Source organism: Phycicoccus endophyticus, assembly GCF_011326735.1.
Classification (GTDB): Bacteria; Actinomycetota; Actinomycetes; order Actinomycetales; family Dermatophilaceae; genus Phycicoccus; species Phycicoccus endophyticus.
In genome coordinates, this window is record NZ_JAANCN010000005.1 from 1 (window position 1) to 222,961 (window position 222,961).

Below are 222,961 nucleotides of genomic sequence, written 5' to 3' on the forward strand. Positions count from 1 at the left end.
CGAGGGCCCGGCCGACAGCGGCGCCGGCGAGCCCGGCACTCCGGGCGAGCACGACGGCGGAGCCGACGGCGGCGCCGAGGGCCCGGCCGACAGCGGCGCCGGCGAGCCCGGCATCCCCGGCGAGCACGACGGCGGAGCCGACGGCGGGGCGGACGCCTCGGCGTGAGCGCGAGCGCCCCGGGCGGGCCCGTGCCCGGCACCCCCGAGGGTGCCGGGCAGGGGCTCGCCTCGTTCGCCGCGACCTGCGCCGCCACGTTCGCCGAGGAGCACTGGGGCCGCCGACCGCTGCTCAGCCGGGCGGCCGACCTCCCGTGCCCCGGGCACGGGTTCGGGTCGGCAGCCGTCGACGAGCTGCTGGCCCGCCGTGCGCTGCGGACGCCGTTCCTGCGGATGGCCAAGGACGGCGCCCCCCTCGACGCGCGGGAGTTCACCCTCGGCGGAGGGGTCGGCGCGGCGGTCGCTGACCAGGTGAGCGAGGACAAGGTGCTGCGGCTGTTCGCCGACGGCGCCACCATCGTCCTGCAGGCACTGCACCGCTCGTGGGCTCCGGTCTCGGCCAGCGCCCGCGCCCTCGCACGAGACCTCGGCCACCCCGTCCAGGTCAACGCCTACGTCACCCCACCGCAGAACCAGGGGTTCGACGACCACTACGACGTCCACGACGTCTTCGTCGTGCAGGTGGAAGGCGAGAAGCACTGGCGGGTCCGGCCCCCCGTGCTCGAGTGGCCCCTGCGCAACCAGCCGTGGACCGACCGGCGCGAGGCCGTCCGGGAGGCGGCCGCGGCCGAGGCCGTCGTCGACACCGTCCTCGGGCCCGGTGACTGCCTCTACCTGCCCCGGGGGTGGCTGCACTCCGCGACCGCCCTCGGGGGCACGAGCATCCACCTGACCTACGGCGTCCACGTGTGGACCCGCCGCACCCTGGCCGAGGACCTGCTGAACGCCGTCTCCCGGCGGCTCGACACCGACCCCGCGCTGCGTGAGGCGCTGCCGCTGGGGGTCGACCCCCTCGACGCCGCGACCACGGCCACGGCACGGGCGGCCCTGCACGAGAGCATCCTCGCGGCGCTGGACGACGTCGAGGACGACGAGCTCGCCGCCGTCCTCGCCCGGCGCGCGCGCTCCGCCGCACGAGCCGAACCGCTCGACGTGCTCGCCCAGCACGCCGCCGCCGCGGCACCGGCCGAGCTGCCCTGGCGGGTGCGGGCGGGCCTGTCGGCCCGCTGGGTCGGCGCCACCCTCGTCACCCGCCTCGGGCGGCTCGAGCTGGCCGAGGACGAGGCCGCACTCGTCGCCGACGTGCTCGGTGGCGAGCGCCCGCCGGGCTCTCTCCCGGAGGACCTGCGGCGGCGGCTCGTCCTCGGCGGGGTCCTCGTGCCCGCGGCACCGGCCCCCTGACGGCGGGTGACCGCCGCGGCGGTCAGTCGCCGCCGGTGTGCTTGGCGCGACCGACGATCTTCGGGTCGGGCGCGAAGACGACCGAGGGGTCCTTGCCCTCGTAGTCGAACTGGTGGAGGAAGGCCCGCATCGCGTTGAGCCGGCCGCGCTTCTTGTCGTTGCTCTTCACGGTCGTCCACGGCGCGTACTTCTTGTCCGTGTGCTCGAACATCGCCTCCTTCGCCGCGGTGTACTCCTCCCACCGGTCGAGGCTCTCCAGGTCCATCGGCGAGAGCTTCCACCGGCGGACGGGGTCGATCTGGCGGATCGCGAAGCGGGTGCGCTGCTCGTCCTGGGTCACCGAGAACCACAGCTTGGTCACCGTCATGCCCTGCTCGATGAGCATCCGCTCGAGCAGCGGCGCCTGGCGCATGAAGGTCGCGTACTCGGTGTCGGTGCAGAAGCCCATGACCCGCTCGACCCCGGCCCGGTTGTACCAGGACCGGTCGAACAGGACGATCTCCCCGGCCGTCGGCAGGTGCTCGACGTAGCGCTGGAAGTACCACTGCCCTCGCTCGGTCTCGGTCGGCGTGGTCAGGGCGACGACGCGGGCGGCCCGCGGGTTGAGGTGCTCGATGAAGCGCTTGATCGTCCCGCCCTTGCCGGCGGCGTCCCGCCCCTCGAAGACGATGACGTGCTTGGCGCCGACGTCCTGGCTCCAGTACTGGAACTTCAGCAGCTCGATCTGCAGGAGGTACTTCTCGTCCTCGTAGCGGTCCCGGTCGAGCAGCTCGTCGTAGGGGTAGTCCTGGCGCCAGGTCTCCACCGCCTGGCCGTCGGGCGCGATGAGCACCGGGTCCTCGCCCTTGCCGCCCTGCACCGTGTACCCCTCGGTCCGCAGGGTGTCGATGTACTCGCGCAGGTTCATCTTCTGGGCCATGTCCCCATCCAAGCCAGTCGGCCGGCCACGCGGAAGACGCAGTGCCGCTCGTCACCCGACGTTCACCTCGCGCGGCGCCGCCCGGTCCGCGGGCCGGTCCCGGCGCTCCGGGGCGCCCTCCTCCACGGCGGCGGGTTGCGTCGCCGACACATACCCCCTAGGGTATTTGCAGAGACCGCAGCCGGACCGTCCGGCCCCATCCTGGAGGACCCGATGATCTTCACCCAGTACTACCTCGACTGCCTCTCCCAGGCCGCCTACCTCGTCGGCGACGAGACGACCGGCCAGGCGGTGGTCGTCGACCCGCGCCGCGACGTCGCCGAGTACGTCGAGGACGCCCGCGCCCGCGGGCTGACCATCGTCGGCGTCGTCAACACCCACTTCCACGCCGACTTCGTCTCCGGCCACCTCGAGCTGGCCCGGGAGACCGGCGCCTGGATCGGCTACGGCGAGGCCGCCCAGGCCGACTTCGAGGTCCGCTCCCTGGCCGACGGCGAGCGGATCTCGCTCGGCGACGTGACCCTCGAGATCATGGCGACCCCGGGGCACACCCCGGAGTCGATCTCCGTGCTCGTCTACGAGCACGCCGACGACGAGGTCGCCTACGGCGTGCTCACCGGCGACGCCCTGTTCATCGGCGACGTCGGGCGGCCCGACCTGCTCGCCTCGATCGGCGTCACCGCCGAGGAGCTCGGCCGGATGCTCTACGACTCGGTGCAGCACCGGCTCATGGGCCTCGACGACGCGGTCCGCGTCTTCCCCGCCCACGGCGCGGGCTCGGCGTGCGGCAAGAACCTCTCGACGGAGAAGCAGTCGACGATCGGCGAGCAGCGCCGTCTCAACTACGCCTGCCAGCCGATGAGCGAGGAGGAGTTCCTCGCCGTCGTCACCGCCGGGCAGCCGAGCGCGCCGGAGTACTTCGTCTACAACGCCATCCTCAACCGGCGCGAGCGCGACGTGCGCGACCTCGACACCAGCGTCCCCGCGCTCGGCCCGGAGGACGTCGACGCCGCCATCGCCGCGGGAGCCGTGGTCCACGACGCCCGCGACCCGCAGGAGTTCGCGGCCGCCCATCTCGAGGGCGCGGTCAACGTCCCCGTCGACGGCCGGATGGCCGAGACGGTCGGGATGGTGTTCGCCCCCGAGCAGCGCATCGTCGTCATCGCACCGGAGGGCCAGGAGCAGGAGGTCGCGACCCGCTTCGCGCGGATCGGCTACGACCACGTCGTCGGCTACGTCGCCGACCTCGAGGGCTACCTCCTCACGCACGCCGACCACGTCCGCCGGGCCAGCCGGCTCACCGTCACCGAGGCGGCCGAGGCGGTGGCCCGGCCCGCCGTGCAGGTCGTCGACATCCGCAACGCGGGTGAGCTGGAGTCCGGCGGCATCCCGGGCGCCCGGCACATCGCGCTCGCCGAGCTGGCTCGCCGCAGCAGCGAGCTCGACCCGAGCCACCCGGTCCTGCTCTACTGCGCCGGTGGGTGGCGCAGCTCGGTCGGGGCCAGCGTGCTTCGCGCACAGGGCTTCTCGGACGTCTCCGACGTCATCGGCGGGTATGCGGCCTGGGACCAGGCACACGCCTCGGCCTGACCGCGCCGACGTGCGGCCCCGGCGGATCCCCCCTCCCGCCGGGGCCGTTCGCTGTCGAACCCGTCCTTGACGCGCGCGGCAGGCTGGAGTTGACTTCGCTCACTCGCAACCCGCGTGCGCACGTGGGCCGAGCGCCCCGGACAGACGGCGGCGGAGTGGAGACCCCGGTCCTGCTCCGTCGCCGTCGTGGTCTCCGGGCCCGCCCGCGCCCCGGGGCCGCGGTCCCTCACTCGTCGAGCGCGTCCCCGGTGCGCACCCCCCGGATGCCCGCCATCTCGTCGAGCCGCGAGGTGAGCCGCGCGAGGTCGACCGTCCCGGCGAGGACGAGCACGACCTCGACGAGCGCCGCCCCCGCGTCGTCCGTGCGGCGCCCGCTGCGCAGCTCCTCCACCGAGAGCCCGGCACCGGTCACGGCGTCGATGATGTCGCGCAAGAGCCCCCGCCCGTCCTCGTAGAGGATCCGGACGGTGAAGACGTGCGGGCGGAAGCGCGCCGCGAGCCGCCCCAGGGGCCGGATGCCGTACATGAGCAGGAAGTAGGCCAGGGTCGTCGCGGTCGCGAGGAGGACCAGCCCGGCGCCCGCGGCGGCGCCGACGGCGGAGGTCAGCCAGATGCTCGCGGCCGTCGTCAGGCCTCGGACGGTGTCGCGCCGCATGAAGATCACCCCGGCGCCGATGAACCCGAGGCCGCTGACGATGCCGGCGGCCACCCGTGAGGGGTCGTACGAGACGCTGCCGCCGACGATGTCGGAGAACCCGTACTTGCTCACGAGGACCCACAGCGCCGAGCCGAGCCCGACGAGCGTGTAGGTCCGCAGCCCCGCCGACTTCTGCTGCACCTGGCGCTCGAAGCCGATGGCGAGGGAGAGCAGGAGGGCGGCCGCCAGCTCGGTCAGCTGGACCCAGCCCTGCCCCGCGAGCTCGAGGAGGCGGTCGGCGGTGGACACCCGTCCGACCCTAGCCCCGGGTCGCGGGCCGTGGGGCCGCTCGCCCGGGGCCGCCGTGGCAGGCTGGCCCGGTGCGTGCCCTCGTCTACGACGCCTTCGGCTCCGCGCCGCGGGTGACCGAGCTGCCCGACCCCGTGACCCCGCCGGGAGGGGCGCTCGTGCGCGTCGTCGCCGCCGGCCTGTGCCGCAGCGACTGGCACGGGTGGATGGGCCACGACGACGACATCGCCGCCTTCCCGCACGTCCCCGGGCACGAGCTCGCGGGTGTCGTCGAGCAGGTGGGCGAGGGGGTCGCCAGCTCGTGGCTCGGCCGATCGGTGACCGCTCCCTTCGTCCTGGCCTGCGGCCGGTGCCCGACGTGCGTGGCCGGCGACGGGCAGGTCTGCCCGGAGCAGCGCCAGCCCGGCTTCTCCGACCCGGGCTGCTTCGCCGAGCTGGTGGTCGTGCACGCCGCCGACACCAACCTCGTCGCCCTGCCGGACGCCGTGGCGCCCGAGAGCGCCGCCGGCCTCGGGTGCCGGGTCGCCACGGCCCACCGGGCGGTGACCGCCCGCGGGCGGGTCGCCCGGGACGAGCGCGTGCTCGTCCTCGGCTGCGGCGGGGTCGGGCTGGCGGCCACCGCCCTGGCCGTCGCCCGGGGCGCGCGGGTGTGCGCGGTCGACCCCGACCCGGGAGCGCGCGAGCGGGCCGCCGGGCTCGGCGCCGAGCTGACCCTCGAGGGCTCGGGGACAGCCGAGGAGATCGAGGCCGCCGTCCGGTCGTGGTCGGGCGCAGGGGTGCACGTGGCCCTCGAGGCGGTGGGCTCACCACAGGCCTGCCGTGCCGGCATCCGGTCGCTGCGCCGTCGGGGCCGGCACGTGCAGGTCGGGCTCCTGCCCGGCGCCGCCGGATCCGTCGAGCTGCCGATGGACCGCGTCATCGCCTGGGAGCTCGACGTGCTCGGCAGCCACGGGATGGCGGCCGCCGACTACGCCGGGCTGCTCGCCGACGTGGCGGCCGGGCACGTCGACCTGCCCGGGCTGCTGGCACCCGGTGGGCCGGTGGGCCTGGCCGAGGCCGGCCGGCTGCTCACGGCGATGGGCACGTCACCCTCGCGCGGCATGGTGCTGATCGACCCCACCCGCTGACCCCTGCCGGTGGGACGGGCCCGGCGTGCGGTCACGCCGTGCCGGCGGCCGGCCCGGTCGACGCGACGAGCCGGCGGAGGTACTCCGCGTCGCCGAGCAGCTCCAGCCGACGCCACAGCACGCTGCCGGGCACGGCCTGGCTGGCGTGGCAGCGCACCGCCGCCAGCTGGCGGGTCCGGTCGACCTCCACCGCGTGCAGGTTCTCGAGCGGGTGGCCCGCGAACCCCGCGCCGGTCTCCGCGCGCAGGGCGGCGGCCACCGCCTCGGGCAGCGCCCAGCCGACGACCGGCAGGCCCCGCTCCTCACCGGCGAGCATCGCCGCCCGCGAGGCCGCCTCGTGGTCGGGATGCCCGGTGACCCCGGCGAGCGGGTCGAAGACGAGCAGGCCCTCGGCCCGGGTCCGCCCGGCCTCCTGCGCGACCTCCTCGGCCAGCCGGAGCCGATCGAGCGAGGCGAGCCCGCCGTCCGGGTGGTCGCGCAGCGCCGTGTGGCGGATGCCGAGGACCTCGGCGGCCGCGCGCAGCTCACCCTCACGGACCGCCGCGAGGCCACCGTCGGGCCCGCCGAGCGTCGAGGCCTCGCCGTGGGTCAGGCACAGCACCGAGACCTCCGCGCCGGAGCGGACGAACGCGTCGAGCAGCGCCCCGAGCCCGAAGGACTCGTCGTCGGGGTGCGCCACGACGGCCAGCACCCGGCGCCACGCGGGCAGGCCGTCGCCGCGCAGCGCCGGTACCGAGGCCCTGGTCATCGCCGGCTCCTCACTCCGGCAGGCAGATCTGCCGGTGTGCGACCGCGCGCAGCGTCAGGCCGCCGACGACGAGCACGAGGAGCGTCGTGCCGCCGAGCAGCACCCACGCCACGACGTCGTACGTCGCCTGCGGCCGCGCCCCGGCCATCGCCACCGCCGCTGCCGAGGCCGCCCCGAGGGGGAAGGTGTAGGCCCAGTACGGCAGGGCGAAGGGCACCCGCCGCAGGCGGCCGGCCTGGGCGAGCAGGATCGCGACGAAGGCCATCGCCGCCGCGTAGAGGATGTGTGCCACCGGCCCACCGCTGGTCCCGGTCAGCGCCTGCCACGAGAGCATCGCCACCGCGGGCGGCGCCACGAAGATCGCGATCGTCGGCAGGAGCCTGCCCGGCAGCCCGGCGTCGTGGAGCAGGACGCGCTGCAGGAGCAGCGGCAGCAGCCCGACCCAGAAGACGACCCCCACCCCGAACGCGAACCAGCCGAGCTCGAGCGAGCCCACCTCGCGGGCGGCCAGTGGCGTGACGACGTTGCCGACGACCGGGATGAACCACGCCGGCGTCACCGTCGTGTGCACGATGTCGACCCGCCCGAACCAGGCGCTGATGACCGCGGTCGTCGCGACGAGGTGGCCGACGGCGCCGACCCACCACAGGGCCGACGCTAGCGCGGGGACCACGTCCTGGCCGGCCGTGGCCAGGACGAGCAGCGAGATCGTCACCGTCGGGGCGAAGGTCATCCGGACCGGATGCCGCAGCTCGGCCACGGCGGCCCGAGGGAAGCGCGCCCACTTGACCGCGTAGGCGACGCCGATGACGACGAAGGCCGCGGCGGCCAGGGCGAGGAAGCCGAGCGCGGGCCACTCGGGGACCTCCCAGACCCGGGAGGCGCGGCGCCACGCGAGCGCGACGCCCCTCAGGCCCATCACCGAGGAGAACAGGGTCACCGGCAGGTGCGCCAGGGACCGCTCCCCCACCGGCGCGAGCGACCCCTCGGCGCCGGTGGACGTCTCGGGGCTCACGCCCCGGTGCGGATCGCCGACTCGACGTCCTCCGCCGGCAGCTCCTTGGTGCAGAAGAACCAGTCGACGCACTCGACGCCCTCCTCCGCGCCGTCCATCCGGTCCTTGGCCGTCCCGCAGGAGCCCGCCGTGGGGACGATGACCCGCTCACCCGGTCGCCAGTCGGCCGGGGTGGCGACGTTGAAGGCGTCGGCGGTCTGCAGGCCCTTGACGACCCGCAGCAGCTCGTCGAAGTTGCGCCCGAGGCTGAGCGGGTAGTAGACGATCGTGCGGATGACGCCCTTGGGGTCGATGACGAACACCGCCCGGACGGCCTGCGTGGCGGCCTCGCCCGGCATGATCATCCCGTACTTCGTCGCGACCTCCATCGACACGTCGTCGATGAGCGGGAAGGTGACCTCGACGCCCTTCATGTCGCGGAAGACCATCTTGTCCTGGATGGTGCGCAGCCAGGCGATGTGGCTGTAGAGGCCGTCGACCGACAGGCCGACGAGCGCGGTGTTGTACGCGGCGAACTCCTCCTGCATCGAGGCGAAGGTCATGAACTCCGTCGTGCACACCGGGGTGAAGTCCGCCGGGTGGGAGAAGAGGATGACCCACCGGCCGGCGTAGTCGCCGGGGAAGCTGATCGGCCCCTGCGTGGTCTCGGCGGTGAACTCCGGCGCCGGGTCGCCGATCCGCGGCATCGTCGTGACCGTCCTCTCCTCGAGGGTCTGGCTCATCACGACACTCCTTCCGAGCCCGTCGGGGCTCCTCTGTTATCTGGAACGACTCAAAACTATACCCCCGGGGGTACTCCGTCAAGGGTGGCACCGACAGTGCTCCGGGACCGGGCGTCGCACGTCGCCGTCGGCGTCGAGGACACCCACCCGGTGCCCCTCGGTCCACGCTGCCGCAGGGGTCCGGCCCCGCACCGAGGCGCAGACCCAGGCTGCCGTCATCACCCCGACATCGCTGACCCGCCCGATCCGGAACAGCGAGGTCGTCTCGGTCACGGCCACTCCCTCGCCGGCCCGCAGCACCGTGCGCACCCCCGGCGCGAGCGCGAGCGCGTTGATCGCGACGGCGATGTTGTCGAGGTCCTGGGAGCCCATCGCCGCGACCGCCCGGGCCCGTCGCACGCCGACCCGGGTGAGGACCGCACGAGCGCTGGCGTCGCCGACGACGACCGGCAGCCCGCTCTCGCGCGCCAGGGCGAGGGTGTCCGGTCGGGCGACCCGCTCGACGACGACGACGGGGACCCGCAGCTCGCGCAGCAGCTGGGCCACCCGCAGCCCGACCTGGCCCAGCCCGGCGACGACGACGTGGCTCCGGACGGGAACACGGCGCGGGCCGACGAGTGCCGCCGTCCGGGCACCGACGATCCACTCCACGAGCCCGGCGACGAGGGCGCCGGTCACCGCGATCCCGACGAGCATGAGCACCCCCGAGACGACGAGGTACCAGCCCGGCGCGCCGTGGTCGACCGCCGCGGCCGGGCCGGTCGTAGCGACGAGCCGGGCCGTCGAGTAGAACGCCTCGAGCACCCCCTCGTGGAGCACGGACGCCGCGAGCGCCCACTCCATCGCCACCGTCGCGGCCAGGCCGCCGAGCCCCAGCAGGAGGATGCCCTCGCCACCGCCGTAGCGGTGCGGCACCCAGCGCGCGGCCCACCGGCCGAGCCGGCGCGCCCAGGCCTCCGGCTCGGGCCGAGGCCGCCGCAGCCGGGCACCGTCGGGAGAGTCGACGAGCTCGGCGAGCCCCTCGGGGGTGGGCAGGAGCGCCAGGGCCTCGGGCCGCACGCACGCCGCGACGACGGCCGGTGCCGCGACGTCCGCGGGCGAGGTCACCGTGCAGTGCGGGACGACCTGCGCGAGGTGCGTCCCGAGGGTGCGGTCGAAGATCGTCACGACGATCGGCACGCCGGGCTGCAGGTGCTCGGCCAGGAGGGCGAAGCGCAGGGCGAGCAGGTCGCCCCGGACGACGACGGCGACACCCTCGACGGGCTCGGTGAGGGCTGCGCGCAGGGCGGGCTCGTCGGGGTCGAGCAGGTGGACGACGTCGGTGCCGTCCTCGGTGAGCAGGGTGCAGACCAGCCGGGTGGCCTCGAGGTCGCCGACGAGGAGGACGCGGGGGCGGCTCACGGGCACCTCCGGGGCCGGCGGCAGGGTCCGGGTGCGGCGCCGGGTAGACCACCCGACCCGGCGCCGCGGGTCCGGCCGGACTCACCCAGTCTATACCGGGTGGGGTATTTGTCCAGTGATCTGGATCATGGTGAGACATACCCGCCTGGGTATACAGTCGGTGGCACCACCCGATCGTCGAAGGAGACGTGCCATGGCCGATGTCGTCGTCCTCGGCGCCGGCGTCGCGGGCCACACGGCCGCGCTGCACCTGAGCCGGCTGCTCCCCAAGGGCCACACCGTCACGGTCGTGTCCCCCAACTCCCGCTGGAACTGGATCCCGAGCAACATCTGGGTCGGCGTGGGGCGGATGTCGCGCCAGGAGGTGGTCTTCCCCCTCGAGCCGGTCTACCGCCGCAAGGGCATCCGGTTCGTCCAGGCCAAGGCCGTCGCGGTGCGCCCCGAGGGCGACGCCGAGAGCGAGCGCGGCGCGGTCGACATCGTACACACCGGCCCGGGGCGCGAGGGCGAGGAGACGCGCATCCGCTACGACTACCTCGTCAACGCCACCGGCCCCCAGCTGCGCTTCGGGATGACCGAGGGGCTCGGCCCGGACGGCGGGCACACGGTCTCGGTGTGCACGGCCGACCACGCGGTCGACGCGGCAGCGCACCTGCAGACGGTCATCGAGCGGATGCGCGCCGGCGAGCGTCAGACCCTCGTCGTCGGCATGGGCCACGGCACGTGCACGTGCGAGGGTGCGGCCTTCGAGTACGTCTTCAACGTCGACCACGAGCTGCGCGCCGCCGGTGTCCGCGACCTCGCCCGCCTCGTCTACCTGAGCAACGAGGCGACGCTCGGCGACTTCGGCGTCGACGGGATGACGTTCACCGAGCGCGGCTTCCAGACCACCTCGCAGCTGTGGACGGCCAGCCTCTTCCGCGAGCGCGGCGTCGAGGCCGTCCTCGGCGCCCACGTCCACCGGGTCACCCCGGGCGTCGTGCACTACGAGACGCTCGACGGGCAGATGCACGAGCTCGCGTTCGACTTCGGGATGCTCCTGCCCCCCTTCGGCGGCGTCCCGCTCGCGGCCTACGACCGGGACGGCGCGGACATCACCGACCGGCTCTTCGCGCCGAGCGGGTTCATGCGGGTCGACGCGGACTACACCCCCAAGCCCTACGAGCAGTGGCGCGGCGACGACTGGCCGCGCACCTACCTCGCACCCGGCTACGACAACGTCTTCGCCGTCGGGATCGCCTTCGCCCCGCCGCACCAGATCTCTCGGCCGCGGACGAGCCCCAACGGCACCGTCATCACGCCGTCACCACCCCGGACGGGGATGCCCTCGGGGGTCATGGGCAAGACGGCCGCGCTGACCATCGTCGACCGGATCCGGCACGGGCGGGACGCGCCGGCGCACGAGGCCTCGATGGCGCGGATGGGCGCGGCGTGCGTGGCGTCGGCCGGGACCGGGCTGCGCACCGGGTCGGCGGCGGCGATGACGATGATGCCCGTCGTGCCGGACTACGCCCGCTACCCGACGGGGCGCGACCTCGCCGACACCCGCGGTGAGCTGGGGCTGGCCGGCCACTGGGTCAAGCTCATGCTGCACCACCTGTTCCTCCACAAGGCCAAGGGCCGGCTCGGCTGGCACCTCATCCCGGAGTGAGAGCTATGGACGAGACCACCGACCCCCGCGAGCCCGTTGCCGACCTGTCGTCGGCGCCGCTGCCCACCGCCTCGACGCTGCGGCGCCGGCGCAACCTGCCGCTGCAGGCGCTGCGGTTCGCGTCGTTCAACGCGCGCATCGTGCGGATGGTCCTCAAGGGACACCACTGAGCGGTGGGCGCCGGTGACCCGGTGGCGCACACTGGGCCCGTGGGAACACGCCGATGGTGGGAGGAGCGCGCCCTCCCGCGGCTGACCCACCGCACGTGCCAGGGCACCGACGTCGACCGCTGGCGGCGCCCCATGTGCGCCGAGGCCCGCGGCGTCGTCCTCGACGTCGGGTTCGGCTCCGGGCCCAACCTCGAGCACTACCCCGCGGCGGTCACCCGGGTCCTGGCCGCCGAGCCCTCGCAGCTCGCGTGGGAGCTCGCGGCCGGGCGCATCGCGGCCTTCGGCCGGCCGGTCGAGCGCACCGCACGGGACGCCGCCGACCTCACGGCCCTGCCGGACGGCTCGGTCGACACCGTGACGGCGGCGTGGGCGCTGTGCACCGTGCCCGACGTGGGTCGTGCCCTCGCGGAGGTGCGGCGGGTACTGCGGCCGGGGGGCTCGCTGCTCTTCGTGGAGCACTCCCGCGCCCCGGACCGGGGCACCGAACGCGCCCAGCGGTGGGTGCAGCCGCTCTGGGGTCGGGTGGCCGGCGGGTGCCACCTCGACCGCGACCTGCCGCTCGTCATCGAGCGGACCGGCTTCGAGGTCGAGCTGGACCGGGCGGCGTACATCGGTCCCGGGCCGGTGCGGGTGTGGGGCTGGTTCGTCCGGGGCGCCGCCCGCCCGACCTGACCCCACCCATGCCGACCCGACCCCACCGCCGCACCACTGTTACTGAATCGACCAATAGGTCACTCGAGGAACACCGGCGCAGGGGTGGACGTACCTGACGTGACCTATTGGTCGATTCGGGAACACCGGCGCAGGGGTGGACGTACCTGACGTGACCTATTGGTCGATTCGGGAACACCGGCGCAGGGGTGGACGTACCTGACGTGACCTATTGGTCGATTCGGGAACGCCCGGTCTGGACCCGGGGACCCCGGGGGGCCGGGGGTGGGCTCGGTGGGGTGGTTGGGTTGGGGTGAGGTTGCGTCAGCGACCGAAGATGCGGCCGAGGAAGCCACCCGAGCCCGAGCCACCCTCGTGGCCCTGGCAGCGGTCGGCGGTCGGCACACCGCGCATCACCTGGTCGACGTGCTGGCCACATCCGGCCCACGTCGTCTTGCCACACTGACGGCAGGTCACGGCTCGGCACATGGGGACTCTCCTACGGGGTGTCGGGTCTGACGGTCGGGTACAGCATACCCCATGGGGTATCTAGACGGCGACTCGGTGCAGGGCGACGACGGTGTCGAGCGCCGGCCGCTGCGAGCTCTCCACGGCTCGCTCGCGCAGCTCGGCCGAGACCACCTCGACCGGCAGGTCGCCAGCCGCCGCGACGACGTCGTCGGGGTCGTGGAGGACGGCGGGGTCCTGCGGCCCGCCCGTCCCGGCGTCGAGGTTGCGTGCCGCATGGCAGACGACGAGGACGGTACCTCCGGGGACGGCCGCCTCCACGCCGCGCGCCAGGGCCGTGCGCCACGGCGCGTCGGGCAGCTGGAGGTAGGAGAAGACGACGAGGTCGTAGCCCGGGCCCTCGCCCGGCGGGGGTGCGGGCTCGAGGGCGTCGGCGACGAGCGCCCGGAAGCCACCGGCGCCCTCCCCGAGCCGCGACGCGGCGATCGCCCGGGCCCGCCGCACCGCGACGTCGGAGAAGTCGGTGCACGTGGCGTCCCAGCCCTGCTCGGCGAGCCAGAGCGCGTTGCGCCCCTCACCGCCGGCGATGTCGAGCGCGCGCCCGGGCGGCAGCGCTCCGGCCACCTCCTCGACGAAGACGTTCGGCCCCGTCGACCACACGAGGTCGACGCCGGCATAGCGCTCGTCCCAGGCCGCCGCGTCCATCACGCGAGGGAGAGGAAGAGCTTCTCCATCGACTCCACGTCCATCGACCCGGCGTCGGGGTCGGTGATGCACTGCCGCAGGCCGAGGGCGATGACGGCGAAGCCGGCGCGGTCGAGCGCCTTGGAGACCGCCGCGAGCTGGGTGACGATGTCCTGGCACTCCCGCCCCTCGTCGATCATCTTCAGGATGCCGCCGATCTGGCCCTGGGCACGCTTGAGCCGCTTGACGACGGCTTGCATCTCGGTGGGGTCGAGCTCCATCGTGGCGCCTCCTCGGATGTTCGCGGACAGGTGCTCGATGGTACCGGGGGCGGTACCCACGGTGGGACGGCTCGCTGTGCTCACGGCACGGCTCCTCTCAGGCGGCCTGCGGCCCGGTGACGACCGGGCGGCCGGCGGCGCTCCAGGCGGAGGTCCCGCCCTCGACGTTCTGCGCGTCGTAGCCGAGCCCGGTGAGCAGGTCGACGACGGCGCGGCTGCGGTTGCCGCTCTGGCAGATGACGTGGACGGGACGGTCCTTCGGCAGGGAGCCGAGGACGGTGGTCACGCGCGACAGCGGCGCGAGCACGGCCCCGGGGACGTGCCCCTGGACGTACTCCGCCGGCTCCCGGACGTCGAGGACGAAGGCGCCGTCGGCGTGGCGGGCGGCGAGCGTGGCGATGTCGATGCTGCGGGTCATGATGCGGAATCATACCCCAGGGGGTATGATTCCGCCACCACCGACGCCGTCAGCTCGAGCTCGAGGACTGCGCGGCGACCTGGGCCCGGACCTCGTCCATGTCCAGGCCCTTGATGCCGTCGACGACCTGCTCGAGCGCGGCCGGAGGCAGGGCGCCCGCCTGGCGGAAGACGAGGATGCCGTCGCGGAAGCCCATGAGCGTCGGGATCGAGGTGATCTGCGCGGCGCCGGCCAGGGACTGCTCGGCCTCGGTGTCGACCTTGCCGAAGACGACGTCCTCGTGCTGCTCGCTGGACTTCTCGTAGGTCGGCGCGAACTGGCGGCACGGGCCGCACCACGAGGCCCACCAGTCGACGAGCACGATGCCGCCGTCGGTGACGGTCTTCTCGAAGGTGTCGGCCGTGAGGTTCACGGTGGCCATGTCAGCTCCTTGGGAATGTTCGGGGAGTGCTGCGTGCTTCCACGGGTGGCAACATGATACCCCTATGGGTATATTCCACTCACCACCCGACCAGGAGGAGAACACCCGCGATGGTCGAGATCATCCCCGTCGAGACCCCGTCCCTCGGTGACCGCAGCTACCTCGCGCACGACGGCGAGGTCGCCCTCGTCGTCGACCCCCAGCGCGACTACGACCGGGTCACCGCGCTCGCCGCGCGCGAGGGCGTGCGGATCACGCACGTCGTCGAGACGCACATCCACAACGACTACGTGACCGGCGGCCTCGCCCTCGCCCAGGAGGTCGGTGCCGCCTACCACGTCGGCGCCGAGGACCCGGTGGCCTACGAGCGGGTCCCCACCCGGGACGGGGACGTCATCGAGGTCTCCCCGGCGATGACCCTGACCGCCATCGCCACCCCCGGGCACACCTTCACCCATCTCTCGTACGCGCTGTCCTCGCACGGGCAGGACCTCGCGGTCTTCACCGGCGGGTCGCTGCTCTTCGGCTCGACCGGCCGCCCGGACCTGCTCGGGCCCGAGCACACCCACTCCCTCGTGCACGCCCAGTACGCGTCGGCCCACCGGCTCGCCGAGCGGCTCGGGGACCACACGCAGGTCTACCCGACGCACGGCTTCGGCAGCTTCTGCTCGGCGACCCAGTCCGAGGCGACCGCCTCCACGATCGGCCAGGAGCGGCGCAGCAACCCTGCCCTGACCCAGGACGAGGAGGAGTGGGTCGCCGACCTGCTCGCCGGCCTGGACGCCTACCCCGCCTACTACGCCCACATGGGGCCGGCCAACCTCGCCGGCCCGCACGCCCCGGACCTCGAGCCCCCGGCGCCGGCGGACGCGGCCGAGATCCGGCGTCGGGTCGAGGCCGGCGAGTGGGTCGTCGACCTGCGCAACCGCAAGACCTTCGCCGCCGGGTTCGTCCCGGGGACCTTCAACGTCGGCATCGACGGCCAGTTCTCCACCTACGTGGGCTGGCTCATGCCCTGGGGGAGCCGGATCACCCTCCTCGGGGAGACCCCGGAGCAGGTCGCCGAGGCCCAGCGCGAGCTGGCCCGGATCGGCGTCGACGAGATCGCGGGCGGCGCCTCGGGCCACCCCCGGGAGTGGACCGACGGAGAGCTCGCCACGCTCCCCCGAGCCACCTTCGCCGACCTCGCCGACGTGCTCCACCACCGCCGGGTCACGGTGCTCGACGTCCGGCGCGAGCCGGAGTACGCCGACGGACACGTCGCCGGAGCGCTGAACATCCCCATCCACGAGGTCCTCGACCGCCTCGACGAGGTGCCCGAGGGTGAGGTGTGGGTCCACTGCGTCAGCGGCTACCGGGCCTCGGTCGTCGCGAGCATCCTCGACGCCGCCGGGCGTCGGGCGGTGGCGGTCGACGACGACTTCACCACCGCCGAGGAGGTCGGCCTGGCCTGACGCCGGGCGGGCTACCGGGCCGGGGCCCCTCCGGCGCGGACGCGGGCGGCGGCCGAGACCGCGGCGGCCTCGCCGTCGCCGTCCACGCCGAGCAGCACGGCCACGCCCAGCCGCTCGAGGGTGTGCTCCATCGGCGGGCCCATGTGCGACGCCGCGACCGCCTCGACCGCGTGCTCACGCAGGAAGCGGACGATGCGCGCGTGGTGGCTGCCGTGGGTGCCGGCGTCGTGCGAGCGGTCCCAGCCGACGTCGCGCTCGTCCCAGGTGAGGACCGCGCCGTCGCGCACGCTCGCGAGGGCGACCCGCTCGGCCTTGCCCCAGCTGTGCCCCACGGTGCGTCCCGGTCCGACCGGCAGGCACACGAGGACCGCCTCCGACGCCCGCTCCGGCATGGTCATGGGAGCCTCCTCACGGCTCGAGAGCCCGTTCCCGACGAGCCTACCGGGCAGGGTATGGGCGGCGGAGGCCGGCACGACGCGCCGGGCCGGCGTGCGCCGAAAGGCCGCGTTCTTGCTAGGTTTCCCGGAGGAAGGTCCGCAACGAAGGAGAGCACCACCATGACGAAGAAGGAACTCGCCCAGGCCGTCGCCGGGAAGACCGACCTCTCGGCCAGCGCCGCGGAGGAGGTCCTGAACACCGCGTTCGACGCCATCTCGGCCTCGCTCGCGAAGGGTGAGGACGTGAAGATCGCCGGGTTCGGCAACTTCGAGACCCGCGAGCGCGCCGCCCGCACCGGCCGCAACCCGCAGACCGGCGAGGAGATCCAGATCGCCGCGTCGACCTCGGTCGGCTTCAAGGCCGCCGCGCAGCTCAAGCGCGCCGTCAACGGCTGACCACCCGCCACACGCCACGGGGCGCCGACCACCCGGTCGGCGCCCCGTGTGCGTCCGGCCCCGTCGTCGCGCACCCGCGGTTAGGTTGGACCCACGACGTCCACCCCCACCGACGCAGGAGGATGACGATGAGCCTGGACCGCCCGGTCGCCCCCGACCCCTACACCCTGCTCCCCGCGGTGCCCTCGTTCACCCTGACGAGCGACGACGTCACCGACGGCGCGCCCCTGAAGGACGACCAGGTCGCGGCCCTCGGCAACACCTCCCCGCAGCTGTCCTGGAGCGGTGCCCCCGAGGGCACCCGCAGCTACGTCGTGACGATGTTCGACCCGGACGCACCGACGCCCTCCGGGTTCTGGCACTGGGTGCTGGTCGACCTGCCGGCCGAGGTCACCTCGCTGCCGGCCGGCGCGGCCTCCACGGACCTGCCCGGCGGTGCCTTCCACGTCCGCAACGACGGCGGCGAGCGCGGCTTCACGGGCGCGGCGCCACCCGAGGGCGACATGCCCCACCGGTACTACCTCGCGGTGCACGCCGTCTCCGAGCCGACCCTCGGGGTCGACGCCGACGCCTCCCCCGCCGCGGTCTCCTTCTCCCTCGCCTTCTCGACGCTGGCCCGGGCCGTCATCCACGGCACCTACCAGCACTGAGCCCGGCGCCGGGAGCGGCGGCTGCCACGGATTCCGTCGCCGGCAGCCGGATCTGCCGCTCTTTCGGCAGCACGCAGCGCGCCGTATGCTCGCAGCCATGCACCAGTACATCGGCGGTGAGCGCCGCGCCGCCTCCACCGGGGAGAGCCTCGAGGTCCTCGACCCGAGCACCGACGAGACCCTCGAGACGGTGACGCTCGCCGGGCCCGACGACGTCGACGCGGCGGTGGCCGCAGCCCGCGACGCCTTCGAGGAGTGGTCGCGGGCCACCCCGCTCGAGCGCTCGACGGTGCTCGCGAGGGCCGCCGCCCTCCTCGATGAGCGGGCCGAGGACCTCGCCCGGCTGGAGTCGCGCCAGGCCGGCAAGCCCATCCGCCTCGCCCGGGAGTTCGACGTACCGGGCACGGTCGACAACACCGCGTTCTTCGCCGGCGCCGCCCGCCGGCTGGACGGCCTGGCCAGCGGCGAGTACTCCGGCGAGCACACCTCCTCGATCCGCCGCGAGCCCGTCGGGGTCGTCGGGTCGATCGCCCCGTGGAACTACCCGCTGCAGATGGCGGCCTGGAAGGTGCTGCCGGCGGTCGCCGCGGGCAACACCATCGTGCTCAAGCCGGCCGAGATCACGCCCCTGAGCGCGCTGCCGTTCGCCGAGGCGTTCACCGAGGCCGGCGCGCCCCCCGGCGTCGTCAACGTCGTCACCGGCTCCGGCCCGGTCGCCGGCGAGCACCTCGTCGCCCACCGCGACGTCGCGATGACCTCGTTCACCGGCTCGACCGCCGTGGGCCGTCGCGTCATGGCCACCGCCGCGGCGACCGGCAAGCGGGTCCATCTCGAGCTCGGCGGCAAGGCTCCCTTCGTCGTGTTCGACGACGCCGACCTCGAGGCCGCCGTCCATGGAGCCGTCGCCGCGACCCTGATCAACGCCGGCCAGGACTGCACCGCCGCGGCCCGCGCCATCGTCCACCGCTCGGTGCTCGAGGAGTTCGTCCGCGGCGTCGCCGACCTCTACGCCCAGGTGCGGATCGGCCCCACCGCGGACGAGGCGACCGACCTCGGCCCGCTGTCCTCGCGCGCGCACCAGGCCAAGGTCGCCGGGATGGTCGAGCGCGCCCGCGGCTACGCGACCGTGGTCTGCGGAGGCGCCGCCCCCACCGGCGAGCTGGCCCGGGGCAGCTACTACGCGCCGACCCTCGTCACCGACGTCCCGCTGGGCTCGGAGCTGTGGACCGACGAGGTGTTCGGCCCGGTGCTCGCCGTCGTCCCCTTCGACGAGGACGACGAGGCGATCCGGCTGGCCAACGACACCGAGTTCGGGCTGGCCGCCTCGGCCTGGACCCGCGACACCTACCGCGCCGGGCGGGCCGGCCGGGAGATCGCCGCCGGCTGCGTGTGGGTCAACGACCACATCCCGATCATCAGCGAGATGCCGCACGGCGGGTACAAGTCCTCCGGGTTCGGCAAGGACATGTCGGCCTACTCCTTCGAGGACTACACCGCCGTCAAGCACGTCATGCACGACATCACCGGCGAGGCCCACAAGGCCTGGCACCGCACGATCTTCACCCTGCCGGGCTGACCCCGGCCGACCTCGAAAGGGCCCCCGATGACCGAGCTCGCCCCGCCCATGGTGCACCCCGACCCCGAGGCCGGGGCGCGCGTCGCCGCCGACGACCGCGCGCACGTCTTCCACTCCTGGTCCGCGCAGGCCAAGATCGCGCCGATGCCCATCGCGGCCGCCTCCGGCTCCTACTTCTGGGACTTCGAGGGCAAGCGCTACCTCGACTTCGCCAGCCAGCTGGTCAACGTCAACATCGGCTACCAGCACCCCAAGCTCGTCGCGGCCATCCAGGAGGCCGCGGCCCGCCAGTGCACCATCGCCCCGAGCTTCGCCGACGAGTCCCGCTCCGAGGCCGCCCGGATGATCGCCGAGCGGGCGCCGGAGGGCCTGGAGAAGGTCTTCTTCACCAACGGCGGCGCCGAGGCCACCGAGAACGCGATGCGGATGGCCCGGCTGCACACCGGCCGGCACAAGATCCTCACGACCTACCGCAGCTACCACGGGGCGACCGCCGGCTCCATCCTCGCGACGGGCGAGCCGCGCCGGTGGGCCTCCGAGCCCGGCGCCCCGGGGTTCGTCCACTTCTGGGGCCCCTACCCGTTCCGCTCGGCGTTCCACTCGACCTCGGTCGAGGAGGAGTGCGAGCGCGCCCTGCAGCACCTGCGCGACACGGTCATGGTCGAGGGGCCGCAGACCATCGCGGCCGTCATGCTCGAGACGGTCGTCGGGACCAACGGCATCCTCGTGCCGCCGGACGGCTACCTCGCCGGCGTCCGAGAGATCTGCGACGAGCACGGCATCCTCTACATCGCCGACGAGGTGATGGCCGGCTTCGGTCGGTGCGGGGAGTGGTTCGCCGTCGACCGCTGGGGCGTCACGCCCGACCTGGTGTGCTTCGCCAAGGGGGTCAACTCCGGGTACGTACCCCTCGGCGGGGTCATCCTCTCCGAGGCCGTCGCCGCGACCTTCGCCGAGCGGCCCTACCCGGGAGGGCTCACCTACTCCGGGCATCCGCTGGCGTGCGCCTCGGCGGTCGCCTCGATGCGGATCTTCGAGGAGGAGGGCATCCTCGAGCACGTCCGCACGATGGCCGACACCGTCATCGGCCCCCGGCTGGCGCAGCTGGCCGCCGACCACCCCTCGGTCGGCGAGGCCCGCGGCCTCGGGATGTTCTGGGCGCTCGACCTCGTCAAGGACACGACGACCCACGAGGCGCTCGTGCCGTACAACGCGAGCGGCGACGCCGCCGCGCCGATGGCCGAGCTCATGGCCGCGTGCAAGGCCGAGGGGCTGTGGCCGATGACCCACTTCAACCGGCTGCACGTCGTGCCGCCGTGCACGACGAGCGCCGAGGAGCTCACCGAGGGCCTGGACATCCTCGACCGGGCGCTGGCCGTGGCCGACCGGTACGTGACCGGCTGACGCCGGCGACCCTCAGGTGGACGAGGGCGCGAACCGACCCATGCCCTCGGGCAGCTGGACACCGCACTCCTGCGCGGCCGCGCGTACCTGGTCGCGCAGGGCCTCGCGCTCGTCGGCGTCGAGCGGACCCATCGGGCGGGTGATCTCGGCGTCCTCGAGGCACTGACGCTGCTCGTCGGTCAGGGCGCTCCACGCGGCACGGGCCGTGGCGAAGGGCAGCTCGACCCCGCAGGCGTCGGCGGCGTCGGTGACCTGGTCGAGCAGGGCCTCGCGCTCGTCGGCGTCGAGCGGACCCATCGGACGGGTGATCTCGGCGTCCTCGAGGCACTGGCGCTGCTCGTCGCTCAGGTCGCCCCACCACCCGTGACCGCCGTGGTGCGCGGCGCCGAACCCCCGCATCCCGTGGCCGGTGGTGGTGTCCGCGGTGAGCGCGTCGACCGCCGCGACGGCGGCCGGTGCGGCGCTCGAGGTCGTGGCGACGGCGACGCCGGCGACTGCGGCGGCCGCGCCGGCGGTGGTGGTGACGAGGACGGTGCGTAGACGAGGCATCGGTGGCTCCTTCGGTGACGGCCTGGGTGGCTGACGAGACCCACGCTGCCGCCCGACCCTCGCGACCACCACGCCCGATCCTGGAGACCGGCTGGAGACCCGGGCCTGCAGGAAGTCTCCAGGTTCCCTCCAGCCAGGTGGCTGCCCCCCGTGGCACCGTGGAGGTCGTGGCGCAGACCCCCGGGACGAGCTCCCCGACCGTCCTCGTCGTCGACGACGAGGAGAACATCAGCTACCTCGTCTCCTCGGCGCTGCGGCTGGCCGGGTTGACGGTGGAGGCCGCGGCGACCGGCGGGGAGGCCCTCGAGCTGGCCGCCCGCGTCCGGCCGCAGGTCGTCGTCCTCGACGTCATGCTGCCCGACCTGGACGGCTTCGAGGTGCTGCGCCGGCTGCGCGCCGGCGGCTGCCTGGCACCGGTGCTCTTCCTCACCGCCCGTGGCGACACGGCCGACCGGGTCCGGGGGCTGACGAGCGGCGGCGACGACTACATCACCAAGCCGTTCGCGCTCGAGGAGCTCGTCGCCCGGGTCCACGTCGCCCTGCGCCGGGCGGGCACGCAGGCCGCGCCGACCGCCCGACACCAGGTGCACGACCTCGTCCTCGACGAGGACCAGCACCGGGTCTGGCGCGGCGAGACCGAGGTGCACCTCACGGCGACCGAGTTCAGCCTGCTGCGCATCCTGCTGACCAACGCCGGCCGGGTCGTCACCCGGGCACAGATCCTCGACCACGTCTGGCAGTACGACTTCGCCGGCGAGACGGCGATCATCGAGTCCTTCGTCTCGACGCTGCGCAAGAAGGTCGACGGCGTCGAGCCCAAGCTCATCCACACCGTCCGGGGCGTCGGCTACACCGTCCGGGAGCCCGGATGACGCTGCGCCGGCGGCTCGTCGTCGCCGTCGCCGTCCTCGCCGTGCTCTCGGTCCTCACCGGGGTCGTGGTGGTGCTCGTCCAGCGGGCCTTCCTCGTGAGCCGCCTGGACGCCGAGCTCGAGGCGCTCGCCGGCAGCCCCCGCGCGATGATGCTCGCCTCGCAGCGCCCGGGGGGCGGCCTGGCGTCGGCCTCACTCGGCGAGGTCTACGTCGGCCGGATGTCGGCGAGCGGCCAGCTGACGACCGTCGTCGCTCCGGACTCCGACCCCGAGCTCGTCCCCGCCGTCGCGGCCGGCGAACAGATCGCCGAACCGCAGGGCCGGCCGACCACCTCCGGTCGGGCACACCGCGTCCGGGTCGTGACGACGACGCTCGGGATGGGGGGCACCCAGGCGGTGATCGCCGTCCCGACGACCTCGGCGGATGCCGCGACCCGGCGCCTGGCGGCCACCTTGAGCGTCGCCGGGCTCGGCGTGGCGGGCTTCGTCGGGCTCCTGCTGTGGTGGGTCGACCGGCTCGGGCTGCGGCCCATCGCCCAGATGACCCGCGCGGCCGACGCGATCACCGCCGGCGACCCGGGGGCGCACGTCCCTCCCGGTCCGCCCGGGACCGAGGCGGCGCGCCTCGGGGAGGCCCTCACCACGATGGTCGCCACGACGCAGGCGACCAACGAGCGGATGCGCCGCTTCGTCGCCGACGCCTCCCACGAGCTGCGGACGCCGCTGACGACGGTCGGGGGCTACGCGGCGCTGCACGCCGGGAGGTCGCCCGGACCACTCGACGAGGAGGGGCGCGCCGAGGTCGACGACGCGATGCGCCGCATCGGCCAGGAGGCGGCCCGGATGCGCCGGCTCGTCGACGGCCTGCTCGACCTCACCGGGCTCGAGTCGCCGGACGCGCTGCGCCGCGAGGCCGTCGACCTCGCCGAGGTCCTCCACGACGTCGTCTCCGACCTGCGGGTCGTCGCGCCGGACCGGACGGTGACCCTCGAGGCACCCGAGAGCCTCCTCGTCACCGCCGACCGCGACCGGGTCACCCAGGCCCTCGTCGGCCTGACCTCGAACGCCGTCCGGCACACCCCTGGGGGGACCCCGGTGGCCCTGCGGGTGCTCGTGCGCCCGGGGTGGGTGCGGGTCGAGGTCAGCGACGCCGGTCCCGGCATCCCGCCCGAGCACCTGCCGCACGTGCTCGAGCGGTTCTACCGGGTCGACCGATCGCGCTCCTCGGGCAGCGGTGGCTCCGGCCTCGGGCTCGCCGTCGTCGACGCCGTGGCCCGGGCGCACGGCGGGCGGGTCACCGTGGACTCTCCCCCGGGGGCGGGGACGACCGTCGGCCTCGAGCTGCCGCGCTGACCGGCGCGCCGTGGCGCGCCCGCCGACGGTGGTCTCGACGGCGGTGCCGGCACCGGCAGCGGCGACCCTGTGGACGAGGCTCGGTGGATGTCACCCCGGCGACGTACGGTGGGGTGTTCACGGTCCGTCCGGGCAGGGGGCGGACCGTCCGCGCACGGGAGGAGGGCGCCTGTGGCCAGGCTCGTCACCGCCGGCCGGCTGGCCGAGCTGACCAACCGCGAGCTCGGCGACCTCTGCGGCACGGTCACCGTCGCCCGCGGGCTGGCCTACGCGCGCGAGGGGCGGGTCGTCGACGTCGACGTCTCCAGCGACGGTGCCCACGCCACCGGCTGGGTCGGCGGCAGCCAGGGCCAGACCTACCTGACCCAGGTCGCGCTGCGCCCGCACGAGGCGCCCGAGACCCGGCCGGTACGCCGCTGGCACAGCGAGTGCTCCTGCCCGGTCGCGAGCGACTGCAAGCACGCGGTCGCGGTCGCCGCGCGGGTGCGCGAGATCGACCCGGCACCGGTCGACCCGGGCGAACCTCCCCGACCGACCTGGGAGCGGGCCCTCGGCGGCGTCCTCCTCGAGGACACCCCGCGCGACGTGACCCCCGTCGGGCTGCTCCTCGAGCCCGCGACGACGGCCCGGGGGCGGGCCCGGGTCACCGAGGACACCGGCCGCGGCCAGCTGCGCCTGCGGCCCGTCGTCCCCGGGGTCCGCGGCCAGTGGATCCGTACCGGGGTGTCGTGGGAGAGCTTCGCCGGCGGGTACTACGGCTACGGGCGCGTGCTCTACGCCGACGAGCACGTCGACGCCCTGACGGCCATCGCCGACGCCCACCGCCGCTCGGTCCGCACCTACGGCTACGGCCGGATGCCCGACGCCATCGTCCTGGACCACCTCGGCCCCGGCTGGGTCGCGCTCCTGCGGGCCGCCGACCGGGCCGGCATCCGGCTGCTCACCGACCTCTCCGGCGACGGCGCCGTCGCGTTCGCCCCCGAGCCGGCCGAGCTCGTCGTCGACATCGAGCGCACCGAGGACGGCGCCGCCCTCCACCCGCGCCTCGACCTGCCGGTCGAGCCCGGCACCGACACCCACCTCGTCGGCTCACCCGCCACCGGCTTCTGGCTGCGTGACGGCGCCACCCTCGTCCTCGGCGCCCTCGCCGAGCCCCTCGACGCGACCCGGCAGCGGCTGCTCGACCTCGGGGTCGTCGAGGTGCCGGAGGCGGACTGGACACGGTTCACCGTCACCCACCTGCCCGGGCTGCGGCGCAAGGCGCGGGTCCGCAGCCTCTCCCCCGAGCTCGACCTGCCCGAGGTCGTGCCGCCGCGGCTCGCGCTGCGGGTCACCGTCGAGCCGGGGCACCGTATGCACCTCGCCTGGGGCTACCGGTACGGCGGCGCCGACGGGGTGCACGTCCCGCTGGCCGCCGACGAGCCCGACCCGATGCGCGACCACGGCGCCGAGCGCCGGCTCGTGGAGCAGCTGCGTGGGGTCCCCGAGGTCGCCGCCACGGAGTCGCTGTGGCAGACGGTCGCCCAGCACCCCCGGCTCGTCCCCGAGGTGCGCCTGCACGGCTTCGGCACGGTGGCCTTCGCCCAGCTGCTGCCGGTGCTCGAGGGGCTGGCCTTCCTCGACGTCGAGGTCGAGGGTGAGGTCGCCGAGTACAGCGAGGTGGAGGAGGCCCCGCTCATCACCGTCTCCACGAGCGAGGGCGGCGGGTCCGACGGTGGGGACACGGCGGGTGGCTCGGGGGCCTCGACGGACTGGTTCGACCTCGACATCTCGGTCACCGTCGCCGGCGAGGACGTGCCGCTCGCGCCGCTCATCGAGGCGATCGCCCGCCAGCACGAGCACCTCATCCTCGAGTCCGGCACGTGGTTCTCCCTCGAGCGGCCCGAGCTGGAGACGCTGCGCCGGCTCGTCGAGGAGGCCCGGGCGCTCCAGGACCGCCCCTCGGACCCGCTGCGGATCTCCGCCGTCCACGTCGGGCTGTGGGAGGAGCTCGCGGCCCTCGGGGTGGTCGAGGAGCAGAGCGAGCGGTGGCAGCGCACGGTCGGGCGGCTCGTCGACGGCGGCGACCTCGAGCCGGCGCACGTGCCGTCGGGGCTCGACGCCACCCTGCGGCCCTACCAGGTCGAGGGTTTCCGCTGGCTGTCGCTGCTGTGGGACTGCGGCCTCGGCGGCGTGCTCGCCGACGACATGGGGCTGGGCAAGACGGTGCAGATGCTCGCGATGGTCCTGCGAGCCCACGAGCGCGGCGAGCTGGAGCACCCGGTGCTCGTCGTCGCGCCGACGTCGGTGCTCTCGACGTGGGCCGGCGAGGCCGAGCGGTTCGCGCCGGGGCTGCGCACCGTCGTCGTCGACCGCACCCGCGGCAAGGACCGCCGCAGCCTCGAGGCCGCGGTCGGTGACGCGCAGGTCGTCGTCACCTCCTACACGGTGGCCCGCATCGACGAGGCGGCGTGGCGGTCGCGGCCGTGGTCGGCGGTGGTGCTCGACGAGGCGCAGTTCGTCAAGAACCACCAGGCCAAGACCTACCAGGCGGTGCGGCGGCTCTCCGCGAGAGCGAAGTTCGCCATCACCGGCACCCCACTGGAGAACTCGCTCATGGACCTGTGGTCGCTGCTGTCGATCGTGGCCCCGGGGCTGCACCCGCGGCCCGGCGCCTTCAAGGAGCAGTGGGCCACCCCCATCGAGCGCGACGGCGACGCCGACCGGCTGGCGACGCTGCGCCGGCGGGTGCAGCCGCTGATGCTGCGCCGCACGAAGGAGGCGGTCGCGACCGAGCTGCCGCCGAAGCAGGAGCAGGTGCTGACCGTCGACCTCCACCCGCGTCACCGGGCGGTGTACGACCGGCACCTGCAGCGGGAGCGGCAGCGGCTGCTCGGGCTCATCGACGACCTCGACGGCAACCGGATGGCGGTGCTGCGGGCGCTCACCGCGCTGCGCCAGCTCTCGCTCGACCCGGCGCTCGTCGACGAGGAGTACGCCGGCCTCGCGGAGTCGGCGAAGGTCGACACCCTCGTCGAGCACCTCGGCGAGCTGGCCGGCGAGGGGCACCGGGCACTTGTGTTCTCGCAGTTCACCGGCTTCCTCGCGATCGTCCGCCGGCGGCTCGAGGCCGAGGGCATCGCCTACGAGTACCTCGACGGGCGCACCCGCGACCGGGCCGAGCGGATCGCCGCGTTCCGCGGCGGCGAGGCGCCGGTGTTCCTCATCTCGCTCAAGGCGGGCGGGTTCGGGCTGACCCTGACCGAGGCCGACTACGTGTTCGTCCTCGACCCGTGGTGGAACCCGGCGGCCGAGGCGCAGGCCATCGACCGGGCACACCGCATCGGGCAGACCCAGCCGGTCAACGTCTACCGGCTCGTCTCGCGCAACACGGTCGAGGAGAAGGTCGTCGCGCTGCAGGAGCGCAAGCGCGACCTCTTCGCCAAGGTCGTCGACGAGGGCGCCGCCATGAGCCGTGCCCTCACCGCCGACGACCTGCGCGACCTCCTCTCCCCCTGACCCGTCCCCCGATCGACCAATGGGTCACGACAGGCACACCCCCGCGTGCCCCAAGTGACCAATAGGTCACCACAGGCACACCCCCGTGTGCCCCAAGTGACCAATAGGTCACCGCAGGTACGCCCCCGCGTGCCCCAAGTGACCAATAGGTCACCACAGGTACGGACGGCGGTCACCCGCGTGACCGAGTGGTCTCGGCAGGTGGGGGCGAGTCGCCTACTGGCGCTCCAGCACCTTGCCGACGAGATAGACGAGCGCGCCGAGCGCCGTCGAGATGACGACGACTGCCAGCCCGAGCAGGCTGCGTCCGGATGAGGAGGCACCGTCGGGCTGCGAGAACGCCAGCGCCGCGCCGAGCAGGACGCCCGCGACGGCAGACAACATCCCCACCCAGACCAGGCGTACCGGCCACAGGTCCTCATCCGTGATGCCCGGAACCCGCGATTCGACGGGGCCTTGTTCGGTCATGTCCACACGTTAGAGGAGACGGTGGGAGCCAGCCACCTGCTCAACCGGCCCCGGAGCTCCCCCGAGTCGACGGCATGGGGGCCACTCGACCACCGCGGGCCTGTACCTGACGTGACCTATTGGTCACTTCGGGCACGCCGCCCTGTCACTGACGTGACCTATTGGTCACTTCGGGCACGCCGCCCTGTCACTGACGTGACCTATTGGTCACTTCGGGGACGGACGACAGACGGGGGTCGGCACGGGCGGGCCCGTCGTGTCAGAAGGCTGACACGCGGCACATGTGTCAGACTCCTGACATGAGCCGAGAAGGTATCGACCTCGAGACGTCACTGGGCTACCTGCTCAAGGAGGCCTCGAGCGCCCTGCGCGTGGCCATGGAGGAGGTCCTGCGGCCGCTGGGGATGAGCGTCACGCACTACTCCTGCCTCGAGCTCCTGGCCCAGCGCCCCGGACTGTCCAACTCCCAGCTCGCGCGCGGGGCCTTTGTGACCCGGCAGTCGATGAACGTGCTCCTGCAGGCCCTCGAGCGGGACGGCTACGTGGCGCGGGCCGCCCAGCCCTCGGTCGGCAAGGCGCTGCCGACGAGGCTCACGCCGCGGGGCCGGCGCAGCCTGCTCCGGGCGACCGCCGCCGTGCGCTCCGTGGAGCTGAGGATGGTCGCCGGGCTGAGCGAGGCCGACCAGGCGGCCGCGCTCCGGATCCTGCGCAGCATGGTCCACGCCCTGCGCGAGCCCCCGGGCCCCGCGGACGAGGCCGCACGGGGCTGACCGCCACCCGCGGCGCCCGAGGGCTCGGAGCACGCCACCTGTGACGGGTCCGTGCGCCGAGACTCAGCGGTCAGTCCGGCCGAGTCATCGCCTCGGGGTGCGGACAGTCCGGCCGGGTCATCGCCTCGGGGTGCGGACAGTCCGGCCGGGTCATCGCCTCGGGGTCGACCCACCGGTCGTAGTCGGCCTCACCCACGGCCCCGGAGGCCAGCGCGGCCTCGCGCAGGGTGGACCCGTCGCGGTGGGCCTGCTTGGCGATGGCCGCGGCCGCGTCGTACCCGATGTGCGGGGCGAGCGCCGTGACGAGCATGAGGTCGGCCTCGAGATGTTCGGCGATCCGGGCGCGGTCGGCCTCGAGCCCGAGGACGCAGTGCGCCGTGAACGAGCGGCAGGCGTCCGCGACGAGCCGGACCGACTCGAGCACCGCGTGGGCCATGACCGGGGTGAAGACGTTGAGCTGGAAGTTGCCCTGGGTGCCGGCGAACCCGACGGTGGCGTCGTTGCCGAACACCCGCGTGACGACCATCGTCATCGCCTCGGACTGGGTCGGGTTGACCTTGCCCGGCATGATCGAGGACCCGGGCTCGTTCTCGGGGATGCGCAGCTCGCCGATGCCCGTCCGCGGCCCGGAGGCCAGCCACCGCACGTCGTTGGCCAGCTTCATCAGCCCCCCGGCCAGCGTGCGCAGGGCCGAGGAGACAGCGACCAGCCCGTCGTGCGCGGCGAGCTGGACGAAGAGGTTGTCGGCCTGCCGGAACGCCAGCCCGGTCTCGGCGGCGAGGTGCTCGGCGACCTTGGGCCCGAACTGCGCGGGCGAGTTCAGCCCCGTCCCCACCGCCGTGCCCCCGATGGCCAGGGCCAGCACCCGATCCCCGGCGTGCCGCACGTCCTCCTGGGCCTCGCGCAGCTGGCCCGCCCAGGCGCCGATCTCCTGCCCGAGGGTCACCGGCGTCGCGTCCTGGAGGTGGGTGCGCCCGACCTTGACGACGTCTCCGAGCTCCTCGGCCTTGGCGTCGAGGGCTGCGCACAGCGCGTCGACGGCCGGGTGCAGCCGCTCGGCGAGCTCGAGCGCGACCGAGACGTGCACCGCCGTCGGGAAGGTGTCGTTGCTCGACTGGCTGCGGTTGACGTGGTCGTTCGGGTGGACCGGCTCCTTGCTGCCCAGCTCGCCGCCGAGGATCTCGATGGCCCGGTTCGCGACGACCTCGTTGGCGTTCATGTTGCTCTGGGTGCCGGACCCGGTCTGGAAGACGACGAGCGGGAAGTGGTCGTCGAGCTCACCGCGGGCCACCTCGTCGGCGGCCTGGACCACCGCCGCGGCCACCTCCTGCGGGAGCAGCCCGAGCTCGGCGTTGGCGAGCGCCGCCGACTTCTTGAGCAGCCCGAGGCCACGCACCACGGCCCGCCCCCAGACGAAGGTGTCCCGGCCGATGTCGAAGTGCTCGAGGCTGCGCTGGGTCTGCGCGCCCCAGTACCGGTCGGCGGGCACCTCGACCGTGCCCATGGTGTCCCGTTCGGTGCGGGTACCCCCGCCGTGCTGCTCCTGCGTGCTCATGCCTGACACGGTATGCCTCGGGCGCGGGGTGCGCGCGGCCCACCCGCGCGGACCCGGTGGTTGCCGGCACCGACGGGCGTGGGACGACCCACATATCCCCACCACTCCGGCACCCCTCTGGGACAATGTCCTTGCACCGCACCGAAGGAGCGAGGATGCCCCTGGACCCGACGACCGCGGCGCCCTCGGCGCCGACGCTCTGGCAGGCCCGCCACGAGTGGCGGGCGGCGATCGAGCTGGCGAGCTCCGCGGTCCGCACCCGTGACCTCGCCGGCTGGCCCCGCGGTGACGGGCATCCCGTCATCGTCCTGCCGGGGTTCCTCGCCGGGCCCGAGTCCACCCTCTTCCTGCGCCAGCACCTGCGACGGCTCGGCTACCGGGTCCACGACTGGCGCCAGGGGCGCAACCTCGGGGCGAGCCCGGAGCTCGCCGAGCGGCTGGACGCCGTCCTCGGTGAGATCCACGAGCGTTACGGGCGCCGGGTGAGCCTGCTCGGCTGGAGCGCCGGCGGCGTCTACGCGCGCGAGATGGCACGCAGCCAGCCGCAGTACACCCGGTCGGTGGTCACCCTGGGCAGCCCGTTCCGCCACCACCCGGCGGCGACCCGCGCCTGGGCGATGTACCGGGTGATGAACCGGCACAACCTCGACCTGATGTTCACCGACGAGGCCCTGGCGCTGCGAGCCCGGCCGCTCGAGGTACCGACGACGAGCATCTACTCGCGCACCGACGGCATCGTGGCGTGGGAGTGCTGCGTCGCCGACCCGGCGCCCCGCACCGAGAACGTCGAGGTCAGCTCGACCCACCTCGGCTACGGCCACCAGCTGGAGACGCTACGCATCGTCGCCGACCGGCTCGCCCAGCCCGAGGACGCGTGGCAGCCGTGGTCGGCGCCGGCCGAGGAGCCCGAGCGGTCGGCGGCCGAGGAGCCCGACGCGCCCTCGGCCCGGGGCCGGGCCGGCTGACGCCGGGGCTCACAGCTGCACGGTGTCGCTCCCGCCGGGCTCGGGGCGCTCGCCCGACAGGCGCGCGGTCACCATCTGCACGAGGGTCGCCGCCCGGCCGGGGCTGTCCCAGTACTGGGCGCTCTCCCCGTCGACCCGGATGACGACGACCTGCGGGTCCTCGGGCTCCTTCTGGAACCAGGTCGCGGCGAACTCGCTCCACAGCTCGCGGGCCCGCTGCGGGTCGTGCCGCACCTCGGCGCGCCCGGAGACCGAGACCCAGGACCCCTGCTCGGTGAAGGCGACGTTGACCGCCGGGTGGGCCTGCACCTCCTGCGTGGGGGAGCTGTCGGCCAGGGCGAGGAACCACAGGGTGCCCCCCTCGTCGACCTCCTGGAGGGTCATCGGCCGCGAGACGAGGGACCCGGACTCCTCGACGCTCGTGAGCATCGCCGTCCGCTGCCCCTCGATGAGCTCCTTGACGTGGGCGGCGCCCTCGGGGTCGGTCATGCCGGTCTCCTTCCGGTCGGTGTCCCCGGTCTGCTACCCGGGCCGGGACGCGCCGACACCCTCGCGTCGAAGGTCGCCCACCGGCGGCCGTCTCACCCGGCCTCGACCTCGGTACGGTCGGCGGCCCACGCGGTGTGGAAGGAGCCGGGCCGGTCGACGCGCTCGTAGGTGTGCGCGCCGAAGTAGTCCCGCAGCCCCTGGACGAGCGCGGCCGGCAGCCGCTCGGCCCGCAGGGCGTCGAGGTAGGCGAGCACCGCGGAGAGGACCGGCACCGGGACCCCGCCCTGGACCGCGGCGCCGACGACCCGGCGCAGGGCGGGCAGCCGCTCGGTCACCGCGCGGGCGAACGTCGGCGTCGCGAGCAGGCTCGGCGCGTCCGGGTGCCGCTCGAGAGCCTCGGTGATGTCCGCGAGCAGCCGGGCCCGGATGATGCACCCGTCCCGCCAGATCCGCGGCAGCTCGGCGAGCTCGACGTCCCAGCACTGCTCCGCCGAGCCGGCCCGGACGAGGTCGAGGCCCTGGGCGTAGGAGACGACCTTCGCCGCGTAGAGCGCCTGCCGCAGGTCGTCGGTCGGGACCCGAGCCGGCGGGCCCGCCGGGTCCTGGTCACCGAGGGCGTCGCGGACGGCGGCCCGGCGGGCCGTGTCGCCCGAGAGTGCCCGGGCCATCGTCGCCTCGGCGATGCCGGTGACCGGTACCCCGAGGTCGAGGGCGGACTGGACCGTCCAGCGACCGGTGCCCTTCTGCTCCGCGGCGTCCCGGATGACGTCGACGAGTGGCCCCGCGGTGCCCGCGTCGCTCTGGGCGAGCACCTCGGCGGTGATCCCGACGAGGTAGGACTCCAGCTCGGTGCCGTCCCACTCGCGGAAGACCTCGGCGGCCGCAGCCGGCTCCATGCCGAGCAGGCGGCGCATGAGGTCGTAGCCCTCCGCGATCAGCTGCATGTCCGCGTACTCGATGCCGTTGTGCACCATCTTCACGAAGTGCCCGGCGCCGTCCGGCCCGACGAGGGTGCAGCACGGCTCGTCGTCGACGTGGGCGGAGACCACCTCGAGGAACGGGCCGATCTCGGCGTAGGTGTCGGCGTCCGCGCCCGGCATGACCGAGGGCCCCTCGAGCGCGCCCACCTCGCCACCGGAGACCCCGACACCGGCGAACCGGATGCCGTGCTCCGCGAGGGCGTCGTGCCGCCGGACGGTGTCGCGCCAGTGGGCGTTGCCGGCGTCGGCGACGACGTCCCCCGGGTCGAGCAGGGGAACGAGCTCGTCGATGACGGCGTCGGTGCCCGGGCCCGCCGCGACCATGACGATGACCCGCCGCGGCCGCTCGAGGGCGGCCACCAGCTCCTCCAGCGAGCGGGCGAGGGTGAGGTCGCCCTCGTGGCCGAACTCGCGCACCACCGCCTCGGCCTTGCTCGTCGTGCGGTTGTGCACCGCGACCCGGAACCCGTGCCGGGCGAAGTTGCGGGCGAGGTTGCGGCCCATGACGGCCATCCCGGTCACGCCGACCTGCGCGTGTCCGGGGCTCGTGCTGGGCGTGGGTGCGGCGTCGCTGTCGGTCACCGGGTCTCCGTTCCTGGGGTGCCTGGACCCCTTCCGGGGTCCCGCGGAGGGCCAACAGGCGCCGGCGGCCCGCTCTTCCCACGCCGGGCGCCCCGGGTAGCCGGGGCGCCCGGCGGGTAGGGGCCCGGTGTGCCCGTCTAGGGTTCGCCGCTCCGGGCGCGGTCCGCGCGTCACCGCTGGTTCAATCGAGCCATCCCCGGAGGGCACCGGGCGGACCCGAGGAACGAGCGAGAGGCGGCAGCGGCGATGAGCACCCAGAGCACGCTCGCGGGGCTGCGCCGGTCGCCGGGCTCGGACCGCGTCCTCGCCGAGGTCGACGCCCTGCTCGAGGACCTGCTCGGGCAGCTGCGGGGCATCCTCGTCGAGGTCGGCGGCACCGTTCCCCAGCACGGCCCGCCGGGGCTCGAGCTCGACCTCGTGGGCGAGCTCGCCGAGCGGGTGCGCCACCACGGCAAGCGGCTGCGCCCGCTGCTCGCCCGCTGGGGGTGGGCGGCCGCCGGGGGTGAGCGGGAGACCCGTCACCGGCTCGTCGAGGTCGCCGCCGCTCTCGAGCTGCTCCAGCTGTTCGCCCTCGTCCAGGACGACGTCATGGACCGCTCCGCCGAGCGGCGGGGCCGGCCCACCCTCCACGTCGTCGCGGCCCGGCGCCACCGGGAGGCCGGCGGCCTCGGGGACCCCGAGCTGTTCGGGGACAGCGTCGCGGTCCTCGTGGCCGACCTGGCGCTCAGCGAGGCCACCCTGCTCGCGAGCCGCGGCGAGGCGCGGGTGGCGCGTGCGTGGCGGGTCATGGCCACCGAGCTCGTCGGCGGCCAGCTGCTCGACGTCACGCACACGGCCGGCCGTGACCGCGACGCCACGGCGGCCCGGCGGATCGCCCGGCTCAAGAGCGGGCGGTACACCATCACCCGTCCCCTCCAGCTCGGCGCGCTCGTCGCGGGCGCCGAGCGCGCCGTCGTCGACCGCCTCGTCGGCTGGGGCGACCTCGTCGGCGACGCGTTCGCGCTGCGCGACGACGTCCTCGGCGTGTGGGGCGACCCCGCCCTGACGGGGAAGCCGGCCGGTGACGACCTGCGCTCGGGCAAGCCGACCGTCCTGCTCGTCTGGGCCGGGGAGATGCTCCCCGAGCGCCACCGCGGCCTGCTCGAGGCGTGCGACGCCGGTGAGCTGGACGAGGACGGCGCCCGTGCCCTCGGCCGGGCCATGCGGGTCGCCGGCGTGCGCGAGCAGGCCGAGGCCACCATCGCCGAGACCACGACCCGGGCGCACGACGCCCTCGCTCACCTCGACACCGACGACGCGACCCGCGCCGCCCTGCGTGGGCTCGCCGACGCCGTCGCCTGGCGGTCGGCATGAGGGTCCTCGTCGTCGGTGCCGGGCTCTCCGGGCTGGCGGCGGCCTGTCACCTGCGCGCGGCGGGGCACGACGTCACGGTGCTCGAGCGGGCCGAGCAGGTCGGCGGCCGGGCCGGCGTCCTGCGGCTCGGTGGCTTCCGGATGGACACCGGGCCGGTGGTCATGACGATGCCCGAGCTGCTGCACGCCCCCATCCGCGCCCTCGGGGGCGACCCCGCGAGCCTCGTGCCGATGCGCCGCCTCGACCCCGCCTACCGGGCGGTCTTCGCCGACGGCTCCGAGCTCGCGGTGCGGGCCGACATGGCCGACCTGCGCGAGGAGGTGCGCCGGCTGTCCGGGGAGCGCGACGCCGCCGGCTTCGACCGCTTCCTCGGCTGGCTGGAGGACCTCTACGACGTCGAGTTCGACGCCTTCATCGACCGCAACCTCGACTCCCCCCTCGACCTCCTGCGCTCCCCGGCCCGCGCCCTGCGGCTGCTGCGCCTCGGCGGTCTGCGCGCCCTCGGGCCGGCGGTCGCGGGGTTCTTCCAGGACGAGCGGCTGCACCGCATCTTCGGCTTCCAGTCCCTCTACGCCGGCGTGGCACCGGCCACGGCGCGCGCGGTGTTCGCCGTCATCACCTACATGGACACCGTCCGCGGCGTCTACTACCCCGAGGGCGGGATGCACGCCGTGCCGGCGGGGATGGCGAGCGCGCTCTCCGCGGCCGGCGTGCCCGTGCACCTCGGCGTCGAGGTGTGCGAGGTGCTCCGCCGGGGCGACGGTGCCGTGGCGGGCGTGGCCACCGCCGACGGGACGCGCCTGGCCGCGGACGCGGTCGTGTGCACCGTCGACCTTCCGGTGGCCTACGCCCGCCTCCTGCCTGGGGTCCGCCCGCCCCGGGTCGTGCGCCGGGGGAGGTACTCGCCGTCCGCGGTCGTCTGGCACGTCGGTGCCCGGGGCCTGCCCGACCCGTCCACCCGCCACCACACCATCCACTTCGGCCGGTCCTGGGACGAGGCGTTCGAGGCGCTCATCGACCGGCGCGAGCTCATGCCCGACCCCTCGCGCCTCGTCACCGTCCCCACGGTGAGCGACCCCGGTGCCGCGCCGGAGGGCTGCACGACGATGTACGTCCTCGAGCCGGTGCCGCACACCGCCGCCGACATCGACTGGGAGCGGGAGCGGGGCCCGATGCGCGAGCGGCTGCATCGCTTCCTCGACGCCCAGGGCTACCCGAGCGACATCGTGCACGAACGGCTCGTCACGCCGGTGGACTGGCAGGAGCAGGGGATGCACCTCGGCACGCCGTTCGCCCTGGCGCACACCTTCGGGCAGTCCGGGCCGTTCCGTGCGCCCAACGTCGAGCCCGCCGTGCCGGGGCTGGTGTTCGCGGGGTCCGGCACCACCCCCGGGGTCGGCATCCCGATGGTGCTCGTCAGTGGCCGGCTGGCGGCCGAGCGCGTCCAGCAGTACGCCGGCGCGGCCGCCCCCGCCCCCGCCGAGCTCGTGGGGAGGGCACCGTGACGAGCCTCGAGGCCCACCTGGAGACCGGCTACGCGCGCTGCGCCGCCGTCGCCCGCGAGCACGGGACCACGTACTACTGGGGCGCCCGGCTGCTGCCGCGCGCGGAGCGCCGGCACGTCTTCGCCGTGTACACCCTCGCCCGGCTCGCCGACGACATCGTCGACCTCGCCGGGCCCGACCCCGGCCCCGGGACGGGCGCCTCCCTCGACGCCTTCGAGGCGCGCTTTCGCGAGGCGGTGGCCACCGACGCCTCGCCCGACCCGGTCCTTGCCGCCGTCGCGCGGACCGCGCGCGAGCGCCGGATCCCCGACGAGTGCTTCACCCGGTTCTTCACGGCGATGCGCACCGACCTCACCCGGCGCACGTACGAGACCTGGGAGGACCTGCTCGGGTACATGGACGGCAGCGCCGCGGTCATCGGCGAGATGATGCTGCCCGTCCTCCACCCGCTGGCCGAGGCCCGGGCACCGGCGCGCGCCCTCGGGCTGGCCTTCCAGCTGACCAACTTCCTGCGCGACGTCGGCGAGGACCTGGACCGGGGCCGGGTCTACCTGCCGCAGGAGGACCTGCGCCACTTCGGCGCCGACCCCTGGCAGCGCACCGCCGACGAGCCCTGGCGAGCCGTCATGGCCTTCCAGGTCGAGCGCGCCCGACGTCTCTACCGGGAGGCGGACGAGGGCCTGGCCCTGCTTCCCCCGGCCTCCCGGCGCTGCGTGGCCACGGCCCGGGTGCTCTACGCCCGCATCCTCGAGCGGGTCGAGGCGGCCGGCTACGACGTCTTCTCCGCCCGTGCGCGCGTCCCGACGCCGGCCAAGGCCCGGTTGGCTGCCCGGATGGTCCTCTCCCGCGACCCGGTCCGGCTCGTCGCCCGGGACCGTGCCGCGCGACGGCCCGACCTCGGCTGGGTCGCCGACGACCCGGTCGTCCTCGTCGACGACGCCGGGGCCCCGACCGGCAGCGCCGCGAAGTCCGCGGTCCACCACGACGACAGCCCGCTGCATCTCGGCTTCTCGTGCTACGTCCTCGACGCCGAGGGCCGGCTGCTCGTGACGACCCGCGCCGCGAGCAAGCCGAGCTTCCCCGGGGTGGAGACGAACACCGTGTGCGGCCACCCCCGCCCGGGTGAGCCGCTCGAGGACGCCGTGCGCCGCCGGGCGCGCGACGAGCTGGGGCTGGAGCTGACGCACGTCCGGCTCGTCCTGCCCGGGTTCCGCTACCGGGCGCGGATGGCTGGGGTCGTCGAGCACGAGGTCTGCCCGGTGCTCGTGGCCCGCGCCGCCGGGCCCGCGCGCCCCGACCCCACCGAGGTCGACGAGGTGCGGTGGGTGCCGTGGGCCGCCTTCGCCGCCGACGTGCGGGCCGGTCGGCGCGCCGTCTCCCCGTGGTGCGCCGAGCAGGTGCCGCTGCTCGACGCCCTCGGCGAGGACCCCCGCTCCTGGCCCGTCGCCGACCCGGCCGAGCTGCCGGCGGCGGCCCGGGTCGGCGACCCCGTCGGGGCGGGGTGACCGCGGCGTGGACGACCGCTACCAGTACCTGCTCCTCATGGCCGGGTGCATCCTGCTCACCCTTCCCCTGGAGTGGGCCTTCGGTGCCCGGGTCTACCGCCGGCCGCGTCGGCTGCTGGTCGCTTTGCTGCCGATGCTCGCCGTCTTTCTCGCGTGGGACGTCCTCGGGATCCTCCGGGGGCACTGGGACTACAGCGACCGCTACACCACCGGCGTGGTCCTGCCGTTCGGGGTGCCCGTGGAGGAGGTCGTCTTCTTCGTCGTCGTCCCGGTGTGCGGCCTGCTCACCTACGAGTCGGTCGGCACCGTCCTGCGGCGGCGGCGGGAGCGGACCCCCGGCCGGGGTGGAGGCCACGAGGAGCCCGTCGGGGAGCGCCGTGCCTGAGTACACCGTGCTCGCCGTGCTCGCCGTGCTCGCGACGGTGGGTCTCGAGCTGCTCTGGCTGCGCACCGGGGTGCTGCGCCGGGTGCAGTTCTGGCTGGCCATGACGGTCGTGCTGGCCTTCCAGGTGCCCGTCGACGGCTGGCTGACCAAGCTGTCCGCCCCCGTGGTGCGCTACGACGAGGCCCGGACCCTCGGGGTGCGGTGGCCGTGGGACATCCCCGTCGAGGACTTCCTCTTCGGGTTCAGCATGGTGACCCTGACGATCCTGCTCTGGGCCCGCGCGGGCCGGAGCGGAGAGGAGACCGACGATGCCGCGTGAGTGGCTGCTCGCGGAGGCGTTCGACCGGGCCGCCCCGACGTACGACGCGATGGTCGCGTTGTCCCCGGGGTACCACGAGCAACTACGCTGTGCCGCAGCGGCGCTCGTCGAGGATCTACCCGAGCGCGATGGCCGGGCCCCCGTCGTGCTCGACCTCGGCTGCGGCTCCGGCGCCTCGACCCGCGCCCTGCTCGAGACTCGCGCCGACGACGGCGGCGGGCCACTCGAGGTGACCGGCGTCGACGCCTCGACCGGCATGGTCACCGAGGCGCTGGCCAAGGGCTGGCCCGAGGGCGTGTGGTTCACCGTCGCGGACGCCGTCGAGCACCTCGGCGGGCTGCCGGACGCCTCGGTCGACGGCGTGCTCGCCGCCTACCTCCTGCGCAACGTGCCGGAGCGCCAGGCACTCGTCGAGGAGGTCGCTCGGGTCCTGCGCCCGGGCGGCGTGCTCGTCGTCCACGACTACTCGGTGGCGGGGAGCGTGCGTGCGAGGGCGGTGTGGGCGGCGGTGTGCCACACCGTGATCATCCCCCTGGCTGCGCTGAAGCGTTCCGACGTGCCGTTGCACCGCTACCTGTACACCAGTGTGCGCGACTTCGACTCCGTGGCGCAGGTCTGCCGCCGTCTGCAGCGTGCGGGTCTCGTCGACGTGCGCCACCGCTCCTACCCCGGCTGGCAGGACGGGGTCGTACACACCGTCGTCGGTCGCCGGGCGCCGTGAGCCTCCCGCGCCGGCGGCCACGCTGGCGTCCCGGCGCCGACCCGCGCGCCGTGTTCCACCGCCCACCCCGGCCGGCCGCCGGGCCCGGCCACCACGAGGCGGCGGAGCGGCACGTCGTCGTCGTCGGAGGCGGCATCGCCGGGGTCACCGCGGCGGTCGGGCTCGCCGAGCGCGGGGTGCGGGTGACGCTCCTCGAACGCGACCCGCGGCTCGGGGGACGGGTGGCCTCCTGGCCGGTGACCCTGCCGGACGGGTCGTCGTCACAGATGAGCCGTGGCTTCCACGCGTTCTTCCGCCAGTACTACAACCTGCGCGCGCTGCTGCGGCGCACCGACCCGACGCTGGAGCGCCTGCGCCCACTCCCGGACTACCCCCTGGTCCGGGCCGGCGGAGGGGCCGACTCGTTCGCCGGGATCCCGCGCACCCCACCGTGGAACCTCGCGGCGTTCGTGGCCCGCAGCCCGAGCTTCGACCTCGCCGGCCTGCGCGGCGTCGACGTCGAGCAGGCCCTGGGGCTGCTCGACGTGGACCTCCCGGCCTCGTTCACCGCGCTCGACGGGGTGAGCGCAGCGGAGGTCCTCGACCGGCTGCGCTTCCCCGAGGCAGCGCGCCACCTCGCGCTCGAGGTCTTCGCGCGGAGCTTCTTCGCCGACCCTCGTGCCTTCTCCGGCGCCGAGCTCGTCGCGATGTTCCACCTGTACTTCGTCGGGTCCGCCGAGGGGCTGCTCTTCGACGTCCCGGGTGAGGACTACGACAGCGCGCTGTGGGCGCCCCTGGGGCGCTACCTGCAGCGGCTCGGGGTCGAGGTGCGGGTCGGTCGCGAGGTCGGTGCGGTGGTCGAGTCCGCCGACGGTGGCCTGCGGGTGCGGCACGCCGAGCCGGGTGCGGACGGCGACCGTGAGCTCGCCGCCGACGCCGTCGTCCTGGCCCTCGACCCGCCCGGGCTGCGTCGTGTGGTGGCCGCCTCCCCCGGCCTCGGGTCGCCCGGGTGGCGGGAGCAGGTGGCCGCGGTGCGCTCGGCGCCGCCGTTCGCCGTGTGGCGCCTGTGGCTCGACGGCCGGGTCGCCCCTCAGCGGCCCGCCTTCCTCGGGACGAGCGGCTACGGCCCGCTCGACAACGTCTCCGTGCTCGAGCGCTTCGAGGGGCACGCCGCCCGCTGGTCGGCGACGCACGGGGGCTCGGTCGTCGAGCTGCACGCCTACGCCCTCACCGAGGACGCGCGACCGGCGCAGGTCCGCGCCGAGCTGCGGGCCGCGCTCGCAGCCGTCTACCCGGAGACCGCCGGGATGGGCGTCCTCCACGAGGAGTGGCTCCTGCGGGAGGACTGCGTCCTCGTCGGGCTCGAGCCGTGGGCCTCCCGCCCCGGCGTCGCGACGCCGGACCCCCGGGTCGTGCTCGCCGGCGACGCCGTGCGCGTCGAGCTGCCCGTCGCCCTCATGGAGCGGGCCGCGACGAGCGGCTGGCTCGCCGCCGACCGGCTGCTCACCGGGTGGGGCCTGCCCGGACACGGCGTGTGGTCGGTGCCGCTCACCGGCCGGCTCGGCCCGCTTCCCGGCCTGACCCGCCGCGGCCTGCGCGCCGTCCGTGCCGCCCGGGCCCGCCGAGGGGGTTGACGCACCTTTCCGTCACTAGCCGATGTCCCGCCGGCGGCGCAGCTCGTAGCGGCGCGCGGCGTACTCGAGGTCGTCGGCCCACAGCTGGACCTGCGAGGCCCGCATCCCGACCCGGACGGCCCGGGAGATGCGCCGGGCCAGCCGGAAGCCGGCGCGGTCCGAGGTGGCCAGGACCGCCTCGGTCATCACCGTGCGGGCCGGATGGACGTTCGGCGCCGTGAGCGGGGTGGCGTGCGTCTCGACGACGCTGCCCTCCCCCTCGCCCTCGGTGATCGTCATGAGCACCGTGTGCGAGTCCGGGCAGGTGAACTCAGCCCGCACCGGCACCGCGAAGGTGCGTCCGAGGCGGTAGGCCACGTCGAGGACGAGCCGGTCCTCGCTCGAGGCGTCGTCGTCGACGGCGAGGTCGCTGAAGGCGTAGGGGTGCAGCCAGGCACCGTGCCAGGGGTCGAGCCGGTTGGCGACGATGTCGCGCGGCTCGCAGGTCGCGGCGAGCGCGACGACCGAGGCGATGGCCCCCTCCGCCGCCGGCCGGGCGCCGAGGACCGGCCGCTCGCTGGGCTCGACGCCCGCCCCGAGCGGGCCGAGCCGCACCCACACGAGGACACCGTCGTCGTGGGCCGCGTAGGTGGCCCACGGAGGCGCGCTGTCACGCCCGAGGGGCATGCCGTGCCAACGGCAGAGGACCCGCCCGTCGACGACGTCGCAGTCGTGCAGCCGGGCGCCCAGGTGAGGACAGGTCCCGGGGCCGGCGAGCAGCCCGCCGTCGACGTCACGCCAGAGGACGACCTCGCGGCCCGCGACGGTGCGCACGAGCGATCGGCCGGGGCGCACCTCGTCCGAGGAGCCCACGACGAGCCACCCGTGGGTGGGCCGGCGCAGGGCCGCGGCGAGCGAGCGGTCGATCCGGGCGGGCCGCGCCTCGCGCCAGGTGCCCCGCAGGTGCGCGGGGTCGGCCTGGGGCAGGTAGCGCACCGGGACACGTGAGCGCACCTGGGCAGGCCACGAGCGGTCGGTCCGAAGCAGGCTCATGGGCCCACGCTAACCGGATCGGCCGGTCGAGGACGGGGCGCGGACCGGCCGCCTGCGCCGGTGTCCAAGGGCTCCGGCAGGGGCCCGGACCCGACCGGTCCTCGCCCGCATCTGGCATCCGCCGCCCGGACCGTTAGACTGCTGTCCTGTTGTTGAGCTTTCCGTTGTGCAGTAGTCGCTGAACGGTCCCGCCGGGGCCGCCGCACTTCCTGAGCAGAGGGACGTACCAGGCATCACCAACGCGGGGCGGACCGACAGTCGGCCGTCCCTCTCTCAGAAACGAAAGGCCTCCCATGGCTACTGGCACCGTGAAGTGGTTCAACTCCGAGAAGGGCTTCGGCTTCATCGCCCCGGACGACGGCTCCGCCGACGTCTTCGCCCACTACTCGGCGATCAACGCGACCGGCTACCGCTCGCTCGACGAGAACGCCAAGGTCGAGTACGAGACCACGCAGGGCCCGAAGGGCCCCCAGGCGGCGAACATCTCCGTCATCGGCTGACACCGCCACCGCACCGCGACCGCCGCCCGGCTTCGTGCCGGGCGGCGGTCGCGCGTTCGGACCCGCTCAGCCCTGCCAGCTGTAGGCGACCTCGGGCCGTCCGGAGCCGGCGTACCGGTTGCCCCGGCTCGCGCGCCCGGTCCCGACGAGATGCTCGAGATAGCGCCGGGCGGTGACCCGGCTGACCCCGAGCTGCTCGCCGAGCTCGGCGGCCGAGCGCGGACCGTCCGCCGCCCGCAGGGCCGCCGCGGTCCGCCCGAGCAGCTCCGGCGTCATCCCCTTCGGCACCGCGGAGCCGGCGGTGGGGCGTAGCTGCGAGAAGAGCGTGTCGACCTCGGCCTGGGTGTCGGCCTCCCCCGCGCTCGCCTGCTCCCGGTAGACCCGGTACCCCGCGAGCCGGTCCCACAGGGTGCCGAAGACGAACGGCTTCAGGACGTACTGGACCACCCCGAGGGACACCGCGGCACGGACCATCTCGAGGTCGCGGGCCGAGGTCACGGCGACGACGTCCGCCCGGTGACCGGCGGCACGCATCGCCCGCACGACGTCCAGGCCGGGCGCGTCCGGCAGCCCCATGTCGAGCAGGACGAGGTCCACGGAACCCTCGCCGAGCCCCCGCAGCGCCGCGCGGGCGGTGTGCGCCACCCCGGCGACGACGAAGCCCGGGACACGCTCGACGTACGTCGCGTGGGCCCGCGCGGCGACCTCGTCGTCCTCGACGACGAGCACCCGGATCGGCTGTGCCGCAGTGTCGCTCATCCACCGCCACCTCCCTCGAGGGGAAGCGTGACGGCGACCCGCGCACCGGGCGGTCCGGCGATCGCGAGCGAGCCCCCGAGCCGCTGCACGGTGTCGTGGACCAGGGCCAGCCCGATGCCACGCCCGGAGCCCGGCTCGCCACCGGGCTTGGTGGAGAAGCCACGCTCGAGCACCCTCTCGCGCAGCACGTCGGGGATGCCCGGCCCGGTGTCGGCGACGACGAGCTCGAGCCGGTCGCCGAGGTCGCGAGCGCTCAGGTCGACGCGTCGCTCACCCTCGGCGCCGGCCACCGCGTCGAGGGCGTTGTCGACGAGGTTGCCGACGACCGTCACGACGTCCCGGGCGGAGGCGAGGCCGGCCGGCCAGCGCAGGGCCGGGTCGACGACGAGCTCGACGCCTCGCTCGTGCGCCTCGGCGGCCTTCCCCAGCAGGAGCGCCGAGAGGGTGGGGTCCTCGACCCCGGCGAGCACGACGTCGGTGAGCCGCTGGGCACGGTCCAGCTCACCGGTGGCGAACTCGACGGCGCGCTCGGGGTGCCCGAGCTCGATGAGCGAGACCATCGTGTGCAGCCGGTTGCCCGACTCGTGGGCCTGCGAGCGCAGCGCCTCCGCCAGCCCCCGGGCGGCGCCGAGCTCGCCGGTCAGCTCCTCGAGGTCGGTGCGGTCGCGGATGGTCACGACGGCGCCGAGGTCCTCGCCGCCCCGCCGGGCGCGCGCCTTGTTCAGGACCAGGACGCGGCCGGCGTGCACGTGCAGGTCGTCCTCGCGCACGTCGGCGTCGCTCATCGCGGCGACGAGGGTGGCCGGCAGGCCGAGGTCGGCGACCGCCCGGCCCGCGGGGTCGCCACCGAGCCGGAGCAGCCGGCGGGCCTCGTCGTTGGCGAGCCGGACCCGGCCCGCCGGGTCGAGGAGCACCAGCCCCTCGGTCACCGAGTGCAGCACGGCGTCGTGGTGGTCGTGCATGGCCTGCAGCTGCGCGGCCCGCAGCCCGCGCGTCTGCCGGCGCACCCGTCGGGTGATCAGGGTGCTGCCGACCGCCGCGAGCACGCCCGCGACCGCGCCGGCCGCGAGCAGCGGCGGCAGCTCGCCGGCGAGCCGGGCGTTGACGGCCTCCTTGCCGATGCCCACGCTGACCAGCCCGACGACGGGGCCGTCATCGTCCCGCACCGGGACCACGACCCGCCGGCTCGGCCCGAGGGTGCCCGTGTAGTCCTCGACGACGGTCCCGCCGGCCCGCGCGGCGGCGATGTGCCCGACGAAGCGCCGACCGACCTGGGCCGGGTTGGGGTGGCTGTAGCGGATGCCGTCCGGGCTCATGACGACGACGAAGTCGGTGCCGGTGCTCCTGCGGACCCCCTCGGCGATCGGCTCGAGCACCCCGCCCGGGTCACCCGTGCGCACCGCCTCGACGACGTCCGGCTCGGCCGCGACCGACCGGGCCACGGCGAGCACCTGGGCGGTCGAGCGCTCGGTGACCGCCCTGCGCGCCTGGAGGTAGGCGGCGCCGAGGCCGGCGGCGATGACGCCGAAGACGAGCGCGACGACGAGCAGCGCCGTCTGCCCGGCGACGCTCATCCCCCGGCCGGGCTCCTCCGGTGCGGTCGCCGGCTCGCTCACCCCGCGGCGCCGACGCTGCCCGTGAACACTGCGTACACAACCGTGACGATATCGGCGCCGGCCGCCATCCTCGTCGGCGACGACGAAGTCCCCGCGTCGGACGAAGGAGTTCACGCCATGACCACACCCACGCCCACCGCTCCCGGCGGCGAGACCAGCGGGTCACCGCGCCGCGACCGCACACACATCCTCTACGTGGCGGTCATCGTCGCGATGCTGCTCGGCATCGTCGTCGGCTTCGTCGCCCCGGACGTCGGCACCCAGCTCAAGCCCCTCGGGACCTTCTTCGTCAACCTCATCAAGATGATGATCAGCCCGATCATCTTCGTGACCATCGTCCTCGGGATCGGCTCGGCCCGGCGGGCCGCCCAGGTGGGCCGGGTCGGCGGGCTCGCGCTCGGCTACTTCCTCGTGATGTCGACCGTGGCCCTGGCCATCGGCCTGGCGGTCGGCAACGTCGTCCAGCCCGGCGCGGGCCTGCACCTGACCGACGAGCTCGCCCAGAGCGGCCGCTCCCAGGTCTCGGCGGAGGCCGAGTCCACGACCGACTTCCTCCTCGGGCTCGTCCCGGAGACCCTCGTGTCGTCGGTGACCTCCGGGTCGGTCCTCCAGGCCCTCCTCGTCGCCCTGCTCGTCGGCTTCGCGCTCCAGCAGATCGGGCCCGCCGGCGAGCCCATCCTGCGCGGCATCAAGCACCTCGAGCGGCTCGTCTTCCGCCTCATGGCGATGATCATGTGGGTCGCGCCGGTTGGCGCGTTCGGCGCCATGGCGGCGGTCGTCGGGGCGACCGGTCTCGACGCCCTGAAGAGCCTCGGGCTGATCATGGTCGCCTTCTACGCGACCTGCCTGATCTTCGTCTTCCTCGTCCTCGGGACCGTCCTGCGCGTCGTCGCGGGGGTCAACGTGTGGACCCTCCTGCGCTACCTCGCCCGGGAGTTCCTCCTCATCCTCTCCACCTCGTCCTCGGAGTCGGCCCTGCCGCGGCTCATCGCGAAGATGGAGCACCTCGGGGTCTCCCGCCCGGTCGTCGGGATCACCGTCCCCACCGGCTACTCCTTCAACCTCGACGGCACGGCGATCTACCTGACGATGGCCTCGCTGTTCATCGCCGAGGCGCTCGACAAGCCGTTCAGCATCGGCCAGCAGATCGGCCTGCTCGTCTTCATGGTCATCGCCTCCAAGGGGGCCGCGGGCGTCACCGGCGCCGGCCTGGCGACGCTCGCCGGCGGCCTGCAGTCCCACCGGCCCGACCTGCTCGACGGGGTGGGGTTCATCGTCGGCATCGACCGGATGATGAGCGAGGCGCGCGCGCTGACCAACTTCGCGGGCAACTCGATCGCCACGGTCCTCATCGGCACCTGGGTCGGTGCCGTCGACCGGGACCAGATGACCGAGGTGCTCGCGGGGCGGCGCCCGTTCGACGAGACCCGGCTCATCGACGAGGAGGCCGCCGCCGAGCCGGACGCGCAGGGCGAGCCGGCTCTCGCCGGGCGCTGACCCCCCGTCCGGGCGGGCCGCTGGAGGGGGCGGCCCGCCTGACGACGCTCCCTGCTGCGGTCAGGTCGCGACGAGCAGGACGTGCAGCCGGCGGGGACCGTGGACGCCCTCGACGCGGTCGAGCTCGATGTCGCTGGTGGCGCTCGGGCCGCTGACCCAGGTCTGGGGGCGGGCCGGGTCGAGGGCGGCGACGGCGTCGACGACCCCGGGCACGACCTGGTGCTCCTCGAGGACGCACACGTGGTGGTCGGGGACGAGGGTGATCGCGCGCCGGCCCTGGCCGGGGCCGTGGGTGAGGACGATGGTGCCGGTCTCGGCGATGCCGAGGGCGGCGCGGGTGACGACGACGTCGACGGCGTCCAGCGCGGCGGCGTCGAGCCCGGTGTCCTCGAGCGCGCCGGGGACCTCGAGGCCGAGGCCCTCGGGCACGAGGACGCGTCGGGCGTCGCCGACGGCGTGGGCGACGGTGCGCTCGAGGTCGGCCGCCGCGCAGCGGGTGACGCTCGCGCGGTAGTCGGCGACCCGCTCGGCGAAGAGCGCGACCGCGTCGGCGCCTTCGGGGACGGCACGGCGGGCGCGGTAGGCCCGGTCGACGTGCACGGGCGACGGGTCCGCGCCGCCGAGCGCCGCTCGGACCCGGGCCAGGACCTCCTCGCGGGCGCTCACGGCCGGTGTCCCTCGTCGCGGCCGGTGCGGGACCACCACTGGCGAAAGGACTCCCGCGGCGGCGCGGGCAGGTCGCGAGCCCCCGTCCACCGGGAGCCGGGGAAGGGCAGCCAGGACAGGCCGCGTCGCCCTCCGGGCATCCGGCGCCCGAGCGGGAGGCGGCCGACGAGCCCGGAGGCCCGCTCCGCCAGGCCCATCCGCCGGGCGTCGCCCAGGCCCCAGGCGCCGGCACGCATGGCGAGGGCCTCCGCCTTGGGCCGGGGGTCGCGGCGGTGGGCGTCGACGACCGCCACCCGCTCGCGCACGAGCAGGCCGGGGATGTCGATCCCGACCGGGCAGACCTGCGCGCACGCGCCGCACAGCGTCGAGGCGTACGGCAGGGCGTCGGTGGCCGGGTCCGACCCGACGCCGTGCAGCAGGGGGTTGAGGATCGCCCCGATCGGCCCGGGGTAGACCGAGCCGTAGGCGTGGCCACCGACCCGTTCATAGACCGGGCAGACGTTCAGGCAGGCCGAGCAGCGGATGCAGCGCAGCACCTGCCGGCCCTCCCGCTCGGCCAGCGCCCGGGTCCGCCCGTTGTCCAGGAGCACGACGTGGACCTCCTGCGGTCCGTCGCCGGGCGTCACCCCGCTCCAGGTGGAGGTGTAGGGGTTCATCCGCTCGCCGGTCGAGGAGCGCGGCAGCAGCCGCAGGAACAGGTCCAGGTCCTCCCAGGTCGGCACGACCTTCTCGATGCCGACGACCGAGACGAGCACCTCGGGCAGGGTCAGGCACATCCGCCCGTTGCCCTCGGACTCGACGACGACGAGCGTGCCGCTCTCCGCGACGGCGAAGTTCGCGCCCGAGACCGCCATCCTCGCCCGGAGGAACTTCTCACGCAGGTGCAGCCGGGCCGCGGCCGCCAGCTCGGCCGGCTCGTCGCTCAGGTCCGCCGGCGCCGGCCGGCCCGCGGCCGCCATCCGGGCCCGGAAGATCTCGCGGATCTCCGCCCGCCCCCGGTGGATCGCCGGGACGAGGATGTGGCTGGGCAGGTCCTCGCCCAGCTGGACGATCAGCTCGGCCAGGTCGGTCTCCCACGCGGCGACACCACGCTCGGCCAGCGCCTCGTTCAGCCCGATCTCCGCGGTGGTCATCGACTTGACCTTGACCACCTCCTCGAGCCCGTGCCCGAGCGCGATGTCCCCGACGAGCCGGCAGGCCTCGGCGGCGTCACGGGCCCAGTGCACCCGCACCCCCCGCGCGGTCAGCGACGCCTCGAGCGTGAGCAGGTGCTCCCCCAGGTGGTCCAGCGTCGCGTCCTTGACCGCCGCCGCCTGGACCCGCAGGTCCTCCCAGTCCTCGACCTCGGCGACGACACCGGCGCGCTTGGCACGGATCGTCGCCGTCGCGTGCGCGAGGTTGCGCCGCAGCGTGGTGTCCGCCAGTGCCGCCTGCGCGGCGACGGGGAACGGCGGCATCCCGACGAAGGTGCGCCCCACCTCAGACCACCCCCGCCGCGTCGTCGGCCGTGGTCGCGAGCACCTCGGCCAGGTGCATGGTGCGCACCCCGGCCCGCTGCCGGGAGAGCAGCCCCCCGACGTGCATCAGGCACGAGGCGTCCCCCGCGACGAGGACCTCCGCCCCCGTCTCGCGCACGTGCCGCGCCTTGTCGGCACCCATCGCGACCGACACCTCGGCGTTCTTCACCGCGAAGGTCCCCCCGAACCCGCAGCACTCACCCGCCTGCGGCAGCGCCACCAGGTCGATCCCGGCCACCGCCGACAACAGCCGCCACGGCCGGTCGCCCACCCCGAGCATCCGCAGCGAGTGGCACGTCGGGTGGTAGGTCACCCGGTGCGGGAAGGACGCCCCCACGTCGGTCACCCCGAGGACGTCCACGAGCAGCTCGGACAGCTCGTACGTGCGCGGCGCGAGGTCGGCCACCGCCTCCTGGAGAGCACCGTCACCGGCGCGCTGAGCCACCAGCCGGTGCTGATGACGCACCGACCCCGCGCACGAGCCCGACGGGACCACCACCGCATCGACGCCCGCGAACGCCTCGACCGTCCGGCGCACCAACGGCACCGCCTCCTCGAGGTAGCCGGTGTTGACCATCGGCTGCCCGCAGCAGGTCTGCTCCGGCGGGACCTCCACTTCCACCCCGAGCCGCCGCAGCAGGCGCACCGTCGCCCGCGGCACCTCCGGGAACAACGCGTCGCCCAGACACGTCGCCATCACCGCGACCCGCATCGGCACCACCCTTCCCGGGCCGATGCTACGCGGCGCTCGGCGCGCGCCCGCTACTTGACCGAGCCGGACATCAGGCCGCTGATGAAGTAGCGGCCGAGGACGATGTAGACGAGCAGCGTCGGCAGCGAGGCGATGAGCACGCCCGCCATGATCGAGGAGTAGTCGGGGTTCTGGCCGCCGGCGAGCTCGTTGAGCGCGTAGGTGACCGGGCCGTTGTTGCGGGTGGTGAGGAAGAGCGCGAAGAGGAAGTCGTTCCACGCCGAGGTGAACTGCCAGATCATCGTCACGACGAACGCCGGCGCCGACAGGGGCAGGACGATCGAGCGGAACGTGCGCAACATCTCCGCGCCGTCGACCCTGGCCGCCTCGAGCATCTCCGTCGGGACCGCGGTCGCGTAGTAGTTGCGGAAGATCAGCGTGCAGATCGGGATCCCGAAGATGCTGTGGACGACGATGAGCTTGACGATGCCGTCGAACCACGGCAGCGCCCCCTGGACGTCGAGGAGCATGCCCTGCAGCGGGATCATCACCGCCTGGTAGGGGATGAACATCCCGAAGAGGAAGAGCGTGAAGACCACGTTGCTCCCCGGGAAGCGCCACTTGGCGAAGACGAACCCGTTGAGCGAGCCGAGGACGGAGGAGACCACCGCGGCGCTCACCGCGAGGATGACCGACCGGTACAGCGGCGGGCCGAGCTGGTCCCACGCGTGCCCCCAGCCCTCGAAGGACAGCGACGTCGGCAGGCTCCACGCGCTCGAGGGCCGGATGTCCCCGGGCGCCTTGAGGCTCGTGACGAGCAGGACGTACATCGGGATGAGCACGAGCACCATGAAGACGGTGATGAGCACGCCCCGGGCGACCCGCACCCCGGTCGAGCCCTGGACCCCGGGGGCGCCGTGGTCACCGCCGTTCGCGGCGCCGAGGCCGGTGTCGATACGTCCCCGGGAGTCCTTGCGGCCGGGGATCCGCAGCGGCCGACGGGCCGAGGGCGCCTCCGGCGCGCCGCCGGCGTCGGGGGCCGTGGGGGTCGTGGCGTCGGCGCTCATCGGGACCTCTCCTCGACCTTGTTGGTGTACACGAGGTACGGGACGACGACGACCGCCACGAGGATGAGCAGGATCGTCGCGTTGACCGCGGCGGCCTGGGCGTCGGACTTCGAGAACAGCTGGGTCCACATCAAGGTGGCCGGGACCTCCGCCTTGTAGGAGTTGGGGCCGGCGATGGAGTAGATGAGGTCGAACATCTTCATCGACTGGTGCCCGATGATGATCAGGGCCGACAGGGCGATGGGGGACAGCTGCGGGAAGAGCACGTGCCGGTAGATCTGCCACTCGCTCGCGCCGTCGATGCGGGCCGCCTCCCGCTGGTCCTGCGAGATCCCGCGGAAGCCGGCGAGGAAGAGGGCCATGACGTAGCCGGACAGCTGCCAGATCGCCGGAAGGGCCATCGCCGCCATCGAGAAGCGGCTGTCGGCCGACCACCAGCCGTTCTGCAGCCCGGGCAGGTGGAGCTTGATGAACAGCTGGTTGAGGCCGACCGCCTGGCCCTCGCCCTGGGCGGGCGAGAGGAGCCACCTCCACACGACACCCGCCGCGACGAAGGAGACGGCCATCGGGAAGAGGTAGACCGAGCGGAAGACGCCCTCGCCGCGGACGCCGCGTTCGAGCAGGACCGACCACAGCAGGCCCATCGCCATCGTCCCCGCGAGGAAGACGACGGTGAGGACGAGCAGGTTGAACAGCGCGTGCTGGTACTGGGAGGAGGCGAGCAGCTGGGTGTAGTTGCGGTAGCCGCCCGGGTTGATGACGCGGTCGGTGACGAAGTCGGTCGAGCGCTGCAGCGAGGTGAGGACGTTCTTGGTGATCAGCCAGTAGACGAACACCCCGACGAGGAGGATCGACGGCGACACCAGGAGGAGCCCCGGCAGCCAGTTGCGTGCGCGACGAGTCATGCTGTCCGTTCTGAAGTCGATGCTGCGGTTCGGGCCGGTGGCCCGGGCCGGCGGTGGGGGCGGGCCGGTGGCCCGGCCCGCCCCCACCGGGTGCTCAGCCCTGGTTGTTCTGCGCCGCGGTGGCGAGGTCGGACACGAGCCCGTCGACGTCACGCTGGGAGTAGAACTTGCTGACGGCCGAGGAGATGTCGGTCAGCCAGGCCTGGTTGACCGCCGCCCCGTGGGCGATCGAGGACACGATGGTGTTGTCCTGGAAGGCCGACATCGCCGACTGCTGGTACTTCGGGAAGTCCTCCGGGCCGATGTCCGTGCGTGCCGGGATCGAGCCCTTGGCGAGGTTGAACGCCTTCTGGCCCTCGGCGGAGCCGACGAGCATGAGCCAGTCCTTGGCGCCGTCCGGGTTGTCCGTGCCCTTGGGCAGGGTGAAGGAGTCGGCGAGGAAGTCGAAGACCCCGTCGGTGCCCGGGACCGGGAAGTACGTGAACCCGGTGCCGTCCTCGGCGCCCTTGTCGGCGAACTCGGCGACCGCCCAGTCACCCATGACGTTGTAGGCGGCCGAGCCGTCGATGACCATGTCGGTCGCGGCCGGCCAGTCGTCACCGTCGGACGCGGTGTTGGCGTAGGACAGCAGGGTCTTGAAGTCGTTCGCGGCCTGCTTGACCTCGTCGGAGTCCCACGCGGTCGAGCCGTCGAAGAGGCCCGAGTAGCCCTCGGCCCCGAGGTCGGAGAGCAGGACGGTCTCGAGCAGCTGGACCTGGGTCCAGGTGCCACCGACCGACAGCGGGGTCTTGACGCCGGAGGCCTTGACCTTCTTGATGTCGGCGATCCACGCCGACATGTCCGCGGGCGTGCCGTTGACCCCGGCCTTCTTGAGCACCGTGGGGTTGGCCCACACGACGTTCGCCCGGTGGATGTTCGAGGGCACCGAGTAGATGTTGCCCTTGACGGTCAGCCGGTCCAGCAGGTCCTGCGGGAAGACGTCCGAGCCGCCGAGGGCCTCGATGACGTCGTTGACCGGCTCGATCTGGCCCTTGCTGATGTAGTCGGTCAGCTCGGCGCCGGCGTGGCCCTGGAAGGAGCTCGGGGGCTGGTTGTTCTGCAGGTCGGAGGCGAGCTTGGCCTTCGCGTTCGTGCCGGCGCCGCCGGCGACCGCGAGGTTGACGAACTCGTCGTTCGGGTAGTCCTTCGCGAAGAGCTTCTCGAGCGCGTCGAGGCCCTTCTTCTCCGAGCCGGCCGCCCACCACGTGAACACGCCGACCTTGCCGCCGGCGCCCCCCTCCTTGGGGGTGTACGCGCCGCTGGCGGCGCTCGTCTGCGCGTCGCCCGAGGTCGCGTCGCCCGTCGAGCACGCCGCCAGCCCCAGGGCTGCGACCGCCACCGCGGCGACCGCGGAGGTCTTCCTCACACCCATCACTTCTCCTTCTCGACCGAAGTCATCATCCACGGCCCGTGGACCCGGGCCGTCCCCGGGAGGCCGCCGCTCCGCGGCCCCGGCGGCGCGGGGGCGGAGCCCAGCGCTGGACCGAGACCGAGAGGTGGGAGCACCGCCGGTCGCGTCGGCCAGGAGCGGGCTGCGGACAGGCCGCAGGCCCGCGCATGGCACAACGTCGCGCCGCATCGTAACTCCGCACCGGGGGCCCGCGAAGGCCGGTCCGACAACGATGTCATAACGGATACCCCCCTATGGTATAGATGGATACCCCCTGGTCGTATGGCCGGAGGACGTCCGACCCACCGACCCCACGGAGGAACCTCGTGCTCTCAGCCATCGCGGACGCCCTGTCGACGACGGGCCTGATGGCCTGGCGGATCGCCTGGTCCCTCGTCCTGGGGTTCACCCTCTCGGCGGTCGTCCAGGCGCTGGTGCGCAAGGAGACCGTCTCGCGCTACCTCGGGGACGACCGGCCGGCCACGCTGGCCCGGGCCTCCGGCTTCGGCGCGGCGGCCTCGTCGTGCTCCTACGCCGCCGTCGCCCTGGCGCGCACCCTCTACCGCAAGGGCGCGAGCTTCACCGCGGCGATGGTCTTCCAGATCGCCAGCACGAACCTCGTCATCGAGCTGGGGATCGTCCTCGCCCTGCTCATGGGGTGGCGCTTCACCCTGGCCGAGTTCGTCGGCGGAGGCTTCATCATCGTCCTCGTCGCCCTGGCCTTCCGGATGGTCCTCGGGGAGCAGGTCCTTCGGGCCGCGCGCTCCCAGGCCGACCGTGGGCTGACCGGCTCGATGGAGGGCCACGCCGCGATGGACATGTCCGTCCAGCGGGAGGGGTCGCTGCTGCGCCGGCTCTTCTCGCGCGACGGCGGGACCGCGGTGAGCCACATCTTCGTCATGGAGTGGGCCGCCGTCCTGCGCGACGTGCTGCTCGGTCTCGTCGTGGCCGGCGCCGTCGCGGCCTGGGTGCCCCGGCAGTGGTGGCAGACCCTCTTCCTCAGCGACGACCCCCTCCTGTCCGCCCTGTGGGGCCCCGTCGTCGGCCCCGTCGTGGCCGTCCTCAGCTTCGTGTGCTCCATCGGGAACGTCCCCCTCGCCGCAGTCCTGTGGAACAGCGGGATCAGCTTCGGTGGGGTCATCTCCTTCCTCTTCGCCGACCTGCTCATCGTCCCGATCCTGCTCATCTACCGGAAGTACTACGGGACCGGGATGATGCTGCGGGTCGCGGGGGTCTTCTACGTGTGCATGGTCATCGCGGGCTACCTCGTCGAGCTGCTCTTCGGCGCTGCCGGGCTCGTCCCCGGCGAGCGGTCGGCCTACACAGGTGCCGAGGACGGCATCTCCTGGAACTACACGACGTGGCTCAACATCGTCTTCCTGGCCCTCGCCGCGGTGCTCGTGGCCGTCTCGCTGCGCAACGGAGGGTGGTCGATGCTGCGGTCCATGGACGACGCCGGCGAGGACGGGCACGAGCACGCCCACTCCTGAGCCGCGGGTGTGAGGATGACGGGCATGCGCATCTTCCTCACCGGCGGCAGCGGCAAGGCCGGTCGTCACGTCGTCCGCCACCTGCTCGGGCAGGGTCACACGGTGACCAACGCGGACCGGGTACCGCTGCGGCTGGACGGGGTCACCGACCTCGACGTCGAGCTGACCGACCTCGGCCAGGTGGTCTCCGCCCTGCGGATGCCGGCGGCCATGGACGAGCTCGACGCGGGAAGCCCGCAGGGCTACGACGCCGTGGTCCACCTCGCCGCCGTGCCACGCATCCTGCTGCAACCGGACTCCACGACCTACGCCAACAACGTCCTCTCGACGTACGCCGTGCTCGAGGCCGCGGCCCTGCTCGGGATCCGCAAGGTCGTCTTCGCCTCCTCGGAGACGACCTACGGCGTGTGTTTCGCCGCCGGCGAACGCCGGCCCGAGTACCTGCCCGTCGACGAGGAGCACCCGACCGTGCCCGAGGACGCCTACGCGATGTCCAAGGTCGTCGGTGAGGCGACCGCGCGCTCGGTCCAGCGCCGCACGGGTGCCGACGTCTACGGGCTGCGGATCAACAACGTCATCGAGCCCCACGAGTACGCGCAGCTCTTCCCGGCCTTCCTGGAGGACCCGGCCCTGCGCCGGCGGAACATCTTCGCCTACATCGACGTCCGTGACCTCGGCCAGGCGCTCGAGCGGTGCCTGCGCACCGACGGGCTCGGCTACCAGGTCTTCAACGTCGCCAACGCCGACCACTCCGTCGCGGCGAGCACCGGCGAGCTCCTCGCCCGGTTCTACGACGGGGTGCCGGTGCGCCGCGAGATGGGCGAGCGCGAGACCTTCTACTGCATCGACAAGGCCCGCCGGCTGCTCGGGTTCGCCCCGGAGCACTCGTGGCGCGACGTGCTCGCCGACCCGCGGGCGCAGTGAGTGCGGCCGGCCCGCCTAGGCTGGTGCCATGAGCCTGCGGTCGGCGAACATCGAGCGGATCGACGGTGGCCTGTTCGACGTCCTCGTCGTGGGCGCCGGGATCAACGGCGCCGTCTCGGCAGCGGCCCTGGCCGGGCGGGGCGCCTCGGTGGCGCTCGTCGACCGCGGCGACTTCGGCGGGTTCACCAGCCAGGAGTCGAGCAACCTCGTCTGGGGTGGCTTCAAGTACCTCGAGAACTACGAGCTGCCGCTGGTCTTCGGCCTCTCCCGCAGCCGTAACCGGCTCATGAAGGCCTACCCGGACAACATCAAGGAGATCGGCTTCCTCGCCGCCCTCGACCACTCCTCCCCGTACGCGCCGTGGTTCGCCGGCCTCGGCGCCACGGCGTACTGGGGGATCGGCATGTTCGGCACCGACCGCCCGCACCTCTACAGCGCCGAGGAGGTCAAGGCGCAGGAGCCGGTCATCGACACGACCGACGTGCGCGGCGGCATCGAGTACCAGGACGCCTACCTCATCGACAACGACAGCCGCTTCGTCTTCTCCTTCGTGCGCTCCGCGCTCGAGGCCGGCGCCGCGGTCGCCAACTACGTCGAGCTGCTCTCCGCCGAGCGGGTCGGCGAGCGCTGGGTGTGCCGGCTGCGCGACACCGACACCGGCACGGAGGCGACGACCTCCGCGCGGGTGCTCGTCAACGCCGCCGGCCCGTTCGTCGACGACCTCAACGAGTCCTGGGACCTGCGCACCGAGCACCGCATCGTCTACTCCAAGGGCATCCACCTCGTCGTCCCCCGGTTGACGACGACGCGCCACGACCGCGTGCTCGCGTTCTTCGACGACACCCAGCGGCTCTTCTACGTCATCCCCATGGGCCGCCGCTCGGTCATCGGCACCACCGACACCCGGGTGGAGACGCCCTACACCGAGGTCACCGACGAGGACCGCGACTTCCTGCTGGACCAGATCAACGCCCGACTCGACCTGCCCGAGCCGCTGACCCGCGCGGACGTCATCGCCGAGCGGTGCGGCGTCCGGCCGCTCGTCGTCACCCGGGGTGCCGACGACCAGGCCGAGGCCGACTGGACCTCGCTCTCGCGCAAGCACGAGATCGAGCGGGACGAGAGCCGTGCCGTGGTCACCGTCCTCGGGGGCAAGCTCACCGACTGCCTCAACGTCGGCGAGGAGGTGGCCGAGCACGTCGAGCACCTCGGCGTGCCGCTCGAGAAGGACGTCGGCACCTGGTACGGCGAGCCCGCGCACCAGACCCGGGCGGAGTTCTACCGCCAGGCCCGGCTGATGCGCCTGGACGCCCTGCGGACCAAGCCGGACACCGAGCCCCTGACCGACCGGCTCTGGCGGCGGTACGGACGCCGGGCCTTCGACCTGCTCGAGGCGATCCGGGCCGACCCGGCGATGGGCGAGGACGTCATGGGCTCGGCGGACTACCTGCGCGCCGAGGTCTACCAGGCGGCCGAGGCCGAGATGGTCGTCACGCTCGACGACTTCATGCGCCGCCGCTCCAAGATCGACCTCGTCGTGCGTGACGAGGACATCGAGGCTTCCCCGGGGCTGCGCGAGGTCGCCGAGATCCTCTTCGGGGCCGACGCCGAACGCCGCCTCGCCGACTACCGCGAGCGCAAGGGGGCCCGCAGCCCCCGCGGCTGACAGCCCCTGCACAGCCGGGCCCGAGCCGGGCCCGAGGTGGCGCCGGGAGCCTGGGGCCATGACGACCACACCGGTCCCCGTGAGCACCCCCACCGTCCGCGAGCTCATCGCCGAGCTCGCCTCCACCGAGGACACGCTGCGCGAGTGCCGGCGCGGGGGCAGCGTCCAGCGACAGGTGACCGTGGCCCGGCGCCAGGCCGTCATCGTCCGCGAGCTGCGCCGTCGCGCGCGCGGCGGGCACTGACCCGCGGCCGGAACACCACGGGTCCGGCGCCTGTTGCCCCGGACATGCGCGTCCTCATCATCGGTGGCCACGGCAAGGTGGCCCGCCTGCTCACCCCCGAGCTCACCGCCCGCTCGCACACGGTCTCGGCCGTGGTGCGCAACCCCGACCACGCCCCCGAGGTGGCCGCCGACGGGGCGCAGCCGGTCGTCGCGGACGTCGAGTCGATGACCACCCCACAGCTCGCGCGGCTGGTCGAGGGCTACGACGCGCTCGTGTGGTCCGCCGGCGCCGGTGGTGGTGACCCCCGGCGCACCTACGCGGTCGACCGGGATGCCGCGACCCGCTCGATGGACGCGGCCGAGGAGGCCGGGGTGCGGCGCTACGTCATGGTGTCCTACTTCGGAGCCGGACCGGAGCACGGTGTGCCGCAGGAGGACCCGTTCTTCCCCTACGCGGACGCCAAGAGCGCCGCCGACGCCCACCTGCAGGCGTCGGGGCTCGAGTGGACCCTCGTGCGACCGAGCCGGCTCACCGACGAGGCCGGGACCGGGCGGATCGAGACCTCGCGGACCGGTGCGACGCCGGGCGAGGTGCCCCGGGCGGACGTCGCGCTCGTGGTCGCCGAGGCGCTCGAGCGCCCGGGCGCCGTGCGTGCTGTCCTCGAGCTCAACACCGGCCCGACCCCCGTGGCCGACGAGCTCGACGCGCTCGGCACGCCCTGACCCCTCGGGGCTCAGTCGCCGACGACCTCGGCCCACAGGGCCTCGACGTCGCGGGTGCCGTCGGCCAGCACCTCGTTCTCCTGGTGGACGAGCAGCCTCCCGGTGTGCACGAGGTGCTCGCGCATCGCCCGGGCCGCCGCGTCGGGGTCCCGGGTCTCGATCGCGCGCACGACCGGCCGGTGCTCGTCCGCGACCGCCGCGAGGTCGCGCGACTGACCCACGGTGGAGGCACCGAGCAGCCGGGTGACGTCGCGCAGGTGGGCCACACTCGAGGCGAGCCGCCGGTTCCCCCCGGCGAGGAGCACGTGGTCGTGCAGACGCTGGTCGTGCGCCATGAACGTCGTCTCGTCGCCCGCGGCGGCCGCCGCGGACATCGCCCGCAGCTCCTCGTAGAGCGCGTCGACGAGACCCGCCGGCGGGGCGGCGGCCACCCGCTCGACCACCGGGACCTCGAGGAGCAGCCGCAGGTGGAAGACCTCGGCCACCTCGCGCGGGCCCGGCCGGTGCACCCGGAAGCCCCGGTTGCGCTCGAGGACGACCATGCCGGTCTCGGCCAGCCGCAGCAGCGCCTCACGGACCGGTGAGCGCGAGACCCCGAGGTCGTCGGCCAGCTGGTAGGCCGAGTACAGGGCGCCCGGGACGAGCGCCCCGGTGCGCACCCCGTCGCGGATCGCGGCGGCGACCTGGTCGGCGAGGCTGCGCGCCGAACCGCCGAGCGGAGGCAGGACGGGCGTGCTCACCCGGCGATGGTAACGGCCGCCGGCCGCCGCCTTGACGAGTAGCATGCTACATGTCACCATCGCCGGACCAGCATCCGACGGCAAGGGAGCCTGCGATGGCGACAGCACGGAAAGTCCACGTCCTCGACTGCGGGGCGATGTCCTGCGACCTCACCTGGCTGTTGCTCAAGCCGGGCCGCAGCATCCGCACCCGCCAGACCAAGGACCAGCCGGTCGAGTGGTACCCGTGCACGACGCACGCCGTGCTCGTCGAGACCGACGAGGGCACGATGCTCTGGGACACCAGCTGCCCGCGCGACTGGGAGACCCGCTGGGAGCCGACCGGGCTGCAGGACTTCTTCCCCTACGACCAGGTCACCGAGGAGCAGTACCTCGACGCCCGGCTCGGCCAGCTCGGCGTCTCGCCCGACAGCATCGACTACGTCGTCCTCTCCCACCTGCACTTCGACCACGCCGGTAACGTGCGGATGTTCGAGAAGACCGGCGCCACCTTGGTGTGCAACGCCAAGGAGAAGGAGTGGGCCTTCGGGTACGAGGGCGCATTCAACGGTGCCCACCTCAAGGCCGACTACGAGGGGCTGGAGTTCGAGACCGTCTCCGGCGACGCCGAGTTCCTCCCCGGCGTCACCCTCCTCGAGGCCCCCGGGCACACCCCGGGCACGATGTCGATGCGGGTCGACCTGCCGGAGACCGGGACGATGATCTTCACCTCCGACGCCATCTACATGGGCGACTCCTACGGCCCGCCCACCACGCCGGCGGCCATCGTCAACGACCTCACGGCGTTCTACGACTCGGTCGAGAAGATCCGGGGCATCGCCGAGCAGACCGACGCCATGGTCGTCTTCGGCCACGACGCCGAGCAGCTGCACTCGATGCGCCGCTCGCCCGACGGCTTCTACGCGTGAGGGGACCCCGATGAGCTACCAGCCCGCACACCCCGAGTCGATCTTCACCTACGGCGCACCGCAGCTGAAGTTCGGCCACGGCGCCGCCGACGAGATCGGCTACGACCTCAGCCTCACCGGCGCCCGGCGCGTCCTCGTCATCACCGACCCCGGGGTCGCCGCGACGGGGACGCCCCAGCGGGTCGCCGAGCAGATGGCCCGGTTCGGCATCGAGGCGGTCACCTACGAGGGCGCCCACGTCGAGCCGACCGACGAGAGCCTGCGCGACGCCATCGACTTCGCGCGCGAGAACGGCCCGTGGGACGGCTTCGTCGCCGTCGGCGGTGGCACGAGCATCGACACCGCCAAGGCGGTCGACCTGCTGACGACCAACCCCGGCGAGCTCATGGACTACATCAACGTGCCCGTCGGGGCCGGTCGGGCACCCACCCACCCGCTCGCCCCGCTCGTCGCGGTCCCGACGACGACCGGCACCGGCAGCGAGAGCACGACGATCTGCGTCCTCGACGTCCTCGAGCTCAAGGTCAAGACGGGCATCAGCCACTCCCGCCTGCGCCCGACCCTGGCGGTCATCGACCCCGCGGTGACCCTCACCCAGCCCGCCGGTGTCACCGCCTCCTCGGGGATGGACATCCTCTGCCACGCCCTCGAGAGCTGGACCGCCCGGCCGTACACCTCCTACGAGCACAAGAAGCCCGAGGAGCGGGTGCCCTACTGTGGCTCGAACCCGATCTCGGACATGTGGTCGGAGAAGGCGATGCGCCTGCTCGCCCCGACCTTCCGGCGGGCCGTGCGGGACGGTGAGGACGAGGAGGCACGCGGCGCGATGTCCCTGGCCGCGACCTTCGCCGGGATGGGCTTCGGCAACGCCGGTGTCCACGTCCCGCACGCCAACGCCTACCCGATCGCCGGACGGGTCAAGGACTTCCGGCCCGCGGACTACCCGCAGGAGGAGGCGATGGTGCCGCACGGGATGTCCGTGGCCCTCACCGCCCCCGAGGCCTTCCGGTTCACCTTCGAGGCCGACCCCGACCGCCACGTCCAGGCCGCGCGGATGCTCGAGCCGGACTGCGCGATGACCGACGACCCGGCGGACCTGCTGCCCGAGGTGCTGACCCGGCTCATGCGCGACATCGGCATCCCCAACGGGATCGGCGCCGTCGGCTACGACGACGGCGACGTCGACGACCTCGTCGAGGGCTCGCTCAAGCAGCAGCGGCTGCTGGCCACCGCCCCGCGCGAGGTCGGCGCCGAAGACCTCGCGGGCATCTTCCGCCGGTCGATGGAGCTGTGGTGAGCCGATGCCGACCTACCTGATCAGCTGCCCCGAGCGGCACCGGCACGAGGTGCTCCAGCCGATGGCCGCCCCGCTGCCCCCGTGCCCGAGCTGCGGGGGTGCCACCCACCGGGTCCCCGCCGCCGTCGGTCTCTCCGGCATCGCCGGCCTGCCGCCCCGGCCGGAGCAGATGCCGCAGACCTGGCGCGGCACGCACGAGGGGAACCGCGAGTACCTCGGCGAGCTGCGGCGTACCGCCGAGGCCCGTCGCCGGGTCGAGGAGCGCCACCCCGAGGTCGCCGGGGACACCCGGCCGATCATCGCCCACGAGGGGCGCTACGAGGGCGCTCCCCTGCGCGCGGGGGAGCCGGTGGGGCACGGCCACACCCACGGCCACACCCACGGGCACGGCCACTCCCACGGGCACGGCGGGGCGGGCGGGTCGCCGGCCGGTGGATGAGCGCACCGCCGCCCTGAGCGCGGCACTGCGAGGGGCCGGCGTCGGCGACGTCGACCCCTCGCCGCTCGCCCGCGCCCTGTACTCCTCGGACGCCTCGCTCTACCGGGTGCCGCCGCTGGCGGTGGTCCGGCCGCGCCACCACGACGAGGTCGAGGCGACGCTGGCCGTCTGCCGCGAGCTCGCGGTGCCGGTGACCGCCCGCGGCGCGGGCACCTCGATCGCGGGCAACGCGGTGGGGCCCGGTGTGGTCATCGACCACCGCCGTCACCTCGACCGTGTCCTGCACGTGGACCCCGAGGCCGCCGAGGCCGTCGTCGAGCCGGGGGTGGTGCACGCCCGGCTCCAGGAGGCGGCCCGGCCGCACGGCCTGCGCTTCGGCCCCGACCCGAGCACCCACACCCGCTGCACGGTCGGTGGCATGCTCGGCAACAACGCCTGCGGCGCACGGGCCCTGGGGTACGGCCGCACGAGCGACAACGTGCTCGCCGTGACGGCGCTCACCGCGGCCGGGGAGCGGCTGCGGCTCGCGGTCCCCGGTCGAGGTGACCCGGGCGCGCAACCGCCGGCACTCGTCGCCGCCGCCCGGGAGCTCGTCGGCGGGCAGCTGGCCACCGTGCGCACCGAGTTCGGCCGGTTCGGGCGCCAGGTCTCCGGCTACGCCCTCGAGCACCTGCTGCCCGAGAACGGGGGCGACCTGACCCGGGTCCTCGTCGGCAGCGAGGGCACCCTCGCCCTCGCGAGCGAGCTCACCGTGCGGCTCGTGCGGGACGAGCCCCACCGCATCCTCGTCCTCCTCGGCTTCCCCGACATCGCCGCGGCCGCCGACGCCGCGCCGGCGACCCTGTCGGCGCGTCCCACCGCCTGCGAGGGCATGGACCGCCGCCTCCTCGAGCCGCTCTTCCGCTCCGGACGCCAGCACGAGGGGTCCTTCCCGACCGGCGGCGGCATGCTGCTCGTCGAGCTCGCCGGTGAGGACCCGCGCGAGCTGCGCTCCCGGGCCGACCGGCTCGTGCGGGACGTGGGGGCCGCGCGCTCCCGCGTCGTCGACGACCCCGCCGAGGCCGCGGCCCTGTGGTCGGTACGCGAGGACGCGGCGGGGATCGCCGCCCGCACGCTGGACGGGGCTCCCGCGCACGCGGGGTGGGAGGACGCCGCCGTGCCCGTCGCCCGCCTCGGGCAGTACGTCCGGGCCTTCGACGCCCTGCTCGACGAGCACGGCCTGCGCGCGCTGCCCTACGGCCACTTCGGCGACGGCTGCCTGCACGTACGGATCGACTTCCCTCTCGGCCACGGCCCCGACGGCGGGCAGGAGGCCTACCGCCGGTTCGTCGAGGACGCCGCCGAGCTCGTCGCGGCCCACGAGGGCTCGCTGTCCGGGGAGCACGGCGACGGCCGGGCCCGCAGCGGTCTGCTGCCCTCGATGTACTCCCCGGCCGCGCTGGCCCTGCAGGCCCGCCTCAAGCGGCTCTTCGACCCCGAGGGCCTGCTCAACCCGGGCGTGCTCGTCGACCCGGACCGCCCCGAGGAGGCCCTGCGGGCCGCGAGCCGGCAGCCCGTGCGGCTGCGCCGGGCGCCCGCTCTCCTCGCCGACGGGGCCGCGCTCGGCGACCTCGCCCACCGCTGCACCGGCGTCGGCAAGTGCGTCGCGACGAGCACCGACGACGTCATGTGCCCCTCGTTCCGGGCGACCGGCGAGGAGAAGGACTCCACGCGGGGGCGGGCACGCGTCCTGCAGGAGCTCGCCACGAACGGCACCACGTCGGGCTTCGACGCCCCCGCGGTCGCCGAGGCCCTGGACCTGTGCCTCGGGTGCAAGGCCTGCGCCCGTGACTGCCCGACCGGGGTGGACATGGCCCGGCTGCGCTCGGAGACCCTCCACCAGCGCTTCGCCGGCCGTCGGCGGCCCCGGACGCACCTGACCCTCGGCCGCCTCCCCCGCTGGGCCGACCTCGCGGCCCACGCCCCCGGGGTGGTCAACGCCGTGACCCAGGGGCCGCTGGCACCGCTCGTGGCACGCGCGGCCGGCATCGACCCGCGCCGCTCGATGCCCCGCTTCGCGTCCATGACCTTCCACCGGGCCCGGCGGACGCGGCCGGCCACCGCGGGTGCCCCGGTGGCCGGCGGCCGGCCGGTCGTGCTCTGGGTGGACACCTTCACCGACCACTTCGCCCCCGAGGTGGCCGAGGCAGCCGTCCGGGTCCTCGAGGGCGCCGGGCACGAGGTGCGCGTCGCCGGCGACGGCGTGTGCTGCGGCATCACCGAGATCTCCACCGGTCAGCTGGACCGGGCCACCGCCTCGGTGCGCCGGACCGTGCGGGCCCTGGCCCGCGAGCTCGACGACGACGCCGTCCTCGTCGGGCTCGAGCCCTCCTGCCTCGGCGTGCTGCGCGAGGACGCCCTGCACCTCCTGCCCGGCGACGAGGACGCCGCGCGGGTCGCCCGGGCGGCGCGGCCGCTCGCCCGGCTGCTGCTCGACACCCCCGGCTGGCGGCCCCCCGACCTCTCCGGGGTCCGGGTCGTCGCCCAGCCGCACTGCCACGAGCACGCGGCCACCGGCTGGCAGGCCGAGGAGGAGCTGCTCACCCGCAGCGGCGCGGACCTGCACGTGGTGCGGGGGTGCTGCGGGCTCGCCGGCAACTGGGGGGTCGAGGCCGGCCACCACGACGTCTCGGTCGCCATCGCCGAGGGCGGCCTGCTGCCCGCCGTGCGCGACCTCGCAGACGGCGGCCTCGTCTGCGCCGACGGCTTCTCGTGCCGCACCCAGGTGGCCGACCTCGTCGGGCGCGACGCCCTCCACCTCGCCGAGCTGCTCGACGGCGCGGACGAGGTGGCCCCGGGAACGGTGAACGTGCTTGGGTGAGGGGGAGCGACCCGAAAGGACCCCGATGACCGACGCGACGGCGGCCGAGAGCCACCGCGGTGCCTTCTCCTCCCGCAAGGTCTTCATCCTCGCGGCGGTCGGCTCCGCGGTCGGCCTCGGCAACATCTGGCGCTTCCCGTACGTGGCCTACGAGAACGGCGGCGGTGCCTTCGTCCTGCCCTACCTCGTGGCGCTGCTCACCGCGGGTATCCCGTTCCTCCTGCTCGACTACGCCCTCGGACACCGTGGCCGGGGCTCGGCCCCGCTCTCCTTCGCCCGCACCGACCGGCGCACCGAGTGGATCGGGTGGTGGCAGGTCGGCATCTGCTTCGTCATCGCCGTGTACTACGCGGCCGTCATCGCCTGGGCGGTGCGGTACACCGGCTTCTCGCTCGGGAAGGTCTGGGGCGACGCGCCCGAGGAGTTCCTCTTCGGCTCCTTCCTCCAGGCCGGCGACCCGGGGGTCAGCCTCGACCTCGTCCCCGGGGTGCTCGTCCCCCTGGCCCTGGTGTGGGCGGCCGTGCTCGCCGTCATGGTCCTCGGCGTGCAGAAGGGCATCGGGGCGACCGCGGTCGTCTTCATCCCGGTGCTCGTCCTCGCCTTCGGCGCGCTCGTCGTGCGGGCGCTCTTCCTTCCCGGCGCCGGCGCCGGCCTCGACGCGCTCTTCAGCCCGGACTGGGCCGCCCTCGGGCACGCCTCGGTGTGGGCGGCCGCCTTCGGGCAGATCTTCTTCAGCCTCTCGGTCGGCTTCGGGATCATGATCACCTACAGCTCCTACGTCTCCCGGCGCACCGACATGACCGGCTCGGGGCTCGTCGTCGGCTTCGCCAACTCCGGCTTCGAGCTGCTCGCGGGGATCGGCGTGTTCGCCGCCCTCGGGTTCATGGCCCAGGCCAACGGCGTCCCCGTCGACGAGGTGGCCTCCGACGGGCTCGGCCTGGCGTTCGTCGCCTTCCCCGCGATCATCAACGAGGCACCGGCGGGCGGGCTCATCGGCGTGCTCTTCTTCGGCTCGCTCGTCTTCGCCGGCGTCACCTCCCTCGTCAGCGTCATCGAGGTGGTCATCTCCGCCGTGCGCGACAAGCTCGAGCTGAGCCGCACCGCGGCCACCGTGGCGGTCGTCCTCCCCTCGGCCCTGGTCAGCCTCGTCTTCTTCGGCACGACGAGCGGCGTCTACGTGCTCGACATCGTCGACCACTTCGTCAACCGCTACGGCATCCTGCTCGTCGCCGTCGTCAGCATGCTCGCCGTGGCCTGGCTGGCCCGGGCCCTCCGGCCGCTCTCGGACCACCTCAACCTCACCGGCTCGGTCCGGGTCGGGCGCTGGTGGCTCGTCCTCGTCGGAGCGCTCACCCCGGCGGCCCTGACCGTCGTCCTCGTCCGCGAGCTCGCCACCGACCTCGGCACGCCCTACGAGGGCTACCCGGGGTGGATGCTCGGGACCTTCGGCTGGGGGGTGGCCGCCGCCGTGGTCCTCGCCGCGGTGCTGGCCACCCTCGTCCGGTGGCGGCCGCGGACCTCGCTCACCCCGCCGGGCGAGGACCCGGCCCCGGACCCGACGGAGGTCGCCTCATGAGTGCCGGTGCGGTCGTGATGATGGTCCTGGCGATGCTCGTCCTGTGGGGCGGCCTCGCCGCGGCGGTGTGGAACCTCACCCACCGCAGCAAGGCCCCGGAGGAGCACTACCGCCGCGACCTGTGAGCCGCGGCGCCTCACCCTGCCCACGGGACAGGGGGGCGTCACACGTCAGTAGTCGACGGGGTCGCGCACGAGCGGGCACGTCATGCAGTGCCCGCCACCGCGGCCGCGGCCGAGCTCGGCGCCGCGGATCTCGACGACCTCGACTCCCGCGCGGCGCAGGAGCGCGTTCGTCGTCGTGTTGCGGTCGTAGGTGAACACGACGCCCGGGGCGACGGCGACGGCGTTGTTGCCGCTGTCCCACTGCTGGCGCTCGGAGGCGTAGACGTCGCCGCCGGTCTCGATGACCCGCAGCCCGTCGAGGCCGAGCGCGTCGGCGACGACCTTGGTGAAGCTGCCCTCGCCGCGGTCCTCGACCTCGACGCCCGGCTCGGCGTCCCCGGGGTGCAGGACGAAGGTGTGGACGTTGTCCATGATCCGCGGGTAGAGGGTGACGACGTCACGGTCGGCGAAGGTGAAGACGGTGTCGAGGTGCATCGCGGCCCGCAGCTGCGGCATCCCCGCGACGACGACCTTCTCGGCGGCGCCCTGGGCGAACAGCGCCCGGGCCACCTGGGTGATCGCCTGCCGGGAGCTGCGCTCGCTCATCCCCATGAGGACGACCCCGTTCCCGACGGGCATGACGTCGCCGCCCTCGAGGGTGGCCTCGCCCCAGTCCACCTCGGGGTCGCCCCACCAGACGGTGGAACCGGCGAAGTCGGGGTGGAAGGTGTAGATCGCCTTGTAGATGATCGTCTCGTGCTGGCGCGCCGGCCAGTAGAGCGGGTTGAGGGTGAGCCCGCCGTAGACCCAGCACGTCGTGTCCCGGGTGTACAGCGTGTTGGGCAGGGGCGGCAGCAGGTACTCGCGCGCCCCCGTCTGCTCCCGGGCCAGGACGACCCACGGCGTGCGGTACTCCTCGGGCAGGTCGGGGATGGCCAGGCCGCCGATGAGGAACTCCGCGAGCCGGTGCGGCTCGAGGGTCTCCAGGAAGGCCCGGGTGCCGTCGACGAGGCCGAGGCCGACGTGGTTGGGCACGATCTTGCGGTCGAGCAGCCAGTCGCGGGCCGTCGGGATGGCCATCGTCTCGGCGAGCACGTCGTGCAGCTCGACGACCTCGACCCCGTGGGCCTGGAGCTTCTCGACGAAGTCCGCGTGGTCGCGCTCGGCCTGCCCGACCCACATGACGTCGTCGAAGAGCAGCCCGTCGGACGTCGACGGCGTGAGCCGCCGGTGCGCGAGCCCCGGCCGGCAGACGAGGACCTTGCGCAGCCGGCCCACCTCGGAGTGGACGCCGTGCGGCTCGGGGGTGGTGTCGGTCATCGGCCGTCCTCGTGCTCGTCGTCGTCGGGGGACGGCGCCCCGGCCGGCGCCGCGGTCGATCCCATCACACCGGGCCCCGCGGCACCAGCCGGTGCCGCGGGGGCTCTCGGCGGGGGCGCCACGGCAACGGCCACGGCGGTGGTCGCCGGGATGGCCAGGACGAGCCCGACCGCGCTCGCCAGGGTGCGGACCACCTCGGCGGTGATGTCCTCGGACAGGAAGAGGGTGGCGGCGCCCTGGCTGGAGAGCGAGATGAGCAGGAGAACCGGCAACGCCGCTCCGGCGTAGGCGAACACGATGGTGTAGACGGTCGACGCGAGATGGTCGCGCCCGATCCGCATCGCCGACGCGAACAGCGCCCGGCGGCTGCGCCCGGGGTCGGCGGCGCGCAGCTCCCAGACGGCGGAGGTCTGGCTGATCGTCACGTCGTTGAGGACCCCGAAGGCGGCGATGAGCACCCCGCACGCCACGAGGTCGTGCAGGCGCACGTTCGTCGCGAGCGCCTGCAGCAGCCCGCTGTTCTCGTCACCGACCCCGGTGAGCCGGGCGGCGTTGGACCCGAGGACCCCGGCGACGGCGGTGAGCCCGAGCCCGACCGCGGTCCCGAGGAGGGCGGTCGAGGTGCGCAGGCTCAGCCCGTGGGTGAGGTAGAGGACGAGGAGCATGGTCGCGCCCGACCCGGTGAGCCCGACCGCGACCGGTGGCGCCCCGTCGAGCAGGGCGGGGGCGACGAACAGCAGCAGCACCGCACCGCCGACGCCGAGGCTGACGAGCGCGGCGAGGCCCCGCCAGCGGGCCACGGCGACGACGAGGACGACGAAGACGGCGGCGAGCGCGAGCAGGGGGGCCCGCCGCTCGACGCCGGCGTAGGAGTAGGCGCTCTGCAGCAGGGCCCCCTGGTCGGCCGCGCCGTCGACCGCGTCGTCGGGCAGCCGCAGGAGGACCACGGTGTCCCCGGGGCGCAGGCCGGAGCGGCTCACCTCGGTCGTCACCCGGACGACCTGGGTCGAGCCGTCCGCGAGCCGCGCCTCGAGCTGGCCGCAGTCCGCCGAGCCCTCCGGCTCGGTGCCGACCGAGTCCGGGGCCGTGGCCGGGCACGGCTCGGTGAGCCGGACGACGGTGGCCCGCGGGAAGGTCGCGCCGGGGACGGCGTAGTCGAGGTCGGGGGAGGTCGGTGCGGGCCCGCCGGGCCACAGGGCGACCAGCCCCACGGCCGTCGCGCCCGCGGTGAGCAGCACGAGGACGACGACGACGACCCGGGTGAGCACCGGCGTCCGCGGCAGGGCGTCGCGGGGCAGGGCGCCGTGCGCGGCCGCGTCCGGGAGGGCGTGGTGGTGGGCCATGCCCGGGTCAGTCGTCCTCGCCGGCCGTGCGCAGCATCGGTGGCTGGATGTCGGTGGCCTCGCCGCGGCGGTAGAGCAGCGCCGGGCGGCCACCGGAGGCCGAGACGCCGTGGGTGTCGGTCGGGACCACGAAGCCGTCGGTGCCGAGCACCTTGCGCCGGAAGTTCCCGAGGTCGGGAGGCGAGCCCCACACGGCCGCGTAGACCCGGCGCAGCTCCGGGAGGGTGAACGGCTCGGCGACGAACTCCCTTGCCAGGGTGGTGTACTCGAGCTTCGCGCGGATCCGCTCGCGGGCGTCGGCGAGGATCGTCGCGTGGTCGAAGGCGAGCGGTGGGGCGTCCGGGCCGCCGTCGAGCAGGTCCTCGACGGCCCACCAGCGCGCGTTCGCCGCGTCCGACCCCGGGGCGGGCGCCGGCAGGTCCGGGGCGAAGGCCACGTGCGCGACGGAGACCACCCGCATCCGCGGGTCCCGGTCGGGGGCGGAGTAGGTGCGCAGCTGCTCCAGGTGCCCCTCGAACCGCTCGACGCCGGTCTCCTCGCGCAGCTCTCGCCAGGCGGCGGTCTCGGCGTCCTCGTCGGCCTCGACGAAGCCCCCGGGCAGGGCCCAGGAGCCGGCGAAGGGCTCCGTGCCCCGCTCGACGAGGAGCACGCTGAAGATGCCGTCGCGGATGGTGAAGACGGCCAGGTCGACGGTGACCGCGAAGGCCGCGTGCCCGCTCACCGCCCGACCTCCGCGCCGGCCTCGGCCATCTCGGCGAGGGCCTGCTCGCTCGTGGCAGGGGCGACCCCGGCGTGCAGCCCGGGGAGCAGCCGCACCCCCAGCCCCTCGGCGAGCGCGTCGAGGACGGTGGCGCGCACGCAGTAGTCGGTGGCGATGCCGGTGACCTCGACCTCGGTGACGCCGAGCGCGCGCAGCAGCTGACCGAGGCGCCGGCCGTCGTCGGTGACCCCCTCGAAGGCGCTGTAGGCCGCGGCCCCCATCCCCTTGCGGACGTGGTGGGTGACCGCCCGGGTGTCCAGCTCGGGTGCGTAGTCCGCCCCGGGCCCGGTCCGCACGCAGTGGGGCGGCCAGGTGGAGCGGAAGTCCGGCTGCTCCCCCGGGGCCGCGAAGTGCCCGCCGTTCGAGCCGTGCGGCTCGTGCCAGTCCCGCGAGGCGACGACGGCGGCGTAGTCGCCGGCGTGGGCGGCCAGGTGCTCGCTGATCCGCCGCGCCACCTCCCGCCCTCCCTCGACGCCGAGGGAGCCGCCCTCGACGAAGTCGTTCTGGACGTCGACGACCAGCAGCGCCGTGGTGCTCACGATGGCTCTCCTTCGAGACCGGCGGTCAGGTACGCGGGCCCCGCGGCGACGGTGCGCGCGCCGGGCGGCAGGCCGGCGAGCGCGGCGCGGCAGGTCGCCCGGACCTCCTCGAGCGTGGGGGCGTGCACGACGGCGCCACCGCGGACGACGGGGACCTGGACCGGGCGCGCGTCCGGCTCCTCGCGGCCGTCGACCCGGTACCACTCGGCGGCCAGGACGCCGTCGACCGCGCGCCGCCAGGCGGTCTTGGCCCCGCCGACCGAGACCTTGTCGTGGCTCTTCTTGGCCACCGGCCGTAGCGGCCCGCCCGGTGAGCTGCCCACGGCGACGAGCTTGTAGACCATGCCGGCCGTCGGGTGGCCCGAGCCGGTCACCAGGCGGGTCCCGACGCCGTAGCCGTCGATGGGCGCGTCGGCCAGCGCGGTGATGACGAACTCGTCGAGGTCGCTCGTGGCGATGATCCGGGTCTCCCGGGCCCCGAGCTCGTCGAGCAGGGCACGCGCCGCGCTCGCCGTCTCCGCGAGGTCCCCGGAGTCGATCCGCACCGCCCCGAGACCCGGACCGGCCACCTCGACGGCGGTCCGGATGCCCTCGGCCACGTCGTAGGTGTCGACGAGCAGGGTGGTGTCCTTGCCCTGGACGGCGACCTGGCTGGCGAAGGCGTCGCGCTCGGTGGCGTGGGCGAGTGTGAAGGCGTGCGCGGCCGTCCCGACCGTGGGGACCCCGTAGCGCAGCCCGGCGGCGAGGTTGCTCGTCGAGGCGAACCCGGCAAGGTAGGCGGCCCGGGCGGCCGCCACCGCGGCGTCCTCGTGGGTGCGCCGGCTGCCCATCTCGACGAGCGGCCGGTCGCCCGCGGCGAGGACCATCCGGGCCGCCGCACCGGCGACCGCGCTGTCGTGGTTGAGCACGCTGAGGACGAGGGTCTCGAGCATGACGCACTCCCCGAGCGTGCCGCGCACGGTGAGCACCGGGCTGCCGGGGAAGTAGAGCTCGCCCTCGGGGTAGGCGTCGACGTCTCCGGTGAACCGGAAGCCCGCCAGCCACCGTGCCGTGGCGTCGTCGACGACGTCCCGGGCGCGCAGCCAGGCGACCTCCTCGGCCGTGAAGCGGAAGTCCGCGAGCAGCTCGCGCAGCCGCCCCAGGCCGGCGACCACCCCGAAGCGCCGGCCCTCGGGCAGCCGGCGCGCGAAGACCTCGAACACCGCGGGATGCTCGACCGTGCCGTCGCGGACGAAGGCGGTGAGCATCGTCAGCTCGTAGCGGTCGGTCAGGAGGCCGGCGGAGACGGGCACGGGGCCTCCTCGCTGCAGAGAGTCGCTGTGACCATAACAGGCGGGGCGGGGCGGGCCCCCCGCACGCACCGCCCGGGTCGGCCGCCGGCGGGGCCCCGCACCGCACCCGGCCCGCGGCGGGTCCCGGGGGTTGTCAACGGCGTCCTGGCATGGCAAGGTAAGCGCTCACAGGCAGTTGTAAGCGCTTACAAGGAGGTGGCGCCGTGGCGGCCGTGCCGACCCCGGAGACCCCCGGACCGACGATCTACTCGGTCGCCGACGCCGCGGGCGTCTCCATCGCCACCGTCTCGCGCGTCCTCCAGGGCAGCGCCTCGGTCTCGGCCCGCACCCGCGAGAAGGTCCTCGCCGCCGTCGACCGGCTCGACTACATGCCCCGCGCCTCGGCCCGCTCGCTCGCCGCCGGCCAGCACGAGGCCCTCGGCCTGGTCCTGCCCGAGCTGCACGGGCCCTACTTCTCCGAGCTGCTCATGGGCTTCGAGGAGGCCGCCGCCGGCCTCGACCTCAGCGTCGTCCTCGCTCTCGTCGAGCCCGACCGCCCTCTCGACGGTGCGCGCTTCACCCGGCTCGCCGCCGGCGTCGACGGCCTCGCCGTCCTCGGTGGCCTCATCCCCGACGACGTCCTGCGCCGCGCGACCCGCCAGAAGCCGCTGCTCGTCGTCGCGGGCGAGGGGACCGCCGGCTTCGAGGCACTCGCCGCGGAGAACACCGCGAGCGCCGAGCAGGTCACCGCCCACGTCCTGGACGCCCACGGCCGCACCCGCCCGGTGTTCGCCGGCGACCCCGAGGTCGCCCCCGACGTCCGGCTGCGCTTCGAGGGCTTCACCCGCGCGCTGGAGCGCCGGGGCCTGCCGGTCCCGGCGCCGCTGGGCGGGGGGCTGCGTGAGGCCGACGGTGTCGACGCGGCCGAGCGCCTCCTCGCGACCGGAATGCCCACCGACGCCGTGGTCTGCGCCAACGACGAGATCGCGCTGGCGCTGACCGCCCGGCTCACCGCGGCAGGCCTCGCCGTCCCGGGGGACCTCGCGGTCACCGGCTGGGACGACGTCATGGCCGCCAGCTACGTGCGCCCCGGCCTGACCACCGTGCGCCAGCCGGTGCGCGACCTCGGCGCCCTCGCCGCCCACCAGCTGCACGAGCGGATCACCGGTGCCGCGCCCCACGACCCCGGCGTGCTCGAGACCCGCGTCGTGCTGCGTGGCTCCTGCGGCTGCCCCGAACCGGCCCCGCCGGCCCCCTGACCCAACCTCCGGCCCAGTTCACCCACAAGGAAGTGAGTACCTCCATGAGACGCACGTCGACGACGGCTCTGGCCCTCCTGGCCACGGCGGCCCTGACCCTGAGCGCCTGCGGTCGCAGCGAGTCCGACGACACCGAGGCGACCCAGGGCGCCGACGTCAGCTCCGGCAAGGCGACCGGCACCATCACCGTCTGGGCGATGGGCGCCGAGGGCGAGGCGCTGCCCGAGCTCGCCAAGGAGTTCGAGGAGGAGAACCCGGGCGCCAAGGTCAACGTCACGGCCATCCCCTGGGACTCCGCGCACGACAAGTTCACGACGGCGATCACCGCCGACAGCACGCCCGACGCCGCGATGGTCGGGACAACGTGGATGGGCGAGTTCGCCGGGCTCGACGCCCTCGACCCGCTGCCGAGCAACATCGACACGAGCGGCTTCTTCTCCGGCGCCCAGAAGACCACCGAGGTCGACGGGACCTCCTACGGCATCCCGTGGTACGTCGAGACGCGGCTGCTGTTCTACCGCACCGACCTGGCGGAGAAGGCCGGCTACGACGAGGCGCCCACCGACTGGCAGGGCCTGCACGACATGGCCAAGGCCATGCAGGACAAGGCCGGCGCGAAGTGGGGCATCGGCCTCCAGGCCGGCGGTACCGGCTCGTGGCAGTCGATCATGCCCTTCGCCTGGGGTGAGGGGGCGTCGCTCACCGCGGACGACGCGTACACCTTCGACACCCCGGAGATGCTCAAGGCCGTCCAGTACTACCAGTCCTTCTTCACCGACGGCATCTCGAACACCTCCGCCCCCACCCAGCCCACCACCGAGCCGGACTTCGCCAGCGGCAAGGTGCCGATGTTCATCTCCGGCCCGTGGATGATGTCGGCCGTCGAGAAGGTCGGCGGCGACGGCTTCAAGGACAAGTACTCCGTCGCGAAGATCCCCGAGGGCAGCGCGGGCTCCTCCTCGTTCGTCGGCGGCTCGGACTTCGTGGTCTTCAAGAGCTCCAAGGAGCGCGACACCGCCTGGAAGTTCGTCCAGTTCCTCGCCGAGCCGGAGACCCAGGTCAAGTGGTACGAGATGTCGACCGACCTGCCCTCGGTCCAGTCCGCCTGGGACGACCCCGCGCTGGCCGGCGACGACAAGCTCAAGGTCTTCGGTGAGCAGCTCGAGACCGCCAAGGCCCCGCCGTCGTACCCGACGTGGGAGCAGGTCGTGGCCAACTTCGACACCGAGATGGAGAAGGTGACCAAGACCGGAGCCGACCCGAAGAAGGCCCTCGAGAGCGTGCAGCAGCAGGCGGACTCGATCGGGACCGGTCAGTGACATGACCGCGACGACCGCCCCGCCGGCCTCGGCCGGCGCGTCCGCCGCCCGGGCGGAGGGGCGGGCCGCGTGGATCCTCGCCCTGCCCTTCTGCCTGCTCTTCCTCGCCTTCACCGCGTGGCCGGTGCTCCAGTCGCTCTTCATGAGCTTCACCGACACCCGCTCACGCGACCTGCGGACCCCGTTCGCCGTGGACTTCGTCGGCCTCGACAACTACACGAAGGCCTTCGCCGACCCGGTCTTCCGCCGGGCGATGCTCAACACCGCCTACTTCGTCCTCGTCGGGGTCCCACTGACGCTGACCATTGCGCTGGCTGCCGCCGTCGCCCTCAACCGGGGCATCCACCGGTTCCGGTCGGTCTTCCGGCTCGGCTTCTACACCCCGGTGATCACCTCGATCGTCGCTGTCGCGGTCGTGTGGCGCTTCCTGCTCCAGGAGGACGCCGGACTGGTCAACACCGTGCTCGGCTGGGTCGGCATCGACGGTCCCAACTGGCTCGGCGACCAGCACTGGTCGATGCCCGCGCTCATCCTCATGGCGACCTGGCGCAACTTCGGGACCGGCATGATCATCTTCCTCGCCGGCCTCCAGTCGGTGCCCTGGCAGCTGCACGAGGCCGCGGCGATCGACGGGGCGTCGGCCTGGCAGCGGTTCCGCCACGTCACCCTCCCGATGCTGCGGCCGACGATCCTCTTCGTCTCGGTGACGACCGGCATCGGCTACCTGCAGTTCTTCGAGGAGCCGTTCGTCATGACGAGCGGCGGCCCGCTGAACTCGACGATCTCGATGTCCATGTACACGTACAACCAGTTCGGCTTCGGCAACTACGGGTACGCGGCCTCGCTGAGCTACGTGATCTTCGTCCTCGTGGCGGTGGTCACCGCGATCCAGTTCCGGCTGCTGCGGGAGGGGGACTGACCATGGGCCTGAACTCCCGCCGCGCCAACTGGTGGCTGTACGGCGTGCTCACCGTGGGCCTCGTCGCCGTCGTCGCACCCTTCGTGTGGATGGTCCTCGGCTCGTTCAAGACCGAGGGTGAGCTGCGTCAGTCACCGCCCACCTGGTGGCCCCAGGACGGCACCCTCGACAACTACACCCAGCTGTTCAGCCGGCTCGACTTCGGTGGCTACTTCACCAACTCGGTCATCGTGGCGGCCGCCGTCACCGCGGGCAACCTGCTCTTCTGCTCGATGCTCGGCTACGCCTTCGCGATGCTCGAGTTCCGCGGCAAGAGAGCGTTGTTCGTCGTGGTCATGACGACGCTGATGATCCCCGGGGTCGTGACGTTCGTCCCCCTGTTCGTCCTCGTCGCCAACGCCGGGCTGGTCAACACCCTGCCCGGGCTCTTCCTGCCCTTCCTCGTCAGCCCGTTCGGGGTCTTCCTCATGCGGCAGTTCATCATCGGGCTGCCCAAGGACCTCGTCGACGCCGCCCGCGTCGACGGCTCGGGCGAGCTCGGGATCTTCGCGCGCATCATCCTGCCGCTGTGCGGGCCGGCGCTCGCGACGCTGGGCATCCTCACCTTCCTCGGGTCGTGGAACAACTTCCTGTGGCCGCTCGTCGTGGCCCAGACCGAGGACACCTACACCCTGCCCGTCGCGCTGGCCCTCTACAGCACCGGACAGAACAGCACGAACTACGGCCTGCTCCTGGCCGGTGCCACGGTCGTGGTGCTGCCGGTGCTCGTCGTGTTCCTCGTCTTCCAGCGCCGGTTCATCGAGGGCATCGCCACGACCGGCATCAAGTGAGGCCCCGCCTCACCAGGCATCCCCCACCCTCGAAGGAGACCCTCCAATGACCACCACTCCCGCCCGTCCCGCGACCTCGCGTCGCCAGCTGCTCGTCGGGGGCGCCGCCCTCGGCGGGCTCGTCGTCACCGGCGCGGCGGCACCGTCCGCAGCCGCCGCACCCGGCGCGCCGGCCTTCGTGCGCGGTCGCGGCCACGCCGGCCGGTGGAGCAGCCGCGGCGCCCGCCGCTGGGCCGCCGACACCTGGCGCTCCATCGTCGCGATGACCGACGAGCACACCGGGCTGCCCGCCGACAACATCCCCGAGTCGCTCGCCGCGGCCGACCGCAGCGGCTACACCTCGCCGACGAACATCGGCGGGTACCTGTGGAGCACCGTCGTCGCCCGCGAGCTGGGCATCATCACGCCCGGCGAGGCGACCCGCCGCGTGCGCCGGACCCTGACGACGCTGCTGCGGATGGAGCACCACGAGCCGAGCGGCCTGTACTACAACTGGTACGACGAGGCCACGGGCGAGAAGCTGACCTCCTGGCCCGGGTCGGGCGACCCGGTCTACCCGTTCGTCTCGAGCGTCGACAGCGGATGGCTCGGCGCGGCGCTCCTCGTGGTCCGCGAGGCCGTCCCCGGTGCGCGTGGCCTCGCCGACCGGCTCTTCTCCCGGATGCGCTGGGACATGTTCTACGACACCGACGTCGACCTCAAGCCCGGCCTCATCCACGGCGGCTTCTACCCCGAGGCCCCCGCGAGCACCGACGGGCTCTTCCTCGGCAACCACATCGGCGTCGGGGACGACGTCTGGTACACGAACCACCACTACGACACGACCGTGTCCGAGACGCGCATCACGAGCTACCTCGGCATCCTCACCGGCCAGATCCCCGGCGCGCAGTACTACGCGATGTGGCGCACCTTCCCCGCGACCTGCGACTGGTCCTGGCACGAGATGCAGCCGGTCGGCGAGAACCGCACCTACCTCGGCGTCGAGGTCTACGAGGGCGTGTACACCTACCGCGGGCTGCACGTCGTCCCCGGCTGGGGAGGGTCGATGTTCGAGGAGCTGATGCCGGACGTGTTCGTCCCCGAGGCCACCTGGGCGCCACGTTCCTGGGGCCGCAACCACCCCCGGCACGTGCGCGCCCAGCGCGAGCACGGTCTGCTCGAGGCGCAGTACGGCTACTGGGGCTTCTCTCCGTCCTCCAACCCCGCCGGCGGCTACCGCGAGTACGGCGTCGACGCCCTCGGGCTCAACCCGGACGGCTACTTCTCCGACCAGGAGAGCACGAACTACGACCCCGGGTTCGGCGACTGCCGCGAGGCCACCAACCCCCACCCGACCTACGGCGACGGCGTCGTGACGCCGCACGCCTCCTTCCTCGCGATGATGCACGAGCCCCGGCAGGCCTACGCCAACCTCGTCGGCATCGAGCGGGAGCTGGGTGCCTACGGCGACGGCGGCTTCTTCGACGCCGTGGCCGTCGGCTCCGGCACCATCGCGCGGCGCTACCTCTCGCTCGACCAGGCGATGGTCATGGGTGCCGTCGGCAACGTCCTGTGCCGCGACGTCATCCGCCGCTCCTTCGCCACCCGGCGGGTCGAGAGGCGCCTCCGCCCGGTCATCGGGATGGAGGAGTTCGGGGCGGGCGTGGCATGAGCACCACCGCCCATCCCGGGTCCCCGGTCGTCCGTCATCCGGCGACCGGGGACTCCCCGGCCTGGCGCGACCTCAACGGCAACGGCGTCCTCGACCCCTACGAGGACCCTCGGCTGCCGGTCGAGGAGCGGGTCGAGGACCTGCTCGGCCGGCTCTCCCTCGAGGAGAAGGTCGGGCTGATGTTCCACACCGTCATCGAGGCCGGACCCGACGGCGGGCTCCTCGAGGGACCGGGGGCGATCAGCAAGTCGGCGACGAGCGAGGTGGTCCTCGGCAAGCACCTCTCGCACTTCAACGTCCACGAGCTGCGCGACGCCCGGCAGGCGGCGCGCTGGAGCAACGCCCTCCAGCGGCTCGCCGAGCGCACCCCGCACGGCATCCCGGTCACGGTGAGCAGCGACCCGCGGCACGCCTTCATCGACAACGCCGGGGTGTCCTTCGCGGCGGGAGCGTTCTCGCAGTGGCCCGAGCCGCTCGGGCTGGCCGCCCTGCGCGACCGCGACGCGGTGCGCCGGTTCGCCGACATCGTCCGGCAGGAGTACCGGGCGGTCGGCATCCGCGAGGCCCTGCACCCGACGCTCGACCTGGCGACCGAGCCGCGTTGGGGCCGGCAGGCCGGCACCTTCGGCCAGGACCCGACGCTCGTCGGCGACCTCGGCGTGGCCTACCTCGAGGGGCTGCAGCAGGGCCCCGAGCTCGGCCCGGACGCGGTCGCCTGCGTGACCAAGCACTTCCCGGGAGGCGGACCGCAGCAGGACGGCGAGGACGCGCACTTCCCGTACGGGCGCGAGCAGGTCTACCCGGGAGGTCGGTTCGCCGACCACCTCGCGCCGTTCCCCCGCGCGATCGAGGCGGGGACCGCCGCGGTCATGCCGTACTACGGGATGCCGGTCGGGCTGGAGCTGGACGGCGAGCCCGTCGAGGCGGTCGGTTTCGGCTACAACCGGCAGATCGTCACGGGCCTGCTGCGGGAGCGCCTGGGCTTCGACGGCGTGGTGCTCACCGACTGGGAGCTGGTCAACGACAACCACGTCGGCGACCAGGTCCTTCCGGCGCGGGCGTGGGGTGTGGAGCACCTCGACCCGGCCGGCCGGATGGAGCTGCTGCTCCACGCGGGAGCCGACCAGCTGGGCGGCGAGGAGTGCGTCGAGGTGCTCTTGGACCTCGTCCGCTCCGGGCGGGTGCCGCAGTCCCGGGTGGAGGAGTCGGCCCGGCGCCTGCTGCGGGTGAAGTTCCGCCTCGGGCTGTTCGACGACCCGTTCGTCGACGAGGACGCCGCGGTGGCGCTCGTCGGCAACGGCACCTTCCGGCGGGCCGGCCTGGAGGCCCAGGCCCGTTCGGTGACGGTGCTGCGCACCGAGGAGGTCGGCGGCCGGCCCGCGCTGCCGCTGCTCCCGGGGACGCGGGTGTACGCCGAGCGGGTCTCGCCCGAGGCGCTCACCCGGCACGGCCTGGTGCCCGTCTCGACGCCGGCGGAGGCGGACCTCGCGCTCGTCCGGCTCGCGGCGCCGTTCGAGCACCGGGACGACCTGTTCCTCGAGGCGTGGTTCCACCAGGGCTCGCTGGACTTCCCGCCCGGGCTCGTCACCCGGATGGAGCGGGTCGCCGCACACTGCCCGCTCGTGCTCGACGTGACCCTCGACCGGCCCGCGGTGCTCACCCCGCTCGTCCCGCTCTGCGCCGCGCTGACCGCGACGTACGGCACGAGCGAGGAGGCGCTGCTCGCCGCCCTCACCGGGAAGGTCGAGCCGGTGGGCCGGCTGCCCTTCGACCTGCCGGTGTCGATGGAGGCCGTCCGTCGGCACCCCGAGGACGTCCCCGGCCTGGGGGACCAGGCACTCTTCCGCTGCGGCGACGGCGGGGGCCCGGTGTCGGTCTGACCGGCCGGCCCGGACGCCGAGACGCACGCCACGCCGGCCGCGGCTGTACGCCGGCCGTCCCCGGCGAGACGATGGAACCGGGCGCCGTGGGCCGTCGCCACCGCTCCGGCGTTCCGGTAGCCGGTGGCGAGGCACCGAGGAGGCGGCCATGAGAGCCAGCACCGGGGACCACATCGTCCTGGCGGGTGAGCGGGTCGACAGCCCCGTCAGGGGCGGAGAGGTCGTGTCCGCGGGCCCGGGGGGCGACCCCCCGTACACGGTGCGGTGGGACGACGGACGCACGAGCACCATCTACCCCGCGGCGGGCGCGGTGCTCAAGGTCGTCGAGGGCGAGGAACGCCACGCCGACGTCGTCGCCAGACCCGAGCTCGGCACGATGCGCCAGTGGACGGTCCGGGTGACCCTCTTCGAGCGCGGCGACGACACGACGGCGACGGTGGCGATGCTCGCCGACTCGCCCGAGGCGCTGACCGCCCGCGGGACGAGCCACCGCAGCGCCGCGGACCCGCCGGACGCCCACATCGGGGACGAGGTCGCGGTGGCGCGCGCGCTGCACCATCTCGCCGACCGGATCCTCGGGACGGTCGAGGAGGACATCACCAGCGCGACCGGCGCCGAGGAGGTGCACGTCCGCTCCCGCTGAGCGTGCGGGCCCGCCCGCGCGTCCGCACGACGAGACCGATGCCGCCGAGGCGCCGGGCGGGTGCACGGTGGGGCCATGACGCGCTACACCCACGGGCACGGCGAGGCCGTGCTGCGCTCGCACCGGTGGCGGACGGCGGAGAACTCCGCGGCCCATCTGCTGCCCCACCTCGCGCCCGGGATGCGGCTGCTCGACGTCGGCTCCGGGCCGGGCACGATCACCGCCGACCTCGCCGCGCGCGTCGCCCCGGAGCGGGTGACGGCACTCGAGGCCACGGAGGCGGCGCTCGCGCTCACCGAGGCCGAGCTGCGGCGACGGGAGGTGCCGGCCGACCTCGTCGTCGGTGACGTGCTCGACCTGCCCTTTCCGGACGCGTCCTTCGACATCGTCCACGCCCACCAGGTGCTCCAGCACGTCGCCGACCCCGTGCGCGCGCTGCGCGAGCTGTGGCGGGTCTGCCGGCCCGGGGGCGTCCTGGCGGTGCGGGACGCCGACTACGGCGCCTTCGCCTGGTGGCCGGCGCTCCCCGGGCTGGAGCGGTGGCGCAGCCTCTACGCGCAGGCGGCCCGCGCCAACGGCGGCGAGCCGGACGCCGGGCGCCGCCTGCTGTCCTGGGCGCTGGCCGCCGGGGTGAGCGAGGCGCACGTCGGCGCCTCGACGTGGTGCTTCTCGACGCCGGACGGGCGGGCCTACTGGGGCGGGATGTGGGCCGAGCGCATCACCGCCTCGGCCCTCGCCGACCAGCTGGTCGAGGAGGGCCGGTGCACGCGGGCCGACCTCGAGGAGATGTCCGAGGCCTGGCGCCGGTGGTCGGCGGCGGCCGACGGGTGGTTCGTCACCGTCCACGCCGACCTGGTGGCGCTCCGCCCGGAGCGGCCGGGTCAGTCGGGGACGTAGTCGAAGACCTCCGGGTGGGCCCCGATGCGGCCCTCCTCGCCGCGGTCGAGGGTGGCCATCCGGTCCATCTCCTGCGGCCTCAGCTCGACGTCGAAGATGTCGATGTTCTCCCGGATGCGCTCCGGGGTCACCGACTTGGGGAAGACGATGTCGCCGCGCTCGATGTGCCAGCGCAGGACGACCTGCGCCGGCGTCTTGCCCCGCGCCGCCGCGATCTCGCCGACGACCGGGTCCGTCAGGACCTTGCCCTGGGCGATCGGCGACCACGCCTCGGTCGCGATGCCGAGCCGGGCGTCCGCCGCGCGGACCTGCTCGTTGCCGAAGTAGGGGTGGATCTCCACCTGGTTGACCACGGGTACGACGCCGGTCTCGTCGACGAGCCGCTGCAGGTGCTCCGGCTGGAAGTTCGAGACCCCGACGGACGCGGCCCGACCGTCCTCGACGAACTCGGTGAGGGTGCGCCACGTCGAGACGAAGTCGCCGTCGTAGAGCGTCGGGAGCGGCCAGTGGACGAGGAAGAGGTCGATGCGCTCGAGCCCGAGCCGCTCGAGGGTCTCGCCGAAGGCCCGGCGGGCGTCCTCGGGCCGGTGGGCCGCGTTGCTCAGCTTGGAGGTGACGTACACCTCGTCCCGGGGGAGCCCGGAGGCCGCGACCGCCTCACCCACCTCGCGTTCGTTGCGGTACATCTGCGCGGTGTCGATGTGCCGGTAGCCGGCCTCCAGGGCCGTGGCCACCGCCTCGGCGGTGTTCTCCGGCTCGATCTGGAAGACCCCGAAGCCGAGCTGCGGGATGGTCGTGCCGTCGTGGAGCGGGATGCGGGGAACGGTCATGCCGGGTCCAGCACCACCACCGGCACAGGTATTCCGACCTGCGCAGATGCTGCCGGCCGCGACGCCCGTCACGGAAGGCGTCCGGCCGCCCGGACGGGCCGCGGTGCTACGAGGTCCTTTCGGGCCGGCCCGCGGGCGCGACGCCGACGCGGCCGCCGGGCACGATGGCCGGGTGGACCGCCGAGACGACTACGCCATCGCGCCGGAGCGCACCTTCCTCAACCACGGGTCGTTCGGGGCGACCCCGCTCCCCGTGCTCGAGGTGGCCCGTGGGCTGCGCGCCGAGGCCGAGCAGGACTACCCCGGCTTCTACCACGAGCGGGTCTTCCCCCTCCTGGAGGCCTCGCGCCGCGCGGTGTGCCACTACCTCGGCGTCCCCGCCGACCGCGGGGTGTTCGTCCGGAACGCGACGACCGCGATGCAGACCGTCGTCGACCACCTCGCCCTGCGGCCCGGCGACCGGGTGGTGACCACCTCGCGCGAGTACGAGGCCACCACCGTCCTGCTGCGGCTGCTCACCGCCCGCGGGGTCGAGGTGGAGACCGTCGACGGCGGGTTCTCGGGGCTGGGCGAGCGGGTCCTCGCGGCGGTCGGGCCCCGGACGCGCGCCGTCGTCGTCAGCCACGTCACCTCGCCGTGGTCGCAGGTCAACCCCGTCGACGAGCTGTCCGACGCACTCGCGGGCACCGGGGTCGCCGTCGTCGTCGACGGCGCCCACACGGCCGGGATGATGCCGATGCCGGTGGCCGGCCCGGGCGTCTTCGGGTGCCTGACCCTCCACAAGTGGCTCCACCTGCCGACGGGCACCGGCTTCCTCGTCCTGCCCGAGGAGGCCGCCCCCACGGTGCGGCCGGTGGTGACCAGTTGGTTCGCCGAGTCCGAGGACCTGGCGCGGCGGTTCTCCTGGGCCGGGACCGACGACGTCGTCGCCCACCTCCTGGGCCGGGAGGCGGTGGCCTACCAGCGCGACCTCGAGCGGGACGGCCTCGCCGACCACCGGGCCAAGCTGACGACGCACGCGCACGACCGCCTCCTGGCCGTGCCCGGGGTGTACGCCCTCCCGCCGGCACCCCGGGCGCCGGCGATGGTCGCCGTCGGCCTGCCGGCCCTGGACCCGGAGGAGCTGCTCGCCCGGCTGCACCGCCGCGGGGTCGACCTGTGGTGCGGCACCACCGGCGAGGGCCCCGTGCTGCGGCTGTCGGTGGCGCCGTACACGACCGCCGAGGACGTCGACCATGGCCTGGGCGTGCTCGATGAGGAGCTGGCCGCGCTGCGCTGAGCCGCCCGGGCGCCCGGGCGGCTCCTCGGGTCAGCGCCCGCCGCCGGACCCGGTCAGCGCCGTGGCCTCCCAGTGCTCGAGCAGGTCGGCGGTGTCCGACCAGGTCTCCACGCACCCGGCCGCCCCCAGCTCCGCGGCGCTCGTCCCCCCCGACTCCACCCCGATGCACGGCATCCCGAGCCGGCCGGCGGCCTCGGCGTCCCAGACCGCGTCGCCGACGAAGACGCACTCGGTCGGGGAGGCGCCGATCCGCTCGAGGGCCGCCTGGAGGATGTCGGTGTCGGGCTTGCTGTGCTCCGCGTCCGAGCTCGTCGTCACCTCGTCGACCCACTCGTCGGCGTCGAGGGCGCGGCGCAGCGCCTCGACGTCGCTCGGGCCCGCCGACGTGGACAGCACGACGGTCAGCCCCTCCTCGGCGCACCGGCGCAGCAGCTCGCGCGCGCCGGGCAGGGGGACGAACCGCTCGTGCCAGGCCGTGACGAGCGCGGCGTGCGCCGCGACCACGGACTCGTCGATGCTCTCGTCGTGCTCGCCGAGCAGGTGCCCGACGATGCGGTCCGCCCCGAGGCCGATGGCGCGGTGGATCCTGGCCATCGGTACGAGGTGCCCGTGCTGGCGCAGTGCCTGCCACCAGCACGTCGTGTGGGCGTAGGTGGTGTCGACGAGGGTGCCGTCGACGTCGAGGAGCACCGCCCGCGGGCGGCCGCCGGGCGTCGGGAAGGTGGCGGTGGGGGGCATCGGTGGCTCCTCGGGGCAGGCCGGTGGCGACGGGGTCCCGGAGGTCCGGGTGCCCGCCAGCCTACGCAGCCAGGGAGGTCCCCAGCAGCCCGGCAGCGGGCCGGGCCCTGTCCGCTCTCTCGCGGTTGAGCCGGTGGCCGACGGGGTATAGGCGGTCGTTACAGTCGACATCTGCGCAGGTCAGGCTCGTGTGAGCACTTGACAGCAACTTTTGCTCCATGCAAACGTTGCCCCGTGCAATCTCGTGGCGTCTCGACTCTCGCCCGGCCGGTGGCCCTCCTCGCCGCCGCCGCGCTCGTCGCCTGCGCCTGCCTCTGGTACCTCGTCCGGCCCCCGCGCACCGTGGGCGAGTACCGGCAGGAGGCCCACCAGACCCTCGCCTCCCTCGCCTCCGAGGTCGCGACCGCCCGGATGTGGGCCGACCATCTCGACCGCGGTGACGCCCCGCTCACGACCACCCGGCTCGGCCTCGCGGAGATGGAGTCCGACGCGACCGAGGCGGTCCGGCAGTTCGAGGCCTACCAGCCGCCGGTGGGGGCCGCGTCCGTGCGCGCCCGGGTCAGCGGCCTCGGCGGGCGCAGCGTGGCCGCGCTCGCGCAGCTGCGGATCGCCGCGCGCTCCGGCCGGCCCGAGGAGGTCGTGCGCCGGGGGCGTGACCTGCGGGGCCTCTCGAGGGACCTCGAGGCGGCGACGCGGGCGGTCGCGCCGTGAGTACCTCGAAAGTCTTCTCCTTCACCCTCGGCACGCTCTCGGCCATCGGGGGCTTCATCGACATCGGCGACCTCGTCGCGGACGCTCTCGTCGGCGCCCGCTTCGGCCTGCGCCTGGCCTGGGTCACCGTCCTCGCCGTCATCGGGATCATGTGCTACGCGGAGATGTCCGGGCGGATCGTCGCCGTCACCGGGCGGCCCGCCTTCGACCTCGCGCGCTCGCGGCTCGGGCCGCGGTTCGGCCTCGTCGCCCTCGTCGGCTCCTTCCTCGTCACCGGGCTGCTCGTCATGGCCGAGCTGAGCGGCATCGCGCTGTCCTTCCAGCTCGTCACCGACATCTCCTACCTGTTCTGGGTGCCGCTCGCGGCCGTGCTCGTCGGCATCGCCCTGTGGGCCCTGCCCTTCGAGATCCTCGAACGCCTCTACGGCGTCATCGGGCTCGCGATGCTCGTCTTCGTCGTCGCCGTCTGGCAGCTCCACCCGGACTGGGGCCAGATGTGGCACTCGGCCACCACGGTGCGGCCCACCGCCGGTGAGACCTGGCCCGTCTACGCCTTCCTCGGGGTCACCCTCATCGGTGCCCAGATGACCCCCTACGAGATGTTCTTCTTCTCCTCCGGGGGCGTGGAACACCGCTGGGGGCCCAAGAGCATGTCCGAGATGCGCACCAACGTGCTCGTCGGCTTCCCCCTGGGGGGCCTGCTGGCGGTCGCGATCCAGGCCGTGGCCTACCTCGTCTTCGCGCCGGCCGGTATCGAGGTCGAGCACCTGAGCCAGACCGCGTTGCCGGTCGTCGTGGCCCTGGGCAAGGTGGGGCTGGCGTTCGCGGTCGTCGGCATCTTCGCCGCCACCTTCGGCGCCACGATGGAGACCCTCTTCGCGACCGGGTACGACATCGCGCAGTACTTCGGATGGTCCTACGGCAAGGTCCAGCCGCCCGCGCAGGCGGCTCGGTTCACCGCGGTCACGGCATCGCTGCTCATCCTCTCGACCGCCCTGGCCCTCACGACGCTCAACCCGATCCGGGTCACCATCGTCGCGGTCGTCTTCAGTGCCATGCTCCTGCCCCTGGGCCTCTTCCCGGTCCTGCTCGTCGGCAACGACCACTCGGTCATGGGCGAGTTCCGCAACGGCCGGCTCGCCAACACCCTCGGCACGGCGACCCTGGCCCTGAGCATCCTCGTCGCGCTCGTCGCCATGCCCCTGCTCGTCTGGACCCGAGGAGGCAGCGGATGACTCCGGCACACCGCACCATGGCCATGCGGCACGACGTGCTCGACCGGCAGGTCGTCGACAGCGAGGGTCGCCCGGTGGGCCGCGTCGACGACGTCGAGCTCGACGAGGACGGCGCGGCGGTGGCCCTGCGCGTGGGGATGGCCGCGCTGGCGCCCCGGCTCGGCGGCTGGGTGGGGCAGCTCCTGGGTGGCCTCGCCCATCGGCTGGCCGAGGGCGAGCCGTCGCCCGCGGTCCCGGTCGAGCGCGTCACGAAGTGGTCCCCGCTGGTCCACCTCGATGTCCCCGTGCGCGAGCTGGACGGCGTCGCGGGGCTGGAGGGATGGCTGGGGACCCGGGTCGTCGGACGTCTCCCAGGAGGTGGCGATGCGCGCGTCTGAGCTGCTCGGCCGCCCCGTGGTCGACTCCGAGGGGCACTCGCTGGGCCCGGTGCGCGACCTGCGCCTGGACCACGGGGCCACCGCCGGGCGGGTCCGTGCCCGGTGGGTCGTGGTCGGCGGGCACGAGCTGGCCCACCGTCTCGGCTACGTCGACGGCCGTACCCGCGGCCCGGCCGTACTCGCCCGGCTGCTGCGCGGCGGCTGGCGCGACACGGCGCTCGCCGTGCCGGTCGCGGCCGTGGCCTCCTGGGGTCCGGACGTCGTCAGACTCTCGCGGCCGGCCACCGAGACGGCCCGGCCGGTGTCCGAGCTGAGGGAGTCACTGTGAGGAGGCGAGCATGCTGACCACCGCCGAGGCCCTCGTGGCCGGTTGGGGGGTGCTGGTCCTCGCGGTCGGGGTCCTGGTCCTCCTCGTCCGCCGCCGCTGAGGGCGCGGTCAGCCCCCGACGGAGGCCGGCACTCGTCCGGCCGGCTGGTAGCTGCAGGCCGGGTCCTCGCCGAGCGGGTCGCCGGAGGCGGCGTAGGCACGCGCCCGCGAGCCCCCACAGAGGTCCGCGTACTCGCACACGCCGCACCGGCCCGTGAAGCGGGCCGCCCGGATGTCCTGCAGGAGAGGGGTGTCGCGGTAGAGCTGGGCCAGGGGCTGCTCGGTGACCGAGCCGAGCGGCAGCGGCAGGAAGCCGGCCGGCGTCACCTCGCCGTCGTAGGCGACGAAGACGAGGCCCTTGCCGTCGCGGGTCCGCGCGGTCTGCGCGCGCACCCGGGCCGCCGGCTCGCCCAGGAGCTCGGTGAGCCGGGCGGCGAGGCGGCGGTAGATCGGGGTCTGCGGAGCGGGCCGGCCCTCCTCCCGCCAGGCCACCACCCGACGGAAGAACGGCGCCTCGACCGTGCGGACGACGAAGCCGTACTGGCTGGCGTCGTAGAGCAGGTGGCAGACCTCCTCGTGCTGCTCGGGGGTGATGGCGCCCTCGGCGACCCCGCGCCCCACGTGGACGAGGAAGAAGACCTCCCAGATGTGCGCACCGGCGTCCTTGACGAGGCGGGCGACGTCGGCGAGCTCGTCGAGGTTGGCCGACATCACCGTCGTGTTGACCTGGACCGTCAGGCCGGCCTCGGACAGCGCCCGCAGGGCCGGCAGGGTCTCGGCGAAGTGGCCGGGGATGCCGCGGACCCCGTCGTGGGTCTGCGCGCGGGCGCCGTCGAGGCTGATCGAGACGGCGTTGACGCCGGCCTCGACCATCCGGGTGACCGTCTCGGGCGTCAGCTGCGGGGTCACCGACGGGGAGAGGGCGGTGGGGATGCCCCGGGCCCGCGCCGCCGCGACGAGCTCCCAGATGTCCGGACGCAGCAGGCAGTCGCCGCCGGTGAGCACGAGGATCGGGTAGGGGCGCCCGAAGCCGGCGACCTGGTCGATGAGGTCGAGGCCCTCCTCGTGGGTCAGCTCCCCGGGCAGCGCCCCGGCCATGGCGTTGGCGCGGCAGTGCTTGCACGCCAGCTGACAGGCCCGGGTCACCTCCCAGAACACGAGCATCGGACGCTGGTCGAAGCTGACCTTGCTGGGTGCCGTGGGGGAGGGGCGTGGCAACGGGGGCCGTCCTGGTCGTCGTCGGTCGGCACCACGAACGGGTGTCGCCCGCAATCTACTCCGGCACGGCGGCCGGGCTTCGCCCAGCACCCCGCCCTCCGGGGTCGGCACGACGTCCGGCAGAACTGGCCCCGAGCGAGCCATCCGGCACTCGACGCATCAGTCGCCGTACTCCGACATCAGTGTCGAGAAGCATCGAAGATTGCGCGCTCTCCTACGGGGTACTTTGCACGATCAGATCCCGCGTGAGGTGCGGCTCTACGGGACCCTCAATTCGTGGAGAGGGTCCCGGTTCGCGGCATAGGTCGCCGGAACGCTGGCAGCGAGGGCTGCGGTAGCCGTGAGTCCGACCACTACGGCCATGACGTAGCTCGGGCGCGGGATTTGCGTGTTCAGCATGGACAGCGTGGCGGTGCAGAACAGGGCGCCCATGGTGGAGGCGAGTGCGGCCGTCAGGGCCACCTGGCCGACGACGAGCGCGATGATCGTCGCGCGCGTGGCGCCGAGGGCGCGGCGGCGGCCGAGATCCTTGCGCCGGCCGAGGACGAATCCCCAGACGATGACCAGAGATATTGCGGTGGAGATAGCGAGGACGGCTAGGACGATGACGCGGGCTTGTTTGGTCAGTTCACCACCGATGGCCTGGCGCAATGTGGCCAGGCGTTCGGAGGACGAGAGGCTGACGTTCTCATCGGGGAGTTCACTCAGCAGGGGGGCGACAGTCTTCCCGAGGAAGGCGACGTCCTCCGGGCTCTTGGCGAGGATGACAATGGTGGAGAGGCTGGCCTTCCCGTGCGGGTCCGCGGGCGTCGGGATCACGACGAGTGGCTCGAAGGACTGCAGGTAGTCCGGTGGGGTGACAACGCCGGCGACCGTGTATTCCGGGCCGTCGATGATCCGTATAGTCCCGGCCCCAGGCGGCAGTCCAAGGGTTCGGCTGGCTTGCATCGAGAGCCAGGCGAGCTGCACTGTGGCCTCATTCGGGGTCCTCGGCGTGGCCTGGACGTTGCCGATCACTCCGTATGCCAACCGCGCGCCGACGCGGGTTCCGTCAGGCAGTGCTGCGGCGGTGACGTCGCGGACCGGCCCGAACCCCACGACGGTTTCAACGAGGGGGATGGTCGCGATGGTGTCGACCAACTGGGTCGCCAACAACGGGCTGTCGCCAGTGGACTGGATGACGAGCGTGCGAGTTCCCTGTTGGTCCACAGTCCGCAGAACAGCTTCTTCAGTGGCCGCAGCGCGACCACTGGTCATAAGGATTGTCGTCGTCGCTGCGGCAACGAGGACCGCGGTGACCACTGTGAAGACCCGTTGCGACCACGCGGAGGCCGCAACCTCTCGCAGGAATCGGGCCGGGCTCACGCGCTGACCCCCTCGTGGAGCGGATCAAGTGAGATGCGCCGATCGGCCCACCCCGCGACAGTCGGGTCGTGCGTAACGACAATGGCGCAACCACCCGTGACGGCGTGTTCCCGGAACGCTTCGAGCACGGTGGCCGCCGACCGTGGATCCAGGTTGCCCGTGGCCTCATCGGCTACGAGGATGTCCGGCTCACCCAAGAGTGCGCGGCACAAGGCAATGCGCTGGGCCTGACCTCCCGAGATCTGACCCGGCCGGCGATCGGGTGGGATCGCGATGTCGAACCGATCCATGAGCTCGCGGGCCCTCTGGGCGGCCTCACGCCGCGACTGGTTCCGGTATAGGGACGCTTCTATGATGTTGTCCAGCACACTGCGGGTGGGATCGAGTGCGGCGTCCTGAAACACGAAGCCAAACCTCCAGGCTCGAATGCGCGAGCGAGCGGCATCGGAGAGGTGGTCCACCCGCTGGCCGTCGATCTCCACAGCGCCAGCCGTCAATTTGACCATGAGCCCCAGCAGGTACAGGCGGGTGGACTTTCCGCAGCCTGACGGCCCGGTGATCGCCGTGACCGTACCGGGATGGAACTCCGCACTCCAATCGTCAACGATCGGGCTGTCGGTCCCATACCCGAACACCGCGCCCCTGACCCGCACGCGCGGGCCAAGGTACGCGCCCCCCGTAGGGGCCTCAAGGCTGGGCATCATCAGCGATCCGGATCTTCTGCCCGACCGCGACGCCCTCTACGACGGCACGGCCGCCCGAGCTCGCCACGACGGTCACCGGCATCCGGGTCCCGTCCTCCGCTAAGACAGCTGCGCTCCCATCGGTGCCGACGACAAGGGCAGTCGTCGGCACGACGACGCCTGCGGTCATGGGGATAAGCTCGATCCTCGCCGCCAGGGCAGCCTCTCCGCCTGGCGGGATACTCGAGCAGTCTCGCTCACAAATCGACGAGGATCCCTTGGTCGGTCCCAGACGTGCGATAGCTGCACCATCGGTGCCGAAATCTCCGATCTCCGTGATCTCGGCATCCCACGTGTACTCGCTCTTCGAGATCTGCACCGACATTCCGGTCCGTACCAGGGCTGCCTGGCTCTCCGGCAGGGTGATCGTGAACGTGGGAGCAGCTGGTAGAACCTTGATGCCCACACCCTCGAGCGTGACGGTAGCGTCATCCGGCGCAGCAGGAGAACTTCCCGGGCTCACCACCGAACCGACATGGAAGCCTTGAAGGGCCACCTTGGCCGGTAGTTCCGGCACGAACAAGAGCCTCCCAAGCGGCACCTCGCCGGTAGGGCGCTCGCCATGCTCGCGCTGCCACCGCTCGACACCCCTTGCCGTGCCGGGGCCGAAGCGACCATCCGGTGCGGTGTCCATCAACCCCAATGACTTCAGCAGGGCCTGCAGCTGCCGGACATCGTCCCCGCGAGCTCCCTGCCCCAGCGTACGGAACGCAGGCACCGAACCCTGCGCGACCCACACCGGCTCGAGGTCGACGTCGTAAACCGCGTCACCAGCCTGAACTTCCCCCGAGCCGGTGACCCGAACTTTGGTGACCGTGCCTGTCGCGACGTTTGCCACCAAACCGCCACCGGTCCACCGCGCTTCCGCATTCAAATCGATAGTCCGGCCCACTGAACCATCCGTCGCGGCCATCACAACAAACGCTGGACCGCTCGGAAGCGGCGCTGGAGGAGCGAGCAGCACACGCGCTGCCCAACCCAAGCCGACCCCCACGATGAGAGCGGCCACGAGCGCGGCCACCAGCACCCTACGCCTTCGCACGCTTCCCATGCGGACGCCAACCTGCGGAACGGTCCCAACCATCGAGTCTCCACCCACCCCTGATGAACCTACCTGCGCGCGCAGTCGTCAACAGAAGAATGGGAGCAGGCCGTGAACACCGGCTGCATGCGGCGCGCAACTAGTCCCGGGAGCACCACCGGCAGCGCCACACCCCCCGCCAGACGTGTGATCAAGACTCGGCCCTCCAACCTTTGCCGTCGGAGCGCCAGTATGACGGCGCGGATTTCGAGGGGGCTACATGACACGCGCCCCAGAAGCTAGTCCGGCAAAGCAGTGTGCGAGCAGCCGCAGCGGGGTTCTCCTTCCCCGAGTGCGCGGTCACGATCCTGGCGGTGATCTCGAGGGGGCTGACCTCGCTGCGGTCAGGCGCAGTGACGCTGGACGTCGGAATGAGGATTCGGCGGGCTATCACCCGGGACCGCTCGGAATCAGCATTCCTCCATTGCGGGAAAAACGCTTCCCCGGATCTACACGCCCGTCGCCGACCACCGAGCCTCGAAGGATCCGGGCTAACGAAGCAGGTGACGGTCATCAGGCGATTTCTTCGAGGCGTCTCTTATAACCGAACTTGGAGGTGCTAGCCAGGCTGTGGGCAAGTCCGATTGACTTCATCCCATTTGCTGGCACTGAGATCCGCGACGTCATTGAATGGTGACCATGGTTCGCGCCCCCCCAGATAGTCGTCGACAAACTTCTCCTCCGAGGGTGGATCTGAGATTGAATATCCGAGCCTCTCCAGGCACGCTTTGGACTTAACAAGCGCGACATATTGCGATTTAACGCGCTCCTCCGTCAGGGGCTTCGCGTTCGGCTGGGGCCCGGCCTTCGACTCACATTCCCGTACTGCGTTCTGGAATGAAGAACGTTGATTAGTGGGAAGTGAATCCACCGCAATTCCATCTCCGGTGGCCGCGATACTTACGCCCGTCCAGCCCGCATCGTGCATACAACTCACCACTCTCGCTACCCAAGCCTGAAGAGGTTGTTCGCTGACCGCTGGCGAACTTTGCGGATTCTCGGCGCTGGGCGACGGCGAACAAGCGGTAAGGATGGCTAAAAGGAACGCGCCATAGACCACCAAGATGGGACTAGCGGGCTGTGCCCAATTATGGCGTCCCATTGATGCAGTAGGCGTAGGTCCCAGAGTTGCCAATCGACCCATTTGTTTCGACGAACCAGAACCCGCCCCCACCGCTGGTGGCATTTTTTGCCGTTACCTTCCAGGTGCTGCCGTTGTAGAAGACCCCGTACCCGGTGTCGGGCGGATAATGCTCAGTTGTTCCAGTCGAGTAGGCCCTCGAAACGCCGGTTTGATTCGCCGTACAGTTCTTTGTTCCGCTCTTTCCGACACTTGCTTGCGCCGCCGCGGGAACCAGCAGAGTCATCGCAACGGCCACCGCAGCAGCCATCGAAACCTTGATTGTAGTCATTTCACCCACCCCAATTTTCCGAAAACTACAGACCTGACGATGTGACGCTAACGGCGCGCCACTAGACATGTCAAGAAGTATGGCGTGCACGCTTGCTTGGTCGGGAAGGGGACACTTCGGTGATGGGAGTCAGCGGGGAGGCGGACGGGCATGAGCACGTGCCGGTAGTCGGGAGGGACTGCTGCACGGATTGGTGGCATCTGGTTTGGCTTGCCTGCGGGGTGGGCCTGCGGGCAACCGGCGAGAGCACCATGCCGAGTTCCTACACAGCCTTGGGGTAGAGAAGGGTTTCCGACCCCGTGGCCTTCAGCCAGTGCCGATACGGCGCCAAGCTAGGACCGGTGAGACACACATACATCTCAAGGCCGAAGATGGACATAGCGAAGATGATGTGCTGGTCGCCGAGGACAAGGAAGTCAAGTTCTGAGACGCGTTGGTCGCCCGGTTCGTCGTCCGCGAACTGGGTATCCGCCTCGTAGATCCGTCGAACGGAGACCTCCCACGTGTCTGGTCCCTGCCCGTACCGGACGAATCGGCGACAGGGATCCAATTCTGGCGCGCCATCGAAGTTCACGAGAGAGCCGACGTGGTGCAGGTTCTCCAGGGCGATGTACTCGTAGCCCGACTTTGCGACGAACCTCGCGACTTCCCTTGATGTCCTCAAGGAGTCGGGGGCCGCGGCGTAGCCGACTGTCGGGCGCGAGGCACCTGTGAAGGCCCCCTTGGTGACCACCTCAGGAGCATCGACCTCGAGCAGCCTCCGCGCGGAACTTCGGTCGAGAATCATCTCGGCCTCCATCCCGTTCGCCAACCTGACAGGCATGTTGGGGATCCGTCCGCGTTTGTTGCCAACCCCCTGCAAGTGCCGCAAAGCCACCATTGCTGCTGAGCTCACGACGGGCGCCTCCACCTTCCGCCCAAGGTAGTTGTTGCACGCGTTGCACACCGCTCCCGGCGAGAGGACGAGACTATCGTTCTCCAACGCTTCCGGCACGATATGCTCCCAACTCACTGACAAGCGGGAGTCGCCATCGCAGAAGATGCACAAGGACAGTGAGGCCGACGCAGCCTGAGGCACGAACGCTCCTTTCAGGCCCGGGTCGGACCTCGGCCGCATAGTAATGATTTACTACACCTGTGAGCCCCGAGTCTTCCATGCCCCGGACCCGCAGTCAGGCCCTCGGCTCAGGAATCGCGCAAGCGCGTTGGGAGCGCGGCATCACCCAAGGGGAGCTCGCGACTGCCTCGGGGGTAGGACTTGAGACATTGCGGAAGCTCGAGCAAGGGCACGTCGAGCAGCCTGGAGTGTTTCGGATCGCCGCCATCGCGGATGCTCTGGAGATGGCTGTGGATTCGCTCTTGCCCGCGCGGCCGCATCCGGTGTCGTCGGTCGGGTATGAAGGCTGCGATATCGCATCGTTCGTCGATGCGATCCAGGCGGCCAACGTCGACCTAGTTGCTGACGTTCGCCTCACACCTCTGAGCCGGAAGCAAGGGTTCAGCAAGGCGCGCCTGGACTCGGCCCTCGGGGAGATCGGCGTGCGATACGAGCACCTACGGTCCCTGGGGAATGCCAAGGAGAACCGACCGCTCTTTGCCGGCGCGGAGCTGGAGGTCGGGCGGGCACGCTATCGAGCCGGCCTCCGGACCCCCGAGGCGAAGCGCGCCCTCGATGAGTTGGCCTCTTGGCGACAAGAGCATCACGTCGTTTTGCTCTGTTTCGAGCGAGATGAGCGGCGATGCCACCGCTCCGTCGTGCTCGAGGAGCTGGCTCAGTTGGGGTAGTACACCCCGAGCACGTGGAACACCTGGTGGCGTTTGGCTTGGTTGCCGACGAAGAAGGCCGGCCGCCGTGGCGCCTGGAACATCATGTCGACGAACTTGGCTCGAAGTGCGCCGCGAACGACGGCATCGCTTGCGCCGCTGAGCCGGCGCTGGAGAGCCACGAGCTCCCAGTCGATGATGCTCTGCTCGTGACTGCGGCACGAGGGCTCGAAACACTTTCAGCGATAACGACCTTCGAATCGAGGTCCTCGAGCGCACTCTTGTCTGCAGTGTCGAAGAGATCGAGTTGATTGACATAGGCATCGATCTTGGCTTGCTCGTCTTGCGACCAGCCTGGGTGGTCAGTGACCCGGAGGTCGATGAGTTCTCGGACTGGCACGAGGCCGAGCGACGCGTCGGCAGCTTCCGCCTGGTTCTCGCGGTTCAGGGCGCACATGGTGTCTGTCACCGTTGGGTCCAGCAGGGCTTGCCGCCGCTTCCATGGGTCGAGATGGTCGACGACCGTCATCGTCGACATATCAGGTCGCCAGGACTCGACTCGATTGTCGCCGGTGGCGGGAGTGGCCCGAACGCGGATGATGTCGTATCAGAAGCCGCCGTCGCGAGCCATGTTGTTGAAGCGCGAGTAGTGGCCCTGGAAGGCCAGGACGAGGTCCTTCGTCGGCCCGTTGCGGTGCTTGGCCACGATGACGTCCGCCTCGCCGTCGCGCTCGGGGTCGGAGCGGTCCCGGTGCAGGAGGATGACGACGTCGGCGTCCTGCTCGATCGAGCCCGACTCGCGCAGGTCCGACATCTGGGGGCGCTTGTCGGTGCGCTGCTCCGGACCTCGGTTCAGCTGGGAGATCGCGACGACCGGCACCTCGAGCTCCTTGGCGAGCAGCTTCAGCGCCCGGGAGAACTCGGCGACCTCCTGCTGGCGGGACTCGACCTTCTTGCCGCTCGTCATCAGCTGGAGGTAGTCGATGACGACGAGCTTGAGGTTGTGCTGCTGCTTGAGCCGGCGCGCTTTGGCCCGGATCTCCATGAGCGACATGTTCGGGCTGTCGTCGATGAACAGCGGCGCGTTGGAGATCTTCCCCATGATCCGCGCCAGCTTGGTCCACTGCTCCTGGTTCTTCAGCCCTCGGCGCAGGTCCTGCAGCTGGATCGTGGCCTCCGCCGAGAGGATGCGCATCGTGATCTCGGTGCGGCTCATCTCCAGCGAGAACACGGCCGCCGCCATGTCGTGCTTGATCGCCGCCGTGCGCACGATGTCGATGCCCAGCGTCGACTTGCCGACCGCCGGACGGGCCGCGACGACGACCATCTGCCCGGGGTGCAGGCCGTGGGTCAGCTCGTCGAGCTCGATGAACCCCGTGGGCACCCCGATCAGCTCGTCGGTGCGCCCCGAGGCGGCCTCGATCTCCTCCATCGTCTCGTTGAGCAGCTCGCCGAGGGCGTGGTAGTCCTCCCCGCCGCGCTTCTCGGCGACCGAGTACACCTCCGCCTGGGCGCGGTTGACGATGTCGTCGATGTCCCCCTCGCCCTGGGCGTAGCCCATCTGGACGATCCGGGTGCCCGCCTCGACCAGCCGCCGCAGCACCGCCCGCTCGTGGACGATCTCCGCGTAGTAGCCGGCGTTGGCCGCGGTCGGCACCGACTGGATGAGCTGGTGCAGGTAGGCCTGGCCGCCCACCCGCGCGAGGTCACCGCGCTTGGAGAGCTCGTCGGCGACGGTGATCGCGTCCGCCGGCTCACCCCGGCCGAACAGGTCGAGCACGGCGTCGAAGATCGCCTCGTGCGCCGGGCGGTAGAAGTCGTGGGCCTTGACCTCCTCGAGGCAGTCGGCGATGGCGTCCTTGTCGAGGAGCATCGAGCCGAGCACCGACTGCTCGGCGTGGAGGTCCTGCGGGGGGACGCGCTCGTCGGGGCGTGCCGAGGGCTCGGCGTACGCCTCGCTCAGCTCCGCGATGCTCACCCGCGACCCCTTCCTCCCGCTCCTGGTCCGTTGCTCGGGACGCCTTCGACCCGCCGGGGCCCATGGGGAGAATCGCACCAGAGGCCACCGACAGCCGGGACGCCCGAGTCACCGTAGGACCGCCGGTCACGGGCCACCAAGCCGAACGAGGCACATCGGCCGAACGGCTGGGGAGAACCTGTGGAGGGCTTGGGGAAAACGCCGAGGACCGTTGTGCACCGTCGGTGGAGAACCCTGTGGACGCACCACCCGCGCCGTCGTCCGCGAGGCCGTGACCTGCAAGAACGCCGTCCACCTCATGTGCACCGGAGAAAGTCCCGGGCGTGTCACGGTCCACAGGCCGGCCGCTCCCTCGGGCCACCGCGTCACCGCCGAGCGCCCCGCGTTCGGGCGCCCGAGCCGGTCAGCCGACGCGGTCGTAGCGCTGCGCGGCCCGGGCCCGGGCCTTGGCCGCCTCGACCTCGCGGTCCCGGGGCGGTGCGGTCGTCACGAGCTCCTCGAGCAGCCGCCTGGTCGCCTCGGCCACGGTGTCGACGGCCCGCTCGAAGGCCTCCTGGTTCGTCCGCGAGGGCCGGGTGGTGCCACCGACCTTGCGCACGTACTGCAGCGCCGCGGCCGACACCTCCTCGTCGGTGGCGGGGGGCTCGAGGTTCTGCAGCGGGCGGATGTTGCGGCACATCCCCCCACGGTAGGGCGGGACCGCAGGGATCGCCCGGGAGAGGAAAGGCTGACCTGCGCTGTGGGGCCCGGGCCGGACCGGCCATGATGGGGGCATGAGGACCGTGAGTCTCGAGCAGCTCGGCCGCCACCTCGCCGCCCTCCCGGGCACCCCCCGCGTCGTCGTCTCCGGCAACGTGTCCGTGCCCTGGGAGGCCGTGCGCGTTCTCGACGAGGCCCGTGAGACCTACGTCATCAACGCGCTCAACGCACCGCCCGGCATCCCCGACCGTCCCGGCGTCACCGCCGAGACGAGCTTCGTCGGCGGCGGCATGCGCCGGCACTCCAACCTCTCCTACGTCCCGAGCCGGCTCTCGCTCGTCCCGGTGCTCTTCGCCGGCCCGCTCGCACCGGACGTCGTCATCGTCCACTGCGCCCCGGCGCGCGACGGCGTGCTCTCCCTCGGGCTCGAGGTCAACGTCCTGCCCGCCGCCATCGAGGCCTGCCGGGCCCGCTCCGGGCTCGTCGTCGCGGTCGTCAACGACCGGATGCCGTACACGATGGGCGACGCCCTGCTCGACACCAGCGCCGTCGACCTCGCCGTCGAGGTCTCCACCCCGATGCCCTCGCACGACCCCCTCGTCCCCGACGAGGACAGCCGGCACATCGGCGAGCGGGTCGCCGCCCGGGTCGGCGACGGCGCGACGATCCAGGCGGGCATCGGCGGCATCCCGGACGCCACGATCGCGGCGCTCATCGACCGGCACGGGCTGCGGGTGTGGACCGAGATGTTCTCCGACGGCGTCGTCGCGCTCGAGCGCGCCGGCGCGCTCGACCCCGACCAGCCCCTGGTCACCTCCTTCCTCTTCGGCTCCCAGGACCTCTACGACTGGGTCGACGGGAACCCCCGGGTGCGGATGACCCGCACCGAGACGACGAACGACCCGGGGCTCATCGCCCGGCAGCGCGCGATGACCTCGGTCAACTCCGCCCTCGAGGTCGACCTCTTCGGGCAGGCCAACGCCTCACGGATCGACGCGCGCATCCACTCCGGCTTCGGCGGGCAGACCGACTTCGTCGTCGGGGCGCTGCACTCGCGCGGCGGGCAGTCGTTCATCGCCCTGCGCTCCTGGCACCCCAAGGCCGACGTCTCGACGGTCGTGCCCCTGCTGGACGAGCCGGTGACGAGCGTGCAGCAGAGCGCCATCGTCACCGAGCAGGGCGTCGCCGAGCTGTTCGGCTACGACCAGCGCGGCCAGTGCCGGCACATCATCCGCGACGCTGCGCACCCCAACGTCCGTGACGAGCTGTGGGAGGAGGCCGCCGGGCTCGGCCTCGCCTGAGCCCGGTTCGGGCACACCGAACCCGCGCGCCCCCGGCACGGACGCCGCTGGCGTCAGCGGACCGCACCTGCCACCATCCACCGGTCGGTGCGCACCCGCATCCACATGAGCGTCCCGCGCACGGACATGAACACCGTGAACGCGAGCCACAGCCAGGTCACCGCGTTGACCTGACCGCGGGTCGAGCCGTCGTCGAGCAACCAGTCCCCGCCGGCGTGCACGAGCAGCACGACGGGCAGGTAGGCGAGCAGGGTCGCGCTCATGGCCCCGGCGAGCCACCGCCCGTCGCCGGCACCGATGAGCACGCCGTCGACGACGAAGACGAACCCCGAGAGCGGCTGGCCGAGCGCGACGACGACGAGCCCGCCCGCGATCGCCGCCTGGACGGCCTCGTCGGGCGTGAACCAGCCACCCACCCAGGGCCGCACGAGCAGCAGCCCGATGCCGAGGACCACCCCACCGAGCACCCCCCAGCGGACCATCATCCGGGTCGCCGAGCGGGCCGCCGCCAGCTCACCCGCCCCGAGCCACCGCCCGGTCACCGCCTGGGCGGCGATGGCCACCGCGTCGAGGGCGAAGGTGAGGAAGGACCACACCGTCGAGGTCACCTGGTAGGCGGCCAGCGGGACGTCCCCGAGGCCGGCGGCGACCCACGTCGTCACGAGCAGGACGGCCCGCAGGGCGAGTGTGCGCACGAGCAGCGGCACCCCACCGCGCGCGGCCGCGAGGACCCGCCCCGGGTGGGCGCGCAGGGTGACGGCGGTGCGTGCCGCCTCCCGTGCGAGCATCGCGCCGAGCGCGAGCGCCATCCCGGTCTGGGCGATGACCGTGCCCCACGCCGACCCCGCGATCCCCCAGCCGAGGCCGTGGACGAACCACAGGCTGAGCAGGCCGTTCGTCGTGAACCCGGCGACCGAGACCACGAGCGGGGTCCGGGTGTCCTGCAGGCCACGCAGGACTCCCGTCGTCGCGAGGACGACGAGCATCCCGGGCAGCCCGAGGGCCGACACCCGCAGGTAGGTCGCCGCCTGGTCCAGGGCGGCGGCCGAGGCACCGAAGAGACCGGCCAGGTCACGGGCGAACAGCGCGACGAGCGCCGAGGTCACCGCCCCGAGCAGCACCGCCAGCCAGGTGCCGTCGATGCCGGCCGTCACCGCGCCCGACCGGGACCCGGCCCCGAGCTGGCGGGCGACGACGCTCGTCGTGCCGTAGGCGAGGAAGACGAAGACGTTGGCGGCGGTGAGCAGCACCGCGCTGGCCACCCCGAGCCCGGCCAGGGGCGCCACCCCGAGCCGCCCGACGATCGCGGAGTCGACGAGCAGGAAGATCGGCTCGGCGACGAGGGCGAGGAAGGCCGGCACGGCCAGCCTGAGCACCTCGCGGTGCTGGCCCTCGGGGGACGCGCTCACGGCGGAACTCTCGCACGTGCGGGCACCGGGCGCGCGGAGCGCGCGGACGGCGGACGCCCCGGGCCGGCAGTGGGCCGGGCAGCCGGGCGGGCGGGCGGGGTCAGCCGCCGGCGCCCGCGGGGCCCGGGACGACCTCGACGGCCGCCTCGCGTCGCGGGTCGCCCGCGGCGAGCACCGTGCCGTCCTCCCGGCGGTACGCCGCCCCGACGCCACCGAAGTACATCGACACCGAGCCGTGGTCGGTGGCCGCCAGGCCGGCCTCGCGCACAGCGGCGGTGATCGCCGGGTCCGACTCGTGCTCGACCACCGGGCGGCCGGCGTCGTCGAAGCGCACGTGCAGGCGCGGGGCGTCGACCGCCGCCTGGAGGTCGGCGCCGTGGAGGCAGCCCTGGCCGAGGACCTGCATGAGGGCCGTCGTGATCCGGTCTGCACCGGGCGACCCGACCGCGATGACCCGCCCGTCGTCGGTGCGGCCGGTGGTGGGCGCCATGTTCGAGGCCATCCGGGTGCCCGGCGCGAGGGCGTGCAGCCCGAGGCGGTTCAGCTCCGGCTCGCCGAGTGCGTTGTTGAGCAGGAGGCCGGTGCCGGGCACGGTCACGCCCGCGCCGTAGCCGGCCGACATCGTCACCGCGCAGGCGAGCCCGTCGGTGTCGACCGCCGAGACGTGCGCCGTCGAGGCGGAGGTCGGCAGCCCGGCGAGCCCGTGCCGGTCGACCGCGGCGAGCAGCGCGTGCCCCGCCGCGTCGAGGTCGGTCGCGACGTCGTGGACGGCGAGCCGGTAGCGCAGGACGGCGGTCTGGATGGCGAGCACGTCGGACCACCCGTAGTCGCCCCGTCGCGCGAGCTCGCCGAGCATCGCCGCGAGCATCGGCCCGCCCACCGACGGCGGCGGGTTGACCGCGAGGTCCCACTCGCCGACGGTGCGCCGCACCGGTTCCCGCTCGAGCGGACGGTGGGCCGTCAGGTCGGCCGCGGTGACCAGCCCCTCGTGCCGGGCCATGTCCTCGACCATCGCCCGGCCCACCTCGCCGGTCGACAGCAGGGCCGAGCCCTCTCGGCCGAGGAGGTCCAGCAGGTCGGCGAGCGCGCCGTTGGTCGCCACCTCCCCGGCACGCAGCGGTGAGCCGTCACGGCGGGTGACGAGGGCGTGCGCCTCGGGGTCCGGCCCGAACAGGCTCCCCGCGACGAACCCGAGGTAGCGTCCGGCGGCGCCGCCGACGACGTAGCCCGCGCGGCAGGCGTCGGCGGCCGGGGCGACGGCCTCGGCCCACGGCGCCCGGCCGAAGCGGGCGACGGCGTGCTCGCAGGCCGCCGCGGCGCCCGGCGTGGCGACCGACCCGTGCCCGACGAACATCGTCACGCCGCCGCCGTAGTCGGTGTGCACCTGGCGCACCCCACGGCCGAAGGCCTCCGGTGGCAGGCCACGGCCGGGCATCTCGACGTTGCCGTCGACGACCACCGGGTCCTCGCCCGGTGCCCACACCGAGACGAACGCGCCGCCGCCGAGCGAGACGATGCCGGGCTCGGTCGCCATCGCCGCCAGCGCGGCCGCCACCGCGGCGTCCACGGCGTTGCCGCCGGCGCGGGCGAGCGCGCGGCCGGCCCCCAGCGAGACCGGGCCGGTCGCCGCGATCGCCACCTCACCCATCGCCCGCATCCTGCCACCGCCGCACCGGATCCCGTCGCCCCCGCCCGGGCCGGACGGTAGCGTGCGGGGGCATGACCGCTCCGCCCCTCGCCGTCGTCGCCGGTACCGGGTTCTACGACCTCGAGGCGCTCCAGGACCGGTCCGAGCAGACCGTGGAGACCCGATGGGGGCCCGCGCGGGTCACCCACGGACGCTGGCACGGCCTCCCCGTCGTCTTCCTCACCCGCCACGGCCCGGGCCACACCCTCCCCCCGCACCTGGTCAACTACCGGGCGAACATCCGCGCCCTGGCCGACCTCGGCTGCACCGACGTCCTCGCCGTCAACGTCACCGGCTCCATCGACCCCGACCTCGCGCCCGGCGACCTGCTCTGCCTGGACGACTTCCTCGACCTGACCCGCCAGCGCCCACTGACCTTCTTCGACGGCTCGGGCCCGCAGGGCGTCGTCCACGTCGACGTCAGCACGCCCTACCACCCCGAGCTGCGCCGCGAGCTGCTCGAGGCGGCCGCGGCCCTCGGGCAGCCGATGCGCGACGGCGGGGTGTACGCGGCCTTCGAGGGTCCGCGGTTCGAGACCGCCGCCGAGATCCGCCTGGCCCGCCTCGCAGGAGCGGACGTCGCCGGGATGACCGGCGTCCCGGAGGTCACCCTCGCGCACGAGGCCGGCCTGCGCTATGCCGCGGTCTCCCTCGTCGTCAACCCCGCGACCGGTGTCGGGGAGGGGACGGAGCCGATCACGATGAGCGAGATCGAGGCCGTGCTCACCCGCAGCCGGGAGGCCGTCGTCGCCGTCCTCGACGAGCTCGTCCACACCCGGGCGACCTTCGCCGAGGAGGATGCCGGGTGAGCCGGCTCGCGGTGGCCGGCGCCCGCCACGTCGTCACGGTCGACCCCGACGACACCGTGCTGCACGACACCACGGTCGTCGTCGAGGACGGCACCATCGTCGAGGTCCGGCCCGCCTCGGCCGGGCCGGTCGACGCCGACGAGGTGCTCGACGGCACCGGCCGGCTGCTCCTGCCGGGCCTGGTCAACGTGCACACACACCTGCCGATGACCCTGCTGCGCGGCCTCGCCGAGGACGTCGACCTCCAGGGCTTCCTCACCCGGGTGTGGGCCGCCGAGGCCGCCGTGATGGACCCGCCGACGGTGCAGCTCGGCGCCACCCTCGGGGCCCTCGAGTCCCTGCTCGGCGGGTGCACGACCCAGCTCGACATGTACTTCCACCACGACGCCGCCCACCGCGGCGCGCTCGCGGCCGGCAGCCGGCACGTCACCGGCCCGGTCTTCCTCGACGGGCCGGGGCCGGACGGGCTGACCTGGCAGGCGCGCGAGGAGCTGCTGCGCGCCTGGCCGGCGCAGCTCGCCGCCCTCGGCGGCCCGCAGGTGCCCGTGGCGGCCCTGCCGCACGCGACGTACACGTGCTCGCCCGAACGGCTCGCACAGGTGGCGGCCACCCTGCGCGAGGTCGCCGGGGACCGGCCGGCGCTGCTGAGCACCCACGTCTCCGAGAACGCCGCCGAGAACGCCGACGTCGCGGCCCGCTACGGCCGCACCCCGACCGAGGTCCTCGCCGACGCCGGGTGGCTCACGGGCGACCTGCCCGTCGTCGTCGGCCACGGGGTGCATCTGAGCGACTCCGACCGTGGCCGGCTCGCCGCCGCGGGGGCGTCCGTGGCCCACTGTCCCGGCTCGAACCAGAAGCTCGCCAGCGGCGCGCTGCACTGGGAGGCGGTGCGCGAGAGCGGGGTCCGGCTCGGCATCGGCACCGACGGGTGCTCCTCGTCCAATGACCTCGACATGTGGCAGGCCATCCGCCAGGCGGCCCTGCTCGCCCGGCTGACCAGCGGCCGGCCGGACGCCGCGAGCGCGCACGAGGTCCTGCGGGCCGCGACGCTCGGCGGCGCCGAGGCCCTCGGCCTGGGCGACGTCGTCGGCTCGGTCGAGGTCGGCAAACGCGCCGACCTCGTCCTCGTCGACCTCGAGCAGCCCCACCTGACGCCGGTCCACGACGTCCACGCCCTCCTCGTCTTCGCCGCGGGCCGCGCCGACGTCACCGACGTCGTCGTCGACGGCGAGGTCGTCGTGCGTGGCTCTCGCAGCACCCGGGTCGACACCCCCGCGCTCCTCGCCCGGGCCCGCGACCGGGCCGCGGCCGCCGGCGCCGCCGCGGAGGCGTCGTGAGCGGGCCGGAGGGGGCGCCCGCGGGCGGGCACCCCGGCGAGAGCGCCGAGGAGGTCATCGACCGGTTCGGCATGGTGCCCATCCCCGAGGAGGGCGCCTGGTTCGTCGCCGGGCCGCGGACCCAGGGCCTCAACGCCGTCACCGTGCTGCTCACGCCCCGACCCGACGGCTTCTCCGCGATGCACCGGCTCGCCGTCGACGAGGGCTGGCAGTGGCTGGGCGGCGCGCCGGCGGCCCTGCTGCGGCTGCGCCCGGGTGGCTCCGGGGTCCTGAACTACCTCGGCGAGGAGCACCCCCAGGTGCTCGTCCGCCGGGGGACGTGGATGGGAGCGAGCACCCTCGGCACCTGGACTCTCGTCTCCTGCTGGTGCGCCCCGGCCTTCCGGCCCGAGCACTTCGAGCTCGGGGAGCGGGCGGCCCTCGCCGAGGAGTACCCGCAGTTCGCCACCGAGATCGCCGCACTGACCCGGGACGAGCCGGTCGGGCGGATGCGGTGAGCGCGCTCGTCACCGGCGCCAGCGGTGGCCTCGGCCGAGAGGTGGCGCTGGCCCTTGCCCGCGGTGGCCACGACGTGGCCGTCCACTACCGCGGGGACGCGGCGGGGGCCGAGGAGACGGCTGCCGGGGTCCGCGAGGCCGGGCGTCGGGCGGCCACGCTGCACGCCGACCTCGACGTGCCCCTCGGCGAGCCGGACGTGCTCGAGACCCGGTGCGCGGACCTGCTCGAGCGGTGCGCCGAGCGGCTCGGGGAGCCAGCGGTCGTCGTGCTCAACGCCTTCCCCCAGCACCAGGTGGCGTGGGAGGAGCTCGACGCCGCGGCCTGGGACGCCTACCACCGGGCCGGCCTGCGCCCGAGCGCCGTCCTCCTGCACCGCTCGGCCGCCCGGATGGCCGAGGGCGGCGTGGTCGTCGTCGTCGGCTCCATCGAGGGCCTGCGCGCGATGCCCGGACACGCTCCGTACGCCGTCGCCAAGGCCGCGCTGCACCACCTCGTCGGCGCCGCCGCGCACGAGCTCGGCCGCCGCGGGGTGCGGGTCGTCGGGGTGTCGCCCGGGCTCGTCGAGCGCGCCGGCCTCGCGCAGGCCTGGCCCGAGGGCGTGACCCGCTACCGGGCGGCGGCGGCCCTGGGCCGGCCGGTCCGGCCCGAGGAGGTCGCCGCGACCGTGGCCTTCCTCGCCTCACCCGTCGCATCCGGCATCACGGGCACCACCGTCACCGTCGACGCGGGGTGGTCGGCCGGCCCCGGCTGGTGACCCCCGCCACACCTCGGTAACGACCCCGCAACGACTGTGGGGCGGGTGCGGCGAGGACCCGTTCTGGCCGTAGCATCTGCTCGACTGACCCGTACCCCGAGGAGATCCTCCATGAAGTCTTCGCGTTACCTCGTCGCGGTTCCCGCGGCCCTCGCCCTGGCCCTCGCCGGCTGTGGTGGCAGCACCGGCAGCTCCGGTGACGGCAGCAGCGACTCCGGCTCGTCGGCGGGTGCGCCCACGGACGACTCCAACTGCGCCAGCGAGGACGTCTTCTGCGTCGGCCTGGTCACCGACACCGGCAAGGTCGACGACAAGAGCTTCAACCAGTCCGCACACGAGGGCGCCCAGGCCGCGGCCGAGGAGCTCGGCGGCTTCTACAAGTACATCGAGACCCAGGACGCCAAGGACTACGCCGCCAACATGGCGCAGTTCACGAACAAGAGCTACGACGTCGTCGTCACGGTCGGCTTCCTCATGGCCGACGCCACCGTCGAGGCCGCCGCGAGCAACCCCGACACGATGTTCATCGGCGTCGACCAGGACTACTCCGAGCAGGCGCCCGAGGGCACGAACATCACCGGCCTGACCTTCCCCGCCGACCAGGCGGGCTACGCCGCCGGCTTCCTCGCCGCGCAGATGACCAAGACGAACAAGCTCGGCCAGGTGCTCGGGCTCGAGATCCCGACCGTCGTCGCCTTCGCCGAGGGCTACAAGAACGGCGCCAAGGCGGTCAACCCCGACATCTCCGTCGCCACCGTCTACCACCCCGCCGGCGACAACGCCTTCAGCGACCCGGTGTGGGGCGCCAGCGAGGCCAAGAAGCAGCTCTCGCAGGGCGTCGACGTCATCTTCGGTGCCGGTGGCGGCACCGGCAACGGTGCCCTCCAGGAGGTCGCCAAGTCCTCCGGTGCGGGCACCGACACCTTCTGCATCGGCGTCGACAGCGACCAGTGGGAGACCGTCCCGGCCGCCCACCCGTGCCTGCTCACCTCGGCGATGAAGCTCATCAGCCAGGGCGTCACCGACACCGTTACGGCGGCCAGCGAGAACGGCGAGTTCGAGGACGTGCAGACGACCGGCGAGGTCGGCCTCGCGCCGTACCACGACTTCGACAGCACCGTCCCCGAGGACGTCAAGACCAAGGTCGCCGACGTCGTCAGCCAGCTCCAGGACGGCTCGCTGGAGACCGGCGTCACCCTCTAAGGAGCGCCCGGGCCACCATCGAGCGGCCCCCGCGCCTGACCGCAAGGGGCGGGCACCCGGTCCACCGGGTGCCCGCCCCTTCGCCGGTCCCGGCACGTCCCCTTCCGCCGGAGGGCGCCACCGGCCAGACTGTGGCCCGAGCCCCGAGTCCATTGGAGACCCATGTCCGACACCCGCACGGCGCCCGCGGCGCCGTCACCGGGAGAGCAGCAGCCCCCTGAGCAGCGGCCCTCCCGCGGTGGCGCCCTCGCGTACGCCATCGCCCACCAGAACGCCATCGTCATCCTCGTCGCCCTCGTCATCGCGCTGCTCATCGGCGCCGCCCTGATCCGGGCCCAGGGGGTCAACCCGTGGTACGCCTACGAGACGCTCGTGCGTGAGGCGCTCGTCTACCCGGGCGCGTTCACCCGCACGCTGCAGAAGACGACGCCGCTGGTCCTCACCGGCCTGGCCGTCGTCATCCCGCTGCGCCTGGGGCTGTTCAACATCGGCGGCCAGGGCCAGTTCGCGATGGGGGCGATCGCGGGAGCGTGGGTGGCCTACCTCGCCGGTGGCGCCGGCTTCCTCGGTGCCGTGCTCGGCATGCTCGCCGGCATCGCCCTCGGCGGCCTCGTCGGGCTGCTCGTCGGTGTCCTCAAGGCCTACCGCGGCGTGCACGAGGTGATCTCCACGATCATGCTCAACTACATCGTCTCCGGGGTCACCTTCTGGCTCGTCGTCGGCCCGCTCCAGGCCGAGCGCTCCAAGACCAGCGGCATCCCGCAGACCGAGTCCATCCCGGCCGCCTCACGGGTCGGGGCCCTCTCCGGGGTGCCCATCGGGTTCGTCATCGCCGCCGTGCTCGCGGCGCTGTGCTGGTGGATGCTCTCGCGCACGACGCTCGGCTTCCGGTTCAACACCGTCGGCGCCAACAAGAGCGCCGCCGGGTACGCCGGCATCCGGATCAACACGATGGTCGTGCTCTCGGTCGTCATCGGGGCCGGCCTGGCCGGGCTCGGCGGCGCCCTCGAGGCCGAGGGCACGCTGCACCGGTTCGAGCCGGCCATCGTCGGCTCCCTCGGGTTCGACGGGATCACCATCGCCCTGCTCGCGCGCGCCAACCCGCTCGCCACCATCCCGGCGGCCTTCCTCGTCGGCGTGCTGCGGACCGGCGCCGCCGGCCTGCAGTTCTCCACCGGCATCGCCCCCGAGATCGTCGACCTCCTGCTCGCGCTCATCCTCCTCATGGTCTCGATCCCGGTCCTCGGCACCTGGCTGTTCCGCAGCCGGGCCGACAAGGTGAGCGTCGCCTCGACGAGCTGGGGGTCCTGAGATGGCCTGGGTCATGCGCAACCGGGTGACGGTCGGCCTGCTCGCCGTGGTCGTCGTCGCCGCCTACGTCTTCTACTGGGCCGCGAACGACATCGCGCCGTCGATGTACGTCTCGGCGTGGGGCTACGCCATCCCGCTGGTCCTCGCCGCGCTCGTCGGCGTCATCGGCGAGCGCTCCGGCGTCGTGAACATCGGCATCGAGGGGCAGATGCTCATCGCCGCCTTCGCGGGGTTCTTCACCGCCGCGGCCACCGGCTCGATCCTCGTCGGCGTCCTCGTCGGCGTCGGCAGCGGGCTCGTCGCGGGGGCCTTCCTCGCCTGGACCACCGTGCGCTGGCGGATGGACCAGATCATCGCCGGCGTCGTGCTCAACATCGTCGCCACCGGGATCACCTCCTTCTACTACACGCCGGGCAAGATCCTCCCCGGCGTCATCCCCAACCTCGACATCCCCGTGCTCCAGGACATCCCCCTGGTCGGCGAGGTCTTCTTCAGCGGCCGCAGCTGGATCGCCACGGTGGCGATCCTCGCCGCGATCGGGATCCACCTCCTGCTCTTCCACACCCGCTGGGGGCTGCGCACCCGGGCGGTCGGCGAGTACCCCTCGGCGGCCGACACCGCCGGCATCAACGTCGAGCGGCTGCGCCTGGTCAACGTCACCATCGCCGGGTCGCTCGCCGGGCTCGCGGGCGTCTACCTGTCGATGGACGCGTCGAGCTCCTTCGAGCGCGGCATGACCGCCGGGCGCGGCTTCCTCGCCCTGGCGATCATGATCATGGGCGCCTGGCGGCCGCTGCGGGCCTTCGCCATGGCGCTCTTCTTCGGCTTCGTCAACGCGGTCGCCAGCCAGCTGCAGCAGTCCGGCCTCGGGGTCGACGGCGAGCCGAGCGGCTTCCTCGAGTGGCTGCTCGCCGCCGTCACCTCGCCGCAGATCCTCGCCACCCTGCCCTACGTCGCGGTGCTCGTCGTCCTCGGCCTCGCCGCGGGCCGGGTGCGTGCACCGGGGGCGGTCGGCCAGCCCTACGTCAAGGGAGACCAGTGATGTCGGACCCGACCACGACCGGCACGCCGGAGGCCGAGGGCACCCCGACCCCGGCCGGGCACGTCGACACCAGCCCCGACCACCTGGAGCGGGTCGCCACGACCGACGCCGCGCGGGAGCTGCCCCCGGAGCGCTCCGGCTTCGGCGAGGGGGTCGTCGGCGAGGTGCTGCTCGACATCCAGGGCCTCTCGAAGAGCTTCGGCTCGGTCCACGCCAACCGCGACATCACCCTGACGGTGCGCCGCGGCGAGATCGTCGCGCTCCTCGGCGAGAACGGCGCCGGCAAGTCCACCCTCGTCAACCAGATCTTCGGGCTGATCGCCCCGGACGCCGGCACGGTGAGCGTCAAGGGCGACGCCACCCCGATCAAGGACCCCAAGGACGCCATCGGCCGCGGCATCGGCATGGTGCACCAGCACTTCCAGCTCGTCCCCGTCATGACGGTGGCCGAGAACCTCATGCTCGGCCACGAGACGACCCGGGCCGGCGTGGTCCTCGACCTCGAGGGCGCCCGGCGGATGGTGCGCGACCTCGCCGAGCGGCACGGGCTGCGGGTCGACCCCGACGCCGAGGTCGACGACCTGCCGGTCGGCACCCAGCAGCGGGTGGAGATCCTCAAGGCGCTCTCCCGGCGCGTCGACCTGCTCATCCTCGACGAGCCCACGGCGGTGCTCACCCCGCAGGAGACCGACGAGCTGCTCGGGGTGATGCGCGAGCTCGCCGCCTCCGGCACCTCGATCGTCTTCATCACCCACAAGCTGCGCGAGGTGCTCGCCGTCGCCGACCGGGTCTACGTCCTGCGCCAGGGCGCGGTCGTCGGGGAGGTCGCGACCGGGGACACCGACGCCACCGGGCTCGCGACGATGATGGTCGGGCGCGAGGTCGTGCTCTCCATCGACAAGGAGCCCGCCACCCCCGGGGAGACGGTGCTCTCGATCCGGGACCTGCGGGTCGAGGACGACCGCGAGCTGACCGCCGTCGACGGCTTCTCCCTCGAGGTGCGCGCCGGGGAGATCGTCGGCGTCGCCGGGGTCGAGGGCAACGGCCAGCGCGAGCTCGTCGAGGCCCTGGCCGGGATGCGCAAGGTCGTCTCGGGGCAGATGACCCTCGGCGACCTCGACCTGACCAGGGCCGACCCGCACCGCACCCACCACGCCGGCGTCGGGCACATCCCGGAGAACCGCGAGAAGCACGGGCTCGTCAGCGCCTACTCCATCGCCGACAACCTCGTCCTCAACGAGTTCGACCAGCCGCCGTACGCCAGGAGCGGGGTGCGCCAGTTCGCCGCGGTCCGTGAGAACGCCCAGCGGCTGCGCGAGGAGTTCGACATCCGCTCCTCCGGCGTCATGCAGACCGCAGGCTCGCTCTCCGGCGGCAACAAGCAGAAGGTCGTCGTCGCGCGGGAGATGTCCTTCGAGCCCCGGCTGCTCATGGCCGCCCAGCCCACCCGCGGCGTCGACGTCGGGTCCATCGAGTTCATCCACCGCCGGATCGTGCAGGCCCGCGACCAGGGCGCCGCCGTCCTGCTCGTCTCCGCCGAGCTCGACGAGATCCTCTCGCTCTCGGACCGGATCGCCGTCGTCCACGGCGGCAAGGTCGTCGCCGAGATGGCCGCCGCCGACGCCGACCGCACCGAGATCGGCCGCCTCATGGCCGGCGACCACTGACCCGCCCGCCCCAACTTTCCCTCCGGCTGCCGGAACCTTCAGCGGCCGGAGGGTTACAACCGGCAGGTCGCTGAAGGTTCCGGCAGGTCACTGGTCGGTCGCTGAAGGTTCCGGCAGGTCACCGGCCGGATGCGGGCGTCGACCGGCGCCCGGGGCGTCCCTGGCCCCTTCCTGAGAAGAGACCCTACGCTCTCGTAACTTACGGGAACGTAGGTTATGGTCGGACCGTGACCGCCTCGACGACCGACCGAGCGACCCCCCGTGGGGGCACCCGGCCGCGCCTCGGCGCCCACACCCCCGGCCCGCTCGGCGGACTGGCCCGGGGGGCGCGCCGCGTGGCCGAGGCGCTCGCGACCCCGCTGGTCCCCGCCGACTACCTCGACCTCATCGACCCGATGCGCGCCGGGGCCGACCTGCGCGGGCGGATCGTCGAGATCCGCCCCGAGACCGACGACGCCGCGACGGTCGTCATCCGCCCGGGTCGCGGCTGGGCCGGGCACGTCCCCGGCCAGTACATCCGGATCGGCATCGACATCGACGGCGTGCGGCACTGGCGGGCCTACAGCCTCACCCACCGCGCGGACGGCTCGGCCGCCGCCGGCATCCCCGCCGGGTGCGTGGCCATCACGACCAAGGCCATCCCCGACGGCAAGGTCAGCACCCACCTCGTCCGGCGGGCCCGCCCCGGCACGCTCGTCATGCTCGACCAGGCCACCGGGGGCTTCACCCTCCCGGTCCCGGCGCCCGCGAAGGTCCTCTTCCTCACCGCGGGCAGCGGGATCACCCCCGTCATCGGGATGCTGCGCAACCACCTGCCCGAGCTCACCGACGTCGCCCACGTCCACTGCGCCCCGAGCGAGCACGAGGTGATCTTCCACCGCGAGCTCACCGAGCACCACGACGCCGGCAGGGTCGCCCTCTCGCTGAACCTCGACGACGTCCACGGCGTCCTCGAGCTCGGCCGGCTCGACACGCTCGTCCCCGACTGGCGCGAGCGCGAGACCTGGCTGTGCGGCCCGACCGCCCTGCTCGACGCCGCGGAGAAGCACTGGGCCGACACCGGCGTCCCGGACCGGCTGCACGTGGAGCGCTTCCGCCCCACCGTCGTCGAGCCCGGCGAGGGTGGGTCCGTGACGTTCGCCCGCAGCGAGCAGGTCGTCGAGGCCGACGGCGCAACCCCCATCCTCGACGCCGGCGAGGCGGCCGGCGTGCTCATGCCGAGCGGGTGCCGGATGGGCATCTGCTACGGCTGCGTCGTCCCGATGCGCGGCGGCGCCGTGCGCGACCTGCGCACCGGCGAGGTCACCGTCCACGAGTCCGACGAACCGCTGCCCGTCCAGACCTGTATCAACGCCGTCGCCGGCGCCTGCGAGTTCGACCTCTGACCACCGACCCTCCCGCGACCCCTCCGGAAGGACACCACCATGACCCTCGCCCCCCAGCGTGCCGACCACGCCTCGACCAAGCCGCAGGGCATCAACCCGCGGCTGCGCGTGACGAGCGACGAACCCCGCCCGCAGCGCGCGGCGCTCACCGGGACCGGACGGCCCAACCCGGCCGCGCACCTGAGCCCGGATGACATCGAGGGCATCGGCCACGAGCTCGACGCCCTGCGCCAGGAGGTCATGGACTCCCGCGGCGACCGCGACGCGGCCTACATCCGCAAGGTCATCCGCACCCAGCGCTACCTCGAGATGGGCTCGCGCGCACTGCTGCTGTTCAGCAACGTCAAGGTCAAGGGCTTCCGCCCGGCGTGGTGGCTCGGGACGGCCGGCCTCTCGGTCTCGAAGATCCTCGAGAACATGGAGATCGGCCACAACGTCATGCACGGCCAGTGGGACTGGATGCGTGACCCGAAGATCCACTCGACCGCCTGGGAGTGGGACAACGCCTCGCCGGCGAGTCAGTGGAAGCACAGCCACAACGAGATCCACCACACCTTCACCAACGTGCTCGGGCGCGACAACGACCTCGGCTACGGCATCCTGCGGGTCGACGAGGACCAGCCGTGGAGCCTGTTCTACCTCTTCCAGCCGATCTGGCACGTCGGCAACGCGCTGGTCTTCGAGTACTCGATCGCGGCCTACGACCTCGAGCTCGGCGGCTACCTCGCCAAGCGCGAGCGGATGAGCGAGGAGGAGAAGGCGACCTTCCGCGCGAACCGCAACGAGGTCCTCCAGAAGATCAAGCGCCAGGCGACCAAGGACTACGTCGTCCACCCGGCGCTCTCGGCCGTCAGCGGCTCCTCCCGCACGACGCTCACCGCCAACGTCGTGGCCAACCTCGTGCGCAACCTGTGGACGAACACCGTCATCATCTGCGGGCACTTCCCCCCGGGCATCTCCACCTTCGAGAAGACCTCGATCGACGGCGAGACCCGTGGCGAGTGGTACCTGCGCCAGATGCTCGGCTCGGGGAACATCAGCGGCACCAAGGCGATGCACGTGATCACCGGCAACCTCAGCCACCAGATCGAGCACCACCTCTTCCCCGACATGCCGAGCAACCGGTACGCGGAGATCGCGCCGCGCATCCGCGACCTCATGCAGCGGAACGACCTGCCCTACGTCACGGGCAGCCTGTGGAAGCAGGCCGCCTCGGTCTACCTCAAGGTCGTCCAGCTCTCGCTGCCGAACAAGGTCGAGGGCGAGCGTCGCCGCGACGTGGTCCGCCGCGAGCTCGGCAAGGCCTGGCGGAGCAAGAAGCTCGGTCGGCGGTACTGAGCCGGCGAGGTCCGGGCCGGTGAGCCCGGGCCACCCGCGGCAGGCCGGTGAGGCTGCCCGCTCCTCGCGGGAGTAGCGTCGGGCGCTGACCTCCGGGCGCCGGGGCGTCGAGCCCGCAAGGAGGACCGTGGTGGAGCTGCTCGGCGGCGGCCTGCTCGCCGCCGCCCTCATGGGGCTCGCCGCGCTCGTCATCGGCTACTCCAAGACGGCCCTCGGCGGCCTGGCCGTGGTCGCCGTCGCGATCTTCGCCTCACTGCTCCCGGCCCGGCAGTCGACCGCGGCCATCCTTGCCGTCCTCATCGTCGGCGACCTCGTCGCCGTGTGGCACTACCGGCACGATGCCGACTGGGCCATCGTGCGGCGGCTGCTCCCGGCGGTGCTGCCCGGGCTCGTCCTCGGGAGCCTCTTTTTACGGGTCGTCGACGACACCACCCTCCGGCGCAGCATCGGCGGCATCCTGCTCGTCCTGGTCCTGCTCCAGCTGTGGGTCAAGTGGCGCGCCGGAGAGGCGGACTCGACCCTGCACGAGCGGCGTGGTGTCGCCTGGGCGGCGGGTACCGGTGTCGGGTTCGCGACGATGACGGCCAACGCCGCGGGCGCCGTGACCACCCTCTACCTGTCGGCGTCCGGCATCGACAAGCGGCGCTTCGTCGGGACGAACGCGTGGTTCTTCCTCATCGTCAACCTCGTCAAGGTCCCGTTCTCCGTCGGCCTCGGCCTGATGCACTGGGCCGACGCCGGGCGCGCCGCGCTGCTCGCCCCGCTCGTGCTGCTCGGCGGTCTGGCGGGCTACGCCACGGTGCGTCGGATCAGCCAACGCACCTTCGACGTGTCCGTCCTGCTGGCCTCGGCCCTCGCGGCGCTGGCCCTCCTGGCGTGACACCGGCGGCCCGGCAGCGCCTCGCGCGTCAGTAGTGCGCCGCGACCGGGGTGCCGACCGGCGCGAAGTCGTAGACCCACTTCGCGGTGCTCACCGGCAGGTTGATGCAGCCGTGCGAGGCGGCGTAGCCGAAGCTGTCGCGCCACGGCGCGCCGTGCAGCGCGATCCCGCCGTCGTAGAACGAGGACCAGGGGACGTTTGGCGTCTCGTAGTCCGAGCCGTCGGCGTTCGAGCCGCGCATCGTCATCAGCGGGTTCTTGTAGTACACGTGGAAGAGGCCGGTGGACGAGGGGGTCTCGGCCGCGCCGTTGACCATGGACACCGGCCCCAGCGCCACGTCGGCGCCGACGTAGGCGGTCATCGTGTGCTGGCTGAGGTTGACGTCGATCCACTTCTCCCCGACCGCTGCCAAGTATGCCAGCGACTCGGCCCCGGGCGCGATCTCGCGCTCCTCCCAGGTCGCCGGCACGGTGTCGTAGGCCAGCTCGCCGCGGTAGGCCTTGGCGGAGCCGAGCGCCGTGACCACGGCGGAGGTGAGGGCGTCCGCGTTCGCGGCCGTCCGGCCGTCGACGGCCTCGGTCATCACCTGACGCACGGCGCCGGCCGCGTCGACGTACCGCAGGCCCTCGGTCGGCTCGATCTCGGCGTCCTGCGCCACCGACGTCACCCAGGCACCGACCTTGTCGGCGTCGAGGGTCGGCGCGCCAAAGCCGTCGGCGGTCTGCGGGACGCTGACCCAGGATGCCTTGGTGCGCCGCGACGCCTCGTGCTCGGAGACACCGTCGGAGATGGCGACGGTCCGCCCGATGACCGCGTTGGCGGCGGCCGCCGCCTTCTTCGCCGCGGCGGTGGTCACCGTCGGGGTGACGTCGACGAACTCGAGCGTGGTCGTCGCGGAGGTCAGGGTGGCGGCCGCCTGCTCGACGACGTCCTGGAAGGAGGACGGGTCGACCGTCTGGCCGGTGACGGCGGGGGTCACCGTGAAGGACCGCCCGTCCTCGGCAAGGGCGACCGTGGCGTCGCGCCCGGCCTTGCCCGCCTGCTCGACGAGCTCGGTGACGACGTCGTCGAGCGCCGTCTCGTCGTGGGTGACGACGGCGGAGACGTCCCGCGAGGAGACCAGGGAGGTCGCGTAGGAGGACCACGAGGCGTTCGGGGAGAGGACGGCCTCGACCGTGGCGTCGACGTCGACGTCGACGCCGAGGTCGGCGAGGTGCTCGGTGCGGCTCGTGGACCCGGAGCGGAGGGTCACCGTGACGTCGGCGGCGCGCTCACGGACCGCGCTGGCCAGGGCCTCGCGGGTCAGCCCGCTCACCGAGGCCCCCGCGACGGTGCTGCCCGGCAGCGCCTTGTCCTGGTAGTGGGCCGCGTACGCGGTGCCGGCACCCCCGAGCACCATGGGCAGGGCGACGGCGGCGGCGAGCAGCGCCTTCCTCCGGGTCGTCATCTGGGCGGTCCGTCCACTTCCTGGGTCGCGAGCGGCGTGCGCAGTAGGCGCACGCCGCCATCCATGATGGGGCAGGCCGAGAGGGCCCGCCACCTGGCGGCCGTTCCGTCCAGGTCACGAACTGACAACGATGCCGGCGCTCGCGGCGCGCCCTGAGTCGACAGCGGGCAGGTCAGGCGTTGCGCGGGAAGCCGAGCTCGAGGCCGCCGTGACTCGGGTCGAGCCAGCGCGAGGTGACCACCTTGCCGCGGGTGAAGAAGTGCACACCCTCGGTGCCGTGCGCGTGGCTGTCGCCGAAGAGGCTGTTCTTCCAGCCGCCGAAGGAGTAGTAGGCCATCGGGACCGGGATCGGGACGTTGATGCCCACCATCCCGACCTCGACCTCGTGCTGGAAGCGCCGGGCCGCGCCGCCGTCGTTGGTGAAGATCGCGGTGCCGTTGCCGTAGGGGTTGGCGTTGACGAGCCCCAGCGCCTCGTCGTAGGAGGCGGCCCGCAGGACGGAGAGCACGGGCCCGAAGATCTCGTCGGTGTACACCGACATCTGCGGGGTCACGTGGTCGAAGAGCGTGGGGCCGAGGAAGAAGCCCTCACCGTCGGCGTCGACCTCCCCCTCCCGGCCGTCGACGACGAGGGTCGCCCCGGCCTCGACCCCGGCGTCGAGGTAGGAGGCGACCTTGTCCCGGTGCTGCGCGGTGACGAGGGGCCCCATGTCGCAGGCGCGGGTGCCGTCACCGGTGACGAGCGTGCTCATCCGCTCGGCGATCTTGGCGACGAGCTCGTCGGCGACCGGCTCGACGGCCACGAGCGCGGAGATGGCCATGCACCGCTCGCCGGCGGAGCCGAAGCCGGCGTTCACAGCGGCGTCGGCGGCGAGGTCGAGGTCGGCGTCGGGCAGGACGACCATGTGGTTCTTCGCGCCGCCGAGGGCCTGGACGCGCTTGCCGTGCGCGGTGCCCGTCTCGTAGACGTACTTCGCGACCGGCGTCGAGCCGACGAAGGAGACCGAGGCGACGTCCGGGTGGGTCAGCAGCGCGTCGACCGCCTCCTTGTCGCCGTGCACGACGTTCATCACGCCGTCGGGGAGGCCGGCCTCGGTCCACAGCCGCGCGACGGCGTTGACCGCCGACGGATCCTTCTCGGACGGCTTGATGACCACCGCGTTGCCGCAGGCGACCGCCACCGGGACGAACCACAGCGGGACCATCGCCGGGAAGTTGAACGGGCTGACCACCGCGACGACGCCGAGGCTCTGGCGGATCGAGTAGACGTCGACCTTGGTCGAGGCGTTCTCGGTGTAGCCCCCCTTGAGCAGGTGCGGTATGCCGCAAGCGAACTCGGCCACCTCGAGCCCACGGGTCACCTCGCCGAGCGCATCGGAGAGGACCTTGCCGTGCTCGGCGGTGATCAGGGCGGCGATCTCCTCCTTGCGCTCGTTCAGCAGCTCGCGGAAGCGGAAGAGGACCTGGGTGCGTCGGGTCAGCGACGCCTGCGCCCACTCGCCGGCCCATGCCGCCCGGGCCCCGGCGACGACCTCGGCGACCAGCTGCGCCGACGCGAGGTCGACGACCCCGGTCTGCTCCCCGGTCGCGGGGTTGTAGACCGGGCCGGTCCGTTGCGCGGTGCCCTCCCAGGGCGCGCCGGCGACGAGGTGGGTGATGCGGGTGGGGGTCGGGCTCACGAGATCGCGTCCTTCTCCGGGGTCGGATGATGGATTCAGTGTGTCAGAGGCGAATGAGCGATGGAATGGGCCACCACATCCCGGTCCTGGTCCTCGGATCCGCGGCAGAACCGCCGACCACTGCCGCGATGGTCGTCTGCTCCGCGACCCGCGTCAGCCCGCGCTCCGGCGCCTCTCCCCCGTCCACCGGAGGGCGAGGCCCGCGGTCAGGGCCCCGAGCGTGCCGAGGGTGAGGTCTGCGAGGGTGTCCTCGTAGGCCGTGGAGCGCTCGGTGCCGTGCCGGATGAACGTGTACCACTCCCCGAGCTCCCACCCGATGGCCAGGATGGCCCCGAGCCCGGTGACGACGAGGCCGACGGCCCACGGGGGCTCCACCCGCGCAGCGACCAGCAGCCCGAGGCCACCGAGGAGGAGCAGCCAGTTGACGTAGTGGTTCAGGTCGTCCCACCACGCCACGGTGTCGTAGAGGTCGAGGCTGTTGCCCGTCACGTCGACGAGGAAGGGGGCCATGACGAGCGCGAACGCGCCGTACGGCACCGGCGGCCGCGGTCCACGGCGGCGCGTGGACCACCACCACAGGGCCGGCACGAGGAGCATGAGCAGCGGGTAGGCGATCAGCCGCGCACCGAAGGCCTTGTCGGCGAAGCGCTCGATCCCCGGCCACCACTGCGCCACGGCGAGCTGGGCGACGGTGAGGGCCAGGACGGTCGCGGGCACCCACCACGGGCAGCGCGGTCGGGCGGCGGCAGCGGGGTCCACGGCCGCCAGTGTGGCACCCACCGCGCGCACGCCGCCGCGAGTGGCTGCAGGGTCACCCCCGTAGGCTTGTCCACCGTGACCGACACCCCCGCCGCCGACGTGACCGAGGCCGCGCTGCCGGAGCAGATGCGGGTCCGGCGCGCCAAGCGCGACCGCATCCTCGCCGACGGCGGACAGGCCTACCCGGTGCAGGTGCCGCGCACCCACTCGCTCGCCGAGGTGCGCCGCGGGTGGAGCCACCTCGACACCGGTGAGGAGACCACCGACGTCGTCGCGGTCGCCGGCCGCGTCGTGTTCGTCCGCACCACCGGCAAGCTGGCGTTCGCCACCCTCCAGGAGGGGGACGGGACCCGGCTGCAGGCGATGCTCAGCCTCGCCGAGGTGGGCGAGGAGGCCCTCGAGGCATGGAAGGCCGACGTCGACCTCGGCGACCACGTGTGGGTCGAGGGGCGCGTGGTCTCCAGCCGCCGCGGTGAGCTCTCGGTGATGGCCAGCCGCTGGGGGATGGCGAGCAAGGCGCTGCGCCCGCTGCCGGTCCTCCACAAGGAGCTGTCCGAGGAGTCGCGCGTGCGCCAGCGCTACGCCGACCTCGTCGTGCGCCAGGAGGCCCGCGACATGGTCCGGACCAAGGCCGCGACGCTGCGTGCCCTGCGCCGGGTGCTCGAGGAGCAGGGCTTCCTCGAGGTCGAGACACCCGTCCTCCAGCTCGTCCACGGCGGAGCCGCCGCCCGGCCCTTCCGCACCCACATGAACGCCTTCGACCAGGACATGGTGCTGCGGATCGCGCTCGAGCTGCCGCTGAAGAAGGCCGTCGTCGGCGGCGTCGACCGGGTCTACGAGATGGGCCGGATCTTCCGCAACGAGGGCGTCGACGCGACGCACTCTCCCGAGTTCACGATGCTCGAGGCCTACCAGGCCTGGGGCGACCAGCACACCGTCGGCGCCCTGGTCCGCGACCTCTACCTCGGGGTCGCCGACGCCCTCGGCGCGCGCCGGGTCCAGACCCCGGCCGGCGTGGTCGACCTCGACGGCGAGTGGCGCTGGCTGCCGGTGTACGACGCCGTGAGCGAGACGGTCGGCGAGCCGGTCACCCTCGAGACCCCCAAGGAGCGGCTGCTCGAGCTCGCCGCACGGCACGGCGTCGAGGTCGACCCGACGCTGGAGAAGGACCGGGTCTTCCTCGAGCTGCTCGGCGAGCTCGTCGAGCCCGGGCTGGTCCAGCCGACGTTCCTGTGCGACTACCCCGCCGTCGCCCAGCCGCTCGCCCGCCCGCACCGGTCGGTGCCCGGCCTGATCGAGGCGTGGGACCTCATCATCGGCGGCGTCGAGCGCGGTACCGGCTTCTCCGAGCTCGTCGACCCGGTGCTGCAGCGCCAGGTGCTCACCGACCAGTCGCTGCGCGCGGCCGGCGGTGACCCCGAGGCCATGGAGCTCGACGAGGACTTCCTGCGCGCTCTGGAGTACGGCGCACCCCCGATGGGGGGTCTCGGGGTGGGCATCGACCGGCTCGTCATGCTCTTCACCGGCGCAAACATCCGCGAGACGATCCTCTTCCCGCACCTGAAGCCGGAGGTCTGAGCCGATGGACTCCTTTGTGCCCTACGTCGTCGCCGTCGTCCCGACGATCGTGGTCGCCGCCTTCTTCTACGTCATCATCAAGCGGATGATGGAGGCCGACCGCCGGGAACGGCTGGCCCAGAGCCAGTTCGAGGCCGAGCAGGACCGCCGACAGGCCACCCGGAAGGACGGTCCGGACGACCCGGCACGACCCGTCGACAGTGCTCAGGAAAGCCACAGCGAGGAATTGCCCTGACGCATTTCTCCTGAACGCTCCTTTACCTTTACGATAGCCGGTGCATACCCTTCGCCGGGCATGCTCGTGAATGCCCCGAAAAACCCCATCTTCCGAAGGAATCCCCCATGGCCAAGAAGGTCCAGGTCCTGCTCGTCGACGACGTCGACAAGGAGTCGCCGGCCGACGAGACGGTGACGTTCGCCCTCGACGGCGTCAGCTACGAGATCGACCTCAAGAGCGAGAACGCCGCCAAGCTGCGCGACTCGCTCGCGATGTGGATCGGGCACGCCGAGCGCACGGGCGGCCGGCGCAGCACCTCGCGCGCCGGCAGCAAGGGCGCGCGTCGCGACGTCAGCGCGATCCGCGAGTGGGCGCGCAGCAACGGCTACGACGTCAGCGACCGCGGCCGCATCTCCAGCGAGGTCCAGGCGGCCTACGAGAAGGCCACCTCCTGAGGCCCGACCCGTCCGTGGCAGCGGCGGCTCCCGACCCGGGGGCCGCCGCTGCTCGCATGTCGGGCCGCCACCCCTGGCTGCGGTGGGCGGCCACCGGGCCGCCGCTGCCCCACCCTCTCGGGGAGGACCCGACGCCGTGGCAGGAGGAGCTGCACGCCCTCCACCGGCGCTGGTACGGCGGGGGCGCGCCCCCGGCCGTCGCCGCCGTGTTCGTCCTGCAGTGGCTGCTGCAGGTCCCCGCCCACACCGCGGCGCACGCGGCCACCGCCGGGCCGTGGAGCGCCTCGCTCACGGGCCTGACCTTCTCGCGCGCCCCCTCCCTCGTCCCCGACACCGTGCGCCTACCGCCGCTCCTGCCCGACGACCGCCCGCTCGAGGCCCGCCTCGCGGCCGCCGGTGCCGGCTACCGCGCGGTCGCCGAGCCGCTCGCGGCGGCCTATCCCGCGACGGTACGTCTCGGCCCGCACGTGCGGGCGGCGCTCGTCGACGACGTCTGGGCCGAGGCCCGCCGGACGGCCGAGCTCTCCCTCGGCCGCGACCTCCCCGGCGTGCTGCGGCGCGCGTCCTGCTGCCTCGTCTACGCCCTGCCCGGCTGCGTCGAGTGCGCGGGGTGCCCCCGCCGGGCGCCCGGCCCCGGCGGCTGAGTCAGCCCTCGAGGCGCACCCAGCGGGTGCCGTCCCATCGCCAGGTGACCGACCGGGTGCTGGTCTCCGTCGGGAGGGCGGCAGGGTCGGCACTGGCGGTGCGCACCTGCGGTCGGTCGTCGGCCACGCCCGCGGCCGCGGCGGTCGAGGCCGGCAGGGCGGCGACCCCGACGAGGGCGACCGCGGCGGCCGAGCCGAGCCCGCCGAGGGCTCGCAGGCCGTGGTGGTGACGGGTGGGGCTGCGCGGTGTGGTGTCCATGGCAGGAGGCTGCTGCCGCAGGCCCGGAGCCGGCTGTGCCCTTCCTGGGACGCCGATGTGACCTCAGCGCACGACGCAGCGGAAGCCGATGTGCGTCGTCGCGCTGTCCTCGGACTGCGGCGAGCGAGCGGCGGGCCGGTAGCGCAGGCAGTACTCCGGCGCACACAGGTGGGACCCGCCCTTGAGGACCCGCCGGGGGTGACGCTCCCCCGGGGCGACCGAGGCGGCGGCGAGGCGCTGCGCGTCGTCGGCTGGAGCCGCGACCACCCCCGCGCGCGCCGGCGCGCAGCACGAGTGCGCCGCCGCAGGCCCCTCGGGCACGACGGCGGTCTCCCCGCGGGCGAGGGCGTCGGCGCTCTCCCGGTCGGCCCCGACGCCGAAGAGGGTCCGGGTCCACTCCCACACGTTGCCGATGCAGTCCACGAGCCCGTAGCCGTTGGGTGGGAAGCTCCCGACGGGCGAGGTCCCGGCCCAGCCCAGCGCTGTGGTGTTGAGGTAGGGGAAGCGACCCTGCCAGGTGTTGGCCATCAGCCGGCCCCCGGGGTGGAGCTCCTCGCCCCACGCGTACGTCGTGCCGTCGGTGCCGCCCCGAGCCGCGTACTCCGCCTCGACCTCCGTGGGCAGGTCCCGCCCGGCCCACGCGGCGTACGCGAGCGCGTCCTCGTAGGCCACGAGCACGACCGGGTGCCTCTCCCTGCCCGTCAGGCCGCTGCCGGGGCCGGCGGGGGTGCGCCAGCTCGCACCGGGCTGCCACCGCCACCACTGGCTCCAGTCGCCGAGGTCGACCGGCCCGGGGGTCGGCGTGAACACCAGACCCCCCGGCACGAGCAGGGCGGGGTCGGCGCCGGGGAAGTCGGCCGGGTCGAGCTCGCACTCGGCGACCGTGACGTACCCCGTCGCGGCGACGAAGGCGGCGAACTGGGCGTTGGTGACCGGGTGGCGCTCCATCCGGAACGGCTCCACCTCCACGCGGCGCACCGGCCCCTCCTCCGGGTAGAAGGCGCTGGAGCCGTAGTGGAAGGTGCCTCCCGGCACGGCGACGAGCTCGCTGCGCCCGCCCCCGGTGCTCGTCTCGCCCACCGCCCCACGGTAACCCGGTCGGCCCGGCCGCGCGCCGCCGGCTCAGACCCCGTCGGGTACCGGCTGGCTCGGGTGCGGCTCGTCCCCGAGCTCGGCCTGGGCTCGCCACATCGCCACCGTGAGCTCCTCCCGGACCGCCGCGTAGGCCGGGTCGCCGTAGACGTTGTGCAGCTCCTCGGGGTCGTCGTGCAGGTCGTAGAGCTCCCAGTCGGGCGGGTAGGTCTGCCAGCTCGTGCCGGGCAGGCCCATCCCGTCGTTGTAGTAGTAGATGAGCTTGTAGCGGTCGGTCCGCCAGCCGTAGTGCGCGGGGGCCTTGTGGTTGGGGTCGTCGTTCTCCCAGTACCGGTAGTAGAAGCCCTCGTGCGGGGGCGCGGCCGGTGCCCCCACCAGGTCCGGCAGGAAGCTGCGCCCCTGCATCCGCGGGTGGGGCTCGACCCCGGCGGCCTCGAGGAAGGTCTGGGCCATGTCGACGTTGGTCACGATGCCCTCGAGGACCGTGCCGGCCGGGACCCGCCGCGGCCAGGAGAGCACGAACGGCATCCGGATGGACTCCTCGTACATGAGCCGCTTGTCGTACCACCCGTGGTCGCCGAGGAAGAAGCCCTGGTCGGAGGAGTAGACCATGAGGGTGTCCTCGTGGGCTCCTCGCTCGCGCAGCCACGCGGTGAGCCGCCCGACGTTGAGGTCGACGGAGTGCACGCAGCGCAGGTAGTCCTCCATGTAGCGCTGGTACTTCCACAGGGCCGCCTCCTCGTAGGAGAGCCCCGCCGGCGGGGTCGCCTTGAGGTCCTCGAGGTTCATCCCCTCGGCGAGGCGCATCGCCGCCCGCCGGGCCGACGCGGTGCGCGTCGCGTAGTCGTCCCAGAAGGTGCTCGGCACCGGCACCGGCTCGACGAAGAGGTCGGCGTGGTCCGGGTGGGGGGTCCACGGCCGGTGCGGCGCCTTGTGGTGGACCAGGAGGCACCAGGGGGCCTGCCCGTCGAGGCCCTCGAGCCAGCGCAGCGCGAGGTTGGTGATGACGTCCGTGGCGTAGCCCGGCTCGGTGCGCAGGCCGTCCGCGGAGAGCAGCTGCGGGTCGAGGTACTCGCCCTGGTCGACGAGCACGTCCCAGTAGTCGAAGCCCTGCGGGTCGTGGGGGACGCCGTCGGTCTCGCCGTGCCCGAGGTGCCACTTGCCGACGATCGCCGTGCGGTACCCCGCCTCGCGCAGCTGGGTGACGAAGGTCGGCTGGCTGGAGTCGATGTCCTCGGCGAGCACCCGCACGCCGTTGACGTGGCTGTAGGTGCCGGTGAGGATGCTCGCCCGGCTCGGCGCGCACAGCGAGTTCGTCGCGTAGCAGTGCTCGAGCCGGGCGCCGGACTGTGCGATCTCGTCGATGTGCGGGGTCTCGTTGACGACCGACCCGTAGGCCCCGACGGCGTGGGCGGCATGGTCGTCGGTGAGGACCATGAGGATGTTCGGGCGGCGGTCGCGGGGCTGCGAGGTCATCCCACGACCCTAGGACGCCCGACGGGAGGCCGGGACCTCAGGGCAGGCCGGCCAACAGGTCACCGTCACGGTCGAGGCGCTCGAGCACCTCCTCGATCATCAGCTGCTCCAGGGAGCCCCCGTCCTCGGCGCCGGCCTCGACCTCCGCCCAGGTGCGCGGCGCCGCGACCTGCGGCAGCTCACGGCCGCGCAGCGAGTAGGGGCTCACCGTCGTCTTCGCCGCGACGTTCTGGCTCCAGTCGAGGAAGACCTTCCCCGGGCGCAGCGACCGGGTCATCCGCCACAGGACGAGGTCCGGGTGTCTCTTGGTCATCTCCTGGGCGAGCTGCTGGGCCAGGTCGCGCACCTCGGACGAGGAGAGGTCGCCCCCGAGGCGCGCGTACAGCTGCATCCCCTTGCTGCCGGAGGTGACGGGGTAGAGCTCCAGGCCGAGACGCTCGAGCCGTTCGCGGACGAGCAGCGCGACCCGGGCACACTCGCGCAGGCCGGCCGGGGCTCCCGGGTCGAGGTCGACGACGAGCCGGTCCGGGTTCTCGCGGGTGCCGTCCTGCCCGACGGTCCACTGCGGGACGTGCAGCTCGAGGGAGTTGAGGTTGACCAGGTAGGTCAGCTCCGCGAGCCCGGGCACGAGGGGGTAGGTGACGTCGTCGACCTCGACCCGGGGCAGCCACGAGGGCGCGCCCGCGGGCAGGTTCTTCTCGAAGAACATCTGGTCCGCGACGCCGTGCGGCCAGCGGACCCGGGTGACCGGCCGGGAGCGCAGGTGGGCCAGCAGCACCCCCGCGACCCGCGCGTAGTAGTCGAGCACCTCGCCCTTGGTCGTCTCGGTCGAGGGGTACATCACCTTGTCCAGGCTGCTCAGCCGCAGCCGGCGCCCCTCGACGGTGACCCGGGTCGTCTCCGGCTCAGCCACCCTCCTCCACCTCCGCCAGCTCCTCGGGCGTCAGGTCGGTGCGCACCCCGAGGACCGAGGGCTGGCGCAGCCGGTGGCCGGCGGTCAGCTCCAGGGTCGCGACCTCGAGGACGACCCGGGGCTGCACCCAGGTCGTGCCGCGGGCGTCGATGCGAGGGACCTCCTCGGCGAACGGGGAGCTCGCCCGCTCCAGCGGCCGCAGCCGGCGCAGCAGGGCGGCCCCCGCGGCCCCGGCAAGGCCGGCGCCGACCCGGCCGGCGAACCGCCAGCCGCCGACGCCGTCCGGGAGGCCGACGAGCACCGCCCCGAGCCGGCCGGCCGAGGAGGCCCCCGAGCCGTCCTCGGGTCGCCAGCCGCCGACGACGACCGAGTAGGTGCGCCGGTGGGCGACCTTGCGCCAGTCCGCCGAGCGACGCCCGGGCAGGTAGGGCGAGGAGCGCCGCTTGCTCACGACGCCCTCGAGCCCCTGCTCCGCGGTCACCCGCAGCAGCAGTGCGCCGTCGTCGTGGACGTCGGGGACCTGCCACGAGCGCTCCTCGAGGGCGAGCTGCTCGAGCAGCCGCCGGCGCGCCGACCACGGCTGCCCGGTGAGGTCCTCCCCGAAGAGCCGCAGCAGGTCGAACACCATGAGGGTGACCGGCCGCGCGCGGGCCACCCGCTGGGCCCGGGCCCGCCCGCTGACGTGCATCCGGTCGGCAAGCGCGTGGAAGCTCGGTCTCCCGTCCTCGACCGCGACGACCTCCCCGTCGAGGAGCAGGTCGTCGTAGGTGTCGGCGAGCCCGTCGAGCTCGGGGAAGGCGGCGGTGACGTCGCGCTCGGTGCGGCTCGTGACGACCACCGCGCCGTCGTGCACGTCGACGAGCACCCGCATGCCGTCCCACTTCACCTCGTGCACCCACGCGTCACCGGCCGGCGGGGAGTCCGCGACGGTCGCGAGCATCGGGCGCATGCGCCCATCCTGCCGCGTCCCCCTCGGGCTCGAGTGCGCTCGTGGTCGCCCCAGCAGCCACTTGCGCACTCGACCGAGTGCGCTGGGCGCCACCGTCGGGCCCTCCACCGGCACCCCCGCACCCTCCCGCCGAGCCCGCCTCGCGCCTACGCTGGGCGGACGCACCGTCGCCGCCGCGGCGCCGGGCCGACGCAGGAGGACGTGACACGCGATGCGCGCGATCTGGAAGGGTGCCGTCTCCTTCGGTCTGGTCAACGTCCCGGTGCGGCTGTACTCCGCGACGGAGAACCACGACGTGCAGTTCCGGCAGGTCCACCGCGAGGACGGCGGCCGCATCCGCTACCGCCGGTTCTGCTCGATCGACGGCGAGGAGGTCAGCTACGACGACATCGCCAAGGGCTACGAGACCGAGGACGGCGACATGGTCGTGCTCACCGACGAGGAGCTGGCCGACCTGCCGAGCCGGACCTCCAAGGAGATCGGGGTGACCAAGTTCGTCCCCGCCGACCAGATCGACCCGATGTGGCTCGACAAGTCCTACTACCTCGAGCCGGACAGGTCGGCGACCAAGCCGTACGTCCTGCTGCGCGACGCGCTGGAGCGGGAGCGCCGCGTCGCCATCGTCACCGTCTCCATCCGCACCCGGATGACGATGGCGGTGCTCCGGGTGCGCGACGGCGTCATCGTCATGCAGACGATGTTGTGGCCGGACGAGGTCCGCGGCGCCGACTTCGCCCACGTCGAGGAGGAGCAGCACGCCACCAAGCAGGAGATGGACATGGCCCGGATGCTCATCGACCAGCTCGCCGGCGACTACGACCCCGGCGAGTACGAGGACGACTACGCCATCGCCGTCAAGGAGCTCGTCCGGGCCAAGGTCGAGGGCGGCGAGGTCGAGGTGGGTGCCGCCGAGGAGGAGGACAGCGGCGAGGTCGTCGACCTGCTCGCGGCGCTCTCGCGCTCGGTCGAGCGGGCCAAGGCCTCCCGGGGTGAGACGTCGAGCGAGGCCACCAGCGGGGGGAATGCCTCGACGGGCGGGAGCACGGAGAAGGGCACGACGCGCGGCGGCAAGGGGGGCGCCAAGAAGAGCACCTCGAAGAAGACCGCCGCGAAGAAGGCCAGCGCGAAGAAGGCCAGCTGAGCCGGCCCGGGCACCCGGTCTGCCGAGTTTCGGCCTAGCATCGAGCGACCGCCCCGACCGGTGGGCGCGGACCGGGAGGGACAGATGACGAGGACACGGCGCCTGGCAGCGGCTCCGCTGCTCGTCGCCGTCCTGGCCGGGGGGCTCGTGGGCCTCGCACCGCAGCCGGCGGCCGCGGCCACGGGCCTGTCCGCGAGCGCCCACAGCCGCTACGTGCTCGACGCCGAGGCCGAGGTCGTCCACGCGACGATGACCCTCGACCTGGAGAACGTCAGCCCGGACACCGAGGCCGACGGCGGGGTCTACACGTACTACTTCGACGCCTACGGCGTCCCGGTGCCCGCCGGCGCCGAGGCGGTCCGGGCGCGCAGCGAGGGGGCGGACCTGGGCGTCGAGGTGTCCGGCACCGACGACCCGAGCACCGAGCTGGTCCGGATCGGCTTCCCCAACCTGGAGTACGAGCAGACCCGGCACATCGTCCTCACCTTCGAGATCCCGGGGGCACCCCCGCGCTCGGAGAACAGCACCCGGGTGGGGCCGGGGTACGCGACGTTCGTCGCCTACGGGCCCGGTGACGCCGGGCACAACGTCGTCGAGGTGGTCGCGCCCTCGTCGATGACCTTCACGAGCACGATCGACGGCTTCAGCCCGCAGGAGGCGGCGGGCAGCACCACCTACACGGCCACCGAGAACACCTTCGACGGCGGCCTGTGGGCCGCCGTGTCCCTGCGTGACCCGCAGGCGACCACGGAGAGCACGGTCACCGTCGAGGACATGCCGCTGACCCTCGAGGCATTCCCGGACGACGACCAGTGGTCGGCGTTCGTCGCGCAGAAGGTCACCGACGGGCTACCCGTGCTCGCCCGGCTCGTCGACACCCCGTGGCCCGGTGGGCTGCAGCGCATCCGCGAGGACGCCTCACCGTCGCTGCGGGGCTACGACGGGTGGTTCGACCCCACCGGCGACGAGATCGTCGTCGGTGAGCAGCTCGACGACGACCTGATCTTCCACGAGCTGACGCACGCCTGGGTCTCCGGTGAGAGCTTCGAGCAGCGGTGGCTGTACGAGGGGCTGGCGCAGGCCACCGCCGAGCGGGCGGTCGACGAGACCGGTGGCACGCCGCGCGAGCACCCCGAGGTGAGCCCGACGAGCGCCGACGCGGTGCCGCTCAACGACTGGGCCGGCGACGCCGGCAGCCGGTCGGCCGACGTCGACGCCTACGCCTACCCCGCCTCCTACCGGGTGATGACCGCGCTGCTGTCCGGGCTGACCGACAAGCAGTTCGCCGCCGTCGTGGGGGCTGGTGTGCGCGGGGAGCGCGCCTACGACCCCGCGGGTCTGGTCACCCCGAGCGGTGGGCGCACCTCGTGGCAGGACTGGCTCGACCTGGTCCAGACCCGCGCCGGTGTCCGTGCCGCACCGAAGGTCTTCGCCACCTGGGTGCTCACCGACGCCCAGCGCAAGCGGCTGGCGCCCCGGGCCCGGGAGCGGCGCGCCTACGCCGCCCTCGACCGGGCCGACGGCGCGTGGCTGCCCCCCGAGGGCCTCCGGGACGCCATGACGACCTGGGACTTCTCCCGGGCACGGCACATCCGTGGAGCGGTGGCGCCCCTGGGCGCGGCCGCCACCGCCGTGCAGGACGCCGCGGCGGCCACCGGGCTCGACGTGCCCTCGCAGGTCCGCGAGGACTACGAGCAGGCCTCCCTCGACGCCGACTACGCCGAGCTCGCGACGAGCCTGCCCGCGACCGCGCGGGCGATGACCTCCGTCGGTGCCGCCCGAGACGCGGCGGCCGAGGACCGCGACGCCCTGAGCGCCCTCGGCGCCGACCTGCTCGGGCTGAGCGACCAGGCCGAGCAGGCGCTCGGCTACCTCGTCGACGGCGAGGTGTCCCGGGCGCAGGACGCGGCGGACGCCGTGGCGGCCACGCAACGGTGGGTGCTGCCGCTCGGCCTGGGGCTCGTTCTGCTCGCCACCGTGGTGCTCCTCGGCCTGGTCGGCGTCTTCGTCCTCGCCCTGCGGCGCCGCTCCCTGCCGCGGCACGCCGCCGGCGCTGTGGGCGAGGAGTCACCGCCCGCGGAGCACTCCGTGGGGGCCGGGCCCGCGGCCTGAGCGGCCCGGGCTCACAGGTGGCGCAGCATCCGGGTGTTGCCCAGCGTGTTGGGCTTGACCCGCTCCAGGTCGAGGAACTCGGCGACCCCCTCGTCGTAGGAGCGCAGCAGCTCGGCGTAGACCGCGGGGTCGACCGCCTGCCCGTCGATCGGCACGAAGCCGTGCCGGGCGAAGAAGCCGGTCTCGAAGGTCAGGCAGAACAGTCGGGAGACGCCGAGGGCCCCGGCCCGCTCGAGGAGGTGGCCGAGGATGGTCGAGCCGATGCCCCGGCCGGCGGCCGCCGGGTCGACCGCGAGGGTGCGGATCTCGCCGAGGTCCTCCCACAGCACGTGCACGGCGCCGCAGCCGACCACCCGGCCGGCGGCCTCGGCGACGACGAAGTCGCCGACGGTCTCGTAGTAGGCGACGGCCTCCTTCGCGAGCAGCACGCGGCGCTCGGCCAGCGGCGCGACGAGCTCACGGATGGCCCGGACGTCCGCGGTGCGCGCCGGGCGCACCGTGACGCTCTCCCCGTCGAGAGGGAGCGCCTCCGGGCTGCTCGTCGCCATCCCGGCAGCGTAGCCGCGGCGGGTCTGCGGACGTGAAGCGGCCCGCCACCGCAGGGGTGGTGGCGGGCCGTGCAAGGCGCCCCGGAGGCCCTTGCCCTTCAAGTCTGCGCCCGGCCCAGCGGGCATGGGGTAAAGAATGCGTAAGAATTCTTCACGTCCGGGACGTGCCGAGGGCCCCCGACCGCGCAGGTCGGGGGCCCTCGGCGGGTGGGCGGCGCTCAGCCCTCGGAGGCCTCCGCCGCGACCACGGGCAGCTCGATGCCCCGGGCGTGCGGCGTGCCCTGGAAGGTGAACGCGTCGTCCTTGGTCTCCCCGGTGGCGTCGACGGCGACGATCTCACCGGACTTCAGCTCGCCGAAGAGGATCTTCTCCGAGAGCACGTCCTCGATCTCGCGCTGGATCGTCCGGCGCAGCGGCCGGGCGCCGAGCACCGGGTCGTAGCCCTTGGCCGCCAGCAGGTTCTTCGCCGTCGGCGTCAGCTCGATGCCCATGTCCTTGTCCTTGAGGCGGGTGTCGAGCTTGGCGATCTCCAGGTCGACGATCTGGACGATCTCGGCCTGGGTCAGCTGCGGGAAGACGATGGTGTCGTCGACCCGGTTGAGGAACTCGGGGCGGAAGTGCTGCTTGAGCTCGTCGTTGACCTTGGCCTTCATCCGGTCGTAGTCGGACCGGCTGTCGGGGCCGGCGGAGAAGCCGAGCGTGCCCTTGGAGATGTCCCGCGTGCCGAGGTTGGTCGTCATGATGATGACGGTGTTCTTGAAGTCGACCATCCGACCCTGGGAGTCGGTGAGCCGGCCGTCCTCGAGCACCTGCAGGAGGGAGTTGAAGATCTCCGGGTGGGCCTTCTCGACCTCGTCGAACAGCACGACCGAGAACGGCTTGCGGCGCACCTTCTCGGTGAGCTGGCCGCCCTCCTCGTACCCGACGTAGCCGGGGGGGCTGCCGAAGAGCCGCGAGACGGTGTGCTTCTCGCTGTACTCCGACATGTCGAGCTGGATGAGGCTGTCCTCGTCGCCGAAGAGGAACTCCGCAAGGGTCTTGGCCAGCTCGGTCTTCCCGACGCCGGTGGGGCCGGCGAAGATGAACGAGCCGCCTGGGCGACGGGGGTCCTTCAGCCCGGCCCGGGTGCGCCGGATGGCCTGGGAGAGCGCCTTGATGGCGTCGTCCATACCGACGACGCGCTTGTGCAGCTCGTCCTCCATGTGGAGCAGACGGCTGGACTCCTCCTCGGTCAGCTTGAAGACCGGGATGCCCGTGGAGGCGGCGAGCACCTCGGCGATGAGCTCCTCGTCGACCTCGGCGATGACGTCCATGTCGCCGGACTTCCACTCGGCCTCGCGCTGGGCCTTCTCCGTGCGCAGGGTCTTCTCGTCGTCGCGCAGCCGGGCGGCCTTCTCGAAGTCCTGGCCGTCGATCGCCGACTCCTTCTCGCGCACGACGGCCGCGATCTTCTCGTCGAACTCGCGCAGGTCCGGCGGTGCGGTCATCCGGCGGATGCGCAGCCGCGCCCCGGCCTCGTCGATCAGGTCGATCGCCTTGTCGGGGAGGAAGCGGTCGTTGACGTAGCGGTCGGCCATGTTGGCCGCCGCGACGAGCGCGCCGTCGGTGATGGACACCCGGTGGTGGGCCTCGTAGCGGTCGCGCAGGCCCTTGAGGATCTCGATGGCGTGCGCGAGCGTCGGCTCGGCGACCTGGATCGGCTGGAAGCGGCGCTCGAGCGCGGCGTCCTTCTCGATGTGCTTGCGGTACTCGTCGAGGGTCGTCGCCCCGATGACCTGCAGCTCGCCGCGCGCGAGCATCGGCTTGAGGATGCTCGCGGCGTCGATCGCGCCCTCGGCGGCACCCGCCCCGACGAGGGTGTGGATCTCGTCGATGAACAGGACGATGTCGCCACGGGTGCGGATCTCCTTGAGGACCTTCTTCAGCCGCTCCTCGAAGTCACCGCGGTAGCGGCTGCCGGCGACGAGCGCGCCGAGGTCGAGGGTGTAGAGCTGCTTGTCCTTGAGGGTCTCGGGGACCTCGCCCTTGACGACGTCCTGGGCCAGGCCCTCGACGACGGCGGTCTTGCCGACGCCGGGCTCGCCGATGAGGACGGGGTTGTTCTTCGTGCGGCGGGAGAGCACCTGCATCACCCGCTCGATCTCCTTCTCGCGCCCGATGACCGGGTCGAGCTTGCCCTCGCGGGCGGCCTGGGTGAGGTTGCGCCCGAACTGGTCGAGGACGAGGGAGCCGGCCGGGGTGCCCTCGGCGGGCCCGCCCGCGGGAGCGCCGGCGCCCTGGGCCGCGCCCTCCTTGCCGCCCTGGTAGCCCGAGATCAGCTGGATGACCTGCTGGCGCACGCGCGAGAGGTCGGCGCCGAGCTTGACGAGGACCTGCGCGGCCACGCCCTCGCCCTCGCGGATGAGGCCGAGGAGGATGTGCTCGGTCCCGATGTAGTTGTGGCCGAGCTGGAGGGCCTCGCGCAGGCTGAGCTCGAGGACCTTCTTGGCCCGCGGGGTGAACGGGATGTGGCCGGTCGGGGCCTGCTGACCCTGACCGATGATCTCCTGCACCTGTTCGCGGACGGCCTCGAGGCTGATCCCGAGGCTCTCCAGGGCCTTGCTCGCCACGCCCTCACCCTCGTGGATGAGGCCGAGGAGGATGTGCTCGGTCCCGATGTAGTTGTGGTTGAGCCCGCGCGCCTCCTCCTGCGCGAGCACGACGACGCGCCGGGCGCGGTCGGTGAACCGTTCGAACATGGTGCTTCTCCTGACGTCGAGTCCCCTCGATGCTAGTCGCGTGACCCGGGGATGACGCCACCGTTGTCGGCAGGGCCGTGGACCTCGCGGCTACGGAGGTCACAACGCGGGGGCCCGGGTGGGCTGTTCCGCGTTCGCCCACGGCGTACACGGACCGGTCGGGGCGCCGCGTCCCTCGCGTCGGCGGCCGGGTCGGTGCCCGACCGTCCTGCCTGCCGACGTCGCGGTGATGTCGGTGGGTGCGGGCACACTCGCTGGATGACCCGGCTCGGCACGATCTTCCATCCCGGCCTCGCGCCCGAGGCGCTCCTGCCCGCGGCCCGGGCCGCCGACGAGGCGGGCCTGGACGAGCTGTGGCTGTGGGAGGACTGCTTCCGCGAGGGCGCCATCGCCTCGGCCGCCGCCGCTCTCGGGGCCACCTCCCGGGTCCGGGTCGGCCTCGGCGTCCTGCCGGTGCCGCTGCGCAACGTCGCCCTCACCGCGATGGAGCTGGCGACCCTCGAGCGTCTCCATCCCGGGCGGACCATCCCCGGCCTCGGCCACGGCGTGCAGGGCTGGATGGCCCAGGCCGGGGCCCGCGCCGCCTCACCGCTGACCCTGCTGCGGGAGTACACCGAGGCCCTTCGGCTCCTCCTGGCCGGGGAGACCGTCACCGTCGACGGCGAGTACGTGCGCCTCGAGGACGTCCGGCTGTCCTGGCCGCCGCAGGGGCCGGTCGCGCTCCACCTCGCGGGTGAGGGGCCTCGGACCCTCGAGCTCGTCGGTGCGCTCGCCGACGGCCTCGTCGTGCCGGGGGGCTACCCGCCGCAGCGGCTGCGGACGGTGGTCGGCCGGCTCGCCGCGGGTGCGGCGGCAGCGGGGCGCACGCGGGTCCCCGAGGTCACGGTCTTCGTGCCGTGCGCCTTCGGCGACCAGGGCCGCTCCCGGGTCGAGGAGCATCGTCGTGAGCACGGCATCCCCGCCTCCGAGCCGGTCTGCGAGGTGTGGGGGCAGCCGCAGCAGGTGGCCGAGGGGGTCGCCCGGCTCGCCGCGGCCGGTGCCGACTCCGTCGCGCTGCTGCCGCTCGGTGACCTCGGCCCGCGGGAGTTCGCCCGGGCGGCGGGGGAGGTGGGAGCCCTCCTGGCTTCGGGCTGAGACTGCCGCGGGGTATCCGGGCGTCACCGGCGGCGCTGGCAGCGGCCGCACCAGTAGAGCGTGCGGCCGGCCACCACCTGGGAGCGGACCCGCGACCCGCAGCGGGGGCACGGCTGCCCCTGGCGGCGGTAGACCGCCGAGGTGCGCTCGGCCAGCCGCGGCGGCTCCCCGCGCCCGAGCGCCGCCTCGACCTGACGCACCTGCTCCTCGGTCGTGACGATCCTTCCGGTGGCGACGCCGAGCGGCATGAGCCGGACGAGGTCCTCCCAGAGCAGGCGCCAGGATGCGGCGCGCAGCTCACGGCCCGGGGTGAAGGGCGAGAGCCGGTGCCGGAAGAGCACCTCGCATCGGTAGACGTTGCCGACGCCGGCGACCACGGCCTGGTCCATGAGCAGCTCCGCGACGGTGCGCCCGGACCGGTGGAGGCGGTGCCAGGCGCGCTCGGGGTCCGCGTCCGGGCGCAGCGGGTCCGGGCCGAGGCGGGAGAGGACCGCGGCCACCTCGTCGGGGGTGACGACGGCGCACTGCGTGGGACCACGCAGGTCCGCGACGTGCTCACCGTGCGCGAGCCGCATCCGCACCTGGCCGACGACCGGTGCCTCGGCCGTCCACGGCCCGGCATCGAGGGTGAAGGTCCCGATCAGCCCGAGGTGCACGTGCACCCAGCGCTCCTGCGAGAACTCCAGGAACAGGTGCTTCCCCCGGGAGGTCGCGGCGAGCAGCTCGCGCCCCGAGACCTGCGCCGCGCCGTCGGCGAAGCGGCCCTGGGGGCTGGTGACCGTGGGTCGGGTCCCGGCGAACGCCTCGTGCAGGTCACGGGCGAGGGCGAAGAGGGTGTGGCCCTCGGGCATCAGGCACCCCGGCCGGGCAGGGTGACGCCGGGCGGAGGGGCCGGCGACGGGCCGGGCCGGTGGGTGCGGGGCGTCATCTCGCCATTGTCCCCACCGCGGCGTTCCCGAGGGGGGCGACCGGCTGAGGAGGCGCTGAGGGCCTCGCGAGGCGGGGCGTAGCGCAGCCCCCGCGCGCCCGCCGATCGGCCTAGCGTCCGCAGCGTTCCCGCCCATCCCCGTCCAGGAGGACCCCATGTCCGCACGTTCCCTCTCCCGCCGCACGACCGTGGCCGGTGCGGTGGCAGCCGCCGCCCTCGTCGGAGGCGGCGTCGCCTACGGCGCCGGCTCCGAGCCGGCGATCACGACGTCCACCCCGCGCTCGGCCGACCAGGTGACGAACATCGACGTGCTGCGCCAGCAGATCCGCAACTACTACGGCGACCCCCTCGGCACGGGCACGTTCGCCGCGCACGGCAACTACGCCAAGGAGGCCTCGTCGGTCGCGTCCGCCGGCGAGCGCTGGCTGGGCAGCCGTCACCACAGCCGCGCGAGCACCCGGCACCGGCACGGCCACGGCAGCGCGGCGACGAAGGCGATCGTCCTCGACGTCGACGACACCACCCTGACGACGTGGAACTACGAGGTCGCGAGCAACTGGGACTACAACCCGACGACCAACGCCGAGTACGTGCAGGGCCAGCAGTTCCCGGCGACGCCGGGGATGGTGACGATGGTCCGTACCGCCAAGCGCGAGGGGTACGCGGTCTTCTTCCTCACCGGGCGGCCGAGCTCGCAGGAGGAGGCGACCCTCGGCAACCTCACCGCCGACGGGGTCGGCGTGGACGCCGGCTACCCGGAGCCGACGACCCTTCCGGACGGGGAGGACGGGCTGTTCACCAAGCCGGACGTCGCCGACTACCCGGACTACCTGACGGCCGCGTGCGCCGGCGACCCCGGTGGCAAGTGCACGACCATCCACTACAAGGCGGCGACGCGGGCGCACATCGAGGCCCAGGGGTACGACATCGTCGCCAACTTCGGCGACCAGTACAGCGACCTCAAGGGCGGGCACGCCGACCGCGGCTTCAAGATGCCCAACCCGAACTACTTCCTCCCCTGACCCACCGTCACCGAATCGACCAATAGGTCACACCAGGCACACCCGACCGTCACCGAATCGACCAATAGGTCACGCCAGGCACACCCCACCGTCACCGAATCGACCAATAGGTCACGACGCGCACGGGGCGTCATGCCTACGGTGACGAGGCTCAGGCCGGGAGGGCGAAGGCCGTCCCGTCGGGCACCGGCTCGACGAGACCGTCCTCGACGAGCGAGGCGAGGCACCGGTCGACCTGCTCGAGGTGGCCCGTGCCGTGGCGCCGCAGGCGCTGCGCCACGGCCTCCTCGAGCGCCCCGCGCGGCACGGGGGAGGACCTCTCGCGCAGCACCTGCACCAGCGCACCGCGCATCTGCCGGTCGGTCCCCGCCCAGGCCTGGCCCCGCCGCGGGGGCCCGGCCTCGGCGGGGCTGCCGGCCGCCCGCCACGCGCAGACCTGCGCCAGCGGGCAGTCGGCACACCGTGGCACACGCGCGCGGCAGACGAGCGCGCCCAGCTCCATGACCGCGACGTTCCACACCGCCGCGTCGGCGGCGGCGGTCGGGACGAGGGTGGCGGCCAGCCGCTGCTCGGCAGCGGTCAGCGACGGCGCCGCCAGCGCTCGGCCCTCCACGGCACGGGCCAGCACCCGGCGCACGTTGGTGTCGACGACGACCGTGCGCCGGCCGAAGGCGAACGCGGCGACCGCGGCGGCCGTGTACGCACCGACCCCCGGCAGGGCTCGCAGCGCGTCCTCGTCGGCAGGGACCTCGCCGCCGTGCCGCTCGAGGATGACCATCGCCGCCTCGCGCAGCCGCAGCGCCCGTCGGGGGTAGCCGAGCCGCCCCCAGGCGCGGACGACGTCGCCGGGGCTCGCCTCGGCGAGCGCCTCCGGTGTGGGCCAGCGCGCCATCCATTCCCGCCACACCGGCTCGACCCGCGCCACCGGCGTCTGCTGGGCCATGACCTCCGAGACGTACACCCCCCAGGCCGGCGTCGCCGGGTCGCGCCAGGGCAGCGGACGGGCGTGCTCGGCGTACCAGCCGAGCACCCGGCGGCGGAGGACCTCGGCCTCCGGCGCGACGCGCGGCACGTCAGACGTAGCGCTCGAGGATGCTCGTCTCGGCCAGCCGGGAGAGGCCCTCGCGCACGAGGCGGGCGCGGCCCTCACCGACCCCGTCGACGTCCATGAGGTCGTCGATGTTGGCCGCGAGCAGCTTCTGCAGCGACCCGAAATGCCCGACGAGCCGGTCGACGATGGCGCCCGGCAGCCGCGGCACCTTGGACAGCAGCCGGTACCCGAGCGGGCTGACCGAGGAGTCCAGCGCGTCGCCGACGACGGTGAACCCCATGGCCTTGGCCCCCGCGGACGGGTCGAGCAGCTCGGTGTTGTCCATCGCGACGAGGTTGGCCACCGACTCCTCGAGCGAGAAGCCCGCCTTGGCCTCGGTGAGGTAGTCGCGGATGACGAGGCCGAGGTCGTCCGAGAGACCCCCGGTCAGCTCCTCGAGCTGGAGGCTGAGCAGCCGGCCGTCCGTGCCGAGCTGGACGACGTACTCGGCGATCTCGTCCTTGATCCGGCGGACCATCTCGAGGCGCTGGAGGACGTTGGCGACGTCGCGGACGGTGACGAGGTCCTCGATCTCCAGGGCTGAGAGCGTGCCGGTGACCTCGTCGAGCCGCGCCTTGTACCGCTCGAGGGTCTGCAGTGCCTGGTTGGCCCGGGAGAGGATGGCGCTGGAGTCCTCGAGGACGACCCGGCGGCCGGCGACGTACAGCTGGATGATCCGCATCGACTGGCTCACCGAGACCACGGGGTAGCCGGTCTGCTTGGCCACCCGCTCGGCGGTGCGGTGCCGGGTGCCGGACTCGCTGGTGTCGATGCCGGCGTCGGGGAGCAGCTGGGTCGCGGCGTGCAGGATGCGGGTGACGTCACGGTCGACGACGACGGCGCCGTCCATCTTCGCCAGCTCGCGCAGCCGGGTCGCCGAGAACTCGATGTCGAGGGGGAAGCCGCCGGTGGCGATCTGCTCGATGACCCGGTCGTGGCCGAGGACGATGAGCGCGCCGGTGCGACCGCGCAGGATCCGCTCCAGCCCGTCGCGCAGCTCGGTACCCGGGGCGACGGCGGCGAGCGTGGCGCGCAGCAGGTCGTCGTCGCTCGGCGGGACGGGCATGCGTGCTCCTTCCCGACAGCGGACCCGTAGGGCGTGGGCATCGAGCGCCACGCCGGATGCATCGTAACCGGGCGCCGGTCACGGCGAGGTCTCGATCTGCGGGAGCTCGCAGCGACACCCGCCGCTCAGCGCCGCGGCGCCTCGTGGAGCGCGCGCCTCAGCCCGTCGGGGCCTCGTGGAGCGCGCGCCCGACGGCCTCGGCGACCGTCGCGACCTCGAGCACCGCAAGCCCCTCCGGCACGGGACCACCGCCGAGGACGCCCGAGGGCACGACCGCCCGGGTGAAGCCGAGACGCGCGGCCTCGGCCAGCCGGCGATGGGCACCGGTGACCGGCCGCACCTCGCCGGCCAGGCCGACCTCACCGAAGGCCACGGTGCCGGTGGGCAGCGGGCGGTCGGTGATCGCGCCGGCCAGGGCGAGCGTGATCGCGAGGTCGGCGGCGGGCTCGGTGAGCCGGACCCCCCCGACGGTCGAGAGATAGGCGTCGCTGGAGCCGATGGGCGCCCGGGCCCGCTTGTCGAGCACGGCGAGGACCATGTTGACCCGGGCGGTGTCCAGCCCGCTCGTCGCCCGCCGCGGGGTCGCGAGCGTGGAGGCGGTGACGAGCGCCTGGACCTCGGTGACCAGCGGGCGGCGCCCCTCGAGGGTCACCGTGACGCAGGTGCCCGCGACCGCCGCGGTACGACCGGAGAGGAACAGCCCGCTGGGGTCGGCGAGCCCGACGACGCCGACGTCGGACAGGTCGAAGCAGCCGACCTCGTCGGTGGGGCCGTAGCGGTTCTTCACGGCCCGCACGAGGCGCAGCCGGGAGTGCCGGTCGCCCTCGAACTGCACGACGACGTCGACGAGGTGCTCCAGGACGCGGGGCCCGGCGATCGAGCCGTCCTTGGTCACGTGCCCGACGAGCAGCACGGCGATGCCTCGGGCCTTGGCGACCTGGATGAGGGAGGCGGCCACCTCGCGCACCTGCCCGACGTTGCCGGCCGAGCCCTCGACCTCGGCACTGCTCACGGTCTGCACCGAGTCGACGACGAGCAGCTCGGGGCGCACCTGCTCGACCTGCCCGAGCACCGTGGCCAGGTCGGTCTCGCTCGCGAGGTAGAGCCCGCGCGCCATCGCCTCGATCCGCTCCGCCCGGGCCCGGACCTGCGCCGCCGACTCCTCGCCGCTGACGTAGAGCACGCGCCGCTCGCCGTGCTCGCCGGAGCGCGCCGCCCGCCCGGCGACGTCGAGCAGCAGGGTCGACTTGCCGATGCCCGGCTCGCCGGCGACGAGGACGACCGCGCCCGGCACGAGCCCCCCGCCGAGCACCCGGTCGAACTCGGCGACCCCGGTGGGGCGCGCCACGGCGTGCGTGACGTCGACCTCGCCGATCGGCAGCGCCGGCCGCTCCGGGGTGGTCACGGCCACCGTGCGGGCGGTGACCGCACCGACCTCGGCCACGGTGGCCCACGCCTGGCACTCGCCGCAGCGGCCCACCCACTTGGCGGTCTGCCAGCCGCACTCGGAGCAGCGGTAGGCCGCCGCCCCCTTCGCCCGTCGCGCCGCCGTCCCAGCCATGGCGCCCACGCTAGGCCCCGGGTCGGACAGCGGCGCGCAGGCGGGGCTCGCCGCTACGGGGTACCCGGGCCGCTCCCCCCGGTGCCGGGGCGCGCCGCCGGCGGCCGGCCGGCCTCGCCTGCGGTGCCGTCGTCGCCCGCCGCGGCCGCGACGCGCTCGCGCAGGTCGGGGGTGCGCGCGATGTGCCCGGCGATCTCGTCGGCCAGCAGGCGCCGCTCGGCACGCTCCATCCGGCCGTGCTCGCGCAGCAGCACCCGCGCGGTCGAGACGACCATCCCGATCATCACGAGGCTGAACGGCAGCGCGAGCAGGATCGCCGCGGTCTGCAGTGCGGTGAGCCCACCCCCTCCCGCGGTGAGCAGCGCGATGGCCACGGCACCCTCGAGCAGCGCCCACAGCACCCGGCTCCACGTCGGGGGCTCGGGGTCACCGCCGCTGGCGAGCATGTCGACGACGAACGAGCCGGAGTCGGAGGAGGTGACGAAGAAGACGACGACGAGCAGGATCGCGACGACGCTGAGCAGCCCCGACCACGGCAGCCCCTCGAGCAGCTGGAAGAGCGCGCTGTCCTGGTCGACGCCGCCCTTGGCGTCGATGAACCCGCCCTCGCCGAAGATCTCCCGGTGGATGCCGGTGCCCCCGAAGACCGCGAACCACAAGAAGGTGACGACGGTCGGCACGAGGAGGACGCCGGTGACGAACTCACGGACGGTGCGCCCCTTGGAGATCCGGGCGATGAAGACCCCGACGAACGGGGCCCAGCTCATCCACCATCCCCAGTAGAACGTCGTCCAGCCCGAGAGCCAGGAGGTGCCGTCCTCGCCCTGGAAGGAGAGGGTGCGGAAGGAGAGGGTGAAGAAGTTGGACACGTAGCTGCCGACCGAGGACACGAAGTCGCCGAGGAGGAAGACGGTCGGGCCGAGGACGAGGACGAGGAGCATCAGGGCCCCGGCGACGCCCATGTTGAGGTTGGAGAGGAACTTGATGCCCTTGTCGAGGCCGGTGACCACCGACGTCGTCGCCATCGCGGTGATGCCGATGATGAGCAGCACGAGCAGCCCGGTGCCTGCCTTCCCCACGACCCCGAGGAACTCCAGGCCCGCGCCGACCTGCATGACGCCGAAGCCGAGCGAGGTCGCGACGCCGAAGAGGGTGCCGACGACGGCGATGACGTCGATCGCGTCACCGAGGCCGCCCTTGACCCGGTCGCCGAGCAGCGGCTCGAGGGCCCAGCGGATGGAGACCGGGCGGCCCTTGCGGTGGATCGCGTAGGCCATCGCCAGGCCGACGACGACGTAGATGCCCCAGGCGTGCAGGCCCCAGTGCAGGTAGGTGGCGTCGGTGGCCGCACGCGCCTTCTCGGCATCCGTGGGCCCGGTCCCGGGCGGGGGCGACGCGAAGTGGCTCAGCGGCTCGGCGACCCCCCAGAAGACCAGGCCGATCCCCATGCCGGCCGCGAAGAGCATCGCGAACCACGCGGTGAGCGAGAAGTCCGGCTTCTCGTCGTCCTTGCCGAGGACGACCCGGCCCATCGGCCCCAGCGCTGCCCACAGCGAGAAGGCGATGAAGCCGCTGACGATGAGGATGTAGTACCACCCGAGGTCGCCGACGACGGTGTCGTTGAGCGTGGTGAAGACCTTGCCGGTCCACCCCGGCGCCAGCAGGGCGAGGGCGACGAAGCCGACGATGATGCTCAGCGCGGGCCAGAAGACCCGCGGCGCGGTGATCCGCCGCGCGTCGCGGCCCGGCTCGGGGGGCACCTCCGCGTCGGGCACGCGGGGCTCGGGGTGGTCGGTGACGGACACGGTCTTGCTCCTCCGGGGACGGGGGTCTGGGAACTCGTTCGCCGCCCGACGCTAGCGGTGCGGGCCCGGTGTTGGCCAACCCCGGCGGGCCGTGGTCCCTGCCGGCGGGGGCGAACCCGTCGGGCGCAGCGGGCGGCGCCCGGGGCGTCGTCGCACGCACGAGGGCCCCGGACCGCGGGGTCCGGGGCCCTCGTCGGGCGCAGGCGTCAGCCGGCGACGACGTCGAGCGCGAGCGTGGCCTGCACCTCGGGGTGGAGGCGCACGCGCGCCGTGTGCGAGCCGACGTTCTTGATCGGCGTCGGCACCTCGATCCGGCGGCGGTCGAGCTGCGGCCCACCGGCGGCCTGGACCGCCGCGGCGATGTCGGCGGTGGAGACGGCGCCGAAGAGCCGCCCCTCGGAGCCGGCGTGCGCGGTGACCGTGACCGGGGAGGCCTCGAGGTTGCCCTTGATCGACTGCGCCTCCTCGAGGGAGCGCACGGCGCGGGTCTCGCGGGCCTTGCTGATCGCGTCGACCTGCTTCTGCCCGCCCTTGGTCCACGCGGTCGCGAGGCCACGCTTGAAGAGGAAGTTGCGGGCGTAGCCGTCCTTGACGTCGACGACGTCACCGGCGGTGCCGAGGCCGGAGACCTCGTGGGTGAGGATGACCTTCATCGGTGTTCAGCTCCTTCGGCGACGGGTCAGCGGGACGAGCTGGAGTAGGGCAGCAGCGCCATCTCGCGCGCGTTCTTCACCGCGTTGGCGATGAGCCGCTGCTCCTGCACCGTGACGCCGGTGACCCGGCGGGCGCGGATCTTGCCGCGGTCGGAGATGAACTTGCGCAGCAGCGCGACGTCCTTGTAGTCGATGTTCTCGACCTTCGCCGCCTTGAGCGGGTTGGCCTTCTTCTTCGGCTTGCGAATGGCGGGCTTGGCCATCGTGGTGCTCTCCTTCTGCCGGCGACGCCGGCGGATGAGCCCCGGTCACCCGGGGATGGTGTCGGTCTGGTGTGTCGGGCGTCGGCGGGCGGGTGCCCGCCGCCGCTCAGAAGGGGGGTTCGTCGTAGCTCGGCGCCTGGCCCCAGCCGCCCTGCTGGCCACCCTGGGGCTGCTGCGGCGCCTGCTGGCCGCCGCCGTAGCCGCCCTGGCCGCCGCCACCCTGCTGGGGGGCGGAGCCACCGGTGGCCCACGGGTCGTTCTGCTGGGTGAAGCCGCCGCCACCGCCGCCGAAGCCTCCGCCGGACCCGCCGCGCTCGGCCTTGGTGACCTTGGCGGACGCGTACCGCAGCGACGGGCCGACCTCGTCGACCTCGAGCTCCATGACGGTGCGCTTCTCGCCCTCCTTGGTCTCGTACGAGCGCGACTTCAGCCGGCCCGAGACGATGACACGGGTGCCCCGGTGGAGGGACTCGGCGACGTTCTCGGCCGCATCCCTCCAGATGGAGCAGCGCATGAAGAGGGTCTCGCCGTCCTTCCACTCGTTGGCCTGCCGGTCGAACATGCGCGGCGTGGACGCGACGGTGAAGTTGGCGACCGCCGCACCCGAGGGGGTGAAGCGGAGCTCGGGGTCGGCGGTGAGGTTGCCGATGATGGTGATGACGGTGTCGCCTGCCATGACGGGTGTCCCTTCGGGGGTCGTGGGCTGGTGACGGAGGGCTCAGGCGCCGGGGCGCAGGAGCTTGGTCCGCATGACGGACTCGTTGAGCCCGAGCTGGCGGTCGAGCTCCTTGGCCGTGGCCGGCTCGGCCGTGAAGCCGACGACGGCGTAGATGCCCTCGGCCTTCTTCTTGATCTCGTAGGCCAGCCGGCGCCGGCCCCAGACGTCGACCGTGTCGATGCTGCCACCGTCGGTGGTCACGACCTTGAGGAACTTCTCCAGCGAGGGCTGGACGGTCCGGTCGTCGAGCTCGGGGTCGAGGATGACCATGAGTTCGTACTGACGCATGCGCTCACCCGCCTCCTTCGGTCTCAAGCGGTCACGGTCTCTCCGTGACAGGAGGGTATGCGGTGCGGCCCGGGGCGCCGCGGAGTCGTCCACAGCCTGCCCGTCGGGCAACCGCCCCAGCGTACCGGGCCGGTGCCGTTCGGGCCCAATCCGCCGCCGGCCTCCCCTCCGGTGACCTCACCCCACCGTGCCTGACGTGACCAATAGGTCACGTTGACGACAAGCCGGCGTGCCTGATGTGACCAATAGGTCACTTCGACGACACCTGACGTACCTGACGTGACCTATTGGTCGATTGGGGAACGGGGCGGCGTACCTGACGTGACCTATTGGTCGATTGAGGAACGGGCGGGGGCGGGGGTGGGGACGAGGGTCCAGGCGATCCAGGCGAGGCGGCCGACGGCGAGCAGGCGCAGCGCCAGGGCCGTCGCGTACCAGCCGGCGGGGAGACCGTGCGCGGGGTCGCTCGCGCTCGTCAGCCAGCCGAAGAGGGCGACGGCGTGGACCACCTCCGCGCCGGCCCACACGAGGTGGTCGCGCCACGGGACTCCGGCGAGCGCGACGAAGGGGACCAGCCACAGCGCGCGCGCCGGCGGCAGGGCGGGCGCGGTGAGCAGCACCGGCACGAGAGCGACGAGGGCCACCTGCGCCACGCAGGGCCGCGGCCGACGCCGAGCCAGCAGGACCGCGAGCGCAGCGCCGAGCAGCAGGCCGAGCACGGCGAGGAGGACGACGTCGCGCGGCGCGAGCGGGTGGCCTGCCAGGGTCGGCACGAACCAGGGCGAGCCCGCCGCCGCTCCGGCCTGCGCCCAGGCGCGCACGGGGCGCAGCAGCAGCCCGAGGTCGACCGCAGCGACCGGCCCGACGACGAGCACGAGGGACACCCTGGCCGTGCCGAGCAGCCGGCGGCGTGGCGAGCGCAGCCCGGCGGGCGGCACGAGCGCCATCGCGAGCAGCGGGGCGAGCGCCAGCGGGCTGCCGAGGAGCGCGAGCGCGACGAGTACGCCGGCGAGGGTGACCCGCCGCCGGCTCCAGGCCCACACGGCGAAGACGGCGAGCGCGAGCGGGACGAGCTCGACCGAGAGCAGGACGCCCAGCGCGACCACCGGGGAGAGCGCCAGCATGACCGGGTCCGCCCGGGGATGTCCGAGCGCCGTCCCGACGGCCACGACGAGCCCGGCGAGCAGCGCGGCCGCCACGACGGCCCACAGGACGAGCACCCAGCGCTGCTGGGCCAGACCCGATCCCGGGGCGAGCGAGCCGAGCAGCGCCGTCATGGCACCGGGGACGACGGGCAGCTGCACGTCGGTCCGGCCGGCGAGCCATCCGCCGACGCCGAGCCCGGCGTGGTCCTCGACGAACGAGGTCATCAGCGGCGAGGCGCACTGGCGCCACACCGGCGCCCTGCCCTGCCAGCCGTTGCTCGCGCAGGCGGCCTGGCGCAGCGCGGCGAGGACGAGCGGCAGCCCGAGGAGCAGGACCACCGGTGCCAGCCCGGCCACCCCGCGGGCCGCCGCGGGGGCGTAACGCCCACGGGGGCCCCCGAACGGCCCCAGCAGCCGGTCCGTCAGCAGGCGGTGCCGGGTCGCTCGCTGGTCGCTCGACGCGGACACGGTGCCCGGTGCGTCAGCCGCCGTCGCCCGCGGACGACGACACCGACGGCGACTCCAGCGTCGGGCTCGGCGAGCTCGCCGTCGTGCTCGGCGCTGACGTCGTGCTCGGTGGGGCGGACGAGCTGCTCGGCGGCGCCGACGTCGTGCTCGGCGGGGCCGACGAGCTGCTCGGCGGCGCCGACGTCGTGCTCGGCGGGGCCGACGTCGTGCTCGAGGGGGCCGAGGTCGTGCTCGGAGCCTCGGGCGCCGGCGGCGAGGCGTCCTCGTTGATGTGCGCCGGCGCCGGGAACTGCTCGATGTCGGTGCCCTCGAGCGCCGCGCGCATGTAGGCCGTCCAGATCCGCACCGGGTAGGTGCCGCCGGTGATGTTCCCCGACGTCGGCAGGTCCTGCATGGCCAGCTGGTTGCCCTTCTTGTCCGAGCGGTAGAGCCCGACCGCCGTGGCCAGCTGGGGGACGTAGCCGTCGAACCACGCCGAGCGCAGCGACTCCGAGGTGCCGGTCTTCCCCGCCGCGGGGCGTCCGAGGTACTCACCGGCGTAGGCCGCGGTGCCCCCGAGGAGCGGCTGCTGCATCGCCTCGATGACGTCGTCCATGAGGTCCTTGTCGAAGACCTGCTTGGTCTTGGGCTCGGCCTTGATCACCGGTGCCGAGCTGTTGGGGAAGGTCACCTTCTTGACGAGGTAGGGCTCCGCCCGCACGCCCTCGGCCGCGATCGTGGCGTAGGCGTTGGCCATCTCCATGACGTCGACCGAGTCGGTGCCGAGGACGTTGGCCATGTTCGGCGTCAGCTCGGAGCGCACGCCGGCCGTCTGGGCGGCCTTCATCGTGTTCTCCGCCCCGGCGAGGATGTTGAGCTGGGCGAAGACGGTGTTGACCGAGTGGCCGGTGGCGGTCAGCAGGTTGATCTGGCCGAACTGCTCGTCGTTGTAGTTCTTCACCCGCCCGTCGCCGGTCGCGTAGTCGGCCTCACCCGTGCTCGAGAACTCGTCGAAGTACTGCGGGCTGGCGCCGTTGAAGGTCGAGGCGGTGCTCACCTCGCCCGACTGCAGCGCCGCGATGAGGGTGAAGATCTTGAACGTGGACCCGGCCTGCATCGTGGCCTGTGTCGCGTTGTTGAACTGGCGCTCGGCGTAGTCCTTGCCCCCGTAGAGGGCCACGACCGCGCCGTCACCGGGCACGATGGAGACCAGCCCCTCGTGCACGTCCTTCTCCTGCGGCGACTCGGCGTCGACGGCGTCGACCGCGTCCTGCTGGCGGTCCTTGTCGATCGTCGAGACGACCTTGAGCCCGCCACGCTGGATGTCGGACTCGCTGAGCTTGTAGGTGTCGACCAGCTCGCGCTTGATGACGTCGACCGCGTACCCGGAGGTCCCACCGAGCTGCTTGGGCCGGTACTTCTTCACCTTGGGGAAGGTGGCCTTCTGCCGCTCCTGCGAGGTCAGCCACCCCTGGTCGACCATGGCGTCGAGGATGTAGTCCGATCGCTGCTCGGCGTTGGTGCGCTGCTCGTCCCCGAGGGTGGGGTCGTAGAGCGAGGGACCCCGGACCACGGCGGCCAGCAACGCGGCCTGGGCCGGCCCCAGGTCCTTGGCGTGCTTGCCGAAGTAGCTCTCCGAGGCGGTCTCGATGCCGTAGGCCCCGCGGCCGTAGTAGATGGTGTTGAGGTAGTTCTCGAGGATCTGGTCCTTGGACTGCTGCTTGTCGATCTTCAAGGAGATGAGGATCTCCTTGGCCTTGCGGCTCAGCGTGCGGTCCTGGGTGAGGAAGTAGTTCTTCACGTACTGCTGGGTGATCGTCGAGCCGCCCTGGGTCGCCTTGCCGCCCTTGACGGCCACCCACACGGCGCGGGCGATGCCGGTCGGGCTGATGCCGCTGTTCTGGTAGAAGTCGCGGTCCTCGGCGGCGAGGATCGCGTGCTGCATGTTCGGCGAGATCTCGCTGAGCGGCACCGACTCCCGGTTGCCGCCCTCGTCGGAGAGCCGGGCCATCTCGGTCTTGCCGTCGGAGTAGTAGACGATGCTCGCCTGGGCGGTGACCATCTCGTTCGGCTTGGGGATGTCGGTCAGTGCGTAGGCGAGGGCGACCCCGGCGACCCCGAGGACGAACACGCCGAGCACCCCCCACAGGCCCCGCTTGAGCCAGACCCGGCGACGGGACGTGGTGGACGTGCGCGAGCGGGCCGATCGGCGCGTGGCCTCGGCGCGGGAACGGGGCTGTCGTGGGCTCATGGACTTCCGGGGACGGGGGCAGGGGACGACGCGGCGCCGGCGGCCGCGTCCATCGGTCAGTATGACCGCGCTGGCTGGGAATCCCCCAACCCGGCCCGTCGGGCCGCCCGGCGGGTCGGGAACCCGCCGCCTCTCCCTCGATATATCTCTGCGATATATCTGTGTTACGGTCGTGGGTGCCCAGGTCCGAGCCCGTCGTGCTCGGACACCCCCGACCGGATCGGAGCCGCGCATGGTCTCGCGACGCGCCCAGCTCCTGGAGTTCGCCGTCCTCGGCCTGCTCCACGAGGGCCCGACCCACGGCTACGACCTGCGGCGCCGGCTCAACACCGCGCTCGGCCCGTTCCGGGCGCTGTCCTACGGGACGCTCTACCCGGCCCTGAAGTCGCTGCTCGGCCGCGGCCTGATCGCCGAGTCCACCGACGGCGTGGGCTCGGGCAAGCGGCCGCGGGTGGTCTACGAGCTGACCGCCTCCGGCAAGGAGCACTTCGCCGACCTCGTCGCACGAGCGGACGCCTCCGCGTACGACGACGACGGGTTCGACGTCCGGTTCGCCTTCTTCGCCCGCACCGAGCGGGAGGTGCGCCTGCGCATCCTCGAGGGCCGGCGCTCGCGCCTCGAGGAGGACCTCGAGCGGGTGCGCGAGCGCTCCGCCCGACACCGCGAGCGGCTGGACTCCTACACCGCCGCCCTCCAGCGGCACGGCGAGGAGACCACCGAGCGCGAGGTGCGCTGGCTCACCGAGCTCATCGACGCCGAGCGTCGTCACCCCACCGACCCCGGCCCCCAGCCGTAGCCGGCGCCGGTGCGCGGCCCGCCGCGCACCGCAGTGCCCACCGTCCCCGTCCATCCCCGACCCCAGGAGAACAAGCCCATGGGTTCCATCCGCGTCGCCGTCGTCGGCGTCGGCAACTGCGCGTCCTCGCTCGTCCAGGGCGTCCACTACTACCGGGACGCCGACCCGTCCTCGAGCGTCCCCGGCCTGATGCACGTCGTCTTCGGCGACTACCACGTCCGGGACGTCGAGTTCGTCGCCGCCTTCGACGTCGACGACAAGAAGGTCGGCAAGGACCTCGCCGAGGCGGTGTTCGCCTCGGAGAACAACACGATCAAGATCTCCGACGTCCCGACGACCGGGGTCACCGTCCAGCGGGGGCACACCCTCGACGGGCTCGGCAAGTACTACGCGCAGACCGTCGACGAGTCCCCGGCCGAGCCGGTCGACGTCGTCGCCGCGCTGCGCGAGGCCGAGGCCGACGTCCTCGTGTCCTACCTGCCGGTCGGGTCCGAGCAGGCCGACAAGTTCTACGCCCAGTGCGCCATCGACGCCGGCGTCGCCTTCGTCAACGCGCTGCCGGTGTTCATCGCCTCCGACCCGGAGTGGGCCGCGAAGTTCGAGGCCGCCGGCGTGCCGATCATCGGCGACGACATCAAGTCGCAGGTGGGCGCGACCATCACCCACCGGGTCATGGCCAAGCTCTTCGAGGACCGCGGCGTGCGCCTGGACCGCACCTACCAGCTCAACGTCGGCGGCAACATGGACTTCAAGAACATGCTCGAGCGCGAGCGACTGGAGTCCAAGAAGATCTCCAAGACCCAGGCCGTCACGAGCAACCTCACCGGCGAGCTCGCGGGCAAGACCGAGGACCGCAACGTCCACATCGGCCCGTCGGACTACGTCGCCTGGCTCGACGACCGCAAGTGGGCCTACGTGCGCCTCGAGGGCCGCGCGTTCGGTGAGGTCCCGCTCAACCTCGAGTACAAGCTCGAGGTGTGGGACTCCCCGAACTCCGCCGGCATCATCATCGACGCGATCCGGGCCGCGAAGATCGCCAAGGACCGCGGCATCGGCGGCGCGCTGCTGTCGGCGTCGTCCTACCTGATGAAGTCCCCGCCGGAGCAGCGCCCGGACGAGGTCGGCCGCGCGCGGCTCGAGGCCTTCATCACCGGCGACGAGGAGCGCTGAGCTCCTCACCGGCACCGCTGTCCCGACGAGCGGCACCCGCCTGTGGGCGGGTGCCGCTCGCGCCGTCGCGGGGCGGCCCGTCGCTCAGGAGGCCGCCGGAACGTGGGCGAGCGCGGTCTCGATCACGCCCGGGTCCGGTGGCCGCCCCCCGACGAACGAGACCAGGCCGACGAGGAACTCCCCGCGGGCCACGAACGCGATGTCCTGGGTGACCTGGTGCTCACCCTGGGAGGTCATCCGCACGACGACGGTGTCCTCCGGCACGTCCTCGGTGCGCACCTCGTCGACGACGAACGACTCCTCGGGACTGTCGGCGGCCTCACCGGTGCTCGAGAACCGCGTGCACCCGGGCAGCGCCTCGCGCAGTGCCGAGACGACCTCGTCGGCCAGGCCGTCGCGATGCACCTCGACGTACTGGACGACGAACGGTCCCAGCCCGCTCTGGGCGAAGCGGCGCAGGGCCACCCCGCGCGGCTGCTCGGGCTCGATGTCGACGCCGCAGATGGTCATCCGGAACCCGGGCTGCGGGGGGTCGCTGAGCCGCCACCCGTCGCCGAGCGAGCCCTCGGGCAGGAGCATCGCCGTGGCGCGGTCCTCGAGAGCGGCGTCGGACGCCGCCGGCGAGGACGAGCCCGCCGCGGAGGCCGCGGAGGCCGCGGAGGTCGCGGCCTGCGGGTTCTGCTCGCTGCCGCATCCGGTCACGGCCATCACTCCCATCGCGGCGAGGACCAGGCCCGCACCCATCCCCACCCTCGCTCGCATGCCGACCACGGTAGCCAGGCACGGCCCTCGACGTCGTCTCATGGGTACCTCGGGTGTCGCAGCTGCTCGGCGAGCAGCGCCGCCATCGCGGCGTGCCCCTGGGCGTTGGGGTGGAAGGAGCCCGGGTCGGTGACCGACAGGCCCGGCCCGCCCCAGTCGAGGTCGTTGATCCACTGTTCTCCGTCCGGGGCGCCCACCCCGTGCCCGAGGAAGGCGGAGGTGGGGTCGATGAACTCGACCCCGGCCTCGCGGGCGGCGTCCCGCAGCATCGCGTTCAGGGCGTCGGCCTTGCCGTTCATCCAGACCTGGTCCTCGGCGAAGAGCATGTTGTTCAGCTCCTCGCTCGGCGGGTCGTTGAACAGCCGGGGGTAGCCCATGATGACGACCCGCGCGTTGGGCGCCTGGTCGCGGATGCGCCCGTAGAGCTCGACGAGCTTCGGGCGCAGGTCCTCGATCCGATCGTCGAGCGTGGTGTCCCACGTCTCCTGGCAGGTGGCGATGCCCGGGACGCCCCGCTCGCCGTTGAGGACGCAGTCGGTGAGGACGTCGCTGAAGCCCAGGTCGTTGCCGCCGATCGACATGGTCACCAGGGAGGTGTCCTCGGAGAGGGCGTCCAGCTGGGGGGCCTCGTCGTCGTTGCTGTGGTTCGGGTTGTCCAGGTCGACCGTCTCGGCACCGGAGCAGTAGACCGGGGTGAAGCTGCCGCCGAAGTCGAAGTCGGGGTCGTTGTACGTCTGCTCTGCGTAGGCCGAGGAGGAGCGGTGGCACCGGTTGTGCGAGTCGTCTCCCCAGTTGCCGGGCCAGTAGTCGTCGCGCTTGTCGTAGTCGGTGCCGTCGTGGTAGTCCCCCGCCCCCTCGCCGGAGGCGAAGGAGTCGCCGAGGGCCACGTAGTCGCCGGCCAGCGCCCGCTCGAGCGCGTCCTGGACGTTGGCGGCGGTGTCGTCGCACCCCTCCTGCATGAAGATCCGGCAGACCGCGCTCGTCGTGTGCTGGGCCAGGTTGCCGTGGACGATGCCGAACCACACCAGGCCGACGACGACCGCGGCCACCGCGACCATCCCGCCGTACTCGAGCCCGGTGGCGCCACGTTCCCCGGCGCGGCCCCCTCCGGCGGCGCCGGGGCGGTCGTGGCCCCGCAGCGGTCTGCTCATGGCTCGAGGCTAGGGAGGGGCCGACCGGGTGGGGAGGGCCTCAGGGCCCATCCCCGGGCCCGTTGGGGGCGGGCCCGGTGCGGGACCCTGCAGGCGCGGCTCAGGCCAGGGTGAGCAGGCCGATGCCGGTGAGGACCACGAGACCCACGGCGACGCGGACGGCCCCCGGACGCGCCGCCGGCACGGCACACCCGGCGAGCGCGAGCACCGTGGCCGCGTAGAGCAGCCAGCGGTACGGGGACTCGCCGGTTCCGAGCAGCTTGCCGAGGACGACGCCCGCCCAGGCGAGGGCGAGCAGGGCGGTGGCCGCCCAGGGCGGTGCACCCCGCAGCCGCTCCACGACGAGCGCCACGAGGGCCAGCGCGCCCGCGAGCAGCGACCATCGGCCGATGAGGTAGGCGTCGTCGAGCACGTCGGGGGAGAAGAGGAACTGCGGCAGCCAGACCACGGGCAGAACGAGAACCCCGAGGACCACCATCGCGCTGAGAGGTCCCCCGGCCCTGCGGTTACCGACCGCCGTCATGCTTCGGTAGCGTAGGCGCTCACGCCGCACCGCGGCCCGAGCGACCCGCACCCGGGTTCTCGCGGTCGGGGGCACGTCGCGAGGCCGGAAGGCCTCCAACGGTTTCGGGGAGATTCGCATGAGGTTCACGTCGCTGGCGGGCCTGGCCGCGAGCGCGACGCTGGTCGCGCTGAGCGTCCCGGCCGCCGGAGCCGCGTCACCGGGTGACCTCGAGGTCCCCGTCCAGGGGCAGGCCCTGACCCTGGGCACCGCCTCGGGCGGGGCCCCCGCGGTCATCACCGTCCACCGGGTGGCCCGCGTCGAGGACGCCACGGTCGTCTACTGGTCGATGGCGCTGCCCGAGGGAGCCGCGGCCGAGGGGGGTGCCTACCTCGGCCCGAGTACGACCTCGTTCTTCGGCCGGGACGTCGGGCCCCTGCAGGGGGACGTCGCGCTGGTCGACCCGGCCGGGGCGAAGGTGTACCGGCCGCTGGTGCCGGACGACAAGTTCACCTCGTGCATCTGCTCGTCCAACACCGCGGTCTTCGACCTGGAGCCGGGTCAGGCGTCCGTGCTGTGGTCGGCCACCGCACCGCTGCCGGACGACGTGACGTCCGTCGACGTCGTCGTCGCCGAGCAGGTCATCCCGCACGTCCCGGTCGAGGAGGGCCTGCTCGAGCCACTCGCCGAGGACCAGCAGGACCCGGTCATCCTCGGGACGGGGTGGCCCGAGGTCGACGCCGACCTGCTCGCCGAGGCCCAGCCGCAGAAGCCGGCGAGCTACCGCGTCACCGCGAGGGTCTCCAACCTCGAGGAGTCCGTGACCACCTCCGCCGGCCAGGTCGACCTCGCCGCCGACGTGCTCTTCGCCAAGGACTCCGCGCGCCTGACGTCGAAGGCGACCGCCACCGTCCGCGCGGCCGCCCAGCAGATCAAGGCCGCCGGCGCCGGGAAGGACCTCACGGTCACCGGGCACACCGACTCCGACGCCTCGGCGAGCTACAACCTCGAGCTGTCCAAGCGGCGCGCGGAGGCGGTCGCGACAGTGCTGCGCAAGCAGCTCGGCTCCGGGTACCACCTGACCACCGTCGGCAAGGGCGAGAGCGAGCCCATCGCGGACAACCAGACCCCGTCGGGCCAGGCCAAGAACCGCCGGGTGAGCATCACCTTCAGTGGAGGCTCCTGAGATGACCACTCCCACCCCCCGCCGCCGGCTGGCCGCCGTCACCCTGGTGGCCGGTCTGGCCGCCGTCGCCCTCGGCGGGTGCAGCGGGGACGACCCGCAGCCCAGCCCCTCGAGCGAGACCGGGTCGGCGGCCACCACGTCGAGCGAGTCCTCGACGCCCAGCCCTTCGTTCACCCCCAGGGACCTCAGTTCGACCGTGCTCGATGCCCGGCTCCCGGCGGTCCAGGGCTCGACCAAGGGCACCCTGGACACCGGCCCGGCCACCCTGCGGGTCGCCGAGGTCCTCGCCGGCGAGGGCGACACCCGGCTGACGTTCTGGTACACGGGCCCGGACAAGCTGCTCGTGCGCCGCGGGAACCTCGGGTGGGCCAGCTGGCCCACGCTCGTGGACCGCAGGTCCAAGAAGGTCTACGCCCCGCTCACCTACGTCGACTACGACGGCAAGACCCGGTGTCTGTGCACCGACGCGGCGTACGTCAACGGCGACCCCCAGCCGCGCACGGCCCTCTACCCGCCGCTGCCGGCCGACCTCAGCCGGGTCCAGGTCCGCCAGGAGGGCTTCAAGAAGCCGGTCAGCGTCGAGGTCACCCGGCCCTGACCGGGTCGTTCCCCGGAGCACCGCGGACGCAGCGGTCCCTCGGGGGCTGGCGGGAGGTCAGTCCTTGAGGGTCGGGTCGGCGGTGATGTGCAGCTCCCCCCACCCGAACACCGGACCGCCGCCGGCGCCGGGGAAGGTGACCTGGAAGCCGATGTCACCGCAGTGCCCCTCGCCGACGACGTCGTCGGGGGTCGGCGTCGGTGTCGGCGTCGGGCTCTCGGTCCCCGAGGGGGTCGGTGACGACGACGGCGGCGGGCTCCAGCTCGGCTCCGGCGGTGCCTCGGGCAGCACGCACGGCCCGAGCGTGATACCTAGCTCGGCGACGGCCGAGCGCTCCTCCCGGGAGCCGGACTCGGTGACGGCGTTCGACCTGGTCGTCACCTCGACCCGGTCGCTCTCGGGGTAGTAGCAGTAGCGCGTGAGGGTGGCGTCGTTGCGCGCGGCGAAGTCCTGCGCGGCCTCCCGCCCCAGACCACAGGGCACGCCGCTGCCGCTCAGCACGGCCTCACGGATGGCGTTGGGGGCGTCCCGGACGATGGCCTGCGCCCCGGCCAGCGCCGCGGCGTCCGCGGCGGTCTGGATCCGGCTGACCTCGTCGGTGGCCTTGGCCAGCCGCGCGTAGGCGGTGGTCCCCAGACCCACGAGCGCGAACGCGACGACGACGACCAGCCACATGGCGACCTGCCCGCGCTCGTCCCGACGTGCTCCCCGCCCCGTGCTCCCCGATCGGGCGACGATGTGGTGCATCGTGTACCTCCCTGGCGACAGCGTAGTGGGAGCCGGGCGAGCGCCCAACTCCCACTACGTGGTTCTCGGTCCGGCTCAGCCGGGGGAGAACAGGTCGCTGATGGCGGAGGAGATCTTGCCGCCGACGTCGGCGCCCTGGATGGCGGTCCAGACGAGGCCGACGACGAGCGCCGCGACGGCGATCATGCCGGCGTACTCGAGGCCGGTGGCGCCCTTCTCGGAGCGGGCCGTGCTGGCGGCGGCGGTGAAACGAGCGGCGAGCTTGTGCGTCATGTCTTCCCCTTGGTCGGTGCGGTCGGCCTGCGTGGCCCGTGCTGACATCGACAACGTTAGGTGGGGGTCACCGGGCACCCCAGGGTCCTGGGGCCCAACGCCGGGCCCAAGATCCGCGTGCCCGCTGCGGGCCTCAGGGCCGTCCCATCCACAAGACGATGGCCTGCGCCCGCGTCTCGACGCCGAGGGCGGCGAAGATCTGGTTGATGTGGTTCTTCACGGTCTTCTCGGCCAGGAACAGCTCGCGGGCGATGTCGCCGTTGCTGCGGCCCTGGGCGATGAGGTCCATGACCTCGGCCTGCCGCGGGCTCAGCCCGAGCGCGTCGTGGTCGCCGGGCGCGGGCGTCGGCACGGACGGGCCGCTGCGCAGGGCGGCGAGGGCGGGGCCGGAGAGGGTCCCGGTGCCCTGGGCGGCTGCACGGACCATGTGCGCCAGGGAGTCGGCGTCGAAGGTCCCGTGCACGAGGTAGCCCAGGGCGCCGTCGGCGAGCGCCCGCTGGATGCTCGCGTGGTCGTCGGTGAAGGTGAGCATGAGGACCGTCGTGTGCTCGGCCATCTCGCCGACGACGGAGAGCCCGTCGCGGCCCGGCATCCGCACGTCGAGCAGGGTGACGTCCGGCGAGGTGCGCCGGACGACCTCGAGGCCCTCGTCCCCGTCGGCGGCCTGGCCTACGACCTCGAGCTCGGGGTCGGTCTCGAGCAGGGCCAGCAGGCCGCGCCGGACGATGTCGCTGTCGTCGACGACGACGACCGAGACGCTCACCGCTCCACCCGGTCGAGCAGGGGCACCGAGGACGTGACGACGGTGCCGCGGCCGGCGCCGCTCTCGAGGGTGCACCATCCGCCGACCCGGCTGAGCCGCTCCTGCATGCCGAGCACACCGTGGTGCCCGGCCTGCTGCGCGGCGGTCAGGGCCTCGGGGTCGACACCGGCGCCGTCGTCCTCGACGGCGAGGACGACCCTGCCGTCGGTGGCGGTGAGGGCCACCCGGACACCGCACGGCCCGGCGTGCCGGTGGACGTTCTCGAGGCACTCCTCGAGCACGGCCAGCAGCTCGTAGCGCGTGGCCTCCTCGACCCCCTCCACCGGCTCGAGGGCCAGCTGCGGGTCGCGCCCGGTCCGCGCCGCCCAGCCGAGGGCCACCTGGGTGACCGCGGCGTCGAGGGCCTCGGTCGAGGTCGGGGTCCGCAGGTCGGTCATGACGTCGCGCACCTGGTGCACGGCGGAGGAGGCCATCTCCCGGATCGTCGCCGCGCTCTCGAGCGCCCGGTCGGGCTGGTCGCGGACCTGGCTCGGCAGCGCGGTGGCCATCAGGGCCAGCCCCTGGAGGGACTTGGCCAACGAGTCGTGCAGCTCGCGGGCCACCTTGGTGCGTTCCTCGGTGGCCGCCGCGGTCACCACCGCGTCGCGCAGCGCGGCCTGCGCGCTGCGCTCGGCCGCCAACGCCCGGCTCACCGTCAGCCCGAGCAGCCAGAGGGTGACGTAGACGAAGGGGATGGCCACGGTGGAGACGAACCCGTGCTCCTCGTCGCTCGGCAGGAGGACGCCGGCGAGGTAGAGGCCGAGGACCGCCACGAGGACGATGCCCCCGCTCAGCCGCTCGAGCCACAGCCCGAGGAGGAAGGCCGTGGTCAGCGCCCCGAGCAGCAGCGGGCTCTCCACGCCGTTGAGCGCGACCCCGGCCGCGAGCAGCAGCGCGTCCCCCATCGCGACGATCGGGTGGCGCCGGACGAGGTCGAGCACCGCGGTGTTCATCAGGCCGAAGAAGCTCGTGGCGCCGAGGATGAGGTAGCCGACGAGGCTGGCCATGGTCAGCTCGCCCCCGACGCTGGCGACCGCGGCCGTCGCGAGCGCGAGCAGCCGGATCAGGAGGGTGACCTGGGTGAGCGAGCGCAGCGCGAGGGGGACGCCGGTGTGACCTCTATCCACCGAGGAACCCCCCGAAGGTGTCGGCCCCGAGGGCGAGGTACATCCCGCCGGCGAGGATGACGAGCGCGCCCGGGATGAGCACCATCGTCATCACCAGGCTGATCCGTGGCTCGATCTTGGCCGCCTTCTGGCGCAGCCGCTGGGCGGCCGCCCGGCGCATGTCCGCGGCGATCTGGTTGAGGGTGTCGCCGAGCGGCGCCCCGAGCTCCTCGGCCTGCAGGTAGGCGGTGACGAACTCGTTGACCGCCTCGGAGTGGGTGCGGTCGCGCAGCCCGGTGAAGGCGGACCGGACACTCGCCCCGTTGCTGATCTGGTGCAGGACGGTCTGGATCTCCTCCGAGATGGCCCCGCCGAACTGTCGCGAGACGGTCTCGAGGGCGGAGCGGAACCCCAGCCCGGCGCTCACCGTGACCGCGAGGACGTCGAGGAAGTCCGGCAGGTCGCGGTCGACGGCCTCCCGGCGCCGGCGGGCCATGCCGGACAGCTGCGCGAGGGGGAGGATGACGACGATGAGCGGAGGCAGCGCGACGTAGAGCAGCCGGCCGGTGAACAGCCCGACGACGAACACCGGGCCGACCGCCATCGACCACACGACGAACTTCGCCAGGACGGCGTCGACGTCCAGGCCCGCGGGCCGCCCGGCCATGTCGACCTGGTGCTGCAGCCAGCGCACCGCCTGCGTCGGGAGGGCGCCGCGCAGCCCCGGGACGAGGCGGTAGGCCAGCGCCATGATCGCGCTCTGTCCCTTGGCCTGCTCGCGCGCCGACTTGGTGAGGTAGAGGACCTCGTCGGCGTCGAGACCGACGTCGGGGTCGGTACGCATCATGTGGTAGCCACGCAGCATCAGGACCACGGCGAGCGTGGCGACCAGCCCGGGGACGAGCCCGGCGAGGAAGCTCATCGGTCGAACCCGGTCATCCGCCGGATGACGATGTACCCGGTGGCGAAGAGAGAGCCGCCGAGGACGAGCGCGACCTGGCCGACGGGCTCCCTCGTCATCCGGTCCACCGTGCCCGGCTCGATCGCGTTGACGAGCAGCAGCATCGCGAACCCCATGACGATGACGAGGTTGGAGGAGGCGATCGCCTGCGAGAGCGTCGTCGCCACCTCACGCCGGGTCTCCTTGCGCTGGTCGAGGGTCTCGGCGATGTCCCGCAGCGCGGTGACGAGGGACCCGCCGCTGCGGGCCGAGACGACGAGCGTGGACATCAGGACGTTGGTCTCGCGCGAGCCGATCCGGTCGTAGAGCTCGTGCAGGGCGGTGTCCAGGGGGGCGCCGAAGTTGAGCCGGGTGGCGACCCGGGCGAGCTCGCTACGGGCCGGCTCGGAGAGCTCGTCCCCCGCCACCGCGAGCGCGGTGGGCAGCGAGAGACCGGCGTGGCTGGCGTTGGCGAGCACCCGGGCGAGCTCGGGCAGCTGGGCGACGAACGCCTCCTTGCGCCGGGTCTGGGCCCGCTGGAGGTAGCGGCGCACGGCGAGGACGCCGATGGCCAGGCCCGCGACCCCGAGCAGCGGCGCGACGAAGCGCCACAGGAGGTAGGTCGTGACGATCCCGACGACGACGCCGCTCACGAGGACGACGACCGGACGCTGCTTGAGCCCGGCGAGGTCGAGCTCATGGGCGAGCCAGCGCCCGAGGCGGGTGCGCACGAGACGCTGGTCGAACACCTCGACGAGCGAGGACTGCTCCTCGGTGTGCAGCAGCTCGGCCGCCTGCTCGGCGGCCCGACGGTCGCGGGCCACCCCGACGAACGACCGCAGCGCCAGGACGAAGAAGAGCACGGCGGCGAGGGCCCCGGCGAGGATGAGCCCGACCGTCATCAGCCGTCTCCCTCGATCGCCGCGACGTCCACGCCACCCTCCAGCAGCCGGTCCCGGAAGCGCGCCGGCAGGTCGTGGGTGACGAAGTGGCCCCGGAGCCTCGTGGGGTCGCTGCGGTCGACGGCGTACTCCATGAGCGGCACGAGGGAGAAGTCCTCCTGGCGTCGGCTCGCGACCCAGGAGACGTCGACCACCCGACGCACGCCGCCGCTGAGCCGGTTGAGCTGGACGATGACGTCGATCGCGGAGTTCACCTGGTCGCGCAGGGCGTGGAAGGGCACGTCGACGTCGCTCATCGAGGCGAGGGTCTCCAGCCGGGAGAGGGCGTCGTCGGGGCTGTTGGCGTGCACCGTCGTCAGCGACCCCTCGTGGCCGGTGTTCATCGCCTGGAGCATGTCGAGGGCCTCGCCGCCTCGGCACTCCCCGACGATGATCCGGTCCGGGCGCATCCGCAGGCTGTTGCGGACGAGGTCGCGGATGGTGATCTGCCCCCGGCCCTCGACGTTGGCGGGTCGGGTCTCGAGGCGGATGGTGTGCGGCTGGTCCAGGCTGAGCTCGGCGGCGTCCTCGACCGTGATGATCCGCTCGCTCGGGGAGATGAACGAGGAGAGCGCGTTGAGCAGGGTCGTCTTGCCCGACCCGGTGCCACCGGAGACGACGACGTTGAGCCGGGCCTCGACGCAGGCCTTGAGCAGCAGCGCCGTGCGCCGGTCGAGGGCGTCCTTCTCGATGAGCTGGTTCAGCGAGAGCGCCTGGGGGAAGAGGCGGATGGTCACCGTCGGCCCGTTGAGGCTGAGCGGCGGCAGGACGACGTTGACGCGGGCCCCCCGGGGGAGGCGGCTGTCCGCGGGCAGGCGGGCGTCGACCATCGGGCTGGACTCGTCGACCCGACGGTTGACCGTGGAGACGATCCGGTCGATGGTCTGCATGAGCTGCTCGACGCCGCTGAACGGGGCCGGCCAGCTCTCGAGCTGGCCGTCGCGCTCGACGTAGATCTGGTCGTGCCCGTTGATCATGATCTCGCTGATCGTCGGGTCGTTGAGGATCGGCTCGAGCACCCCGAGGCCCACGGCCTCGTCGACGACACGGCGCACGAGCTGGTTGCGCTCGCTCGCGGAGAGGATGACGCCCTCGCGGGAGACCAGGTGGGCGATGACCCGCTCGAGGCGGGCGCGGCGCTGGTTGTCGTCGACCTTGCTCAGCTCGTGGAGGTCGACCTCCTCGAGGAGCATCCGCCGGAAGGTCGCGACGAGGCTGTCGTCCTCGCGGGAGGTGACCGGGGTGGAGGTCCCCCCGGTGAAGGAGTCGTACTTGCTCATCGGATGTCCGGCATGTCGACCGTGCGGGTCACCGACCCGACGGAGAAGGGCAGCACCGTGGGCACCGGGACGGTCACCGAGTACCGGTACCCGTCGTCGGTCCGGCCCCCCACCACGGTGGTGGCGTCCATGGCGCCCGGCAGCGCGCCGTCGGCCGCGGCCCGCGGGTCCTGGCCGAGCGAGGCGGCGCGGGCGGCGTTCTTGGCGGCCTCGGCCGTCGAGACGACCGTCCACCCGGCCACGCCGAACTGCAGCGCCACGAGCGCGGCGAACACGATGAGCGGGGCGACCCCGAGCATCTCCAGGGCGGCAGCCCCTCGCTCCCGGCGCCGCGCCCTCATCGCTCGCTCACCACCGTCCGGGTGCTCGTCAGCTCGGTCGGCAGGCCGGTGACCTCACCCGAGCCCTTGGGGATCGGGACGGTGACCGAGACCGTGTCGCCGTGTGCGCTGACGCTCAGCCGGTCGCGCAGCACCGAGGGCACGGCCTCGCGGGCGGCCTCGGCCGCCTCGCTCGTGCTGCCGGTCACCGAGTAGGCGCGGGCCGCCTCGGCCGAGGCGTGCCCGGCGTAGAGGAAGGAGAAGCCGGTGACGCCGACCTGCCAGGCGATGAGGATGAGCAGGACGGTGGCGGGCAGGATGCCCGCGGTCTCCATCGCGACCGCCCCGGACTCCGAGGCGACCCGGGGCGGGGGTGTGGACGCCGGGGCCGGCTGCGCCGGGCCCGGGTCGGTCGGAGTCGGCTCGGCGGCGGAGGGCGGCTCGGCGGCGGTGGCCGGCGCCTGCGGTGTGGACGTGCTCGCCCGGCCCCGGGCCCGGCCGCGGCGTCGCCGCGCCGGCTTGCTGCCGCGGCTGCCGCCCTCGCTCGACCCGAGGCCGACCTCGTCGCGGACCTGCTCGATCAGGCGCCACCACGCGACCTCGGTGACGGCGCGCGGGTCGCGGTCGTTCATCGAGGCCTCGAGGACCCGCGGCGAGCTCGGGATCTTCGTCTCGAGGACCTCGGCGGTGGTCAGCTTCTCGACGGCACTGGCGGGGAAGAGGCTCGAGCTGTCGGTCTTGTTGACGAGGACCTTGAAGGCCGCCTCCTCGCGCACCCCGAGGGACTCCCAGGCGATCATCCGGCGGCGCATCGCGCGCACCGAGAGCACGTCCGGGGTCGTCACGACGAGGCACTCACCGGCGAGCTCGATCATCGCGGCCTGCGCGGGCGAGACGTGCCCCCCGCCGTCGGCGATCACGAGGTCGAACTCGCGCCGCAGCAGCGCGACGATCGAGCGCAGGGCCGCCGGGGTGACGAAGTCGGCGTCGCGCACGTCCAGCGGGGCGAGCAGGAGGTTGACCCCCGAGGCGTGGTGGATGACGGCGTCGTTGACGGCGGTCGGCGACAGGTCGCCGGAGACCTTGGCGACGTCGGCGATGGAGACCGACTGGCGCACCTCGAAGATCGCGCCGACGTCGCCCTTCTCGATGTCGACGTCGATGAGACACACCTTGGCGCCGGGGTTCTTCACGAGGTGGTCGTGGGCCATGTGGGCCGCGATGGTCGTCGTGCCCACGCCTCCCTTGGCGCCGACGACGGCGAGCACGGTGCCCCGGGAGGTGTTGGCCATGGCGGCCCCGGCGAGCACGGCCTCCATGTGCTGGGTCCAGTCGGTCGCCGCGAGCACCCGGTTGGAGACGTCCTCGTAGGCGAACGGGTAGGCGACCACACCCCGGGCGCCGTCTTCCATCGCCTTGATGACGACGTCGCTGGTGCGCGAGTGCGACACCTGGAGCACGGCCGCCGACGGCCGCCGGGCGATGATGTCGCGGATGGTCTGCGAGATCGGCTCGATACCGAGGCTGTCGTGGACGAAGACGATCTCCGGCTCGAGACGGCCGAGGAGGTCGAGCAGCTCCGAGGGGGACTTGGCGACGGCGCGCACGTCGTAGCCGTCCATCTCGTCGAGGATCGACATCAGGTCGGCGACGAGGTTCTCGCCCTCCATGCCGATGATGACTCGGGTCATCCGTTGACTCCTTCCGGGATGGCCTTGCCGCCGAGGTCGCTGGCGTCGTACTCCCCGACCTCGTTGCCGCGGTCGGTCCCGACGTCGCTGGGCAGCCCGACGAGGCGGACCTCGGTGGCGAAGTTGGCGGCGTAGGTCACCCGCATGACGTCCTTGGGCACGAGGGCGAGGGTGACCGGGATGACGTCCTGTTCGGTGAGGCCCTGCTCGCTCTGCTGGGTGACCTGCTGCTGGCCGGCGATCGACACCACCCTGATGTCCCGGCTGAGCATCCGGGTGGTCTTGGGCAGCCCGGGGACGTCGGAGAAGGTCGCGAGGATGTCGACCCGGTCCCCCGGCCGCACCCGGCCCGCGAGGCCGGTGACGGCGTCGACGTTGATCGCGATCTCGCGCTCGTCCTTCTCCAGGCTCGAGCTCGGGATGAGCATGTCCGAGCTCACCGTGGTGCCGACGTTGAGCCGGAAGCCGACCCGCCGGCCCAGGAGGTCGTCCAGCCGCAGGACCGAGGAGTCCGAGGCCCAGCGCTCGGGCACCTCCACGGCCTCGAGGTTGTCGGTGCTCAACGCGGTGTAGGGCTCGATCGGGGTGGTCGCGCGGTACACGGTGACCCGCGACCCCACCTGGCTGTTGATGTTGGCGACGTAGCCGGTCACGACGAAGAAGGTGGCGACGGCGATGAGGATCGACACGGCCATGAAGACGAGGCCGCGGCGCTGGCGGGGGTTCATGTGCGCTCCGGGACGCGAAGGTGGACCTGACAGAAGGGGCAGACGATGCCGGGCTGGACGATGCGGCACACGGGGCACTGCGCCACGTCCGGGCCGGCCGTCGGCAGCCGGGCGAGGGTGACGAACTCGGCGCCCGGGGAGCCGTAGACGGCGCGCACGTCCGCGACGGCCGGCACCGGGTGCACGCGGTCGCCGGGCACCAGCGCCCGCAGCGCGTCCAGGGGTGCCTCCCCCTCGGCGCAGCCGGTGAGCACGTCGACGTCCTCCGGGACGCCGGTGCCGTCGCGCCGCACGACCGCCTCGGGGCTCAGCCAGGCCACGTACCCGCGGCTGACGATGGAGCGCAGGTGCTGGGTGAAGGTCGGCTTCGGGTGCTCGAGCCGGGTCACCGAGGACAGCCAGACCCCCGAGGCGGAGTGCTCGAGGAGATGGGTGAGGATCTCCAGGGTGCGGACCGGGCCCTCGGCTCCCTCGAGGGCGACGGCGGCCGCGGTGGCGAGGGCCACCGAGGTGGTGTCGGCGGACCGGACGGCCACCGCGAGGTCCGGAAGGGCACCGGCGAGCACCGTGCCGAGGAGACGGGCCTCGTCGGCCACGGCCGCGCGGGAGGCGACGACGACGTGGTCGAGCTCGGCCGAGCGCACCCAGCCGACGGTCTCGCCGAACGCGCCGGCAGGCACCACGGTGAGCCGGGGCTGGTCGGCCACCCACGAGCGCGCCGAGCCCGGCTGCACACTGGGCTCGAGGAGTACGACTCCCACCGTCATGAAATTCTTCTCCCCGGAACGCCGTGCAAACACCCCGCACCCGCTGGGCGGGCCTGGCACAGTCTTCCACAAGTTACGTGTTCCCGAACCACATTCCAAGGCCACCGAGCATGCGGACCCGCAACCGACAGAGACGACCATCGAGAACGAGCACGGACCGCAGTCACCGGGTCGGCGTGCTGGCGAGCGTCGTGCTGGCGCTGCTCGGCCTGGCGGGTGTCGCCATCGGCGTCATGGCCTGGTCCCAGCCCCGGCTCCCGGTCTCCGTGGTCGCCGACGGGGCCCCGGTCACCCTCGAGGGCTCGCCCCTGTTCGACCCCGGCACGACGCTCTTCGCCGCCGGTGACAACCCCGACCTGCCCGAGCCGGCGCAGTGGGGGTGCACCCGCACCCGAGGGGGCGCCGTCACCGAGCTGGAGGTCACGCCGGACTTCGACGCCGTCGGGAGCCGGGTGGAGGACTCCTCCTCGTACTTCCCGGTCGTCACGGTCGGGCCCTCCGAGGCCGGGGACGTGCTGCGCTGCGACGGGCCGGCGATGAGCCAGGGGCCGCTGCTCGCCCTGCCCACCGACGTCGGGGTGCGTGACGTGCCGCTCGCCTTCGTCGTGGCCGGGATCGGGCTGCTGGGCATCGGTGGTCTGGTCCACCCCCGCAGCCGGGGGATCCACCGGTTCGGCGGCTGACCCCGCCGCAGCCACCTGGCCCGGCGACGCGGTCTCTGCGAGACTGCCGCGATGAGCTGCCCGTGGCCTCGCACCAGCCCCGCCCTCGCGGCCTCGGCCCTCGTGCTCCTCGCCGCGTGTGCCAGCGAGCCGACCGAGCCGCTGCTCTATGCGGACTCGATGGGCGGGGCCTCCTTCCCCATCATGGAGGCCGAGGGCTCGCCGATGGTGTGGGTGTCCTCGACGGACGGCTCCGACCCCCGGCCGGGCGGCGCACCGGACCCCGGGATGTGCCAGGTCTCGGGGGGCGGTTCGCCGCAGCTCACCGACCCCGACCACGGTGACAGCCGGCTCGGGGACACCGTCCTCTACGCCGTCGCGCAGATCGAGGGCCTCGAGCCCCCCGGCGAGATCACCTGCTCCGGGGACGCCGTCAAGCATGTCTACGTCGGTCGCCCCTGAGGCACCGGGCCCGCTCGGGGTCAGCGCAGCCCACTGAGGTCCTCCCGGGTCGCCCCGGGCAGGACCCGGCGGACGACGTACCACGACAGCGCGAGCCAGAGGACGAGGTCGGCGAGCCACGCCAGCGGTGCCGGCAGGCCGAGGGCGCGGGTGAACAGCAGGGTCCCGCCCCAGGCGGCCGGGGTGAGCACGTAGGCGGTCACCGCCACCGCCAGCCAGGCCGGCAGGCTGCCCCCTCCGCCCCAGCGCATGAAGGCCGTGAGGACGGCCACGAGGACCGCGAGGACGACGAGGGTCTTGAAGACGACGCCGAAGGTGGGGTTCGACGTCGCCGCCGCGAGCGCCCCGATGGCCACGGCGCACACCGAGGTGACGACGACGAGGGTGAGGACCGCGCCCACCTGCGCGGCCACGCGTTCGACGGTCACCGCCCCGACCTCCGTGCGCGGGCGAGCAGCAGGCCCCCGAGCCCGAGGAGCAGGCCGCCCACGCCGGCGACGGCGAAGAGGGTGGCCTTGAGGACACGCTCACGGCCGCTGCGCTCGGCGAGCAGCACCTCGCTCGCGCCGTCGGCCTCGCACACCACCGACGCGCCGGCGGTGACCGAGACCTTGTTCGCGGTCGGGTACCACGTGGCGCCGTCCACCTCGACCGGGCCACCGGGCAGCTGGGTGAGGGAGTCCGCGCGGCTGCCGTCGACCTCGCACGTGGTGTCACCGGTCTGCTCGACGTCGGCGAAGACCTCGGCCGTCCCGGCGGCCGAGGCGCTCAGGCTCTGCCCGGCCGCGCCTCGGCCGAGCACCGTGACCGCGGGACCGCCGCCGAGCAGGACGACGAGGGCGATGACGAGCATGAGCACGCCGCCGGCCACGAGGGCGAAGCGGAAGAGGACCAGCGGGCGGGTGAGCAGCCGCTGGAGGAAGGAGCCCTCAGGCACTGCAGGCCTCCCACGGCACCCAGGCCTCGCCGTTGTAGTACTCGCCGCCGGTCGTCTGCAGCTCCGAGGTCTGGACGTCGAGGCTGAGGCCGAGCTCGGCGATCAGCTTGGCGTCGAAGTCGAAGCCGTAGTCACCGTCGTCGGTCGTGAAGTCCTGCCGGCTGAGGTAGCCGTGGTCCTGCACCGCGCGTACGAAGTCGACGGTGCCCTGGGCGGCCGCCAGCGGGTCGGTGACCTTGCCCGCCTGCGGGTTGGGCACGTACCCCGGCAGGCCCGGCACCGGGCCCATGTTCATCGCGTTGAGGAAGTCGGACGCGACCTGCCGGTCGGCGGCCGTCTCCACGGGAAGGGTGACCGTCTCCTCGTGGCGCGACCCCTCGTCGGAGGAGTTCTCCCCGGCGTGGGCCTCCCCCTGGTAGCCGTACACCACCGAGATGGAGGTGACCTCACCGGCGGCGTCCCGGTCGATCGAGATGCCGGCGTCCACCTGCCCGGAGGCGGCCGCCTCGGCGTAGACGGTCTCCCCCTTGCCGTCGCCTCCCCACGTGCCGGCGTTGATGCCACCGCTGACGAGCGCGGAGTAGTACGTCGTCGTCGAGCCGTCCTTGCCCACCTTCGTGCCGAGCAGTGCCTGCACGCCGACGTTGGCGTCGGCGTTGGCGGCGATGAGCGTGGCCGAGGCCTGCGCGCTCGCGGAGGCGCCGCCCTCGTAGTACGTCTCGTCGGACTCGGGCAGGTCGGGCACGCCGGCCAGGTCGGTGACCTGGTCCGACCCCCAGCGGATGGGGTTGGGCACGTGCCAGCCGGTCAGCGGGATCTCGTAGTCCTCGTCGCCGACGACGGTGTCGAGGGCGATGTCCGCGTAGTGGGCGTACATGAGGTCCTGCACCGCCTGCTCGTTCGGGAGGTTGTAGACCTCGCCCTCGCCGAAGCTCACGCCACCCCCCGCCGACGCGGAGGCCTCGGCGCCGTACTCCTTGTCGTCCCACGTGCCGGTGACGTTGAAGCCGACGCCGGCCGCGGCCGACACCTCGGCGCCGGTGCCCCGGGTGACCCGGTAGGTCCCGTCGGACAGCTCCTCGACGAGCCACCGCTCGGTGCCGCCGACGGTGACCGCCAGCGCACCGGTCACCTTGGCGTCGTGCCCCGACGCCGTGACGACGCACGGCTCCGGGGGGATGCGGTCCTCGGCCTGGATCGGCACGTCACACGAGCCCTGGCCCAGGGTGAACAGCTTGCAGATCGCCTCGGTGACCCCGCGACCCAGGGCGTTGCTCCCCCCGCCGATGCCGAGGAAGACGGTGCTCACGACGAGCGCCGCCACGGCGATGAAGCCGCCGTACTCCAAGGCGGTCGCGCCGCGCTCCGTTCCGCGCCCGAACACCATCGACCCCCTCGCTCGTCAAGGACACCGTCCCCGGCCCTCCGCCGGGATCACGGCCACCATGCTGTCACGCGGGGCCGTCCGCCCGCATGGGTCCGAGGACCTTCTCCCGCCCGCGGGCCCGTGGGCCCAGCGCCGCATCGTACACTCGGCGCCATGTCGCATCCGGGGGTCCGCGCCGCTCGTGTCGTCGTGCTCGTCGGGGTGCTCTCCCTCCTCACGGCGGCCTGCTCCTCGGGCAGCGCGGACGACGACCTGCCCGAGAAGCTGCGCAAGATCACCCCGAGCGAGTCGCCCTCGGCACCGCTGGTCCACGACGGGACCGACTCCCTGACCGACCGCACCGTCTCGGGCGACGGGTTCACGATGCAGGTGCCGGCGGACTTCGAGGAGCAGAGCCCGACGACGAGGTCCGGCTCGACGACCTACCGGTGGCTGAAGTCCGTCCAGGGCAGGCAGCCGCCGATCATCGCCGTCGTCACCGACCCCGACCCGCGCAGCGACGCCATCGAGCAGTCCAAGGCGCTGGAGATCAGCCTCGAGGCGGACCCGGACGTCGAGGTCGTCCGCGCACCGGTCACCTGGCCGGGGGCCCAGCGCGCCATCCTCCTGCAGTGGGACCAGCCACAGCCCGGCTCCGACGAGGTCGTCACGACGTGGCAGCTCATGGCGCAGGTCAGCCCGGACCTCATCATGAACGCGCTCGCCGTCGCGCCGCGCGGTGAGTTCCAGGACCTCGACTTCGACAAGATCCTGGCCACGTTCACCCTGACCGGCTGAGCCCGGCCAGGAGGGCACCGAGCCCGGGCAGCGCGAGCACGAGCACCGCCGCGCCGACCAGGTGCGGACCGAGGGGCAGCGAGGTCCGGCGGTCCGCCCGGCGCAGGGCGAGGAGCACCGCGCCGAGCAGGGCGACGGAGACGAACGCGAGCACCGTCGCGAGGACGACGTGGGACCACCCGAGGTAGCCGAGCAGCAGCCCGAGGGTGGGAGCGAGCTTGGCGTCCCCGAGCCCCATCCCGGAGGCCCCGCCGAGCAGGACGAGCCCGAGGTAGACCGCGCCGAGCACCACCGCGGCGAGCACCGAGCGGACCAGGTCGGTGTGCTCGCCCCGCAGGGCCGACACGGCGAGCAGACCGAGCAGCGTCCCCGGAGCCACCCGCAGGGTGATCGCGTCCGGCAGCCGCTGCACGTCCAGGTCGACGGCGGCCAGGACGACGAGCACGAGCCCGACGAGGACCAGCAGCAGCGCGAGCGCGACACCGGCCGAAGCGGACCCGTCCCGCTCCGCACTCCCGACGGTCCAGCCGGTGGCCACCATGAGGGGCGTCACGACGGCGCACGCCCAGGGGACCCAGGCGTGGCTGGTCGTTCGCAGGTCACGCTCGTCGTCGTACCGGTAGCCGCGCCCGTCGAGCCGCCGGCGCACCGCGAGGCCGGCCCCGAGCCCGCAGCCGGCGGCAAGGGTGAGCGCCCCGGTCACGAGGACGTGCGCTCCCAGACGTTGCGGAAGCCCGTGGCCGTCTCGACGAACCGGTCGCCGGAGCACGTGTACGAGACCGGGCCGGTGCCGGGCGTGAGGTCCTGGGTCTGGGGGTCGGCCCCCTCGACGCTCACCGTCACCGTGCCCTCGGAGGACTCCAGCTCGAAGCTCATCCGGCCCCCGTCGGTGCTCACGGAGTACACGGCCGTGCCGTCGAAGACGATGGTCCCGGAGCCCTCGTCGGTCGTGATCTCGGCCGGCGTCGGGTCGTAGGTGACCCGTTCGCGTCCGTCCTCGCTGATCTCGAGCGTGCGCTGCAGACCGGTGATCGTCACCGTGCCCTGCGGCGTGTCCGAGCTCTCGGAGTGCTCCACGGTGCGCCACGACCCGACGAGGCACGGGTCGAGCGAGCCTGTGCCCGAGGTACTCCCGTCGCCCGCCCCGGCCGTGGTGGTGGGGCTCGCGCTCGACGCGGCGCCCCCGGCCGGGGCCGGAGCCGCGCTGCTCGCCGCATCGTGGCTGATGACGACGCCCGTGACGAGGCCCCCGACGAACAGCAGGGCCGCGGCGAGCACCGCCGTCAGCGTGAGGGCGACGACCACCCACGTGCGCGGCCCCTGCCGGACCGCCTCCCGTTCCTCCATCGCGTCCCTCCCCGTGTCGTGGCAGGGCAAGCCTGCCACGACCCTCGGCCCTCGCCGCCGTCTCCGGCCGCGCCCGGAGGCGGGCCTCGCTACCATCGGGGCGGGGAGGCCGCGGCCGAGGAGGGACCATCGCGATGAGGACAGTGTCTGCCGTGCTCGCTGCCGCGGCGCTCGTGGCCGGCGGGCCCGCCCACGCGGCCACCGCGCCGCCGCTGCCGGAGGTCGAGGGGGTGCCCGTGCTCGGCCAGGCCTGGGTCGGCAACGTCACCGACGACCGACTCGCGGTGCTCACGGTGCACGGCCTGCGTCGGGTGGACGGTGGCACCGTCCTGTACTACTCCATGGGGCTGCGGGTGCAGGACCAGCGGGGGGACGCGGCGCACTTCGACGCGTACGGCAACGGGAACAACTACGTGCTCAACCAGGGTGGCGCGGTCTCCCTCGTCTGCACGGCAGCGGCGATCGACCCCGAGCACGACGTCGCGTACAGCGCCCTGCGGCTGGACTCCTCGCGGCGGTGCATCTCGACGAAGAACATCGACTTCACCGCCGGGGCCGACGAGCTCGGGAAGGCCGTCGTCGGCTACACCGTCCTCGCGCCCGTCCCGACGGACGTGAGCACCGTCGACGTGCTCATCGGCTCCCAGCTGGTCCAGGGGGTCCCGGTCGAGGACGGCCTGCTCGAACCGGCCGTCGAGGACCCCGCACCGGCCGTCGGCACCGGCTGGCCCACCGTCGAGACCTCGGCGGTCGCCGAGGCCGTCGCCCCCGAGAAGGCCGTCTTCGACCTACGCGCCCAGGTCGAGGACGTCGCCAAGAAGCTGACCGAGGCCACGCGGGGAGGCGTCAAGGAGCTCGACCTCGACGCGACGGTCCTCTTCGCCACGGACGAGGCGAGCCTGACCTCCACGGCCGGGTCGGTCATCCGCGAGGCTGCAGCCGAGATCACCGAGGCCGGCACGCGCGGCACGATCACCGTCACCGGGCATACCGACAGCAACGCCTCGGAGGCCTACAACCTCGACCTGTCCAAGCGCCGGGCCGCGGCCGTGGCGGCCGCCCTGAAGCGCCGGCTGCCGGGCAGCATCAGCATCCGCAGGGTCGGCAAGGGCGAGAGCGAGCCGATCGCGAGCAACGAGACCGCGCGCGGCCGCGCGCTCAACCGCCGGGTGACGATCACCCTTCCCCAGTGAGGACCGAGGCCATGACCCGACGTCTCGCGGCCCTGACCGCGGCCGCCCTCGCCACCATCGCCCTCACCGGCTGCAGCGACGACCCGGACACCCCGGAGCCGACGGGCTCGGGCTCGGTGTCGGTCACCTCCGGCGACGACAGTGCCACGGCGAGCCCGACGAGCTCGCCCTCGCCGTCCCTCGAGGACCGTTCGGCCGAGCTGCTCGAGGGGGCCGCGCCGCTCACCGAGATCGCGAGGACCAGGGCCGCGAAGGGCTCCTCGTTCGCCGGCTCGACCTTCACGTTCTACCAGCTCACCCGGTCCGACGCCTCGACGCTGCTCGTGTGGCGGGTGAGCGGGGGGAAGGGCTCGAGCAGCCCCTCCGACGCCAACGTGCGGCGGTGGGAGAACTACCCGGTGATGGTGGCGGACGCCAAGGAGTACTCGGTCGTCACCTTCGACAAGGAGGTCGACGGCTGGTCGGCGCTCTCCAACCCCATCCTGCGGATCACGAGCGGGAGCGCGGCTCCCCCGCAGTCGGCGCTCTACCCGCCGCTGCCGGCCGGGACGAGCTCGGTGACCTTGACGAGCCCCTGGTTCGCCGACGTCGAGGTGCCGGTGACCGAGGCCGCCACGGCCGCGGGCTGAGCGCGGCCGGGCGTGCGGCGGTTCTCAGGCCGCGCCGCCCGGGGCCTCGCCGGGGCCGTGCTCCACGGCGACGACGACGACGGAGACGTTGTCCCGCCCCCCGGCCCGCACGGCGGCGTCGACGAGCTCCTCGGCGGCGCGCTGGGGGTCGGGGTGCTCAGTCGCGAGCTCGAGGATCTGCCCGTCGTCCAGCTCGTTGCTCAGGCCGTCGCTGCAGACCACGAAGCGCTCACCGGGAGTGACCGGCAGCTCCCAGATGTCGGGGTCGGGTGCCGGGTCGGTGCCGAGAGAGCGGGTGATGACGTTGCGCAGCGGGTGGGTGGCGACGTCCTCGGGGGCGAGCAGCCCGGCCTCGAGGAGCTCACGCACCTCCGAGTGGTCGCGGCTCACCTGCCGGATCTGCGCGTCCGCCACGCGGTACACGCGGGAGTCGCCGACGTTGAAGACGACCCAGCCCTCCTCGTCGGGGGCTCCGGCGACGACGAGGCCGGTGGCCGTCGTCCCCATGCCACGCAGCTCGGGACGGCCCTGCTGCGCCTGCAGGACCCGGCGGTTCGCCTCGTGCAGCGCCTCCGTGACGTCCTCGGGCCCGGCCGGCAGGCGCTGCTCGAGACCGGCGAGGGCCTCTGCGACGAGCTGCGAGGCCACCTCGCCCGCCGCGTGCCCGCCCATGCCGTCGGCGACGGCGAACACCCGCGCGCCGACGACGACGCTGTCCTCGTTGTGCTCGCGCACCCGGCCGACGTCGGTGGCACTGCCCGCGCGCACGACCACGGAGGGGGTGGGCCGCGACGGGTCGGCGGCGCTCATCCGCCGCTCCCGGGGGCTGCGGCCACCGGAAGGTGCGCCGGGGGCCCCACGGGCCAGGCGGCGGGCCGGGTCGGCCTCCCCCGGCCCGGACGGGCGAGGACGGGCATAGCGGTCTCCCACGGCCGAGCGGACGATGTCCGGGCGAGCCTAGCCCGGACCGGGCCGTCCCACGCGGGTGAGCGCCCCCGGGCCGGTCGTCCCCGTCGACACGGGGGTCCTCCTCTGCGACACTGCGCGGGCACGACCGACATCCCCGAGCCGTGGAGACACCATGCGCGAGCGCCCGAGCCTCAGCGGCGACTGGGCCATCGACCCGCAGCACACCCGGATCGGCTTCTCCGCCCGGCACGCCATGATCACCACCGTGCGCGGCTCGTTCAACGACGTCGCCGGGCGGATCCACGCCGACCTCGAGGACGTCGACGCCTCGCACGTCGAGGTCACCCTGCGGGCCGCGAGCATCGACACCCGCACGCCCCAGCGCGACGAGCACCTGCGCAGCGCGGACTTCCTCGACGTCGAGCACCACCCCCTGGTGACTTTCGTCAGCAGCCGCGTCGAGGAGATCGAGGACGACGCCTTCCTCGTCACGGGCGACCTCACCATCCGCGACGTCACCCGGACGATGTCGATCCCCATCGCGCTCACCGGGGTGCGGACCGACGCCTTCGGCGTGCTGCGGGCCGGCTTCGAGGGGTCGCGCAAGGTCGACCGCCGCGACTTCGGGCTCGAGTGGAACATGCCGCTGGACGCCGGCGGGGTGCTCGTCTCCGAGCGGGTCACCCTCGAGTTCGAGATCTCCGCGACCAGGGCCCAGGGCGAGCTCGCCCGGTAGCCGCGGACCGGGGGCGCTCAGCCGCCGGTGGAGGACTCCGGCTGCTCGGCCCACCACGCGCGCAGCCGCTCGCGGGCTGCGTCCTTGCCGATCGGGCCCTCGTCGAGACGCACCGCGAGCAGGTGCTTGTAGGCCCGGCCGAGGACCGGCCCGGGCGCGATGCCGAGGGCCTCGGCGATCTCGTGGCCGTCGAGCTCGGGGCGTACCGCCTTCAGCTCCTCCTGCTCGGTGATCCGCGCGATGCGCTCCTCGAGGTCGTCGTAGGCCCGCGAGAGCCGGCGGGCCTTCTTGAGGTTGCGGGTCGTGCAGTCGGCGCGGGTCAGCCGGTGCAGCCGGGGCAGCAGCTCTCCGGCGTCCGTGACGTACCGGCGCACCGCGGAGTCGGTCCAGGCGCCGTCGCCGTACCCGTGGAAGCGCAGGTGGAGCTCGACGAGCCGGGCGACCGCCTTGGTCGTGTCCTTGTCGAAGCGCAGCGCGCGCATCCGCTTGGCCGTGAGCTTGGCGCCGACCACCTCGTGGTGGTGGAAGGAGACCCCCCCGCCCTCCTCGAAGCGACGGGTGGCGGGCTTGCCGATGTCGTGCAGGAGCGCCGCGAGACGCAGGACGAGGTCGGGCCCGGGGACCGACTCCGGGGGGCCTCCCGCCGGCCCCTCGAGGTCGATCGCCTGCTCGAGGACGGTCATCGAGTGCTCGTAGACGTCCTTGTGGCGGTGGTGCTCGTCGACCTCGAGGCGCAGGGCCGGCAGCTCGGGCAGGACGACGGCCGCCAGCCCCGAGGCGACGAGCAGCTCCAGCCCCGCCCGGGGGTGCCCGGCGAGGAGGAGCTTGACGAGCTCGTCGCGCACCCGCTCGGCGGAGACGATGTCGAGCGAGGCGGCCATCTCCTGCATCGCCGCGAGCACCTCCGGCCCCGGGACGAAGCCCAGCTGCGCGACGAACCGGGCGGCGCGCATCATCCGCAGCGGGTCGTCGCCGAAGGAGACCTCCGGCGCGGTCGGCGTGCGCAGGACGCCCGCGGTGAGGTCGCCGAGGCCCCCGTGGGGGTCGACGAAGGTCAGCCCGGGCAGGCGCAGCGCCATCGCGTTGCACGCGAAGTCGCGCCGCAGGAGGTCCTCCTCGAGGGAGTCGCCGAACGCGACGACCGGCTTGCGGGTGCGCCCGTCGTAGGCGTCGGCCCGGTAGGTCGTCACCTCGACGACGGTGCCCCCGCGGCGGGCCCCGATGGTCCCGAACGCCCGCCCCATGTCCCACGTCGTGCCGCCCCACGCGGTGAGGATGGCCTCGGTCTGTTCGGGGCGCGCCGAGGTCGTCAGGTCCAGGTCGGTCGGCGAGCGGCCGAGGAAGGCGTCGCGCACCGGGCCCCCGACGAGGGCGATCTCGTGCCCGGCGGCGGCGAAGCGCTCCCCGAGCTCGGTGAGCACGGGCAGCACCGGTGCGAGGTTGCTGACGGCCGCGCGCAGCAGCGCGGCCGGGGGCTGGCGGTCGGACACGAGGCCCAAGCGTAGGGGGCGGCGGCGGGCCCGGTGAGCACGGCCGACGGGGCTCGACGGGGCCACCGCGCCCGGCCGGCGAGCCCGGAGCCCCCTGGGTCCGCAGTGGCTACAGTGAACGGATGAGCCACGCCGCCGCCGACCCGTCCGGGGGGCCGCCGCGGCGGCTGCCGGCGGTCGAGGAGCGCAGCGCCGGCGGGGTCGTCGTGGACGTCCACCAGGGCCGGGCCCGGATCGCCGTCATCGCCCGCCGCAACCGGGCCGGGCGCGTCGAGTGGTGCCTGCCCAAGGGGCACATCGAGGGCGAGGAGACCCTCCCGGAGACCGCCGCCCGCGAGGTCGAGGAGGAGACCGGCATCGCCGGGCGAGTCCTCATCGAGCTCGGCACGATCGACTACTGGTTCGCGGCGGGCGACCGGCGCATCCACAAGTACGTCCACCACTACCTCCTCGAGGCCACCGGTGGCTTCCTCACCATCGAGAAGGACCCCGACCAGGAGGCCATCGACGTCGCGTGGCTCCCGCTCGAGGAGGCCCACCGCCACCTCACCTTCCCCAACGAGCGGCGGATCGCGCGGCTGGCCTGGCAGCGGCTCGCCGGCGAGGCCGGCTGAGCGCCCGCACCCGCGTCCCCACGCCGGGGCTCGCCGCGCCGGGGCCTGTGCCGCAGGTCCACCCCCTACGATGGACGGACCTGCCGGGCCCACCGGCGGGTTCGAGCCGTGACCGGCGACGGAAGGAGCCAGGGTGAGGGGTGTCGGGCCCGGAACCGTCCTCGGGGGGCGCTACACGATGCGCGAACGGCTCGCACAGGACCGGGGCACCGAGCGCTGGAGCGCGGCGGACACGACCCTGAGCCGGGGGGTGTCGATCCTCGTCGTCCCCGCGGACGACCACCGCGCCGCCGGGCTGCTCGACGCCGCCCGCCGTGCCGGCTCGGTCGCGCACGCGGTGCTCGTGCGGGTGCTCGACGTCGGCGAGGACGACGAGGTCGCCTACGTCGTCGAGGAGGAGCTCGCCGAGGCCCGCACCCTCGCCGAGCTCGTCACCGACGGCGGCATCCCCGGCGACGAGGTGCGCCGGATCACCGGTGAGGTGGCCGCGGCCTTGGAGTCCGCCCGCCAGCGCGGCATGCACCACCTCGACCTCACGCCCGCCGACGTCGTCCGCACCCCGGACGGCGAGGTACGCGTGCGGGGCCTGGAGATCGCCGCGGTCCGCGCGGGGATCGACGCTCTCGACCCGGACGAGGCCGCCCGCCGTGACGCGGTCGGGGTCGTCGCGCTCGCCTACGCCGGCCTCACCGGGCGCTGGCCCCTGGAGAACGCCTCCGGCGGCCTGCCGGCGGCCTCCCGCGTCCCCGGCGGGGTCGTCGCCCCGGCCGAGACCGCCGCCGGCGTACCCCGGGACCTCGACGCGCTGTGCCGGCTCACCCTCAACGGTGACGAGGGCCCGACGAGCCCGGGCGACTACGCCCGCCAGGTCGCCCCCTGGCCCTCGCGCCAGGTGCTCGGCCGACCGGCGGCCACCGCCCGTCCCGCGTCTGCGCCCGAGGGCACCGCGGAGCTGCCGCGGGCCGCGGCCGCCTCGCCGGCGGTCACCGGGACCCCGGACACCGTCGCCGAGGACACCGACCTCGAGGACACCGATGCCGACGACGCCGAGGAGGTCGGGCAGGACGACGTGCCCGCCGCCCCGCCGCCCTGGCTGCTCGGGGAGGACCTCGAGGAGACCGAGGAGTACCGGCCGGTCGCACCGCGTGCCCGGGAGGAGGCGACCTCCGGGCCGGCCGGGGGTGCCACGGCGGCCGGTGGGGCCGCCCTCGCCGGTGCGGCAGCGCGGGTCGGGGGCCGCGCCGGGACACTGGCCCGCCGCGCGGTCGACAAGGTCACCGAGCTCTCCCCGGACACCCGGCCGGGGGACCCCGACGGCCCCGACGGCACCTCCGCGGCGGTCCCCGCCGAGCCGCTCAGCCACGACGAGTCCAAGCTGGCGCTCGGCATCGTCATCGCCTTCCTCATCGTCGCGCTCGTCATCGGCATCATCGGGGTGAGCCGGATCGGGTCGCACTCCGACCTCGGCCTCACCGACTCCACGACCTCGACCGCGACGACGACGGCGTCCTCGCCGAGCGCGTCCGAGGAGTCCTCCACCCAGGAGGGCTCCTCGGAGCCGGAGCCCCTGGCGATCCTCAAGGTCGAGCCGTACGACCCGCAGGGCGACAACGCCGAGAACTCCTCCATCGCACCGAAGACCTACGACGGCGACACCTCGACCGGCTGGTACTCCGAGAACTACCTCACCGACGAGTTCGGCGGCCTCAAGCAGGGCGTCGGGCTGATCGTCGACCTCGGGCCGAACAAGAAGCCGCAGGACGTCCGCCTGGACATCCCCAAGAACGTCGACCTCGAGGTCTACGTCGGGCCCGACGCCTCGCTCGAGGGCGCCCGGAAGATCGGGTCGAAGAAGAACGTCAAGGGCGAGCTGGACTTCCCCGTGCCGCAGAAGGTCTCGGGTCAGTACATCGTCGTCTGGTACACCGGGCTGCACCCCGACGAGGACGGCAAGCGGCGGGCGTGGCTCAACGAGGTCGTCGTCACCGGCTGAGAGGGTCTGCGCGTGATGGCTGCTGAGCTCACCGAGCTCGACGACGCGGTGCTGCTCGCCCGGCACGTCGACGGTGACGACGGCGCCGCCTTCGGTGAGCTCTTCCGCCGCCACCGGGACCGGATGTACGCCGTCGCGCTGCGCACCACCGGCCACCGCGAGCTGGCCGCCGACGCGCTCCAGGAGGCGTTCATCTCGGCCTTCCGGCGGGCCGAGGGCTACCGCGGCGACGCCGCCGTCACCACGTGGCTGCACCGCATCGTCGTCAACTCCTGCCTGGACCGGCTCCGCCGGGAGAAGGTCCCGGTGCGCCGGGCCGGCGACCTCGGCGAGGTCGACCTGCCCGACCGGCACGACCACCACGGCGCGACGGAGACGGCACTCGTGGTCCGCGCGGCCCTCGAGCGGCTGCCGGAGGGCCAGCGGCTCGCGCTCGTCCTCGTCGACATGCACGGCCTCTCGGTCGCCGAGGCCGCGAGCGTGCTCGGCGTCGCCGAGGGCACCGTGAAGTCGCGGTGCTTCCGCGGTCGGGAGGCGCTGGCCGGAATGCTCCGTCCCGGCGACGGCGCCCCGGAACCCCAGGAGGCCTCGTGACGTCTTACCTGGTGGCGGACTCCTGTCCGCCGACCCCGCCCGCCCGTCGTCCTCCCCGCCATGCCACCACCCGGAGCAGCTCGTGACCCGCCCGCACGACGAGACCGACCCGGTCGAGCACGACCCCACGGGGATGCGTGCCCTCCTCGGGTCGCTCGGCGACCCCGGGCCGATGCCCACCGACCTCGTGACGCGGATCGAGGCCGCGCTGGCCGACGAGGCCCGACGGGCCGGCACCTGGCCGGCACCGGCGGCCCACGACGGTGCCCCGTGGCCTTCGGCCCTGCCGGCGGACCCGGACGCCGCACAGGTCCTCACCCTGCGCCGGCGCACCCGCTGGCAGGTGCTCGCCGTCGCCGCCGCCGTCGTCGGCGTGCTCGGGGTCGGGGGCGTGGTCGTCCAGGCGCTGCGTCCCGGTGGTCTCACCGCGAGCGTCGGCATGTCGGAGGACTCGGCGGACGCCGGAGCGGCCTCCGGCCCCGAGGTCGCCGAGACGGGTGCGCGCACGCTGCTTGCCGAGGACGACGAGCTCGGCGTCGTCGTCCTGCAGAGCGGGCGGGACTACAGCACGGCCTCGCTCGCCGAGCAGGTGCGCGCGAGCCTGCCCTGGGACGGCACCGGTCGGCGCGCCTCGAGCGCCCCGACGATGCAGGCCCAGGCCGAGGGTCCCGGCAAGGCACTCGGCCCGGTGGGGACCGCCGCCGGAGCCCGCTCGTGCGCCCAGGGGCTCGGCGTCCCCGACCGGGACACCGTCGTGGTCGACCTCGCGGTCGTCGACGGCTCCCCCGCCGCCGTCCTCGTCGCCACCGCCGAGTCCGGGCGCCGCACCGTGTGGGCGGTCGAGCGCACCTGCTCGGTCACCCAGGCCGACGTCCTCGGCGGCCCGAGCACGATCATGTGACCTCGCGCCGGCACGGCTCGGTCGACATACCCGCTGGGGTATCCTTGTCGGTCGATGCCGGGTCCGCACCCCGGTGCCCACCGCGACCTCGCCGGTCGGCGAGGCGGGGCGGCGCAGGGAACCCCGCGGCCCTAGGATCGGTTCCATCGGCGTACCGCATGTTGCGGTCGCCGCCCGCTGCCACCACAAGGGGATGTGTCCGTGACCTCCGACGTCCGCAACGTCATCATCATCGGCTCCGGCCCGGCCGGCTGGACCGCCGCGGTCTACGCGGCGCGCGCCAACCTCGAGCCGCTGGTCATCGAGGGGTCGGTGACCGCCGGCGGTGCCCTGATGAACACCACCGAGGTGGAGAACTTCCCGGGGTTCCGCGACGGCATCATGGGCCCGGACCTCATGGAGAACATGCGCGCCCAGGCCGAGCGCTTCGGCGCCGAGATCGTCACCGACGACGTCGAGCACGTCGAGCTCGACGGCGAGGTCAAGCTCGTCCGCGACGGCTCCGGTACCGAGTACCGCGCCCGCGCGGTCATCCTCGCCATGGGCTCGGCCTACCGCGAGCTCGGGCTGCCGGACGAGAAGCGGCTCTCCGGGCACGGCGTCTCCTGGTGTGCCACGTGTGACGGCTTCTTCTTCCGCGACCAGGACATCGCGGTCGTCGGCGGCGGTGACTCCGCGATGGAGGAGGCGACCTTCCTGACCAAGTTCGCCCGGTCGGTCACGGTCGTCGTGCGCCGGGACGAGCTGCGCGCCAGCAGCATCATGGCCGAGCGGGCCACCGCCGACGAGAAGATCCACTTCGCGTGGAACAGCGCCGTCGACGCCATCCACGGCGAGGAGAAGGTCACCGGGGTGACCCTGCGCGACACGGTGACCGGCCAGACCCGCGAGCTCGCGGTCACCGGGCTGTTCGTCGCCATCGGGCACGACCCGCGCAACGAGCTCGTCAAGGGTCAGGTCGAGCTCGACCCCGAGGGCTACGTCCTCGTCGAGGGGCGCACCCACGCCACGAGCGTGCCCGGGGTCTTCGCCTGCGGCGACCTCGTCGACCACACCTACCGCCAGGCCATCACCGCCGCGGGGTCCGGCTGCGCGGCCGCCCTCGACGCCCAGCGCTACCTCGCCCACTGACGACCCGTTCACCGACCACCTCGACAGACCACCACCCACCGCCCCGAGCGGGGCAGAGAGAGGCACCCATGGCAGCCGTCAGCACCACCTCCGACGCGACCTTCGAGGCCGACGTCCTGCGCAGCGACAAGCCCGTCGTCGTCGACTTCTGGGCCGAGTGGTGCGGCCCGTGCCGCGCCGTGGCCCCCGTCCTGGAGGAGATCGCCCGCGACCACGGGGACAAGATCTCCGTCGTCAAGCTCAACACCGACGAGAACCCGGGCGTCACCGGCCAGCTCGGCATCACGAGCATCCCGACGATGCACGTCTACCAGGGCGGCGAGATCGTCAAGACGATCATCGGCGCCCGCCCCAAGCCGGTTCTCCTGCGGGAGCTGGAGCAGTTCATCGGCTGACGACCTGCCGCCCTCGTGGCGGACGCCGACGGCCCCGGACCCTTGGGTGGTCCGGGGCCGTCGGCGTGTCGGGGCCGGCGTCGGGTTCGGGCCGCGCCCGGAGTCCCGGCGGGCTCCCGCCTGGTCAGGGCCGGGCCGAGGCGGTGTCCGCGGCGGGCGACCCGTCCCGCAGCCGCATCAGCTCGAGGATCCGGTGCAGGTCCTCGACCGAGGCGAACTCGACGGTGAGCCGCCCCTTGCGCTGCCCGAGGGCGATCCGCACGCGGGTGTCGAGCCGGTCGGAGAGGTCGGCGGCGAGGTCGTCCAGCTGGGGTCGACGGCCCCCGGGGCGGGGCTTGGCGCGGGCGGCCGGGCTCGGCTCGTCCTCGCCGAGGGCCACGAGCTCCTCGACGCTGCGGACCGACAGCCCCTCGGCGACGACCCGCTGGGCCATCCGTTCCATCGCGGCGGCGTCGGCGAGCCCGAGGAGGGCGCGGGCGTGCCCGGCGCTGAGGACGCCGGCGGCCACCCGCCGGGCGACGAGGGGTGGCAGGCGCAGCAGGCGCAGGGTGTTGGAGATCTGCGGGCGCGAGCGGCCGATCCGGCTGGAGAGCTCCTCCTGGGTGCAGCCGAAGTCGTCGAGGAGCTGTTGGTAGGCGGCCGCCTCCTCGAGCGGGTTGAGCTGGCTGCGGTGGAGGTTCTCCAGCAGCGCGTCGCGCAGCAGGCCGTCCTCGGCGGTCGAGCGGACGATGGCCGGGACGGCGTCCTTGCCGGCCTCCTTCGACGCCCGCCAGCGCCGCTCCCCCATGACGAGCTCGAAGCGCACCGGGTCCTCGGGCGCGGCATCGGGCAGCGGCCGCACGACGACCGGCTGCAGGACCCCGATCTCCCGGATCGAGTGGACCAGCTCGGCCAGCTCGTCCTCGTCGAAGACCGTCCGCGGCTGGCGCGGGTTGGGCCGGATGGCCTCCAGCGGCACCTCGGCGAACCGGGCACCGGGCACGGGGCGCAGACCGGTGCTCTCCTCGGGGGCACCCTCGTCCAAGGGCCCGTCGGCGTCCTCGGCTCGGCCGGCGGCCGGCGGGTCGCCGGGGTCCGCCGGGCCGGCAGGGCCCGGGTCACTGCCCTCCGGTGCGGGGAAGAAGACGTCGACCGGCCGGTCGGTGGCCGGCTGGCTCGGGATGAGGGCCCCCAGGCCCCGGCCGAGGGCTCGGCGCTTCTCGCTCATGCGGACTCCTCACTCGTCGCTGGGGCGGCACCGCGCTCGGCGAGCTCGACGGCCGCCTCGAGGTAGGAGAGGGCGCCGCTGCTGTTCGGGTCGTAGGTCATCACGGTCTGACCGTGGCTCGGGGCCTCGGAGATGCGCACCGACCGCGGCACCGTCGCCCGCAGGGTCTGGTCCGGGAAGTGCTCGCGCACCTCCTCGGCGACCTGCGCCGACAGGCGGGTCCGCCCGTCGTACATCGTGAGCAGGATGGTCGAGACGTGCAGCTCCGGGTTGAGGTGGCTGCGGATCAGCTCGATGTTGTTGAGCAGCTGGCTCAGCCCCTCGAGGGCGTAGTACTCGCACTGGATGGGGATGAAGACCTCGCTCGCCGCGACGAACGCGTTGACCGTGAGCAGACCGAGGCTCGGCGGGCAGTCGACGAGGACGTAGTCCAGGCGCTGGCCGGCCGCGCGCAGCGCCGCGACGTAGGCGTCGACCGCCTTCTTCAGCCGGGTCTCGCGGGCCACGAGCGAGACGAGCTCGATCTCGGCACCGGCCAGGTCGATCGTCGCCGGCGCACAGTGCAGCCCATCGATCGTCGGGCACGGCTGGACGACGTCCGCGAGCGGCGTGCCGTCGACGAGGACGTCGTACACGCTCGGGACCTCGGCGTGGTGAGCGATCCCGAGGGCGGTGCTCGCGTTGCCCTGGGGGTCGAGGTCGATGACGAGCACCTGTGCGCCGGCCCCCGCGAGCGCGGCGGCGACGTTGACCGCTGTCGTCGTCTTCCCCACTCCCCCCTTCTGGTTGGCCAAGGTGAGCAGCCGGGTGCGCGCCGGACGGGGCACCACACGACCGGTCAGGGTGATCCGCTTGCGCGCATCGTCGGCGACCGCCTGGGCCAGGGGCGTGTACTCGTCCGCGCCGGGCAGGGCATCCGCGATGGCGGCCCGTTCGTCGGGGTCGTCCCCGGCCTCCCGGTCCTGCGTGCCGTCGTCGGCAGCCGCTGCCTGCGGCGCCGTGGTTTCACGTGAAACGGCGTCCGGCCACCCGAGGTCGGTGCCCCCCCGTCCGGGCCTCGTCGGGAAGCCGAGTCCGTCGGCGACGGGTGGCGCATCCTCGGTCTCGAGCGCTGTGCTCACCGGTACCTCCTCGCGGTTGTGCGGGGTCCATCCAACCCCACCGGCCGCCGACACGCCAAGGCGGCCCTCGCCTGTGGACAACGCTGGGGGTGAGCGCGGCGCGAGGTCGCCGACGGCGTCGGTCGGGTCCCGGAAGCCGTGTAGTGGTGCGGCTTCCGGGACCCGGTCACCGGCGCCGGGGGTCGCGACCGGGCGGTGGACAACCTGTGGACAGCCACCGTGGACCAGCGCGTCTGCACGGCAGCGGCGGAGCGTTCCACGTGAAACAGTCGGCGGCAGTGAGCGGGCGCGACGACCGGCCGGACGCGCCCTCGGGAGGCCCCGTCGCTGGCGTCCCCGCGGAATCGTTTCACGTGAAACGCGCGCCGCCCATCAGGGCTCGCCGGTCGGGTCAACGCCTCCGACGACGTCGCTGTGTCGACCCGGCCGTTCCCCCTCGGCGTCCCGAACGTGGGCGGCCCGCCCGTACGCGGGCTGGGGACGAGCTCCCGTGGGGGAAGGTCAGGTCAACCGTGAGGACCGGTTCCGGCAGGACGCCGAGACCGTGCTCGGTGACGACCGCGGTCCCCAGGCCGAGCGCCGTCAGGGCCTCGTGGTCGGCCGCCAGCTCCTCGCGCGCGGACCGGCCCTTCATCGCCACCACGGTGCCACCGGGCTCGAGCAACGGCAGGCACCAGCGGGCGAGGGTTCCCAGCCGAGCGACGGCCCGAGCCGTGACCCACGCAGAGCACAGCTGCGGTCCGACCTCCTCGGCCCGGCCACGGTGGACGGTGACGTCGAGGAGCTCGAGCTCGGTGACGAGCTGCTCCAGCCAGGTGGTGCGCCGCAGCATCGGCTCGACGAGATGGACCTCGAGGTCCGGCCGGGCGATCGCCAACGCCACCCCGGGCAGCCCCGCACCGGAGCCGACGTCGACGACCCGCGCGCCGGCGGGGAAGGCGTCCGCGATGACCGCACAGTTGAGCACGTGCCGCTCCCACAGCCGGGGCACCTCGCGCGGGCCGATGAGCCCGTGGGTCACCCCGGTGTCCGCGAGTGTCGCGACGAACCGCTCGGCCAGGCCGAGCCGGTCACCGAAGACGGCGGCCGCACCCGAGGGTGCGGCCGCCGGCGACTGCGGGCTCTCCCCGTCGCGTTTCACGTGAAACGACCGCTCAGGCCGAGGTGGTGATCACGACGTAGCGGCGTGGTTCGGAGCCCGCGGACTCCGAGGTGAGCCCGGCGGCGAGCACCTCGTCATGGACGACCTTGCGCTCGAAGGCCGTCATCGGCTCGAGCGACTGCGGCTCCTCGGACCGCCGCGCCTCCTCGATCGCCTCCCGGGCGATGCGCACGAGCTCGGCCCGTCGCGCGGCCCGGTGCCCGGCGATGTCGAGCATGAGCCGACTGCGCTCCCCCGTCTCGGACTGGACCGCGAGCCGGGTCAGCTCCTGGACCGCCTCGAGGACCGCGCCGTCCTGCCCGACGAGCCGGCGCGGCACCCGCCCCTCGTCGCTGTCGACGATCGACACCGCGGCCCGGTCGCCGTCGATGTCGACGTCGAGATCGCCGTCGAGGTCGCAGATGTCGAGCAGGGTCTCGAGGAAGTCGGCGGCGACCTCGCCCTCCCGCTCCAGCTGTCGGCGCCGGGACCCGCGCCCCGAGGGCCGCTCGGCGGCGGCCTGCTCCTGGTCACCGTCGGCGGGGGAGGTCGTCTCCTCCTGCTCGCCGGTCAGGGTCGCGGCCGCCTCCGCCGCCCCCCCGGGAGCGCTCTCGGCGGCCTCGGGTGCACCGGGCGTCACCGCTGCGGCGGTCTCCGCGGACCCCGCGAGCACGGCGCCGCTCGGGGCCTCTGCCTGCGCGGCCGGGGCCTGCACCTGCGGTCCGGCGTCCGCGGCGCGCTCGGTGGTGTTCTCGCTCATCAGTCCTCCTGGGGACGGTAGGGGTGCGGGGCGCCCGGGCGGCAGCAGGCCGCCCGTGGCGGCCGGGCGTTCACTTGCGCTTGGAGCGCTTCTTGGACTTCGGTTGGCTGCGCTGGCCCCCGGTGGGCGTCGAGCCCCCCGGGCTCTCCTCGCCCGCGGCGGCCCCGTCACCGGCGGCGACCGCACCGGGCACCGGCTTGCCCTTGCGGGCCAGCCGCTCGTGGTAGGCCCGCTCCGCGGCCGACCCCGGCGCCGGCATCCGGCGGATGACGTAGAACTGCTGGACCATCGACCACACGTTCGTCGTGAACCAGTAGACGAGGACACCGATCGGGAAGTTGACACCGGAGACGGCGAAGACCACCGGGAAGATGTAGAGCAGCATCTTCTGCTGCTTGGCGAACGGACTGTCGAGCGCCGACTGCGGCATGTTCTTGGTCATCAGCTGCCGCTGGGTCGTGAACGTGGTCGCGGACATCAGGACGATGAGCACGATCGTGACGATCTGGGTGGCCGTGCCGTCGGCCCCGAGGAAGGTGTCCGAGAGCTGGGCGCCGAAGATCTGCGCCGACTCCGCCTGGCGGGCGACCGCGGCCGTGATCGGGCCGATCGGGTCGGTGCCGCCGGAGGCGATGTCCTCGAGCCCGCGCAGCACCCGGAAGAGACCGAAGAAGAACGGGGACTGCACGAGGATCGGCAGGCACGAGCTGAAGGGGTTGGTCCCCTCCTTCTTGTACAGCTCCATCGTCTCCTGGGTCATCGCCTGGCGGGACTCAGGGTCGGTCTTGCCCTTGTACTTCTTCTGGATCTTCTGCAGCTCGGGCTGGATCAGCTGCATCTTGCGCGAGGCCCGGATCTGCCGGACGAACAGCGGGATCATCGCCGCCCGCATGACGAGCACGAGGCCGATGATCGACAGCGTCCAGGTCCACCCCGAGTCGGCGGGCATGCCGATCCCGGTGAACAGCTCGTGGAAGCCGTACATGATCCAGGCCACGAGCCACTCGATCGGGGCCAGGATGCTGTTGAACAGGTCGCCCATGATGTCCTTCGTCGGGCCGGCCGGGGCCGGCGGGTGCTGTCACGGTCGTGACGGGGTCAGGGGTGGGTCGGTCTCGCCGCTCCCGTGCTCGGCGCGTACGGCTTGGGTCCGGTCGTCCCCGGGACCGGCCGGCCGCTGGCCGGGTCGCGGTCGGGCACGTGGTCGACCCCGCCGGGAGTCCACGGGTGGCAGCGGCCCAACCGGCGCAGCGCCAGCCAGGACCCGCGCACCGGCCCGAACCGCTCGAGCGCGGTCACGGCGTACGCCGAGCATGACGGGTAGTAGCGGCAGGTCGCCGGTCGCATCGGGCTGACGTAGCGCTGGTAGCCGCGGACGAGCCACACCAGCGGCGTCACGACGATGCGACCCACGCTCACCCCGCACCTCCGACCCGGCCGATCACCTTGTGGCACAACGTGTCGAGCACCGCACCGAGTTCCGCCGAGGTCGCGCCGCCGGCCGCCGGGTTGGCCCGCACCACGACGTCGACCCCTGCCGGCAACCCGCCGAGCCGGGCGGCGACGAGGGCGCGCAGCCGGCGCTTGGTGCGGTTGCGCACCACGGCACCACCGACGGCCCGGGACACGACGAAGCCGACCCGCGGCGGGCGTCCCGCGCGCGCGTCGGGTCGGGTGGCGTGGACCACGAGGAGTCGCGAACCGGCCCGGGTGCTCCCGGGGCCGCGGACCGCCGACGTGAAGTCCGCCCGCTGGCGCAGACGGTTCGGCGCCGGCAGCACCGCACGGCCTCAGGCCGAGAGCTGGGCGCGACCCTTGCGCCGACGGGCGGCGAGGATGGAGCGGCCGGCGCGGGTGCGCATCCGCAGACGGAAGCCGTGCGTCTTGGCGCGGCGACGGGTGTTGGGCTGGAAGGTCCGCTTGCTCACGATGGGTCTCTTTCGCGGGTGTCGGGCCGGGTGGCCCGGGGTCGGGACGGCGGCCTGCTCGGCTGCACTCGAAGACCCACGGACGGGCGGTCCGCGGCCCGCGGGCATGCGAAAACAGCCGAGGAACAGGCTGCACCACGGTACCCGAGGCGCCGCTCACCGACCAAACCGCCGGCCGGGTACCCATCGGCGTGCTCGACCCTCTACCATCGCACGGAGCATCGGCGGGCCGGTGACGACACTCTGGTCGCCGGGTCCGATGACGACCCCACACCCTGTGGACAACCATGTGGACGACCCGCCCCGCGGCGCGTCGGCCCGAACGCGCGGCTCCCTGACCTGGGCGGCGGAAGGACGCGAGCACGTGGCGGACGCGATGATGACCCAGGTGTGGCGGGCCACGCTCGAGGCCCTCGACGAGGACGGCATCCCCGTCCAGCAGCGGGCCTTCCTCTCCCTCGCCCGGCTCGTCGGGCTGCTCGACGACACCGCCCTGATCGCCGTGCCCAACGACTTCACCAAGGAGGTCGTCGAGACGCGGCTGCGCGAGCGGGTCACCCAGACCCTCGGCGAGCGGCTCGGGCGGGACGTGCGGCTCGCCGTCACCGTCGACCCCACCCTGGCCGACCTGCCCGAGCCCGAGCCGGCCCCGGACGACGGGCACGAGCTGCGCGCCGCCGACCGCCGCCAGCAGATCGACGACCTCGACCTCGACGACGAGGACTCCGACAGCGACGGCCCGGACGCCGGCACGAGCGCCGGGCTGCCCCCCACCGGCACCGAGGACCCCGCGCCTGCACGCAACCTCGTCGAGGTCCCCGGCGCCCGGCGGCCACGGCCCGGCGCCGCGGTCCCCGAGCAGGTCGAGCTGACCCGGCTCAACGCGAAGTACACCTTCGACACCTTCGTCATCGGCGCGTCCAACCGGTTCGCGCACGCCGCGGCGGTCGCCGTGGCCGAGCAGCCGGCCCGGGCGTACAACCCACTGTTCGTCTACGGCGACTCCGGGCTCGGCAAGACCCACCTGCTGCACGCCATCGGGCACTACGCGCGCAACCTCTTCCCGCACGTCAAGGTGCGCTACGTGAACTCCGAGGAGTTCACCAACGACTTCATCAACAGCATCCGCGACGACAAGGCGGCCAACTTCCAGCGCCGCTACCGCGATGTCGACGTCCTGCTCATCGACGACATCCAGTTCCTCCAGGGCAAGGTGCAGACCCAGGAGGAGTTCTTCCACACCTTCAACACCCTCCACAACGCCGGCAAGCAGGTCGTCATCACGAGCGACGTCCCCCCCAAGCTGCTCACCGGTTTCGAGGCCCGGATGCGCAGCCGCTTCGAGATGGGCCTGCTCACCGACGTCCAGCCGCCCGACCTCGAGACCCGGATCGCGATCCTGCGCAAGAAGGCCATCCAGGAGCGGCTCTCGGTGCCCGAGGACGTCCACGAGTTCATCGCCTCGCGGATCTCGACGAACATCCGCGAGCTCGAGGGAGCGCTGATCCGGGTCACGGCGTTCGCCAGCCTCAACCGGCAGCCCGTCGACATGTCCCTCGCCGAGATCGTCCTGCGCGACCTCATCCCCGACGAGTCGACGAGCCAGGTGACCCCGGCGACGATCATCGCCCAGACCGCGGCCTACTTCGGGCTGACCATCGAGGACCTCCAGGGGCAGTCCCGCTCGCGCGTCCTGGTCACCGCTCGGCAGATCGCCATGTACCTGTGCCGGGAGCTCACCGAGATGTCGCTGCCGAAGATCGGCCAGCAGTTCGGCGGCCGCGACCACACGACGGTCATGCACGCCGAGAAGAAGATCCGCCAGCTCATGGCCGAGCGCCGGGCGATCTACAACCAGGTGACCGAGCTCACCAACCGGATCAAGCAGCAGTCCCGCTGACCGCGCCGGGGTGCCCGCACCACCGCGCCGTCCACAGGTTGTCCCCACCCCGTGTACAACCCTTGTCCAACGTTCGAGCACCGGCCACCCGTCCGAGGCCCCGCGCCGCGGGCCGTCCCTGCGCCGGAATCCGTCACCGAATCGACCAATAGGTCACGACAGGAACGGCCGTCGCCGGGCGCGGAGCCGTCCACACCCCGGGTACAAGCCTGTGGACCACCATCGAGGGCGCGCACGGCTGTCCACAGCGGCTGTGGACGAGTGTGGACAACGACACGACCCCGGTGGACGGCCGGCCGCGCGGCGGTGGACGCCGTGTGAACGCCGCGCGGCCGTCAACACCCCACCGCCGACGCTCCACCGCGGGTCCACCCGGTGTGCACAGCCCCGGCAGGCCTCCCGACCAGGCCGGATGCCCCCTCGTCCACAGCGTCCACAGCTGCTACCACTGTGGCGAGACCTCTAGATCTCCCGGTCCGCCCCGACCAGGTGGGGACTCTGCCCGCTCCGAGGTGCCCCGGCCGCGACCGCCGTGGGCTGCGGGCAACGGATGGTGCGCCGCCCTGGGGTGCACTAGTGTCGGGGTCCCGCCCGCGCGGTCCCCGCCATCGAGTGCGCCCGTCCGCCGGCGGTGACGACTCTCGACGCACGACGAAGGCGCGCAGCCCCGCGCCGGACAAGGGTGGTAAGCCGTGAAGTTCCGCGTGGAGCGCGACGTCCTCGCCGAGGCGGTCACCTGGGTGGCCCGTGGGCTGCCGGCCCGACCGCCCGTGCCGGTCCTCGCCGGCATCCTGCTCGAGGCCGCGGACGACGGCACGCTCACCCTCTCCGCCTTCGACTACGAGGTATCGGCCCGGGTCACCGTGGCGGCCGACGTCGCCGAGGCCGGCACCGTCCTCGTCCTCGGGCGGCTGCTCGCCGACATCTCGCGCAACCTGCCCGACCGGCCGATCGACGTCGCCACCGACGCCGGCAAGGTCCAGGTCACCTGCGGGGCCTCCCGCTTCAGCCTGCTGATGATGCCGGCCGACGACTACCCCACCCTGCCGGCGAGCCCGGAGCCGACCGGCTCGGTCGACGGTCACCTGTTCACCCAGGCCGTCGCCCAGGTGTCGGTGGCGGCCGACCGCGGCGACACCCTGCCCATCCTCACCGGGGTCCGGGTCGAGGTCGACGGCGAGAAGATGACGCTGCTCGCCACCGACCGCTACCGCCTCGCGATGCGCGAGCTGACGTGGAACCCGCGCTCGCCCGACGCCAACCACGTCGTCCTCGTCCCCGGGCGCACCCTCTCCGAGACCGCCCGCAGCCTCGGCGCGAGCGGGTCGATCGACGTCGCGCTCGGCGCGACCGCCGGCGGCGACGGGCTCGCGGGCTTCGAGGCCGGCCGGCGCCGCACGACCACCCGTCTGCTCGACGGCGAGTACCCCAAGGTCGCCTCGATCTTCCCGACGAGCACCGAGACCGACGCCGTGGTGCGCACCGCCGACCTCGTCGAGGCGGTCAAGCGCGTCGCGCTCGTCGCCGAGCGCAACACCCCCGTCCGGCTGCGGTTCGCCGGAGACCAGGTCGCCATCGACGCCGGCACCGGCGAGGACGCCCAGGCCTCCGAGGCGGTCGAGTGCGCCCTGAGCGGGCCGGAGATCGAGATCGCCTTCAACCCCACCTACCTGCTCGACGGGCTCGGCGCCGTCGGCACCGACTGGACGCGCATCTCCTTCACCCAGGCCTCGCGCCCGGCCGTGATGTCCGGCCAGGAGAGCGCCGACGGCGAGGCCGACACCTCCTACCGGTACGTCCTCATGCCGGTCCGCTTCGCCTCCTGAGGCCGAGTCGGGGCAGGTCACGGCCGGTCCGAGGGCCGCGCGGCCGCCACGGCATCGGCCCCCGGCAGTAGCCTGCGGGGAGCGCACGACACCGACGAACGAAGGAGCACCGGATGCAGCTCGGACTGGTCGGCCTCGGCAAGATGGGCGGCAACATGCGCGAGCGCCTGCGGCGCGCGGGCCACGAGGTCGTCGGGTACGACCGCAACAAGCAGGTCTCCGACGCCCGCAGCCTCGCCGACATGGTGCGCCGGCTCGACGCACCGCGGGTGGTCTGGGTCATGGTCCCCCACGGCAAGCCCACCCGGGACACCGTCGCGGCCCTGGCCGAGCTGCTCGAGAAGGGCGACCTGGTCATCGACGGCGGCAACAGCAAGTGGACCGACGACGTCGAGAACGAGAAGCTGCTCAAGGAGGCGGGCGTCGGGTACGTCGACTGCGGCGTCTCCGGCGGCATCTGGGGGCTCGAGAACGGCTACGGCCTGATGGCGGGGGGCACCAAGGCCAACGTGCGCAAGGCGATGCCGATCTTCGACGCCCTCCGGCCCGAGGGGCCGCGGGACGAGGGCTTCGTCCACGCCGGCAAGGTCGGCGCCGGGCACTACACGAAGATGGTGCACAACGGCATCGAGTACGGCCTGATGGCGGCCTACGCCGAGGGGTACGAGCTGCTGACGAAGAAGGACATCGTCGACGACGTCCCCGGGGCGTTCAAGGCGTGGAGCCGGGGCACCGTCGTGCGCTCCTGGCTGCTCGACCTCATGGTCGACGCGCTCGAGGAGAAGCCGACCCTCGAGGACGTCTCGGACTACACCTCCGACTCCGGTGAGGGCCGGTGGACGGTCGAGGAGGCCATCGAGCTCGCCGTGCCGATGCCGGTCATCTCCGCGTCGCTCTTCGCCCGGTTCGCCTCCCGCCAGCAGGTCTCGCCGACGATGCAGGCGGTCGCCGCGCTGCGCGGGCAGTTCGGCGGCCACCAGGTGATGACCGTCGCCGAGGGTGAGGCGCTGCGCGCGGAGGCCGCCGCCGGGCCGGCCTCCCCCGACACCGCCACCCGCAAGGCCGCCCGCAAGGAGAAGCGGCCGAGCAAGAAGGCCGCGGCGAAGAAGGCGGCCCAGGCCGCCGAGGCCGGTCCCGCATCGCCCGGGCGCACCGGCGGTCCCCGCCGGCGCTCCTCGTCCACGGGCTGAGCCCCGGGGTGCACGTCCGGCACCTGTCGGTGGCCGACTTCCGCAGCTACCCCGTCGCCGAGCTGCCGCTCGGCCCGGGGGTGACGACGCTCGTCGGGCTCAACGGGCAGGGCAAGACCAACCTCGCCGAGGCGCTGGGCTACCTCTCGACGCTCTCGAGCCACCGGGTGGCCACCGACGCGCCGCTCGTGCGCTTCGGTGCCGAGCGGGCGGTCGTGCGCGGTGCCGTCGTCAGCCGTGGCCGGGAGACGATGGTCGAGCTGGAGATCACGCCGGGGAGGGCCAACCGGGCCCGCCTGAACCGCTCCCCCGTCCGAGCGCGCGAGGTGCTCGGCACGCTGCGCACCGTGCTCTTCGCCCCGGAGGACCTCGCCCTGGTCAAGGGCGACCCCGGGGAGCGGCGGCGCTTCCTCGACGACCTGCTCGTGGCCCGACAGCCCCGGTGGGCCGGCGTGCGCCAGGAGTACGACCGGATCGTCAAGCAGCGCTCGGCGCTGCTGAAGTCGGCCCAGCCCTACCTCGCCCGCCGGGCCCGGGGGCGCCGGCCCCGGGTGGGCGCGGAGGGGTTGGACCCGCAGGCCGAGGCGGACTCGGCGCTGCACACCCTCGCGGTGTGGGACGGCCAGCTCGCCGGGGTCGGTGCGCAGCTGCTCTACGCGCGCCTGCGCCTGCTGCGCGACCTCGGCCCCTACCTCGCGGCGGCCTACGCCGAGGTGAGCGACGGGCAGTCGAGCGCCCGGGCGGCCTACCGCAGCTCGCTGCGCCAGGAGAGCGCCGAGCAGCTCGCCGCCGGGGCGGTGCCGGAGGTGGAGGAGCTGCGCGAGGAGCTGCTCGCCTCGCTCGCGGCCGTCCGCGACCAAGAGGTCGAGCGCGGGGTGTGCCTCGTCGGGCCGCACCGCGACGACGTCGTCCTCTCCCTCGGCGAGCTGCCGGCCAAGGGCTACGCCAGCCACGGGGAGTCCTGGTCGTTCGCGCTCGGGCTGCGCCTCGCCGCCTTCCAGCTGCTGCGGACCGACCTCGGCGACGACCCGGTGCTCGTGCTCGACGACGTCTTCGCCGAGCTGGACTCCGGGCGCCGGGAACGGCTCGCCGCGATGGTCGCCGACGCCGAGCAGGTGCTCGTCACCGCCGCGGTGCCCGAGGACGTCCCCGCGGCGCTCGCCGGCCGGACCCACCGGGTGACCCTCGGCTCGCTCGAGGTCGGGGAGGCTCTGGAGGCCGCCGAGGACGTGACCGCGCAGAGCCCGGACACGGCGGAGTCGGCCGACGGCCCGCAGGACGTCGAGGCCGCCGATGCTTCCTCCTGACCCCGAGGACCCGGCCGTCCCGTCGGAGCCGGCCGGCCCGGCCGCCACCGGCTCCGACGACGCGGCCGACGCCGAGGGCCTCGCCGCCGCCGAGGCGCTGGCCCGGGCGCGCGCACGAGCCCGCTCCAAGGGGCTGCGCCCCGGGCTGCGACCGAGGCGCCGCGCCAAGGACGTCCCGGGGGGACGACGGGCCGGGCGTGACCCCCAGACGCTCGGTGACCAGATCGACCGCTTCGTCGCCGAGCGTGGATGGAACGCCGACGTCGCGGTGGGCTCGGTCATCGGGCGATGGCCGGCCATCGTCGGACCGGACATCTCGGCGCACTGCCGGCCCACCGACTTCGTCGAGGGCGTGCTCGTCGTGCGCGCCGACTCGACCGCCTGGGCCACCCAGCTGCGGCTGCTGGAGTCGACCCTGATGTCCCGGTTGGCCGAGGAGGTCGGCGAGGGCACCGTGGTGCAGCTGCGGGTCGTCGGCCCGAGCGCGCCGACGTGGTCGCGGGGGCGTCACCGGGTGCAGGACGGTCGCGGCCCGCGCGACACCTACGGCTGACGGGTGCGGCGCTCAGCGACCTCGCACCACGGTGAGCGCCAGCCGCAGCTCGTGCTCGAGCAGGTCGGCCGGGGAGAGCACGGCGTCGGTCCCGTACTGGCCGAACACCTCGAGGCTCGTCGCCCCGACGAGGCTCGACCAGAGGAAGAGCGCCCGGCCGACGACGTCCTCCCCGTCCTCGGCGAGGCCCGCACCCACGGCGAGCCGCTCGAGGTCGGCCGAGAGCGCCGCCCCGCTCACGGGCACCGGCCCGCTCCGGGCCACCTCGCCCGCCGCGCTTCCCTCGGCGACGAGCCGGGCCAGCGCGAGCACGACCCGGGTCCCCGGCTCGACCGTGCGCTCGGCCGGAGCCTCGTACCCGGGCACCGGGCTGCCGTAGAGCAGCGCGTAGCTCGCCGGGTCGCCGGCGGCCCAGGCGCGGAAGGCCAGCCCGGCGGTGACGACGCGCTCGTCCCACCGCTGCGCGGCCGCTGCGTCCAACGCCGCGTCGACCCGGTCGGCGAGCTCGGTGTACGCGTCGACGACGAGCAAGGTGAGCAGCTCGTCACGGTTCGCCACGTACCGGTACACGGCCGAGGACACCATCCCGAGCTCACGCGTGACGGCGCGCAGCGACAGCCCGGCGGCGCCCTGGGTCACGAGGTGGCGGCGGCCGACCTCGACGATGCGTCGCTCGAGGTCGCGCCGGCGCTCGGCACGGGTGGTGGGGGGCACGGCACCATCAAACCACAGTAACGAGAGCAGTGCTCTTGACTGGGTGAGGACCCGCCGGGCACACTCGGGCAATATAAGAGCACCGCTCTCACTTCCTGGAGGAGTACCCGATGACCGCCACCCCCGCCGACCGTTCCGGGTCGCCCCGCCGGTACGTCCGCCCCGATCACGGCATGGACCGCCGGCTCAACGCGCTCGTCCGCTGGCTCACCGCACACGGCGTGAGCCTCCTCGGCTCCCGGGTGCTCACCGTCCCCGGCCGCCGCTCGGGGCAGCCCCGCAGCACGCCGGTCAACCTCCTCCGCCTCGACGGCCACGGCTACCTCGTCTCCCCGCGCGGCCACACCGAGTGGGTCCGCAACGTCCGCGCCGCCGGGGGTGAGGCCGAGCTGCGCCTCGGCCGGCGCACCGAGCGCGTCGTGCTCACCGAGGTCCCCGTCGCGGAGCGCCCCGCGGTGCTGCGGGTCTACCTGCGCCGGTGGGGCTGGGAGGTGGGTCGCTTCGTCGAGGGCCTGACCCCGGACGCGACCGACGCCGAGCTCAGCGACGCCGCGCCCGGGTTCCCCGTCTTCCGGGTGACGCCCGCCGCCTGACGCCATCGCGCGCCGGGGCTAGGGTCGAGGCCGTGGATGCCGACGCCCCCCTGGTCCGCCGCGAGACCGAGGACCGGGTCGCCGTCCTCACCCTCGACTCCCCGGGCAACCGCAACGCGCTCTCCCGGCGCCTGCTCGCCGAGCTGACCGAGCAGGTGGGTGCCGTCGCGGCCGACGAGAGCCTCCACGGCGTCCTCCTGCGCTCCAGCCAGCGGGTCTTCTGCGCGGGCGCCGACCTCAAGGAGGCCGCGACCGTCGACATGACCGAGTCGGCGCGCGCCATCGTCGAGGTCCAGCGGCGGCTCGTCGCCCTGCCGGTTCCCGTCGTCGCCCGCCTGGATGGTCCGGTCCGCGCCGGGGGTCTCGGGCTCGTCGCGAGCAGCGACCTCGTTCTCTGCCGCGAGGACGTGACGTTCGCCCTCACCGAGGTGCGTCTCGGGCTGGCCGCGGCGACGATCTCCATCCCGCTGCGCGCGCGCCTGGCCCCCCGGGCCGCCGCCGACTGGTTCCTCACCGGGCGCCAGGTGGACGCCGCGCAGGCGCGGGAGGCCGGCCTCGTCACCCACGTCGAGCCGGCGGAGGGGATGGACGCTGCGGTCGCTGCGGTGCTCGCGGACCTGCGGGCCGGCGCCCGCCAGGGGCTGGTCGCCGCGAAGCAGATGCTCACCGAGGACCTGCTCGCCGCGTTCGCGCGAGACGGCGAGGCGATGGCCCGGCTCTCCGGCGAGCTGTTCCACTCCCCGCTGGCCCAGGAACGGATGGCGGCGGCCCTGCGCCGCTGACCCGCAGACCGCATCCGGCAGCCGCGTCCTGCCGAGCGGGCGTCCTGGCGCGCGCCTGGCAGGACGCCGCGGGTGCGCGCCGCCGTTCCGTGTTGAGGAACGCCCGTGGTCCCGCGCGGCCGGGCACCGCACCCTGAGTGTGGGCGGCAGTTCCCGCCCACACTGAACGCAAAGGGGCGCCGGTGCCGAATGTGACGATCGACCCCACGGGCGAGGTCATCTGGCTCGAGCCGGAGGAGACCGTGCTCAGCGGCCTCTTCCGCGCCGGGTTCGCCTACACCGTCGGGTGCCGCCGCGGCGGCTGCGCGATCTGCAAGGTCGACTGCCTGGCGGGGACCTTCGGCTACAACCGGCGCGTCGCCGAGAGCGTCCTGTCCGCCGACGAGCGCACCGACGGCACGTGCCTCTCCTGCCGCGCCGTCCCGCAGACCGACGTGACGATCCGCCTGCGCGAGGGCGACCTGCGCATGGTCAACCCCTACCTCCGTCAGATCAACGAACGCGCCCGGCAGCGGGCCGAAGCGCTCGCCGCCGCGCAGCCCGCGTCCGGCGTCACCTCCAAGGAGTGAGCACATGGGAGTCATGAGGATGGGCTACGCCCACGTCCGGGTCACCGACCTGGCCGAGGCCAAGGCCCACTACGCCAACACGATGGGCCTGTACGAGACCCACGCCGAGGACGGCCGGGTCTACTACAAGGGCTGGGACGAGTGGGACCACCACTCGGTCGTCCTCGAGGAGGGCGGCGTCGGCGTCGTCAAGTTCGGCTGGAAGGTCCGCTACTCCTCCGACCTGGACGAGATCGAGCGGCGCGCCCAGGCCTTCGGGGTGACCGTCGAGCGGATGAGCCGTGGCGAGAACCCGGAGATCGGCGACGGCATCCGGTTCACGACTCCCTCCGAGCACGTCTTCGAGGTCTACCACGAGGCCACCCTCATCGGCACCGAGGTCGGGACCCACAACCCCGACGCCTTCCCGCGCCACCTCGTTGGCGTCGGGGTCCCGGGTCTGGACCACGCGCTGATCACCGCCGAGGACGTCAAGGGGATGGAGCGCTTCCTCACCGAGGTCTTCGACTTCTACGCCACCGAGCGCGTCCAGACCAGCCTCGAGGACGACGCCGACTACATCGGCACGTGGATGACGAGCAACAACCAGATCCACCAGCTCGCCGTCATCGGCGGCCCCCAGGGCAAGCTGCACCACTTCGCCTTCAAGCTCGGCGACTGGAGCGAGGTCGGCCACGCCGCCGACCTGTTCTCCATGGACGACGTCCCGATCGACGTCGGCCCGACCCGGCACGGCATCACCCGTGGCCAGACGGTCTACTTCTTCGATCCCTCCGGCAACCGCAACGAGGTCTTCGCCGGCGGCTACCTCGCCTACCCCGACCGCCCGGTCCACGTGTGGACGCCCGAGCAGCTGGGCAAGGGCATCTTCTACCACGCCCGCGAGCTCAACGACCGGTTCACGACGGTCCTCACCTGAGGGACGGATGCTGACCCGAGCCGAGAGTGCCCTCACCTACGACGGCGCCCGGCTGGCGCTGGACGCCGCGCTCGCGCGGGCCGGCCAGCTGGGCGTCGCGGTGAACGTCGCCGTGGCCGACCCCTGCGGCGGCCTGCTCGCCTTCGCCCGGATGGACGGTGCGTTCGGTGGCTCCGGGGCCATCGCGCGGGACAAGGCGGCCACCGTCGCCGACTTCGGCGGGTCCGCGACCGACGACCTCGAGGCCGCGATCCGCGAGGAGCCCGCGGTACGCGACGGCATCGCGCTGCGGGAGGGCGTGGCCGCCTTCGCCGGGGGCGTGCCGGTGACCGTCGACGGCCGGCTCGTCGGTGCCGTCGGTGTCTCGGGTGCCTCCGCGGCGCAGGACAAGGACGTCGCCCTCGCGGGGGCCAGGGCGCTCGCCGCCGCCGCCGCGGCCGACGGCCTCTGAGGGACCGACACCCCCGCAGCGAGGGCGTTCAGAGGCCCGCCTCGCGCAGGGTGCGCCCGAGGGTGACGGCGGCCGCGCGCACGGCGACCCCGTAGCGGACGGGGTCGATCGCCGCCGTGCGGCCGGTGACCGAGAGCGCGGCCCGCACCCGCCCGTCGGTGCCGACCACGGGCGCCGCCACGCAGGAGACGCCGACCGTGGACTCCTCCCGGTCGTAGGCGGTGCCCTCCGCCCGGATCCGCGCCAGCTCGCGGGTCAGCGCCCCCGGGGTGGTGATCGTCCGGGGCGTCAGCCGCGGCAGGCCGGCCTCGACGCGCCGCCGGACCACCTCGGGCGGGGCATAGGCGAGCATCGCCTTCCCGACGCCGGTGGCGTGTGCGGGCAGCCGGCCGCCGGTGCGGGAGGCGACGTCGACCTCGCCGGCACCGAGGATGGCGACGTAGACGACCTCGACCCCGTCGAGGACGGCCAGGTGGATGCGCTGGTGGGTCGCCTCGAGCAGGTCCTCGAGCAGCGGCAGGGCGGCATCGGTCAGGGTGCGCCGGGTGGGCACGAGCTCGCCGAGCTCGAACAGCCGCATCCCGAGCCGGTAGGTGCCGCCCTCGGCCCGGTCGAGCAGCCGGAGGCGGACGAGCTCGCCGGCGAGGCGGTGGACGGTCGACCTCGCCAACCCGGTGCGGCGGGCGAGCTCGGCGACCCCGAGCCGCGGATGCGCCTCGTCGAACGCGCCGAGGAGGGCCGCCGCCCGGGCGAGCACCGACGGCGGCGGCTGCGGGGAGTCGAGGGATGCGGCGTGCGCCACATCGTCCCGCTCAGTGGAACGCATGTCTTGATGCAAGCACGACCGGGGGCCACTGTCATCTCGTCGACCCGCCGAGGGCAAGGGAGCCACCGTGATGTCGAGCGCCGGAGACACCGCCTGGTGCACCTCCACCCCCAAGCGCACGGCGGCCGACGCCGGGCACGGGAGCGGGCTGCGGTCGGTCGGCACCGCGCTGGACGTCCTGGAGTGCTTCGCGCTCGACGGCTCGCTCGGGGTCTCCGACATCGCCCGCCGCCTCGGGGTGGCCAAGTCGACCGCCCACCGGCTGCTGCAGACCCTGGCCAGCCGGGGCTTCGTCGAGCAGGACGTCACGAGCGGCCAGTACCGCCTCGGCATCCACCTCTACGAGCTCGGCCAGCTCGCCCAGGCACGGCACGCGCTGCGGTACGCCGCCCTGCCGGTCATCCGGCACGTCGCCGCGCAGACCGGGCTCACGGTCAACTTCGCGGTGCCGGACGGCGCGGACACCGTCTTCGTGGAGCGCATCGAGAACCGGGACGGGGTGCGCATCCTCGGCCACATGGGCCGCCGCTACCCCGCCCACGTGACGAGCAGCGGCAAGGTGATCGCCGCCTACAACGCCGAGTTCGCCGAGGCCCGGCGGCGGGCCGGCTTCCCGCCGCGGGCCAGCCACACGGTGCGCAGCGTCGCCGACTGGGACCGCGAGCTGGAGCGGGTGCGCCGCCGCGGGTGGGCGCACTCGCACAGCGAGTCCTTCGAGGACTCCTCCTCGGTCGCCGTCGCCGTGCTGCGCGGCCGGGTGGCCGTGGCGTCGGTGTCGGTCTTCGGCCCGACCGACGACATCGAGCCACGAGTCGAGCAGCTCGTGCCGCTGCTCGTCGCCGCCTCGCACCGGATCGCCCGGGCGGGGAGCGGCTGAGCCCACCCGGCGTGGCGACCCGCAGGACGCCCGCGGGAGGCACTCGTTCCCACGTGCGGAACGGACCCCGTGCCCGCCGCTGCGCGGTCATACCGTCGAGAGGACGCAGGGTCGGGCACCCGGCTCGGCAGGAAGGAGCGGTCGTGGACGACCAGACGCGGTCCGAGGCCGCGGAGGCGCTGCTCGGGGCCTACGCGACCCGGGTGCCGCTCGAGCCGCTGACCGCGACCTACCCGGGGATGACCCTCGAGGACGCCTACGCCGTCCAGCTGCTCCAGATGGAGCGGCGGCGGGCCGAGGGGCGAACCGTCACGGGGCACAAGGTGGGCCTGACGAGCGTGGCGATGCAGCGTCTCCTCGGGGTGAGCGAGCCCGACTACGGCCACCTGCTCGACGACTTCGTCCACCTCGAGCACGCCCCGGTGCCGGTCGGGCGCTTCCTCCAGCCGCGCATCGAGCCCGAGGTCGCCTTCGTCCTCGACGCCCCGCTGCGCGGCCCCGGGGTGAGCGTGGCGGACGCCCTGCGCGCGGTCGCCTTCGTCCTGCCGGCCCTGGAGATCGTCGACAGCCGCATCCGCGACTGGCGGATCGGCCTGCTGGACACCATCGCCGACAACGCCAGCTCGGGCGGCGTCGTCCTCGGCTCCACCCCGACGCCCGTCGGCGAGGTCGACCTGCGCCGCGTGGGGGCCACGCTGCACCGCAACGCCGAGCTCGTCGGCACCGGCGTCGGCGGCGCCGTGCTGGGCTCACCGGTGACCGCCCTGGTCTGGCTCGCCAACACCCTCGGCGCCCGCGGCGTCACGCTCGAGGCCGGCCACGTCGTCCTCCCCGGCGCCGTGTGCGCCATGGTCCCCGTCGCCGCCGGGGACACCGTCACCGCGACGTTCGCCGGTCTCGGCAGCGTCACCGCCCGTTTCGTCCCAGGAGACCAGCCATGACCCCCGCCCCGCAACGCACGACCGGTACCGCCGCGATCGTCGGCCCCGGGAACATCGGCACCGACCTGATGTTCAAGCTGCTGCGGCGCAGCGACCTCATCGAGCCCCGCTACATGGTCGGGGTCGACCCGGCCAGCGACGGGCTGCGCCGGGCCCGCTCGGTCGGCCTCGAGGCCAGCCACGAGGGGGTGGACTGGCTGCTCGCCCAGGACGAGCTGCCCGACATCGTCTTCGAGGCCACCTCCGCGGGCGCGCACGCGGCGAACGCCCCGAAGTACGCCGAGGCGGGCATCCTCGCCGTCGACCTCACCCCGGCCGCCGTCGGGCCCTACCTGTGCCCCCCGGTCAACCTCGAGTTCAACCTCGACGCGACGAACGTCAACATGATCACCTGCGGCGGGCAGGCGACGGTGCCGATGGTGCACGCCGTCTCCAGCGTCGTGCCGGTGCCCTACGCCGAGATCGTCGCGTCGATCTCCTCGCGCTCGGCCGGCCCCGGCACCCGGGCGAACATCGACGAGTTCACCGAGACGACGGCCAGCGCCCTCGAGGTGGTCGGCGGCGCGCAGCGTGGCAAGGCGATCATCATCCTCAACCCCGTCGAGCCCCCGCTGATGATGCGCAACTCGGTGTTCTGCGCCGTGCCGCCCGAGGCGGGCGAGCCGGGGGCCACCCAGGACCGCATCCTCGAGGCGATCCACGCGATGGTCGCCCGCGTGCAGGAGTACGTCCCCGGCTACCACCTGCGGGCCGACCCACAGTTCGACCACGCCCGCGAGCTGTGGAAGGGCGCCGCCCGGGTCTTCGTCCCCCTCGAGGTCAAGGGCCGCGGTGACTACCTGCCCGACTACGCCGGCAACCTCGACATCATCACCTCGGCGGCCGCCCGCGTCGGCGACATCATGCTCGCCCACCGTCTCGGCGTCGCCTCCTCGTGGAAGTCCTCGGCCGAGCTCGGCGAGACCCCCACCCCCGCTACCGCTACCGCTACCGCTACCGCTACCGCAGGAGTCTGACCCCATGGGCGAGATGACCATCCGGCCCGAGGACACCCCCGTCGTCACCGACCAGCCGAGCGAGAGCGAGGTGCGCGCGCACCTGCCCGCCGGCGGGGGCCCCGCCGACCTGCGGATCACCGACTCCACGCTGCGCGACGGCTCGCACGCCATGCAGCACCAGTACACGGAGGAGCAGGTCCGCGGCGTCGTCCACGCGCTCGACACCGCCGGTGTGCAGGTCATCGAGGTCAGCCACGGCGACGGCCTCGGCGGGTCGAGCTTCAACTACGGCTTCTCCAAGGTCGAGGAGCTGCAGCTGATCCGGGCAGCCGTCGACGAGGCGACCCGGGCGCGCATCGCCGTGCTCATCCTCCCCGGGCTCGGGACGCTGCACGGCCTGCGGGCCGCGCACGACGCCGGCGCCTCGGTGGCGCGCGTGGCGACGCACTGCACCGAGGCCGACGTCTCGGTCCAGCACTTCGGCGCCGCCCGCGAGCTCGGCATGGAGACCGTCGGCTTCCTCATGCTCGCCCACAAGGCCAGCCCCCGGAAGCTCGCCGAGCAGGCCCGCACGATGGTCGACGCCGGCGCCCAGTGCGTCTACGTCGTCGACTCCGCCGGCGCCCTGGTCCTTGACACCGCCCAGCAGCGGATCGAGGCGGTCCTCGCCGAGGTCGGCGGGCAGGCCCAGGTCGGCTTCCACGGCCACCAGAACCTCTCGATGGGGGTGGCCAACTCGGTGCTCGCCTACCAGGCCGGAGCCCGGCAGATCGACGGCGCCCTGTGTGCCCTGGGCGCCGGGGCGGGCAACTCCCCCACCGAGGTGCTCGCCGCCACCTACGAGCGGATGGGCATCCGCACCGGCATCGACCTCGGCGAGGTGCTCTCGGCCGCCGAGGACGTCGTGCGGCCGTTCATCCCCCGCCTGCCGTGGATGGACCGGGCATCGATCACCCAGGGCTACGCCGGGGTGTACTCCAGCTTCCTCCTGCACGCCGAGCGGGCCGCCGAGCGCTACGGCGTGCCGGCCCACGCCATCCTCACCAAGGTCGGCGAGGCGGGGTACGTCGGCGGCCAGGAGGACATGATCATCGACATCGCCATCCAGCTGGCCGAGGAGCGCGAGCTCGAGCTCGAGCACGGCGACCTCGCGGGCGCGGGGGCGCGCTGATGGGCGGGCCCCCCGCGGGAGCCGCGCCGGCGAGCGGCTGGGACGTCGAGTCGGTCGCGACCGAGCTGCTCGCCTGCGAGGCCGAGCGCCGCGACCGGCCGCCGTTCACCGACGAGTGGCCGGGGCTCGACCTCGACACCGGGTACGCCGTGCGGGACCGCACCCTGGCACGACGTCTCGAGCGTGGCGAGCGCCTCGTCGGGGTCAAGCTCGGCCTGACGAGCCGGGCCAAGCAGCAGCGGATGGGCGTCGACACCCCGTTCGTCGCCTGGCTCACCGACGCGATGGTCCTGCCCGTCGGCGACGCCGTCCCCCGCCACCGCCTCATCCACCCGCGGGTCGAGCCGGAGATCGTCTTCGTCATGGGCGAGCGGCTCGAGGGGCCGGGGGTGAGCGCCGCGAGCGCGATGGCCGCCGTGGCGTCGGTGTGGGCCGGCGCGGAGGTCATCGACAGCCGCTACCGGGACTTCCGCTTCACCGCCGGGGACGTGGCCGCGGACAACGCCTCCTCGGGCGCCTTCGTCACCGGGCCGGTGGGCCTGCCACCGGCCGGGCTGGACCTCTCCCTCGAGGGGGTGCTCGTCGAGGTCGACGGCGAGGTCGTCGACTCGGCGACGGGTGCCGCCATCCAGGGGCACCCGGGTGAGGCGCTCGCGCTCGCCGCCAACGACCTCGCCCGGCGGGGCCATGCCATCGAGCCGGGCTGGGTCGTGCTCACCGGCGGGATGACCGACGCCGTCGACGCGCCCCCCGGGGTGTCGGTCGGGCTCCACTTCACCCACCTGGGCTCGGTGTGGCTGCGCGGCGGGGAGGGCTGAGCGATGCCCGTCATCGACGTCACCCTCGCCGAGGGCCGGGACCCCGAGGCGCTGCGGACCCTCGTCGACCGGCTCACCGACGCGGCGGTCGAGGCCCTCGACGTGCCGTGCGACTCGGTCCGGGTCATCCTCCGGGAGGTCCCGCCGACGCACTTCGCCGCGGGTGGGGTCACCCTCGCCGAGCGGGCAGCCGAACGGGCCGGCGAGCGGGACGCCGACCGCGCCGGCGAGCGGGACGCCGGGCCCCACCCCTCCCCGACAGCCACCGAACGACCGTCGGCGGCCCCGGCCGCCACCACGAAAGGCGGAGCCAGATGAGCGAGCGTCCCTTCTTCGGACACGTCATCGACGGCAAGGAGGTCGACTCCGACTCCGGCGAGCGGTTCACGAGCGTCAACCCGTGGACCCGCGAGGTCTGGGCCGACGTCGCGCTCGGCGGGGCCACCGAGGCCGACCTCGCGGTGACCGCCGCCCGGCGCGCCTTCGACGAGGGCCCGTGGCCGCGGATGGGCTACGCCCGGCGCCAGGAGCTGCTCGAGCGGCTCGCGGACCTCATGGAGGAGCACGCCGACGAGCTCGGCAGCGCCGACAGCCGCGACATGGGCAAGCCGCTCGCGCAGTGCCGCCACGACGTGGCCCGGGCGGCGTGGAACTTCCGGTTCTTCGCCGAGCACGCCAAGCTCTCCACCGGCGAGACCTACCCGATGGACTCCGGCCACCACGCCTACAGCCGCTTCGAGCCGGCCGGGGTCGTCGTCGCCATCGCCCCGTGGAACTTCCCGCTCATGCTCGAGACGTGGAAGGTCGCGCCGGCGCTGGCCTGGGGTAACACCGTGGTGCTCAAGCCGGCCGAGGACACCCCCGCCTCGGCGACCATCCTCGCCCGGCTCGCGGCCGAGGCCGACATCCCCGAGGGGGTGTTCAACGTCGTGCACGGGTACGGGCCCAACTCGGTGGGCTCGGCCCTCACCGAGGACCCGCGGGTGGACCGGATCACCTTCACCGGCGAGTCCGGCACCGGCCGGATCATCGGCCGGGCCGCGATGGCCAACCTCACCCCGGTGAGCCTGGAGATGGGCGGCAAGAACGCCAACATCGTCTTCGCCGACGCGGACCTGGACAACGCGGTGGACTGGTCGATCCAGTCGATCTTCCGCAACGCCGGCCAGATCTGCCTCTCGGGCTCGCGGCTGTACGTGGAGCGGGCGGCGTACGACACCTTCCTGGAGAAGTTCGTCGCCAAGGCCGAGGCCATGAAGTTCGGCGACCCGCTCGACCCCGAGACCGAGTTCGGGCCGCTGGCCTCGCAGGAGCACTTCGAGAAGGTCAAGGGCTACATCGACACCGTGGAGTCCGAGGGCGGCCGGATGGCCACCGGCGGGCTCGGCGACGGCTGGTTCGTCAAGCCGACGGTGCTCGTCGACATGCCGCCGACGAGCAGGCACGTGTGCGAGGAGATCTTCGGCCCGGTGGTCGTCATCACCGCGTTCGACTCCGAGGAGGAGGTGGTCGCGCTCGCCAACGACAGCGAGTACGGCCTGGACGCGCAGCTGTTCACCGAGAACCTCTCGCGGGCGCACCGCGTGGCCGAGCGGCTGCGGGTCGGCACCGTCTGGGTCAACTGCTTCTTCATCCGCGACCTGCGCGCCCCCTTCGGTGGGGTGGGCAGCTCGGGCATCGGGCGCGAGGGCGGCAGCTTCAGCCGGGAGTTCTTCACCGAGCCCAAGGCCGTCGTCATGCAGATCGACCGCTGACGTCGTCGGGGCGGTGGCGGTGTCCTGCCGAGAGGGCGTCACGGCGCGCGCCCGGCAGGACGCGGCGCTCCCCGAGGGGCGGATGTCGGCCGGCACACCGACACTGGAGCGATGACCGCACGCTGCTCCGTCGTCCCGCCCTACGTCCTCGAGGCGCTCGCCGCCTCCGGTGACCCCCGCCTGCAGGCGCACGCCACCGCGACGCTCGACGTCGACTCGGCGCTGCGCCGCGGGCGGGTCAGCGCCGAGACCCGGGCCGGTGACGCCGTCCTGCCCCAGCTCGAGCCCGGCACCGACGCCGGGCCGGTGCGGGCGGTCTACGACGCCGAGACGGGCACGAGCCTGCCGGGTGAGCTCGTGCGCTCCGAGGGCGACCCGCCCACCGGAGACACCGCCGTCACCGAGGCCTACGACGGGCTCGGGGCGACGTGGCAGCTGTGGCAGGAGGCCTACGGGCGCACCTCGCTGGACGACCACGGGCTGCCGCTGCTCGCGACCGTCCACTACGGCAGCGACTACGACAACGCCTTCTGGGACGGCACCCAGATGGTCTTCGGCGACGGTGACGGCGTGGTCTTCCTCGGCTTCACCCGCAGCGTCGACGTCATCGGGCACGAGCTCGCCCACGGCGTCACCCAGTACACCTCGGGGCTGAACTACCAGGGCCAGTCGGGCGCGCTCAACGAGTCGGTGTCCGACGTGTTCGGGGTGCTCGTCAAGCAGCACCTGCTCGGGCAGAGCGCGCAGGAGGCCGACTGGCTCGTCGGGGCCGAGCTGCTCGGGCCCGGGGTCGACGGCGTGGCGCTGCGCTCGATGGCGGCACCGGGCACCGCCTACGACGACCCCCGGCTCGGCACCGACCCGCAGCCGGCGCACATGAGCGACTACGTCGACACCGCCGAGGACAGCGGCGGGGTGCACATCAACTCGGGCATCCCGAACAAGGCCTTCCACGACCTGGCGGTGGCCCTCGGCGGCCACGCCTGGGAGGTCGCCGGGCAGATCTGGTACGACACCGTGACCGGCGACATCCGCGCCGACTGCGACTTCGCGACCTTCGCCGGGCTCACCGTGGCGGCCGCCGCGGCGCGCCACGGCGAGGCCTCGCCGCAGGAGGAGGCGGTGCGCGCCGCGTGGGAGGGCGTCGGGATCACGGTGGGCGAGGGCACGCCGGGAGACGACGCCGGTGACCAGGCGCCCGAGAGCCCCGCGCCCGGGGCGCCAGCCCCCGGGCCGACGCCGCCGGCCGACACCGAGGTCGAGGTCTTCCGCACCGGGGGGCTGGCCGGGCTGACCCGGCGGCGGACCGTCGCCCTGCACGAGCTGCCCGAGCCGGACACCCGGGCCTGGCAGGAGCTGCTGGCCACCGACCGCCTCCAGCAGGAGGCGGCGGCGGTCGGGCGGGACTACCCGGACGCCTACTGCTACGGCGTGCGCTGCACCCGGCCCACGCTCGACGTCCAGGTGCCCGAGCCGGTGCTCACCGAGGAGCTGCGTGCCCTGCTCGAGCGCACGCTCGGCGGCGGGACGGGTGGCGCCGCAGGCTGAGCCAGCGGCGTGCCGAGGCCTGGGCCGCCCGGGTGCGGCGCGCCCGGGCGGCGCCCACCTCGCGACGAGCCCGGCGCAGGCCGCTCAGCGCCGCTGGGAGCCCCGGTCACGTGTGGGGAGTCGAGGGCCACCCCCGCGATCCGCCACAACCGGCGCCACGGGCCTCCCAGCGGGTGGTCTGAGCGTGCCGACCGGTAAGATGGACACCGACAGCGCGCCCCCGGGTGTCCCGCCCGTGGGCGCGCGCCGTGAGCCGCTGCGGCGCCCTGCGCGTGGCGGCACCGACGAAGGAGACCCGTGGCCGACCAGCCCGACACCCCCGACGTTCCGCCCGTGGACCCCGCCGCGGCCCCGCAGCCGCACGACCCCGCCGTCCCGGCCTACGACGCGTCGGCGATCACCGTCCTCGAGGGGCTCGAGGCGGTCCGCAAGCGGCCCGGCATGTACATCGGCTCCACCGGCGAGCGCGGCCTGCACCACCTCGTCTGGGAGATCGTCGACAACGCCGTCGACGAGGCCCTCGCCGGCTTCGCCGACACCATCGAGGTCATCCTCATGGAGGACGGCGCCGTGCGGGTCAAGGACAACGGACGCGGCATCCCCACCGACATCCACCCCACCGAGGGGGTGAGCGCCGTCGAGCTCGTCCTGACCCAGCTGCACGCCGGCGGCAAGTTCGGCGGCGCCGGGTACAAGGTCTCCGGCGGTCTGCACGGCGTCGGCTCCTCGGTCGTCAACGCGCTCTCGACCCGGCTCGACGTCTGCGTGCGCCAGCAGGGCCACGCGCACCGGATGTCCTTCGACCACGGCGTGCCCACCGGGCCGCTGCGCCGGGAGGAGGAGACCGACCGCACCGGCACGACGATCACCTTCTGGGCGAGCCCGGAGATCTTCGAGACCACCGAGTACGACTACGAGACGATCCGCTCCCGCTTCCAGCAGACGGCCTTCCTCAACAAGGGCCTGACGATCAGCCTCACCGACGAGCGCGTCCAGCACGACGACGAGCCCGACCTCGACGGGGTCGACGCCGACGTCGCCGAGGTCGAGGACACCGAGGAGGTCGAGGCCGGCGGCGAGGCACGCGTGACCCAGGCCCGCTCGGTCACCTACCGCTACGACGGCGGCCTCGTCGACTACGTCGACCACCTCGTCGGGAGCAAGAAGGCCGACCCGGTGCACGCCGAGGTCATCGACATCGAGGTCGAGGACGAGGCGCGCAGCCTCTCGCTCGAGCTGGCCATGCAGTGGACCACCGCCTACAGCGAGTCGGTGCACTCCTACGCCAACACGGTCAACACCCACGAGGGCGGCACCCACGAGGAGGGCTTCCGCGCGGCGCTGACCAAGCTGGTCAACGACTTCGCCCGCCGGCAGAACCTCCTGAAGGACAAGGACGACAACCTCACCGGCGAGGACGTGCGCGAGGGGCTGACGGCGGTCATCTCGGTCAAGCTCGGCGAGCCGCAGTTCGAGGGGCAGACCAAGACCAAGCTCGGCAACTCCGAGGTCAAGGGCTTCGTCCAGCGGGCGATGACCGACGAGTTCGGGCACTGGCTGGAGACCCACCCGAGTGAGGGCAAGGAGATCGTCCGCAAGGCGGTCCAGGCCGCGACGGCGCGGATGGCGGCCCGCAAGGCCCGCGAGGCCACCCGCAAGCGGGTGCTCGAGTCCGGCGGGCTGCCCGGCAAGCTGCGCGACTGCCAGGCCAAGGACCCGGCGGTCTCGGAGGTGTTCATCGTCGAGGGCGACTCCGCCGGTGGCTCCGCGGTGCGTGGGCGCAACCCGCACACCCAGGCGATCCTCCCGATCCGCGGCAAGATCCTCAACGTCGAGAAGGCCCGCCTGGACAAGATCCTCGCCAACACCGAGGTCCAGGCGCTGATCAGCGCGTTCGGGACCGGCATCGGCGAGGACTTCGACATCGACAAGGCGCGCTACCACAAGATCGTGCTCATGGCCGACGCCGACGTCGACGGCATGCACATCCGCACGCTGCTGCTCACGCTGCTCTTCCGGTTCATGAAGCCGCTCATCGAGGCCGGCTACGTCTACCTCGCGCAGCCGCCGCTGTACCGGATCAAGTGGAGCAACGCCACGCACGAGTTCGCCTTCACCGACCGCGAGCGCGACGCCCTCGTCGCACAGGGCCAGGGCAAGGGGCGCCGGCTGCCCAAGGACAACCCCATCCAGCGCTACAAGGGCCTCGGCGAGATGGACTACCAGGAGCTGTGGGAGACCACGATGGACCCCGACCAGCGGGTGCTCCTCCAGGTCACCCTCGACGACGCCGCGGCCGCCGACGAGATCTTCTCGGTGCTCATGGGCGAGGACGTCGAGAGCCGGCGCAGCTTCATCCAGCGCAACGCCCGCGACGTCCGCTTCCTCGACATCTGATGCCTCCACTTTCCCTCCGGATGCCGGAACCTTCAGCGACCTGCCCCTTGTACGAGGCCGTTCGCTGAAGGTTGCGGCAGGACGGCCGACGCCGCCGCCGCCGCGCCCCCGGCCCCCCAACCCGCAGACCCACCTGACGAAGGACCCCGATGAGCGAGCAGCCCCCCGTGACGACCGACCGCACGGAGCCGATCGACCTCAACGCCGAGATGCAGCGCTCGTACATCGAGTACGCGATGTCGGTCATCGTCTCCCGGGCGCTGCCCGACGTGCGCGACGGCCTCAAGCCGGTCCACCGCCGGGTGCTCTACGCGATGTACGACGGCGGCTACCGCCCCGACCGCGGGTTCAACAAGTGCTCCCGCGTCGTCGGCGACGTCATGGGCCAGTACCACCCGCACGGCGACAGCGCCATCTACGACGCCCTCGTGCGGCTCGTCCAGGACTGGGCGATGCGCTACCCGCTCGTCCAGGGCCAGGGCAACTTCGGCTCCCCCGGTGACGACCCGGCCGCCGCGCCGCGGTACACCGAGTGCCGGATGGCGCCGCTGTCGATGGAGATGGTCCGCGACATCGAGCAGGAGACCGTCGACTTCACCCCGAACTACGACGGCAAGACCCTCGAGCCGTCGGTGCTGCCGAGCCGCTTCCCCAACCTGCTCGTCAACGGTAGCGCGGGCATCGCGGTCGGGATGGCGACGCAGATCCCGCCGCACAACCTGCGCGAGGTCGCGGCCGCCGCCGAGTGGGTGCTGCGCCACCCGGAGGCCACCCGCGAGGAGACCCTCGAGGCGGTCATGCGGGCCATCCCCGGGCCGGACTTCCCGACCGGCGCGCTCATCATGGGCCACCGCGGCATCGAGGACGCCTACCGCACCGGGCGCGGCTCGGTCATCATGCGCGCGGTCGTCGAGGTGGAGGAGATCCAGGGCCGGCAGTGCCTCGTGGTCACCGAGCTGCCCTACCAGGTCAACCCGGACAGCCTCGCGCAGAAGATCGCCGAGCACGTCAAGGACGGCCGGCTCGCCGGCATCGCCGACATCCGCGACGAGACCTCCGGCCGCACCGGCCAGCGGCTCGTCATCGTCCTCAAGCGCGACGCCGTTGCCAAGGTCGTCCTCAACAACCTCTTCAAGCACACCCAGCTGCAGACGACGTTCGGCGCGAACATGCTCGCCCTCGTCGACGGCGTGCCGCGCACCCTGCCGCTCGACGCGTTCATCCGGTACTGGGTCGAGCACCAGGTCGACGTCATCCAGCGGCGTACCGCCTACCGGCTGCGCAAGGCCGAGGAGGAGATCCACATCCTCCGCGGCTACCTCAAGGCGCTCGACCAGCTCGACGAGGTCATCGCGCTCATCCGGCGCAGCCCGACCGTCGAGGAGGCCCGCAACGGGCTCATCGAGCTGCTGGAGATCGACGAGATCCAGGCGCGCGCCATCCTCGACCTCCAGCTGCGCCGGCTGGCGGCGTTGGAGCGCCAGCGGATCATCGACGACCACGACAAGCTGCAGGCCCAGATCGAGGACTACCGCGACATCCTCGCCACCCCGGAGCGCCAGCGCGACATCGTCTCCGAGGAGCTCGGCGAGCTCGTCGCGAAGTGGGGCGACGAGCGCCGCACGACGATCATGCCGACCGACGGCGACATGTCGATGGAGGACCTCATCCCCGAGGAGGACGTCGTCGTGACGATCACCCGGGGCGGGTACGCCAAGCGCACCCGGGTGGACGCCTACCGCTCGCAGCGGCGCGGCGGCAAGGGCGTGCGCGGTGCGGCGCTGCGCGGCGAGGACATGGTCGGGCACTTCTTCACGACGACCTCGCACCACTGGCTGCTGTTCTTCACCAACCTCGGGCGGGTCTACCGGGCCAAGGCCTACGAGCTGCCCGACGCCGGGCGCGACGGCAAGGGCCAGCACGTGGCCAACCTCATGGCCTTCCAGCCGGGCGAGGAGATCGCCCAGGTGCTCGCGGTGCGCTCCTACGAGGACGCCTCCTACCTGCTGCTCGCCACCCGCGCCGGGCTGGTGAAGAAGACCCGGCTGGCCGAGTACGACAGCCCCCGCACCGGCGGCCTCATCGCCGTCAACCTGCGCGAGGGCGACGAGCTCGTCGGGGTGGGCCTGGTCGAGGCCGAGGACGACCTGCTCCTCGTCTCGCGCAAGGGGCAGTCGGTGCGCTTCCACGCCGACGACGCGACGCTGCGCCCGATGGGGCGGGCGACCTCGGGCGTCACGGGGATGAAGTTCCGCCCCGGCGACGAGCTGCTGTCGATGTCGGTCGTGCGGGCCGGGGAGGACCCCGACCTCTTCGTCGTCTTCGAGTCCGGGCTGGCCAAGCGCTCGAAGGCCTCGGAGTGGAACGTCAAGGGCCGCGCGATCCTCGGGGTCGCGGTGGCCAAGCTCTCGGACAAGGGCGGCGACCTCGTCGGCGCGCTCACCGTCGACGAGCACGACGAGGTCCTCGTCGTGTTCGAGAAGGGCAACATCGTCCGCTCCCGGGTCGACGAGGTGCGCCTGACCGGGCGCAACACGATGGGTGTGCAGTTCGCCAAGCCGGGGCCCGGCGACGCGATCGTCGCGGTGACCCGCAACCCGGAGAAGGAGGTCGAGGAGGCCGTCGAGGCGGTCGAGGCGGCCAGTGGTGAGGCGGATGCGGAGCCGGCCGACGCGGCGGGTGCGGCACCGACGGCGGCGCAGGCCGGTGTCGAGACCGGCGGCGTTGATGTCGCAGGCCGCACCGGGGATGCCGTACCGTCGGAGGGTGAGCAGGACGACGAGCCCGACGCCGCGTCCGACCGAGGAGGCCGTGAGTGAGCACCGCTGACAGCGCGGGGCGCCCCGTGCGCTCCTCCACGCCCGCGCGACGCTCGAGCGGCAACGCGTCGGCCGCGCGCGGCGCGGCCACCGAGACCAGCGCGCTGCGCCAGGCCGACGCCGGCACCTCGGCGCGCGAGGCCACCCGGCCGGTCCCGACCGGGCGCTCAGGCGAGGCCGCCACGTCCACCACGGCCACGGCCCCCGCCAAGAGCGCGGCCCCGGCCCAGCCCGCGACCCGGGACGAGCCCCGGGCCAGCGAGCGTCCGGTCACCCAGCAGGCGCCGCGCCCGGCCGCGGTCGCCACCCGGCCGGCATCGGCCCGTCGGGTGCGGCTGACCGTCTCGCGCATCGACCCGTGGTCGGCGATGAAGATCTCGTTCCTGCTGTCGGTCGCGCTCGGCATCGCGCTCGTCGTGGCGACGGTCGTGCTGTGGACCGTGCTCGACGCCATGGGCGTGTTCGACCAGGTCAACGGCGTCATCGGCCAGGTCATCCAGGACGGCGGGACCGAGTTCGACATCCTCGACTTCGTCGGGTTCACCCGCGTGGTGTCGCTGTCGATCGTCATCGGGGTCGTCGACGTCATCCTCATGACGGCCATCGCGACCCTCGCGGCGTTCCTCTACAACGTCTCCTCGGCGCTCGTCGGCGGCGTACAGCTCACCCTCACCGACGACTGACGAGAGCCTGCCGACCGGCGCCTTCCGCCGGTCGCTCCCGTTTTGGGGCGCGGCTGCGCGGTGGGGTAATCTCGTGCACCGCGCCTCCCTCGCCGGGGGCGCGACGCCGGTCGGCGACGGGCCTATAGCTCAGACGGTTAGAGCGCTTCCCTGATAAGGAAGAGGTCACAGGTTCAAGTCCTGTTAGGCCCACCATTCCGACCATCCCGAGCTCCAGGTGGTGTCCGTCCGTGAAGAAGCTCCTTCTCCTGATCGCCTCGGCCGCCGGCGCGCTGGCGGTCACCAAGCAGATCCGCGACAAGCAGGCCGAGAACCGCCTGTGGGCCGAGGCCACCGACAGCCCCCAGGGCTGAGCTCACCCCCCCGCCCGGCGCACTCGTGCCGCCGGTCGGCTCGGGGCCATGGCGCAACTGGTAGCGCACCTGCTTTGCAAGCAGGGGGTTAGGGGTTCGAGTCCCCTTGGCTCCACCGCAGGTCAGAGGCCCTTCGCGAGGTTCGCGACGGGCCTCCGATGCGTCCGTACCCCACCGAAGCATGGCGGCCGCCGCTGCGGACGCGCGACTAGGTGAACGGGTAAGGCCGCGGCCCCAGTGGACGTCTGCCAGCCCACCCGCGGATCCTGGCGGCCAGCGATGGGGGTGCATAGAGTGCTGCTCGTGACTTCGACGACAAGTGGGTCTGTGGCCTTCGATGCACTGCGCGAGGCATTGGAGAAGGACGCGAACCTGCGCGGTGAGCTGGAGGCGGCTCTTGACCTAAACGTGCGCCGGGTAAATCCAACGGACCGCGCTAACCGCTTTGGCTCTGGCGCTGCAGTCGAGTGGATCCTTGCGGCCGCCGCCTACGCCGCCAAGGTCCTCACGATTCCTGGCGGCCACAATGCCGACGGGTTCGATCTCAAGGACCTCCGCGAGGACGCGCGAGGGCTCTGGTCAGTCAAGAACACCACCCAGCGCTCCGACTTCCGATTGACCAACGGAATCGGCGGAGCGGGAGCGGGCTTCACCGACCCCGTGGTCTTCCTCTCACCAGCACTCCCGGGCATCACCTACATCGACCCTCAGATGCACCAAGAGGTCGCGCATCGGGTCGAAGTGAAGTCGGACGCCACGATCCTGAAATTCCGCATCGTGGAGGAGCACGCACGACGACGCCCCGAGTGTGTCGCCGTGTGCCGGATGCCTAGCAACCCGGGCACCGGACAGGACGATCCATGGATGGACTACGTCGAGAGCCTCCTCAGTGCCGACAGATTCCCTCAGCTCTCCCGTCTGTTCGCCGCGTCGAAGCCGACCCGCGGCACGCTGACTTCCGAACTGCGGGAGCTCGTCGCCCAGCGGGAGGCGGGCAATATCTCACGCGAGCAGTTCGACGCCTTGGTCGCGCGCCTTGGCGTGTAGCTCCCTCAGCTGGCGGCTGCGGTCGAGGCTTCGCCGCTTCGACTCGCCTCAAACTCGCGTGCGCAGGGAGAGACGGCGTCGCCGACAGGGTTGAGCTTGGCCCCGAGCACGCTCTTGACGAGCTTTTTGGGCAGGTCTGCGCGGTTGTCCTCGACGTGGGTGCGGAAGACGTGCCAGGCCGCTCCTATGGCGACACCGTTGCCGACCTGCTTGTACGAGGCGGCGACCCGCTGCTCGCCGAAGGAGAAGGACCGAGGAAGGCCCTGTAGACGAGCGGCCTCGTGCGGCGTGATCCGCCGTCCACGCGAGCCGATGATCGATGTCTGCGTGATAGCCACCAGCGCAGGAAGGTACGTCGGCGCCTTCGCGCGGATCCCGGACGGCCGGAAGTGCATCACGGTTTCCCATAGGGAGGGTGTGTCCTGGGCCTGCCACTCGAGCTTGCGCCGCGACTCAGGGAATCCGTCGAAGTCACGATGGCGCTTTCGCCATGCTTCGATGATGTGTCGGTGCTCGTCGTAGAAGCGTGCGTTCTTCACGAGGAAGTCGGCCTTCCACTTTGGCTGTGCTTCGACCAAGAGGTGGTCGAGGTCCCGCTCGGGCATCCAGGCGTCAGCCCAGAGTGGGAAGCCGGGCAGGCGCGTGCCTCGCTCCTCCCAGACTGTCTTGACGAGGTCGTCCCAGACCTCGATCCAGCGGACCTCGTCGTCGGCCAGCCGATATCGGCCGAGGTCGGTGACTGTGGCGTCGTCGTCGAGGACCCACTCAACGTTCCAGTCGTGGACGTTCCAGCCACCAACCGGCTCCCGGACGACGGTGGGTGGCACGCGCGTCTCCCGCAGCGCGCGTTGAGGACCCACGAAGGTTCCCAGAATGAAGACGCGGTCCCGGATCTGCGGGGTCCCGCCCAGGGAGGGTGGAAGAAGATGCGGTGAGAACACCGATGGCACCGATGACACGCGGTAGCCGATCTCGCGCAACGTCTGGACGATGACTTCCCACTCGTGGGCATGTCGAGGGCCAGCGATGTTGCGCACGTTCTCTAGAAGGACAACGGCCGGCTTCCGCTCCTCAAGGATGCGAGCGATGTTCCAAAAGAGCGTTCCACGCGCCTCGTCCATGCCCCGTTGGAAGCCCGACTTAGAGAAGGGCTGACACGGGAATCCGGCCGCCAGGACGTCGTGCGGTGGGACGTCGACCTCACCTTCGTCAGGGGTCGCAAGGGTGATGTCAGTGTTGACGACTGGCCGTTGAGCGTTGGGGAGCGGGTCCACCCAGTTGCGGAGGTACGTCTGGCGGGCCTCACGGTCGATCTCTGAGACGTAGACACAGCGGCCGCCGGCGTGGTCGAGCATCGCGTGAAACCCACCAATCCCCGCGAACAGGTCCACATACCTGAAGGAGGCCGAATCCTTCGACATACCAGAAAGCTTAGCTGAACCATCAGCTAAGTCAAGCTGGGGCGCGCACTGGTTGAACTGGAGTGGCAGCACGTCCGTCATCGGGCACAGTCCTCTGGTCATGCGCATCCAGCAGGGTCGACCCGATGCGCTCTAGCGAAGCATCACTTCGCCAGAGGTACTCCATCAGAAGGGGCAGACAGGGTCGGGCGTGGTCCCGGATGAACCGGCCCCTGTGGGTTGAGGAGGGCGTGAGCCACCGCCTGAGGGTCACCACGGACCTGGCACTCCCAGACCCGCACGACGCGCCATCCGGCGTCCTGAGCGAGCCGGGTGGACCGCCGGTCACGCTCGGCGTTACGGAGCATCTTCTCGGCCCAGAGTTTCGCGTTGGGTCCCGTCCATGGCGTCTTGCGGCCGTGCTCCGGACACCCGTGCCAGAAGCATCCGTCGACGAAGACCGCGACGCGACGAGAAGGCAGGACGAAGTCGGGGGTGCAGCCCTTGGCCAGCTGTCGATGCAGCCTGAACCGGCCCCCAGCCGCATGGACCGCCCGCCGGAGCAAGATCTCGGGGGTCGTGTTCACCTTGCGGCGACCCGCGAGATGGGCGCCTGCCTCAGTGCTGACCCAGCGCTCCGCCACCCGTCCAACCTACGACCAAGAGGACCCGCGGGACGTGAGGGATGACGCGCAGGCACTCAGCTCGCATGACCTCGACCGGCATTCGACCGGCGCGCACCGGCTGGGACACCGGCAAGGACTCCACGAGCCGCATGCGGGAGTCCACCGCCACGCCGCGCCGATACCCCCACCGACCCACCAGCGTGGTCCCGCGCCACGGCGCCAGGGCCCGGTCGTATGCGTCGAGGTTGCACTCACACGAGGGGTACCACAGCAGCGTCCCCGCCGCCACGGACGTCAGCGCCGCCCCTCACGAGGGGCATGTGGTCGCCCCACGGTCCTTCTCCTCACGGGGTCTCACCCTAGAGGCACCCTCGCCGTGGCGCGCGCAGATCCAGGGGAACCGGCGGGCGCCCAAAACGTAACTTATCGGTTACGCTTCACCCATGGACGGAGTTCGGGCGATCGCCGACCCCGTGCGGCGCGAGATCCTCGAGCTGCTGCGCGAGGCTCCGCTGCCGGCGGGGGCGGTGGCTGAGCACTTCGCTATCAGCCGCCCCGCCGTCAGCCGACACCTGCGCGTCCTCCTCGAGTGCGGCGTCGTCGAGGTGGCCACCGAAGGCCGCCGGCGGGTCTACGCCCTGCGCCCGGCGCCGTTGGCGGAGGTCGCCGGCTACCTCCGCCGCCTCATCGGCCCGGCACCGCAGCGCGGCCCGGCACCGCGGGTCGGTCTCGACGCGCTCGCCACCGAGGTCGCCCGCACCCGGCGCGAGCGTCGGGCAGCCGGGCCCATGACGACCCGGTCTGGCGCCTCGGCGGGGCCCGCGACCAGGAGGGACTCGGCGTGAGCACACCACACCCGACCGGCCGGCTCGTCGAGGGGCGAGAGGGGCTCGACCTCGTCGTGACCCGCACGTTGCCGGGCTCGCTCCAGGACGCGTGGGAGAGCCTCACCGACCCCGAGCGCACGGCACGCTGGATGGGCCGCTGGAAGGGGACCGGCGCGCCCGGCGAGACGATCCGCGTGCAGATGGCCTTCGAGGAGGGGGCGCCGTGGATGGAGGTCCGGGTCACCCAGTGCGACCCGCCCCACCGGCTGCGGGTGGTCACGCTCTCCGAGCACGCCCCGTGGGACCTCTCCTTCGAGCTGACCGGCGCCGGGGACCGCTGTGAGCTCCGCTTCGTGCACCACGGGGTCGCGCCGGCGGAGGTCGGTGAGGTCGGCCCGGGCTGGGAGTACTACCTCGACCGGCTCCTCGCGGCCGCCACCGACGGCCCTCAGCCGAGCTGGGAGGACTACCCCGACGCCCAGCGCGCGTACTACGAGCAGCAGCTGGGCTGAGCCCAGGCCGGCACCCCACCGCCGTCGCCGCAACCTCTCCTGCCGCCGGGCCGGCCCACCGGCGCCGAGCGGCCCTGCGAGGTCGTTGCGCTGTCAAATTTATCCCGCGGGGTGGAATGGTTCGGGCGAAGCATTCCCCAATCGGAGGGCACCCGGCTAAGGTCGTCGAGTGACTCCAGCAGGGGCCTGACAAGGGCGGAGTCGACTGGGCCAGCGTTCCGGGCCGTAACGCGGACACGTGGATGGTGCATTGCGCCGTCCCTCTCTCCGGGCCGGGCGCGACCCACCGAAACTCCCTGCGCGCGAACGATGTCGTCGCGCCCCGGGCGGTCCGGTCAGCAGGGGGCCTGACCGCCCGGTAACGAACGGCGCCGGCCGCACCCGATGAGGATGCGGCCGGCGTCGTGCGTCGTGGCGGGCGTGGCCCGCGCGGGGTCAGCTCTTCTGCGAGCCCGACCCTTCGTCGCCGCTCGTGTCGGAGGCGGAGCCCGATGCCTCGTCGAGGTTGGGCGTCGAGAGGTCCGACCCCTCCGAGGTCCCCGTCGTCGACGGGACCTCCGCGTCGCCGGCGTTGGCGTCGTTCCACGTCGCCGTGCCCTTGTCCGCCTCGGCCCCGGCGGCGGCCTTGGCCTCCTGGGCCTTGCTCGCCGCGGCCTTCTTCGTCGTGGCGGCCTTCTTCGTGGCCTTGGCCTTGGTCTCCGAGGCCCGGGTCGAGGCGCTCTCGGCGGCCTCGGCGGCCTTCTCGCGCACCTCGCCGGCCTTCTCCTTGACCGCCTCGGTCGCCTCGCTCACCCGGGCCGAGGCCGACGGGGGCGGGGTGTAGGAGCCGGCGCTGGCCCAGGGGTCGGGGCGCTCGGTGCTCTTGCGGTACGCCATGACCGCGGCACCGGCGGCCACCCCACCGAGCAGCAGGATCCAGCGGCCCTTGCTGCGCGGCTTCTTGGCCTTCGCGTCGCCCTTGAGGACGGCGTAGGCGTCCGGTGCGCGCTCGGCCGCCTCGGCCGCCTGCTCGCGCGCGGTGGCGGCGCTCGCGGCGATCGCCGTCAGTGCGGCCATCACCTTGGGGAGCACGTCGTCGGCGAAGGTCTCCTTGGCCTGCTCCACCCGCGGTGCGAGCGCCTCGAGGGCCTCCTCGGCCCGCTCGCGCGCCACCTCGGCGGCGTCCTGGGCGCGCTCGCGACCCTCGCGCACCTTCGGCCCGACGACCTCGGCGTAGTCGTGCGCCCTCCCCCGGGCGTCGTCGTAGCGCGACGCCGCCTCCTTGCGGGCCTTCGCCGACCTCTTGCGGAGGTCCTTGGCCTCCGCCCGACCCCGCTTGCGCAGGTCGTGGGCCTGGTCCGCGGCCCGGTCAGCGGCGTCCCGCGAGGCCGCGCTCACCCGGTCGGCCGCGTCGGTGACGGCGTCGACCGCCTGGTCGGTCCTGCTCTTGCTGCGGAACACGAGTCCTCCTCGATGTGTGGACGTCTGCCCCCATCCTGCCCTGTTTCCGCTGATCCGGGCACATCAGGGGGCATCCGGATGCTCGTGACCCGCCCCACCGTCCCTCGCGCGCCCCCGTGAGAGGATCGAGGGCATGAAGGCAACGCTGCACACGAACCACGGCCCGATCGTCGTCGAGCTCTTCCCCGACGAGGCACCCAAGACGGTGAAGAACTTCGTCGGCCTCGCCACCGGCGAGCAGGAGTACACCGACGACGCCGGCCGCACCAACCCGACGCCGTTCTACGACGGACTCGTCTTCCACCGGATCATCCCCAACTTCATGATCCAGGGCGGCTGCCCCCTCGGGAAGGGCATGGGCGGGCCCGGGTACACCTTCGACGACGAGATCCACCCGGACAAGCAGTTCGACCGCCCCTACCTGCTCGCGATGGCCAACGCCGGCACCCGGGGTGGCAAGGGCACCAACGGCTCGCAGTTCTTCATCACCGTCGCCCCGACGACCTGGCTCAACGGCAAGCACACGATCTTCGGTGAGGTCGCCGACGGCGCCAGCCGCGAGGTCGTCGACGCGCTCGCCGCCGTCCAGACCGGGTCGATGGACCGCCCGGTCGAGGACGTCGTCATCGAGCGCGTCGAGATCGAGGACTGACCCGCCCGGCCCCACCCCCGGGAGACCGCCGTGGCCGCGCAGCCGCCGATCCCCCCGTCCACCCCGGACCCCGGTACGCCCGGCTCCGGGCAGGTGCCCGTCTGCCCGCGCCACCCCGACCGTGAGTCCTACGTCCGCTGCCAGCGCTGCGGCCGGCCGGCCTGCCCCGAGTGCCAGCGGCCGGCCGCCGTCGGCATCCAGTGCGTCGACTGCGTCCGCGAGGGCGCGCGGACCGTCCGTCAGGGCCGCACCGTCTTCGGCGGGGCGCCCACCGACGGCCGGCCGCTCGTGACGATGTGGGTCATCGGCATCTGCGTGGTCGTCTTCGTCCTCCAGCAGCTCGTCCCCGGCCTCACGGGGCGGATCTCCTTCGTCCCGGTGCTCGGTGACTCCCAGCCGTGGCGCTTCCTCAGCTCCGGCTTCGCCCACGGTGGGCTCACCCACATCGCGTTCAACATGTACGCCCTGTGGGTGATGGGCCAGTACCTCGAGCCGCTGCTCGGCCGTGCCCGCTTCGCCGCCCTCTACCTGCTCAGCGCGGTCGGGGGCTCGGTCGGGCTGCTCCTGCTCGCATCGCCGCAGACCGTGCCCGAGTGCCTCGTCACCCGGGGCGCGTGGTGCACCTCGGCGGTGGGCGCGTCCGGCGCGGTCTTCGGGCTGTTCGGCGCTTTCCTCGTCCTCCAGCGCCGGCTCGGCCGTTCGGCGGCGGGGATGTACGTCGTCATCGGCCTCAACGCCGTCATCGGGTTCGTCCTGCCGAACATCGCCTGGCAGGCCCATCTCGGCGGGCTCGTCACCGGTGCGGCCGCGGCCGGCATCGTCGGCTACCTCGGCGGCAGGCGCTCCCCCGCGGAGCAGCCGAGACGGACGGTGCACTGGCTGGGCCTCGGCGCGCTGCTCGCCCTGCTCGTCGTCCTCGCGGTGGCCAAGTACGCGCTCGCGTGAGCACCCGGGCCGGCCACCGGCCCCGACGGCTGTGGGTTACACGGGTGTCATTCGTCCCCAGTGTGGACAACCCCTGTGGACAACCCGCCCGGCCCGGGACGGCCGAACCCCGGCGGTCAGCGCCAGCGGGTCGTCATGAGGAAGCCGGAGAGCATGAGGGCGAAGCCGGCGGCGAGGTTCCACCGGCCGATCTGCGGCACGGGGAGCTCGTGGGTGCCGGAGATGTAGTACGTGACCACCCAGAGCAGGCCGAGCACCATGAGCGCGACCATGAGGGGCGCGAACCACCGTGGGTTGGGTCCCTGCGCGGCGGCGCGCGCGGTACGCGGCGGCGTGTAGGCGGCCTTCTTGCGACCCTTGGACTCGGGCACGTCAGCTCCTCCGGTTCGTTCAGACTCGTGCCCTAGCGTAAGGGCGGTCGCGCCGAGAGAGGGGAGCCAGGTGGTGGGGACGCACGCCGGCCGGGTCGAGCGACCCTCGCCGTGGCCCTGGCTCGTCCCCGTCGCGGCCCTCGTCGCGGGCGCCCTGTTCGCCTCGAGCGTGCGCGCGTCGCACGGTGAGGACCTGCGCGCGGACTACGCCCGCCTGCCCGACCTCATCCGCGAGCAGACCCAGACCAACGCCGAGCGGGCCGCCGAGGTCGACCGCCTGCGCGCCCAGGTCGACGACGCCACGGCGGCCCTCGCGCCCGGCGACCTGACCACCCAGCGGCTGGAGCGGCAGGCGGCCGAGATCTCCGCGCTCGCCGGGCGCACCGAGGTGCGCGGGCCGGCGCTCGAGGTGACGCTCACCGACGCCCAGCTGCCCGGTGGTGAGGTGCCGGCCGGCGCCGACCCGGACGACTACGTCATCCACCAGCAGGACGTCCAGGCGGTCGTCAACGCCCTGTGGGCGGGCGGAGCCGAGGCGATGATGCTCCAGGACCAGCGCGTGGTGTCCACCTCCGCGGTGCGCTGCGTCGGCAACACCCTCATCCTCCAGGGCCGGGTCTACTCCCCGCCGTACGTCGTCACCGCCATCGGCGACCCCACGGCCCTCCAGGCCAGCCTCGAGGCCGACGACGACGTCGACCTCATCCGCCAGTACGCCGTCGCCTTCGGGCTCGGCTACGACGTCGAGGACGTCGGCGAGCAGACCTTCCCCGCCTACTCCGGCACCATCACGCCCGAGCACGCCGAGGTGGCCCGGTGACCCGGCGGCTCGTCGGGTGGACCGGCGAGCTGCTCATCACCGCCGGCGTCGTCGTCCTGCTCTTCATCGCCTGGCAGCTGTGGTGGACCGACATCACCGCCGAGCGCAACCAGCGCCAGCTGGTCCAGGCGCTGGGCGACCAGTTCGCCGGCGACGGCCGGGGCACGGTCGGTGGCGACGCCTTCCCCGAGCTCGACTCCGAGCACGCCTTCGCCGTGCTGCGCGTCCCCCGCTTCGGCGCCGACTTCGCCCAGCCCGTCATCGAGGGGGTGGAGGCGTCCGTGCTCAGCCTCGGGGTGGGTCACTACGAGGGGACGGCGCGGCCCGGCGCGGTCGGCAACTTCGCGGTCGCCGGCCACCGCACGACCTACGGGCGGCCGTTCCACGACATCGACACCCTCGTGCGCGGCGACCGGCTCATCGTCGAGACCAAACCGACGATCTACGTCTACGAGGTCACCGGGCACGAGATCGTCCGGCCGTGGCAGACCGAGGTCATCGCCCCCGTCCCGGACGAGCCGGACACCCGGGCGACCCGCGCGCTCATCACGCTGACGTCGTGCCACCCGAAGTACAGCGCGACCTACCGCTACATCGTCCACGGCCGCCTCGTGAAGACCATCCCCCGCGCCGAGTGGCACCTCGCGGACTGGACCACGGTGAAGGGGTAGCGATGTACGCAGCTCTCTGGCGGATCCTGCCCGGCCCGGTGTGGGCGAAGGTGCTGCAGTGCCTCGTCCTCGCCGCGCTCGCCGTCGTCGTCCTCTTCCACTGGGTCTTCCCGGCGCTCGCCGAGGCCGTCCCGTTCAACGGCAACACCGTGGACTGAGTCGCCACCGGCGCCCGGGCGCGGGCACCATGGGGGGATGACCCGGGTCCTCGTCGTCGACAACTACGACAGCTTCGTGTTCACGATCGTCGGCTACCTCGAGCAGCTCGGCGCCGAGTGCGAGGTGGTGCGCAACGACGCCGTGGCCCCCGCCGACGCGGCAGAGTTCGACGGCGTCCTCGTCTCCCCCGGGCCGGGCACCCCAGAGGAGGCCGGCGTCTCGATGGCGATGATCGAGGCCTGCGCCGAGCGGGAGCAGCCGATGATGGGGGTCTGCCTCGGCCACCAGGCGCTCGCCGTCGTCATGGGCGCCACCGTCGACCGGGCGCCCGAGCTGCTCCACGGGAAGACCTCGCGGGTCCACCACGACGGCACGGGCGTGCTCGCCGGGGTGCCGGAGCCGTTCACCGCCACCCGCTACCACTCGCTGACCATCGACCCGGCGACGATGCCGGACACCCTCGTGGCCAACGGGAGCACCGGGTCCGGGGTGATCATGGCCGTCCGGCACACGACGCTGCCGCTGCACGGGGTGCAGTTCCACCCCGAGTCGGTGCTCACCGAGGGCGGCCACCTCATGCTCGCCAACTGGCTGCACGAGGCCGGGATGGCCGACGCGCTCGAGCGGGCCGACGGGCTCTCACCCCTGGTGCGCGACGCCGCCGGCGTTGCCCGGATGGTCGCCGCCGGCTGACGCCGCTCAGCCCGAGGAGGAGTCCGAGGGCGAGGGGGAGGTCTCGGACGTGGTCGGGGTCTCGGACGTGGTCGGGGTCTCGCTCGGCGTCGTCGGGCTGACGGTCGTCGCGGTCACCGTCGGCGCCTCCTTCTGGGCGACGGTGATCTTCACCGCCGAGCCGATGTCGACCGTGTCGCGCCCGCTCGGGTCCTGGTCGATGACGTCCCCCTCGGGTGCGTCGCCGGTCTGCTCGTACTCGGTCTTGACGCGCAGGTTGGCGTCGGACAGCTCGCGCTGGGCCTCGTTCTGGCTCATGCCGACGACGTTGGGGACCTCGACCTGCCCGGTGCCGACCGTGAGGTCGACGCGGGTTCCCGGCTTGACGTCGGAGCGTGCGCTCGGCTCCGAGGAGATGACGACGTCCTTGTCGGTGTCCGGGTCGTCGACCTCGTCGACGGTGCCCAGGGTGAGCCCGAGGTCGTCGAGCAGGGCCTTGGCCTCATCCAGGGTGCGCCCGGCGAGGTCGGGCACCTCGACGTTGTCCGGGCCCCCGGAGACCGTGAGCCGGACCGTCGAGCCCTCCTCGGCCGTCGTGTTCGCCTCGGGGTCCTGCGAGATGACGTTGCCCTCCTCGACGGTGTCCGACGCGGCGGTCACCGAGTCGACCTCGAAGCCCTTCTGGGTGAGCGTCGCGGTCGCCGCGTCCTCCGGGGCGCCGACGACGTCGGGCACGGTGATCGTGGTGACCTCGGGTGGCGCGAAGTAGCTGACGAGTCCGAACCCGAGCAGACCGAGGGCGGCGAGCACCGCGAGGGTCAGGACGATGTAGGCCAGCGGCCCGCGTCGACGCTCCTCCTCCTGGCGCTCGCGGCGGGTCAGCAGCGGCTCCTCGTCCTCCGCCGGGGTGGGCGTGGGGGCGACCGGCGCCTCCCAGGCGGCCGTGTGGTCGGCCGCGCCCGTGGTCGGCAGCGCCTCGGTCATCCCCGCGGCCGCCGCGGCACCGGCGACCGCCGCCGCCGAGGAGCGGGCCGCCACGCTCACCGGGCGGCCGAGCCGGACCGCCTGGAGGTCGGCGCGGAAGTCGTCGGCGTCCTGGTAGCGCCCGTCGCGCGACTTCTCGAGCGCGTGGAGGAGGACGGCGTCGAGGTCCTCGGGGATGCCGTCGGCGTACCGGGACGGGGGCACCGCCGGCTCGCCGACGTGCTGGTAGGCGATCGCGACCGGGCTGTCCCCGAGGAAGGGCGGGCGGCCGGTGAGCAGTTCGAAGAGCATGCAGCCGGCGGAGTACAGGTCCGAACGGGCGTCGACGGTCTGGCCCTGGGCCTGCTCGGGCGAGAGGTACTGCGCCGTGCCGATGACGGCCTGGGTGGCGGTGACGGTGGCGCTGGCGTCGGCCATGGCGCGGGCGATCCCGAAGTCCATGACCTTGACCGAGCCGTCCTCGCCGACCATGACGTTGGCGGGCTTGATGTCGCGGTGGACGATCCCCTGGCGGTGGCTGTAGGCGAGCGCGTCGAGGACGCTCTCGGTGACCCGCACCGCCTCCATCGGCTCCAGCCGACCCCGCTCGGAGAGCACGTCGCGCAGCGTGCGGCCGTCGACGTACTCCATGACGATGTACGGGATGTTGACCTTGGCCCCGCCGGACTCGGTGTAGACGTGGTCCTCGCCGTGGTCGTAGACGGCGACGATCGAGGCGTGGTTGAGCGCGGCGGCGGACTGGGCCTCCCGGCGGAAGCGCCCGAGGAAGGTCGCGTCGCGGGCGAGGTCGCTGCGGAGCATCTTGATGGCGACCGGGCGGCCGAGCCGGGTGTCCACGCCGAGGTGCACCTCCGCCATGCCGCCACGGCCGAGGAGCTCGCCCACCTCGTACCGTCCCCCGAGCAGCTCCGGGACGTCACTCATGTCGTGCACTCCTCATTGGTTCAACCGTGCTTCCATCATGGCCTTGGCGATCGGTGCGGCCACGATGCCGCCCCCCGTCTCGGAGCTCGCCTCCCCGCCGTCCTCGACGACCACGGCCACCGCGATCTGCGGGTCGTCGGCCGGCGCGAACGAGATGAACCAGGCGTGCGCGCGGCCGCTGCCGTGCTCCGCCGTCCCGGTCTTGCCGGCGACCGTGGTTCCGCTGATCTGCGCCCGGGTGCCGGAGCCCTCGTCGACGACCGCGGTCATCATGTCGGTGAGGGTGTCGGCCACCTCCGGAGTGACCGCCTGCGAGAGCTCGTGCGGCTCGGTGGACTCGATGACCGACAGGTCGGACCCGATGACCGACTGCACGAGGTAGGGCTGCATGACGACCCCGTCGTTGGCGACCCCCGCGGCGACCATCGCCATCTGCAGCGGGGTGACCCGCACGTCGTACTGGCCGATGGCCGACTGCGCCAGCTGGGGCTCGTTGAGCTCGGCGGGAACGCTGCTCGGGGTCACCTGCATGGGGATGCTCGGCGCGTCCCCGAACCCGAACTTCGCGGCCTGCTCGCGCAGGGCGTCCGCGCCGATGTCCATCCCGAGCTGGCCGAAGGCCGGGTTGCACGAGACGACGAGGGCCTGCTTGAGCGTGACCTCGCCGGTCGAGCTGCACGGCCGGTCACCGAAGTTCGGCAGGTCCGCGGTCGTCTGCGGCAGGTCGAGCGAGGCGCCGCCGGGCAGTGTGGAGTCCGCGGTGTAGTCGCCGCTGGAGAGCGCCGCCGCCGCGGTGACGACCTTGAAGACCGAGCCGGGCGGGTAGAGGTCTCCGGCGATGGCCCGGTCGACGAGCGGGCGGTCCTCGGCGGTGTTGAGCTCCTGGTAGTTCTTCTCGACCGCTCCGAGGTCGTGCCCGGCGACCGAGTTGGGGTCGAAGGTGGGATGGCTGACGAGCGCGAGGATGGCACCGGTCTTCGGGTCGAGGGCGACCGCGGCGCCCCGGGAGTTGCCGAGGCCCTCCGCAGCGGCCTTCTGCACGGCGGGGTCGAGCGTGGTCTCGAGGGTCGCGCCCTGGGGCCGGCGACCGGTGAACAGGTCGGAGACACGGCGGTAGAAGAGCTTGTCGCTGGAGCCGGAGAGCAGCGAGTTCTCCGACTGCTCGAGGCCGCCGACCGCCCCGTAGAAGGAGTAGAAGCCGGTGACGTGTGCGTAGAGCTCGCCCTCGGAGTACCGCCGCTGGTACTTGAACTCGTCGTCGGTGGGCTGCGAGGTCGCCACCGGGTCCTGCCCGACGAGGATCTCGCCGCGCTCGCGGGCGTAGGTCGCGAGCAGCGTGCGGCGGTTGTCGGGCCGCGCGTTGAGGTCGGCGGCGAAGACGTACTGGATGAGCGTGGTCGACACGAGGAGCGCCGCGAAGAGGGACGCCACGAGGAAGGAGAGCCGGCGGACGGGCGCGTTCACGGCATCCTCACCACCTCGGTGCGGGCCTCGCCGACGGCGCTGCCCTCCTGCTCGTCGGGCAGGGGCCGGCGGGCGTGGTCGGAGATCCGCAGCAGGATCGCCACGAGCGTCCAGTTCGCGAGCAGGGAGGAGCCTCCGGAGGAGAGGAACGGGGCGGTGAGCCCGGTGAGCGGGATGACCCGGGTGACCCCGCCGACGACGACGAAGCACTGCAGGGCCAGCGAGAAGGACAGGCCGGCGGCGAGCAGCTTGCCGAACCCGTCCCGCGTGCCGAGCGAGGTGCGCAGGCCGCGCTCGACGAGCAGGGCGTAGAGCACGAGGATCGCGAACAGCCCGATCATCCCGAGCTCCTCGCCGAAGCTCGGGACGATGAAGTCGGACTCGGCGAGGTAGGTCAGGTCGGGCCGGCCTCGGCCGAGCCCCGTCCCGATCATCCCGCCGGCGGCCATCCCCATGAGCCCCTTGGCGAGCTGGTCCGAGCTCTGCAGGGCCTCGGGGCTGAAGGTGTGCAGCCACAGCAGGACGCGGGTCTGGACGTGCCCGAAGGTCAGGTAGGCGAGGTAGGCCCCGGCGCCGAAGAGTGCCAGGCCGATGGCGATCCACGACACCCGCTCGGTCGCCACGTAGAGCATCGCGACGAACAGCCCGAAGAACAGCAGCGAGGACCCGAGGTCCTTCTCGAACACGAGGACGCCGAGGCTCGCGAGCCAGGCGAGCAGGATGGGCCCGAGGTCGCGTGCCCGGGGAAGGGTGAGCCCGAGCACCTTGCGCCCGGCCACCGAGAGCGCGTCCCGGGTCTGCACGAGGTAGCCGGCGAAGAACACCGCGAGGACGAGCTTGGCGACCTCACCGGGCTGGAAGGAGAACGGCCCCAGGCGGATCCAGATCCGCGAGCCGTACTCGGAGTTGCCGATGAGGGGCATGAGCGGCAGGAGGAGCAGCACGAAGCCGACCGCCCCGGCGAGGTAGGTGTACCGCCGCAGGATGCGGTGGTCGCGCAGGACGACGAGCACGCCGGCGGCGATCGCCACCGCGAGCGCGCTCCACATCAGCTGCCGCAGGGCGACGCCGTCGGACAGGTCACGCCCGCGGGCGATGTCGACCCGGTGGATCATGACCAGCCCGAGCCCGTTGAGCAGTGTGACGATGGGCAGCAGCAGCGGGTCGGCGTACCGGGCCCGCCAGCGCAGGACGACGTGGAAGGCGAGCGAGACCCCGAGGTAGCCGACGCCGAGCGCGGCCAGGCCCGGCGGGATCGTCCCCGAGGTCGCGAGCCCGAGGTTGACGTAGGCCAGCCCGACGATCGCGACCGCGGCGAG

General features: G+C 73.3%; 220 protein-coding genes and 2 tRNA genes (1 of these 222 cut by a window edge). 119 read left to right on the forward strand and 103 right to left on the reverse strand.

All coding sequences use genetic code 11. The features are described 5' to 3' along the window. Positions 1-162: 162 nt before the first annotated feature. Positions 163-1,398: a cupin domain-containing protein gene (locus tag G8D98_RS06985; RefSeq protein ID WP_166100950.1), complete on the forward strand. Its 1,236-nt coding sequence runs from the start codon at positions 163-165 to the stop codon at positions 1,396-1,398. A gap of 22 nt (positions 1,399-1,420) precedes the next feature. Here G8D98_RS06985 and ppk2 read toward each other — a convergent pair whose 3' ends face one another. After that, positions 1,421-2,317 carry a polyphosphate kinase 2 gene (gene ppk2 / locus G8D98_RS06990; RefSeq protein ID WP_166100953.1) on the reverse strand — a complete coding sequence of 299 codons (897 nt, stop codon included), beginning with the start codon at positions 2,315-2,317 and terminating at the stop codon, positions 1,421-1,423. Positions 2,318-2,530: 213 nt separating this feature from the next. Between ppk2 and G8D98_RS06995 the strand changes: the two genes are divergently transcribed. Further along, complete coding sequence (locus tag G8D98_RS06995) at positions 2,531-3,907, forward strand: MBL fold metallo-hydrolase (protein ID WP_166100955.1); 1,377 nt, start codon at positions 2,531-2,533, stop codon at positions 3,905-3,907. Between the two features lie 226 nt (positions 3,908-4,133). Here G8D98_RS06995 and G8D98_RS07000 read toward each other — a convergent pair whose 3' ends face one another. Beyond that, entirely contained in the window at positions 4,134-4,853 is a 720-nt protein-coding gene (locus G8D98_RS07000) for an MgtC/SapB family protein (protein ID WP_166100957.1), read from the reverse strand. Between the two features lie 71 nt (positions 4,854-4,924). Here G8D98_RS07000 and G8D98_RS07005 point away from each other — a divergent pair, with 71 nt between their 5' ends. Beyond that, a complete protein-coding gene (locus G8D98_RS07005; protein WP_166100959.1) occupies positions 4,925-5,980 on the forward strand; it encodes an alcohol dehydrogenase catalytic domain-containing protein in 1,056 nt (351 codons plus the stop codon). A gap of 31 nt (positions 5,981-6,011) precedes the next feature. On the opposite strand, the gene G8D98_RS07010 is transcribed toward G8D98_RS07005, so the two are convergent. The 4 genes from G8D98_RS07010 to G8D98_RS07025 form a co-directional block, all read right to left on the reverse strand. Beyond that, positions 6,012-6,728 (reverse strand): PIG-L deacetylase family protein, encoded by a 717-nt coding sequence (locus G8D98_RS07010; RefSeq protein ID WP_166100961.1) that lies wholly within the window; start codon positions 6,726-6,728, stop codon positions 6,012-6,014. Positions 6,729-6,738: 10 nt separating this feature from the next. Beyond that, positions 6,739-7,743, reverse strand: a complete 1,005-nt coding sequence (locus G8D98_RS07015; protein ID WP_166100964.1) for an SLAC1 anion channel family protein — start codon at positions 7,741-7,743, stop codon at positions 6,739-6,741. Continuing rightward, positions 7,740-8,465 carry a peroxiredoxin gene (locus tag G8D98_RS07020; protein ID WP_205859718.1) on the reverse strand — a complete coding sequence of 242 codons (726 nt, stop codon included), beginning with the start codon at positions 8,463-8,465 and terminating at the stop codon, positions 7,740-7,742. Before G8D98_RS07020 ends, G8D98_RS07015 begins: the two co-directional genes overlap by 4 nt. Before the next feature lie 78 nt (positions 8,466-8,543). Further along, a complete protein-coding gene (locus G8D98_RS07025) occupies positions 8,544-9,866 on the reverse strand; it encodes an NAD-binding protein (RefSeq protein WP_166100967.1) in 1,323 nt (440 codons plus the stop codon). Positions 9,867-10,059: 193 nt separating this feature from the next. Between G8D98_RS07025 and G8D98_RS07030 the strand changes: the two genes are divergently transcribed. The 3 genes from G8D98_RS07030 to G8D98_RS07040 are packed head-to-tail and all read left to right on the forward strand — an operon-like array spanning position 10,060 to position 12,359. Continuing rightward, on the forward strand, positions 10,060-11,517 hold the full coding sequence (locus tag G8D98_RS07030; protein ID WP_166100969.1) for an NAD(P)/FAD-dependent oxidoreductase: 1,458 nt from the start codon (positions 10,060-10,062) through the stop codon (positions 11,515-11,517). Between the two features lie 5 nt (positions 11,518-11,522). After that, positions 11,523-11,687, forward strand: a complete 165-nt coding sequence (locus tag G8D98_RS07035) for a hypothetical protein (protein ID WP_166100971.1) — start codon at positions 11,523-11,525, stop codon at positions 11,685-11,687. 39 nt (positions 11,688-11,726) lie between these two features. Further along, positions 11,727-12,359: a class I SAM-dependent methyltransferase gene (locus tag G8D98_RS07040; protein WP_229661888.1), complete on the forward strand. Its 633-nt coding sequence runs from the start codon at positions 11,727-11,729 to the stop codon at positions 12,357-12,359. A 303-nt stretch (positions 12,360-12,662) separates the two neighbouring features. On the opposite strand, the gene G8D98_RS07045 is transcribed toward G8D98_RS07040, so the two are convergent. From G8D98_RS07045 to trxA (G8D98_RS07065), 5 genes are all read right to left on the reverse strand, one after another. Next, complete coding sequence (locus tag G8D98_RS07045) at positions 12,663-12,827, reverse strand: hypothetical protein (protein WP_166100974.1); 165 nt, start codon at positions 12,825-12,827, stop codon at positions 12,663-12,665. Positions 12,828-12,887: 60 nt separating this feature from the next. Beyond that, positions 12,888-13,511, reverse strand: coding sequence for a methyltransferase domain-containing protein (locus G8D98_RS07050; RefSeq protein ID WP_166100976.1), 624 nt, complete (start codon positions 13,509-13,511; stop codon positions 12,888-12,890). Further along, a complete protein-coding gene (locus G8D98_RS07055; protein WP_166101454.1) occupies positions 13,511-13,771 on the reverse strand; it encodes a metal-sensitive transcriptional regulator in 261 nt (86 codons plus the stop codon). The genes G8D98_RS07050 and G8D98_RS07055 overlap by 1 nt, the downstream gene beginning before the upstream one ends. A gap of 97 nt (positions 13,772-13,868) precedes the next feature. Next, the gene (locus G8D98_RS07060; protein WP_166100979.1) at positions 13,869-14,189 is read right to left on the reverse strand and encodes a rhodanese-like domain-containing protein; all 321 of its coding nucleotides are present in this window, start codon (positions 14,187-14,189) and stop codon (positions 13,869-13,871) included. A gap of 49 nt (positions 14,190-14,238) precedes the next feature. Beyond that, entirely contained in the window at positions 14,239-14,610 is a 372-nt protein-coding gene (gene trxA / locus G8D98_RS07065; protein WP_166100981.1) for a thioredoxin, read from the reverse strand. 110 nt (positions 14,611-14,720) lie between these two features. Here trxA (G8D98_RS07065) and G8D98_RS07070 point away from each other — a divergent pair, with 110 nt between their 5' ends. After that, positions 14,721-16,064, forward strand: coding sequence for an MBL fold metallo-hydrolase (locus G8D98_RS07070; RefSeq protein ID WP_166100983.1), 1,344 nt, complete (start codon positions 14,721-14,723; stop codon positions 16,062-16,064). Between the two features lie 11 nt (positions 16,065-16,075). On the opposite strand, the gene G8D98_RS07075 is transcribed toward G8D98_RS07070, so the two are convergent. Next, a complete protein-coding gene (locus G8D98_RS07075) occupies positions 16,076-16,462 on the reverse strand; it encodes a NifB/NifX family molybdenum-iron cluster-binding protein (RefSeq protein ID WP_205859719.1) in 387 nt (128 codons plus the stop codon). Between the two features lie 159 nt (positions 16,463-16,621). Here G8D98_RS07075 and G8D98_RS07080 point away from each other — a divergent pair, with 159 nt between their 5' ends. The 4 genes from G8D98_RS07080 to G8D98_RS07095 all read left to right on the forward strand — a co-directional run bounded on the left by G8D98_RS07080 (position 16,622) and on the right by G8D98_RS07095 (position 20,527). After that, on the forward strand, positions 16,622-16,897 hold the full coding sequence (locus tag G8D98_RS07080; RefSeq protein WP_166100985.1) for an HU family DNA-binding protein: 276 nt from the start codon (positions 16,622-16,624) through the stop codon (positions 16,895-16,897). A 128-nt stretch (positions 16,898-17,025) separates the two neighbouring features. Continuing rightward, positions 17,026-17,547, forward strand: coding sequence for a YbhB/YbcL family Raf kinase inhibitor-like protein (locus G8D98_RS07085; protein WP_166100987.1), 522 nt, complete (start codon positions 17,026-17,028; stop codon positions 17,545-17,547). A gap of 97 nt (positions 17,548-17,644) precedes the next feature. Continuing rightward, a complete protein-coding gene (locus G8D98_RS07090; RefSeq protein WP_166100990.1) occupies positions 17,645-19,123 on the forward strand; it encodes a gamma-aminobutyraldehyde dehydrogenase in 1,479 nt (492 codons plus the stop codon). Between the two features lie 27 nt (positions 19,124-19,150). Then, positions 19,151-20,527, forward strand: coding sequence for an aspartate aminotransferase family protein (locus tag G8D98_RS07095; RefSeq protein ID WP_166100993.1), 1,377 nt, complete (start codon positions 19,151-19,153; stop codon positions 20,525-20,527). Between the two features lie 12 nt (positions 20,528-20,539). Here the strand turns inward: G8D98_RS07095 and G8D98_RS07100 are convergent, their stop codons facing one another. Continuing rightward, on the reverse strand, positions 20,540-21,076 hold the full coding sequence (locus tag G8D98_RS07100) for a hypothetical protein (RefSeq protein ID WP_166100996.1): 537 nt from the start codon (positions 21,074-21,076) through the stop codon (positions 20,540-20,542). A gap of 167 nt (positions 21,077-21,243) precedes the next feature. Here G8D98_RS07100 and G8D98_RS07105 point away from each other — a divergent pair, with 167 nt between their 5' ends. The 3 genes from G8D98_RS07105 (at position 21,244) to G8D98_RS07115 (ending at position 26,798) form a co-directional block, all read left to right on the forward strand. Then, positions 21,244-21,948 carry a response regulator transcription factor gene (locus G8D98_RS07105; protein ID WP_166100998.1) on the forward strand — a complete coding sequence of 235 codons (705 nt, stop codon included), beginning with the start codon at positions 21,244-21,246 and terminating at the stop codon, positions 21,946-21,948. Further along, the gene (locus G8D98_RS07110; RefSeq protein ID WP_166101001.1) at positions 21,945-23,300 is read left to right on the forward strand and encodes a sensor histidine kinase; all 1,356 of its coding nucleotides are present in this window, start codon (positions 21,945-21,947) and stop codon (positions 23,298-23,300) included. The genes G8D98_RS07105 and G8D98_RS07110 overlap by 4 nt, the downstream gene beginning before the upstream one ends. A gap of 171 nt (positions 23,301-23,471) precedes the next feature. After that, complete coding sequence (locus G8D98_RS07115) at positions 23,472-26,798, forward strand: DEAD/DEAH box helicase (protein ID WP_166101003.1); 3,327 nt, start codon at positions 23,472-23,474, stop codon at positions 26,796-26,798. A gap of 216 nt (positions 26,799-27,014) precedes the next feature. Here G8D98_RS07115 and G8D98_RS07120 read toward each other — a convergent pair whose 3' ends face one another. Then, the gene (locus tag G8D98_RS07120; RefSeq protein ID WP_166101005.1) at positions 27,015-27,266 is read right to left on the reverse strand and encodes a hypothetical protein; all 252 of its coding nucleotides are present in this window, start codon (positions 27,264-27,266) and stop codon (positions 27,015-27,017) included. Between the two features lie 299 nt (positions 27,267-27,565). On the opposite strand from G8D98_RS07120, the gene G8D98_RS07125 reads away from it, so the two are divergent. Further along, positions 27,566-28,036 (forward strand): MarR family winged helix-turn-helix transcriptional regulator, encoded by a 471-nt coding sequence (locus G8D98_RS07125; protein WP_166101008.1) that lies wholly within the window; start codon positions 27,566-27,568, stop codon positions 28,034-28,036. Between the two features lie 70 nt (positions 28,037-28,106). On the opposite strand, the gene fumC is transcribed toward G8D98_RS07125, so the two are convergent. Next, entirely contained in the window at positions 28,107-29,591 is a 1,485-nt protein-coding gene (fumC, locus tag G8D98_RS07130) for a class II fumarate hydratase (RefSeq protein ID WP_166101010.1), read from the reverse strand. A 155-nt stretch (positions 29,592-29,746) separates the two neighbouring features. Here fumC and G8D98_RS07135 point away from each other — a divergent pair, with 155 nt between their 5' ends. Further along, positions 29,747-30,556, forward strand: coding sequence for an esterase/lipase family protein (locus tag G8D98_RS07135; protein WP_166101012.1), 810 nt, complete (start codon positions 29,747-29,749; stop codon positions 30,554-30,556). Between the two features lie 9 nt (positions 30,557-30,565). Here G8D98_RS07135 and G8D98_RS07140 read toward each other — a convergent pair whose 3' ends face one another. Continuing rightward, positions 30,566-31,045: a pyridoxamine 5'-phosphate oxidase family protein gene (locus G8D98_RS07140; RefSeq protein WP_166101015.1), complete on the reverse strand. Its 480-nt coding sequence runs from the start codon at positions 31,043-31,045 to the stop codon at positions 30,566-30,568. 92 nt (positions 31,046-31,137) lie between these two features. After that, positions 31,138-32,607: an NADP-dependent phosphogluconate dehydrogenase gene (gndA, locus tag G8D98_RS07145; protein ID WP_166101018.1), complete on the reverse strand. Its 1,470-nt coding sequence runs from the start codon at positions 32,605-32,607 to the stop codon at positions 31,138-31,140. Between the two features lie 246 nt (positions 32,608-32,853). On the opposite strand from gndA, the gene G8D98_RS07150 reads away from it, so the two are divergent. Genes G8D98_RS07150 through G8D98_RS07180 form a run of 7 tightly spaced genes read left to right on the forward strand, consistent with a single transcriptional unit; the run spans position 32,854 to position 40,008 of the window. Then, positions 32,854-33,960, forward strand: coding sequence for a polyprenyl synthetase family protein (locus G8D98_RS07150; RefSeq protein ID WP_166101020.1), 1,107 nt, complete (start codon positions 32,854-32,856; stop codon positions 33,958-33,960). Further along, positions 33,957-35,465 (forward strand): phytoene desaturase family protein, encoded by a 1,509-nt coding sequence (locus G8D98_RS07155; RefSeq protein WP_166101022.1) that lies wholly within the window; start codon positions 33,957-33,959, stop codon positions 35,463-35,465. The genes G8D98_RS07150 and G8D98_RS07155 overlap by 4 nt, the downstream gene beginning before the upstream one ends. After that, on the forward strand, positions 35,462-36,970 hold the full coding sequence (gene idi, locus G8D98_RS15660) for an isopentenyl-diphosphate Delta-isomerase (protein ID WP_338088748.1): 1,509 nt from the start codon (positions 35,462-35,464) through the stop codon (positions 36,968-36,970). The genes G8D98_RS07155 and idi overlap by 4 nt, the downstream gene beginning before the upstream one ends. Before the next feature lie 7 nt (positions 36,971-36,977). Further along, positions 36,978-37,355, forward strand: a complete 378-nt coding sequence (locus G8D98_RS07165) for a lycopene cyclase domain-containing protein (RefSeq protein ID WP_166101024.1) — start codon at positions 36,978-36,980, stop codon at positions 37,353-37,355. Then, the gene (locus G8D98_RS07170; protein WP_166101027.1) at positions 37,348-37,674 is read left to right on the forward strand and encodes a lycopene cyclase domain-containing protein; all 327 of its coding nucleotides are present in this window, start codon (positions 37,348-37,350) and stop codon (positions 37,672-37,674) included. The genes G8D98_RS07165 and G8D98_RS07170 overlap by 8 nt, the downstream gene beginning before the upstream one ends. Continuing rightward, on the forward strand, positions 37,664-38,395 hold the full coding sequence (locus tag G8D98_RS07175; protein ID WP_166101030.1) for a methyltransferase domain-containing protein: 732 nt from the start codon (positions 37,664-37,666) through the stop codon (positions 38,393-38,395). Before G8D98_RS07170 ends, G8D98_RS07175 begins: the two co-directional genes overlap by 11 nt. Then, positions 38,392-40,008, forward strand: coding sequence for an FAD-dependent oxidoreductase (locus G8D98_RS07180; protein WP_166101032.1), 1,617 nt, complete (start codon positions 38,392-38,394; stop codon positions 40,006-40,008). The genes G8D98_RS07175 and G8D98_RS07180 overlap by 4 nt, the downstream gene beginning before the upstream one ends. A 15-nt stretch (positions 40,009-40,023) precedes the next feature. Here G8D98_RS07180 and G8D98_RS07185 read toward each other — a convergent pair whose 3' ends face one another. Continuing rightward, positions 40,024-41,040 (reverse strand): DUF5914 domain-containing protein, encoded by a 1,017-nt coding sequence (locus G8D98_RS07185; RefSeq protein ID WP_166101035.1) that lies wholly within the window; start codon positions 41,038-41,040, stop codon positions 40,024-40,026. A 293-nt stretch (positions 41,041-41,333) separates the two neighbouring features. On the opposite strand from G8D98_RS07185, the gene G8D98_RS07190 reads away from it, so the two are divergent. Next, on the forward strand, positions 41,334-41,540 hold the full coding sequence (locus tag G8D98_RS07190; RefSeq protein WP_166101038.1) for a cold-shock protein: 207 nt from the start codon (positions 41,334-41,336) through the stop codon (positions 41,538-41,540). Between the two features lie 66 nt (positions 41,541-41,606). On the opposite strand, the gene G8D98_RS07195 is transcribed toward G8D98_RS07190, so the two are convergent. Both G8D98_RS07195 and G8D98_RS07200 read right to left on the reverse strand, forming a co-directional pair. Beyond that, positions 41,607-42,299 carry a response regulator gene (locus G8D98_RS07195; protein ID WP_166101040.1) on the reverse strand — a complete coding sequence of 231 codons (693 nt, stop codon included), beginning with the start codon at positions 42,297-42,299 and terminating at the stop codon, positions 41,607-41,609. After that, positions 42,296-43,915 (reverse strand): sensor histidine kinase, encoded by a 1,620-nt coding sequence (locus G8D98_RS07200; RefSeq protein ID WP_229661889.1) that lies wholly within the window; start codon positions 43,913-43,915, stop codon positions 42,296-42,298. The genes G8D98_RS07195 and G8D98_RS07200 overlap by 4 nt, the downstream gene beginning before the upstream one ends. Before the next feature lie 117 nt (positions 43,916-44,032). On the opposite strand from G8D98_RS07200, the gene G8D98_RS07205 reads away from it, so the two are divergent. Continuing rightward, positions 44,033-45,412 (forward strand): cation:dicarboxylate symporter family transporter, encoded by a 1,380-nt coding sequence (locus tag G8D98_RS07205; protein WP_166101043.1) that lies wholly within the window; start codon positions 44,033-44,035, stop codon positions 45,410-45,412. Positions 45,413-45,472: 60 nt separating this feature from the next. On the opposite strand, the gene G8D98_RS07210 is transcribed toward G8D98_RS07205, so the two are convergent. The 6 genes from G8D98_RS07210 to G8D98_RS07235 all read right to left on the reverse strand — a co-directional run bounded on the left by G8D98_RS07210 (position 45,473) and on the right by G8D98_RS07235 (position 51,669). Further along, complete coding sequence (locus G8D98_RS07210) at positions 45,473-46,078, reverse strand: LutC/YkgG family protein (protein ID WP_166101045.1); 606 nt, start codon at positions 46,076-46,078, stop codon at positions 45,473-45,475. Continuing rightward, on the reverse strand, positions 46,075-47,535 hold the full coding sequence (locus tag G8D98_RS07215) for a lactate utilization protein B (RefSeq protein WP_166101047.1): 1,461 nt from the start codon (positions 47,533-47,535) through the stop codon (positions 46,075-46,077). Before G8D98_RS07215 ends, G8D98_RS07210 begins: the two co-directional genes overlap by 4 nt. Positions 47,536-47,557: 22 nt before the next feature. After that, entirely contained in the window at positions 47,558-48,307 is a 750-nt protein-coding gene (locus G8D98_RS07220) for a (Fe-S)-binding protein (RefSeq protein ID WP_166101049.1), read from the reverse strand. 50 nt (positions 48,308-48,357) lie between these two features. Then, the gene (locus G8D98_RS07225) at positions 48,358-49,353 is read right to left on the reverse strand and encodes a carbohydrate ABC transporter permease (protein WP_166101052.1); all 996 of its coding nucleotides are present in this window, start codon (positions 49,351-49,353) and stop codon (positions 48,358-48,360) included. Continuing rightward, on the reverse strand, positions 49,350-50,258 hold the full coding sequence (locus G8D98_RS07230; protein WP_166101054.1) for a carbohydrate ABC transporter permease: 909 nt from the start codon (positions 50,256-50,258) through the stop codon (positions 49,350-49,352). The genes G8D98_RS07225 and G8D98_RS07230 overlap by 4 nt, the downstream gene beginning before the upstream one ends. Positions 50,259-50,352: 94 nt before the next feature. Further along, entirely contained in the window at positions 50,353-51,669 is a 1,317-nt protein-coding gene (locus G8D98_RS07235) for an ABC transporter substrate-binding protein (RefSeq protein ID WP_166101058.1), read from the reverse strand. Positions 51,670-52,013: 344 nt separating this feature from the next. On the opposite strand from G8D98_RS07235, the gene G8D98_RS07240 reads away from it, so the two are divergent. The 5 genes from G8D98_RS07240 to G8D98_RS07260 are packed head-to-tail and all read left to right on the forward strand — an operon-like array spanning position 52,014 to position 56,715. Continuing rightward, positions 52,014-53,177, forward strand: coding sequence for a permease (locus tag G8D98_RS07240; protein WP_205859720.1), 1,164 nt, complete (start codon positions 52,014-52,016; stop codon positions 53,175-53,177). 24 nt (positions 53,178-53,201) lie between these two features. Beyond that, complete coding sequence (locus G8D98_RS07245; protein ID WP_166101064.1) at positions 53,202-54,101, forward strand: NAD-dependent epimerase/dehydratase family protein; 900 nt, start codon at positions 53,202-53,204, stop codon at positions 54,099-54,101. 28 nt (positions 54,102-54,129) lie between these two features. Then, the gene (locus tag G8D98_RS07250) at positions 54,130-55,767 is read left to right on the forward strand and encodes a glycerol-3-phosphate dehydrogenase/oxidase (RefSeq protein ID WP_166101067.1); all 1,638 of its coding nucleotides are present in this window, start codon (positions 54,130-54,132) and stop codon (positions 55,765-55,767) included. A 58-nt stretch (positions 55,768-55,825) separates the two neighbouring features. Further along, positions 55,826-56,011 carry a hypothetical protein gene (locus tag G8D98_RS07255; protein ID WP_166101071.1) on the forward strand — a complete coding sequence of 62 codons (186 nt, stop codon included), beginning with the start codon at positions 55,826-55,828 and terminating at the stop codon, positions 56,009-56,011. Between the two features lie 44 nt (positions 56,012-56,055). Then, positions 56,056-56,715 (forward strand): SDR family oxidoreductase, encoded by a 660-nt coding sequence (locus G8D98_RS07260; RefSeq protein WP_166101075.1) that lies wholly within the window; start codon positions 56,056-56,058, stop codon positions 56,713-56,715. 11 nt (positions 56,716-56,726) lie between these two features. Here the strand turns inward: G8D98_RS07260 and G8D98_RS07265 are convergent, their stop codons facing one another. Continuing rightward, positions 56,727-57,455: a GntR family transcriptional regulator gene (locus G8D98_RS07265; protein ID WP_229661891.1), complete on the reverse strand. Its 729-nt coding sequence runs from the start codon at positions 57,453-57,455 to the stop codon at positions 56,727-56,729. 95 nt (positions 57,456-57,550) lie between these two features. Between G8D98_RS07265 and G8D98_RS07270 the strand changes: the two genes are divergently transcribed. Genes G8D98_RS07270 through G8D98_RS07295 form a run of 6 tightly spaced genes read left to right on the forward strand, consistent with a single transcriptional unit; the run spans position 57,551 to position 64,660 of the window. Further along, complete coding sequence (locus G8D98_RS07270; protein ID WP_166101081.1) at positions 57,551-58,363, forward strand: N-acyl homoserine lactonase family protein; 813 nt, start codon at positions 57,551-57,553, stop codon at positions 58,361-58,363. Between the two features lie 10 nt (positions 58,364-58,373). Then, positions 58,374-59,660 carry a hydroxyacid-oxoacid transhydrogenase gene (locus tag G8D98_RS07275; RefSeq protein WP_166101084.1) on the forward strand — a complete coding sequence of 429 codons (1,287 nt, stop codon included), beginning with the start codon at positions 58,374-58,376 and terminating at the stop codon, positions 59,658-59,660. Positions 59,661-59,664: 4 nt separating this feature from the next. Beyond that, positions 59,665-60,099 carry an FmdB family zinc ribbon protein gene (locus tag G8D98_RS07280; protein WP_166101087.1) on the forward strand — a complete coding sequence of 145 codons (435 nt, stop codon included), beginning with the start codon at positions 59,665-59,667 and terminating at the stop codon, positions 60,097-60,099. Then, the gene (locus G8D98_RS07285) at positions 60,092-62,959 is read left to right on the forward strand and encodes an FAD-binding and (Fe-S)-binding domain-containing protein (protein ID WP_166101091.1); all 2,868 of its coding nucleotides are present in this window, start codon (positions 60,092-60,094) and stop codon (positions 62,957-62,959) included. Before G8D98_RS07280 ends, G8D98_RS07285 begins: the two co-directional genes overlap by 8 nt. Positions 62,960-62,984: 25 nt before the next feature. Next, complete coding sequence (locus G8D98_RS07290) at positions 62,985-64,535, forward strand: sodium-dependent transporter (protein ID WP_166101093.1); 1,551 nt, start codon at positions 62,985-62,987, stop codon at positions 64,533-64,535. Continuing rightward, positions 64,532-64,660: a methionine/alanine import family NSS transporter small subunit gene (locus G8D98_RS07295; RefSeq protein ID WP_166101096.1), complete on the forward strand. Its 129-nt coding sequence runs from the start codon at positions 64,532-64,534 to the stop codon at positions 64,658-64,660. Before G8D98_RS07290 ends, G8D98_RS07295 begins: the two co-directional genes overlap by 4 nt. Before the next feature lie 45 nt (positions 64,661-64,705). On the opposite strand, the gene G8D98_RS07300 is transcribed toward G8D98_RS07295, so the two are convergent. The 5 genes from G8D98_RS07300 to G8D98_RS07320 are packed head-to-tail and all read right to left on the reverse strand — an operon-like array spanning position 64,706 to position 69,893. Further along, a complete protein-coding gene (locus G8D98_RS07300; RefSeq protein WP_166101098.1) occupies positions 64,706-65,959 on the reverse strand; it encodes an arginine deiminase in 1,254 nt (417 codons plus the stop codon). Beyond that, on the reverse strand, positions 65,956-67,302 hold the full coding sequence (locus tag G8D98_RS07305; RefSeq protein WP_166101101.1) for a YibE/F family protein: 1,347 nt from the start codon (positions 67,300-67,302) through the stop codon (positions 65,956-65,958). Before G8D98_RS07305 ends, G8D98_RS07300 begins: the two co-directional genes overlap by 4 nt. A 7-nt stretch (positions 67,303-67,309) precedes the next feature. Beyond that, positions 67,310-68,023 carry an NUDIX hydrolase gene (locus tag G8D98_RS07310; protein WP_166101104.1) on the reverse strand — a complete coding sequence of 238 codons (714 nt, stop codon included), beginning with the start codon at positions 68,021-68,023 and terminating at the stop codon, positions 67,310-67,312. After that, the gene (locus G8D98_RS07315) at positions 68,020-68,601 is read right to left on the reverse strand and encodes an isochorismatase family protein (RefSeq protein ID WP_166101107.1); all 582 of its coding nucleotides are present in this window, start codon (positions 68,599-68,601) and stop codon (positions 68,020-68,022) included. The genes G8D98_RS07310 and G8D98_RS07315 overlap by 4 nt, the downstream gene beginning before the upstream one ends. After that, complete coding sequence (locus tag G8D98_RS07320) at positions 68,598-69,893, reverse strand: nicotinate phosphoribosyltransferase (protein WP_229661892.1); 1,296 nt, start codon at positions 69,891-69,893, stop codon at positions 68,598-68,600. Before G8D98_RS07320 ends, G8D98_RS07315 begins: the two co-directional genes overlap by 4 nt. Before the next feature lie 203 nt (positions 69,894-70,096). On the opposite strand from G8D98_RS07320, the gene G8D98_RS07325 reads away from it, so the two are divergent. The 8 genes from G8D98_RS07325 (at position 70,097) to G8D98_RS07360 (ending at position 79,270) form a co-directional block, all read left to right on the forward strand. After that, on the forward strand, positions 70,097-71,131 hold the full coding sequence (locus G8D98_RS07325; protein WP_229661893.1) for a LacI family DNA-binding transcriptional regulator: 1,035 nt from the start codon (positions 70,097-70,099) through the stop codon (positions 71,129-71,131). 44 nt (positions 71,132-71,175) lie between these two features. Then, a complete protein-coding gene (locus G8D98_RS07330; RefSeq protein ID WP_166101110.1) occupies positions 71,176-72,450 on the forward strand; it encodes a sugar ABC transporter substrate-binding protein in 1,275 nt (424 codons plus the stop codon). A gap of 1 nt (position 72,451) precedes the next feature. Next, positions 72,452-73,369 carry a carbohydrate ABC transporter permease gene (locus G8D98_RS07335; RefSeq protein WP_166101112.1) on the forward strand — a complete coding sequence of 306 codons (918 nt, stop codon included), beginning with the start codon at positions 72,452-72,454 and terminating at the stop codon, positions 73,367-73,369. A 2-nt stretch (positions 73,370-73,371) separates the two neighbouring features. Continuing rightward, complete coding sequence (locus tag G8D98_RS07340) at positions 73,372-74,199, forward strand: carbohydrate ABC transporter permease (RefSeq protein WP_166101114.1); 828 nt, start codon at positions 73,372-73,374, stop codon at positions 74,197-74,199. Positions 74,200-74,245: 46 nt separating this feature from the next. Further along, a complete protein-coding gene (locus tag G8D98_RS07345) occupies positions 74,246-75,850 on the forward strand; it encodes a glucoamylase family protein (protein WP_166101117.1) in 1,605 nt (534 codons plus the stop codon). Further along, positions 75,847-77,730 (forward strand): glycoside hydrolase family 3 protein, encoded by a 1,884-nt coding sequence (locus G8D98_RS07350; RefSeq protein WP_166101119.1) that lies wholly within the window; start codon positions 75,847-75,849, stop codon positions 77,728-77,730. The genes G8D98_RS07345 and G8D98_RS07350 overlap by 4 nt, the downstream gene beginning before the upstream one ends. A 148-nt stretch (positions 77,731-77,878) precedes the next feature. After that, positions 77,879-78,373, forward strand: a complete 495-nt coding sequence (locus G8D98_RS07355; protein ID WP_166101122.1) for a dsRBD fold-containing protein — start codon at positions 77,879-77,881, stop codon at positions 78,371-78,373. A gap of 75 nt (positions 78,374-78,448) precedes the next feature. After that, on the forward strand, positions 78,449-79,270 hold the full coding sequence (locus tag G8D98_RS07360; protein WP_166101124.1) for a class I SAM-dependent methyltransferase: 822 nt from the start codon (positions 78,449-78,451) through the stop codon (positions 79,268-79,270). Here G8D98_RS07360 and G8D98_RS07365 read toward each other — a convergent pair. Further along, positions 79,255-80,100, reverse strand: a complete 846-nt coding sequence (locus tag G8D98_RS07365) for an aldo/keto reductase (protein WP_166101126.1) — start codon at positions 80,098-80,100, stop codon at positions 79,255-79,257. The two genes, G8D98_RS07360 and G8D98_RS07365, sit on opposite strands and share 16 nt — an antisense overlap. Positions 80,101-80,272: 172 nt before the next feature. Here G8D98_RS07365 and G8D98_RS07370 point away from each other — a divergent pair, with 172 nt between their 5' ends. Beyond that, positions 80,273-81,379 carry an aminotransferase class V-fold PLP-dependent enzyme gene (locus G8D98_RS07370; RefSeq protein ID WP_166101129.1) on the forward strand — a complete coding sequence of 369 codons (1,107 nt, stop codon included), beginning with the start codon at positions 80,273-80,275 and terminating at the stop codon, positions 81,377-81,379. Between the two features lie 30 nt (positions 81,380-81,409). On the opposite strand, the gene G8D98_RS07375 is transcribed toward G8D98_RS07370, so the two are convergent. After that, positions 81,410-82,117: an HAD family hydrolase gene (locus G8D98_RS07375; protein ID WP_166101131.1), complete on the reverse strand. Its 708-nt coding sequence runs from the start codon at positions 82,115-82,117 to the stop codon at positions 81,410-81,412. A gap of 234 nt (positions 82,118-82,351) precedes the next feature. Here G8D98_RS07375 and G8D98_RS07380 point away from each other — a divergent pair, with 234 nt between their 5' ends. The 4 genes from G8D98_RS07380 to G8D98_RS07395 are packed head-to-tail and all read left to right on the forward strand — an operon-like array spanning position 82,352 to position 84,768. Continuing rightward, positions 82,352-82,828 (forward strand): hypothetical protein, encoded by a 477-nt coding sequence (locus G8D98_RS07380; RefSeq protein ID WP_166101134.1) that lies wholly within the window; start codon positions 82,352-82,354, stop codon positions 82,826-82,828. Next, the gene (locus tag G8D98_RS07385) at positions 82,825-84,063 is read left to right on the forward strand and encodes an NRAMP family divalent metal transporter (RefSeq protein WP_166101137.1); all 1,239 of its coding nucleotides are present in this window, start codon (positions 82,825-82,827) and stop codon (positions 84,061-84,063) included. The genes G8D98_RS07380 and G8D98_RS07385 overlap by 4 nt, the downstream gene beginning before the upstream one ends. Next, the gene (locus tag G8D98_RS07390; RefSeq protein ID WP_166101139.1) at positions 84,060-84,440 is read left to right on the forward strand and encodes a PRC-barrel domain-containing protein; all 381 of its coding nucleotides are present in this window, start codon (positions 84,060-84,062) and stop codon (positions 84,438-84,440) included. Before G8D98_RS07385 ends, G8D98_RS07390 begins: the two co-directional genes overlap by 4 nt. Then, positions 84,427-84,768, forward strand: a complete 342-nt coding sequence (locus G8D98_RS07395) for a PRC-barrel domain-containing protein (RefSeq protein ID WP_166101141.1) — start codon at positions 84,427-84,429, stop codon at positions 84,766-84,768. The genes G8D98_RS07390 and G8D98_RS07395 overlap by 14 nt, the downstream gene beginning before the upstream one ends. A gap of 108 nt (positions 84,769-84,876) precedes the next feature. On the opposite strand, the gene G8D98_RS07400 is transcribed toward G8D98_RS07395, so the two are convergent. The 5 genes from G8D98_RS07400 to G8D98_RS07420 all read right to left on the reverse strand — a co-directional run bounded on the left by G8D98_RS07400 (position 84,877) and on the right by G8D98_RS07420 (position 91,743). Continuing rightward, on the reverse strand, positions 84,877-86,025 hold the full coding sequence (locus tag G8D98_RS07400; RefSeq protein ID WP_166101143.1) for a TIGR04053 family radical SAM/SPASM domain-containing protein: 1,149 nt from the start codon (positions 86,023-86,025) through the stop codon (positions 84,877-84,879). A 258-nt stretch (positions 86,026-86,283) separates the two neighbouring features. Further along, positions 86,284-87,327, reverse strand: coding sequence for an FtsX-like permease family protein (locus G8D98_RS07405; RefSeq protein WP_166101144.1), 1,044 nt, complete (start codon positions 87,325-87,327; stop codon positions 86,284-86,286). Between the two features lie 59 nt (positions 87,328-87,386). Further along, a complete protein-coding gene (locus G8D98_RS07410) occupies positions 87,387-88,043 on the reverse strand; it encodes an ABC transporter ATP-binding protein (protein ID WP_187566642.1) in 657 nt (218 codons plus the stop codon). A 34-nt stretch (positions 88,044-88,077) separates the two neighbouring features. Next, positions 88,078-89,154: a peptidoglycan-binding domain-containing protein gene (locus G8D98_RS07415; protein WP_166101147.1), complete on the reverse strand. Its 1,077-nt coding sequence runs from the start codon at positions 89,152-89,154 to the stop codon at positions 88,078-88,080. Between the two features lie 1,734 nt (positions 89,155-90,888). Further along, entirely contained in the window at positions 90,889-91,743 is an 855-nt protein-coding gene (locus G8D98_RS07420) for an HNH endonuclease (protein WP_268238623.1), read from the reverse strand. A 38-nt stretch (positions 91,744-91,781) separates the two neighbouring features. On the opposite strand from G8D98_RS07420, the gene G8D98_RS07425 reads away from it, so the two are divergent. Then, positions 91,782-92,411, forward strand: coding sequence for a DUF488 family protein, N3 subclade (locus tag G8D98_RS07425; protein WP_166101471.1), 630 nt, complete (start codon positions 91,782-91,784; stop codon positions 92,409-92,411). A gap of 82 nt (positions 92,412-92,493) precedes the next feature. On the opposite strand, the gene G8D98_RS07430 is transcribed toward G8D98_RS07425, so the two are convergent. The 3 genes from G8D98_RS07430 to G8D98_RS07440 form a co-directional block, all read right to left on the reverse strand. Further along, positions 92,494-92,919, reverse strand: a complete 426-nt coding sequence (locus tag G8D98_RS07430; RefSeq protein WP_166101154.1) for a hypothetical protein — start codon at positions 92,917-92,919, stop codon at positions 92,494-92,496. A gap of 78 nt (positions 92,920-92,997) precedes the next feature. Then, a complete protein-coding gene (gene dnaB, locus G8D98_RS07435; RefSeq protein ID WP_187566645.1) occupies positions 92,998-94,368 on the reverse strand; it encodes a replicative DNA helicase in 1,371 nt (456 codons plus the stop codon). 403 nt (positions 94,369-94,771) lie between these two features. Next, positions 94,772-95,047 (reverse strand): DUF2277 domain-containing protein, encoded by a 276-nt coding sequence (locus tag G8D98_RS07440; protein WP_166101157.1) that lies wholly within the window; start codon positions 95,045-95,047, stop codon positions 94,772-94,774. A 94-nt stretch (positions 95,048-95,141) separates the two neighbouring features. Between G8D98_RS07440 and G8D98_RS07445 the strand changes: the two genes are divergently transcribed. Beyond that, complete coding sequence (locus G8D98_RS07445; protein WP_166101161.1) at positions 95,142-96,368, forward strand: acetyl-CoA hydrolase/transferase family protein; 1,227 nt, start codon at positions 95,142-95,144, stop codon at positions 96,366-96,368. 53 nt (positions 96,369-96,421) lie between these two features. Here the strand turns inward: G8D98_RS07445 and G8D98_RS07450 are convergent, their stop codons facing one another. Together G8D98_RS07450 and G8D98_RS07455 are read right to left on the reverse strand one after the other, a co-directional pair. Then, on the reverse strand, positions 96,422-97,777 hold the full coding sequence (locus tag G8D98_RS07450) for an MATE family efflux transporter (protein WP_229661896.1): 1,356 nt from the start codon (positions 97,775-97,777) through the stop codon (positions 96,422-96,424). A gap of 100 nt (positions 97,778-97,877) precedes the next feature. After that, the gene (locus G8D98_RS07455) at positions 97,878-99,425 is read right to left on the reverse strand and encodes a gamma-glutamyltransferase (RefSeq protein ID WP_166101164.1); all 1,548 of its coding nucleotides are present in this window, start codon (positions 99,423-99,425) and stop codon (positions 97,878-97,880) included. 71 nt (positions 99,426-99,496) lie between these two features. On the opposite strand from G8D98_RS07455, the gene G8D98_RS07460 reads away from it, so the two are divergent. The 11 genes from G8D98_RS07460 (at position 99,497) to G8D98_RS07510 (ending at position 111,688) form a co-directional block, all read left to right on the forward strand. Next, the gene (locus G8D98_RS07460; protein ID WP_166101167.1) at positions 99,497-100,273 is read left to right on the forward strand and encodes an S-methyl-5'-thioinosine phosphorylase; all 777 of its coding nucleotides are present in this window, start codon (positions 99,497-99,499) and stop codon (positions 100,271-100,273) included. After that, complete coding sequence (locus tag G8D98_RS07465) at positions 100,270-101,610, forward strand: amidohydrolase family protein (protein WP_166101169.1); 1,341 nt, start codon at positions 100,270-100,272, stop codon at positions 101,608-101,610. Before G8D98_RS07460 ends, G8D98_RS07465 begins: the two co-directional genes overlap by 4 nt. Continuing rightward, positions 101,607-102,107: a cupin domain-containing protein gene (locus tag G8D98_RS07470; RefSeq protein ID WP_229661897.1), complete on the forward strand. Its 501-nt coding sequence runs from the start codon at positions 101,607-101,609 to the stop codon at positions 102,105-102,107. The genes G8D98_RS07465 and G8D98_RS07470 overlap by 4 nt, the downstream gene beginning before the upstream one ends. After that, a complete protein-coding gene (locus G8D98_RS07475) occupies positions 102,104-102,862 on the forward strand; it encodes an SDR family NAD(P)-dependent oxidoreductase (protein WP_166101172.1) in 759 nt (252 codons plus the stop codon). The genes G8D98_RS07470 and G8D98_RS07475 overlap by 4 nt, the downstream gene beginning before the upstream one ends. A gap of 111 nt (positions 102,863-102,973) precedes the next feature. Beyond that, entirely contained in the window at positions 102,974-104,065 is a 1,092-nt protein-coding gene (locus tag G8D98_RS07480; protein ID WP_166101174.1) for a BMP family lipoprotein, read from the forward strand. A gap of 162 nt (positions 104,066-104,227) precedes the next feature. Then, on the forward strand, positions 104,228-105,376 hold the full coding sequence (locus G8D98_RS07485) for an ABC transporter permease (RefSeq protein WP_166101177.1): 1,149 nt from the start codon (positions 104,228-104,230) through the stop codon (positions 105,374-105,376). Between the two features lies 1 nt (position 105,377). Next, positions 105,378-106,418 (forward strand): ABC transporter permease, encoded by a 1,041-nt coding sequence (locus G8D98_RS07490; RefSeq protein ID WP_166101181.1) that lies wholly within the window; start codon positions 105,378-105,380, stop codon positions 106,416-106,418. Next, entirely contained in the window at positions 106,418-108,085 is a 1,668-nt protein-coding gene (locus G8D98_RS07495) for an ABC transporter ATP-binding protein (RefSeq protein WP_166101184.1), read from the forward strand. The genes G8D98_RS07490 and G8D98_RS07495 overlap by 1 nt, the downstream gene beginning before the upstream one ends. Positions 108,086-108,312: 227 nt before the next feature. Further along, positions 108,313-109,470: a ferredoxin reductase gene (locus G8D98_RS07500; protein WP_205859722.1), complete on the forward strand. Its 1,158-nt coding sequence runs from the start codon at positions 108,313-108,315 to the stop codon at positions 109,468-109,470. A 39-nt stretch (positions 109,471-109,509) separates the two neighbouring features. Then, positions 109,510-110,808: a fatty acid desaturase family protein gene (locus G8D98_RS07505; RefSeq protein ID WP_166101187.1), complete on the forward strand. Its 1,299-nt coding sequence runs from the start codon at positions 109,510-109,512 to the stop codon at positions 110,806-110,808. A gap of 130 nt (positions 110,809-110,938) precedes the next feature. Further along, entirely contained in the window at positions 110,939-111,688 is a 750-nt protein-coding gene (locus tag G8D98_RS07510) for a sulfite exporter TauE/SafE family protein (RefSeq protein WP_229661898.1), read from the forward strand. Positions 111,689-111,716: 28 nt separating this feature from the next. Here G8D98_RS07510 and G8D98_RS07515 read toward each other — a convergent pair whose 3' ends face one another. From G8D98_RS07515 to G8D98_RS07525, 3 genes are all read right to left on the reverse strand, one after another. Continuing rightward, a complete protein-coding gene (locus tag G8D98_RS07515; RefSeq protein WP_166101190.1) occupies positions 111,717-113,135 on the reverse strand; it encodes a L,D-transpeptidase family protein in 1,419 nt (472 codons plus the stop codon). Positions 113,136-113,307: 172 nt separating this feature from the next. Next, positions 113,308-114,813, reverse strand: coding sequence for a CoA-acylating methylmalonate-semialdehyde dehydrogenase (locus tag G8D98_RS07520; RefSeq protein ID WP_166101193.1), 1,506 nt, complete (start codon positions 114,811-114,813; stop codon positions 113,308-113,310). Positions 114,814-114,966: 153 nt separating this feature from the next. After that, the gene (locus G8D98_RS07525; RefSeq protein ID WP_166101194.1) at positions 114,967-115,572 is read right to left on the reverse strand and encodes a DUF2238 domain-containing protein; all 606 of its coding nucleotides are present in this window, start codon (positions 115,570-115,572) and stop codon (positions 114,967-114,969) included. Between the two features lie 126 nt (positions 115,573-115,698). On the opposite strand from G8D98_RS07525, the gene lysS reads away from it, so the two are divergent. The 4 genes from lysS to G8D98_RS07545 all read left to right on the forward strand — a co-directional run bounded on the left by lysS (position 115,699) and on the right by G8D98_RS07545 (position 118,466). Then, the gene (gene lysS / locus G8D98_RS07530) at positions 115,699-117,150 is read left to right on the forward strand and encodes a lysine--tRNA ligase (RefSeq protein WP_166101486.1); all 1,452 of its coding nucleotides are present in this window, start codon (positions 115,699-115,701) and stop codon (positions 117,148-117,150) included. 16 nt (positions 117,151-117,166) lie between these two features. After that, on the forward strand, positions 117,167-117,385 hold the full coding sequence (locus G8D98_RS07535; RefSeq protein ID WP_166100946.1) for a hypothetical protein: 219 nt from the start codon (positions 117,167-117,169) through the stop codon (positions 117,383-117,385). A 107-nt stretch (positions 117,386-117,492) separates the two neighbouring features. Next, a complete protein-coding gene (locus G8D98_RS07540) occupies positions 117,493-117,822 on the forward strand; it encodes a histone-like nucleoid-structuring protein Lsr2 (protein ID WP_166101197.1) in 330 nt (109 codons plus the stop codon). A 56-nt stretch (positions 117,823-117,878) separates the two neighbouring features. Then, positions 117,879-118,466 carry a (2Fe-2S)-binding protein gene (locus tag G8D98_RS07545; protein ID WP_166101200.1) on the forward strand — a complete coding sequence of 196 codons (588 nt, stop codon included), beginning with the start codon at positions 117,879-117,881 and terminating at the stop codon, positions 118,464-118,466. A 1-nt stretch (position 118,467) separates the two neighbouring features. Here G8D98_RS07545 and G8D98_RS07550 read toward each other — a convergent pair whose 3' ends face one another. The 5 genes from G8D98_RS07550 to ligD (G8D98_RS07570) form a co-directional block, all read right to left on the reverse strand. Beyond that, positions 118,468-118,725 (reverse strand): hypothetical protein, encoded by a 258-nt coding sequence (locus tag G8D98_RS07550; protein WP_166101203.1) that lies wholly within the window; start codon positions 118,723-118,725, stop codon positions 118,468-118,470. A gap of 63 nt (positions 118,726-118,788) precedes the next feature. Continuing rightward, complete coding sequence (locus G8D98_RS07555; RefSeq protein WP_166101206.1) at positions 118,789-119,805, reverse strand: formylglycine-generating enzyme family protein; 1,017 nt, start codon at positions 119,803-119,805, stop codon at positions 118,789-118,791. Positions 119,806-119,847: 42 nt separating this feature from the next. Continuing rightward, positions 119,848-121,293, reverse strand: a complete 1,446-nt coding sequence (locus G8D98_RS07560; RefSeq protein WP_166101209.1) for a sulfatase family protein — start codon at positions 121,291-121,293, stop codon at positions 119,848-119,850. 37 nt (positions 121,294-121,330) lie between these two features. Then, entirely contained in the window at positions 121,331-122,206 is an 876-nt protein-coding gene (gene ligD, locus G8D98_RS07565; protein ID WP_166101212.1) for a non-homologous end-joining DNA ligase, read from the reverse strand. Then, a complete protein-coding gene (ligD, locus tag G8D98_RS07570; protein WP_166101214.1) occupies positions 122,199-123,155 on the reverse strand; it encodes a non-homologous end-joining DNA ligase in 957 nt (318 codons plus the stop codon). Before ligD (G8D98_RS07570) ends, ligD (G8D98_RS07565) begins: the two co-directional genes overlap by 8 nt. A 211-nt stretch (positions 123,156-123,366) precedes the next feature. On the opposite strand from ligD (G8D98_RS07570), the gene ku reads away from it, so the two are divergent. Continuing rightward, entirely contained in the window at positions 123,367-124,296 is a 930-nt protein-coding gene (gene ku / locus G8D98_RS07575) for a non-homologous end joining protein Ku (RefSeq protein ID WP_166101217.1), read from the forward strand. Positions 124,297-124,380: 84 nt separating this feature from the next. Next, complete coding sequence (locus tag G8D98_RS07580) at positions 124,381-126,408, forward strand: hypothetical protein (RefSeq protein WP_166101219.1); 2,028 nt, start codon at positions 124,381-124,383, stop codon at positions 126,406-126,408. An 11-nt stretch (positions 126,409-126,419) separates the two neighbouring features. Here the strand turns inward: G8D98_RS07580 and G8D98_RS07585 are convergent, their stop codons facing one another. Together G8D98_RS07585 and G8D98_RS07590 are read right to left on the reverse strand one after the other, a co-directional pair. Next, a complete protein-coding gene (locus tag G8D98_RS07585; protein ID WP_166101221.1) occupies positions 126,420-126,956 on the reverse strand; it encodes an amino-acid N-acetyltransferase in 537 nt (178 codons plus the stop codon). A gap of 218 nt (positions 126,957-127,174) precedes the next feature. After that, positions 127,175-129,694: an ATP-dependent Clp protease ATP-binding subunit gene (locus tag G8D98_RS07590; protein ID WP_166101224.1), complete on the reverse strand. Its 2,520-nt coding sequence runs from the start codon at positions 129,692-129,694 to the stop codon at positions 127,175-127,177. A gap of 258 nt (positions 129,695-129,952) precedes the next feature. Here G8D98_RS07590 and G8D98_RS07595 point away from each other — a divergent pair, with 258 nt between their 5' ends. Continuing rightward, the gene (locus tag G8D98_RS07595; RefSeq protein WP_166101226.1) at positions 129,953-130,828 is read left to right on the forward strand and encodes an LLM class flavin-dependent oxidoreductase; all 876 of its coding nucleotides are present in this window, start codon (positions 129,953-129,955) and stop codon (positions 130,826-130,828) included. 23 nt (positions 130,829-130,851) lie between these two features. On the opposite strand, the gene G8D98_RS07600 is transcribed toward G8D98_RS07595, so the two are convergent. Continuing rightward, the gene (locus tag G8D98_RS07600) at positions 130,852-131,679 is read right to left on the reverse strand and encodes an Fpg/Nei family DNA glycosylase (RefSeq protein ID WP_166101228.1); all 828 of its coding nucleotides are present in this window, start codon (positions 131,677-131,679) and stop codon (positions 130,852-130,854) included. Positions 131,680-131,911: 232 nt separating this feature from the next. On the opposite strand from G8D98_RS07600, the gene G8D98_RS07605 reads away from it, so the two are divergent. Beyond that, on the forward strand, positions 131,912-132,778 hold the full coding sequence (locus tag G8D98_RS07605; protein WP_166101231.1) for an HAD family acid phosphatase: 867 nt from the start codon (positions 131,912-131,914) through the stop codon (positions 132,776-132,778). Between the two features lie 151 nt (positions 132,779-132,929). On the opposite strand, the gene G8D98_RS07610 is transcribed toward G8D98_RS07605, so the two are convergent. From G8D98_RS07610 to G8D98_RS07655, 10 genes are all read right to left on the reverse strand, one after another. Further along, on the reverse strand, positions 132,930-133,850 hold the full coding sequence (locus G8D98_RS07610; protein ID WP_275944342.1) for an HhH-GPD family protein: 921 nt from the start codon (positions 133,848-133,850) through the stop codon (positions 132,930-132,932). Position 133,851: 1 nt separating this feature from the next. Next, the gene (gene disA, locus G8D98_RS07615; RefSeq protein ID WP_166101236.1) at positions 133,852-134,934 is read right to left on the reverse strand and encodes a DNA integrity scanning diadenylate cyclase DisA; all 1,083 of its coding nucleotides are present in this window, start codon (positions 134,932-134,934) and stop codon (positions 133,852-133,854) included. Between the two features lie 157 nt (positions 134,935-135,091). Continuing rightward, entirely contained in the window at positions 135,092-136,495 is a 1,404-nt protein-coding gene (gene radA / locus G8D98_RS07620) for a DNA repair protein RadA (RefSeq protein ID WP_166101239.1), read from the reverse strand. A 53-nt stretch (positions 136,496-136,548) separates the two neighbouring features. Continuing rightward, a complete protein-coding gene (locus tag G8D98_RS07625) occupies positions 136,549-138,300 on the reverse strand; it encodes a BCCT family transporter (protein ID WP_240920859.1) in 1,752 nt (583 codons plus the stop codon). A 206-nt stretch (positions 138,301-138,506) separates the two neighbouring features. Beyond that, positions 138,507-138,953: a 50S ribosomal protein L9 gene (gene rplI / locus G8D98_RS07630; protein ID WP_166101241.1), complete on the reverse strand. Its 447-nt coding sequence runs from the start codon at positions 138,951-138,953 to the stop codon at positions 138,507-138,509. A 26-nt stretch (positions 138,954-138,979) separates the two neighbouring features. Beyond that, positions 138,980-139,216: a 30S ribosomal protein S18 gene (rpsR, locus tag G8D98_RS07635; protein ID WP_166101244.1), complete on the reverse strand. Its 237-nt coding sequence runs from the start codon at positions 139,214-139,216 to the stop codon at positions 138,980-138,982. A gap of 106 nt (positions 139,217-139,322) precedes the next feature. Next, positions 139,323-139,892: a single-stranded DNA-binding protein gene (locus tag G8D98_RS07640; RefSeq protein WP_166101246.1), complete on the reverse strand. Its 570-nt coding sequence runs from the start codon at positions 139,890-139,892 to the stop codon at positions 139,323-139,325. Between the two features lie 42 nt (positions 139,893-139,934). After that, entirely contained in the window at positions 139,935-140,222 is a 288-nt protein-coding gene (gene rpsF / locus G8D98_RS07645) for a 30S ribosomal protein S6 (protein WP_166101247.1), read from the reverse strand. 326 nt (positions 140,223-140,548) lie between these two features. Continuing rightward, positions 140,549-141,835 carry a hypothetical protein gene (locus tag G8D98_RS07650; RefSeq protein ID WP_166101250.1) on the reverse strand — a complete coding sequence of 429 codons (1,287 nt, stop codon included), beginning with the start codon at positions 141,833-141,835 and terminating at the stop codon, positions 140,549-140,551. A 13-nt stretch (positions 141,836-141,848) separates the two neighbouring features. Continuing rightward, complete coding sequence (locus G8D98_RS07655) at positions 141,849-144,065, reverse strand: transglycosylase domain-containing protein (protein WP_166101252.1); 2,217 nt, start codon at positions 144,063-144,065, stop codon at positions 141,849-141,851. A 232-nt stretch (positions 144,066-144,297) separates the two neighbouring features. On the opposite strand from G8D98_RS07655, the gene G8D98_RS07660 reads away from it, so the two are divergent. Continuing rightward, positions 144,298-144,861: a PadR family transcriptional regulator gene (locus G8D98_RS07660; RefSeq protein WP_166101255.1), complete on the forward strand. Its 564-nt coding sequence runs from the start codon at positions 144,298-144,300 to the stop codon at positions 144,859-144,861. A gap of 78 nt (positions 144,862-144,939) precedes the next feature. Next, positions 144,940-146,031 (forward strand): inositol-3-phosphate synthase, encoded by a 1,092-nt coding sequence (locus tag G8D98_RS07665; protein ID WP_166101259.1) that lies wholly within the window; start codon positions 144,940-144,942, stop codon positions 146,029-146,031. A gap of 84 nt (positions 146,032-146,115) precedes the next feature. Here the strand turns inward: G8D98_RS07665 and G8D98_RS07670 are convergent, their stop codons facing one another. From G8D98_RS07670 to G8D98_RS07680, 3 genes are all read right to left on the reverse strand, one after another. After that, on the reverse strand, positions 146,116-146,793 hold the full coding sequence (locus G8D98_RS07670; RefSeq protein ID WP_166101262.1) for a hypothetical protein: 678 nt from the start codon (positions 146,791-146,793) through the stop codon (positions 146,116-146,118). Positions 146,794-146,831: 38 nt separating this feature from the next. Beyond that, on the reverse strand, positions 146,832-147,944 hold the full coding sequence (locus G8D98_RS07675; protein WP_166101264.1) for an SGNH/GDSL hydrolase family protein: 1,113 nt from the start codon (positions 147,942-147,944) through the stop codon (positions 146,832-146,834). A 100-nt stretch (positions 147,945-148,044) separates the two neighbouring features. Beyond that, positions 148,045-148,467, reverse strand: coding sequence for a hypothetical protein (locus G8D98_RS07680; RefSeq protein WP_166101266.1), 423 nt, complete (start codon positions 148,465-148,467; stop codon positions 148,045-148,047). Positions 148,468-148,585: 118 nt separating this feature from the next. Here G8D98_RS07680 and G8D98_RS07685 point away from each other — a divergent pair, with 118 nt between their 5' ends. Both G8D98_RS07685 and G8D98_RS07690 read left to right on the forward strand, forming a co-directional pair. Continuing rightward, positions 148,586-149,632, forward strand: coding sequence for an OmpA family protein (locus tag G8D98_RS07685; RefSeq protein WP_166101268.1), 1,047 nt, complete (start codon positions 148,586-148,588; stop codon positions 149,630-149,632). 1 nt (position 149,633) lies between these two features. Continuing rightward, entirely contained in the window at positions 149,634-150,230 is a 597-nt protein-coding gene (locus G8D98_RS07690) for a hypothetical protein (protein ID WP_166101271.1), read from the forward strand. A gap of 57 nt (positions 150,231-150,287) precedes the next feature. On the opposite strand, the gene G8D98_RS07695 is transcribed toward G8D98_RS07690, so the two are convergent. The 11 genes from G8D98_RS07695 to G8D98_RS07745 form a co-directional block, all read right to left on the reverse strand. Next, a complete protein-coding gene (locus G8D98_RS07695; RefSeq protein ID WP_166101273.1) occupies positions 150,288-150,977 on the reverse strand; it encodes a pilus assembly protein TadG-related protein in 690 nt (229 codons plus the stop codon). A 75-nt stretch (positions 150,978-151,052) separates the two neighbouring features. Further along, entirely contained in the window at positions 151,053-151,250 is a 198-nt protein-coding gene (locus G8D98_RS07700) for a hypothetical protein (protein ID WP_166101276.1), read from the reverse strand. Between the two features lie 133 nt (positions 151,251-151,383). Further along, positions 151,384-152,013: a response regulator gene (locus G8D98_RS07705; protein WP_205859723.1), complete on the reverse strand. Its 630-nt coding sequence runs from the start codon at positions 152,011-152,013 to the stop codon at positions 151,384-151,386. Next, complete coding sequence (locus tag G8D98_RS07710; protein WP_166101281.1) at positions 152,010-153,179, reverse strand: sensor histidine kinase; 1,170 nt, start codon at positions 153,177-153,179, stop codon at positions 152,010-152,012. The genes G8D98_RS07705 and G8D98_RS07710 overlap by 4 nt, the downstream gene beginning before the upstream one ends. Continuing rightward, positions 153,172-154,080, reverse strand: coding sequence for a type II secretion system F family protein (locus G8D98_RS07715; protein ID WP_166101283.1), 909 nt, complete (start codon positions 154,078-154,080; stop codon positions 153,172-153,174). The genes G8D98_RS07710 and G8D98_RS07715 overlap by 8 nt, the downstream gene beginning before the upstream one ends. Continuing rightward, the gene (locus G8D98_RS07720) at positions 154,077-155,000 is read right to left on the reverse strand and encodes a type II secretion system F family protein (protein WP_166101285.1); all 924 of its coding nucleotides are present in this window, start codon (positions 154,998-155,000) and stop codon (positions 154,077-154,079) included. Before G8D98_RS07720 ends, G8D98_RS07715 begins: the two co-directional genes overlap by 4 nt. Continuing rightward, positions 155,000-156,319 (reverse strand): TadA family conjugal transfer-associated ATPase, encoded by a 1,320-nt coding sequence (locus G8D98_RS07725; RefSeq protein ID WP_166101288.1) that lies wholly within the window; start codon positions 156,317-156,319, stop codon positions 155,000-155,002. The genes G8D98_RS07720 and G8D98_RS07725 overlap by 1 nt, the downstream gene beginning before the upstream one ends. Next, positions 156,316-156,660, reverse strand: coding sequence for a pilus assembly protein TadE (locus G8D98_RS07730; RefSeq protein ID WP_166101290.1), 345 nt, complete (start codon positions 156,658-156,660; stop codon positions 156,316-156,318). Before G8D98_RS07730 ends, G8D98_RS07725 begins: the two co-directional genes overlap by 4 nt. Next, a complete protein-coding gene (locus G8D98_RS07735) occupies positions 156,657-158,330 on the reverse strand; it encodes a CpaE/TadZ family protein (protein ID WP_166101293.1) in 1,674 nt (557 codons plus the stop codon). The genes G8D98_RS07730 and G8D98_RS07735 overlap by 4 nt, the downstream gene beginning before the upstream one ends. Further along, entirely contained in the window at positions 158,327-159,058 is a 732-nt protein-coding gene (gene cpaB / locus G8D98_RS07740; RefSeq protein WP_166101294.1) for a Flp pilus assembly protein CpaB, read from the reverse strand. The genes G8D98_RS07735 and cpaB overlap by 4 nt, the downstream gene beginning before the upstream one ends. Beyond that, on the reverse strand, positions 159,055-159,825 hold the full coding sequence (locus G8D98_RS07745) for a hypothetical protein (RefSeq protein ID WP_166101297.1): 771 nt from the start codon (positions 159,823-159,825) through the stop codon (positions 159,055-159,057). The genes cpaB and G8D98_RS07745 overlap by 4 nt, the downstream gene beginning before the upstream one ends. A 176-nt stretch (positions 159,826-160,001) precedes the next feature. On the opposite strand from G8D98_RS07745, the gene G8D98_RS07750 reads away from it, so the two are divergent. Further along, entirely contained in the window at positions 160,002-160,508 is a 507-nt protein-coding gene (locus tag G8D98_RS07750; protein WP_166101300.1) for a hypothetical protein, read from the forward strand. Positions 160,509-160,559: 51 nt separating this feature from the next. After that, positions 160,560-160,949: a hypothetical protein gene (locus G8D98_RS07755; RefSeq protein WP_166101302.1), complete on the forward strand. Its 390-nt coding sequence runs from the start codon at positions 160,560-160,562 to the stop codon at positions 160,947-160,949. Between the two features lie 20 nt (positions 160,950-160,969). Here G8D98_RS07755 and G8D98_RS07760 read toward each other — a convergent pair whose 3' ends face one another. From G8D98_RS07760 to G8D98_RS07770, 3 genes are read right to left on the reverse strand one after another with little or no spacing between them, the layout of a single operon-like run. Beyond that, positions 160,970-161,377, reverse strand: coding sequence for a hypothetical protein (locus tag G8D98_RS07760; protein WP_166101304.1), 408 nt, complete (start codon positions 161,375-161,377; stop codon positions 160,970-160,972). Further along, on the reverse strand, positions 161,374-161,886 hold the full coding sequence (locus G8D98_RS07765; protein WP_166101306.1) for a hypothetical protein: 513 nt from the start codon (positions 161,884-161,886) through the stop codon (positions 161,374-161,376). Before G8D98_RS07765 ends, G8D98_RS07760 begins: the two co-directional genes overlap by 4 nt. Further along, positions 161,879-163,273 (reverse strand): hypothetical protein, encoded by a 1,395-nt coding sequence (locus tag G8D98_RS07770; protein WP_166101308.1) that lies wholly within the window; start codon positions 163,271-163,273, stop codon positions 161,879-161,881. Before G8D98_RS07770 ends, G8D98_RS07765 begins: the two co-directional genes overlap by 8 nt. A gap of 153 nt (positions 163,274-163,426) precedes the next feature. Here G8D98_RS07770 and G8D98_RS07775 point away from each other — a divergent pair, with 153 nt between their 5' ends. Beyond that, positions 163,427-164,050, forward strand: coding sequence for a hypothetical protein (locus G8D98_RS07775; RefSeq protein WP_166101312.1), 624 nt, complete (start codon positions 163,427-163,429; stop codon positions 164,048-164,050). Here the strand turns inward: G8D98_RS07775 and G8D98_RS07780 are convergent. Next, complete coding sequence (locus G8D98_RS07780; protein WP_166101315.1) at positions 164,034-164,753, reverse strand: prepilin peptidase; 720 nt, start codon at positions 164,751-164,753, stop codon at positions 164,034-164,036. The two genes, G8D98_RS07775 and G8D98_RS07780, sit on opposite strands and share 17 nt — an antisense overlap. After that, a complete protein-coding gene (locus tag G8D98_RS07785) occupies positions 164,750-165,397 on the reverse strand; it encodes a hypothetical protein (protein WP_166101317.1) in 648 nt (215 codons plus the stop codon). Before G8D98_RS07785 ends, G8D98_RS07780 begins: the two co-directional genes overlap by 4 nt. 134 nt (positions 165,398-165,531) lie before the next feature. Here G8D98_RS07785 and G8D98_RS07790 point away from each other — a divergent pair, with 134 nt between their 5' ends. Beyond that, complete coding sequence (locus tag G8D98_RS07790) at positions 165,532-166,590, forward strand: OmpA family protein (RefSeq protein ID WP_166101320.1); 1,059 nt, start codon at positions 165,532-165,534, stop codon at positions 166,588-166,590. A gap of 11 nt (positions 166,591-166,601) precedes the next feature. Next, entirely contained in the window at positions 166,602-167,219 is a 618-nt protein-coding gene (locus G8D98_RS07795) for a hypothetical protein (RefSeq protein WP_166101323.1), read from the forward strand. Positions 167,220-167,243: 24 nt separating this feature from the next. Here the strand turns inward: G8D98_RS07795 and G8D98_RS07800 are convergent, their stop codons facing one another. Beyond that, positions 167,244-168,029, reverse strand: a complete 786-nt coding sequence (locus tag G8D98_RS07800; RefSeq protein WP_166101326.1) for a PP2C family protein-serine/threonine phosphatase — start codon at positions 168,027-168,029, stop codon at positions 167,244-167,246. A 271-nt stretch (positions 168,030-168,300) separates the two neighbouring features. Between G8D98_RS07800 and G8D98_RS07805 the strand changes: the two genes are divergently transcribed. Next, complete coding sequence (locus G8D98_RS07805; protein WP_166101328.1) at positions 168,301-168,864, forward strand: YceI family protein; 564 nt, start codon at positions 168,301-168,303, stop codon at positions 168,862-168,864. A 17-nt stretch (positions 168,865-168,881) separates the two neighbouring features. On the opposite strand, the gene G8D98_RS07810 is transcribed toward G8D98_RS07805, so the two are convergent. After that, a complete protein-coding gene (locus G8D98_RS07810) occupies positions 168,882-170,354 on the reverse strand; it encodes a CCA tRNA nucleotidyltransferase (RefSeq protein WP_308788825.1) in 1,473 nt (490 codons plus the stop codon). Between the two features lie 122 nt (positions 170,355-170,476). Here G8D98_RS07810 and G8D98_RS07815 point away from each other — a divergent pair, with 122 nt between their 5' ends. The 6 genes from G8D98_RS07815 (at position 170,477) to trxA (G8D98_RS07840) (ending at position 175,982) form a co-directional block, all read left to right on the forward strand. Continuing rightward, the gene (locus tag G8D98_RS07815) at positions 170,477-170,968 is read left to right on the forward strand and encodes an NUDIX hydrolase (RefSeq protein WP_166101331.1); all 492 of its coding nucleotides are present in this window, start codon (positions 170,477-170,479) and stop codon (positions 170,966-170,968) included. A 133-nt stretch (positions 170,969-171,101) separates the two neighbouring features. Then, a complete protein-coding gene (locus G8D98_RS07820) occupies positions 171,102-172,961 on the forward strand; it encodes a protein kinase family protein (RefSeq protein ID WP_166101334.1) in 1,860 nt (619 codons plus the stop codon). 15 nt (positions 172,962-172,976) lie between these two features. Next, entirely contained in the window at positions 172,977-173,555 is a 579-nt protein-coding gene (sigM, locus tag G8D98_RS07825) for an RNA polymerase sigma factor SigM (RefSeq protein WP_166101493.1), read from the forward strand. Positions 173,556-173,637: 82 nt separating this feature from the next. Next, positions 173,638-174,456: a hypothetical protein gene (locus G8D98_RS07830; RefSeq protein ID WP_166101337.1), complete on the forward strand. Its 819-nt coding sequence runs from the start codon at positions 173,638-173,640 to the stop codon at positions 174,454-174,456. A 201-nt stretch (positions 174,457-174,657) separates the two neighbouring features. After that, entirely contained in the window at positions 174,658-175,587 is a 930-nt protein-coding gene (gene trxB / locus G8D98_RS07835; RefSeq protein WP_166101339.1) for a thioredoxin-disulfide reductase, read from the forward strand. A 68-nt stretch (positions 175,588-175,655) separates the two neighbouring features. Further along, complete coding sequence (gene trxA, locus G8D98_RS07840) at positions 175,656-175,982, forward strand: thioredoxin (RefSeq protein ID WP_166101341.1); 327 nt, start codon at positions 175,656-175,658, stop codon at positions 175,980-175,982. 124 nt (positions 175,983-176,106) lie between these two features. Here the strand turns inward: trxA (G8D98_RS07840) and G8D98_RS07845 are convergent, their stop codons facing one another. The 8 genes from G8D98_RS07845 to rpmH all read right to left on the reverse strand — a co-directional run bounded on the left by G8D98_RS07845 (position 176,107) and on the right by rpmH (position 182,139). Then, complete coding sequence (locus G8D98_RS07845) at positions 176,107-177,189, reverse strand: ParB/RepB/Spo0J family partition protein (protein ID WP_166101344.1); 1,083 nt, start codon at positions 177,187-177,189, stop codon at positions 176,107-176,109. Beyond that, a complete protein-coding gene (locus G8D98_RS07850) occupies positions 177,186-178,310 on the reverse strand; it encodes a ParA family protein (protein WP_275944343.1) in 1,125 nt (374 codons plus the stop codon). Before G8D98_RS07850 ends, G8D98_RS07845 begins: the two co-directional genes overlap by 4 nt. 391 nt (positions 178,311-178,701) lie before the next feature. Further along, positions 178,702-179,451: a 16S rRNA (guanine(527)-N(7))-methyltransferase RsmG gene (rsmG, locus tag G8D98_RS07855; protein WP_166101347.1), complete on the reverse strand. Its 750-nt coding sequence runs from the start codon at positions 179,449-179,451 to the stop codon at positions 178,702-178,704. A gap of 13 nt (positions 179,452-179,464) precedes the next feature. Then, positions 179,465-180,211, reverse strand: a complete 747-nt coding sequence (locus G8D98_RS07860) for a Jag family protein (RefSeq protein ID WP_166101350.1) — start codon at positions 180,209-180,211, stop codon at positions 179,465-179,467. A gap of 70 nt (positions 180,212-180,281) precedes the next feature. Next, positions 180,282-181,253, reverse strand: coding sequence for a membrane protein insertase YidC (gene yidC, locus G8D98_RS07865; RefSeq protein WP_166101352.1), 972 nt, complete (start codon positions 181,251-181,253; stop codon positions 180,282-180,284). Positions 181,254-181,309: 56 nt separating this feature from the next. Next, complete coding sequence (yidD, locus tag G8D98_RS07870) at positions 181,310-181,630, reverse strand: membrane protein insertion efficiency factor YidD (protein ID WP_166101354.1); 321 nt, start codon at positions 181,628-181,630, stop codon at positions 181,310-181,312. Next, positions 181,627-181,992: a ribonuclease P protein component gene (rnpA, locus tag G8D98_RS07875; protein ID WP_166101356.1), complete on the reverse strand. Its 366-nt coding sequence runs from the start codon at positions 181,990-181,992 to the stop codon at positions 181,627-181,629. The genes yidD and rnpA overlap by 4 nt, the downstream gene beginning before the upstream one ends. Before the next feature lie 9 nt (positions 181,993-182,001). After that, a complete protein-coding gene (rpmH, locus tag G8D98_RS07880) occupies positions 182,002-182,139 on the reverse strand; it encodes a 50S ribosomal protein L34 (RefSeq protein ID WP_166101359.1) in 138 nt (45 codons plus the stop codon). A 379-nt stretch (positions 182,140-182,518) separates the two neighbouring features. Between rpmH and dnaA the strand changes: the two genes are divergently transcribed. The 5 genes from dnaA (at position 182,519) to G8D98_RS07905 (ending at position 188,915) form a co-directional block, all read left to right on the forward strand. Next, positions 182,519-184,039 (forward strand): chromosomal replication initiator protein DnaA, encoded by a 1,521-nt coding sequence (gene dnaA / locus G8D98_RS07885; RefSeq protein ID WP_166101498.1) that lies wholly within the window; start codon positions 182,519-182,521, stop codon positions 184,037-184,039. Positions 184,040-184,731: 692 nt separating this feature from the next. After that, positions 184,732-185,865, forward strand: coding sequence for a DNA polymerase III subunit beta (gene dnaN, locus G8D98_RS07890; protein ID WP_166101361.1), 1,134 nt, complete (start codon positions 184,732-184,734; stop codon positions 185,863-185,865). A 113-nt stretch (positions 185,866-185,978) separates the two neighbouring features. After that, entirely contained in the window at positions 185,979-187,055 is a 1,077-nt protein-coding gene (gene gnd, locus G8D98_RS07895; protein WP_166101364.1) for a phosphogluconate dehydrogenase (NAD(+)-dependent, decarboxylating), read from the forward strand. Between the two features lie 8 nt (positions 187,056-187,063). Then, positions 187,064-188,362: a DNA replication/repair protein RecF gene (gene recF / locus G8D98_RS07900; protein ID WP_166101367.1), complete on the forward strand. Its 1,299-nt coding sequence runs from the start codon at positions 187,064-187,066 to the stop codon at positions 188,360-188,362. Next, complete coding sequence (locus G8D98_RS07905) at positions 188,349-188,915, forward strand: DciA family protein (protein ID WP_166101369.1); 567 nt, start codon at positions 188,349-188,351, stop codon at positions 188,913-188,915. The genes recF and G8D98_RS07905 overlap by 14 nt, the downstream gene beginning before the upstream one ends. Positions 188,916-188,927: 12 nt before the next feature. Here G8D98_RS07905 and G8D98_RS07910 read toward each other — a convergent pair whose 3' ends face one another. Beyond that, complete coding sequence (locus tag G8D98_RS07910; protein WP_166101372.1) at positions 188,928-189,629, reverse strand: TetR/AcrR family transcriptional regulator; 702 nt, start codon at positions 189,627-189,629, stop codon at positions 188,928-188,930. Between the two features lie 110 nt (positions 189,630-189,739). On the opposite strand from G8D98_RS07910, the gene G8D98_RS07915 reads away from it, so the two are divergent. The 5 genes from G8D98_RS07915 (at position 189,740) to G8D98_RS07935 (ending at position 192,943) form a co-directional block, all read left to right on the forward strand. Continuing rightward, entirely contained in the window at positions 189,740-190,222 is a 483-nt protein-coding gene (locus G8D98_RS07915) for a nitroreductase family deazaflavin-dependent oxidoreductase (RefSeq protein WP_166101375.1), read from the forward strand. Positions 190,223-190,254: 32 nt separating this feature from the next. Then, positions 190,255-191,004: an enoyl-CoA hydratase-related protein gene (locus tag G8D98_RS07920; RefSeq protein ID WP_166101377.1), complete on the forward strand. Its 750-nt coding sequence runs from the start codon at positions 190,255-190,257 to the stop codon at positions 191,002-191,004. Between the two features lie 182 nt (positions 191,005-191,186). Beyond that, positions 191,187-191,573 (forward strand): 2Fe-2S iron-sulfur cluster-binding protein, encoded by a 387-nt coding sequence (locus G8D98_RS07925; RefSeq protein ID WP_166101379.1) that lies wholly within the window; start codon positions 191,187-191,189, stop codon positions 191,571-191,573. A gap of 4 nt (positions 191,574-191,577) precedes the next feature. Next, complete coding sequence (locus tag G8D98_RS07930; RefSeq protein WP_166101382.1) at positions 191,578-192,492, forward strand: catechol 2,3-dioxygenase; 915 nt, start codon at positions 191,578-191,580, stop codon at positions 192,490-192,492. A gap of 7 nt (positions 192,493-192,499) precedes the next feature. Continuing rightward, on the forward strand, positions 192,500-192,943 hold the full coding sequence (locus tag G8D98_RS07935) for a GlcG/HbpS family heme-binding protein (protein ID WP_166101385.1): 444 nt from the start codon (positions 192,500-192,502) through the stop codon (positions 192,941-192,943). Between the two features lie 28 nt (positions 192,944-192,971). On the opposite strand, the gene G8D98_RS07940 is transcribed toward G8D98_RS07935, so the two are convergent. After that, on the reverse strand, positions 192,972-193,769 hold the full coding sequence (locus G8D98_RS07940; protein WP_166101388.1) for an IclR family transcriptional regulator: 798 nt from the start codon (positions 193,767-193,769) through the stop codon (positions 192,972-192,974). 70 nt (positions 193,770-193,839) lie between these two features. On the opposite strand from G8D98_RS07940, the gene G8D98_RS07945 reads away from it, so the two are divergent. From G8D98_RS07945 to G8D98_RS08010, 15 genes are all read left to right on the forward strand, one after another. After that, positions 193,840-194,646: an IclR family transcriptional regulator gene (locus tag G8D98_RS07945; RefSeq protein WP_166101391.1), complete on the forward strand. Its 807-nt coding sequence runs from the start codon at positions 193,840-193,842 to the stop codon at positions 194,644-194,646. A gap of 143 nt (positions 194,647-194,789) precedes the next feature. Then, on the forward strand, positions 194,790-195,587 hold the full coding sequence (locus tag G8D98_RS07950) for a 2-keto-4-pentenoate hydratase (RefSeq protein WP_205859724.1): 798 nt from the start codon (positions 194,790-194,792) through the stop codon (positions 195,585-195,587). Beyond that, the gene (locus G8D98_RS07955) at positions 195,584-196,603 is read left to right on the forward strand and encodes an acetaldehyde dehydrogenase (acetylating) (RefSeq protein ID WP_166101394.1); all 1,020 of its coding nucleotides are present in this window, start codon (positions 195,584-195,586) and stop codon (positions 196,601-196,603) included. Before G8D98_RS07950 ends, G8D98_RS07955 begins: the two co-directional genes overlap by 4 nt. Positions 196,604-196,607: 4 nt before the next feature. Then, a complete protein-coding gene (gene dmpG / locus G8D98_RS07960; RefSeq protein ID WP_166101396.1) occupies positions 196,608-197,756 on the forward strand; it encodes a 4-hydroxy-2-oxovalerate aldolase in 1,149 nt (382 codons plus the stop codon). Next, entirely contained in the window at positions 197,756-198,574 is an 819-nt protein-coding gene (locus tag G8D98_RS07965; protein WP_166101399.1) for a 2-keto-4-pentenoate hydratase, read from the forward strand. Before dmpG ends, G8D98_RS07965 begins: the two co-directional genes overlap by 1 nt. A 3-nt stretch (positions 198,575-198,577) precedes the next feature. Beyond that, positions 198,578-198,892 carry a tautomerase family protein gene (locus G8D98_RS07970; RefSeq protein ID WP_166101402.1) on the forward strand — a complete coding sequence of 105 codons (315 nt, stop codon included), beginning with the start codon at positions 198,578-198,580 and terminating at the stop codon, positions 198,890-198,892. Further along, entirely contained in the window at positions 198,889-200,328 is a 1,440-nt protein-coding gene (locus tag G8D98_RS07975) for an aldehyde dehydrogenase (protein WP_166101405.1), read from the forward strand. Before G8D98_RS07970 ends, G8D98_RS07975 begins: the two co-directional genes overlap by 4 nt. A gap of 111 nt (positions 200,329-200,439) precedes the next feature. Continuing rightward, positions 200,440-201,876, forward strand: a complete 1,437-nt coding sequence (locus G8D98_RS07980; RefSeq protein WP_166101407.1) for a protealysin inhibitor emfourin — start codon at positions 200,440-200,442, stop codon at positions 201,874-201,876. A 297-nt stretch (positions 201,877-202,173) separates the two neighbouring features. Then, positions 202,174-204,273 (forward strand): DNA topoisomerase (ATP-hydrolyzing) subunit B, encoded by a 2,100-nt coding sequence (gene gyrB / locus G8D98_RS07985; protein ID WP_166101409.1) that lies wholly within the window; start codon positions 202,174-202,176, stop codon positions 204,271-204,273. Between the two features lie 149 nt (positions 204,274-204,422). Beyond that, positions 204,423-207,092, forward strand: a complete 2,670-nt coding sequence (gene gyrA, locus G8D98_RS07990) for a DNA gyrase subunit A (RefSeq protein ID WP_166101412.1) — start codon at positions 204,423-204,425, stop codon at positions 207,090-207,092. Continuing rightward, positions 207,089-207,775, forward strand: a complete 687-nt coding sequence (locus G8D98_RS07995; protein WP_229661900.1) for a DUF3566 domain-containing protein — start codon at positions 207,089-207,091, stop codon at positions 207,773-207,775. The genes gyrA and G8D98_RS07995 overlap by 4 nt, the downstream gene beginning before the upstream one ends. A gap of 118 nt (positions 207,776-207,893) precedes the next feature. Beyond that, a tRNA-Ile gene (locus G8D98_RS08000) sits at positions 207,894-207,970 on the forward strand. A 35-nt stretch (positions 207,971-208,005) separates the two neighbouring features. Beyond that, positions 208,006-208,128: a DLW-39 family protein gene (locus G8D98_RS15440; RefSeq protein WP_223179070.1), complete on the forward strand. Its 123-nt coding sequence runs from the start codon at positions 208,006-208,008 to the stop codon at positions 208,126-208,128. Between the two features lie 42 nt (positions 208,129-208,170). Continuing rightward, positions 208,171-208,243, forward strand: a tRNA-Ala gene (locus G8D98_RS08005). Positions 208,244-208,431: 188 nt separating this feature from the next. Further along, a complete protein-coding gene (locus G8D98_RS08010) occupies positions 208,432-209,175 on the forward strand; it encodes a hypothetical protein (RefSeq protein WP_166101414.1) in 744 nt (247 codons plus the stop codon). 5 nt (positions 209,176-209,180) lie between these two features. Here the strand turns inward: G8D98_RS08010 and G8D98_RS08015 are convergent, their stop codons facing one another. Both G8D98_RS08015 and G8D98_RS15680 read right to left on the reverse strand, forming a co-directional pair. After that, positions 209,181-210,677, reverse strand: coding sequence for a DNA cytosine methyltransferase (locus tag G8D98_RS08015; RefSeq protein WP_166101416.1), 1,497 nt, complete (start codon positions 210,675-210,677; stop codon positions 209,181-209,183). A gap of 62 nt (positions 210,678-210,739) precedes the next feature. Further along, positions 210,740-211,219 (reverse strand): very short patch repair endonuclease, encoded by a 480-nt coding sequence (locus G8D98_RS15680; RefSeq protein WP_166101418.1) that lies wholly within the window; start codon positions 211,217-211,219, stop codon positions 210,740-210,742. Between the two features lie 425 nt (positions 211,220-211,644). On the opposite strand from G8D98_RS15680, the gene G8D98_RS08025 reads away from it, so the two are divergent. Further along, entirely contained in the window at positions 211,645-212,046 is a 402-nt protein-coding gene (locus G8D98_RS08025; RefSeq protein WP_166101420.1) for an ArsR/SmtB family transcription factor, read from the forward strand. Further along, complete coding sequence (locus tag G8D98_RS08030; protein WP_166101422.1) at positions 212,043-212,540, forward strand: SRPBCC family protein; 498 nt, start codon at positions 212,043-212,045, stop codon at positions 212,538-212,540. The genes G8D98_RS08025 and G8D98_RS08030 overlap by 4 nt, the downstream gene beginning before the upstream one ends. Before the next feature lie 435 nt (positions 212,541-212,975). Here the strand turns inward: G8D98_RS08030 and G8D98_RS08035 are convergent, their stop codons facing one another. Further along, positions 212,976-213,980: a hypothetical protein gene (locus tag G8D98_RS08035; protein ID WP_166101424.1), complete on the reverse strand. Its 1,005-nt coding sequence runs from the start codon at positions 213,978-213,980 to the stop codon at positions 212,976-212,978. A 133-nt stretch (positions 213,981-214,113) separates the two neighbouring features. Here G8D98_RS08035 and G8D98_RS08040 point away from each other — a divergent pair, with 133 nt between their 5' ends. Together G8D98_RS08040 and G8D98_RS08045 are read left to right on the forward strand one after the other, a co-directional pair. After that, complete coding sequence (locus G8D98_RS08040; protein ID WP_166101427.1) at positions 214,114-214,632, forward strand: peptidylprolyl isomerase; 519 nt, start codon at positions 214,114-214,116, stop codon at positions 214,630-214,632. Between the two features lie 30 nt (positions 214,633-214,662). Then, the gene (locus G8D98_RS08045; protein ID WP_229661901.1) at positions 214,663-215,577 is read left to right on the forward strand and encodes a rhomboid family intramembrane serine protease; all 915 of its coding nucleotides are present in this window, start codon (positions 214,663-214,665) and stop codon (positions 215,575-215,577) included. 116 nt (positions 215,578-215,693) lie between these two features. Here G8D98_RS08045 and G8D98_RS08050 read toward each other — a convergent pair whose 3' ends face one another. After that, positions 215,694-215,948 (reverse strand): cell division protein CrgA, encoded by a 255-nt coding sequence (locus tag G8D98_RS08050; protein WP_166101429.1) that lies wholly within the window; start codon positions 215,946-215,948, stop codon positions 215,694-215,696. Between the two features lie 70 nt (positions 215,949-216,018). On the opposite strand from G8D98_RS08050, the gene G8D98_RS08055 reads away from it, so the two are divergent. From G8D98_RS08055 to G8D98_RS08070, 4 genes are read left to right on the forward strand one after another with little or no spacing between them, the layout of a single operon-like run. Continuing rightward, the gene (locus G8D98_RS08055) at positions 216,019-216,768 is read left to right on the forward strand and encodes a DUF881 domain-containing protein (protein ID WP_166101431.1); all 750 of its coding nucleotides are present in this window, start codon (positions 216,019-216,021) and stop codon (positions 216,766-216,768) included. After that, positions 216,765-217,439 carry a class E sortase gene (locus G8D98_RS08060; protein WP_229661902.1) on the forward strand — a complete coding sequence of 225 codons (675 nt, stop codon included), beginning with the start codon at positions 216,765-216,767 and terminating at the stop codon, positions 217,437-217,439. Before G8D98_RS08055 ends, G8D98_RS08060 begins: the two co-directional genes overlap by 4 nt. A 2-nt stretch (positions 217,440-217,441) precedes the next feature. Next, positions 217,442-217,597: a hypothetical protein gene (locus tag G8D98_RS08065; RefSeq protein WP_166101434.1), complete on the forward strand. Its 156-nt coding sequence runs from the start codon at positions 217,442-217,444 to the stop codon at positions 217,595-217,597. Positions 217,598-217,634: 37 nt separating this feature from the next. Beyond that, positions 217,635-218,291, forward strand: a complete 657-nt coding sequence (locus tag G8D98_RS08070; protein ID WP_166101436.1) for an aminodeoxychorismate/anthranilate synthase component II — start codon at positions 217,635-217,637, stop codon at positions 218,289-218,291. Between the two features lie 6 nt (positions 218,292-218,297). Here the strand turns inward: G8D98_RS08070 and pknB are convergent, their stop codons facing one another. The 3 genes in view from pknB to G8D98_RS08085 are tightly spaced (at most 12 nt apart) and all read right to left on the reverse strand, a layout consistent with a single transcriptional unit that may run on beyond the window. Continuing rightward, a complete protein-coding gene (pknB, locus tag G8D98_RS08075) occupies positions 218,298-220,178 on the reverse strand; it encodes a Stk1 family PASTA domain-containing Ser/Thr kinase (protein ID WP_166101439.1) in 1,881 nt (626 codons plus the stop codon). Between the two features lie 12 nt (positions 220,179-220,190). Beyond that, positions 220,191-221,642 (reverse strand): peptidoglycan D,D-transpeptidase FtsI family protein, encoded by a 1,452-nt coding sequence (locus G8D98_RS08080; protein ID WP_166101442.1) that lies wholly within the window; start codon positions 221,640-221,642, stop codon positions 220,191-220,193. After that, a protein-coding gene (locus G8D98_RS08085) for an FtsW/RodA/SpoVE family cell cycle protein (protein ID WP_166101510.1) crosses the window boundary here: on the reverse strand, positions 221,639-222,961 show its 3' portion. The gene runs 60 nt beyond the window's last position; only the last 1,323 of its 1,383 coding nucleotides appear in the window; its start codon lies off the right edge, out of view; the stop codon is at positions 221,639-221,641. The genes G8D98_RS08080 and G8D98_RS08085 overlap by 4 nt, the downstream gene beginning before the upstream one ends.

What these genes read in the sequence shown, in the direction of transcription:
- ppk2 (WP_166100953.1), bottom strand. Translation starts at nt 2,317, where the DNA reads ATGGCCCAGAAGATGAACCTGCGCGAGTACATCGACACCCTGCGGACC.
- G8D98_RS06995 (WP_166100955.1), top strand. Translation starts at nt 2,531, where the DNA reads ATGATCTTCACCCAGTACTACCTCGACTGCCTCTCCCAGGCCGCCTAC.
- G8D98_RS07010 (WP_166100961.1), bottom strand. Translation starts at nt 6,728, where the DNA reads ATGACCAGGGCCTCGGTACCGGCGCTGCGCGGCGACGGCCTGCCCGCG.
- G8D98_RS07020 (WP_205859718.1), bottom strand. Translation starts at nt 8,465, where the DNA reads ATGAGCCAGACCCTCGAGGAGAGGACGGTCACGACGATGCCGCGGATC.
- G8D98_RS07030 (WP_166100969.1), top strand. Translation starts at nt 10,060, where the DNA reads ATGGCCGATGTCGTCGTCCTCGGCGCCGGCGTCGCGGGCCACACGGCC.
- G8D98_RS07035 (WP_166100971.1), top strand. Translation starts at nt 11,523, where the DNA reads ATGGACGAGACCACCGACCCCCGCGAGCCCGTTGCCGACCTGTCGTCG.
- G8D98_RS07045 (WP_166100974.1), bottom strand. Translation starts at nt 12,827, where the DNA reads ATGTGCCGAGCCGTGACCTGCCGTCAGTGTGGCAAGACGACGTGGGCC.
- G8D98_RS07050 (WP_166100976.1), bottom strand. Translation starts at nt 13,511, where the DNA reads ATGGACGCGGCGGCCTGGGACGAGCGCTATGCCGGCGTCGACCTCGTG.
- G8D98_RS07055 (WP_166101454.1), bottom strand. Translation starts at nt 13,771, where the DNA reads ATGGAGCTCGACCCCACCGAGATGCAAGCCGTCGTCAAGCGGCTCAAG.
- G8D98_RS07060 (WP_166100979.1), bottom strand. Translation starts at nt 14,189, where the DNA reads ATGACCCGCAGCATCGACATCGCCACGCTCGCCGCCCGCCACGCCGAC.
- trxA (WP_166100981.1), bottom strand. Translation starts at nt 14,610, where the DNA reads ATGGCCACCGTGAACCTCACGGCCGACACCTTCGAGAAGACCGTCACC.
- G8D98_RS07070 (WP_166100983.1), top strand. Translation starts at nt 14,721, where the DNA reads ATGGTCGAGATCATCCCCGTCGAGACCCCGTCCCTCGGTGACCGCAGC.
- G8D98_RS07075 (WP_205859719.1), bottom strand. Translation starts at nt 16,462, where the DNA reads ATGACCATGCCGGAGCGGGCGTCGGAGGCGGTCCTCGTGTGCCTGCCG.
- G8D98_RS07080 (WP_166100985.1), top strand. Translation starts at nt 16,622, where the DNA reads ATGACGAAGAAGGAACTCGCCCAGGCCGTCGCCGGGAAGACCGACCTC.
- G8D98_RS07085 (WP_166100987.1), top strand. Translation starts at nt 17,026, where the DNA reads ATGAGCCTGGACCGCCCGGTCGCCCCCGACCCCTACACCCTGCTCCCC.
- G8D98_RS07090 (WP_166100990.1), top strand. Translation starts at nt 17,645, where the DNA reads ATGCACCAGTACATCGGCGGTGAGCGCCGCGCCGCCTCCACCGGGGAG.
- G8D98_RS07095 (WP_166100993.1), top strand. Translation starts at nt 19,151, where the DNA reads ATGACCGAGCTCGCCCCGCCCATGGTGCACCCCGACCCCGAGGCCGGG.
- G8D98_RS07100 (WP_166100996.1), bottom strand. Translation starts at nt 21,076, where the DNA reads ATGCCTCGTCTACGCACCGTCCTCGTCACCACCACCGCCGGCGCGGCC.
- G8D98_RS07110 (WP_166101001.1), top strand. Translation starts at nt 21,945, where the DNA reads ATGACGCTGCGCCGGCGGCTCGTCGTCGCCGTCGCCGTCCTCGCCGTG.
- G8D98_RS07120 (WP_166101005.1), bottom strand. Translation starts at nt 27,266, where the DNA reads ATGACCGAACAAGGCCCCGTCGAATCGCGGGTTCCGGGCATCACGGAT.
- G8D98_RS07125 (WP_166101008.1), top strand. Translation starts at nt 27,566, where the DNA reads ATGAGCCGAGAAGGTATCGACCTCGAGACGTCACTGGGCTACCTGCTC.
- fumC (WP_166101010.1), bottom strand. Translation starts at nt 29,591, where the DNA reads ATGAGCACGCAGGAGCAGCACGGCGGGGGTACCCGCACCGAACGGGAC.
- G8D98_RS07135 (WP_166101012.1), top strand. Translation starts at nt 29,747, where the DNA reads ATGCCCCTGGACCCGACGACCGCGGCGCCCTCGGCGCCGACGCTCTGG.
- G8D98_RS07140 (WP_166101015.1), bottom strand. Translation starts at nt 31,045, where the DNA reads ATGACCGACCCCGAGGGCGCCGCCCACGTCAAGGAGCTCATCGAGGGG.
- G8D98_RS07150 (WP_166101020.1), top strand. Translation starts at nt 32,854, where the DNA reads ATGAGCACCCAGAGCACGCTCGCGGGGCTGCGCCGGTCGCCGGGCTCG.
- G8D98_RS07155 (WP_166101022.1), top strand. Translation starts at nt 33,957, where the DNA reads ATGAGGGTCCTCGTCGTCGGTGCCGGGCTCTCCGGGCTGGCGGCGGCC.
- G8D98_RS07175 (WP_166101030.1), top strand. Translation starts at nt 37,664, where the DNA reads ATGCCGCGTGAGTGGCTGCTCGCGGAGGCGTTCGACCGGGCCGCCCCG.
- G8D98_RS07185 (WP_166101035.1), bottom strand. Translation starts at nt 41,040, where the DNA reads ATGAGCCTGCTTCGGACCGACCGCTCGTGGCCTGCCCAGGTGCGCTCA.
- G8D98_RS07190 (WP_166101038.1), top strand. Translation starts at nt 41,334, where the DNA reads ATGGCTACTGGCACCGTGAAGTGGTTCAACTCCGAGAAGGGCTTCGGC.
- G8D98_RS07195 (WP_166101040.1), bottom strand. Translation starts at nt 42,299, where the DNA reads ATGAGCGACACTGCGGCACAGCCGATCCGGGTGCTCGTCGTCGAGGAC.
- G8D98_RS07205 (WP_166101043.1), top strand. Translation starts at nt 44,033, where the DNA reads ATGACCACACCCACGCCCACCGCTCCCGGCGGCGAGACCAGCGGGTCA.
- G8D98_RS07215 (WP_166101047.1), bottom strand. Translation starts at nt 47,535, where the DNA reads ATGCCGCCGTTCCCCGTCGCCGCGCAGGCGGCACTGGCGGACACCACG.
- G8D98_RS07220 (WP_166101049.1), bottom strand. Translation starts at nt 48,307, where the DNA reads ATGCGGGTCGCGGTGATGGCGACGTGTCTGGGCGACGCGTTGTTCCCG.
- G8D98_RS07225 (WP_166101052.1), bottom strand. Translation starts at nt 49,353, where the DNA reads ATGAGCGCCGACGCCACGACCCCCACGGCCCCCGACGCCGGCGGCGCG.
- G8D98_RS07230 (WP_166101054.1), bottom strand. Translation starts at nt 50,258, where the DNA reads ATGACTCGTCGCGCACGCAACTGGCTGCCGGGGCTCCTCCTGGTGTCG.
- G8D98_RS07235 (WP_166101058.1), bottom strand. Translation starts at nt 51,669, where the DNA reads ATGGGTGTGAGGAAGACCTCCGCGGTCGCCGCGGTGGCGGTCGCAGCC.
- G8D98_RS07245 (WP_166101064.1), top strand. Translation starts at nt 53,202, where the DNA reads ATGCGCATCTTCCTCACCGGCGGCAGCGGCAAGGCCGGTCGTCACGTC.
- G8D98_RS07250 (WP_166101067.1), top strand. Translation starts at nt 54,130, where the DNA reads ATGAGCCTGCGGTCGGCGAACATCGAGCGGATCGACGGTGGCCTGTTC.
- G8D98_RS07255 (WP_166101071.1), top strand. Translation starts at nt 55,826, where the DNA reads ATGACGACCACACCGGTCCCCGTGAGCACCCCCACCGTCCGCGAGCTC.
- G8D98_RS07260 (WP_166101075.1), top strand. Translation starts at nt 56,056, where the DNA reads ATGCGCGTCCTCATCATCGGTGGCCACGGCAAGGTGGCCCGCCTGCTC.
- G8D98_RS07270 (WP_166101081.1), top strand. Translation starts at nt 57,551, where the DNA reads ATGGCGACAGCACGGAAAGTCCACGTCCTCGACTGCGGGGCGATGTCC.
- G8D98_RS07275 (WP_166101084.1), top strand. Translation starts at nt 58,374, where the DNA reads ATGAGCTACCAGCCCGCACACCCCGAGTCGATCTTCACCTACGGCGCA.
- G8D98_RS07280 (WP_166101087.1), top strand. Translation starts at nt 59,665, where the DNA reads ATGCCGACCTACCTGATCAGCTGCCCCGAGCGGCACCGGCACGAGGTG.
- G8D98_RS07290 (WP_166101093.1), top strand. Translation starts at nt 62,985, where the DNA reads ATGACCGACGCGACGGCGGCCGAGAGCCACCGCGGTGCCTTCTCCTCC.
- G8D98_RS07295 (WP_166101096.1), top strand. Translation starts at nt 64,532, where the DNA reads ATGAGTGCCGGTGCGGTCGTGATGATGGTCCTGGCGATGCTCGTCCTG.
- G8D98_RS07300 (WP_166101098.1), bottom strand. Translation starts at nt 65,959, where the DNA reads ATGACCGACACCACCCCCGAGCCGCACGGCGTCCACTCCGAGGTGGGC.
- G8D98_RS07305 (WP_166101101.1), bottom strand. Translation starts at nt 67,302, where the DNA reads ATGGCCCACCACCACGCCCTCCCGGACGCGGCCGCGCACGGCGCCCTG.
- G8D98_RS07330 (WP_166101110.1), top strand. Translation starts at nt 71,176, where the DNA reads ATGAGACGCACGTCGACGACGGCTCTGGCCCTCCTGGCCACGGCGGCC.
- G8D98_RS07335 (WP_166101112.1), top strand. Translation starts at nt 72,452, where the DNA reads ATGACCGCGACGACCGCCCCGCCGGCCTCGGCCGGCGCGTCCGCCGCC.
- G8D98_RS07340 (WP_166101114.1), top strand. Translation starts at nt 73,372, where the DNA reads ATGGGCCTGAACTCCCGCCGCGCCAACTGGTGGCTGTACGGCGTGCTC.
- G8D98_RS07345 (WP_166101117.1), top strand. Translation starts at nt 74,246, where the DNA reads ATGACCACCACTCCCGCCCGTCCCGCGACCTCGCGTCGCCAGCTGCTC.
- G8D98_RS07350 (WP_166101119.1), top strand. Translation starts at nt 75,847, where the DNA reads ATGAGCACCACCGCCCATCCCGGGTCCCCGGTCGTCCGTCATCCGGCG.
- G8D98_RS07355 (WP_166101122.1), top strand. Translation starts at nt 77,879, where the DNA reads ATGAGAGCCAGCACCGGGGACCACATCGTCCTGGCGGGTGAGCGGGTC.
- G8D98_RS07360 (WP_166101124.1), top strand. Translation starts at nt 78,449, where the DNA reads ATGACGCGCTACACCCACGGGCACGGCGAGGCCGTGCTGCGCTCGCAC.
- G8D98_RS07365 (WP_166101126.1), bottom strand. Translation starts at nt 80,100, where the DNA reads ATGACCGTTCCCCGCATCCCGCTCCACGACGGCACGACCATCCCGCAG.
- G8D98_RS07375 (WP_166101131.1), bottom strand. Translation starts at nt 82,117, where the DNA reads ATGCCCCCCACCGCCACCTTCCCGACGCCCGGCGGCCGCCCGCGGGCG.
- G8D98_RS07390 (WP_166101139.1), top strand. Translation starts at nt 84,060, where the DNA reads ATGACTCCGGCACACCGCACCATGGCCATGCGGCACGACGTGCTCGAC.
- G8D98_RS07395 (WP_166101141.1), top strand. Translation starts at nt 84,427, where the DNA reads ATGCGCGCGTCTGAGCTGCTCGGCCGCCCCGTGGTCGACTCCGAGGGG.
- G8D98_RS07420 (WP_268238623.1), bottom strand. Translation starts at nt 91,743, where the DNA reads ATGCGGCCGAGGTCCGACCCGGGCCTGAAAGGAGCGTTCGTGCCTCAG.
- G8D98_RS07425 (WP_166101471.1), top strand. Translation starts at nt 91,782, where the DNA reads ATGCCCCGGACCCGCAGTCAGGCCCTCGGCTCAGGAATCGCGCAAGCG.
- G8D98_RS07430 (WP_166101154.1), bottom strand. Translation starts at nt 92,919, where the DNA reads ATGACGGTCGTCGACCATCTCGACCCATGGAAGCGGCGGCAAGCCCTG.
- G8D98_RS07440 (WP_166101157.1), bottom strand. Translation starts at nt 95,047, where the DNA reads ATGTGCCGCAACATCCGCCCGCTGCAGAACCTCGAGCCCCCCGCCACC.
- G8D98_RS07445 (WP_166101161.1), top strand. Translation starts at nt 95,142, where the DNA reads ATGAGGACCGTGAGTCTCGAGCAGCTCGGCCGCCACCTCGCCGCCCTC.
- G8D98_RS07455 (WP_166101164.1), bottom strand. Translation starts at nt 99,425, where the DNA reads ATGGGTGAGGTGGCGATCGCGGCGACCGGCCCGGTCTCGCTGGGGGCC.
- G8D98_RS07460 (WP_166101167.1), top strand. Translation starts at nt 99,497, where the DNA reads ATGACCGCTCCGCCCCTCGCCGTCGTCGCCGGTACCGGGTTCTACGAC.
- G8D98_RS07480 (WP_166101174.1), top strand. Translation starts at nt 102,974, where the DNA reads ATGAAGTCTTCGCGTTACCTCGTCGCGGTTCCCGCGGCCCTCGCCCTG.
- G8D98_RS07485 (WP_166101177.1), top strand. Translation starts at nt 104,228, where the DNA reads ATGTCCGACACCCGCACGGCGCCCGCGGCGCCGTCACCGGGAGAGCAG.
- G8D98_RS07490 (WP_166101181.1), top strand. Translation starts at nt 105,378, where the DNA reads ATGGCCTGGGTCATGCGCAACCGGGTGACGGTCGGCCTGCTCGCCGTG.
- G8D98_RS07495 (WP_166101184.1), top strand. Translation starts at nt 106,418, where the DNA reads ATGTCGGACCCGACCACGACCGGCACGCCGGAGGCCGAGGGCACCCCG.
- G8D98_RS07505 (WP_166101187.1), top strand. Translation starts at nt 109,510, where the DNA reads ATGACCCTCGCCCCCCAGCGTGCCGACCACGCCTCGACCAAGCCGCAG.
- G8D98_RS07515 (WP_166101190.1), bottom strand. Translation starts at nt 113,135, where the DNA reads ATGACGACCCGGAGGAAGGCGCTGCTCGCCGCCGCCGTCGCCCTGCCC.
- lysS (WP_166101486.1), top strand. Translation starts at nt 115,699, where the DNA reads ATGCGGGTCCGGCGCGCCAAGCGCGACCGCATCCTCGCCGACGGCGGA.
- G8D98_RS07540 (WP_166101197.1), top strand. Translation starts at nt 117,493, where the DNA reads ATGGCCAAGAAGGTCCAGGTCCTGCTCGTCGACGACGTCGACAAGGAG.
- G8D98_RS07545 (WP_166101200.1), top strand. Translation starts at nt 117,879, where the DNA reads ATGTCGGGCCGCCACCCCTGGCTGCGGTGGGCGGCCACCGGGCCGCCG.
- G8D98_RS07550 (WP_166101203.1), bottom strand. Translation starts at nt 118,725, where the DNA reads ATGGACACCACACCGCGCAGCCCCACCCGTCACCACCACGGCCTGCGA.
- G8D98_RS07560 (WP_166101209.1), bottom strand. Translation starts at nt 121,293, where the DNA reads ATGACCTCGCAGCCCCGCGACCGCCGCCCGAACATCCTCATGGTCCTC.
- ligD (WP_166101214.1), bottom strand. Translation starts at nt 123,155, where the DNA reads ATGCGCCCGATGCTCGCGACCGTCGCGGACTCCCCGCCGGCCGGTGAC.
- ku (WP_166101217.1), top strand. Translation starts at nt 123,367, where the DNA reads ATGCGCGCGATCTGGAAGGGTGCCGTCTCCTTCGGTCTGGTCAACGTC.
- G8D98_RS07580 (WP_166101219.1), top strand. Translation starts at nt 124,381, where the DNA reads ATGACGAGGACACGGCGCCTGGCAGCGGCTCCGCTGCTCGTCGCCGTC.
- G8D98_RS07585 (WP_166101221.1), bottom strand. Translation starts at nt 126,956, where the DNA reads ATGGCGACGAGCAGCCCGGAGGCGCTCCCTCTCGACGGGGAGAGCGTC.
- G8D98_RS07590 (WP_166101224.1), bottom strand. Translation starts at nt 129,694, where the DNA reads ATGTTCGAACGGTTCACCGACCGCGCCCGGCGCGTCGTCGTGCTCGCG.
- G8D98_RS07595 (WP_166101226.1), top strand. Translation starts at nt 129,953, where the DNA reads ATGACCCGGCTCGGCACGATCTTCCATCCCGGCCTCGCGCCCGAGGCG.
- G8D98_RS07600 (WP_166101228.1), bottom strand. Translation starts at nt 131,679, where the DNA reads ATGCCCGAGGGCCACACCCTCTTCGCCCTCGCCCGTGACCTGCACGAG.
- G8D98_RS07605 (WP_166101231.1), top strand. Translation starts at nt 131,912, where the DNA reads ATGTCCGCACGTTCCCTCTCCCGCCGCACGACCGTGGCCGGTGCGGTG.
- disA (WP_166101236.1), bottom strand. Translation starts at nt 134,934, where the DNA reads ATGCCCGTCCCGCCGAGCGACGACGACCTGCTGCGCGCCACGCTCGCC.
- radA (WP_166101239.1), bottom strand. Translation starts at nt 136,495, where the DNA reads ATGGCTGGGACGGCGGCGCGACGGGCGAAGGGGGCGGCGGCCTACCGC.
- rplI (WP_166101241.1), bottom strand. Translation starts at nt 138,953, where the DNA reads ATGAAGGTCATCCTCACCCACGAGGTCTCCGGCCTCGGCACCGCCGGT.
- rpsR (WP_166101244.1), bottom strand. Translation starts at nt 139,216, where the DNA reads ATGGCCAAGCCCGCCATTCGCAAGCCGAAGAAGAAGGCCAACCCGCTC.
- G8D98_RS07640 (WP_166101246.1), bottom strand. Translation starts at nt 139,892, where the DNA reads ATGGCAGGCGACACCGTCATCACCATCATCGGCAACCTCACCGCCGAC.
- rpsF (WP_166101247.1), bottom strand. Translation starts at nt 140,222, where the DNA reads ATGCGTCAGTACGAACTCATGGTCATCCTCGACCCCGAGCTCGACGAC.
- G8D98_RS07655 (WP_166101252.1), bottom strand. Translation starts at nt 144,065, where the DNA reads ATGAGCCCACGACAGCCCCGTTCCCGCGCCGAGGCCACGCGCCGATCG.
- G8D98_RS07660 (WP_166101255.1), top strand. Translation starts at nt 144,298, where the DNA reads ATGGTCTCGCGACGCGCCCAGCTCCTGGAGTTCGCCGTCCTCGGCCTG.
- G8D98_RS07665 (WP_166101259.1), top strand. Translation starts at nt 144,940, where the DNA reads ATGGGTTCCATCCGCGTCGCCGTCGTCGGCGTCGGCAACTGCGCGTCC.
- G8D98_RS07670 (WP_166101262.1), bottom strand. Translation starts at nt 146,793, where the DNA reads ATGCGAGCGAGGGTGGGGATGGGTGCGGGCCTGGTCCTCGCCGCGATG.
- G8D98_RS07675 (WP_166101264.1), bottom strand. Translation starts at nt 147,944, where the DNA reads ATGAGCAGACCGCTGCGGGGCCACGACCGCCCCGGCGCCGCCGGAGGG.
- G8D98_RS07680 (WP_166101266.1), bottom strand. Translation starts at nt 148,467, where the DNA reads ATGACGGCGGTCGGTAACCGCAGGGCCGGGGGACCTCTCAGCGCGATG.
- G8D98_RS07685 (WP_166101268.1), top strand. Translation starts at nt 148,586, where the DNA reads ATGAGGTTCACGTCGCTGGCGGGCCTGGCCGCGAGCGCGACGCTGGTC.
- G8D98_RS07690 (WP_166101271.1), top strand. Translation starts at nt 149,634, where the DNA reads ATGACCACTCCCACCCCCCGCCGCCGGCTGGCCGCCGTCACCCTGGTG.
- G8D98_RS07695 (WP_166101273.1), bottom strand. Translation starts at nt 150,977, where the DNA reads ATGCACCACATCGTCGCCCGATCGGGGAGCACGGGGCGGGGAGCACGT.
- G8D98_RS07700 (WP_166101276.1), bottom strand. Translation starts at nt 151,250, where the DNA reads ATGACGCACAAGCTCGCCGCTCGTTTCACCGCCGCCGCCAGCACGGCC.
- G8D98_RS07715 (WP_166101283.1), bottom strand. Translation starts at nt 154,080, where the DNA reads ATGAGCTTCCTCGCCGGGCTCGTCCCCGGGCTGGTCGCCACGCTCGCC.
- G8D98_RS07720 (WP_166101285.1), bottom strand. Translation starts at nt 155,000, where the DNA reads ATGACGGTCGGGCTCATCCTCGCCGGGGCCCTCGCCGCCGTGCTCTTC.
- G8D98_RS07725 (WP_166101288.1), bottom strand. Translation starts at nt 156,319, where the DNA reads ATGAGCAAGTACGACTCCTTCACCGGGGGGACCTCCACCCCGGTCACC.
- G8D98_RS07730 (WP_166101290.1), bottom strand. Translation starts at nt 156,660, where the DNA reads ATGAGGGCGCGGCGCCGGGAGCGAGGGGCTGCCGCCCTGGAGATGCTC.
- G8D98_RS07735 (WP_166101293.1), bottom strand. Translation starts at nt 158,330, where the DNA reads ATGACCCGAGTCATCATCGGCATGGAGGGCGAGAACCTCGTCGCCGAC.
- cpaB (WP_166101294.1), bottom strand. Translation starts at nt 159,058, where the DNA reads ATGAACCCCCGCCAGCGCCGCGGCCTCGTCTTCATGGCCGTGTCGATC.
- G8D98_RS07745 (WP_166101297.1), bottom strand. Translation starts at nt 159,825, where the DNA reads ATGACGGTGGGAGTCGTACTCCTCGAGCCCAGTGTGCAGCCGGGCTCG.
- G8D98_RS07755 (WP_166101302.1), top strand. Translation starts at nt 160,560, where the DNA reads ATGAGCTGCCCGTGGCCTCGCACCAGCCCCGCCCTCGCGGCCTCGGCC.
- G8D98_RS07770 (WP_166101308.1), bottom strand. Translation starts at nt 163,273, where the DNA reads ATGGTGTTCGGGCGCGGAACGGAGCGCGGCGCGACCGCCTTGGAGTAC.
- G8D98_RS07775 (WP_166101312.1), top strand. Translation starts at nt 163,427, where the DNA reads ATGTCGCATCCGGGGGTCCGCGCCGCTCGTGTCGTCGTGCTCGTCGGG.
- G8D98_RS07785 (WP_166101317.1), bottom strand. Translation starts at nt 165,397, where the DNA reads ATGGAGGAACGGGAGGCGGTCCGGCAGGGGCCGCGCACGTGGGTGGTC.
- G8D98_RS07790 (WP_166101320.1), top strand. Translation starts at nt 165,532, where the DNA reads ATGAGGACAGTGTCTGCCGTGCTCGCTGCCGCGGCGCTCGTGGCCGGC.
- G8D98_RS07795 (WP_166101323.1), top strand. Translation starts at nt 166,602, where the DNA reads ATGACCCGACGTCTCGCGGCCCTGACCGCGGCCGCCCTCGCCACCATC.
- G8D98_RS07800 (WP_166101326.1), bottom strand. Translation starts at nt 168,029, where the DNA reads ATGAGCGCCGCCGACCCGTCGCGGCCCACCCCCTCCGTGGTCGTGCGC.
- G8D98_RS07805 (WP_166101328.1), top strand. Translation starts at nt 168,301, where the DNA reads ATGCGCGAGCGCCCGAGCCTCAGCGGCGACTGGGCCATCGACCCGCAG.
- G8D98_RS07815 (WP_166101331.1), top strand. Translation starts at nt 170,477, where the DNA reads ATGAGCCACGCCGCCGCCGACCCGTCCGGGGGGCCGCCGCGGCGGCTG.
- sigM (WP_166101493.1), top strand. Translation starts at nt 172,977, where the DNA reads ATGGCTGCTGAGCTCACCGAGCTCGACGACGCGGTGCTGCTCGCCCGG.
- trxA (WP_166101341.1), top strand. Translation starts at nt 175,656, where the DNA reads ATGGCAGCCGTCAGCACCACCTCCGACGCGACCTTCGAGGCCGACGTC.
- G8D98_RS07845 (WP_166101344.1), bottom strand. Translation starts at nt 177,189, where the DNA reads ATGAGCGAGAAGCGCCGAGCCCTCGGCCGGGGCCTGGGGGCCCTCATC.
- G8D98_RS07860 (WP_166101350.1), bottom strand. Translation starts at nt 180,211, where the DNA reads ATGAGCGAGAACACCACCGAGCGCGCCGCGGACGCCGGACCGCAGGTG.
- yidC (WP_166101352.1), bottom strand. Translation starts at nt 181,253, where the DNA reads ATGGGCGACCTGTTCAACAGCATCCTGGCCCCGATCGAGTGGCTCGTG.
- dnaA (WP_166101498.1), top strand. Translation starts at nt 182,519, where the DNA reads ATGACCCAGGTGTGGCGGGCCACGCTCGAGGCCCTCGACGAGGACGGC.
- gnd (WP_166101364.1), top strand. Translation starts at nt 185,979, where the DNA reads ATGCAGCTCGGACTGGTCGGCCTCGGCAAGATGGGCGGCAACATGCGC.
- G8D98_RS07905 (WP_166101369.1), top strand. Translation starts at nt 188,349, where the DNA reads ATGCTTCCTCCTGACCCCGAGGACCCGGCCGTCCCGTCGGAGCCGGCC.
- G8D98_RS07915 (WP_166101375.1), top strand. Translation starts at nt 189,740, where the DNA reads ATGACCGCCACCCCCGCCGACCGTTCCGGGTCGCCCCGCCGGTACGTC.
- G8D98_RS07930 (WP_166101382.1), top strand. Translation starts at nt 191,578, where the DNA reads ATGGGAGTCATGAGGATGGGCTACGCCCACGTCCGGGTCACCGACCTG.
- G8D98_RS07935 (WP_166101385.1), top strand. Translation starts at nt 192,500, where the DNA reads ATGCTGACCCGAGCCGAGAGTGCCCTCACCTACGACGGCGCCCGGCTG.
- G8D98_RS07940 (WP_166101388.1), bottom strand. Translation starts at nt 193,769, where the DNA reads ATGCGTTCCACTGAGCGGGACGATGTGGCGCACGCCGCATCCCTCGAC.
- G8D98_RS07945 (WP_166101391.1), top strand. Translation starts at nt 193,840, where the DNA reads ATGTCGAGCGCCGGAGACACCGCCTGGTGCACCTCCACCCCCAAGCGC.
- G8D98_RS07955 (WP_166101394.1), top strand. Translation starts at nt 195,584, where the DNA reads ATGACCCCCGCCCCGCAACGCACGACCGGTACCGCCGCGATCGTCGGC.
- dmpG (WP_166101396.1), top strand. Translation starts at nt 196,608, where the DNA reads ATGGGCGAGATGACCATCCGGCCCGAGGACACCCCCGTCGTCACCGAC.
- G8D98_RS07965 (WP_166101399.1), top strand. Translation starts at nt 197,756, where the DNA reads ATGGGCGGGCCCCCCGCGGGAGCCGCGCCGGCGAGCGGCTGGGACGTC.
- G8D98_RS07970 (WP_166101402.1), top strand. Translation starts at nt 198,578, where the DNA reads ATGCCCGTCATCGACGTCACCCTCGCCGAGGGCCGGGACCCCGAGGCG.
- G8D98_RS07975 (WP_166101405.1), top strand. Translation starts at nt 198,889, where the DNA reads ATGAGCGAGCGTCCCTTCTTCGGACACGTCATCGACGGCAAGGAGGTC.
- G8D98_RS07980 (WP_166101407.1), top strand. Translation starts at nt 200,440, where the DNA reads ATGACCGCACGCTGCTCCGTCGTCCCGCCCTACGTCCTCGAGGCGCTC.
- gyrA (WP_166101412.1), top strand. Translation starts at nt 204,423, where the DNA reads ATGAGCGAGCAGCCCCCCGTGACGACCGACCGCACGGAGCCGATCGAC.
- G8D98_RS08015 (WP_166101416.1), bottom strand. Translation starts at nt 210,677, where the DNA reads ATGACGGACGTGCTGCCACTCCAGTTCAACCAGTGCGCGCCCCAGCTT.
- G8D98_RS08025 (WP_166101420.1), top strand. Translation starts at nt 211,645, where the DNA reads ATGGACGGAGTTCGGGCGATCGCCGACCCCGTGCGGCGCGAGATCCTC.
- G8D98_RS08040 (WP_166101427.1), top strand. Translation starts at nt 214,114, where the DNA reads ATGAAGGCAACGCTGCACACGAACCACGGCCCGATCGTCGTCGAGCTC.
- G8D98_RS08065 (WP_166101434.1), top strand. Translation starts at nt 217,442, where the DNA reads ATGTACGCAGCTCTCTGGCGGATCCTGCCCGGCCCGGTGTGGGCGAAG.
- G8D98_RS08070 (WP_166101436.1), top strand. Translation starts at nt 217,635, where the DNA reads ATGACCCGGGTCCTCGTCGTCGACAACTACGACAGCTTCGTGTTCACG.
- pknB (WP_166101439.1), bottom strand. Translation starts at nt 220,178, where the DNA reads ATGAGTGACGTCCCGGAGCTGCTCGGGGGACGGTACGAGGTGGGCGAG.